The 229,770-nt window shown below is 72.0% G+C and carries 190 protein-coding genes, 1 tRNA gene and 3 pseudogenes (1 of these 194 only partly in view); 110 read left to right on the top strand and 84 right to left on the bottom strand.

Going from position 1 to position 229,770, the window contains the following annotated elements; all coding sequences use genetic code 11:
* Positions 1–834 (bottom strand): annotated as a pseudogene (gene paaK, locus ACFWJX_RS17775) (phenylacetate--CoA ligase PaaK) (it extends 464 nt beyond the left edge of the window).
* Positions 835–1,010: 176 nt separating this feature from the next.
* Between paaK and ACFWJX_RS17770 the strand changes: the two are divergent.
* Complete coding sequence (locus ACFWJX_RS17770) at positions 1,011–1,889, top strand: alpha/beta fold hydrolase (RefSeq protein WP_383243490.1); 879 nt, start codon at positions 1,011–1,013, stop codon at positions 1,887–1,889.
* A 16-nt stretch (positions 1,890–1,905) separates the two neighbouring features.
* Here the strand turns inward: ACFWJX_RS17770 and ACFWJX_RS17765 are convergent, their stop codons facing one another.
* The gene (locus ACFWJX_RS17765) at positions 1,906–3,534 is read right to left on the bottom strand and encodes an acyl-CoA synthetase (RefSeq protein ID WP_383243488.1); all 1,629 of its coding nucleotides are present in this window, start codon (positions 3,532–3,534) and stop codon (positions 1,906–1,908) included.
* A gap of 187 nt (positions 3,535–3,721) precedes the next feature.
* Here ACFWJX_RS17765 and ACFWJX_RS17760 point away from each other — a divergent pair, with 187 nt between their 5' ends.
* The 8 genes from ACFWJX_RS17760 to ACFWJX_RS17725 all read left to right on the top strand — a co-directional run bounded on the left by ACFWJX_RS17760 (position 3,722) and on the right by ACFWJX_RS17725 (position 10,317).
* The gene (locus tag ACFWJX_RS17760; protein ID WP_383244016.1) at positions 3,722–4,522 is read left to right on the top strand and encodes a crotonase/enoyl-CoA hydratase family protein; all 801 of its coding nucleotides are present in this window, start codon (positions 3,722–3,724) and stop codon (positions 4,520–4,522) included.
* 13 nt (positions 4,523–4,535) lie between these two features.
* Positions 4,536–5,477 (top strand): Zn-ribbon domain-containing OB-fold protein, encoded by a 942-nt coding sequence (locus tag ACFWJX_RS17755; RefSeq protein ID WP_383243486.1) that lies wholly within the window; start codon positions 4,536–4,538, stop codon positions 5,475–5,477.
* A complete protein-coding gene (locus ACFWJX_RS17750) occupies positions 5,474–6,493 on the top strand; it encodes a thiolase domain-containing protein (RefSeq protein ID WP_383243482.1) in 1,020 nt (339 codons plus the stop codon). Before ACFWJX_RS17755 ends, ACFWJX_RS17750 begins: the two co-directional genes overlap by 4 nt.
* Positions 6,490–7,656 carry a thiolase domain-containing protein gene (locus tag ACFWJX_RS17745; RefSeq protein ID WP_383243479.1) on the top strand — a complete coding sequence of 389 codons (1,167 nt, stop codon included), beginning with the start codon at positions 6,490–6,492 and terminating at the stop codon, positions 7,654–7,656. The genes ACFWJX_RS17750 and ACFWJX_RS17745 overlap by 4 nt, the downstream gene beginning before the upstream one ends.
* A gap of 82 nt (positions 7,657–7,738) precedes the next feature.
* Entirely contained in the window at positions 7,739–7,981 is a 243-nt protein-coding gene (locus ACFWJX_RS17740; RefSeq protein WP_030787453.1) for a DUF397 domain-containing protein, read from the top strand.
* A 134-nt stretch (positions 7,982–8,115) separates the two neighbouring features.
* The gene (locus ACFWJX_RS17735) at positions 8,116–9,018 is read left to right on the top strand and encodes a universal stress protein (RefSeq protein WP_383243477.1); all 903 of its coding nucleotides are present in this window, start codon (positions 8,116–8,118) and stop codon (positions 9,016–9,018) included.
* Positions 9,019–9,061: 43 nt separating this feature from the next.
* Positions 9,062–9,661 carry a CGNR zinc finger domain-containing protein gene (locus tag ACFWJX_RS17730; RefSeq protein ID WP_383243474.1) on the top strand — a complete coding sequence of 200 codons (600 nt, stop codon included), beginning with the start codon at positions 9,062–9,064 and terminating at the stop codon, positions 9,659–9,661.
* A 158-nt stretch (positions 9,662–9,819) separates the two neighbouring features.
* Positions 9,820–10,317, top strand: coding sequence for a hypothetical protein (locus ACFWJX_RS17725; protein WP_383243471.1), 498 nt, complete (start codon positions 9,820–9,822; stop codon positions 10,315–10,317).
* Between the two features lie 16 nt (positions 10,318–10,333).
* Here the strand turns inward: ACFWJX_RS17725 and ACFWJX_RS17720 are convergent, their stop codons facing one another.
* Both ACFWJX_RS17720 and ACFWJX_RS17715 read right to left on the bottom strand, forming a co-directional pair.
* Positions 10,334–12,304, bottom strand: a complete 1,971-nt coding sequence (locus tag ACFWJX_RS17720) for an N-acetylmuramoyl-L-alanine amidase (protein ID WP_383243468.1) — start codon at positions 12,302–12,304, stop codon at positions 10,334–10,336.
* 311 nt (positions 12,305–12,615) lie between these two features.
* Entirely contained in the window at positions 12,616–13,758 is a 1,143-nt protein-coding gene (locus ACFWJX_RS17715) for an aminoglycoside phosphotransferase family protein (protein ID WP_383243465.1), read from the bottom strand.
* 232 nt (positions 13,759–13,990) lie between these two features.
* Here ACFWJX_RS17715 and ACFWJX_RS17710 point away from each other — a divergent pair, with 232 nt between their 5' ends.
* A complete protein-coding gene (locus tag ACFWJX_RS17710; protein WP_383243463.1) occupies positions 13,991–15,487 on the top strand; it encodes a hypothetical protein in 1,497 nt (498 codons plus the stop codon).
* 27 nt (positions 15,488–15,514) lie between these two features.
* Here ACFWJX_RS17710 and ACFWJX_RS17705 read toward each other — a convergent pair whose 3' ends face one another.
* Positions 15,515–16,909, bottom strand: coding sequence for a SpoIIE family protein phosphatase (locus ACFWJX_RS17705; protein ID WP_383243460.1), 1,395 nt, complete (start codon positions 16,907–16,909; stop codon positions 15,515–15,517).
* Positions 16,910–17,389: 480 nt separating this feature from the next.
* Here ACFWJX_RS17705 and ACFWJX_RS17700 point away from each other — a divergent pair, with 480 nt between their 5' ends.
* Positions 17,390–17,812: an SsgA family sporulation/cell division regulator gene (locus ACFWJX_RS17700; RefSeq protein WP_383243457.1), complete on the top strand. Its 423-nt coding sequence runs from the start codon at positions 17,390–17,392 to the stop codon at positions 17,810–17,812.
* A 13-nt stretch (positions 17,813–17,825) separates the two neighbouring features.
* Here the strand turns inward: ACFWJX_RS17700 and ACFWJX_RS17695 are convergent, their stop codons facing one another.
* Positions 17,826–18,839, bottom strand: a complete 1,014-nt coding sequence (locus tag ACFWJX_RS17695; protein ID WP_383243454.1) for a Gfo/Idh/MocA family protein — start codon at positions 18,837–18,839, stop codon at positions 17,826–17,828.
* A 58-nt stretch (positions 18,840–18,897) separates the two neighbouring features.
* Positions 18,898–19,992, bottom strand: coding sequence for a chemotaxis protein (locus tag ACFWJX_RS17690; protein WP_383243451.1), 1,095 nt, complete (start codon positions 19,990–19,992; stop codon positions 18,898–18,900).
* Between the two features lie 525 nt (positions 19,993–20,517).
* Here ACFWJX_RS17690 and ACFWJX_RS17685 point away from each other — a divergent pair.
* The 5 genes from ACFWJX_RS17685 (at position 20,518) to ACFWJX_RS17665 (ending at position 40,616) form a co-directional block, all read left to right on the top strand.
* Positions 20,518–22,221, top strand: coding sequence for a fatty acyl-AMP ligase (locus tag ACFWJX_RS17685; RefSeq protein WP_383243448.1), 1,704 nt, complete (start codon positions 20,518–20,520; stop codon positions 22,219–22,221).
* A 137-nt stretch (positions 22,222–22,358) separates the two neighbouring features.
* Positions 22,359–36,020: an SDR family NAD(P)-dependent oxidoreductase gene (locus tag ACFWJX_RS17680; protein ID WP_383243445.1), complete on the top strand. Its 13,662-nt coding sequence runs from the start codon at positions 22,359–22,361 to the stop codon at positions 36,018–36,020.
* Positions 36,021–36,127: 107 nt separating this feature from the next.
* Positions 36,128–38,623 (top strand): thioester reductase domain-containing protein, encoded by a 2,496-nt coding sequence (locus ACFWJX_RS17675; RefSeq protein ID WP_383243443.1) that lies wholly within the window; start codon positions 36,128–36,130, stop codon positions 38,621–38,623.
* Positions 38,620–39,753 (top strand): alpha/beta hydrolase, encoded by a 1,134-nt coding sequence (locus ACFWJX_RS17670; RefSeq protein ID WP_383243440.1) that lies wholly within the window; start codon positions 38,620–38,622, stop codon positions 39,751–39,753. Before ACFWJX_RS17675 ends, ACFWJX_RS17670 begins: the two co-directional genes overlap by 4 nt.
* A 62-nt stretch (positions 39,754–39,815) precedes the next feature.
* Positions 39,816–40,616 (top strand): alpha/beta fold hydrolase, encoded by an 801-nt coding sequence (locus ACFWJX_RS17665; RefSeq protein ID WP_383243438.1) that lies wholly within the window; start codon positions 39,816–39,818, stop codon positions 40,614–40,616.
* Here ACFWJX_RS17665 and ACFWJX_RS17660 read toward each other — a convergent pair.
* Together ACFWJX_RS17660 and ACFWJX_RS17655 are read right to left on the bottom strand one after the other, a co-directional pair.
* On the bottom strand, positions 40,609–42,063 hold the full coding sequence (locus tag ACFWJX_RS17660; protein WP_383243435.1) for a glutamate synthase-related protein: 1,455 nt from the start codon (positions 42,061–42,063) through the stop codon (positions 40,609–40,611). The genes ACFWJX_RS17665 and ACFWJX_RS17660 overlap by 8 nt on opposite strands.
* Positions 42,064–43,662 (bottom strand): alpha/beta hydrolase, encoded by a 1,599-nt coding sequence (locus tag ACFWJX_RS17655; RefSeq protein WP_383243432.1) that lies wholly within the window; start codon positions 43,660–43,662, stop codon positions 42,064–42,066.
* A gap of 295 nt (positions 43,663–43,957) precedes the next feature.
* Between ACFWJX_RS17655 and ACFWJX_RS17650 the strand changes: the two genes are divergently transcribed.
* Positions 43,958–44,644 carry a chaplin gene (locus ACFWJX_RS17650; RefSeq protein ID WP_383243429.1) on the top strand — a complete coding sequence of 229 codons (687 nt, stop codon included), beginning with the start codon at positions 43,958–43,960 and terminating at the stop codon, positions 44,642–44,644.
* A gap of 66 nt (positions 44,645–44,710) precedes the next feature.
* Here ACFWJX_RS17650 and ACFWJX_RS17645 read toward each other — a convergent pair whose 3' ends face one another.
* Together ACFWJX_RS17645 and ACFWJX_RS17640 are read right to left on the bottom strand one after the other, a co-directional pair.
* A complete protein-coding gene (locus ACFWJX_RS17645; protein WP_383243426.1) occupies positions 44,711–45,187 on the bottom strand; it encodes a nucleoside deaminase in 477 nt (158 codons plus the stop codon).
* Complete coding sequence (locus ACFWJX_RS17640; protein ID WP_383243423.1) at positions 45,181–46,476, bottom strand: MFS transporter; 1,296 nt, start codon at positions 46,474–46,476, stop codon at positions 45,181–45,183. Before ACFWJX_RS17640 ends, ACFWJX_RS17645 begins: the two co-directional genes overlap by 7 nt.
* Positions 46,477–46,533: 57 nt before the next feature.
* Here ACFWJX_RS17640 and ACFWJX_RS17635 point away from each other — a divergent pair, with 57 nt between their 5' ends.
* From ACFWJX_RS17635 to ACFWJX_RS17620, 4 genes are all read left to right on the top strand, one after another.
* A complete protein-coding gene (locus tag ACFWJX_RS17635) occupies positions 46,534–46,917 on the top strand; it encodes a MerR family transcriptional regulator (protein WP_383243420.1) in 384 nt (127 codons plus the stop codon).
* A gap of 40 nt (positions 46,918–46,957) precedes the next feature.
* A complete protein-coding gene (locus ACFWJX_RS17630; RefSeq protein ID WP_383243417.1) occupies positions 46,958–47,734 on the top strand; it encodes a GNAT family N-acetyltransferase in 777 nt (258 codons plus the stop codon).
* Positions 47,735–47,909: 175 nt separating this feature from the next.
* Positions 47,910–49,607: an alpha/beta hydrolase gene (locus ACFWJX_RS17625; RefSeq protein WP_383243415.1), complete on the top strand. Its 1,698-nt coding sequence runs from the start codon at positions 47,910–47,912 to the stop codon at positions 49,605–49,607.
* Between the two features lie 55 nt (positions 49,608–49,662).
* Positions 49,663–50,430, top strand: a complete 768-nt coding sequence (locus ACFWJX_RS17620; protein ID WP_383244014.1) for an ArsR/SmtB family transcription factor — start codon at positions 49,663–49,665, stop codon at positions 50,428–50,430.
* 126 nt (positions 50,431–50,556) lie between these two features.
* On the opposite strand, the gene ACFWJX_RS17615 is transcribed toward ACFWJX_RS17620, so the two are convergent.
* Positions 50,557–50,997 (bottom strand): SPW repeat protein, encoded by a 441-nt coding sequence (locus ACFWJX_RS17615; RefSeq protein WP_383243413.1) that lies wholly within the window; start codon positions 50,995–50,997, stop codon positions 50,557–50,559.
* A gap of 128 nt (positions 50,998–51,125) precedes the next feature.
* Positions 51,126–51,821 carry a type 1 glutamine amidotransferase domain-containing protein gene (locus ACFWJX_RS17610; RefSeq protein WP_383243410.1) on the bottom strand — a complete coding sequence of 232 codons (696 nt, stop codon included), beginning with the start codon at positions 51,819–51,821 and terminating at the stop codon, positions 51,126–51,128.
* A gap of 143 nt (positions 51,822–51,964) precedes the next feature.
* Here ACFWJX_RS17610 and ACFWJX_RS17605 point away from each other — a divergent pair, with 143 nt between their 5' ends.
* The 4 genes and pseudogenes from ACFWJX_RS17605 to ACFWJX_RS17590 all read left to right on the top strand — a co-directional run bounded on the left by ACFWJX_RS17605 (position 51,965) and on the right by ACFWJX_RS17590 (position 54,334).
* Positions 51,965–52,876, top strand: a complete 912-nt coding sequence (locus ACFWJX_RS17605; RefSeq protein ID WP_383243407.1) for a LysR family transcriptional regulator — start codon at positions 51,965–51,967, stop codon at positions 52,874–52,876.
* 85 nt (positions 52,877–52,961) lie between these two features.
* Entirely contained in the window at positions 52,962–53,753 is a 792-nt protein-coding gene (locus ACFWJX_RS17600; RefSeq protein WP_383243405.1) for an SGNH/GDSL hydrolase family protein, read from the top strand.
* A gap of 6 nt (positions 53,754–53,759) precedes the next feature.
* A pseudogene (locus ACFWJX_RS17595) lies at positions 53,760–54,090 on the top strand (MMPL family transporter); the annotation flags it as partial.
* A gap of 76 nt (positions 54,091–54,166) precedes the next feature.
* Complete coding sequence (locus tag ACFWJX_RS17590) at positions 54,167–54,334, top strand: hypothetical protein (protein ID WP_319181128.1); 168 nt, start codon at positions 54,167–54,169, stop codon at positions 54,332–54,334.
* 7 nt (positions 54,335–54,341) lie between these two features.
* On the opposite strand, the gene ACFWJX_RS17585 is transcribed toward ACFWJX_RS17590, so the two are convergent.
* Complete coding sequence (locus tag ACFWJX_RS17585) at positions 54,342–55,274, bottom strand: LysR family transcriptional regulator (protein ID WP_383243401.1); 933 nt, start codon at positions 55,272–55,274, stop codon at positions 54,342–54,344.
* A 137-nt stretch (positions 55,275–55,411) separates the two neighbouring features.
* On the opposite strand from ACFWJX_RS17585, the gene ACFWJX_RS17580 reads away from it, so the two are divergent.
* The 6 genes from ACFWJX_RS17580 (at position 55,412) to ACFWJX_RS17555 (ending at position 61,051) form a co-directional block, all read left to right on the top strand.
* Positions 55,412–55,495, top strand: a complete 84-nt coding sequence (locus tag ACFWJX_RS17580; RefSeq protein WP_350760414.1) for a putative leader peptide — start codon at positions 55,412–55,414, stop codon at positions 55,493–55,495.
* Between the two features lie 157 nt (positions 55,496–55,652).
* Positions 55,653–56,786 (top strand): dimethylsulfone monooxygenase SfnG, encoded by a 1,134-nt coding sequence (gene sfnG / locus ACFWJX_RS17575; protein ID WP_383243398.1) that lies wholly within the window; start codon positions 55,653–55,655, stop codon positions 56,784–56,786.
* A gap of 51 nt (positions 56,787–56,837) precedes the next feature.
* A complete protein-coding gene (locus ACFWJX_RS17570) occupies positions 56,838–58,055 on the top strand; it encodes an acyl-CoA dehydrogenase family protein (protein ID WP_383243396.1) in 1,218 nt (405 codons plus the stop codon).
* 59 nt (positions 58,056–58,114) lie between these two features.
* Positions 58,115–58,669, top strand: a complete 555-nt coding sequence (ssuE, locus tag ACFWJX_RS17565; RefSeq protein ID WP_383243393.1) for an NADPH-dependent FMN reductase — start codon at positions 58,115–58,117, stop codon at positions 58,667–58,669.
* Between the two features lie 7 nt (positions 58,670–58,676).
* Entirely contained in the window at positions 58,677–59,873 is a 1,197-nt protein-coding gene (locus ACFWJX_RS17560) for an SfnB family sulfur acquisition oxidoreductase (protein WP_383243390.1), read from the top strand.
* Positions 59,874–59,911: 38 nt separating this feature from the next.
* A complete protein-coding gene (locus ACFWJX_RS17555) occupies positions 59,912–61,051 on the top strand; it encodes an LLM class flavin-dependent oxidoreductase (protein WP_383243388.1) in 1,140 nt (379 codons plus the stop codon).
* Positions 61,052–61,063: 12 nt separating this feature from the next.
* Here ACFWJX_RS17555 and ACFWJX_RS17550 read toward each other — a convergent pair whose 3' ends face one another.
* On the bottom strand, positions 61,064–62,092 hold the full coding sequence (locus ACFWJX_RS17550; protein WP_383243385.1) for an acyl-CoA dehydrogenase family protein: 1,029 nt from the start codon (positions 62,090–62,092) through the stop codon (positions 61,064–61,066).
* 117 nt (positions 62,093–62,209) lie between these two features.
* Between ACFWJX_RS17550 and ACFWJX_RS17545 the strand changes: the two genes are divergently transcribed.
* Together ACFWJX_RS17545 and ACFWJX_RS17540 are read left to right on the top strand one after the other, a co-directional pair.
* Positions 62,210–62,596: a YciI family protein gene (locus tag ACFWJX_RS17545; RefSeq protein WP_383243382.1), complete on the top strand. Its 387-nt coding sequence runs from the start codon at positions 62,210–62,212 to the stop codon at positions 62,594–62,596.
* Positions 62,596–62,985 (top strand): annotated as a pseudogene (locus ACFWJX_RS17540) (hypothetical protein); the annotation flags it as partial. The gene ACFWJX_RS17545 and the pseudogene ACFWJX_RS17540, both read left to right, overlap by 1 nt.
* 44 nt (positions 62,986–63,029) lie before the next feature.
* Here the strand turns inward: ACFWJX_RS17540 and urtE are convergent.
* The 6 genes from urtE to ACFWJX_RS17510 all read right to left on the bottom strand — a co-directional run bounded on the left by urtE (position 63,030) and on the right by ACFWJX_RS17510 (position 69,120).
* The gene (gene urtE / locus ACFWJX_RS17535) at positions 63,030–63,722 is read right to left on the bottom strand and encodes an urea ABC transporter ATP-binding subunit UrtE (protein ID WP_383243379.1); all 693 of its coding nucleotides are present in this window, start codon (positions 63,720–63,722) and stop codon (positions 63,030–63,032) included.
* Positions 63,722–64,486 (bottom strand): urea ABC transporter ATP-binding protein UrtD, encoded by a 765-nt coding sequence (gene urtD, locus ACFWJX_RS17530; RefSeq protein ID WP_383243376.1) that lies wholly within the window; start codon positions 64,484–64,486, stop codon positions 63,722–63,724. The genes urtE and urtD overlap by 1 nt, the downstream gene beginning before the upstream one ends.
* Positions 64,483–65,568, bottom strand: a complete 1,086-nt coding sequence (urtC, locus tag ACFWJX_RS17525; protein WP_383243374.1) for an urea ABC transporter permease subunit UrtC — start codon at positions 65,566–65,568, stop codon at positions 64,483–64,485. Before urtC ends, urtD begins: the two co-directional genes overlap by 4 nt.
* Positions 65,565–66,461 (bottom strand): urea ABC transporter permease subunit UrtB, encoded by an 897-nt coding sequence (urtB, locus tag ACFWJX_RS17520; RefSeq protein ID WP_381183212.1) that lies wholly within the window; start codon positions 66,459–66,461, stop codon positions 65,565–65,567. Before urtB ends, urtC begins: the two co-directional genes overlap by 4 nt.
* A gap of 64 nt (positions 66,462–66,525) precedes the next feature.
* Complete coding sequence (gene urtA, locus ACFWJX_RS17515; RefSeq protein WP_383243370.1) at positions 66,526–67,785, bottom strand: urea ABC transporter substrate-binding protein; 1,260 nt, start codon at positions 67,783–67,785, stop codon at positions 66,526–66,528.
* Between the two features lie 222 nt (positions 67,786–68,007).
* A complete protein-coding gene (locus tag ACFWJX_RS17510) occupies positions 68,008–69,120 on the bottom strand; it encodes a substrate-binding domain-containing protein (RefSeq protein WP_383243367.1) in 1,113 nt (370 codons plus the stop codon).
* An 86-nt stretch (positions 69,121–69,206) separates the two neighbouring features.
* Here ACFWJX_RS17510 and ACFWJX_RS17505 point away from each other — a divergent pair, with 86 nt between their 5' ends.
* The 4 genes from ACFWJX_RS17505 (at position 69,207) to ACFWJX_RS17490 (ending at position 73,180) form a co-directional block, all read left to right on the top strand.
* The gene (locus ACFWJX_RS17505; protein WP_383243364.1) at positions 69,207–69,650 is read left to right on the top strand and encodes a MarR family winged helix-turn-helix transcriptional regulator; all 444 of its coding nucleotides are present in this window, start codon (positions 69,207–69,209) and stop codon (positions 69,648–69,650) included.
* 134 nt (positions 69,651–69,784) lie between these two features.
* Positions 69,785–71,107, top strand: a complete 1,323-nt coding sequence (locus tag ACFWJX_RS17500) for an aldehyde dehydrogenase family protein (RefSeq protein WP_383243361.1) — start codon at positions 69,785–69,787, stop codon at positions 71,105–71,107.
* 250 nt (positions 71,108–71,357) lie between these two features.
* Positions 71,358–72,248 (top strand): glycoside hydrolase family 19 protein, encoded by an 891-nt coding sequence (locus ACFWJX_RS17495; protein ID WP_383243358.1) that lies wholly within the window; start codon positions 71,358–71,360, stop codon positions 72,246–72,248.
* Positions 72,249–72,277: 29 nt separating this feature from the next.
* Positions 72,278–73,180 carry an aldo/keto reductase gene (locus ACFWJX_RS17490; protein ID WP_383243355.1) on the top strand — a complete coding sequence of 301 codons (903 nt, stop codon included), beginning with the start codon at positions 72,278–72,280 and terminating at the stop codon, positions 73,178–73,180.
* 24 nt (positions 73,181–73,204) lie between these two features.
* Here ACFWJX_RS17490 and ACFWJX_RS17485 read toward each other — a convergent pair whose 3' ends face one another.
* Positions 73,205–73,663, bottom strand: a complete 459-nt coding sequence (locus ACFWJX_RS17485) for a pyridoxamine 5'-phosphate oxidase family protein (RefSeq protein WP_383243352.1) — start codon at positions 73,661–73,663, stop codon at positions 73,205–73,207.
* Between the two features lie 185 nt (positions 73,664–73,848).
* Between ACFWJX_RS17485 and ACFWJX_RS17480 the strand changes: the two genes are divergently transcribed.
* Together ACFWJX_RS17480 and ACFWJX_RS17475 are read left to right on the top strand one after the other, a co-directional pair.
* Positions 73,849–74,241 carry a VOC family protein gene (locus ACFWJX_RS17480; protein ID WP_383243349.1) on the top strand — a complete coding sequence of 131 codons (393 nt, stop codon included), beginning with the start codon at positions 73,849–73,851 and terminating at the stop codon, positions 74,239–74,241.
* 67 nt (positions 74,242–74,308) lie between these two features.
* Positions 74,309–75,379, top strand: coding sequence for an adenosine deaminase (locus tag ACFWJX_RS17475; RefSeq protein WP_383243346.1), 1,071 nt, complete (start codon positions 74,309–74,311; stop codon positions 75,377–75,379).
* On the opposite strand, the gene ACFWJX_RS17470 is transcribed toward ACFWJX_RS17475, so the two are convergent.
* Positions 75,361–75,876 carry a DUF664 domain-containing protein gene (locus ACFWJX_RS17470; protein ID WP_383243344.1) on the bottom strand — a complete coding sequence of 172 codons (516 nt, stop codon included), beginning with the start codon at positions 75,874–75,876 and terminating at the stop codon, positions 75,361–75,363. The genes ACFWJX_RS17475 and ACFWJX_RS17470 overlap by 19 nt on opposite strands.
* A gap of 51 nt (positions 75,877–75,927) precedes the next feature.
* On the bottom strand, positions 75,928–76,812 hold the full coding sequence (locus ACFWJX_RS17465) for a LysR family transcriptional regulator (RefSeq protein ID WP_383243341.1): 885 nt from the start codon (positions 76,810–76,812) through the stop codon (positions 75,928–75,930).
* Between the two features lie 146 nt (positions 76,813–76,958).
* Here ACFWJX_RS17465 and mgrA point away from each other — a divergent pair, with 146 nt between their 5' ends.
* Positions 76,959–77,951, top strand: coding sequence for an L-glyceraldehyde 3-phosphate reductase (gene mgrA / locus ACFWJX_RS17460; protein ID WP_383243339.1), 993 nt, complete (start codon positions 76,959–76,961; stop codon positions 77,949–77,951).
* On the opposite strand, the gene ACFWJX_RS17455 is transcribed toward mgrA, so the two are convergent.
* Both ACFWJX_RS17455 and ACFWJX_RS17450 read right to left on the bottom strand, forming a co-directional pair.
* Positions 77,941–78,237 carry a DUF1905 domain-containing protein gene (locus tag ACFWJX_RS17455; RefSeq protein ID WP_383243336.1) on the bottom strand — a complete coding sequence of 99 codons (297 nt, stop codon included), beginning with the start codon at positions 78,235–78,237 and terminating at the stop codon, positions 77,941–77,943. The genes mgrA and ACFWJX_RS17455 overlap by 11 nt on opposite strands.
* 81 nt (positions 78,238–78,318) lie before the next feature.
* Entirely contained in the window at positions 78,319–78,705 is a 387-nt protein-coding gene (locus tag ACFWJX_RS17450; protein ID WP_383243333.1) for a nuclear transport factor 2 family protein, read from the bottom strand.
* A gap of 307 nt (positions 78,706–79,012) precedes the next feature.
* On the opposite strand from ACFWJX_RS17450, the gene ACFWJX_RS17445 reads away from it, so the two are divergent.
* From ACFWJX_RS17445 to ACFWJX_RS17430, 4 genes are all read left to right on the top strand, one after another.
* Positions 79,013–79,423, top strand: a complete 411-nt coding sequence (locus ACFWJX_RS17445) for a hypothetical protein (protein ID WP_383243331.1) — start codon at positions 79,013–79,015, stop codon at positions 79,421–79,423.
* 64 nt (positions 79,424–79,487) lie between these two features.
* Entirely contained in the window at positions 79,488–81,827 is a 2,340-nt protein-coding gene (locus ACFWJX_RS17440) for an FHA domain-containing protein (protein ID WP_383243328.1), read from the top strand.
* A 7-nt stretch (positions 81,828–81,834) separates the two neighbouring features.
* On the top strand, positions 81,835–82,392 hold the full coding sequence (locus ACFWJX_RS17435) for a hypothetical protein (protein WP_383243325.1): 558 nt from the start codon (positions 81,835–81,837) through the stop codon (positions 82,390–82,392).
* On the top strand, positions 82,392–83,393 hold the full coding sequence (locus ACFWJX_RS17430; RefSeq protein WP_383243322.1) for a serine/threonine-protein kinase: 1,002 nt from the start codon (positions 82,392–82,394) through the stop codon (positions 83,391–83,393). Before ACFWJX_RS17435 ends, ACFWJX_RS17430 begins: the two co-directional genes overlap by 1 nt.
* Positions 83,394–83,399: 6 nt before the next feature.
* On the opposite strand, the gene ACFWJX_RS17425 is transcribed toward ACFWJX_RS17430, so the two are convergent.
* Positions 83,400–84,677, bottom strand: coding sequence for a streptophobe family protein (locus ACFWJX_RS17425; protein ID WP_383243320.1), 1,278 nt, complete (start codon positions 84,675–84,677; stop codon positions 83,400–83,402).
* Positions 84,678–84,841: 164 nt separating this feature from the next.
* Here ACFWJX_RS17425 and ACFWJX_RS17420 point away from each other — a divergent pair, with 164 nt between their 5' ends.
* Both ACFWJX_RS17420 and ACFWJX_RS17415 read left to right on the top strand, forming a co-directional pair.
* Positions 84,842–86,059, top strand: a complete 1,218-nt coding sequence (locus ACFWJX_RS17420) for a DUF6777 domain-containing protein (protein ID WP_383243318.1) — start codon at positions 84,842–84,844, stop codon at positions 86,057–86,059.
* A 108-nt stretch (positions 86,060–86,167) separates the two neighbouring features.
* A complete protein-coding gene (locus ACFWJX_RS17415; RefSeq protein ID WP_383243315.1) occupies positions 86,168–86,623 on the top strand; it encodes an ATP-binding protein in 456 nt (151 codons plus the stop codon).
* Positions 86,624–86,648: 25 nt separating this feature from the next.
* Here the strand turns inward: ACFWJX_RS17415 and ACFWJX_RS17410 are convergent, their stop codons facing one another.
* Positions 86,649–87,536, bottom strand: coding sequence for an RNA polymerase sigma factor SigF (locus ACFWJX_RS17410; protein ID WP_383243312.1), 888 nt, complete (start codon positions 87,534–87,536; stop codon positions 86,649–86,651).
* 142 nt (positions 87,537–87,678) lie between these two features.
* Positions 87,679–88,458: a class I SAM-dependent methyltransferase gene (locus tag ACFWJX_RS17405; protein ID WP_383243310.1), complete on the bottom strand. Its 780-nt coding sequence runs from the start codon at positions 88,456–88,458 to the stop codon at positions 87,679–87,681.
* 95 nt (positions 88,459–88,553) lie between these two features.
* Between ACFWJX_RS17405 and ACFWJX_RS17400 the strand changes: the two genes are divergently transcribed.
* Together ACFWJX_RS17400 and ACFWJX_RS17395 are read left to right on the top strand one after the other, a co-directional pair.
* Entirely contained in the window at positions 88,554–88,949 is a 396-nt protein-coding gene (locus ACFWJX_RS17400; protein ID WP_383243307.1) for a hypothetical protein, read from the top strand.
* Between the two features lie 94 nt (positions 88,950–89,043).
* Positions 89,044–89,466, top strand: coding sequence for a helix-turn-helix domain-containing protein (locus ACFWJX_RS17395; RefSeq protein ID WP_383243304.1), 423 nt, complete (start codon positions 89,044–89,046; stop codon positions 89,464–89,466).
* 21 nt (positions 89,467–89,487) lie between these two features.
* Here the strand turns inward: ACFWJX_RS17395 and ACFWJX_RS17390 are convergent, their stop codons facing one another.
* Both ACFWJX_RS17390 and ACFWJX_RS17385 read right to left on the bottom strand, forming a co-directional pair.
* Positions 89,488–90,090: a ClpP family protease gene (locus ACFWJX_RS17390; protein WP_383243301.1), complete on the bottom strand. Its 603-nt coding sequence runs from the start codon at positions 90,088–90,090 to the stop codon at positions 89,488–89,490.
* A 1-nt stretch (position 90,091) separates the two neighbouring features.
* Positions 90,092–90,745, bottom strand: a complete 654-nt coding sequence (locus ACFWJX_RS17385) for an ATP-dependent Clp protease proteolytic subunit (protein WP_383243298.1) — start codon at positions 90,743–90,745, stop codon at positions 90,092–90,094.
* 224 nt (positions 90,746–90,969) lie between these two features.
* On the opposite strand from ACFWJX_RS17385, the gene ACFWJX_RS17380 reads away from it, so the two are divergent.
* Positions 90,970–91,452 carry a VOC family protein gene (locus ACFWJX_RS17380; RefSeq protein WP_383243296.1) on the top strand — a complete coding sequence of 161 codons (483 nt, stop codon included), beginning with the start codon at positions 90,970–90,972 and terminating at the stop codon, positions 91,450–91,452.
* A gap of 16 nt (positions 91,453–91,468) precedes the next feature.
* On the opposite strand, the gene ACFWJX_RS17375 is transcribed toward ACFWJX_RS17380, so the two are convergent.
* Entirely contained in the window at positions 91,469–92,362 is an 894-nt protein-coding gene (locus ACFWJX_RS17375) for an aminoglycoside phosphotransferase family protein (protein WP_383243293.1), read from the bottom strand.
* 211 nt (positions 92,363–92,573) lie between these two features.
* Here ACFWJX_RS17375 and ACFWJX_RS17370 point away from each other — a divergent pair, with 211 nt between their 5' ends.
* The 3 genes from ACFWJX_RS17370 to ACFWJX_RS17360 all read left to right on the top strand — a co-directional run bounded on the left by ACFWJX_RS17370 (position 92,574) and on the right by ACFWJX_RS17360 (position 97,080).
* Positions 92,574–94,232, top strand: a complete 1,659-nt coding sequence (locus tag ACFWJX_RS17370; protein ID WP_383243291.1) for a catalase — start codon at positions 92,574–92,576, stop codon at positions 94,230–94,232.
* Positions 94,233–94,465: 233 nt separating this feature from the next.
* Positions 94,466–96,166, top strand: a complete 1,701-nt coding sequence (locus ACFWJX_RS17365) for a cellulase family glycosylhydrolase (RefSeq protein ID WP_383243289.1) — start codon at positions 94,466–94,468, stop codon at positions 96,164–96,166.
* A 164-nt stretch (positions 96,167–96,330) separates the two neighbouring features.
* The gene (locus tag ACFWJX_RS17360) at positions 96,331–97,080 is read left to right on the top strand and encodes a cupin (RefSeq protein WP_383243287.1); all 750 of its coding nucleotides are present in this window, start codon (positions 96,331–96,333) and stop codon (positions 97,078–97,080) included.
* A 150-nt stretch (positions 97,081–97,230) separates the two neighbouring features.
* Here the strand turns inward: ACFWJX_RS17360 and ACFWJX_RS17355 are convergent, their stop codons facing one another.
* The 8 genes from ACFWJX_RS17355 to ACFWJX_RS17320 form a co-directional block, all read right to left on the bottom strand.
* Entirely contained in the window at positions 97,231–97,776 is a 546-nt protein-coding gene (locus ACFWJX_RS17355) for a hypothetical protein (RefSeq protein ID WP_383243284.1), read from the bottom strand.
* Positions 97,777–97,897: 121 nt separating this feature from the next.
* Positions 97,898–99,076 (bottom strand): FAD-dependent monooxygenase, encoded by a 1,179-nt coding sequence (locus ACFWJX_RS17350; protein ID WP_383243281.1) that lies wholly within the window; start codon positions 99,074–99,076, stop codon positions 97,898–97,900.
* Between the two features lie 992 nt (positions 99,077–100,068).
* Positions 100,069–100,986, bottom strand: a complete 918-nt coding sequence (locus tag ACFWJX_RS17345; RefSeq protein ID WP_383243279.1) for an aminoglycoside phosphotransferase family protein — start codon at positions 100,984–100,986, stop codon at positions 100,069–100,071.
* Between the two features lie 74 nt (positions 100,987–101,060).
* Complete coding sequence (locus ACFWJX_RS17340) at positions 101,061–101,807, bottom strand: SDR family oxidoreductase (RefSeq protein ID WP_383243276.1); 747 nt, start codon at positions 101,805–101,807, stop codon at positions 101,061–101,063.
* 277 nt (positions 101,808–102,084) lie between these two features.
* On the bottom strand, positions 102,085–102,981 hold the full coding sequence (locus tag ACFWJX_RS17335) for an RNA polymerase sigma-70 factor (RefSeq protein ID WP_383243273.1): 897 nt from the start codon (positions 102,979–102,981) through the stop codon (positions 102,085–102,087).
* 266 nt (positions 102,982–103,247) lie between these two features.
* A complete protein-coding gene (locus ACFWJX_RS17330) occupies positions 103,248–103,868 on the bottom strand; it encodes a DUF4232 domain-containing protein (RefSeq protein WP_383243271.1) in 621 nt (206 codons plus the stop codon).
* Between the two features lie 143 nt (positions 103,869–104,011).
* Entirely contained in the window at positions 104,012–105,541 is a 1,530-nt protein-coding gene (locus ACFWJX_RS17325; RefSeq protein WP_383243268.1) for a multicopper oxidase family protein, read from the bottom strand.
* A 276-nt stretch (positions 105,542–105,817) separates the two neighbouring features.
* Positions 105,818–107,062 (bottom strand): ROK family transcriptional regulator, encoded by a 1,245-nt coding sequence (locus tag ACFWJX_RS17320; RefSeq protein ID WP_383243265.1) that lies wholly within the window; start codon positions 107,060–107,062, stop codon positions 105,818–105,820.
* 216 nt (positions 107,063–107,278) lie between these two features.
* Here ACFWJX_RS17320 and mmsA point away from each other — a divergent pair, with 216 nt between their 5' ends.
* From mmsA to ACFWJX_RS17305, 3 genes are all read left to right on the top strand, one after another.
* The gene (gene mmsA, locus ACFWJX_RS17315) at positions 107,279–108,826 is read left to right on the top strand and encodes a multiple monosaccharide ABC transporter ATP-binding protein (protein WP_383243263.1); all 1,548 of its coding nucleotides are present in this window, start codon (positions 107,279–107,281) and stop codon (positions 108,824–108,826) included.
* The gene (gene mmsB / locus ACFWJX_RS17310; protein ID WP_383243260.1) at positions 108,823–110,121 is read left to right on the top strand and encodes a multiple monosaccharide ABC transporter permease; all 1,299 of its coding nucleotides are present in this window, start codon (positions 108,823–108,825) and stop codon (positions 110,119–110,121) included. Before mmsA ends, mmsB begins: the two co-directional genes overlap by 4 nt.
* 155 nt (positions 110,122–110,276) lie before the next feature.
* The gene (locus tag ACFWJX_RS17305; RefSeq protein WP_383243258.1) at positions 110,277–111,380 is read left to right on the top strand and encodes a substrate-binding domain-containing protein; all 1,104 of its coding nucleotides are present in this window, start codon (positions 110,277–110,279) and stop codon (positions 111,378–111,380) included.
* Between the two features lie 96 nt (positions 111,381–111,476).
* Here the strand turns inward: ACFWJX_RS17305 and cpt are convergent, their stop codons facing one another.
* Positions 111,477–112,001 carry a chloramphenicol phosphotransferase CPT gene (gene cpt, locus ACFWJX_RS17300; protein ID WP_383244010.1) on the bottom strand — a complete coding sequence of 175 codons (525 nt, stop codon included), beginning with the start codon at positions 111,999–112,001 and terminating at the stop codon, positions 111,477–111,479.
* 199 nt (positions 112,002–112,200) lie between these two features.
* Here cpt and ACFWJX_RS17295 point away from each other — a divergent pair, with 199 nt between their 5' ends.
* From ACFWJX_RS17295 to ACFWJX_RS17285, 3 genes are all read left to right on the top strand, one after another.
* Entirely contained in the window at positions 112,201–112,767 is a 567-nt protein-coding gene (locus tag ACFWJX_RS17295; protein ID WP_383243256.1) for a snapalysin family zinc-dependent metalloprotease, read from the top strand.
* 538 nt (positions 112,768–113,305) lie between these two features.
* On the top strand, positions 113,306–113,509 hold the full coding sequence (locus ACFWJX_RS17290) for a cold-shock protein (RefSeq protein WP_073499692.1): 204 nt from the start codon (positions 113,306–113,308) through the stop codon (positions 113,507–113,509).
* A gap of 49 nt (positions 113,510–113,558) precedes the next feature.
* A tRNA-Met gene (locus ACFWJX_RS17285) sits at positions 113,559–113,632 on the top strand.
* 152 nt (positions 113,633–113,784) lie between these two features.
* Here the strand turns inward: ACFWJX_RS17285 and ACFWJX_RS17280 are convergent.
* Entirely contained in the window at positions 113,785–117,402 is a 3,618-nt protein-coding gene (locus tag ACFWJX_RS17280) for a LamG-like jellyroll fold domain-containing protein (RefSeq protein WP_383243253.1), read from the bottom strand.
* A gap of 485 nt (positions 117,403–117,887) precedes the next feature.
* On the opposite strand from ACFWJX_RS17280, the gene ACFWJX_RS17275 reads away from it, so the two are divergent.
* The 5 genes from ACFWJX_RS17275 to ACFWJX_RS17255 all read left to right on the top strand — a co-directional run bounded on the left by ACFWJX_RS17275 (position 117,888) and on the right by ACFWJX_RS17255 (position 123,916).
* On the top strand, positions 117,888–118,934 hold the full coding sequence (locus ACFWJX_RS17275; RefSeq protein ID WP_383243251.1) for a LacI family DNA-binding transcriptional regulator: 1,047 nt from the start codon (positions 117,888–117,890) through the stop codon (positions 118,932–118,934).
* A 74-nt stretch (positions 118,935–119,008) separates the two neighbouring features.
* Positions 119,009–120,262, top strand: coding sequence for an extracellular solute-binding protein (locus ACFWJX_RS17270; RefSeq protein WP_383243248.1), 1,254 nt, complete (start codon positions 119,009–119,011; stop codon positions 120,260–120,262).
* Between the two features lie 20 nt (positions 120,263–120,282).
* Positions 120,283–121,254: a carbohydrate ABC transporter permease gene (locus ACFWJX_RS17265; protein WP_383243245.1), complete on the top strand. Its 972-nt coding sequence runs from the start codon at positions 120,283–120,285 to the stop codon at positions 121,252–121,254.
* Positions 121,255–121,265: 11 nt separating this feature from the next.
* A complete protein-coding gene (locus tag ACFWJX_RS17260; protein ID WP_383243242.1) occupies positions 121,266–122,087 on the top strand; it encodes a carbohydrate ABC transporter permease in 822 nt (273 codons plus the stop codon).
* 77 nt (positions 122,088–122,164) lie between these two features.
* Positions 122,165–123,916 (top strand): amylo-alpha-1,6-glucosidase, encoded by a 1,752-nt coding sequence (locus tag ACFWJX_RS17255; protein WP_383243239.1) that lies wholly within the window; start codon positions 122,165–122,167, stop codon positions 123,914–123,916.
* An 83-nt stretch (positions 123,917–123,999) separates the two neighbouring features.
* On the opposite strand, the gene ACFWJX_RS17250 is transcribed toward ACFWJX_RS17255, so the two are convergent.
* Both ACFWJX_RS17250 and ACFWJX_RS17245 read right to left on the bottom strand, forming a co-directional pair.
* The gene (locus ACFWJX_RS17250; protein WP_383243236.1) at positions 124,000–124,308 is read right to left on the bottom strand and encodes a hypothetical protein; all 309 of its coding nucleotides are present in this window, start codon (positions 124,306–124,308) and stop codon (positions 124,000–124,002) included.
* 19 nt (positions 124,309–124,327) lie between these two features.
* Positions 124,328–124,990, bottom strand: a complete 663-nt coding sequence (locus ACFWJX_RS17245) for a phosphoribosyltransferase (RefSeq protein ID WP_383243233.1) — start codon at positions 124,988–124,990, stop codon at positions 124,328–124,330.
* A gap of 422 nt (positions 124,991–125,412) precedes the next feature.
* Here ACFWJX_RS17245 and ACFWJX_RS17240 point away from each other — a divergent pair, with 422 nt between their 5' ends.
* From ACFWJX_RS17240 to ACFWJX_RS17225, 4 genes are all read left to right on the top strand, one after another.
* Positions 125,413–126,555 (top strand): hypothetical protein, encoded by a 1,143-nt coding sequence (locus ACFWJX_RS17240; protein WP_383243230.1) that lies wholly within the window; start codon positions 125,413–125,415, stop codon positions 126,553–126,555.
* Between the two features lie 111 nt (positions 126,556–126,666).
* Positions 126,667–127,365 carry a dienelactone hydrolase family protein gene (locus ACFWJX_RS17235; protein ID WP_383244007.1) on the top strand — a complete coding sequence of 233 codons (699 nt, stop codon included), beginning with the start codon at positions 126,667–126,669 and terminating at the stop codon, positions 127,363–127,365.
* Between the two features lie 55 nt (positions 127,366–127,420).
* A complete protein-coding gene (locus tag ACFWJX_RS17230) occupies positions 127,421–128,284 on the top strand; it encodes a universal stress protein (protein ID WP_383243227.1) in 864 nt (287 codons plus the stop codon).
* Between the two features lie 100 nt (positions 128,285–128,384).
* The gene (locus ACFWJX_RS17225) at positions 128,385–128,711 is read left to right on the top strand and encodes a DUF6343 family protein (RefSeq protein ID WP_383244005.1); all 327 of its coding nucleotides are present in this window, start codon (positions 128,385–128,387) and stop codon (positions 128,709–128,711) included.
* A gap of 62 nt (positions 128,712–128,773) precedes the next feature.
* Here the strand turns inward: ACFWJX_RS17225 and ACFWJX_RS17220 are convergent, their stop codons facing one another.
* The 8 genes from ACFWJX_RS17220 to ACFWJX_RS17185 form a co-directional block, all read right to left on the bottom strand.
* Positions 128,774–129,226 carry a YbhB/YbcL family Raf kinase inhibitor-like protein gene (locus ACFWJX_RS17220; RefSeq protein WP_383243224.1) on the bottom strand — a complete coding sequence of 151 codons (453 nt, stop codon included), beginning with the start codon at positions 129,224–129,226 and terminating at the stop codon, positions 128,774–128,776.
* A 156-nt stretch (positions 129,227–129,382) separates the two neighbouring features.
* Positions 129,383–131,767: an Orn/Lys/Arg decarboxylase N-terminal domain-containing protein gene (locus ACFWJX_RS17215; RefSeq protein ID WP_383243221.1), complete on the bottom strand. Its 2,385-nt coding sequence runs from the start codon at positions 131,765–131,767 to the stop codon at positions 129,383–129,385.
* 643 nt (positions 131,768–132,410) lie between these two features.
* On the bottom strand, positions 132,411–133,346 hold the full coding sequence (locus tag ACFWJX_RS17210) for a carbohydrate kinase family protein (RefSeq protein WP_383243219.1): 936 nt from the start codon (positions 133,344–133,346) through the stop codon (positions 132,411–132,413).
* A 47-nt stretch (positions 133,347–133,393) separates the two neighbouring features.
* On the bottom strand, positions 133,394–134,131 hold the full coding sequence (locus ACFWJX_RS17205; protein ID WP_383243216.1) for a CPBP family intramembrane glutamic endopeptidase: 738 nt from the start codon (positions 134,129–134,131) through the stop codon (positions 133,394–133,396).
* Positions 134,132–134,137: 6 nt separating this feature from the next.
* On the bottom strand, positions 134,138–136,708 hold the full coding sequence (locus tag ACFWJX_RS17200) for an MMPL family transporter (protein WP_383243213.1): 2,571 nt from the start codon (positions 136,706–136,708) through the stop codon (positions 134,138–134,140).
* Positions 136,705–137,637 (bottom strand): class I SAM-dependent methyltransferase, encoded by a 933-nt coding sequence (locus ACFWJX_RS17195; protein WP_383243210.1) that lies wholly within the window; start codon positions 137,635–137,637, stop codon positions 136,705–136,707. Before ACFWJX_RS17195 ends, ACFWJX_RS17200 begins: the two co-directional genes overlap by 4 nt.
* A 56-nt stretch (positions 137,638–137,693) precedes the next feature.
* The gene (locus ACFWJX_RS17190; protein WP_383243207.1) at positions 137,694–138,251 is read right to left on the bottom strand and encodes a hypothetical protein; all 558 of its coding nucleotides are present in this window, start codon (positions 138,249–138,251) and stop codon (positions 137,694–137,696) included.
* On the bottom strand, positions 138,248–139,399 hold the full coding sequence (locus ACFWJX_RS17185; protein WP_383243204.1) for an aminotransferase class I/II-fold pyridoxal phosphate-dependent enzyme: 1,152 nt from the start codon (positions 139,397–139,399) through the stop codon (positions 138,248–138,250). The genes ACFWJX_RS17190 and ACFWJX_RS17185 overlap by 4 nt, the downstream gene beginning before the upstream one ends.
* 542 nt (positions 139,400–139,941) lie before the next feature.
* Here ACFWJX_RS17185 and ACFWJX_RS17180 point away from each other — a divergent pair.
* Genes ACFWJX_RS17180 through ACFWJX_RS17170 form a run of 3 tightly spaced genes read left to right on the top strand, consistent with a single transcriptional unit; the run spans position 139,942 to position 141,298 of the window.
* Positions 139,942–140,484 (top strand): TetR/AcrR family transcriptional regulator, encoded by a 543-nt coding sequence (locus ACFWJX_RS17180; protein ID WP_383243201.1) that lies wholly within the window; start codon positions 139,942–139,944, stop codon positions 140,482–140,484.
* Complete coding sequence (locus ACFWJX_RS17175) at positions 140,484–140,810, top strand: DMT family transporter (RefSeq protein ID WP_383243199.1); 327 nt, start codon at positions 140,484–140,486, stop codon at positions 140,808–140,810. The genes ACFWJX_RS17180 and ACFWJX_RS17175 overlap by 1 nt, the downstream gene beginning before the upstream one ends.
* Entirely contained in the window at positions 140,810–141,298 is a 489-nt protein-coding gene (locus tag ACFWJX_RS17170) for a DUF5360 family protein (protein ID WP_383243197.1), read from the top strand. The genes ACFWJX_RS17175 and ACFWJX_RS17170 overlap by 1 nt, the downstream gene beginning before the upstream one ends.
* Positions 141,299–141,479: 181 nt before the next feature.
* On the opposite strand, the gene ACFWJX_RS17165 is transcribed toward ACFWJX_RS17170, so the two are convergent.
* The 3 genes from ACFWJX_RS17165 to ACFWJX_RS17155 form a co-directional block, all read right to left on the bottom strand.
* Positions 141,480–143,042, bottom strand: a complete 1,563-nt coding sequence (locus tag ACFWJX_RS17165; RefSeq protein WP_383243194.1) for a mucoidy inhibitor MuiA family protein — start codon at positions 143,040–143,042, stop codon at positions 141,480–141,482.
* Between the two features lie 8 nt (positions 143,043–143,050).
* Positions 143,051–145,120, bottom strand: coding sequence for a DUF4139 domain-containing protein (locus ACFWJX_RS17160; protein WP_383243191.1), 2,070 nt, complete (start codon positions 145,118–145,120; stop codon positions 143,051–143,053).
* A 404-nt stretch (positions 145,121–145,524) separates the two neighbouring features.
* A complete protein-coding gene (locus ACFWJX_RS17155) occupies positions 145,525–146,472 on the bottom strand; it encodes a methionyl-tRNA formyltransferase (protein WP_383243189.1) in 948 nt (315 codons plus the stop codon).
* Between the two features lie 244 nt (positions 146,473–146,716).
* Between ACFWJX_RS17155 and ACFWJX_RS17150 the strand changes: the two genes are divergently transcribed.
* The 8 genes from ACFWJX_RS17150 (at position 146,717) to ACFWJX_RS17115 (ending at position 166,773) form a co-directional block, all read left to right on the top strand.
* Positions 146,717–148,060, top strand: coding sequence for a lysine N(6)-hydroxylase/L-ornithine N(5)-oxygenase family protein (locus ACFWJX_RS17150; protein ID WP_383243186.1), 1,344 nt, complete (start codon positions 146,717–146,719; stop codon positions 148,058–148,060).
* 94 nt (positions 148,061–148,154) lie between these two features.
* Positions 148,155–149,213, top strand: coding sequence for a FecCD family ABC transporter permease (locus ACFWJX_RS17145; protein WP_383243183.1), 1,059 nt, complete (start codon positions 148,155–148,157; stop codon positions 149,211–149,213).
* On the top strand, positions 149,210–150,271 hold the full coding sequence (locus tag ACFWJX_RS17140) for a FecCD family ABC transporter permease (RefSeq protein ID WP_383243180.1): 1,062 nt from the start codon (positions 149,210–149,212) through the stop codon (positions 150,269–150,271). Before ACFWJX_RS17145 ends, ACFWJX_RS17140 begins: the two co-directional genes overlap by 4 nt.
* 55 nt (positions 150,272–150,326) lie before the next feature.
* On the top strand, positions 150,327–151,181 hold the full coding sequence (locus ACFWJX_RS17135; RefSeq protein WP_383243177.1) for an ABC transporter ATP-binding protein: 855 nt from the start codon (positions 150,327–150,329) through the stop codon (positions 151,179–151,181).
* Positions 151,182–151,277: 96 nt separating this feature from the next.
* Positions 151,278–152,333, top strand: a complete 1,056-nt coding sequence (locus tag ACFWJX_RS17130; protein ID WP_383243175.1) for an iron-siderophore ABC transporter substrate-binding protein — start codon at positions 151,278–151,280, stop codon at positions 152,331–152,333.
* A 2-nt stretch (positions 152,334–152,335) separates the two neighbouring features.
* Positions 152,336–154,123: an ABC transporter ATP-binding protein gene (locus ACFWJX_RS17125; protein WP_383243172.1), complete on the top strand. Its 1,788-nt coding sequence runs from the start codon at positions 152,336–152,338 to the stop codon at positions 154,121–154,123.
* Between the two features lie 61 nt (positions 154,124–154,184).
* The gene (locus tag ACFWJX_RS17120; RefSeq protein WP_383243169.1) at positions 154,185–165,086 is read left to right on the top strand and encodes an amino acid adenylation domain-containing protein; all 10,902 of its coding nucleotides are present in this window, start codon (positions 154,185–154,187) and stop codon (positions 165,084–165,086) included.
* Positions 165,073–166,773, top strand: coding sequence for an ABC transporter ATP-binding protein (locus ACFWJX_RS17115; protein WP_383243167.1), 1,701 nt, complete (start codon positions 165,073–165,075; stop codon positions 166,771–166,773). Before ACFWJX_RS17120 ends, ACFWJX_RS17115 begins: the two co-directional genes overlap by 14 nt.
* Positions 166,774–166,806: 33 nt before the next feature.
* On the opposite strand, the gene ACFWJX_RS17110 is transcribed toward ACFWJX_RS17115, so the two are convergent.
* On the bottom strand, positions 166,807–167,910 hold the full coding sequence (locus ACFWJX_RS17110) for an alpha/beta hydrolase-fold protein (protein WP_383243164.1): 1,104 nt from the start codon (positions 167,908–167,910) through the stop codon (positions 166,807–166,809).
* A 162-nt stretch (positions 167,911–168,072) separates the two neighbouring features.
* Here ACFWJX_RS17110 and ACFWJX_RS17105 point away from each other — a divergent pair, with 162 nt between their 5' ends.
* The gene (locus tag ACFWJX_RS17105) at positions 168,073–168,285 is read left to right on the top strand and encodes an MbtH family protein (protein WP_383243161.1); all 213 of its coding nucleotides are present in this window, start codon (positions 168,073–168,075) and stop codon (positions 168,283–168,285) included.
* 61 nt (positions 168,286–168,346) lie between these two features.
* Complete coding sequence (locus tag ACFWJX_RS17100; protein ID WP_383243159.1) at positions 168,347–168,880, top strand: GNAT family N-acetyltransferase; 534 nt, start codon at positions 168,347–168,349, stop codon at positions 168,878–168,880.
* Here ACFWJX_RS17100 and argB read toward each other — a convergent pair.
* Together argB and ACFWJX_RS17090 are read right to left on the bottom strand one after the other, a co-directional pair.
* Entirely contained in the window at positions 168,865–169,665 is an 801-nt protein-coding gene (gene argB, locus ACFWJX_RS17095) for an acetylglutamate kinase (RefSeq protein ID WP_383244002.1), read from the bottom strand. The two genes, ACFWJX_RS17100 and argB, sit on opposite strands and share 16 nt — an antisense overlap.
* 346 nt (positions 169,666–170,011) lie before the next feature.
* On the bottom strand, positions 170,012–170,686 hold the full coding sequence (locus ACFWJX_RS17090) for a hypothetical protein (RefSeq protein WP_383243156.1): 675 nt from the start codon (positions 170,684–170,686) through the stop codon (positions 170,012–170,014).
* Between the two features lie 255 nt (positions 170,687–170,941).
* On the opposite strand from ACFWJX_RS17090, the gene ACFWJX_RS17085 reads away from it, so the two are divergent.
* Positions 170,942–171,514, top strand: coding sequence for a DM13 domain-containing protein (locus ACFWJX_RS17085; protein WP_383243153.1), 573 nt, complete (start codon positions 170,942–170,944; stop codon positions 171,512–171,514).
* A 30-nt stretch (positions 171,515–171,544) separates the two neighbouring features.
* Here the strand turns inward: ACFWJX_RS17085 and ACFWJX_RS17080 are convergent, their stop codons facing one another.
* From ACFWJX_RS17080 to ACFWJX_RS17065, 4 genes are all read right to left on the bottom strand, one after another.
* Positions 171,545–171,808 (bottom strand): hypothetical protein, encoded by a 264-nt coding sequence (locus ACFWJX_RS17080; RefSeq protein ID WP_383243150.1) that lies wholly within the window; start codon positions 171,806–171,808, stop codon positions 171,545–171,547.
* Between the two features lie 46 nt (positions 171,809–171,854).
* Positions 171,855–172,268 (bottom strand): molybdopterin-dependent oxidoreductase, encoded by a 414-nt coding sequence (locus ACFWJX_RS17075; protein ID WP_383243147.1) that lies wholly within the window; start codon positions 172,266–172,268, stop codon positions 171,855–171,857.
* On the bottom strand, positions 172,259–172,492 hold the full coding sequence (locus tag ACFWJX_RS17070; protein ID WP_383243145.1) for a hypothetical protein: 234 nt from the start codon (positions 172,490–172,492) through the stop codon (positions 172,259–172,261). Before ACFWJX_RS17070 ends, ACFWJX_RS17075 begins: the two co-directional genes overlap by 10 nt.
* A 232-nt stretch (positions 172,493–172,724) precedes the next feature.
* Positions 172,725–174,233, bottom strand: coding sequence for a SulP family inorganic anion transporter (locus ACFWJX_RS17065; RefSeq protein ID WP_383243142.1), 1,509 nt, complete (start codon positions 174,231–174,233; stop codon positions 172,725–172,727).
* Positions 174,234–174,628: 395 nt separating this feature from the next.
* Between ACFWJX_RS17065 and ACFWJX_RS17060 the strand changes: the two genes are divergently transcribed.
* Entirely contained in the window at positions 174,629–175,033 is a 405-nt protein-coding gene (locus ACFWJX_RS17060) for a MerR family transcriptional regulator (protein ID WP_383243139.1), read from the top strand.
* 55 nt (positions 175,034–175,088) lie between these two features.
* Here the strand turns inward: ACFWJX_RS17060 and ACFWJX_RS17055 are convergent, their stop codons facing one another.
* A complete protein-coding gene (locus ACFWJX_RS17055) occupies positions 175,089–175,547 on the bottom strand; it encodes an SRPBCC family protein (protein WP_383243136.1) in 459 nt (152 codons plus the stop codon).
* 921 nt (positions 175,548–176,468) lie between these two features.
* Here ACFWJX_RS17055 and ACFWJX_RS17050 point away from each other — a divergent pair.
* Positions 176,469–178,031 (top strand): polysaccharide lyase family 1 protein, encoded by a 1,563-nt coding sequence (locus tag ACFWJX_RS17050; RefSeq protein WP_383243134.1) that lies wholly within the window; start codon positions 176,469–176,471, stop codon positions 178,029–178,031.
* A 181-nt stretch (positions 178,032–178,212) separates the two neighbouring features.
* On the top strand, positions 178,213–179,418 hold the full coding sequence (locus ACFWJX_RS17045; protein WP_383243131.1) for an MFS transporter: 1,206 nt from the start codon (positions 178,213–178,215) through the stop codon (positions 179,416–179,418).
* Positions 179,419–179,575: 157 nt separating this feature from the next.
* Here the strand turns inward: ACFWJX_RS17045 and ACFWJX_RS17040 are convergent, their stop codons facing one another.
* Positions 179,576–181,045: an MFS transporter gene (locus tag ACFWJX_RS17040; protein ID WP_383243128.1), complete on the bottom strand. Its 1,470-nt coding sequence runs from the start codon at positions 181,043–181,045 to the stop codon at positions 179,576–179,578.
* A 261-nt stretch (positions 181,046–181,306) separates the two neighbouring features.
* Between ACFWJX_RS17040 and ACFWJX_RS17035 the strand changes: the two genes are divergently transcribed.
* The 7 genes from ACFWJX_RS17035 (at position 181,307) to ACFWJX_RS17005 (ending at position 190,383) form a co-directional block, all read left to right on the top strand.
* Complete coding sequence (locus tag ACFWJX_RS17035; RefSeq protein WP_383243125.1) at positions 181,307–181,930, top strand: TetR/AcrR family transcriptional regulator; 624 nt, start codon at positions 181,307–181,309, stop codon at positions 181,928–181,930.
* A 208-nt stretch (positions 181,931–182,138) separates the two neighbouring features.
* Complete coding sequence (locus ACFWJX_RS17030) at positions 182,139–184,436, top strand: family 78 glycoside hydrolase catalytic domain (RefSeq protein WP_383243122.1); 2,298 nt, start codon at positions 182,139–182,141, stop codon at positions 184,434–184,436.
* A gap of 59 nt (positions 184,437–184,495) precedes the next feature.
* The gene (locus ACFWJX_RS17025) at positions 184,496–185,773 is read left to right on the top strand and encodes a family 1 glycosylhydrolase (protein ID WP_383243119.1); all 1,278 of its coding nucleotides are present in this window, start codon (positions 184,496–184,498) and stop codon (positions 185,771–185,773) included.
* A 73-nt stretch (positions 185,774–185,846) separates the two neighbouring features.
* The gene (locus ACFWJX_RS17020) at positions 185,847–186,410 is read left to right on the top strand and encodes an MSMEG_1061 family FMN-dependent PPOX-type flavoprotein (protein ID WP_383243116.1); all 564 of its coding nucleotides are present in this window, start codon (positions 185,847–185,849) and stop codon (positions 186,408–186,410) included.
* A 55-nt stretch (positions 186,411–186,465) separates the two neighbouring features.
* Positions 186,466–187,335: an ABC transporter ATP-binding protein gene (locus ACFWJX_RS17015; protein WP_383243113.1), complete on the top strand. Its 870-nt coding sequence runs from the start codon at positions 186,466–186,468 to the stop codon at positions 187,333–187,335.
* Positions 187,332–188,309, top strand: coding sequence for an ABC transporter substrate-binding protein (locus tag ACFWJX_RS17010; RefSeq protein ID WP_383243110.1), 978 nt, complete (start codon positions 187,332–187,334; stop codon positions 188,307–188,309). Before ACFWJX_RS17015 ends, ACFWJX_RS17010 begins: the two co-directional genes overlap by 4 nt.
* A gap of 7 nt (positions 188,310–188,316) precedes the next feature.
* Positions 188,317–190,383, top strand: coding sequence for an iron ABC transporter permease (locus tag ACFWJX_RS17005; RefSeq protein ID WP_383243108.1), 2,067 nt, complete (start codon positions 188,317–188,319; stop codon positions 190,381–190,383).
* A gap of 29 nt (positions 190,384–190,412) precedes the next feature.
* Here ACFWJX_RS17005 and ACFWJX_RS17000 read toward each other — a convergent pair whose 3' ends face one another.
* Positions 190,413–191,657, bottom strand: a complete 1,245-nt coding sequence (locus ACFWJX_RS17000) for an MFS transporter (protein ID WP_383243105.1) — start codon at positions 191,655–191,657, stop codon at positions 190,413–190,415.
* Positions 191,658–191,763: 106 nt separating this feature from the next.
* On the opposite strand from ACFWJX_RS17000, the gene ACFWJX_RS16995 reads away from it, so the two are divergent.
* Complete coding sequence (locus tag ACFWJX_RS16995; RefSeq protein WP_383243103.1) at positions 191,764–192,333, top strand: TetR/AcrR family transcriptional regulator; 570 nt, start codon at positions 191,764–191,766, stop codon at positions 192,331–192,333.
* 131 nt (positions 192,334–192,464) lie between these two features.
* Here the strand turns inward: ACFWJX_RS16995 and ACFWJX_RS16990 are convergent, their stop codons facing one another.
* The 11 genes from ACFWJX_RS16990 to ACFWJX_RS16940 all read right to left on the bottom strand — a co-directional run bounded on the left by ACFWJX_RS16990 (position 192,465) and on the right by ACFWJX_RS16940 (position 202,230).
* Positions 192,465–193,001: a hypothetical protein gene (locus ACFWJX_RS16990; RefSeq protein WP_383243101.1), complete on the bottom strand. Its 537-nt coding sequence runs from the start codon at positions 192,999–193,001 to the stop codon at positions 192,465–192,467.
* Positions 193,002–193,083: 82 nt separating this feature from the next.
* A complete protein-coding gene (locus ACFWJX_RS16985; protein ID WP_383243098.1) occupies positions 193,084–193,734 on the bottom strand; it encodes a CoA transferase subunit B in 651 nt (216 codons plus the stop codon).
* Positions 193,734–194,519: a CoA transferase subunit A gene (locus ACFWJX_RS16980; protein ID WP_383243095.1), complete on the bottom strand. Its 786-nt coding sequence runs from the start codon at positions 194,517–194,519 to the stop codon at positions 193,734–193,736. Before ACFWJX_RS16980 ends, ACFWJX_RS16985 begins: the two co-directional genes overlap by 1 nt.
* Positions 194,520–194,533: 14 nt before the next feature.
* Positions 194,534–195,193 (bottom strand): SDR family NAD(P)-dependent oxidoreductase, encoded by a 660-nt coding sequence (locus tag ACFWJX_RS16975; RefSeq protein WP_383243093.1) that lies wholly within the window; start codon positions 195,191–195,193, stop codon positions 194,534–194,536.
* Complete coding sequence (locus ACFWJX_RS16970; protein ID WP_383243091.1) at positions 195,190–195,948, bottom strand: SDR family NAD(P)-dependent oxidoreductase; 759 nt, start codon at positions 195,946–195,948, stop codon at positions 195,190–195,192. Before ACFWJX_RS16970 ends, ACFWJX_RS16975 begins: the two co-directional genes overlap by 4 nt.
* Positions 195,945–196,916 (bottom strand): fumarylacetoacetate hydrolase family protein, encoded by a 972-nt coding sequence (locus ACFWJX_RS16965; protein WP_383243088.1) that lies wholly within the window; start codon positions 196,914–196,916, stop codon positions 195,945–195,947. Before ACFWJX_RS16965 ends, ACFWJX_RS16970 begins: the two co-directional genes overlap by 4 nt.
* A 226-nt stretch (positions 196,917–197,142) precedes the next feature.
* Complete coding sequence (locus ACFWJX_RS16960) at positions 197,143–198,081, bottom strand: VOC family protein (protein ID WP_383243085.1); 939 nt, start codon at positions 198,079–198,081, stop codon at positions 197,143–197,145.
* A 10-nt stretch (positions 198,082–198,091) separates the two neighbouring features.
* Positions 198,092–199,120 (bottom strand): amidohydrolase family protein, encoded by a 1,029-nt coding sequence (locus ACFWJX_RS16955; RefSeq protein WP_383243082.1) that lies wholly within the window; start codon positions 199,118–199,120, stop codon positions 198,092–198,094.
* Positions 199,117–200,247, bottom strand: a complete 1,131-nt coding sequence (locus tag ACFWJX_RS16950; protein WP_383243079.1) for an FAD-dependent oxidoreductase — start codon at positions 200,245–200,247, stop codon at positions 199,117–199,119. The genes ACFWJX_RS16955 and ACFWJX_RS16950 overlap by 4 nt, the downstream gene beginning before the upstream one ends.
* A 22-nt stretch (positions 200,248–200,269) precedes the next feature.
* Positions 200,270–201,232 (bottom strand): cyclase family protein, encoded by a 963-nt coding sequence (locus ACFWJX_RS16945; RefSeq protein ID WP_383243076.1) that lies wholly within the window; start codon positions 201,230–201,232, stop codon positions 200,270–200,272.
* Positions 201,229–202,230, bottom strand: coding sequence for a fumarylacetoacetate hydrolase family protein (locus tag ACFWJX_RS16940; protein WP_383243073.1), 1,002 nt, complete (start codon positions 202,228–202,230; stop codon positions 201,229–201,231). Before ACFWJX_RS16940 ends, ACFWJX_RS16945 begins: the two co-directional genes overlap by 4 nt.
* Before the next feature lie 128 nt (positions 202,231–202,358).
* Here ACFWJX_RS16940 and ACFWJX_RS16935 point away from each other — a divergent pair, with 128 nt between their 5' ends.
* Both ACFWJX_RS16935 and ACFWJX_RS16930 read left to right on the top strand, forming a co-directional pair.
* Positions 202,359–203,285 carry a LysR family transcriptional regulator gene (locus tag ACFWJX_RS16935; protein WP_383243070.1) on the top strand — a complete coding sequence of 309 codons (927 nt, stop codon included), beginning with the start codon at positions 202,359–202,361 and terminating at the stop codon, positions 203,283–203,285.
* 231 nt (positions 203,286–203,516) lie between these two features.
* Positions 203,517–204,761, top strand: a complete 1,245-nt coding sequence (locus ACFWJX_RS16930; protein WP_383243067.1) for an MFS transporter — start codon at positions 203,517–203,519, stop codon at positions 204,759–204,761.
* Between the two features lie 149 nt (positions 204,762–204,910).
* On the opposite strand, the gene ACFWJX_RS16925 is transcribed toward ACFWJX_RS16930, so the two are convergent.
* Entirely contained in the window at positions 204,911–205,957 is a 1,047-nt protein-coding gene (locus ACFWJX_RS16925; RefSeq protein ID WP_383243065.1) for a LacI family DNA-binding transcriptional regulator, read from the bottom strand.
* A gap of 274 nt (positions 205,958–206,231) precedes the next feature.
* Between ACFWJX_RS16925 and ACFWJX_RS16920 the strand changes: the two genes are divergently transcribed.
* The 5 genes from ACFWJX_RS16920 (at position 206,232) to ACFWJX_RS16900 (ending at position 214,677) form a co-directional block, all read left to right on the top strand.
* Positions 206,232–207,548 (top strand): ABC transporter substrate-binding protein, encoded by a 1,317-nt coding sequence (locus tag ACFWJX_RS16920; protein WP_383243062.1) that lies wholly within the window; start codon positions 206,232–206,234, stop codon positions 207,546–207,548.
* Between the two features lie 101 nt (positions 207,549–207,649).
* Positions 207,650–208,534 carry a carbohydrate ABC transporter permease gene (locus ACFWJX_RS16915; RefSeq protein ID WP_383243059.1) on the top strand — a complete coding sequence of 295 codons (885 nt, stop codon included), beginning with the start codon at positions 207,650–207,652 and terminating at the stop codon, positions 208,532–208,534.
* Positions 208,535–208,539: 5 nt separating this feature from the next.
* The gene (locus ACFWJX_RS16910; RefSeq protein ID WP_383243057.1) at positions 208,540–209,436 is read left to right on the top strand and encodes a carbohydrate ABC transporter permease; all 897 of its coding nucleotides are present in this window, start codon (positions 208,540–208,542) and stop codon (positions 209,434–209,436) included.
* 79 nt (positions 209,437–209,515) lie between these two features.
* Complete coding sequence (locus tag ACFWJX_RS16905; protein WP_383243054.1) at positions 209,516–212,080, top strand: family 78 glycoside hydrolase catalytic domain; 2,565 nt, start codon at positions 209,516–209,518, stop codon at positions 212,078–212,080.
* 119 nt (positions 212,081–212,199) lie between these two features.
* Entirely contained in the window at positions 212,200–214,677 is a 2,478-nt protein-coding gene (locus ACFWJX_RS16900; protein WP_383243051.1) for a beta-glucosidase, read from the top strand.
* A gap of 193 nt (positions 214,678–214,870) precedes the next feature.
* On the opposite strand, the gene ACFWJX_RS16895 is transcribed toward ACFWJX_RS16900, so the two are convergent.
* From ACFWJX_RS16895 to ACFWJX_RS16885, 3 genes are all read right to left on the bottom strand, one after another.
* Positions 214,871–215,362, bottom strand: a complete 492-nt coding sequence (locus ACFWJX_RS16895) for an NUDIX hydrolase (RefSeq protein WP_383243048.1) — start codon at positions 215,360–215,362, stop codon at positions 214,871–214,873.
* Positions 215,363–215,945: 583 nt separating this feature from the next.
* The gene (locus ACFWJX_RS16890) at positions 215,946–217,355 is read right to left on the bottom strand and encodes an FAD-dependent oxidoreductase (protein ID WP_383243045.1); all 1,410 of its coding nucleotides are present in this window, start codon (positions 217,353–217,355) and stop codon (positions 215,946–215,948) included.
* A gap of 34 nt (positions 217,356–217,389) precedes the next feature.
* Positions 217,390–218,562 (bottom strand): polysaccharide pyruvyl transferase family protein, encoded by a 1,173-nt coding sequence (locus tag ACFWJX_RS16885; RefSeq protein ID WP_383243042.1) that lies wholly within the window; start codon positions 218,560–218,562, stop codon positions 217,390–217,392.
* Between the two features lie 194 nt (positions 218,563–218,756).
* Here ACFWJX_RS16885 and ACFWJX_RS16880 point away from each other — a divergent pair, with 194 nt between their 5' ends.
* A complete protein-coding gene (locus ACFWJX_RS16880) occupies positions 218,757–219,227 on the top strand; it encodes an AAA family ATPase (RefSeq protein WP_383243039.1) in 471 nt (156 codons plus the stop codon).
* A gap of 67 nt (positions 219,228–219,294) precedes the next feature.
* Here the strand turns inward: ACFWJX_RS16880 and ACFWJX_RS16875 are convergent, their stop codons facing one another.
* On the bottom strand, positions 219,295–219,663 hold the full coding sequence (locus ACFWJX_RS16875) for a hypothetical protein (protein ID WP_383243037.1): 369 nt from the start codon (positions 219,661–219,663) through the stop codon (positions 219,295–219,297).
* 209 nt (positions 219,664–219,872) lie between these two features.
* Here ACFWJX_RS16875 and ACFWJX_RS16870 point away from each other — a divergent pair, with 209 nt between their 5' ends.
* The 3 genes from ACFWJX_RS16870 (at position 219,873) to ACFWJX_RS16860 (ending at position 222,268) form a co-directional block, all read left to right on the top strand.
* Complete coding sequence (locus tag ACFWJX_RS16870) at positions 219,873–221,024, top strand: Vms1/Ankzf1 family peptidyl-tRNA hydrolase (RefSeq protein WP_383244000.1); 1,152 nt, start codon at positions 219,873–219,875, stop codon at positions 221,022–221,024.
* 178 nt (positions 221,025–221,202) lie between these two features.
* Positions 221,203–221,520 carry a DUF2795 domain-containing protein gene (locus ACFWJX_RS16865; RefSeq protein WP_383243034.1) on the top strand — a complete coding sequence of 106 codons (318 nt, stop codon included), beginning with the start codon at positions 221,203–221,205 and terminating at the stop codon, positions 221,518–221,520.
* A 184-nt stretch (positions 221,521–221,704) separates the two neighbouring features.
* Positions 221,705–222,268 (top strand): hemerythrin domain-containing protein, encoded by a 564-nt coding sequence (locus ACFWJX_RS16860; protein WP_383243031.1) that lies wholly within the window; start codon positions 221,705–221,707, stop codon positions 222,266–222,268.
* A 99-nt stretch (positions 222,269–222,367) separates the two neighbouring features.
* On the opposite strand, the gene ACFWJX_RS16855 is transcribed toward ACFWJX_RS16860, so the two are convergent.
* A complete protein-coding gene (locus ACFWJX_RS16855) occupies positions 222,368–222,772 on the bottom strand; it encodes a ChaB family protein (RefSeq protein WP_383243028.1) in 405 nt (134 codons plus the stop codon).
* Between the two features lie 725 nt (positions 222,773–223,497).
* Between ACFWJX_RS16855 and ACFWJX_RS16850 the strand changes: the two genes are divergently transcribed.
* From ACFWJX_RS16850 to ACFWJX_RS16820, 7 genes are all read left to right on the top strand, one after another.
* Entirely contained in the window at positions 223,498–223,926 is a 429-nt protein-coding gene (locus ACFWJX_RS16850) for a hypothetical protein (RefSeq protein WP_383243025.1), read from the top strand.
* Positions 223,923–224,159 carry a helix-turn-helix transcriptional regulator gene (locus ACFWJX_RS16845; RefSeq protein WP_383243023.1) on the top strand — a complete coding sequence of 79 codons (237 nt, stop codon included), beginning with the start codon at positions 223,923–223,925 and terminating at the stop codon, positions 224,157–224,159. The genes ACFWJX_RS16850 and ACFWJX_RS16845 overlap by 4 nt, the downstream gene beginning before the upstream one ends.
* Positions 224,156–225,130 (top strand): NAD(P)-dependent alcohol dehydrogenase, encoded by a 975-nt coding sequence (locus ACFWJX_RS16840; protein WP_383243019.1) that lies wholly within the window; start codon positions 224,156–224,158, stop codon positions 225,128–225,130. Before ACFWJX_RS16845 ends, ACFWJX_RS16840 begins: the two co-directional genes overlap by 4 nt.
* A 241-nt stretch (positions 225,131–225,371) precedes the next feature.
* A complete protein-coding gene (locus tag ACFWJX_RS16835; RefSeq protein WP_073491490.1) occupies positions 225,372–225,575 on the top strand; it encodes a cold-shock protein in 204 nt (67 codons plus the stop codon).
* Positions 225,576–225,766: 191 nt separating this feature from the next.
* Complete coding sequence (locus tag ACFWJX_RS16830) at positions 225,767–226,510, top strand: SOS response-associated peptidase (protein ID WP_383243016.1); 744 nt, start codon at positions 225,767–225,769, stop codon at positions 226,508–226,510.
* Positions 226,511–227,171: 661 nt separating this feature from the next.
* Positions 227,172–227,831, top strand: coding sequence for a tryptophan 2,3-dioxygenase family protein (locus ACFWJX_RS16825; RefSeq protein WP_383243013.1), 660 nt, complete (start codon positions 227,172–227,174; stop codon positions 227,829–227,831).
* Positions 227,832–228,221: 390 nt separating this feature from the next.
* Positions 228,222–228,662 carry a hypothetical protein gene (locus ACFWJX_RS16820; RefSeq protein WP_383243010.1) on the top strand — a complete coding sequence of 147 codons (441 nt, stop codon included), beginning with the start codon at positions 228,222–228,224 and terminating at the stop codon, positions 228,660–228,662.
* 20 nt (positions 228,663–228,682) lie between these two features.
* Here ACFWJX_RS16820 and grpE read toward each other — a convergent pair whose 3' ends face one another.
* Both grpE and ACFWJX_RS16810 read right to left on the bottom strand, forming a co-directional pair.
* On the bottom strand, positions 228,683–229,261 hold the full coding sequence (gene grpE, locus ACFWJX_RS16815) for a nucleotide exchange factor GrpE (protein ID WP_383243007.1): 579 nt from the start codon (positions 229,259–229,261) through the stop codon (positions 228,683–228,685).
* Positions 229,258–229,770: Hsp70 family protein (locus tag ACFWJX_RS16810; protein ID WP_383243004.1), on the bottom strand; the 513-nt coding region annotated here is incomplete at its 5' end. The genes grpE and ACFWJX_RS16810, both read right to left, overlap by 4 nt.

Genomic DNA, 229,770 nt, shown 5'->3' with positions numbered 1-229,770 from the left:
GCACCTCGCCCGTGAGCGGATCCACGATCTCCGGGTAGAAGTGGTCCTCCCAGATGTGCAGCCCGTCCTTGGTCTCCACGCACTCCTGGGCCACTCCGGGGCCGATCACCTCCGACAGCCCGTATATGTCGACCGCGTCGATCGCGAACCGCTCCTCGATCTCCCGGCGCATCTCCTCCGTCCACGGCTCGGCGCCGAAGATCCCCACCCGCAGGGAGGTGCCGCGCGGATCGACGCCCTGCCGCTCGAACTCGTCGAGCAGGGTGAGCATGTAGGAAGGGGTCACCATGATGATCCCCGGCCGCAGGTCCTGGATCAGCTGCACCTGGCGGGACGTCATGCCGCCGGACGCGGGGACGACCGTACAGCCGAGCCGTTCGGCGCCGTAGTGGGCGCCCAGGCCGCCGGTGAACAGACCGTAGCCGTACGCCACATGGACCGTGTCGCCGGGGCGGCCGCCCGCCGCACGGATCGAGCGGGCCACCATGTCCGCCCACAGGGACAGGTCGTTCTCCGTGTACCCGACGACCGTCGGACGGCCGGTGGTGCCGCTGGAGGCGTGGATCCGGCGGATCTGCTCGCGCGGCACGGCGAACATGCCGTACGGGTAGTTCTCGCGCAGGTCCGCCTTGGTGGTGAAGGGGAACCGGGAGAGGTCGGCGAGGTCGCGGCAGTCGTCCGGGTGGACGCCCGCCTTGTCGAACGCCTCCCGGTAGAAGGGGACATGGGCGTAGGCGTGCCGCAACGAGGCCCGCAGCCGCTCCAGTTCAGCGCGCGCAGTGCGTCCAGGCCGAGCCGTTCGCCCTCGTCCCGCAGGTCCCTCGCATCCACCACGGACGCCTCCCTCGCCGACTGTGCCAACCGTGCCAATCGGACGACCGATCATTCGGTAGCCGCCTCACGGATCATTGATCCAGACGTACGCCGGTGGGGCAAGGGGCCGGGCCGCACTTTCCCGGCCTCCGGTAACGCCGTTGCGTCCGGACCCGCCCGGCGCCGAGGATCGGCGCATGCCGATCTTCACCGCGCCCGACGGAACCCCGCTCGCCTACCACGTCCGGGGCGAGGGCGAGCCCCTCGTCGTCCTGCCCGGCGGGCCCATGCGGGCCTCGGAGTACCTGGGCGACCTCGGCGGCCTCACCGCCCACCGCCGCCTGATCCTGCTCGACCTGCGTGGCACCGGCGACTCCGCGGCCCCCGCGGACCCGGCGACGTACCGCTGCGACCGGCAGGTCGAGGACGTGGAGGCGCTCCGCGCCCACCTGGGCCTGGAGCGGATGGACCTCCTGGCGCACTCGGCGGGCGGCAGCCTCGCCATGCTCTACGCGGCCCGCCATCCCCGGCGCGTGGCCCGACTCGTCCTCGTGACGGCCATCCCCTGGGCCCTCGGCCGGCCCGCCACCCCGCAGGAACGGCTGGCGGCGGCGCGCCTGCGCGAGGCCGAGCCGTGGTTCACGACGGCCTTCCCCGCGTTCGAGGCATGGGTGACCGGCGTGGCCGGGGACGACGTCGACCTCGAGGCCGTCGACGCCTTCTTCCACGGCCGCTGGGACGACACCGCCCGCGCCCACGCGGCAGCCGCCGACGAGCAGACCAACGACGACGCGGGGGAACGCTTCCACGACCCCGCCGCCTACGACCCGCCCGCCCTGCGGGCCGCCCTCGCCCACGTGGACGCCCCCGTGCTGGTGCTCGCCGGCGAAGTGGACGGCGGTCCCCGTCCCGGACTGGCCCGGATCGTCGCCGACGCCTTCCCGCGCGCCGAGTTCGCCGTGCAGCCGGGAGCCGCCCACTACCCGTGGCTGGACGACCCGAAGTGGTTCACCGCCCGCACCGAGGCCTTCCTGACCGGCACCGGCACCGGCTCGCCCCGGCCCACGGCGGGGTAGGGCGGACGGCCCCGCCTCACCCGTCCGCCGCCACCGCCACGTCCCGCGCCCACCGGTAGTCCGCCTTGCCGCTCGGCGAACGGCGGACGGACTCCGTGATCACCAGCTGACGCGGGATCTTGTACCCGGCGAGGCGGGTACGGCAGTGGGTCTGGATGTCGTCCAGGGAGGGCCGCGGCGCGCCCGTGCGCAACTGGACCACCGCGGCCACATGGCTGCCCCAGGTCGCGTCCGGCACCCCCGCCACCAGGGCGTCGTACACGTCCGGATGCGCCTTGAGGGCCTGCTCGACCTCCTCGGGGTAGACCTTCTCGCCGCCGGTGTTGATGCACTGCGAGCCCCGGCCGAGGACGATCACCACTCCCTCCCCGTCGACCGTGGCCATGTCACCGAGCAGCACCCAGCGCTCACCGTCCTTCTCGAAGAAGGTCTCGGCGGTCTTCGCCGGGTCGTTGTAGTAGCCGAGGGGGACATGGCCGCGCTGGGCGACCCGGCCGACCACGCCCGCCGTGACCGGCTCGCGCGTGACCGGATCGACCACGCACGTACGGGAGTTGACGCGCACACGGAAGCCGCGCTCGGGCCCCGAGTCGTCCGTTGCCGTGCCGTTGAAGCCGGACTCCGAGGAGCCGAAGTTGTTGAGCAGCATCGCGTTCGGCAGGAGCGCCCGGAACTGGCCGCGCACCGTGTCCGACATGATCGCCCCGGACGAGGAGACGCTGAACACCGACGAGCAGTCCGTGCCCTTCAACGGGCCCTGGAGCGCGTCGATCAGCGGCCGGAGCATCGCGTCGCCCACCAGGGAGATGCTGGTGACCTTCTCCTTCGCCACGGTCCGCAGCACTTCCTCGGGCACGAACTTGCGGTGTACGACCACACGTTGGCCGAAATAGAAGCCGATGAACGCCGTCAGGGTGGAGGTGCCGTGCATCAGCGGGGGAGTGGGGAAGAAGGTGATCCCCGACCCGCCGGCCGCGACCCGCTCGGCCAGTTCCTCCGGCTTCTTCACCGGCTCCCCGGTCGGCGCCCCACCGCCCAGTCCCGCGAAGAACAGGTCCTCCTGACGCCACATCACCCCCTTGGGCAGCCCGGTGGTGCCGCCCGTGTAGATGATGAACTGGTCGTCGGCCGAGCGCGCCGGGAACCCGCGCCCGGGGGAGCCGCCGGCCTCGGCGTCCGCGAAGGGAACGGCCGCGAGGGATGCGTCCGGGCCCGATGCGTCCGGGCCTGCCCCGACCCGGATCAGGTGCCGCAGCTCCGGAACCTGCGGCAGAGCCCCCGCCACCCGCTCCGTGAACTCCGCGTCGAAGACCAGCGCGACCAGATCCGCGTCCCGGTAGAGGTAGACCAACTCCTCCTCGACGTACCGGTAGTTGACGTTGACCGGCACGATCCGCGCCTTGAGGCAGCCGAGCACGGTCTGGAGGTACTCGACCCCGTTGTAGAGGTGCAGCCCGAGATGTTCGCCGGGACGGACACCACTGTCGAGGAGGTGATGGCCGATCCGGTTGGCCGCCGCGTCCAGCTCGGCATACGTCAGCCGGCGTTCCGCGCCCGTCCCCGGATGGTCGACGTACACCAGGGCCTCACGGTCCGGCACCACGTCGACGACCGACTCGAACAGGTCGGCAAGGTTGTACTCCACCGTTCCTCCTGACCTCGGACCGGGCCTGGCTCTGCTGACGGTTGCCGGTCATCAGAGCAAAGGGCGCACCAAGTGGGAAGGGCCCGCACCAAGAAATCTGACTGACTGTCAGAAAACCCTTGAAGTGCCTTCTCCACTCCTGCAACCTGTTCTCGTTCTGGACGTGGCAGGCAGACGGGAGACGGCCGTGGGCGGTACGGAACACCTCACCGTGCGGCGCGAAGGCGCCACACTCGTACTCACCCTCAACAGGCCGGAGGCGAAGAACGCGCTCTCACTGGCCATGCTCGTCGGCCTCTACGACGGCTGGCTCGAGGCCGACGAGGACGACTCGGTCCGCTCCATCGTGTTCACCGGCGCGGGCGGCACCTTCTGCTCCGGCATGGACCTCAAGGCCCTCGCCGGAAACGGCATGGAGGGCGAGCAGTACCGCGACCGGCTCCAGGCCGACCCCGACCTGCACTGGAAGGCGATGCTGCGCCACCACCGCCCCCGCAAACCCGTGATCGCCGCCGTCGAGGGGTACTGCGTCGCAGGCGGCACCGAGATGCTCCAGGGCACCGACATCCGCGTCGCGGGCGAGTCCGCCACCTTCGGCCTCTTCGAGGTGCGCCGCGGACTGTTCCCGATCGGCGGCTCCACCGTCCGCCTGCCGCGCCAGATCCCGCGCACCCACGCCCTGGAGATGCTGCTCACCGGACGGCCGTACACCGCGCGCGAGGCCGCCGCGATCGGGCTGATCGGCCATGTGGTCCCGGACGGCACGGCCCTGGACAGGGCCCTGGAGATCGCCGAACGCGTCAACGCCTGCGGCCCGTTGGCCGTCGAGGCCGTGAAGGCGTCGGTGTACGAGGCCGCCGAGACGACCGAGGCGGACGGCCTCGCCGCCGAACTCCGGCGCGGCTGGCCGGTCTTCGCCACCGCCGATGCCAAGGAAGGCGCCCGCGCCTTCGCGGAGAAGCGGTCACCTGTCTACAAGCGTGCCTAACGAGGGAGTCCCCGTGCCCGAAGTCCTCAAAGCACCCCTGGTCGTCGAGTTCCCCTTCACCCGCTCCCTCGGCCCGGTCCAGAGCGCCTTCCTGACCGGCCTGCGCGAACGCGTCGTCCTCGGCGTGCGCACCACCGACGGCCGCACCCTCGTCCCGCCCGTCGAGTACGACCCGGTCACCGCCGAGGAGATCCGTGACCTCGTCCCCGTCGGCGTCACAGGCACCGTCACCACCTGGGCGTGGAACCCCGCACCGCGCCGCGGCCAGCCGCTGGACACCCCGTTCGCCTGGGTCCTCGTGCGACTCGACGGCGCCGACACCGCCCTGCTGCACGCGCTCAACGCCCCCGGCCCCGACGCCGTCCACACCGGCATGCGGGTCCGCGTCCGCTGGGCCGAGGAACGCTCCGGCGCCATCACGGACATCGCCTGCTTCGAGCCGTACGACGGGGATGCCCCCCAAGTCCCCGCCCACGCGGGCGAGTTCGAGGACCCGGTGGCCGGCATCGTCGCCGCCGCCCGGCTCGACTACACCTACTCGCCCGGCCGCGCCCAGACCGCCTTCATCACCGCCCTCGCCGACCGCAGGCTCGTCGGCGAGCGCTGCCCGTCCTGCCACAAGGTGTACGTCCCGCCCAGGGGCGCCTGTCCCACGTGTGGCCTGGCCACATCGGAACAGGTGGAGGTGGGTCCCCGTGGCACGGTCACCACCTTCTGCATCGTCAACATCAAGGCGAAGAACCTCGACATAGAGGTCCCCTACGTCTACGCCCACATCGCCCTCGACGGCGCCGACCTGGCCCTGCACGGACGCATCGGCGGCGTCCCCTACGACCAGGTGCGCATGGGCCTGCGCGTCGAAGCGGTGTGGACGGACGGCGCCCGCTATCCCGACCACTACCGGCCGACCGGCGAGCCCGACGCGGACTACGACACCTACAAGGAGTTGCTGTGACGCGTGAGATCGCGGTCGTCGCCTTCGCGCAGACCGACCACCGGCAGAGCATGGCGGAGCTCTCCGAGGTGGAGATGCTGATGCCCGTCCTGCACGAGGTCCTGGGCCGGACCGGCCTGAAGACCGCAGACATCGACTTCACCTGCTCCGGCTCCAGCGACTACCTCGCCGGGCGCGCCTTCTCCTTCACCCTCGCCCTCGACGGCGTCGGCGCCTGGCCGCCGATCTCCGAGTCGCACGTCGAAATGGACGGCGCCTGGGCCCTGTACGAGGCATGGGTCAAGCTGCGCACCGGCGACGCCGACACCGCCCTCGTCTACTCCTATGGCAAGTCGACGCCCGGCCCGCTCCGGGACGTCCTCACCCGCCAGCTCGACCCGTACTACATGGCCCCACTGTGGCCCGACTCCGTCGCCCTCGCCGCCCTCCAGGCCCAGGCCCTCATCGACGCGGGCGACATCGACGAGCCGGCACTGGCAGCCGTCGGAGCCCGAAGCCGCGGCGCCGGCAGCGCGGGCCAGGGGTACTACGTCGTACGCCCGCTGCGGACCGGCGACTGCCCGCCGGTCGGCGACGGCGCCGCCGCCGTGATCCTCGCCGCCGGGGAACGGGCCCGGGAGCTGTGCGAGCGCCCCGCCTGGATCCGCGGCATCGACCACCGCATCGAGGCCCACGCGCTCGGCGTCCGCGACCTGACCGACTCGCCCTCCACCCGCCTCGCCGCCCAGAAGGCCGGCGTCTTCGAACGGCCCGTCGACACCGCCGAGCTGCACGCCCCCTTCACCTCCCAGGAGGTCGTCCTGCGCAAGGCGCTGAAACTCGGCGACGACGTGCGGGTCAACCCGTCCGGCGGCGCCCTCGCCGCCAATCCGGTCATGGCCGCCGGACTCGTCCGCATCGGCGAGGCCGCCGCCCGCATCCACCGAGGCGAGTCCGACCGCGCCCTCGCCCACGCCACGTCCGGCCCGTGTCTGCAACAGAACCTGGTCGTCGTACTCGAAGGGGATCCGCGATGAGCAAGGAGCCCGTGGCCGTCGTCGGGATCGGCCAGACCAAGCACGTCTCCGCCCGGCGGGACGTGTCGATCGCCGGCCTGGTGCGCGAGGCGGCCCGACGCGCCCTCGACGACGCCGAGTTGACCTGGGCCGACGTCGACGCCGTCGTCATCGGCAAGGCGCCCGACTTCTTCGAGGGCGTCATGATGCCCGAGCTGTACCTCGCCGACGCCCTCGGCGCGGTCGGCAAGCCGATGCTGCGGGTCCACACGGCGGGCTCGGTCGGCGGATCGACGGCGCTGGTGGCGGCCAACCTGGTGGCGGCGCGGGTCCACGGCACCGTCCTGACGCTCGCCTTCGAGAAGCAGTCCGAGTCCAACGCCATGTGGGGCCTGTCCCTGCCGATCCCCTTCCAGCAGCCGCTGCTGGCGGGCGCGGGCGGCTTCTTCGCCCCGCACGTGCGGGCGTACATGCGGCGCAGCGGCGCGCCCGACACCGTCGGCTCCCTCGTCGCGTACAAGGACCGCCGCAACGCCCTCAAGAACCCCTACGCCCACCTCCACGAGCACGACATCACCCTGGAGAAGATCCAGGCCTCGCCCATGCTGTGGGACCCGATCCGCTACTCGGAGACCTGCCCGTCCTCCGACGGCGCCTGCGCCATGATCCTCACCGACCGTGCGGGCGCGGCCCGTTCGCCCCGCCCGCCCGCCTGGATGCATGGCGGCGCCATGCGCAGCGAGCCGACCCTGTTCGCGGGGAAGGACGCCGTGTCCCCGCAGGCCGGGAAGGACTGCGCCGCCGACGTCTACCGGCAGGCCGGGATCTCGGACCCGCGCCGGGAGATCGACGCCGTCGAGATGTACGTGCCGTTCTCCTGGTACGAACCCATGTGGCTGGAGAACCTCGGCTTCGCCGCCGAGGGCGAGGGCTGGAAGCTCACCGAGGCCGGGGCGACCGAGCTGGACGGGGACCTGCCCGTCAACATGTCGGGCGGTGTGCTGTCCACCAATCCCATCGGCGCCTCCGGCATGATCCGCTTCGCCGAGGCGGCCCTCCAGGTGCGCGGACAGGCCGGAGAACACCAGGTGGACGGGGCCCGCAGGGTCCTCGGGCACGCCTACGGCGGCGGCTCGCAGTTCTTCTCCATGTGGCTCGTGGGCGCGGCCCCGCCGCAGTCCTGAAAGGTCCCCCTCGCGTGCTCTGTCGGCACCAGGGACCGATCGCTAGGCTGGCCGCGGACGACGAACCGGGAGGAGCACGGACGTGGCCGAGAGCACCATCCAGCAGCAGCCGCTCACGGGCTGGGACAAGCCGGAGCTGGACCTCAGCAGCGCCGAGTGGCAGTCCAGCAGCCAAGGTCGGGGGGATGTCCAGATCGCCTTCGTCGAGGGATTCATCGCGATGCGCAACAGTGGCCGCCCCGAGAGCCCTTCCCTGATCTTCACGCCCGCCGAATGGGGCGCGTTCGTGTCGGGGGCACGTGAGGGGGAGTTCGACCTGACCTGAGGCCGCCGACCGCCGAACCGGCGGTGTCACCCCTCCTTTTTCCGGACACGCGACCGGTGAGAGCCGGCCGGGGCGGACGCCTGAGCCAGGCTGGCCCCAGAAGCACCCAGGTCGTATTTCCGGAGGTGAGGACCATGAGCACCCTGCCGGTCGCCGTGGCGGTCGACGGTTCCGAGGACAGCCTGCGCGCCCTCTACTGGGCCGTGGACGCCGCACGCAGACGCGGAACAGCGCTCCGCGTGTGCCACGTACGCCACTACGCCGCCTGGACGCAGCCCGGCGCGCCCCTGATCATGCCCCCGCCCCCGGACGAGGATCCGGTCCTCACCGACGCCCGCGCCCGGCTGGAAGGGACCGCGGACGGCACAGAAGTGGAGTACGTCGGTCTGGACGGGGCCCCCGGCGCGCTGCTGCCCGAACTGGGCGCCGAGGCCGAACTGCTGGTGCTCGGCTCCCGGGGCCGGGGCGGCTTCGCCAGCCTGCTCCTGGGCTCGAACGGCATGACCGCCGCCCGCGACGCCGAGTGCCCCGTCGTGATCGTGCCCCGGCCCGGCCGCGAGGTCGAGGGCCCGCCGCCCGAGCCCGGCCGACGGGTCGTCGTGGGCCTCAACGTGGACGGCCCCGACGACGCCACGCTCGCCCTCGCCTTCACCGAGGCCGCCCTGCGCGACGCCCGCCTCCAGGTGGTCGCCGCCTACCCATGGCCCGTCCAGACCTGGACCGCCGCCCCCGGCGAACTCCTCCCTCCCGCCGTCGACCAGGACGCCGTCGAACGCGAGACGCGCACCCTCGCCGACGGCTTCCTCGCCCCGCACCGGGAGCGCCACCCCGAGGTCCGCGTGGAGCCCTGCCCCGCACCCGGCGACCCGGCCGGCCATCTCGTCGCCGCCTCCCGGGACGCCGAGCTGGTCGTCGTGGGCCGTCACCGCCGACGCCTGCTGGCCCCCGCCCGCCTGCTGGGCTCGGTCACCCACGCCGTTCTGCTGCACGCGGCGAGCCCGGTGGCGGTGGTGCCACCGACGCCCGCCGAGGAATGAGAGCAACCTTCTAATGGGTACCCGTGGCTCTATCATTAGCCGCATGCAGGACGCCCTCTCCGGCGACAGCCGCCTCGCCCTCGACCTCGCACTGACCGTCCGGCACGACGGTCACGGCGGGGTGGCCGACGACCTCACCGACCCCGCAGGACTCACCACCTGGGTCCGGGCCCACGCCGACGACCTCCCGGCCGCTCCCGGCTACGCCGCCGACGCCGGCGGCCTCACCGCCGTACGCGACCTGCGCGCCGCCGTCCGCGCCCTGTTCGCGCACGCCGTACGGCCCGGCGCGCCGAGTCCCGCCGACGCCACCCGGCTGCTGCCCCTGCCCGAGGCTCTGGACCGCGTCAACGCGGCAGCCGCCCGCCTGCCCACCGTCCCCGTCCTGCACTGGACCGAGGGCGCCGAACCCGGCGTCCACCGGAGGCCCGTACCCGGCGGCGGCGACCTCACCGCCGCCCTCGCACAGGCCGCGATCGCCTTCCTGACCGGCCCCGACCGGCAGCGCCTGCGCGCCTGCCACGCCCCGCGCTGCGTCCGCTACTTCCTCAAGGAGCACCCGCGCCAGGAGTGGTGCAAGCCGTCCTGCGGCAACCGTGCCCGAGTGGCCCGCCACCACGAACGCCACAAGCAGCCCTCGTAGTCCGCGAGGTCCTGACCGGTCGGGCACCATTCGCCGGCCATGGGTGCGCCCAGGGGCGATCAGTGGGGAACCGTGCCCCGGGAAAAGCGGCGCAACCCACCGGTAACAGGCGGGCGCCCGGCCGACGCCGACCGCCCCCGTACACGTACCATGGCGGCATGTCGTTCCTCCGCCGCCGCAGTGCCACGCCCGCCGGGCCCGACTTCGACGTCCTGGCCATGGACCCGGGTGACTGGCCCGGCAATCTCGGTGCCGGCCTGCTGCCCGCCCCCGACGGGACGTGCCAGGGAGTCTTCCTGCGTTACGACCTCTTCGGCGGCCGCGGCCCCGCGATGATCATCGGCAACCTCCCCGAGGGCTCGCCGGCCCGTGAGATCGCCGAGGACGAGGTCCCCTTCGAGGTGGCCCAACTGCTGCTCGCGCTGGAGAACGACGAGGAGGTGACCGTCGTCGGCACCGAGGACATGCCGGTGATGCAGGGCGACAACCTCCTCATCGTGCGCCGTCTCAAGCTCTCCGAGAGCCGCATCTCCTGCGTGCAGTTCGACCGCAGCGACAACGTCCTGGTGACCATCGCCGCCTGGGACCGCCCCATCACCGACGACCTGTACGCCCTGCTGAAGCCGCTCCCGGCGGAGCTTTTCCAGCAGGGCTGATGCGGACCCACGGCAGCTACGGCGTGGCCGGCCGCACGTCCGCGGCCCGGACGAACGCCACCCGGTGCCCGTACTGGATCTCGTAGTACAGGTCCTTGCCCACGACCACCCGGTGCGCGTCGGTGGCGAAGGTGACCGCGTAGTAGTACTCGCCCGGCACCTTGTCACCGGCCACGTACTTCTGGCCCGCCGGCAGCCGGTACGGCAGCGGCGACACCGACTGGACGGGCACGCCCGCCGGGTACGCCGACGCCTCCGGGTAGGCGCGCCCGTAGACCGGCACGCTGTCCACACCGTCCTTCGGGGTCACCAACAGCCCGTTCGCCGGCACGGCCGTCGGTTGCGCCGCGGGGTTCCTGAACCAGGCCTTCTGGCCCAGGTACCAGATCGCCGTCCAGTCGCCGAAGCGGTCGGCGACCGCGTACTGCTGGCCGGTGGAGACCCGCGAGGAGATGTCGTTCACGCCCGTCGTCGGGGTCGTGCCCAGGCCGACGTCCTTGATCAGGGGCGCCTTCTCGTCGTGGTCGGAGTACAGCCGCACCGCGCTCGACCCGTGCGCCGCGCACGGCTCGCCCTTGGCCGTGCAGCCCGTGTACACCGGCTGGTTGGCGGCGTAGTCCGGCAGGATCGTCACCAGCCCGGCGTTCTTGCGTGCCGTCGCCTTGAAGGGACGGCCGAGCAGCTCGAAGTAGTGCCGCCAGTCCCAGTACGGCCCCGGGTCGGTGTGCATGCCCGGCACGGTCCCCGTGGTAGGGCCGGGCACGGTGTCGTGCCCCAGGATGTGCTGCCGGTCCAGCGGAATGCCGTACCTCTCCGCCAGGTAGGCCACCAGGCGCGCCGACGACCGGTACATCGCCTCCGTGTACCAGGAGTCCGGGAAGGCGAGGAAGCCCTCGTGCTCCAGGCCGATCGACTTGGAGTTGATGTACCAGTTGCCCGCGTGCCAGGCCACGTCCTTCGCCTTCACATGCTGGGCGATGTGGCCGTCGGTGGAGCGCAGGGAGTACTGCCAGGACACGTAGGTGGGGTCCTGGACCAGGTCCAGGACGCCCTCCCAGCCGCCCTCGGTGTCGTGGACGACGATGTACTCGATCGACTGGGACGCTGGGCGGTCGCCCAGGTCGTGGTTGCCGTAGTCGTTGTCGCCGAACTGCTCGTACGGCGCCGGGATCCACTCGCAGGAGACGGAACCCGGGCACTCGGTGCCGGCCGCGGACGCCGTGCGCAGGCCGGTCCGCCGCAACTGCCCCGTGTCCGGCGCCAGGCCCGGCCGCGCGGCCAGCGCCACCAGCTGTCCGGCGTCCGTGGTGCGCTCCTCGCCGGTGCGGATCACGTCGTACACGTCGTTCGCGTACGCGGCGGCCGTCGCGGTGTCGTCGGCGCCGGAGAAGCGTGCCACCGCGCCGTACCAGTCCGCCGGATCGGCGGTCAGCGGCTCGCCCAGGTCCCGCTGCGCGGCGGCGAGCAGGGCGGCACCGCCGGTCACGTTGGCGGCAGGGTCGGTGCGCAGCTCCTGCGGGCTCAGGCCGGTCAGCTCCGCGGCCTCGGGGAGCGTCCTCAGCCGGGCCGGGATCTCGGCGTCGGCCGGGAGCGGTGCCTCGGGGTGCAGCGGGGCGCGGGCGTCGTCGCCGCGCGGGTCCTCCGTGCCCTCGCTGTGGTGCGGTGCCGTGGCGAGGGCGGTGCGGGCGTCCGTGAGGTGCATCGGGCCGTAGCCGCCGGTCACGCTCGGCGCGCCGCCGTGCGCGTCCCAGCGGGACTGGAGGTAGGAGACGCCCAGCAGCACGCTCTGCGGCACCTGGTACTCGGCGGCCGCGGCGGCGAACGCCCGCTGCAGCCCGGTCGTGGACTCCGCCGCGACGACCGGGGAGGGGGACGCGGCGAGCAGCGGGAACAGCAGAGCCGCCGAGGCTACGGCGCCGGCGGCTCTGCGGGTGCGTGCGGGTCTCGGGGAGCGTGCGGATCTGGGGTGGGTGACGGATCCTCGCAATGCGGCCTCCTGGGACGAGCGGGTGGGGCGGGGCGTGCGGGGCCGGACGTGGCTCAGTGGTACCGGCTTGCCGACGATCCGTCAATCATGCCCACAGCGAGGCGATTTCCCATGTCAGCAGGGGTCGGGCGAGTTTCGTGGCGGGTGGGTGCGTGGCCTGCGGGGCGCCACCGGCCTACACCAGTGGCTCCCCGTGACGCGTGGCGAACCGGGACGTGCGAAGGTCCGCGGTACGCCGCCGCTCTGGCGCACCGCGGATCTTGCTCCCTTCGGCAGGTACTGATCAGCGAATGCGGATCTGTTACCGCCGATCAGCGGGTGCCGACCGCCGCCCGGACGGCCCGGCGGGCCATCTGGCAGTCGTCGTGCAGCCGCCGCAGCAGCAGCCGCTGCTCCTCGCCGGTCGGCGCGGCACCCGGATGGGCCGGCCCCGGAGCAGTAGGTGTCGGGTCGTGCATCGAACGCTGCACGGCCGTCTCGTAGGTACGGATCTCCCGGGTCAGCACCAGCATCAGGTTGACCAGGAAGGCGTCACGCGAGGCCGGGCCCGCCGACTGGGCGATCTGGCTGATCTGACGGCGTGCCGTCGGCGCCTCACCGAGGACCGACCACAGCGTCGCCAGGTCGTAGCCCGGCAGATACCAGCCCGCGTGCTCCCAGTCCACCAGCACTGGACCGGCCGGTGACAGGAGCATGTTGGACAGGAGGGCGTCGCCGTGGCAGAACTGGCCCATGCCCTGCCGGCCCGCGGTCGCCGCGATGCCGTGCAGCAGCTTCTGGAGGTCGCCCAGATCCCGGTCGGTGAGCAGCCCCAGCTCGTGGTACCGGGAGATCCGGGCCGCGTAGTCCAGTGGGGCGTCGAAGGTGCCGGCCGTCGGCCGCCAGGCGTTGAGCCGGCAGATGGCGCCGAGCGCCGCCCGGATGTCCGCGCGGGGCGGGGCGTCCGCGGGATGCCGTTGGAGGGCCGCCACGCGTCCCGGCATCCGTTCGATGACGAGGGTGCAGTTGTCCGGGTCCGCCGCGATCAGCCTCGGCGCCCGCACAGGGGGGCGGTGCCGGACGAACGTGCGGTACGCCGCTATTTCGTGCCGGATCCGCTCGGCCCACACGGGCGAGTGGTCCAGTAAACACTTGGCGACTGCCGTGCTGCGTCCCGTCGTACCGATCAGGAGCACGGAACGGCCGCTGCGGCGCAGAACCTGCACCGGGGCGAACTCCGGGCAGATCCGGTGCACCGACGCGATCGCCGTGCGTAGTTGGGCGCCCTGAGGGCCGGACAGATCGAGTCTCCCGCTGACGGGCTGTGTGCCGAGCCCCGCGGGGCGCCGGGCGCCGCGGCCCGCGCCGAGCACGGGGGGTGCCGGCCGGGCGGGGTCAAGGTAGGGGCCGCCGCCGCCCGGGCGGGAGTGCAGCGACCGGGGCGGGGCGGACACGGAGGACGATGCTGCGTACATGGGAGAAACAGATCCCTTCGTGTGCCTGCGACGTCAATGCGCTGCCCGGCCCGGCCTGCCGGGTACACCCTGGGGAATGTCCCTCGGCGACCGGGTCGGGGTGGCGCATTCCTACCTGACACCTGTTGCCCAGTGGCACACCATCTGGCGCACCCTGGCGAACCCTGGCGAATAGTCGCCCGGCAACTTGCACGGGGCTACTGTCAACTCAGCCGAGAACCTGGGGGCTTACGTGAGCGGACAACCCAACACCCGCCTGGCGGACCTGTTCGGCCTGGCCGGCTGGTCCAAAGGGGAACTCGCGAGGCTGGTCAACCGGCAGGCGGCGGCCATGGGCCACCCCCAGCTGTCGACCGACACCTCCCGGGTGCGGCGGTGGATCGACATGGGAGAGATCCCGCGCGATCCCGTGCCGCGGGTGCTGGCGGCTCTGTTCACCGAGCGTCTCGGCCGTGTCGTGACCATGGAGGACCTCGGTCTGGTCCGGCACGGGCGTGCGGGGAAACGGCCACGCGACGGGAGTGCTCAGCATCCCGACGGCGTGCCGTGGGCGCCCGAGCGGACTGCCGCGGTCCTCACCGAATTCACGGGAATGGACCTCATGCTCAACCGACGCGGCTTGGTGGGCGCGGGTGCCGCGCTCGCCGCGGGATCAGCACTCAGCAGCGCCATGCACGACTGGCTGCACACCGACCCCATCCTCTCCGCCGACGCTCCCGTCGTCGACCAACCCCTCCTGCACGCCGACTCCGCTGGGTTCGACCGTTACGAGGCCGCCCCCATCGGTACGGAGGAGGTCGACGAACTGGAGCGCTCGGTGGAGGTGTTCCGAGCCTGGGACGCCGCCCGTGGCGGCGGGCTCCAGCGCAAGGCCGTGGTGGGCCAACTCAACGAGGTGGGCGGCATCCTCGCCTACCGTCACCCACCCCACCTCCAGCGGCGCCTGTGGGGCGTCGCCGCCAACCTCGCCGTCCTCGCGGGCTGGATGTCGCACGACGTCGGCCTGGAGCCCACGGCCCAGAAGTACTTCGTGATCGCCGCCCATGCCGCGCGGGAGGGTGGCGACCGGCCCCGGGCGGGGGAGGCCCTGTCGAGGGCGGCCCGTCAGATGGTGCACCTCGGCCGGCCCGACGAGGCGCTGGACCTGATGAAGCTCGCCCAGTCCGGCTCCGGCGACGCGGTGCTGCCGCGGACGCGGGCCATGTTCCACACCATCGAGGCCTGGGCGCAGGCGTCGATGGGCAAGGGGCAGGCCATGCGCCGCACCCTCGGGCAGGCGGAGGACCTGTTCGTCTCCGGCCGGGTCGACGCGGAGACGCCGTCCTGGATGCAGACCTTCAAGGACGAGGATCTGTACGGCATGCAGGCCCTGGCCTATCGCACGCTCGCCGAGTTCGATCCGGGGGCGGCCGTGCACGCCCAGTACTACGCGGAGAAGGCGCTCGCCCTGCGGGTCGACGGACGGGAGCGGTCGAAGATCTTCGACCATCTGTCCATGGCCTCCGCCTGTTTCATCGCGGACGACCCCGAACAGGCCGACCGGTACGCGCGGTTGGCCCTGATGTCGATGGGGTCGAACTCCTCCCGCCGCACGTGGGACAGGCTGCGCGAGATGTACCGGCTCACGGCGGAGTACGCGAGCTACCCGCGGATCAGCGAGCTGCGCGAGGAGATCCGGCAGGCGCTGCCCAAGCCGAAGGGAGGCAGGGGCACCACCGCGCAGGCATAGACCGGCCGGTGGCTTCAGGTCCGTCGGTCACCGGGTGACCCGGGCGACGAGCACGCAGGCGTCGTCCTCGCGGTCGCCGTCCCCGAACTCCTCCACGATCAGCCGCACGCAGTCCTGTGCGGTGCCCCGGCCGACGAGGTGCGGGGCCAGGTCCAGGAGCCGGTCCGCGGCGTTCGGGCCGTCGGCGGGGACCAGCCCGTCGGTGTGCAGCAGGAGCAGGTCGCCCTCCTCCAGGGTCGCCTCGGCCTGCCCATGGGCGGCACCCGAGGTGGTGCCGAGGAGGACGCCGTCCGGTGCGTCCAGCCGGCGCCCCGTCCCGTCGCGGAACAGCAGCGGGGCGGGGTGTCCGGCCTGCGCCCACGCCAGCGTGCGGGTGGCGGGCCGGTAGCGGCAGCAGACGGTGGAGCACAGCGTCGGCGGGTCCCCGGCGCCCAGTAACTGGTCGAGCCAGGACAGCAGTTGGGCCGGTCCGGCGCCGGACATCGCCATGCCGCGCAGGGCGCCGAGCGTCATCGCCAGGGTGGAGGTGACGTCCGGGCCGTGTGCGGTGAGTCCGCCGACCCCCAACAGTGTGTCGCCGCCGGGCAGTTCGAGGGTGTCGTGCCAGGTGCCGCCGATCGGTGAACCCGTCGGGGAGGGAAGGTGCCGGGCGGCCAGGTCGAGCGTGCCGGAGGCGTGGCGCGGGAGCCGCAGGGAGCCGCGCCAGGGCGGTGGCGTGGCTTCCCGCGGCTCGACCGCGAGCCGGTGCTCGGGCTGTGCCGGGTGCCGTCGGGGGTGCAGCGAGTCACGGGTCTCGCGCACCGCGCGCTGGCTGCGGCGCAGTTCGCTGACGTCCCGCAGCACGGCCCACATCGAGGTGGTGCTGCCGTCGGCGTCGAGCACGGGCTCGCCCATCATGTGCACGGTCCGGACCTCGCCGTCGGGCCGGACGACCCGGAACTCGCCGTCGATCGGCTTGGCGTCGATGAGGCAGCCGGTGACCATGGCGGTAAGGCGCGGGCGGTCCTCCTCGTGGACGAGGGAGGGGAGTTCGTCGAGGGTGAGCGGGGGAGCGGCCGGGTCGCGGCCGACGATCCCGTGCAACTCCGGGGACCAGACGGCCTCGTCCGTCAGCAGGTTCCACTCCGCGCTGCCGACGCGGCTGAGCAGCGACTCGCCCGGGGGCAGGGCGGGGTGCGGCGGGGCCGGTGGGCCGTCCCGCAGTTGGGCCAAGTGCGCGTCGAGGTCGTCGAGTTGGTGCAGTGCCAGATCGCACAGCGCGCGCTGCCAGCGTCCCCGGGGGTCCGTGGTGTCGTCCCGCGCGTCCCGTCGTACGGCGTCCACTTCGCCCTTGAGCCGTCGCGTCTGCGTGATCAGCGCGTCGACCTGGCCACGTCCTGGTGGCTGGGCGGCTGGGCGGTCCGCAGAGAGATGGGACGGCATGACGCACTCCGATGCGGGGAACGGGACGGCCGGACTGACGAAGGGGCCGTTACGACTGTGGCACAGCCCGCGACGCCGTGTAAGGGATTTGGCAACACACGATCCGGTGATGCGTCTGGCATATGCCACAGTCTTCACGGGCGGTCTCAGGGGTGCCGATGACGTACCTCGTCACAAGGGGTAAGTCGTAGGCAAGGTACGTGAGTTGAGGGACCTCGGAGGGGCGTTTCGGGACGTTCATCCGAGTGTTCGACGGTCATGTGTTCCCCGCGTGGCCGGGAACCGGCGGCAGGTTGGCGGTGGACCGGCGGTGGACCGGCGGTGGACCGGCGGTGGTCCGGTGGCGGGCGGCGAGGGGGCGGCTCCATCGTGACGCACGTCACAATAATTCATCCGGCTTTCGCGTAATGCGAACGGCCCCTGCGAGGTCCTACAAGCACCACCGGAAACGGCCGACCTCTACCGCTGCGGAGACTGCCCATGGATCTCACCCACGTCACCGTCGAACAGCCCGCCCGCGCCCGGCTCATCACCGCCGAGGAGCAGGAACTGCCCGTGCCCGCGACGCTGCGTTACACCGCCGCCGACCCGCTCGCCGTGCACCTCGACTTCCCGCCGGAGGTCTCGCTCCAGGGCGAGGCGGTCACCTGGACGTTCGGCCGCGCGCTGCTGGCGGAGGGGCTGCGCGGGCCGGCCGGCTGCGGTGACGTGCACATCTGGCCGTGCGGCAGGTCCCGTACGGTCGTGGAGTTCCACTCGCCGTTCGGGCTGGCCCTGCTCCAGTTCGACACGGCCGCGCTGAATCGCTTCCTGCTGCGCAGCTACGCCGTGATCGCCGCGGGCCAGGAGGACGTCGGCGCGGCCGTGGACGAAAGCCTGCACGCGCTGCTCGGCAACGTGTGAGGCCGTCCCGGCGTCAGCCGTACAGGGCCGGGCGCGGGGCGAGGTCGACGGTCACGCGCGTGCCGTCCTCCAGCGCCCGCACCCCGGCCTCGGCGACGACGGAGGCCGCGTAGCCGTCCCAGGCGGTAGGGCCGGTGACCTGGCCCCGCCGGGTGGCGTCGACCCAGGTCTGCACCTCGCGGTCGTAGGCGTCGGCGAACCGGACGAGGTAGTCCTGGGGCACCTCCGTGCCGGCGGAGCCGCGCGCGGTCACGAGCATCCCGTGGTCGTCGCCGATGCGCGCGCTGCCCGCCTCGCACACGGCCTCGCAGCGCACCTGGTAGCCGAAGCCGCTGTTGACGAAGACCTCCACGTCGACCAGGGCGCCGCCGTCGGTCTCGAAGACCACGAACTGGGGGTCCAGCAGGCCGCGCGGGGCGCCGGACGAGGGGCGTGGCCGCAGCACGGTCACCGCGGTCAGTTCCTGGCCGAGCAGCCAGCGGGCCGCGTCGATCTCGTGCGACACCGAGCTGTCGATCAGCATGGCGCTGGTGAAGCCGGGCGGCGAGGAGACGTTGCGGTGGGTGCAGTGCAGCATCAGGGGCCGTCCGAGGCGCCCGTCCGCCAGCACCGCCCCGAGCCTGCGGTACTCGGCGTCGTAGCGCCGCATGAACCCGATCTGGGCGAGCCGCCGGCCGAGCCGGGCCTCCGCCTCCAGCACCCGCAGCGCCCCGGCCGAGTCCGGCACCATGGGCTTCTCGCACAGCACCGGAAGGCCGCGGGCGAAGGCGGCGAGCAGGGCCTCCTCGTGCGCGGGTCCGGGCGAGGCGATCAGCACGGCCGCCACGCCGGGCGCGTCCAGCGCGGCCTCGGCCTCGGTGTGCACCGAGGCCCCCTCGACACCGGCCGCGGCCTCCTCGGCGCGGGCGGCGTCGGGATCGGCCACGGCGGCGACCCTGGCCCCGCTCACCACACGGTCGAGACGCCGTATGTGGTCGGCGCCCATGTGCCCGGCACCCAGTACGGCCACGCCCAGCAGCTCACCCACGCACTTGCTCCCTCCCGGCCGACGATCATGCTCAGCGTACGCCGACCGGGTGACGGGTTCAGTAGCGCAGGACGCCCGCGATGCCCTCCGCGTCGGTCAGGGTGCCGTCCGGGACGAAGCGGACCTCGGCGCCCGTCTCCAGGCACTGTTCGACGATCTCGTCCACGATGTCGTCGCGGGAGTCGAGGTCGGTGCTCTCGGCCGGGACGAGGTGGTCGCCGTCGTCGCGGACCGTGACGCGGTAGTTCTCCTCCACGGCGAGGAGGCGGACCCGGCCCTCGCGGGCGTTCTGCCACAGCTCGTCGACCCCGGCCGCGAAGGTGCGGTGGCCGCGGGCGGATTGCAGTTCGCGGGCCACGGCCGCGGTGTCCCGGCGCGCCTCGGCGTCGTGCAGCGGACGTATCGCCTGCCACACGGCGTCGGGGGTGGCGTGGGTGAGGCCGCCGTGCGGGACGTGCACCGCGTCCCGGGTGACCCCGCCGATCTCGTCGAGGAGGGACAGCGCCGCCGTCTCGCCGGTGACGTAGAGCGGTCGGGGTGCCTCGCGCAGCAGCCGGCCCATGGCGGTGTCGGCGTCGCGCAGGAAGTGGCGGGTGCCCTCGTCGCGGAAGGTGCTCGGCAGGTCGCCGATGCGTTCCATGCGCTCGGCGTCGAAGTTCTCCCGGCTCCTGGTCAGCGGGAAGCCGTGGGAGTGCTCCTCGGTGACCCGGTCGGCGCCGCCGTTCCACAGGGTGGCGCGGTCGGCGGAGACCGACAGCACCCAGAACGGCCGCTCGGAGGCCTGTGCCGAGACGAGGTTGCGGGTGAGGAAGGTGTCCGAGAGGACGACGCGCTCCGGGACCGGGCGGGCCAGCGACCACACCTGGTGCTCGCCCGGTGCGGCGAAGATCACAAGGCCGTCCTCGGTGTACGTGAGGTCGATCTCCGCGAGTGCCCGGTCGAGCTGTTCCGCCACGTCCGCGCGTCGCTCCCGGGTGACCGCCGGATCGGCCTCCAGTTGCTTCTTGGCCTCGGCCACGACATTGCGCAGCCGGACCCGGTCCTGGCTGTTGTCGGGTTCACGGCGGTGCGTGGGCGTCAGCACGGACACCGCGGGATAGGGGCGCGGGCGGCGCAGTTCGGAGAGGGTCGCGGGGCTGAGTGCGTGCTCCATACGAGCACGATAGGTCTGATTCGGGAGTAGGGCATTTGGGGCATCGGGCGGCGGTGGGCGGTGCGCACGGGCGTCGGCGGAGCCCGGGTGGCAAGGGCTGGGGGAGTGTCGCGAGCGCGCTCGGGTGCGGCGGTGTCCGCCGCCCCGACGGCCGGCTTCGCCGAGAGCGCCGGTCGCTGCCGAGGGCCGTGCGGGAGGTGCCTCCTCCTGCCGGATCCCGTAGGGTTCCCCTGTGGGGCGACCGTCTGTGCGGAGGTGTCAACTCCGTTCGACACACAGGGTTTACGCGGATTCGACCCATTCGCGCCAGGCGCCTTGCTAGAGTGTTACTCGTCGGTAGCAAGCAGTACGGGGGGACGAGGAACCGGTGACGGACCATCACCCGGATCCTTCGAGTGGGCGATCGAGACGGACGTTCCGGCGACGAGGCCGGACCGGTGCTGTGCCCGTGTCGACGCGGACGCGTCGGCTGAATCTCGAACTCCAGTTCCCTCGCCTATTCCCAGACAGGTGAGACTCGTCAACATGGCCCGTTCCCTGGTCGATCTGCTGACCACGCACGCCACGCACCAGCCCGACCGGACCGCATACCGCTACCTCGCCACGGGGGACGTGGACGGGGAGGTCCTGGAGATCTCCTACGCCCGCCTGGCCACCCGATCCCGGGCCGTCGCCGCCTGGCTCCAGGAGCGCGGCCTCGCCGGCTCCCGCGCGATGCTGCTGTACCCGCCCGGCCTCGAGTTCGTCTGCGGCTATCTCGGCTGCCTCTCCGCCGGAGTCATCGCCGTACCCGGCGTGCCCCCGCAGGGCCGCTCGCAGAACCACCGCGCCGTGACCCGCATGAAGCGCCTGATAGCCGACGCGGACGCCAAGGTGATCCTCGGTGGGCGCGAGGTGATCGCCGCCCTCGGCACCATGGCCGAGCACCTGCCCGAACTCGACGGCATCATCTGCCTCGCCACGGAGGACATCGCCGACGCGGCGGCCGCGTCCTGGCGCGAGCCCGATCTCACCCCCGACTCCGTGGCCTTCCTCCAGTACACCTCCGGCTCCACCTCCGCCCCGCGAGGCGTGGTCGTCACCCACGGCAACCTGCTCGACAACGAGCGCGTCATCGCCGAACGCATGGGTCACACCGCGGACGTGCTCGACGCGTACGACCACGAACTGTTCGTCAGCTGGCTGCCCGTCTACCACGACATGGGCCTCATCGGACCGGTCCTGAACACGCTGTACCTCGGCGCCACCACCACCCTCTTCTCGCCGCTGCACTTCCTCCAGCGCCCCGACCGCTGGCTGACCGCCATCGACCGCTACCGCCCGCACAGCAGCGGCGGCCCCAACTTCGCCTACGAACTCGCCCTCAAGCACGCGAGCCCCGCACTCCTCGACGGCCTCGACCTCAGCGGCTGGAAGGTCGCCTTCAACGGCGCCGAGCCGGTGCGCGCCGCCACCCTGCGCCGCTTCGCCGAGACCTTCGCCCCGGCCGGCTTCCGCCGCGAGGCTCTCTATCCCTGCTACGGCCTGGCCGAAGCCACACTCATGGTCACCGGCGGCCGCGTCGACACACCTCCCGTCCTCCTGGACACCGACACCGGCGACGCCGCCGCGGTGAGCTGCGGTCACCCCGCCGACGGCTGGACCGTCGCCATCACCGACCCCGAGCGGCAGCAGGAACTGCCCGAGGGCGAGGTCGGCGAGATCTGGCTGCGAGGCGCGAGCGTCGCCAAGGGCTACTGGCGCAACACCCTCGCCACCCGCGAGTCCTTCCGCGCCACCCTGCCCGGCCACGAGGGCCGCTTCCTGCGCACCGGAGACCTCGGATTCCTGCGCGACGGCGAGCTGTTCGTCACCGGCCGCCTCAAGGACCTGATGGTCGTCGACGGACGCAACCACTACCCGCAGGACCTCGAACTCTCCGCCGAGCTGGCCCACCCGGCGCTGCGCCCCGGCTGCACCGCCGCGTTCTCCGTCGACGGTGGCGTCGAGGGCGAACAGCCCGTCCTGGTCGCCGAGGTCGTCCCGGAGTCGGCCGGTGAGTCCGAGAAGATCACCGACCTGATCCGCGCGGCGATCGGCGACGCCCACGGCCTGCCCGTGCGGGACGTCGTCCTGGTCCACCCCGGCACCATTCCCAAGACCTCCAGCGGCAAGATCCAGCGCCGTGCCACGCGCACGGCCTACCTCGACGGCACCCTCGCCGTGGTCGGCGCACCCGCCGCCGGCTGACAACGGCCGCCGCCGGTCCGCCCGTTCGGGCCGGCGGCGCCACCTCGGGGCCGTCGAACCCGACCCTCCCTTCCGGCCGCGCCCTCCACGGGCGTACGGAAGTCCGCCGCGCACCCAGTTCACGAGGACCTCTCCAGATGCCTGCGAACGCGTCTCTGCCCCAGAACCCCGAGCCGTCCCCGGCGACCGCCGAGGGCGTGCGCGCCTGGCTGGCCTCGGCCGTGGCCGAAGCGGCCGGCCTCGACCCGCTGAACGTCGACCCGCACCGCCCGATCGCCGAATTCGGCCTCGGCTCCCGCCAGTTGGTGGCTCTGGGTGCCGACCTCTCCGAGCGCGTCGGCCGCACCCTGGAACCGTCCCTCGTCTTCAACCACCCCACCATCGCGGCACTCACCGACGCCCTCTTCGAGGAACGGCCGGCCGCGTACGCCTCCGCACGGGCCGGGGAGGACGACGCCGCCGTACGGCCCCGCGAGGGTGGCGCCGCAGGGGCCTCGGGCGACGACATCGCGATCATCTCCATGGCCTGCCGCTTCCCCGGCGGCGCCGACGACCCCGAGGCACTGTGGCGGCTGCTCGACGCCGGGCAGGACGTCATCTCCGAGGTCCCGGCGGGCCGTTGGGACACCCACGGTCTCCTCGACCCCGACCCGGAGGCGCCCGGCAAGGCCTACACCCTGCGCGGCGGCTTCCTCGACGACATCGACCGCTTCGACGCCCCCTTCTTCGGCATCTCCCCGCGCGAGGCCGCCGCCATGGACCCGCAGCAGCGGATCCTGCTCCAGACCGCCTGGGAGACCCTCGAACGCGCCGGCATCGTCCCGGACACGCTGAACGGCAGCTCCACGGGCGTCTACGTCGGCCTCTACGACAGCGGATACCTCGGCGCCGCCTCCCTCGCCCAGCTCGACGGACACGTCGGCACCGGCTCCGCCGCGAGCGTGGCCTCCGGACGCCTCTCCTACACCCTCGGCCTCCAGGGGCCCGCCGTCACCGTCGACACGGCGTGCTCCTCCTCCCTGGTCGCCCTGCACCTCGCGGCGCGGGCCCTCGCGGCCGGCGAGTGCGACCTCGCCCTGGCGGGCGGCGCGACACTGCTCGTCACCCCCCGCGGACACGTCGAGTTCAGCAGGCTGCGCGGGCTGTCCCCGTCGGGAAGGTGCAGTCCCTTCTCCGCCGACGCGGACGGCGTGGTGTGGGCCGAGGGCTGCGGCCTCGTCCTGCTCAAGCGGCTCGCCGACGCCCGCCGGGACGGCGACCGGATCCTCGCCGTCGTCAAGGGCTCCGCCCTCAACCAGGACGGCCGCAGCCAGGGACTCAGCGCCCCCAACGGCCCCGCCCAGGAACGGGTCCTGCGGGCCGCGCTCGACGCCGCCGGGCTCCGTCCGGACGACATCGACCACGTCGAGGCGCACGGCACCGGCACCCCGCTCGGCGACCCGATCGAGGGCAACGCCCTCGCCGCCGTCTTCGGCCCCGGCCGCCCCGCCGACCGGCCCCTCGCCCTCGGCTCCCTGAAGTCGAACATCGGACACGCCCAGGCCGCGGCCGGCATCGGCGGCGTCATCAAGACCGTCCTGGCACTCCGCCACGAACGCATACCGGCCTCCCCGCACGCCGGGACGCCCACCGGGCACATCGCCTGGGAGGGCAGCGGCCTGCGGGTGCCGACCGACGCCGAGGCCTGGCCGCGCCGAGCGGACCGGACACGCCGGGCGGGCGTGAGCGCGTTCGGCATCAGCGGCACCAACGCGCACGTGGTGCTGGAGGAGGCTCCCGAGGGCGACCTCGCCGCGCCCGAGGCGGACCTCTCCGCGCCTGAGACCGACCTCCCGGCCCCGGTCCTGTTCCCGCTCTCCGCCCGCACTCTCCCCGCGCTGAGGGGCCAGGCCGGCCGGCTCGCCGGGGCCCTGCGCGAGGGGCCCGGGACACCGCTCCCGGCGGCCGCCGCGACCCTCGCCCATCACCGCACCCACTTCACGCACCGGGCCGTCGTCCAGGCCGCCGACCATTCCGGACTCCTCGCCGCCCTGGACGCGCTGGCCGCGGGGGAGCCCGACCCCGACACCACCGTGGGCCCTCAGGAGACCCGCCCGTCCGGCAAGGTCGCCTTCGTCTTCCCCGGCCAGGGCTCGCAGTGGGCCGGCATGGCCCGTGACCTGCTCGCGCACGACCCGGTGTTCGCCGACGAACTCGACCGCTGCGACGGGGCCCTGCGCCCCTTCACCGAGTGGTCCGTCGCCGCTGTCCTGCGTGGTGACGCCGGCGCGCCGTCGCTGGACCGGGTGGACGTCGTCCAGCCCGTGCTGTTCGCGGTGATGGTGTCCCTCGCCGCCGTGTGGCGATCCCGTGGGATCCGCCCGGACGCCGTGATCGGGCACAGCCAGGGCGAGGTCGCCGCGGCCTGCGTGGCGGGCGCCCTCAGTCTCAACGACGCGGCGGCCGTCGTCGCCCTGCGCAGCCGGGCGCTGACCGCCCTGTCCGGCAGCGGCACCATGGCCGTCGTCGCCCTGCCGCACACCGAGGTCGAGGAGCGTCTCGCCGGCCTGGACGGCAAGGTGTCCGTCGCCGCCGTCAACAGCGGCCGCTCCACGGTGATCGCCGGCGAGGTGGCACCGCTCCAGGCCCTCCTCGACGAACTGGACCGCGAGCAGGTGTTCGTCCGCCGCCTCGACGTCGACTACGCCTCCCACAGCACGCAGGTCGAACCGGTCCGCGCGGACATCCTCGACGAACTCGACGGCGTCACCACCTATCCGGCGTCCGTCGCCTGGTACTCGACGGTCACCGGCGAGCCCGTCACCGAGGAGCTGGAAGCCGACTACTGGTACGCCAATCTGCGCGAGCCCGTCCGGTTCGCGCCCACCGTGGAGCGCATGGCCGTCGACGGCTACCGCTGCTTCGTCGAACTCAGCCCCCATCCGGCCCTGCTGACGGCCCTGCGCACGATCGGCGAGGAGACCGGCCACGACCTGGTCGCCGTCGGCTCACTGCGCCGGGACGCGGACGCGCGCGCCTGCCTGGACCTGTCGGCAGCCGAACTCCACGTCCACGGCCGGGACATCGACTGGCAGCGCGTCGTGCCGGGCACGAGCCCCGCCCAACTCCCCACCTACGCCTGGGACACGCAGCGGTACTGGATCGAGCCCGAGGGTACGTCCGCCACCGGCGGTCTCTTCGACCGGGCCGCGCACCCGCTCCTCGGCGTCCAGCTCCGGTCGGCCGACGAGACCCGCTGGACCTTCCGCAACGAGTGGTCCCCGGCCACCGCCGACTGGCTGCCCGACCACGCCGTGTTCGGCCGGACCGTCGTCTCCGGCACGACCCTGCTCGAGCTGTGCCGCGCCGCCCTCACCACGGCGCGCCCCGACGAGCCCACCGACGTCACCGGCCTGCTCCTGCTCACCCCGCTCGTGCTGCCCGCCTCCGGCACGGTCGAGGTGTCCGTCGAGGTCGTCGTCGACGGTCCCGCCACCGAGGTCACCGTGCACAGCCGCCCCCGCGGGCAGGAGGCCACGGGCTGGACCCTGCACGCCACCGCGTCCGGCGCCGCCCCGGCCGGTCCCACGGGAGAGCGTCCCCCGCTCCGGCCGCAGGACGCGGCACCGGCCTGGACCCCGGAGACGTACGAACGGCTGACCGGCGTCGGCCTCGGCTACGGGAACGCCTTCCAGGGCGTACGGGAGGCGGTGCTCACCGGCGACGGCGAACTCCTCGCGCGGCTGTCGCTGCCGGCGGAGGCGCGGGACGTGTCCGACCCGTACCCCGTCCACCCGGCGCTGCTGGACGCCGCCCTGCACGTCGCCGCGGTGCTCGACGCGTCGGACGAGCGGGTGCTGCTGCCCGTCGCCGTCGGCCGCTGCACCTTCGAAGGCGGCGCCGACGACCTGATCGTCTCCGTCCGCCGCACCGGATCCACGGCCACCGACCTGACCCTCGACGTGCGTCTGTGGGACGCCGACGGCTTCCCCGCGGGCCGCCTGGAGGACGTACGGCTGCGGGCGGCCACTCCGGCGGATCTGAGCGGCGGCTCGGAGAACGCACGGCACCTGTACGAGGTGGCGTGGACGGCCGCGCCCCAGGCAGCCGAGGCCCCGCAGGGGGAATGGTCGGTCGTCGGGGACGCGGAGGCCGCGCGCGAGCTGGCGTCCGCCGGGGTCCCGGTGACCGACGCGGGCGCCGACATCGTCGTACGGTTCTGGCCGCGGCCGGAGACCGATGGTGAACCGGCCGCCGAAGCCCTGGAGTTGGCCACCGTCGCCCTGGGCGAACTCCAGGCGCTCCTGGCCCTCCCGCCGGGGCTGGCGCCCGCGCGGACCCTGTGGGTGACGCGGGGCGCGGTCGCGGCCGGTGCGGGGGACGCCGTTCCGGCGCTCGCCCAGTCCGTGCTCTGGGGGCTGGCCCGCAGCGCCCGCTCCGAACACCCGGACCTCGGACTCACCCTCCTCGACCTCGACACCTCCGACTGGGCGGACGCCCTCAGAGCCGCCGTGGCGTACGAGGACGAACCGGAACTTGCCTTGCGGGCAGACGAGTTGCTCGCCCCTCGTCTGATCCGCGCCCGCGCCACCGACGGCGGGACCCTGCCCACCGACGGCACCGTCCTCGTCACCGGCGGCCTGGGGGCCGTCGGCCGGCACATCGCCCGTCTGCTCGCCGAAAACGGTGTGCACCGCTTGCTGTTGACGTCACGTCAGGGTCCCGCGGATCCGCGGGCCGCCGAGACCGTCGCCGAACTCGCCGTGCTCGGCGTTGAGGCCGAGGTCGCCGCCTGCGACGTCGCGGACGCCGTCGCCCTGGCCGACGTCCTCGCCCGCGTCGGCGAGGAGCACCCGCTGCGAGGAGTCGTGCACTGCGCGGGCGTCCTGGACGACGGGGTGATCGCCGAGCTGACCCCCGAGCGCCTCGCCCGGGTCCTGCGTCCCAAGGCCGACGGCGCGGCCCATCTGCACCGGCTCACCGCCGGACTGCCGCTGGAGACGTTCCTGCTGGTCTCCTCGGCCGCGGGCGTCCTCGGCAACGCGGGCCAGGGCAACTACGCCGCCGCCAACGTCTTCCTCGACCAGCTCGCCCACCACCGGCGCGCCCAGGGACTGCCCGCCACGTCCGTCTCCTTCGGCGCCTGGGCCGGGGAGGGTCTGGCCGCCGAGCACGCCGACCTGGAGCGGATGGCCCGCCTCGGCCACCGCGCCCTCACCCCCGACCAGGGCCGTGACCTGGTCGGACTCTCCCTGCGGCGCGGCACACCCCATGTGGTGGCCTGGTCGCTCGACCTGCCGCGCCTGCGCGAGCACGTTTCGGGGACCGCCCTGTGGCGGTCCCTGCTGCCCGCGCCGCGGGCCGCCGGTCAGGGCGGCGGCCTCGCCGACCGGCTGGCCGCGCTGCCCGAGGCCGAACGCGCCGATCGCCTCCTGGCCCTGGTCCGCGAGGAGGCCTCCCGTGCCCTCGGTCTGCGCTCGGCGGAGTCCGTCCGGCCCGACCAGCCGCTGCGCGACCTCGGCATGGACTCGGTGACCGCCGTCGAACTGCGCAACCGCATCGGCGCCCGCCTCGCCGCCAAGCTGCCGGCCACCCTCCTCTTCGACCACCCCACCCCCGACCGGCTCGCCCGCCACCTGCTCGACACGGCGCTCGGCGGCCCCCGGCGCGAGGCGTCCCCCGCACGGACGGCCCGCGCCGCCGCCCCCGCCGACGAGCCGATCGCGATCGTGTCGATGGCCTGCCGACTGCCCGGCGGGGTGAACGACCCCGACGACCTGTGGCGCCTCGTGGCGGACGGCCGGGACGCCGTCGGCCCCTTCCCGGCCGACCGCTGGGACGTGGAGTCCCTGTACGACCCCGACCCGGACGCCCCCGGCAAGTCCTACGCCCGGGACGGCGGCTTCCTCGACGACATCGAGTCCTTCGACGCGGGCTTCTTCGGCATCACCCCGAAGGAGGCCGCCGCCATGGACCCGCAGCAACGGCTGCTGCTGGAGACCGCCTGGGAGGCCCTGGAGCGCGGCGGCATCGTGCCGGGCGACCTCGCGGGCAGCACCACCGGCGTGTACGTCGGCATGTTCGGCAGCGAATACCTGGCCGGCACCCGCCTCGACCAGCTCGACGGCTATGTCGGCACCGGTTCCGCGCTGAGCGTCGCCTCCGGCCGGCTGTCGTACGCGCTCGGCCTGCACGGGCCCGCCCTCACCGTGGACACGGCCTGCTCCTCCTCCCTGGTGGCGACCCATCTGGCGGCACAGGCGCTGCGGTCGGGCGAGTGCGACCTCGCCCTCGCCGGCGGCGTCACCCTCATGGTCACCCCACAGACCTTCGTAGAGTTCAGCAGGCTGCGCGGCCTGTCCGCGACCGGCCGCTGCCGCTCCTTCTCCGACGACGCCGACGGCGCGATCTGGGCGGAGGGCGCCGGCATGCTCGTACTGAAGCGGCTCGGCGACGCCCGGCGCGACGGCGACGAGGTGCTGGCCGTGCTGCGCGGCACCGCGGTGAACCAGGACGGCCGCAGCCAGGGCCTGTCCGCCCCGAACGGCCCCGCCCAGGAACTGGTCCTGCGACGCGCCCTGGAGCAGTCCGGACTGGCGCCCGAGGACATCGACCACATCGAGGCGCACGGCACCGGCACCACCCTCGGCGACCCGATCGAGGCGAACGCCCTGACCGAGGTCTTCGGCGCCTCCCGGCCCCAGGACCGTCCGCTGTACCTGGGCTCCCTGAAGTCCAACATCGGTCACGCCCAGGCCGCTTCGGGCGTCGCCGGGCTGATCAAGGTGGTGCAGTCGCTGCGCCACGGGATCCTTCCGGCCACCCTGCACGCGCAAACGCCCAGCCGGCACGTCGACTGGGACGACAGCGGACTGCGGCTGCTCCAGGAGGCCCGGCCCTGGCCGGCGACAGGGGAACGGGTGCGGCGCGCGGGCGTCAGCGCCTTCGGGATCAGCGGCACCAACGCGCACATCGTCGTCGAGGAGGCGCCCGGCACCTCGTCGCCGACGCCGGCCGGAACGGGCGACGGCAAGCACCTGTTCGTGCTGTCGGGGCGCAGCGAGGCCGCCGTCCGCGGACAGGCGGCACGGCTCTCGGCGTACGTCACCGAGGACACCCCGTTGCCGGATGTCGCCCACACCCTGGCGCGGCACCGCAGCCACTTCGAGCGGCGGGCCAGCGTCGTGGCGGGCGACCGGGACGAACTGCGCACCGTTCTCGACGCGTTGGCGTCCGGCCGCGCACCCCTGGCCCCGCCCCGCGAGGAGCAGAGCGGCAAGGTCGCCTTCCTCTTCGCCGGGCACGGCGGCCAGTGGCCGGGCATGGGACTGGAGTTGTTCGCCGAGTCGCAGGCGTACCGGGACGAGCTGTCCCGGATCGACGCGGCCGTGCAGCGGCAGGTCGGCTGGTCGGTGCTCAATGTGCTGCGCGCGCCGGAGGAGTTCTCGCCGCTGGAGCGCACCGAGTATCTCCAGCCGGTGCTGTTCGCCGTCAACGCGGCGCTGGCCGCCGCCTGGCGGGCCCTGGGCGTCACCCCCGACGCCGTGGTCGGCCACAGCCTGGGCGAGATCGCCGCCGCCTACAGCGCGGGCGCGCTCACCCTGGACGAGGCCGTGACGGTGGTGACCGGGCGCGCCCACGCGGTCGTGCCGCTCGTCGGACGCGGCGGCATGGTCGCCGTCGACCTCCCGCACACGCAGGTCGAGGAACTGCTCACGCCGTACGAGGGACGGCTGTTCGTCGGCGCCGTCAACAGCGCCCGCTCCACCGCCGTCTCCGGCGACGCCGACGCCCTGGCCGAGCTGGGCCGGCACCTGGCGGAGCGGGGCGTCACCGTACGCCGGCTGTCGACGCCGTTCGCCTCCCACAGCCCGCTCATGGAACCGCTCCGCGAGGAGCTCCTCGACCGCTTCGCCGGAGTCCGGGGCACCCGCACGGACACCCCGCTGTACTCGGCGGTACTCGCCGAACCGGTCGACGGCGACCGCCTGGACGCCGCGTACTGGTTCGCCAACCTGCGCCGGCCGGTGCGCTTCGCGGACACGATCCGCCGGATGCTGGACGACGGCTACCGCTACTTCGTCGAGCTGAGCCCGCACCCCTCGCTCACCGCCGCCGTCGAGGCCGTCGCCGCCGAGGCCGGCATCGACGCCGTCGCCATCGGCTCCCTGCGCCGCCAGCAGGACGGCCACGCCATGCTGCTGCGCCGGACCGGCGAGCTGTTCACCGCCGGCCACGCACCGGACTGGACGGCCCTCTTCCCCCAGGGCCGCCGCCTCGGCCTGCCGACCTACGCCTTCGCGCGCGAACGCCACTGGCTCGCCCCCGCCCCGGCCACGGCGGCCGGTGCCTCCCCGCTGCTCGGTACGCACGTCGAGGCCAGCGACGAGCCCGACCGGCACCTCTTCCAGAGCCGGGTCGACCTGCGGGACAGCCGTTTCTCCTACCTCACCGACCACCGCGTCACCGGCGAGGTCTGGCTGCCCGGCGCTGCCTTCCTCGACATGGCGTTGGAAGCAGCCCACGCGGTGACGGACAGCGCCGAAGTGCGCCTGGAGGACGTGCGGTTCGTCCAGCCCCTGCGCCTCGACGAGGCCCGGCCCGTGCGGATCCAGCTCGTCCTGCGTCCGGCCGAGGACGGCGTCCGTGAGTTCACCGTCGCCTCGGCGGCCGAGGGACAGCGCCGCTGGGAACGCCATGTCACCGGCCGGATGCTCGTCGACACGCCGCCCGTCCCCGAGCCACGGCTGGACGAGCTACGCGCAAGCTGCACGGAAGTGGTCGAACTGGCACCGGTGTACGCCCAGTTGGGCGCTCTCGGAATCGAGTACGGGCCCGCCTTCCGCAACCTGGAGTCCGGCCGCCGCAGCGACACCGCCGCGCTCGCACGGCTCGCCGAACGCCCCGCTGCCGGGCACCTGTTCCACCCCGCCGTCCTCGACTCCGCCCTGCACACCGCCGCCCTGCCCGGCGACGCGCCCGACGGACGGGCGTTCGTGCCCGCCGGCTTCGGCCGCGTCCGCCACACCGGGCGGCGCACCGCGCCCGTCTGGGTGAGCTGCGAACTGCGCGCGGTGGAAGGCGACACCGCCTCCCTCGACCTGCGCCTGTGGGACGACGACGGACAACTCGTTCTGGAAGCCGAGGAGTTCGGACTCGCCGCGCTCTCCCCACTGGACGGCGCCCTCTTCGAGACCCGCTGGCAGCCCCGCCCGGCCGCCCAGGAACGCCCCGCCGAGGGCAGCTGGCTCATCCTCGCCGACGGAACCGGCACCGCCGACGACCTCCTCACCCGCCTCGGCACCGAGGCCCCGCACGTCGTCGCCCGAGGCGGAACCGAGTTCACCGCACAGGGCCCCGGCCGGTACGTCCTCGACCTCGCCGACCCGAGCCACCTGGCCCGCCTCCTCGACGAGGCCTACCCCGACACCCTGCCCGAGCGCGTCGTACAGCTCACCGCGCTCGACGCACCGTCCGTCACCGACGCACGGACCGCCGAGGAAGCGGCCCGCCTGTGCTGCCTCAGCACCCTCCACCTCGTCCGCGCCCTCGCCGACCGCCCACGCGGCCGCCCCCCGCGCCTCTTCGTCGTCGCACGCGGCAGCCAGGCAGCCGGGGACAGCGGTCGGGCAGTCGGGGACAGCGGCCAGGTCGCCCATCCGCAGCAGGCGCTCGCCTGGGGCTTCGGCCTCGCCGTCGCCCAGGAGTACCCCGAACTGGCGGCCACCCTCGTCGACCTGCCGCCCACCGGCGGCACCGACGCCCTGTGGACCCAGCTGCGCCACGCCGACGACGAACGCCTCGTCGCCCTGCGCGAGTCGGGCCGCCTCGTCCCCCGCCTGGCCCGCACCCGCCCCGACACCGACGGCGCGCCCGTCGTCACCCCCGACGGCGTCCACCTGATCACCGGCGGCCTCGGCGGCCTCGGCCGTGTCGTCGCCGAGCGGCTCGTCCGGCGCGGCGCCCGCCGCCTCGCCCTGATGAGCCGCGGCACCCCCGCCCCGGACACCCTGCGCTGGATCCGCGGCCTGGAGGAACGCGGGGTCACCGTGCACCTGGCCCGCGCCGATGTCGCCGACCGCGACAGCCTGGCGGCCGCGCTGGACGCCGTACGCCACGAAGCCGGCCCCATCACCGCGATCGTGCACGCGGCCGGCGTCCTCGACGACGCCACCGTCGCCAACCTGACCGACGAACGCGTCCTGCGCGTCCTCGCACCCAAGGTGCTCGGCACCGCCCTGCTCACCGAACTCGCCCCCGAAGCGGGCAACCTCGTCCTGTTCGCATCGGCGGCCGGTCTGCTCGGCTCACCCGGCCAGAGCCCCTACTCGGCGGCCAACGCCTTCCTCGACGCCTGGGCCCACCACCTCTCCCGCACCGGACGACGGGCGCTCAGCCTCGACTGGGGCGCCTGGTCCGGTGTCGGCATGGTCGCCGAATCCGGCACCCGTGCCGCCGAGACCGGCCGCTCCGGACTCGTCGCCTTCTCCCCGCAGGAAGGCGGCGAACTCTTCGACCGCGTCCTGGACACCGGCCGCCGTCAGCTCGCCCCGCTCGCCCTCGACTGGGAACTCCTCGCGCTCTCCCCGGACGCGGTGCGCACCCGCCCGATCCTCGCCGATCTCGTCACCGCCCCCACCGGCACCGGCGACGCGGACGGCCTCGTACGGAAGGTGTTCGCCGCCGCCACCGACCAGGCCCGCGTCACCTGGCTCGAGGCCTACGTCCGCGCCCGCGTCGGCGAGGTCTCCGGCGGGGTCGTCGACACCTCCGCGAGCAGCGCGCTCAAGGAACTCGGCCTGGACTCCCTGATGCTGGTGCGGCTGCGCAACTCCTTCGCCCGCGAACTGGGCGTCGAACTGCCCACCGCCGAGATGTTCGCCGCCGCCGACATCCGGGGCCTGGCCAGGACCCTGGCCGCCGCCCTGCCCGAGCGGGCGGCCGAACAGCGCGCCGTCGCCGACCCGGCCGCAGAGGTGCCCGAGACCGAGACGCACCCGGCGACCCGCGACGTGGTACGCCTGCTGCGCAGCGCCCGCCCCGACATGCCGCAGGCCGCCCACGCCGTCGGCCTCGCCGTACGCCTCACGACACCCACCGGCCGCGACACGCTCACCGGCATCGTGGACCGCCTCACCGCCCGGCACGCCGCCCTGCGCACCGCCGTCCGGACCGGCGCGGACGGACGCCTGCTGCACGTCGCCCGCGAGGTGCCGCCGCTTCTGCGGTGGACCCCCGTGACGGACGACCCGGACCCGGCCGAGCGCCTGCGGGCGCTGCTGGAACCGGAGTTCGACCTGACGGCCGCGCCCCTGTGGCGGTTCGAGCTGCTGGACGGCGGAGAGCGGGGTCAGATCCTGGTCTTCGGCGCCCACCACGCCGTCAGCGACCTCCAGTCCCTCCTCCTCGTGGCGGGCGAGATCGACGCCGAACTGTCCGGCACTCCGCTCGGCGCGGACCCCACCAACCGGGACATCCACCTCCTCGTCGAGGCCCAGCAGTCGGGCGAGGGCACGGCGACGGACGACTGGCGCGAGGCCTTCGACGGCAGTGAGCGGCTCGACCTGACCCTGTCGAGCCCACGCCCCGCGCAGCGGTCGTACCGCGCGGGCAGCGTCACCGTGACCCTCCCCGACGGGCTCATGGACCGTGTGACAGCCGCCGCGAGCGGTCTCGCCGTCACACCCGCCGCCTTCTGCCTCGGCACCCTGACCGTGCTGCTGGCCCGCAAGCGGCAACGTGAACGCTTCGTGCTCGCCGTCCCCGTCGACACCCGCATCCACGCCGATGCCTTCGACGCGGTGGGCTTCTACGGCGTCCCCGTGCCCTTCCCCGCCGAGGCGCGGGCCGGCGAACCCGTCGCCGACGTGCTGCGGCGCACCGACGGCCGCATGGAACGGCTCCTGGCCAGGGGCGCCATGTTCTCCGACGTGCTGGCGACCCTCGCCCGGCAGGGCCTGCACCGCGCCGGGGCCCCGCTCGTGGAGGTCTACTTCAACTACGTCCGTTACGGCGGCCGCCTCGACAACCTGGACGTCCTGCCCGCCGGCACCGGCTACTCCGACCTGGACCTGATGATCACCATGACCCCCGACGCGGGCCGCATCCGCCTCGACCACAACCTCGACATCCTCGACCCCGCGGCCACGGCCGGGCTGGGCGAGGAGTTCGTGGAACTGCTGGGCGAGGTGGCCCAGGACGCGTCGGCACCGGTCGCCCGCCAGGAGGCCGCGCCCGCCCGGTCCCTCGCCCTCGCCGCCACCTTCGCCCTCGGCAACCTCCCGCTGATGTGCGCGACCGCCCTCCAGGACGGGGCGCCGCACGGCGGACCGACGGTCGCCGAAGCCCCGTACCACCAGGTGCTCGCCGCCCTGCGCGACCCCTCCGGCGTCTTCGCGGACCCCGGTACGGCCGTCGGCGTCGTCCTCCTGCGGGCGCCCGACCTGGAACGGTTCGGGCCGGTGGACGACGCGCTCCTCGCCGAACTGCGCACGGAGTACCCGGCCGCCCTGCGGGCCGTCGCCGAACGGACCCGCAAACCGCTGATCGTCGGCTTCCTGCCGGCCGCCCGCACCGACGAACGCCTCACCCGCTGGGAGGACGAGGTCGCCGGTGAACTCGCCGCACTGCCCGGCATCGCGGTGCTCCGCCCCGACGACTGGAACCGCCGGCACGCCGTCGCGGAACGCTTCGACGAGCGGACCGAACGCCTCGCCCACCTGCCCTTCACCCCGCCCTTCCAGGCGGCGGTCGCCCTGTGCCTGGCCGAGACCGTCCGGTCCGTGCTGCGGCCCGCGCCCAAGGTGATCGCCGTCGACGGCGACGAGACGCTGTGGGGCGGAGTGGCCGGGGAGATCGGCCCCGACGCGGTGGACCTGACCGGGCCGCGCGCCCTCCTCGCGCGCCGCCTCCTCCAGTGGCGCGAGGCCGGGGCACTGCTGGCGCTCGTCAGCAACAACGACGAGGACACCGTCCGGGCCGTCCTCGACCGGCCCGACAGCCTCCTCAAGGCCGAGCACTTCAGCGTCCTCTCCGCCGCCTGGGGCCCGAAGCCGACCCGCGTGGCGGAGGCGGCCCGCACCCTCAACCTGGGCGTGGACAGCTTCCTGTTCCTCGACGACAACCCCGCCGAGATCGGCAGGATGCGCGCCGCACTGCCTCAGGTGCTGTCCGTGACCTGTCCGCCCGTCGCCGGCCTGGAGGAGTTCCTGGCCCGGTTGTGGCCGCTGGTCCCTGCTCCGGCCACCGCCGAGGACGCCCTGCGGGCCCGCTTCTACGACCAGGAACGCGAACGGGACGCCGTCCGTGAACAGGCGGGCTTCGAGGAGTTCCTCGCCCAGCTGCACCTGGAGGTCGACGTCCGTGCCCTCGGCGAGGACGACGTGCAGCGGGCCGAGCAACTCGTGCGCCGCACCAATCAGTTCACCCTCCGCGCCCGCTCCGCCGACGGCGGCGACCTGGACCGGTGGCTCAGCCGCGGCGAGGTGTGGACCGCCTCGGCCCGTGACCGCTTCGGCGACTACGGCCAGATCGGCCTGCTCGCCGTCCGCGCCGACGGCGACCAACTCGACGTCCTGGCCTGGCTGATGAGCTGCCGCGCCCTCGGACGGGGGGTGGAGGAGAGACTCCTCGCCCGGCTCGCCGACCGCGCCGACGAACTGGGCTGCACCAAGGTCCGTCTGACGGCCGAGCGCACCCCGCGCAACGCCCCGGCCCGCCGGTTCGTGGCCGCGCTCGGCGGCGGAGACCCGGACGACGAACTCCTGGAGACCGTCACCACGCCGGACCATCTGCGGGCCTTCCGCTCCTGGGAACAGTGACGGCGGCCCGGTCGGCGGGCGGCCTCCGCGGCGCCCGCCAGGGCTTCGGCAGCGGTAGGGCTCCGGCAGCAGCAGGGAAAGGACCGTGCACATCGTGAAGGGCTCTCATGCGTGACATGAACGAGGACGCGGCGGCGAACGCCGGACAGCGGACGAACGACGGGCAGGCCACCGCCGAGGCGATCGAACGGGGAGGGAGCGGGCTCGGCGTCAGCGAGTTGCTGGCGCTGGTCATCCCCACGGCCGACCCGGCCGGGCGGGAGCCTGCCTCAGGCGAATCCGCGAAGGTGGCGGGCTCCGACGCCCCCGCGCCCGACGCCCCTGTCCTCGACCTCGACGGCCTGGCCGACGCCATCGCCGTCGCCGCCGGGCGCCATCTTCCCCAGGGGCACCTGGACGCCGACGCCGACTTCTTCGACGCCGGAGGCAGCTCCGTGCACGCCGTGGAGCTGGCGGCGGAGCTGGAGCGCGATCTGGGCGTGGAGCTGGACCTCGACGACGTGTTCGCCGACGCCCGGCCGAGCAGTCTGGCCCGACGCTGGCTGGAGCGGGGCGGCCACTCGGTTCCCCTCCCGGCGCCCCGGACCGCCCACGCCGAGAAGCTCCCGGCGCCCGCACCGGCCGTCCTTCCCGCCCCCGCAGCGGCCGGCCTCCCCGTCTGGTCCCCCCGGCCCGCGCAGCCCGCCCCCGTCACCACCCTCCCGCTCCCCGACCTGGCGGACGACCCGCACAGCACCGCCCGCCGTGAGGACCTCGACCAGATCCTGGCCGACCTCGCGCTCGCCGACCGTCTCCCCTTCCTCCGCTCGCCCGAGCCGTTGCCGCCCCGGCGGATCCTGCTCACCGGCGCGACCGGCTTCCTCGGCAGCCACATGCTGCTCGACCTGCTCCGGCACAGCGACGCCCATGTGTACTGCCTGGTCCGCGGGGCCGACGAGGAGGCGGCGACCGCCCGGCTCGCCGAGCAGTTGCGCACCTACCGGTTGCCATGGAACGCGGAGGTCCGTCGCCGTGTCACCGTGCTGCCCGGCGACATCCGCCGTCCCCGCCTCGGACTGTCCGACGAGCTGTGGCACACCCTCGCCCACGAGCTGGACAGCGTGGTGGGCGTGGCGGCGGCCGTCGACTTCCTGCGCGGCTACCAGTCGTTGCGCGCCAGCAACGTCCTCGGCACCCTCACCCTCGCGGAACTCGCCGCCACCGGACGGCCCAAGCCGCTGCACCACATCTCGTCCATCGCCGTCTTCAACGAGGTCGGCATCAGCTCCATGGGCGAGGACGACCCGTTCGCCCACGTCGACCGCCTCGTCGCGGGCTACGACCAGTCCAAGTGGGCCGCCGAGGCCGCCCTGCGCCGTGCCCGCGACCACGGGCTGATCGTGTCGGCGCTGCGCCCCGGCGGCATCGGCGGCCACACCAAGACCGGCGCCTACAACCCGCAGGACCTCAGCAGCGGTCTGATCTCGGCGTTCGGCCGCTTCCGCACCGTACCGGCGTTCCGCTACCTCAACGCGGCCCCCGTCGACTGGGTCAGCCGGGTCGCCGTGGCCGTCGTCTGCGAGCCGGACGCGTGGGGCTTCGACTACAACCTCACCGGCGTCCCGAACACCCTCGACGACGTGGTCCGCGACATGGCGTTCGGCGGGATGCACGTCCGGGTCGAGGACTGGGACGACTGGCGCACCGACACCCTGGCCCGCCTGGAGGCCGAGCCGGTGCCCGAACTGGCCTTCCTGGCCCGGGTGTTGCAGAGTCCGACCGCGCTGAAGCTGTGCGAGGCCACCCTCAAGGGTCCGGCGGCGAGCGCCGAGCGGACGGACGCCCTGGTGGAAGCCCTCGGGCTGACCCCGGCGGCCCGGTACGACGCGCAGGCCCAGCTGAAGACGTTCGAGAAGCTCGCCGGTGACGGACTCGCCCGGCTGCCCCGGAAGGAGGACCAGCCCTACCTGTGGTTCGCCGAGACCACCGAGGGCCGGGTCCGCCGGGCAGGCGGCACCGCGGACACAGCCGACACCGCAGACGCGGCGGGCAGCTCCGGCAGCCCCTGCTCCATGGCGCTCACCCTCTCCATCGCGAGCATGTACCAGCTCGTCAAGGAGCGCCGGGTCGACGTCTCCGGCGAGATCACCTGCCCGGCGGTCCACGCCGAGCCGCTCACCGTCGTCCACGGCGACGTCTGGGTGCGCCCCGAGGAGGGCATCCCGCAGCAGCACGGGCTCAGGCACCAACTCCTGCGCTACCGCCTCCGGTTGCGCGACGCGGAAGAACAACTGTGGTGGCTGGAGGGACACAAGTACGCCCGCGCCCGCCGCGACCTGTGGCGCCAGACCCGCGCCCTGACGATCGAACTCGGCCGCGAGGGCGAACCCGCCACGTTCACCGGTGAGGTCGTCGTGCCCGCCGACTCCTACGTCCGCGACCAGATCGACGGCATCAAGGTCGCCCCGCACCTCACCGGCCAGGAGAAGCGGGCCGCCAAGCTGACCTGGCTCGCGTGGTTCGGCCTGGAGATGGGCCGCGGACTCGCCGGCCCCTTCGCCCGCGCCGCCGCGGACCTGCTCGACCTGCGCCGCACCCCGAACCCCACGGAGCGCCACCGATGATCTTCAAGACGACCTCAGCGCCCCGGCGGCAGCTCCGCAGGGTCAGGACCACCACCGCGCTGCGCCCGCTGCGCCACCGCCTGGACCCGGCGCGCGTGGAGGAGATCCCGTTCCGCGCGGCCGACGGGGTCCGCCTCGGCCTGACCCGCGTCGACCCCGGCGAGAGCGGCCGCCCCGCCGTGCTCCTCCTGCACGGCCACACCGCGTCCGCCGACATGTTCCTGCTCCCGGAGACCCGCAACCTCGTCGACTCCCTCCTCGACGACGGCTACGAACCATGGCTCCTGGACTGGCGGGGCAGCTGCCGGCTGCCCTACAACGAGACCGGACAGCGCTACACCTACGACGACGTGGCCCTGTACGACATCCCGGCCGCCGTCTCCCACATCCGCGAACGCATCGGCGACCGCCCGCTGTTCGTGGTCGCCCACTGCATCGGCTCCCTCACCCTCTCCCTGTCGATGACGGCCGGACTGGTCCCCGGCCTCGCCGGCGTGGTCTCCCAGGGCGTGTTCCTCACGCCGAAGCTGGCCGGCCGCACCTCCCTGCGCATGTCGGTGGCGGGGGAGCTGCTGAAGTCCCGTATCGACCACATCCCGGTCGACTTCCGCAAGGTGGGCCTATGGTCGAAGTACACGCCGCTGTTCGCCCTCGCCTCCCGCAAGGCGTCCTGCCCCGACCCGACCTGCCAGATGCTGCACAACTCGGCCTGGGGGAGCGGCGCTTCACTCTTCGTGCACGAGAACCTGTCCGAGGCCACCCACGACCGGCTCGCCGAGCTGCTCGGCCCCGCGCCGCTGTGGATCCTGCCGCATCTGCGCCGTATCGAGCTGGCCCGCAGTGTGGTCCGCTGGCACGAGACCGACGGCCGCTACCGGTCGCTGCCGCGGAACGCCCTGGACGCGGCCGCCCGCATCGACACGCCCGTCCTGCTGCTCGCCGGCAGCGAGAACGGCCTGTGGCTCGACTCGCAGCAGCTCTGCCACGAGGTCCTCGCCCACCGCCAGCCCCAGCTCGACGTCCGGTACACCGAGATCCCGGGCTACGGCCACCTGGACACGTTCCTCGGCCGGGGCGCCGCCCTGGACGTGTACGGGCACATCCTCGACTTCCTCGGCGAACGACGGTGACGCCGACCCGTCGGCCGGTTACCGTACGCGTCAGTAACCGGACGTTCACGCAGGAGGCACCCATGCCGCAGCTCGAAGTCGACGGCGCGAGACTGACGTACGACGACGAGGGGCCGCGCGAGGGCGGCGGGGTGCCTCTGGTGTTCGTGCACGGCTGGACGGCGAACCGGCACCGCTGGGACCACCAGGTGGCGCACTTCTCGAAGACGCGCCGGGTGATCCGGCTCGACCTGCGCGGGCACGGCGACAGCGCCGGGGCGGGTGTGAAGACGGTCCAGGAGCTGGCGAACGACGTCCTCGCCCTCCTCGACCACCTCGAGGTCGAGCGGTTCGTGCTGGTCGGCCACTCGATGGGCGGGATGATCTCGCAGACCATCACCCTGGCCCACCCCGAGCGCGTCGAGCGCATGGTGCTGGTGAACTCCATCGGCCGGATGGCGTACAACCGGGGCAGAGGCCTGCTGATGGCCGCCTCCACCCTCGTCCCGTACAAGCTGTTCGTCGCCACGAACATCCAGCGCGCCTTCGCCCCCGGCTACCCGCGCGACGAGATCCGCGCCTACATCAAGTCCTCCGCGGACACCCCGCGCGAGGTGGTCATGACCCTGTACGGCGCCATGCGGGCGTTCGACGTCCTGGACCGGGTCGGGGAGATCCGCACGCCGACCCTGATGATCCACGGCTACCACGACATCCAGCTCCCGGTGAAGCAGATGCTGCGGATGGCCAAGGCCTATCCGGACGCCACCGTCCGCATCCTCGACGCGGGCCACGAACTGCCCGTGGAGAAGCCGGCCGAGCTGACGGCGGCCATCGACGCCTTCGTGACCGCCCCGTCGGTCCAGCCGGACGCCGCTAGCTGAAGCCGTCCGGGTCCGCCGCCTTCCAGTCGGCCGCCCAGGACTCGGGCGGCCCGGACAGCAGCGCCCCCGGCTCCAGCCACTCGTACAGGTCCGCGTACGACCGGACCGTCCCCGGGCCCGTCCGCCGCACCAGGTGGGCGGGCCTCAGGCCGGCCGGCTCCCGGACGCCCATCGAGGCCATGATCCGCACCGCGTCGCGGACCGTCCCGCGCTGGTAGTGGCGGACCCGCCGGGACTTGTCCTCCACGTCCAGGGCCCGCATCCGTCGCGGGTCCTGTGTCGCGACACCGACCGGGCACGCGTTCGTGTGGCAGCGGCCGGTCCCAACACAGCCCACGGCCCGCATCATCGCGCGGGCCGCGTTGGTGTAGTCGGCGCCCTGGACGAGCCGCCGGACGACGTCCGCACCCGTGGTCACCCCGCCGCTCGCCCCGATCCGCACCCGGTCCCGCAGTCCGACGCCGACCAGCGCGTTGTGCACGGTGATCAGCCCCTCGGTGAGCGGCAGCCCGACCTCCCCGGCGTACGGCGGCGCCGCGCCCGAGCCGCCCTCCGACCCGTCCACCACCACGAAGTCCGGCGCGACGCCCTCCGCGACCATCGCCCGGCACACCGCGAGGAACTCGCGGCGCGAGCCGACGCACAGCTTGACCCCGGTCGGCTTGCCGCCCGCGAGCTCCCGCAGTCGCGCCAGGAACAGCACCAGCTCGCGTGGCGTGGAGAACTCCCGGTGCCCCGGCGGAGACACCACCGGCTCACCCACCGGCACGTTCCGCTCCCGCGCGACCGAGGCGCTCACCTTCACGCCGGGCAGCAGCGCGCCGCCGCCCGGCGCGGCCCCCTGCGACAGTTTCAGCGACACACACCGCACCTCGGGCAGCGCCGCCTTGTCCGCGAACTCCCGCGCGTCGAATCCCCCGGTCCCGGTCCGGCAGCCGAAGTAGCCCGTCCCGATCTCCCAGACGAGGTCACCGCCGCCCCGCAGATGGTGCTCGGACAGCCCGCCCTCGCCGGTGTCCTGCGCGAACCGGCCCAGCGCGGCACCCCGGTTGAGGGCGAGCACCGCACGGGGCGACAGCGCGCCGAAGCTCATCGCGGACACGTTCAGCAGCGCCATGTCGTACGGCAGCCGGCAGTCGGGCCCGCCCACCCGCACCACGGGAGCCTCCTCGGGCGGTTCCACGGGGGCGAGGGACGACACCAGGAACTCGCCCACGGCGCCGGACCGCTCGTCACGACCGCGCCGGGGCACGAACGGCAGCCGCCCGGTCAGGGGATACGCCCGCAGCAGCGAGTCCCGGCGCTGCACCAGATCGCGGACACCGAGGGCGGTCAGCGCCAGCAGTGGACCGGCCGCGAACCACCACCGCGCCGAGCCGGCGCACGCGGCGAGGGTCGCCCCGGCCGCGCCGGCGGCGACCAGCAGCAGCGGCAGACCGCGGCGCACTCAGTCGTCCTCGTCGGCCCCGCAGGAGCTGCCGCTCGGCGGGAGGGAACCGTACAGAAGGAAGTCGTCGACCTTGCGGTGCACGCACTTCGACGAGCCGTACCCCGTGTGGCCCTCGCTGCGGTTGTCGAGCACCACGGCCGACGACCCGAGCCGCTCCGCCGTCTCCACCGTCCAGTGGTACGGCGTCGCCGGGTCCCCGCGGGTGCCGACCAGCAGCATCTTCGGCGTGTCCAGGTCCTTCACCTCCTCGCGTATGTAGTCGGTGCCCTTGGGGCGGCCGTAGCACATCAGGACCTGGGTGAGCCGGTACGGCCCGAAGACCGGCGACGCCTCCTCGTAGGCGGCGCGCAGCCGCTTCAGGTCGGCGGTGATCCGCTCGGCGGTGGGGCGGTCGGGATCGTCGGCGCAGTTGATCGCCATCAGCGCGGCCGGCAGGTTGTCCAGGGGGATCTCCTCCTCGTCGGCCAGACCCCCGCCCGGATCACCGCCCCCCGGGTCGCGCACCGGCAGGGAGAGGCCACCGGTGGCGAACGCCATCACGCCGCTGGTGTCCCCGCTCTCCACGAGCTGGGCCAGCGCCCGCTCCAGGGAGGGCCACAACTCCTTGCTGTACAGTCCCTGCCCGATCGCGCCCACCAGGTCCTGCCCGGTGAAAGGCTCACCGAAGTCCGTCGGCACCGGGTCCTCGTCCATGGAGCGGACCAGCCGCCGCACCTCCTCGCGGGCCGTGCGCGCGTCCTGGCCGAACGGGCAGGCGATGTCCTTCACGCACCAGTCCACGAAGTCGTCCAGCGCCACCTGCTGACCCCGGGCACCCGCGATGCCCTGCTCGGCGAGCGGCTCGGTGAGCGTGTCCACGCCGTCCAGGACCAGCCGGCCCACCCGGTCGGGGAACTGGGCGGCGTACACCGCGCCGAGCCGGGTGCCGTAGGAGAAGCCCAGGTAGTTGAGCTTCTTGTCACCGAGGGCCGCGCGCATCACGTCCAGGTCCTTGGCCGCGTCCACCGTGCCGATGTGCGGCAGGACCGGCCCGGAGTGCTCGGCGCACGCGGCGGCGGCCTTCTTCAGCTGCGCGAGCAGCTCCCGCGGATCGCCGAGGTCGTCCGGGTCGTCGTCGACGGCCGCGTACGCGTCGTCCTCGGCGTCCCCGCAACTGACCGGGGAGGACCGGCCGACGCCCCGGGGGTCGAAGCCGACCACGTCGTAGCCGTCGGTGAGGTCCATGAACTCCTTGCCGCCGTACGCGAGTTCCGGGACACCGGGTCCGCCGGGGCCGCCGAAGTTCAGCAGTACGGAGCCGCGCTTGTCGCCGGTGGCCCGATAGCGGGCGAGCGCCAGGTCGAGGGTGGCGCCCTTGGGGCGCGCGTAGTCGACGGGCACGGTCACCTTGGCGCACTGGAGATCGTCGGGCATGCCGTCGCCCGTGCACTTCTCCCACTCGACCTTCTGGTCGTGGAACCGGGAGAGGTCCGGGGGACGGTCACCGTCGCCCGCCGCGGTCGTCGTCGGCAGTCCCGCGCCGAGCAGGGTCAGTGCGGCGGCCACGGCGAGCGCGCCGCGTCGCAGTGCGGGTCGCGTCGACAGCTTGGCCAGCATCAATGCCTCCCAGGACGCCTTGCAGCGGACCGGGGACCGGCGCCCCGGCCCACGATAGGCGGGCTCCGCGGGACCCGCCTCCGGACGCCGGGCGGCCCGCGCGAGGCCCGCCGTGCGGGCACCGCGAGAGGCGGTCCGCGGGCGGCCGACGGCGGGATTGTCTGCTTAACATCCAGTTCGATGAGAGTGGCACCCATTGGGGTGAAAGACCGTTTGGCCATAACTCGCATGGTTCGAGCCGCGTTCTACGGGGTGCGGGCGAGTGCCCGCGACCATGTCTGGAAGGCAGGGACCCATGAGACGGGTAACCCGAAACGGTGTGATCGCCGTCGCCGCCGCCTCGGGCGCGCTGGCCGTAGCGATGCCCGCGTTCGCCGACTCCGCGGCGGACGGAACCGCGGCCGGCTCGCCGGGACTGATCTCCGGCAACGGAGTCCAGTTGCCGGTGCACGTCCCGGTGAACCTGTGCGGGAACACCGTGAACGTGGTGGGACTGCTCAATCCCGCCGCGGGCAACGCCTGCGCCAACAAGGGCTCGGCCGCCGCACCCGCGAAGAACGGTGGCGGCGCGAGCGCCCACGGCGGTGCCCAGGACTCGCCCGGCGTGGTCTCCGGCAACGGCGTCCAGTTGCCGGTCGACCTCCCGGTCAACGTGAGCGGCAACAGCGTCAACGTCGTCGGCATCGCCAACCCGGTGTTCGGCAACGAGTCCGTCAACACCTCGGACGAGGAGCCGGCACCCCCGGCCGAGCCGAAGCCGGAGCCGGAGCCGGAGCCGCCGACGCGGCACACCCCGCCCGCCGCGTCCCACGCGGACCCGACGGTGGTGCCGCCCGTCCGGGCCGCACAGGCGCCGCACACCATGTCCGCCCTCGCCCGCACGGGCACGGACGGCACGGTTCCCGCCCTCGCGGGCGCCGCAGCGCTGGTCCTGGGCGGAGCGGTCCTCTACCGCCGGTTCCGGCCCGCCGCGGAACACTGACCGGCACGCTCCCCGCACGGCCGTAGGCCCCCGCCCCCAGGGGGCCTACGGCCGTTCCGGCCCCGTTCAGGCGCCATGGAACCGCCGATGGAGCGCCCGCACCTCCTCCGCCAGCTCGGGCACCGGCCCCTCCACGGCGACGCCGGGGGCGATCTCCCGGACCGGCAGGGCCCGCACCGGTGCGGCGGGCACGCCCCACTCGGTCAGCCACGCCGTCAGCTGGGCGGACGAGGCGACGTACACGATGCGGCCGAGGCCCACCCACGCGTGGGCGGCCGCGCACATCGGGCAGTGTTCGCCGGACGTGTACACCGTGGCCGCCGCCCGTTCCCCGGGCGCCAGGTGCGCCGCGGCCCAGCGGGCCAGCTCGAACTCGGGATGGCGAGTGCGGTCGCCGGACGCCACCCGGTTGTGGTCCTCGGCGAGCACCGTCCCGTCGGCCCCGACCAGCACCGAGCCGAACGGCTCGTCCCCGGCCCGCAACGCCTCCTCGGCGAGTGCGACACAGCGGCGCAGATACGGGAGTTCCTCGTCCCTCAGCATGGCGTGCGGCTCTCCTCGTCCTCGGACCGATCTTCGACGTCCAGCGTAGGACGGCCCGCGTGCCGTACGTCCGGTCCGGGGCGCTCGCGGGCCCGCCGTGCGCGGGCCGGCGGAAAGGCGTGCCGCCGCCCCACGACGACCGCTGTCAGTGCCAGGCCCGTCAGGGGCAGCGCCGTCCAGGGCAGCGCACCCGCGCCCAGGTCCTCCAGGACGACACCGCCGGCCAGCGAGCCGCCCGCGATGCCCGCGTTGTACACCGTCGTCTGGAGCGAGGTCGCCACGTCCGCCGCCGCCGGGCCCGAGGCATCCACCAGCGCCGTCTGGATCAGCGTCGGCGCCCCGCCGAAGGCGGCACCCCACAGGGCGGCCGACACCAGCAGAACGGCGGGCGCCTCGGCGTACCGGCCCAGCGCGAGCATCACCGCCGCGCAGAGGGCGAGCGCGCCCAGCAGCGTGCCGCGCAGCCACCGGTCGACGAGCAGGCCCGTCGCCCAGATCCCGGCGACCGTGGACGCGCCGAACACCAGCAGCACGACGTCCGTACGCCCGAAGCCCGCCTGCGCCGCGAACGGGGCGACGTACGTGTACATCACCTGATGGCCCAGCAGCAGGAAGAAGGTGACGGAGAGGATCACCGGGGTTCCGGGCAGCATGGCGACCCGGGCGAGCGGGGTGCGCGTGCCGCGCTCCTCGCCGGGAAAGTCCGGGACCCGCCACCGCACCCAGCCCACCAGCAGCACCGCCACCCCGGCCAGCAGCCCGAACGCCGTACGCCAGCCGACCAGCCGGGCCAGCCCGGTCCCGGCGGGCACCCCCAGCGACAGCGCCAGGGTGATCCCCGCCAGCACGACCGCGATCGCCCGGCCGCGCCGCTCGGTGGGCACCATTCGGGCCGCGTACCCGGCGAGCATCGCCCACAGCGTGCCGCCCATCACCCCGGCGACCAGCCGTGCCGCGAAGGTGACGCCGTACGACGACGACAGCGCGACCACCGCGTTGCTCAGCGCGAAACCCAGCAGCGCGCCCATCAGCACCGGACGCCGGGGCAGGCCGCGCAGCAGCGCGGTCACCGGGATCGCCGCCGCGACCGACGCGACCGCGTACCCCGTGACCAGGAAGCCGACCCGGGACTCGGGGACGCCGAGCGCCGGCGCCATGCGCGGCAGGAGTCCGGCCGGCAGCAGCTCGGTGACGACGGCGGTGAAGGCGGCCGTGGACAGGGCGAGCAGCCCCGACCAGGGCAGGGGCGCGGGCACGACGGTGCCCTCGGCCATGGGTGCGGTGGACATGCGACCATCGTCGGACCTTCACATCAGTGTGAAGGCAAGCGCGATCCGGAGCCAGACATGAAGATCGGCGAACTCTCCCGCCGCACCGGTGTCCCCACCCGGCTGCTGCGCTACTACGAGGAGCAGGACCTGCTCCACCCCGACCGCGGCGAGAACGGCTACCGGGCCTACGGCGAGGCGGCCGTCCGGGACGTCCAGCAGATCCGCGGGCTGCTCGACTCCGGGCTCACCACCGAGATGATCCGGGCGATCCTGCCCTACCTGTCCGGGCCCGACGAGATCATCCTGCCCGCCGAGCATCTGACCCCCGAGACCGCCGCCCTGCTCCAGGACCACATCGACCGCATCCAGTCCCGCATCGACTGCCTGGCCCGCAACCGCGACCGGCTCAGCGGCTACCTGGCGGCCGTACGACCGGGCGAGACCGCCGCCCGCCGGTAATCCCGTTGATCACATGGGGACGCGATGGTGAAGTGTGCCCATGGACAACGCCGCGGTACTCGCCCTGTACGACCGGGACATGCGCGAAGGCGCACTCCCCGAGAGCCCCGGCGCACGCGTCGAACGCGCCGGGCAGGTGGTCCGCCATGTCGGGTCCGAGGACGGCTGGAACGGCGTCGTGTGGTCCGACCTGAATGCCGCGGACGCCGACGCGGCGATCGCCGAGCAGGTCGCGTACTTCGGCGGGCTCGGCCGGGACTTCGAGTGGAAGCTCTACGGGCACGACCGGCCCGTCGACCTCGGGGACCGGCTCGTCGCGGCCGGGTTCGTGCCCGAGCCGGAGGAGACCCTGATGATCGGCGAGACGGGCGAGCAGCTCGTCGGTGCCGAACTGCCCGAGGGGCTCCGCATCGTGCCGGTCACGGACATGGCGGGCGTCGGCCTCATGGCCGAGGCGAACGAGAGGGCGTTCGGCAAGGACTCCGCCTGGCTGGTCGACCTGATGCGGGACCGCCTCGCAACGGACCCGGACAACCTCGTCGCCCTCGTCGTCCTCGCGGGTGACGAGCCGGTCAGCTCGGCGCGCATGGAACTGATCCCCGGCACCCGCTTCGCCGGCCTCTGGGGCGGCGGCACCTCGCAGGCATGGCGCGGCCGAGGCATCTACCGCGCCCTGGTCGCCCACCGCGCCCGCATCGCCGCCGACCGCGGCTACCGCTACCTCCAGGTCGACGCCTCCGACCAGAGCCGCCCCATCCTCCAACGCCTCGGCTTCGCCCCCCTGACCACGACGACGCCGTACGTGTACGTGCCGTAGGCCCGCCCGTCCTCGCCTCGCGGGGTTCCCGGCGTTCCCGGACCGCCCGTTCGGACGCGTGTCGGTTGCCCGGTGGGCGGGGCGCCGGTGGTATGGCTGCGGGGCCGCTGTCGCAGGGCCCGGCTCCCGTCAGCCGCGAGGGAAGGTCCCACCCATGCCACGGACCGTCATACGGATGCCGCTCAGAGGGGTCGCGAGCGCGGCGGCCGGGGCGTTGGTGATGCTGCTCGGAGCGGCCGGCCCGGCAACCGCCGGCGGACCGGGCGGTGACGACGCCGTCGTCCTGCGGTGGAAGCCCTGCAAAGGTGAGACGCAGGCCGCATTCGACTGCGCGGTGGCGAACGTGCCGCTGGACCACACCCGCCCCGAGCGCCGCACGATCGAGCTGGCCGTGATCCGGCACCGCGCCGCCGAACCCGCCGAGCGGGCCGGCACGCTGTTCTTCAACCCCGGCGGTCCGGGCGGCCCCGGCACGGTCGGACTGCCCGAGCTGTACGAGAAGTTCCCGCGCGACCTGCGCGACCGCTACGACATCGTCAGCTGGGACCCGCGAGGCGTCGGTGAGAGCACGGCCGTGCGCTGCTTCGCCTCCGCCCGGGAGGCCGCCGCCTGGCAGGCCGAGGTCCCGCCGTTCCCGGTGGGCGAGCGCGAACAGCGCGCGTTCACCGCCTCCTACGCCGACCTCGCCCAGCGCTGCCAGCGCGACGACCCGGAGCTGCTGCGCCACATCTCCACCGCCGACACCGCCCGTGACCTGGACCTGCTGCGCCGTGCGACGGGGGAGGAACGGCTGAACTACTGGGGCATCTCGTACGGCACGCTGCTCGGCGCCACCTACGCGAACCTGTTCCCCGAGCGGGTCGGGCGCCTGGTCGTCGACGGGAACGTGGACCCGCAGGCGTGGGTGAACCGGGGCGCGACCGGTGAGCCCGAGCTGAACACCTTCCTGCGGCTCGGCTCCCACCTGGGCTCGGCCGGGGCGCTGGAGCAGTTCCTCGGCCACTGCGGCCGCGCACCCGTGACGGGGTGCGTGTTCTCGGCCGGCAGCCCGGCGGCCACCCGCGCCAAGTACCACTCCCTGCTGCGGCGCCTGGCGAAGCGGCCGGTCGGGGAGTGGACGTACGCGCGGACGGTGAGCGAGGTGCGCGGCGGGCTCTACACCGTGCACCCCGGCTGGGCCGGGATCGCGGACACGCTCCAGGGACTGTGGGGCGGCCGGGCGCCCGTGGATCCCGGGACGGTGGCGGCGGAACCGGCGCGGTACCCGGGCTTCGAGCAGTCGGTCGCGGTCATGTGCGCCGAGAGCCCCAATCCCATCTCGCCGGACCGCTATCCCGGGCTGGAGCGGCGGGCGGTGGCGGAGGCCGGGGCGCTGGGCAGCTGGTGGGCCTGGGCCAACGAGCCGTGCACCGCGTGGCCGGCCCGCGCGGCGCGGCCGTACACCGGTCCGTGGAACCGGACGACCGCCCACCCGGTGCTGGTGGTCAACCCGACGTACGACCCCTCGACGCCGTACGCGTCGGGCCGCGCCATGGCCGCGGAGCTGGGCAGTGCGCGTCTGCTGACGCTCGACGGGTACGGGCACACGGCGCTGGACAATCCCAGCGCGTGCGTGGGGCGGCACGTGGTGCGCTACTTCCGCACGGGCGCGCTGCCGCCGGAGGGCGCCCGGTGCGCGCAGGACCTCCCGCCGTTCGTCGAGCGGCTCCCGGAACCGGCGCCGCCGCCGCCCGCCTCGGCAGGTACGCCGACGGAGACCCTGCCGGCGGGCCGGGCCCCCGAGGTGCTGCCGTCGTACGGTGTCTGGCCGCCCGAGGTCGCCTCGGGCCTGTTGCCCCCGCGGAATGTCGTACGGACGCCGAGCCGCCGTTGACATGCAGGTGCCTGCCTGCATAACGTGGGGTGTGCGATCAGAGAGCGACTCCGCGATGGACCAGGTGTTCAAGGCGCTGGCCGACGACACGCGGCGACGGCTGCTGGACCGGCTGCACGAGCGGTCCGGGCAGACCCTCGGGCAGTTGTGCGAGCACATCGACATGAGGCGCCAGTCGGTCACCCAGCACCTGGCCGTCCTGGAGGCCGCCAACCTGGTCGCGACGGTGCGGCGGGGGCGGGAGAAGCTGCACTACCTCAACCCGGTGCCGCTCCACGACATCCAGGAGCGGTGGATCGACAAGTTCGAGCGTCCGCGGCTGCGCGTGCTCACCGAGGTCAAGCGACGAGCCGAGGAAGCCATGACCGACAAGCCCACCTTCGTCCATGTCACCTACATCGCCAGTACCCCCGAGCAGGTCTGGGACGCGCTCACGGACGCCGATCTGACCGCCGCCTACTGGGGGCACGGCAACGTCTCGGACTGGCGGCCGGGCTCGCGCTGGGAGCATGTGCGCACGGACGGCTCCGGCACGGCCGACGTCGTCGGCACCGTCGTGGAGAGCGAGCGTCCGACCCGGCTCGTCACCACCTGGGCCGCACCCGACGAGGAGGGCCTGCCGGAGCGGCACTCGCGGGTCACCTTCGAGATCCGGCCGCACGCCGACATCGTCCGCCTCACCGTCGTCCACGAGGACCTCGCCGACGAGGGCGCGCTCGCCGAGGTCTCGCAGGGCTGGCCCGCGGTGCTGTCCAACCTCAAGTCGCTGCTGGAGACCGGCCGGACCCTGCCGCAGGAGCCCTGGCTGGTGCCCAGCGGCTGAGCGGACGACTCGGCCGCGCCGGTGGACGCGGACGGGAAGGGGAACGGGAACGGGGACAGCGGAAGGCGGCCCGGCCGGGCCGCCTTCCTGTCGTCGCTGTGTCGGGGCCTTTCTCGTCGAGGCGGATCACGCCCTGGGCGTGTTCTTCGCCGCCGTACCGGCGCACACGAGCCCCAGGATCAGTGCCAGCGCCCCGATGATGATGTTGTTGACGATGACACCGGCGTCCGGGCTGTCGCCGACAACCCACGGAGCGACGATCATCCAGATGCCGAGCGCGCACATGGCCCAGCTCAGGCCGTACATACGGGCCGGAGCCGCGGTGAACCCGAGCGCCAGCAGGCCGATCGCTATGCCGACGATCAGGTTGTGGGTCACGAGTGCCGGCTGGCTGGCGGTGTAGTGGAGTATCCACGGGGATACCGCGCAGTACAGACCGAGCAGGAACACCGGTCCGTCCACGAGTGCCACATCGCGACCACCGAGCATGCGGTCGTGCCGAGTCCGCATCTCGGAAACATCCGGGTGAGTCGACATGTCGCCCCTGGAGTGCGAGACGTTGGCCATGACTCATCTCCTTTGACTTGCAGGCCTGACCGCGTCTGGTGCGGTGTGCGGTAAGTGCCGCGCAAGCCCATTCTGCGCTTATTTTTCCTTTATGTGTAGAGGTGGGCGGGTTGCTCGTCGGGCAGGGGTCAGCCCAGCTTCTTCAGCAGTTCGGCGGCGAGCGGGACGGAGGAGGCCGGGTTCTGGCCGGTGACGAGGTTGCCGTCCACGATCACGTGCGGCGCCCACGGCTCGCCGACCTGCACCTCGACGCCCGCCTCGGTCAGCCGGTCCTGGAGGAGCCACTTGGCCTGGTCGCCCAGGCCGGCCTGGATCTCCTCGTCGTTGGTGAAGGCGGCGACGCGGCGGCCGGCGAAGGCGTTGGAGCCGTCCTCCTTCACGGCGGCCAGCAGGGCGGCCGGGCCGTGGCAGACGACGCCGAGCGGCGTGCCGGACTCCAGGGCCGTGGCCAGGAGGCGGCCGGAGGCGGCGTCGACGGCCAGGTCCTCCATGGGGCCGTGTCCGCCCGGGTAGAAGACGGCCGCGTAGTCGGCGAGGTCCACGTCCTCCAGGCGGACCGGACGCTGAAGCTCGGTCATCGCGGCGAGTCCGGCGGCGACGCGGTCGGCCCCCTCCTGGCCGCCGTTCAGCTCGGCGGCGAGGCTGCCCTTGTCCACCGGCGGGATGACGCCGCCCGGCGTGGCGACGACCACCTCGTGGCCCGCCGCGCGGAACGCCTCGTGCGGGGCGACGGCCTCCTCGGCCCAGAAGCCGGTGGGGTGCAGGGTGCCGTCGGCGAGCGTCCAGTGGTCGGCGCCGGTCATCACGAACAGGATCTTTGCCATGGTGATCTGTCTCCGAGGGTGTCGTGTTCTCGTGGGGTGTCTCGTTGTCGGTGTCTCGAACCTAGGACGTCGAGCCATAGGAAACCAATGAGGATTCCGATGTCGGGTATGGGAATTCCGATGGGATGGGCGGAATACTGCGGATGGTGGAGCAAAGTCATCACCTGGACCTGAACCTGCTGCGTACCTTCCTGGCGGTCTACCGGTCGGGGTCGTTCACCGGCGCGGCGCAACTGCTCGGCCTGTCGCAGCCGACCGTGACGACACAGATGCGGACCCTGGAGCGGCAGGCCGGACGGGAGCTGTTCGAGCGGCTTCCGCGGGGGGTCACCCCGACCGCCGTCGCCGACGCGCTGGCCGCGCGGATCTCCGCGCCGCTGGACGAGCTGGCCGCGGTGGCCGGGCCCGACCCGGCGGTGGCGGGGCGCGCCGACCCCGTGCACCTCGCCGGGCCCGCGGAACTGCTGTGCGTCCGCGTGCTGCCCGCCATGGCGCCACTGGTGGCCGAAGGCGTCCGGCTGCGCGTGGCGACGGGCCTGACCGAGCCGCTGCTCGACGAACTGCGGGCCGGCCGGCACGACCTGGTCATCGCCACGACCCGCCCGCGCGGCCGAACCCTGACCTCGACCCCTCTGATGGACGAGGAGTTCGTCCTGGTCGTCGCGCCCGCCTGGGCCGAGCGGCTGGGGGACCGGCCGCCCGCCGAACTGCCCGCGGCCCTGCACCCGGTCCCGCTGGTCACCTACGCGCAGGACCTGCCGATCGCCCGCCGCTACTGGCGGCACGTCTTCGGCCGACGGCTGTCCGGCCCCGCCGCCGTGACCGTGCCCGACCTGCGCGGCGTGCTGGCGGCGGTCGTCGCGGGCGCGGGCTTCACCGTCCTGCCGCGCTACCTCTGCCTCGCGGAACTGGCCTCGGGCTCCCTCGTCGCCCTGCACGAGCCGGAGGACCCGCCGATCAACACGGCCTTCCTCGTGCAGCGGCCCGGAGCCGTGGAGAACCCGGACGTCGCTCGCGTCCGCGACCTCCTGCTGGCGGCGGGTCGTACCTGGTGAGCGGATCGGCATCGTATGGACGCCTATCTGAATAGTCAAAAAAGTGAGTAGGCTAGGGCTCACTCGTCGACGCAGGGGGCCGCCCATGTCCAGCACCCGGATCAGATACGCGCGCTACGTCGCCCTCGGCGACAGCCAGACGGAAGGGCTCGGCGACGGTGACGACGCTACCGGCCTGCGTGGCTGGGCGGACCGCCTCGCCGAGCAACTCGCCCACCGCGACACCGCGTTGCGATACGCCAACCTCGCTGTCCGCGGACGGCTGGCCGAGCAGGTCCGCGCCGAGCAGCTCGCCCCGGCGCTCGCGCTCCGCCCCGACCTGGCCACCGTCGTCGCCGGCGTCAACGACCTGCTGCGCCCCCGCTTCGACGCCGACGAGGTCGCCGGTCACCTGGAGGCCGTGTTCGCCGCGCTCACGGCGCAGGGCGCCCGCGTCGCCACCGTGACCTTCCCCGACGTGGGCCGCGTCGCCCCCCTCGCCCGGCCCCTCGCCCCGCGCGTCGTCGCCCTCAACGCCCGCATCCGCGAAGCGGCCGGCCGGCACGGCGTCGTCGTCGCCGACACCGAGGCACACCACGCGGTCACCGACCCGCGGCTGTGGAGCCCGGACCGGCTGCACGCCTCCCCGCCCGGCCACGCCCGCATCGCCGCCGCCGTGGCACACGCCCTGGACCTGCCCGGCAGCGACGACACCTGGACCCACCCGCTGCCTGCCCCGGACCGGCCCGCTGTCTCGGGATGGCGGGCCGGCGCCGCCGAGCTGCGCTGGACCGCCGCCTTCCTCGGCCCCTGGGCCGTACGGCGGTTGCGCGGCCGCTCCTCCGGCGACGGCCGCACGGCGAAACGCCCCGCGCTGCTGCCGGTGCACCGGAACTGACCGCACCTCGGCATCCGGCACGTCTTCGGCTTCACCGGCACCGATCCGTCCGTTCCGCTGTGCGGCTTGGTCTTCCTGCTTGTGCTCGGTGTCGACCACAACACCTTCCCCATGTCCCGGGTGCGCGAGGAGTCCCTGCGGCACGGGGTCCGCGAGGGGGTGCTGCGAGGTGTTGTCGGCACCGGCGGTGTCATCACCTCGGCCGGGGCGGTGCTCGCCGCCATCTTCGCCGCACTCGCTGCTGGTCCCCGCCCTGGTGCGGGACCTCGGCGCATGCGCCTGGTGGCCCCGGCGGCTCCGCCGTGACCGGCCGGGTGTCACCCAGGTGGATGCGTAGTGAACATGCTTGCGTCGACAGTGGGCAGGCGTAGGAGACAGATCTGTTCGTATCGAATCAGGAGGTGTCTGCCGCTATGGGCGCGAAGGTGTTGGAGCGTTTTGCCGCGGGAGCCCCGCGCGGATCGTTGCCCGCGGAGGAGTACGCCGCTCGGCGGCGGGCCGAGGGGGAGCCCGCGACCGTGGTGATGGATCTGAAGTCGGACGCCTTCCTCGTCGTCGTCCCGGCCGGCGACGAGGACTGACACCGCTTCAGCCTCCGGGGGCCGGCGGGCGGTCGTCGGCCGTGCCCAGCGTCCGCGCCGTCCGCACGAACACCTCGTGCAGATCCCGCGCCGCCTGCGGCACCGAGTCCGCGCGCCGTCGGCGCAGCATCAGCAGCACCCGCGTCGCGTCCCCGTCGATCGGCCGGTAGGTGATCGCGCCGCACCGCTCCAGGGGGTCCCCGGCCACGCTGAAGTCGGGCAGGACCGTCGCCCCCAGCCCCTCGGCGACCATCAGCTTGCCCATCTCCGCGCCGTCGGTGGAGTACGCGAAGGCGGGGCCGTGCCCGTCGAGGAGCCGGTGCACATAGCGGTGCATCACATAGCCGGACCGCATCCCGATCAGCGGCACGCCGAGCAGGTCCTCGACCGTCACCGACCGCAGCGAGGCCAGCGGGCTGCCGGGGCGTACGCACACCACCGGCCGCCCGCGCAGCAGCTCGGTGGACTCGAAGTCGGCGGGCATGTCGTCGCCCTCCAGATGGTTGACCAGCCCCAGGTCGAAGCCGCCCTCCAGGAGCGTCCGGTGGATGTCCGTCTGCTGGGCGGCCACCACCTCCACCTGGGTCACCGGATGCGCCGCGCGGAACTCCCGCACGGCCGGGATGAGCAGCGGCACGGTCGCCGCGTTCACCGTGCCCACCCGCACCATGCGACTGATCCGGTGCTGCTCGCCCGCCGCCGTGCGCAGCCGGTCCACCGCGTCCAGCACCCCGATGATGTGAGGCAGCAGCTCACGGCCCGAGGCGCTCATCGTCGCCCCCGACCGCTTGCGCTCCAGCAGGTCCACCCCCAGCTCCCGCTCCAGGTTCCGCACCGTCTCGCTCAACGCGGGCTGGGAGAGCCGCAGTTCCTCGGCGGCCCGGCGCAGGGAACCGAGCCGGGTGACCGCCGCGATGTATTCCAGCTGTTCTGTGCGCACCCCGGAAGAATGCGGGCGCATTCCCGGTCGGTTCAAGGGTTTCCCTGTCACGCCTTCGTGAAATTCAATGGTCCGCGATACGAGACCGGTCGGGTTCTCCTTGACTGCCGAGACCGGCGGCTGCCACGATCGACGGCATGAAGATGCGACTGGACCTCACGCGGCGACGCCATGTCGACCTCGCGCGCGTCTCCAGCGCCTCCTGTTGCGCCGCGGCCTGATTCCCCGAACCGCCGCCGCCCCTCTCTCCCACCGCGCCACCTGCCCTGACCGCAGGTCTGCGCCGTGCCTTTGCAGCACCGCCTGAATTCACCGCGCTCTTTTGCCCTGTGTGAATTCGGCGTGCCCGAAAACGCATCCGCGCACCAGGAGTTCCGCATGCCCGCAGCGCCCGTGAAATTCGCCTATTGGGTCCCCAACGTCAGCGGAGGACTCGTCACCAGCAAGATCGAACAGCGCACCGACTGGGGATACGACTACAACCGCGAACTCGCCGTCCTCGCCGAGAACAACGGCTTCGAGTACGCGCTCAGCCAGGTCCGCTACATGGCCAGCTACGGCGCCGAGTACCAGCACGAGTCGACCAGCTTCAGCCTCGCCCTGCTGCTCGCCACCCAGCGCCTGAAGGTCATCGCCGCCGTCCACCCGGGGCTGTGGCATCCCGGCGTCCTCGCCAAGCTCGGCGCCACCGCCGACCACCTCTCGGGCGGTCGCTTCGCGGTCAACGTCGTCTCGGGCTGGTTCAAGGGCGAGTTCACCGCCCTCGGCGAGCCCTGGCTGGAACACGACGAACGGTACCGCCGCTCAGAGGAGTTCATCCGCGCCCTGCGCCAGATCTGGACCGAGGACCACACCGAACTCGCCGGTGACTTCTACCGGTTGCGCGACTTCTCCCTCAAGCCCAAGCCCCTCAACACGCCCGAGCGCCCCCACCCGGAGATCTTCCAGGGCGGCAACTCCACCGCGGCCCGCGCCATGGCCGGCCGGGTCTCCGACTGGTACTTCTCCAACGGCAAGGACTTCGACGGGGTGACCGAGCAGATCGCCGACGTCCGCCGCTCGGCCGCCGAAGCGGGCCGCAGGGCACCGAAGTTCGGCCTCAACGGCTTCCTCATCGCCCGCGACACCGAGGCCGAGGCCCGCGACACCCTCCGCGAGATCGTCGCCAAGGCCGACAGTGAGGCCGTCGAGGGGTTCGGCGCCGCCGTCAAGCAGGCCGGACAGTCCACCGCCGACGGCAAGGGCATGTGGCAGGACTCCTCCTTCGAGGATCTGATCCAGTACAACGACGGCTTCCGCACCGGCCTGATCGGCACCCCCGAGCAGATCGCCGAACGCATCGTCGCCTACCGCGGGCGCGGCGTCGACCTGCTGCTCCTCGGCTTCCTCCACTACCACGAGGAGGTCGAGTACTTCGGCAAGCGCGTGCTGCCCCTGGTGCGCGAACTGGAGGCCCAACTCCCGGACGCCGACGCCGAATCCGACGCCGGGTCCGCGCCCGCCCACGCCTGATCGCCCCCGCCCAACGCCTACCGCACCGCACTGCGAAAGAGGTCACCGAGCATGAGCACCGTCACGCCCACCGACTGGCAGACCCGCCCCGCCCCGGCCACCGCCGACGAGTGGATCGCCCGCGCCGCCGAGGTGGCCGCCGTCCTCGCCACCGACGCCGCCGAACGCGACCGGGCCGGCGCCGCCCCGCACGCCGAGGTCCAGCTTCTCAAGGACGCCGGCCTGGTCACCCTGCTCGGCCCCGTCGAGCACGGTGGCGGAGGCGAGGGGTGGCCCACCGCCTACCGCGTCGTCCGCGAGATCGCCAAGGCCGACGGCTCCATCGGCCAGCTCCTCGGCTACCACTACCTGTGGAACTGGGCCGCCCGCCTCGTCGGCACCCGCGAACAGTGGGAGCACGTGGAGGCCGAGGCCGCGCGCAACCGCTGGTTCTTCGGCGGGGCCGTCAACCCGCGCGACAAGGACGTCACCGTCACCGAGGACGGCGACGACCTCGTCTTCACCGGCGGCAAGTCCTTCTCCACCGGCAGCAGGGTCTCCGACGTCACCGTCCTGGAAGGCGTCCTCGACGGCACCGACCAGCACGTCTTCGCCATCGTGCCCTCCGACAGCGAGGGCCTGACCTTCCACGACGACTGGGACAACATCGGCCAGCGCCTCACCGAGAGCGGCAGCGTCACCCTCGACGGGGTCCGCACCCCCTGGTCCTCGGCCGCCGGCTACGTCGACAAGGTGTTCCAGCCTCGCGTCTACAACACCCTGAACGTCCCCACCATCCAGCTGGTGTTCGTCAACTTCTACCTCGGCATCGCGGGTGGCGCCCTGGAGACGGCCGCCACCTACACCCGCACCAAGTCCCGCTCCTGGCTGCACGGCGGCCACGAGCGGGCGGTCGACGAGCCCTACGTCATCGACGTCTACGGCGACCTCACCGCCAAGCTCTGGGCCGTCGAGGCCCTCGCCGACGCCGTCGCCGCCGAGGGACAGAAGCTGCACGACGACCCCGACGCGGTCACCGCCCAGACCCGCGGCGACTTCGAGGTACGGGTGGCCGCGGTCAAGGCCCGTGCCACCGACGTCGCCCTGGAGATCTCCAGCCGCATCTTCGAGGTGACCGGAGCCCGCTCCACCGCCACCTCCGAAGGCCTCGACCGCTTCTGGCGCAACGTCCGCACCCACACCCTCCACGACCCGGTCGCCTACAAGCGGCGCGAGGTCGGCCGCTGGGTCCTCGAGGGCGAACTGCCCGAACCCACCTGGTACTCCTGACCGCCCCGGGGGCGCCTCCCGCACCGAGGCGCCCCCGCCCTCCTCCCGAAAGAGGACCCATGGCCACCGTCCTGTCCGTCTCCGGCAGCCCCTCCGCCACCTCCCGCACCGGCCGCCTGCTGCGCCACCTCGACGAGCGGCTCATCGCCCACGGACACGAGGTCGTCCCGCTCGACGTGCGCACCGTCCCGGCCGAGGCCCTGCTCGGCGCCGACTTCCGCCACCCCGCGATCGTCGAGGCCACCGAGCTGTTCGCGCGCGCCGACGGCATCGTGGTGGGCACGCCCGTCTACAAGGCGTCGTACTCCGGTGTCCTCAAAGCGCTCCTCGACCTGCTGCCGCAGTACGCGCTGACCGGCAAGACCGTGCTGCCGCTCGCCACCGGCGGCTCCGTCGCGCACGTCCTCGCCATCGACTACGCCCTGCGGCCCGTGCTGAACTCCATGGGCGCGACCCACATCGTGCAGGGCTGGTTCACCCTCGACAAGGACATCACCGCCCACGAGGACGGCTCGCTGACCGTCGCGCCCGCCGCCGCGGAGGCCCTCGGCCAGGTCGTCGACCAGTTCTCCACCGCCCTCGGCCGCACGCCGTACCTGGCCGCGGCGAGCTGAGGCGATCATGACCGCCCCTGTGATCGCCCATGTGATCGCCGACGACGCCGAGGCACTCGCCGTCGCCGCCGCCCTGGCCGACGAGTTCCGGGCCGGAGCCGCCCAGCGGGACGCCGAACGGTGCCTGCCCCGAACCGAGGTGGACCGGCTCTCCGCCTCCGGTCTGCTCGCCGTCACCGTCCCCGCCGAGCACGGCGGCGCGGACGTGAGCGCAGGGACCCTCGCGGAGATCTTCCGGCTGCTCGGCACCGCCGACGGCAGCCTCGCGCAGATCCCGCAGAGCCACTTCGCCTACGTCAACGTGATCCGCCGTCAGGGAACCGAGGAACAGCGGAAGTTCTTCTTCGCCGAGCTGCTGGCCGGGCGCCGCTTCGGCAACGCCCAGTCCGAGGCGGGCACCCGGCACGTCCAGGACATCCGCACCCGCCTGGCACCGCGGCCCGACGGCTCGTACACGCTCACCGGCACGAAGCACTACTCCACCGGCGCGCTCTTCGCCGACTGGATCCCGGTCCTCGCCCGCGCCGAGGACGACAACCTGCACGTCGCCTACGTGCCCGCCGACGCCCCCGGTCTCACCGTCGTCGACGACTGGGACGGCATGGGCCAGCGGACGACGGCCAGCGGCACCGTCCGTCTCGACGGCGTGCCGGTGCCGGCCGACCGGGTCCTGCCCCACCACCTCACCTTCGAAGGGCCGCAACTCCACGGCGCGGTCGCCCAGTTGCTGCACGCCGCCATCGACACCGGCATCGCCGCGGGCGCCCTCGCGGAGGCGGCCGAGTTCGTGCGGACCAAGAGCCGGCCCTGGTTCGAGAGCGGTGTCGAGACGGCCGCCGAGGATCCGCTGCTGATCCAGCGCTTCGGCGAGCTGTCCGTGCAGGTGAGGGCGTCGGAGGCGCTCCTGCGGGAGGCCGCCCGCACGGTCGACGTGGCGGCCGCCGGTCTCACCGACGACACGGCCGCCGAGGCGTCCGTCGCCGTCGCCGCCGCGAAGGTGCACGCGGCACACACGGCCGTGGAGGTGGCGGGCGCCCTCTTCGAGGTGTCCGGCACCCGCTCGGCGCTGCACTCCCTCAACCTGCACCGGCACTGGCGCGACGCCCGCACCCACACCCTGCACGACCCCGCCCGCTGGAAGCTCCAGCACATCGGCCGGTACGCGCTCAACGGGACCCGCCCACCCCGCCACGGCCTCCTCTGAGCAAGCCCCAGCCGGACATCGCCGATCGGAGACCCCACGTGTCCCTCACCTTCCACTGGTTCCTGCCCACCAACGGCGACAGCCGCCATGTCGTCGGCGGCGGCCACGGCACCCCCGCCACCGCCTCCGGACGGGACCGGCCCCCGACGGTCGGCTACCTCGGCCAGATCGCCCGCGCCGCCGAGGACCTCGGCTTCGAGGGTGCGCTCACGCCGACCGGCGCCTGGTGCGAGGACGCGTGGCTGACCACCGCCATGGTCAGCCGGCACACCGAGCGGCTGAAGTTCCTGGTCGCGTTCCGGCCCGGCTTCGTCTCGCCCACGCTCGCCGCGCAGATGGCCTCGACCTTCCAGCGGCAGACCGGCGGTCGGCTGCTGCTGAACGTCGTCACCGGCGGCGAGAGCCACGAGCAGCGCGCCTACGGCGACTTCCTCGACAAGGACGACCGCTACCGCCGTACCGGCGAATTCCTCCAGATCGTCCGGGAGTTGTGGGAGGGCAAGGCCGTCGACCTGAAGGGCGAGCATCTCCGGGTCGAGGACGCCCGGCTGGCGCGGGTGCCGGACCCCGTCCCCGAGGTGTACTTCGGGGGTTCCTCACCGATCGCCGGGGAGATCGCCGCCCGGCACGTGGACGTGTACCTCACCTGGGGCGAGCCGCCCGCGCAGGTCGCGGAGAAGATCGCCTGGATCCGGGGGCTCGCGGCCCGGCAGGGACGGACCGTACGGTTCGGCATCCGGCTGCACGTCATCACGCGGGACACCTCCGCGGCGGCCTGGGCGGAGGCCGACCGCCTGCTCGCCGGCTTCGACCCCGCCACCGTGGCGTCCGTCCAGGCCGGACTGGCGCGCAGCGAGTCCGAGGGACAGCGGCGGATGCTCTCCCTGCACGGCGGCGACCGGAACGGCCTGGAGATCCACCCGAACCTGTGGGCCGGGATCGGGCTGGTCCGGGGCGGTGCGGGGACCGCGCTGGTGGGCAGCCACACGGAGGTCGCCGACCGGATCAAGGAGTACGCGGCACTGGGAATCGAGGAGTTCGTGCTGTCCGGGTATCCGCACCTGGAGGAGGCCTACTGGTTCGGCGAGGGGGTGCTGCCACGGCTGGCCGCGGAGGGGCTGTGGAGGCATCCGGCGGGGGAGCAGGGGGCTGCGGTGCAGGTGCCGTTCGCCGGCTGACCCCCCGCGCCGCTAGACGGTCAGGGCGTCGAGGTGGGCCCTGCGCGACTCCTGTGTCTGGCCCTGGACCATGAGGAACAGGGCCTCCCTCGCCAGCCGTTGGGCCCGGTTCGTCAGCGACAGGGAACGGCCGCCGCCCGCCACCACCGCTGCAGTCGTCGCCGCGTGCAGCACCTCGTACGCCCGGATCCTCAGCGCCAGTCGCTCGTCCAGGTGCTCGCTCGGGACCGGGTGGTCGGCCAGCGCGTAGGCCCGGTCGCGGACCTCGGTGAGGCGGGCGCGCAGCGGAGCCGCCGTGTCCCCGTCCAGCAGGGCGAGGGCCGCCTCCGTCACGCCGAACACCGCCGGGTTCGCGGCCACCGTCTTCGGCCGGTCCGTCGCGGCCCACCGCGCGAACGGCGTCCGCAGCGCCACCGCCTCCTCCGGCAGCCGGAACCCGTCCAGCTCCAGGGAGACCGTGCGGGACGCGGTGAGCGCGGTCAGCCGCATCGGAGGCGACGCCCGCAGCCCCGGCTGCTCGCGCGCCTCGGCGAAGGCGAACAGTGCCTCGTCGGCGTCGGTCACACCGGCCAGCAGCATCACGTCGTTCAGTCCCCACCCCGTGTACCAGGGGACCCGTCCGTCGAAGCGCCAACCGTCCCCGTCCCGCGTCACCCGCACCGGCCTCCTCGGATACCCGCGCAGATGGGCGTACGCCACACCCGACAGCAGCTCACCTCGGGACAGGGGGCCCAGCAGTCGCTCACGCACCGGGCCCTCGCTCCTGGCCAGCGTCAGCACCGGCGTGTGGTGCTGCGTCTGCACGAACCAGGTCGAGCAGCACGCCCCGGCGAGGATCTCCGCCGTCTCGCGCACCACCGACGCCGGCGCCGCCGAGCCGCCGTACTCCTTCGGCGCGTTCACCCCGAGCAGGCCCGAGCGCCGGATCTCCGCGAGATGACCGGCGGGGACCTCCGACCGGTCCACCTCTTCGGCGTGCGGGGCGAGGAGTGTGCCGGCGAGGTGCCGGGCACGGGTGACGAGCGGGTGCGGTGCGGTCATGGACAGGATTCTTCCGGTGTCGCCGCGCGGGGTGTCGATCCGGGGGTGTGCCGTTCGCGTAGGAGGTGAAGGGCACCGCAGCACGGCGATGCCAGGGACCGCATCACGGAGGCCGACATGAAGCACTACCTGCTGAGCGTGATCACACCCACCGGCGACGAGCCGCCCGTGGGGGAGGAGATGGCGCGGATCGGCCGCAACCTCGAGACGTTCCACCGGGAGCTGCGCGAGGCGGACGCCTGGGTTTTCGCCGGCGGACTGCACGGCCCGGGGACGGCCACCGTGCTGCGGCCCGGGGGCGGCGACGTCCTGGTCACCGACGGGCCGTACGCCGAGGGCAAGGAGCACCTCGGCGGGATCTGCCTCATCAAGGCCCCCGACCTGGACGCCGCCCTGCACTGGGGCCGCCGGGCGGCCTGGGCCACCACCCTGCCCATCGAGGTGCGCCCCTTCATGGGCGAGACCACCGAGACAGGCGAGACCACCGAGACCGGCGGGGCCTGATGACGCTCGACGTCGAGGCCGCGTTCCGCGCGGAGTACGGCCGTGCCGTCGCCGTCCTCGTCCGCTTCCTCGGCGACATCGACCTCGCCGAGGAGGCGGTGCAGGACGCCTCCACCACGGCCGTGCGCCGCCGGCCGGAGACCGGTGTCCCGCCGAGCCCGGCCGGCTGGATCATCCGGGCGGTCGCCGTGGCCGAGACGGAGGGCCCGCGCCGGGCCCTCGGCCTCGTGGACGCCCTCGGCCTCGACGACTACCCCGTGTGGCACGCGGTCCGCGCCGACCTGCTGCGCCGTCTGCGCCGTACCCCCGAAGCCGTACGCGCGTACGAGGCGGCGCTCGCGCCCACCGGGAGTCCGGCCGAGCGGGTCCTCCGCGACCGGCGCCTGCGTCAACTGACCCGCTGATCCGGTACGGCTGCCGAGAGGCCGGTGGCTCACACGCTGAGCGCCTCCCGCACCGACCGCTCCGCGTCCCGGCCGCCCGCCCCGGACGAGGTGACCCGGCCCGCCTCCAGGACGTAGTACCGCTGGGCCGCCCGCATCGCGAAGCCGACGTGCTGTTCCACCAGCAGGACCGACAGGCCGCCGCGGGTCGCCAGCGCGAGAATCGTCTCCTCGATCTCGGCGACCACCGAAGGCTGGATGCCCTCGGTCGGCTCGTCCAGGAGCAGGATCCGAGGCTCCGTCACCAGGGCGCGGGCGATGGCGAGTTGCTGCCGCTGGCCGCCGGACAGCAGCCCCGCGCGCCGCGAGGAGTACACCCGCAGCGCGGGGAACAGGTCCAGCGCCTCGGCGACCGCCTCCCTGCCGCGTCGGCGGCCGTCCGCGACGAGCTGGAGGTTCTCCGCGGTGGTCAGGTGCGGGAACGCCTGCTGGCCCTGCGGCACGTACGCCATCCCGCGCGCGACCCGTTCGTGCGGCTTACGGCGGGTGATGTCCTCGCCGTCCAGCCGGACCGTCCCGGCGGACGGGGTGAGCAGGCCGACCGCCGCGCGCAGGAGCGTGCTCTTGCCGGCCCCGTTGTGCCCGAGCACGGCGGCGACACCGTCCACCGGGACCTCGACGGAGACGCCGTGCAGCACGGTGCTGCGGTGGTAGCCGACCCGGACGTTCTCGATCTGGAGCATCACGCCTCCTGTACGGCCACGTCCGCGGCGTCCTCGGCGGCCGTGTGCCCGAGATACACCTCCTGCACCTTCGGGTCCGCCTGGACCTCGGCCACGGTGCCCTCGCTGAGCACCCGGCCCGCGTGCAGCACACTCACGCTGCGCGCGAAGGACCTCATGAAGTCCATGTCGTGCTCGATGACGACGACCGTCCGCTCCTCGCTGATGCGCTGGAGCAGCTCGCCCGTGGCCTGCCGCTCGTCGTGGCTCATGCCCGCCACGGGTTCGTCGAGCAGCAGCAGCTGTACGTCCTGCACGAGCAGCATGCCGATCTCCAGCCACTGCTTCTGGCCGTGCGCCAGCGTCCCGGCGGGGGAGTCCGCCGACCCGTTCAGCCCGACGGTCTCCAGTGCGCTGGCCACCGGCTCCGGGACGCCCCTGCGGCGGCGCAGCATGGTCCACGCGCCACGCCCGGCGCCCGCCGCGATGTCCAGGTTCTGAAGGACCGTCAACTCCTCGAAGACGGTGGCCGTCTGGAAGGTGCGGCCGATGCCGGAACGCGCGATGCGGTGAACGCTGCGCCCGAGCAGCTCCGCGCCGCCGAACCGCACCGACCCCTGCGCCTTCACCAGACCGGTGACCGCGTCGACCAGAGTCGTCTTGCCTGCGCCGTTCGGCCCGATGAGGAACCGCAGATCACCGGGGCGCACATCGAGGTCGACACCGTCGACGGCGGTGAAGCCGTCGAAGGACACCCGCAGTCGACGTACTTGGAGTCCGCTCATGCTGCCTCTCCCACGGGAATCACGGGCGACTTCCCCGCCACGGCCCGACGCCTGCGGACCAGCTTCGTCAGCGAGGCCAGGCCGCCCGGCAGGAACGCCAGCGCGACGATGAACAGCAGCCCCTGGAAGTACGTCCAGCCCGCCGGGAACTCCTCCGACAGGGCCGTCCTGGCCCACGCCACGGCGAGCGCGCCGAGCACCGCGCCGACCAGGCTGGCCCGTCCGCCGACCGCCGCGCCGATGACGAACTCGATCGACGGGACGATGCCGATCAGCGCCGGCGAGATGATCCCGACGGCCGGCACGAACAGCGCGCCCGCCAGACCCGCCATGCCGGCGGCGACGACGTACGCGACGAGTTTGACGTTGGCCGGGTCGTATCCGAGGAAGCGCACCCGCTCCTCCGAGTCCCGTACCGCGACGAGGAGTTCGCCGTAGCGGCTGTGGATGAGCTGACGGGCGAGGGCCATCAGGGCGAGCAGGGCCGCGGCGATGACGAAGTACACCATCCGCTGGTTCACCGGGTCGTTGAGGTCGTACCCGAAGAAGCCCTGGATGTCGGTGAGTCCGTTGGTGCCGCCGGTGGTGGCCTGCTGGCCGACCAGCCAGATCGCGAACGCGGACGCCAGCGCCTGGCTGAGGATCGCGAAGTAGGCGCCCTTGACCCGGCGGCGGAAGATGAACAGGCCCAGCAGTGCCGCTACGGCCATCGGCAGCAGCACGGTCGCCGCGATCGCGAACACCGGGTTCTCGAACGGCCGCCACCACCAGGGGAGTTCGGCGGCGGTGCCGTACAGCTGCATGAAGTCGGGAAGGTTGCCGGGACCCGCGTCGGCGATCTTCAGGTGCATCGCCATGGCGTAGCCGCCGAGCCCGAAGAACAAACCCTGGCCGAGCGTGAGCAGACCGCCCCGCCCCCAGGCCAGACAGATGCCGACGGCGACCATCGCCATGCACAGGTACTTGGCCAGCAGCCCCAGCCGGAAGTCGGACAGGGCGACGGGCGCGACGGCGAACAGGGCGAACGCCCCGGCCGCGAACCCGGCCCACGCCCGCGCGGAGCGTCCCTTGAGCACGTTCATACGAGACTCCTCGTGCGCAGCGTGTACAGCCCCTGGGGCCGCCACTGGAGGAACGCGACGATGGCGACCAGAACCAGCACCTTCGCGACCGAGACGGTGGTCGAGTACTCCAGGACCGACTGGAGCGCGCCCAGCACGAAGGCGACGATCACGCTGCCCTTGAGCTGGCCGATACCGCCGACCACGATCACCAGGAACGCGTCGATGATGACGTTGGTGCCCATCGTCGGGCCGATCGGACCGACCAGGGTGAGTGCCACCCCGGCGACGCCCGCGAGACCCGAGCCGATGAAGAAGGCGGTGCGGTCGACGCGCGACGTGGAGATGCCGGACACCTCGGCCAGGTCGCGGTTCTGCACCACCGCCCGGATCCGGCGGCCCAGCGGTGTCAGCCGCAGCGTCAGCGACAGCGCCACCACCGCCGCGATCGCCAGGCCGAGGATGAACAGCCGGCTGTTGGCGACGCTGAGTGGATCGTCACCGCCGATGAGCGTGATGTTGCCGGTGAGGACGTCCGGCGCGCGAGTCTGCACATTCGGCGCGCCGAAAATGTCCCGGGCGAGTTGCTGGAGCATCAACGAGACGCCCCAGGTGACGAGAAGAGTGTCGAGGGGACGGAGGTACAGCCGGCGAATCAGCAGCCATTCCAGAAGGGCGCCCAGAGCGCCCGACACGAGAAATGCGACGGGAAGCGCGACGAGGAGCGAAATTCCCGCGCTCGAAATGGACTTCTGAAGGACATACGTCGTGTAGGCGCCCGCCATGATGAACTCGCCGTGCGCCATGTTGATGACGTTCATCTGGCCGAAGGTGAGCGACAGGCCGAGCGCGATGAGCAGGAGGACGGCACCGATCGAGATGCCGGTGAAGGTCTGACCGAGGATCACGGTCACAGGGCGGCTCCGTGAGGGAGGCGGGGGACCCGGCCCGGGACGGGGTCCCCCGTGCGACGGACGGTCAGGACAGGTCGGCGGCCCAGGAGTAGCCCTTGAGGAACGGGTCCGGCTTGACGGGCTCGCCGGAGTTCCAGACCTCGGTGATCAGGCCGTCGGTGCCGATCTTCCCGATGCGCGCGGTCTTGTGGATGTGCTGCGTGGCGCCGTCGACGGTGACCTTGCCCTCGGGGGCGTCGAAGGTGATGCCGTCGGAGGCCGCCTTCACCTTCTCCGGGTCGAACGACTTGGCCTTCTCGACCATCGACGCCCACAGGTGGACCGACGTGTAGGCGGCCTCCATCGGGTCACTGGTCGGCTTGTCCTCGCCGTATTTCGCCTTGTACGCGGCGACGAACTTCTCGTTCGCCGCGCCCGGCGTGGTCTGGTAGTAGTTCCAGGCGGTGAGCTGGCCCGCCAGGTACTGCGAACCGATCGACTTGACCTCCTCCTCGGCGATCGACACCGAGACCACCGGCATGGTCTTCGCGCTCAGGCCCGCGGACTTGTACTCCTTGAAGAAGGCCACGTTGGAGTCGCCGTTGAGGGTGTTGAACACGGCGTCCGCCTTCGAGGCCTTCACCTTGTTGGCGATCGTGCTGAACTCCGTGGAGCCCAGCGGCGCGTAGTCCTCGCCGAGGATCGTCATGCCGTTGGCCTTCGCGTACGCCTTGATCTCCTTGTTGGCGGTGCGCGGGAAGACGTAGTCGCTGCCGACCAGGTACAGCTTCTTCCAGCCCTGGCTCTTGAGGTAGTCGAGGGCCGGCACGATCTGCTGGTTGGTGGTGGCGCCCGTGTAGAAGATGTACGGGGACTGCTCCAGGCCCTCGTACTGCACCGGGTAGAACAGCAGCGACCTGTTCTTCTCGAAGACGGGCTTGACGGCCTTGCGGCTGGCGGAGGTCCAGCAGCCGAAGGTGGCCGCGACCTCGTCCTCCTTGATGAGCTTGGCCGCCTTCTCGGCGAACGTCGGCCAGTCGGAGGCGCCGTCCTCGCTGATCGGCTTGATCTTCTTGCCGAGCACCCCGCCGGAGGCGTTGATCTCGTCGATGGCCAGCAGCAGTGAGTTGCGTACGGTCACCTCGCTGATCGCCATGGTGCCGGACAGCGAGTTGAGCAGACCGACCTTGACCGTGTCGCCGCTGACGTCGATCTTGGCGGCCTTGTCGGACGACGAGCCGGCCGCGTCGGTCTTGGCGCCGCACGCGGACAGGACGACGACGGCCGCGAGCGCGGCACCGCCGGCCAGGAACCGGCGGCGGAGAATGGGTGAACCGCTGGACAAGACAACCCCCTCGGGTGTGGAGGAGAGAACCTCCTGAAGTGCGGTCCACAGCCTCAAGTCGCCCTGTTTCCAGCGTGTTTCACTGGACTTTCTCGGAGGCAACAAAAAACGCCCCGAGGTGTTGTGACATGCATTCGGACCGATCCGCAGTCCGCATTCACAATTCGCCCGAGGCATTCTAGTTACTTTCTGTGGGAAGTATCTTGAGAGGTCAGGGGCCTGTCAAGAGCGGGAGGCGTGGAGATCCAGTTCCGTGAGGACGTCGAAGTCCAGCCCGTCCGCGCGGGCCAGGTAGATGCGCTGGCGGACATGGCTGCCCCGCAGATGCAGCAGCCCGCGCGGTCCCTCGTAGGAGACGGTGTCCGCCGCCGCGCCGATCGCCGTCACGTCCGTGCTGCCCGCGCCGCGCAGGAGGGCGGCCAGCAACAGGACGCCCTCGTAACAGGATTCGCCGAGACTGCCCGGGGAGGGCGCCTCGATGCCGAAGCGGTGCGCGTACTGCCCGTGGAAGTCGAGGGTGTCCTGGTTGGCGAGGGAGGCGAAGAAGCCGGCCGTGCTGTAGAGGTCCACGGTGGCCGAAGGGCCGCTCGCCATCAGCATGTTCTCGTCCATCAGCGTGCTCAGCCGGAGGCAGCGCGCGTCCAGGCCGTACGCGGCGAACGCCCGGTTGAAGCGCACCGCGTCGCTGCCCACCAGGAGCAGGAGCACCGCATCCGCGTCGGAGCGCTCGATGCGCCGCAGCACCGGCTCGAAGTCGTGGGTACCCAGCGGGAGATACACCTCGCCGCCGATCCGGCCCCCCGACTCGCGGGCATAGGTGTGCGCCGCCCGTGCCGTTCGGCGCGGCCACACGTAGTCGTTGCCGACCACGAACCAGCGCCGCACCCGGCGCTCGTGCGCCAACAGCACCATCGCGGGCCGCAGTTGGTCGCGCGGCGTTTCGCTGGTGAGGAACACCCCGGCCGTGTGCTCGCCGCCCTCGTACAGTGCGGTGTAGACGTACGGCACCCGGTGGGCGACCCGTGGTGCCAGGGACTGGCGGACGGAGGAGATGTGCCAGCCCGTGACGCCCTGCACGACCCCGAGGTCCACCAGGGCCTCGACATGCTCGGCGACCTCGCGCGGCGGGGCCCCGCCGTCGACCGGCACCAACCGCAGCTCCCGGCCCAGCACCCCGCCCGCCCGGTTGACCTCCTCGGCCGCCAGCCGCGCGCACAGCTCGCAGGCCGGGCCGAAGATCCCCGCCGGCCCCTGCATCGGGAAGACCAGCGCCACGCCGAGGACGGAGTCGTCGGCCGTGAACCAGTCGGGGGCCGGGGAATCGTGCCGGAACATGCCGTCATGCTTCCGCGTCCACCGGGTGAACTCCACCCCGTCTCATACGATGTGCACACCTCGTGACCTAGGAGCAGGATGCCGGGATGCCCACCTCTACTCCGCGCGGCCCGCACGGCCTGATGCAGCTCCTCACGCGGGCCGAGCGACTGGCCGCCCGCCGGCTCCAGGCCGCCCTGGACGAGGAGGGCTGCTCGCTCGACGCCTGGCGGGTGCTCGCGCTCCTGTCCGACGGCTCCGGCCACCACATGACGGCGATCGCCGAGGCCGCGTTCCTGCCGCCGCCCACCCTGACCAAGCTGGTCGACCACCTCGTCGACCAGAACCTCGTGCACCGCCGGGTCGACCCTCTCGACCGGCGCCGCATCCTCGCCCATCTCACCCCGCGCGGCCGGGACTACTGGAAGCGCGTCGACCGGGCCGCGCACACCGCCTGGCCCGCGCGCGGCGACGGCGACGGCGACGAGGAACTGCTGCGGGCCCTGCTGGGCCGCCTCGCCGAGACGCTGGACGAGTCGACACACGTGTAGCGACGACGCCACGCAAGGTGACCGTCGAGCTGGGGAATGTAGTTTGGCACCTGAAAGGTTGGCATATACACCGAGCCGCCCGCTCGCCCCCTGAACCCAGGGCTGAGAAGCCCCTGCACCACCAGCGAGGCACCGTGACCACCGCCACCCCCGAGCAGCCCGCCGACGTCGTCGCCCGGCTGCGCGCCACCTTCCGCACCGGCCGCACCAAGCCCGCCGACTGGCGCACCGGACAGCTGCGCCGTCTGCGCGAGATGCTCACCGAACGGGGCGCCGACCTGGCCGCCGCCCTCCACGCCGACCTCGGCAAGAGCGCCACCGAGGCCTACCGCACCGAGATCGACTTCACGGTCCGCGAGATCGACCACACCCTCGACCACCTCGACGACTGGCTGCGCCCCGAGCCCGCCCCGGTCCCCGCGCACCTCGGCGCCGACGCCCGCGCCTGGACCCAGTACGACCCGCTCGGCGTCGTCCTCGTCATCGCCCCCTGGAACTACCCCGCCCAGCTGCTGCTCGCCCCGCTCGTCGGCGCCCTCGCCGCGGGCAACGCCGTCCTCGTCAAGCCCAGCGAGCTGGCCCCGGCGACCTCCGCGGCCCTGGCCCGGCTGCTGCCCGCGTACCTCGACACCGACGCGGTCGCCGTCGTCGAGGGCGGCATCCCGGAGACCACGGCGCTGCTGGCCGAGCGTTTCGACCACATCTTCTACACCGGCAACGGCACCGTCGGCCGCGTCGTGATGCGCGCCGCCGCCGAGCACCTCACCCCGGTCACCCTCGAACTCGGCGGCAAGTCACCGGCGTTCGTCGACCGCGGCACCGACCTCGCCGTCGTCGCCGACCGGCTGGCCCGCGGCAAGTTCCTCAACGCCGGCCAGACCTGCGTCGCCCCCGACTACGTCCTCACCGACCCCGAGACCGCCGCCGCCCTGGAACCCCTCCTCGCGGAGGCCGTCGAGAAGGTCCACGGCGCGGACCCGCAGACCTCCGGCGAGTACGGCCGCATCATCAACGAGCGCCACTTCGACCGGCTCACCGGGCTGCTCGACTCCGGCCGGGTCGTGGTCGGCGGGAGCAGCGACCGTACGGACAAGTACATCGCGCCGACCGTTCTGGCCGACGTCGACCCCGCCTCACCCGTCATGCGGGAGGAGATCTTCGGCCCCATCCTGCCGATCGTGACCGCCGACGGCCTCGACGGGGCGATCGAGTTCATCAACGACCGCGACAAGCCGCTCGCGCTGTACGTCTTCTCCGAGTCCGAGGAGACCCGCGCGCGCATCGCCGCCGAGACCTCCTCCGGGGGTCTGGGCCACGGCCTGCCGCTCGCCCATCTCACCGTCTCCGACCTGCCGTTCGGCGGTGTGGGGGAGAGCGGCATGGGCAACTACCACGGCCGGTACTCGATGGAGACCTTCAGTCACCGCAAGGCGGTGCTGGCGAAGCCGCTGGGCTGAGCCGACGCGGGGGCGGGTCCCCGGTGCGGGCCGGAGTGCTCGGGGCAGCCACGACAGCCGACCCGGCCGGGCTCCGGCCGGGTTGACTGGTCTACACCCTTGACTGGTACAGACCAAAGCGGTTGAGTGTGGCTCCACACCCCCCACCACGGCCGGCCCCGCCGCGACCGGTCCCACCGGCACGCGTACCGGGCCGGGCTCCGCCCTGCCCGCGCCGGGGACGGCCGTGCTCCGCGAAGGAGTTGATCCCGTGTCGAGGCGCCGTATCTCCGCGGTCGTGACCGCGCTCGTCCTCTCCAGTGCCGTACCGGTGCTCCTGCCGGCCACGAGCGCGTCCGCCGCCGCCTGTTCGAGCTACCCGAGCTGGGTGGCGGGCAAGGCCTACCGCACCGGCGACATCGTCCGTTACACCGACGGCAGGGCCTACGTCGCCGAGCACGACAACCCGGGCTACGACCCCCTCATCAGCACCTGGTACTGGGAGCCGTACGCCTGCGACACCGGCTCGGGGACGCCCGTCGGCACCTTCGTGGTCACCGAGGCGCAGTTCAACCAGATGTTCCCGGGCCGGAACTCCTTCTACACCTACAGCGGCCTCACCGCAGCGCTCAAGGCCTACCCCGGCTTCGCCAACACCGGCAGCGACACCACCAAGAAGCAGGAGGCGGCGGCCTTCCTCGCCAACGTCAGCCACGAGACCGGCGGGCTGGTGCACATCGTCGAGCAGAACACCGCCAACTACCCGCACTACTGCGACTGGAGCCGGCCCTACGGCTGCCCGGCCGGCCAGGCGGCGTACTACGGGCGCGGCCCCATCCAGCTCAGCTGGAACTTCAACTACAAGGCCGCGGGGGACGCGCTCGGCATCGACCTCCTCAACAACCCCTGGCTGGTGCAGAACGACGCGGCCGTGGCCTGGAAGACGGGCCTGTGGTACTGGAACACCCAGAACGGCCCCGGGACCATGACCCCCCACAACGCCATGGTCAACGGCGCCGGCTTCGGCCAGACCATCCGCTCCATCAACGGCTCCCTGGAGTGCGACGGCAAGAACCCCGCGCAGGTGCAGAGCCGGGTGACCAAGTACCAGCAGTTCGCGCAGATCCTCGGCGTCTCCCCGGGCGGCAATCTGTACTGCTGACCCCGGACGGTGTGCGCGAGACTCCGCCGATGACCTCGGAAACGATCACCGCGGACGCCGCACGCACCCGGAGACTGGGCGACACGACCGTCGGCCGCATCGGCTTCGGCGCGATGCGGCCGACGGGCGACGCCGCCTTCCACCTCGGCACACCGAGCGACCGCGACCGGTCGGTCGCCGTTCTGCGCAAGGCGGTCGACCTCGGCGTCAACCACATCGACACCGCGGCCTTCTACTTCTCCACGCTGCGCTCCGCCAACGAACTGATCAACAGCGCGCTCGCCCCGTACCGGACGACCTGCTCATCACCGCGAAGGTCGGCCCCTTCCGCGACTGGTCGGGGGAGTGGGGCACCTCGGCCCGCCCCGAGGACCTCCGCGGCCACGTCGAGGAGAACCTGCGCAGCTCGGCCGCGACCACCTCGACCTCGACCACCTGCGCCGGATGAGCCAGGAGTCGATCGCCGAACACTTGGCGCCCTCGCGGAGCTGCGCCAGGCCGGACTCGTCCGTCACCCCGGCATCTCCGGCGTCGAGCCCCGTCATCTCGCCGGGGTGCAGGCCATCGCCCCGGTGGTCGGCGTCCAGAACCACTACGGCCTCGGCGACCACCGGCCCGCCGCCGAGGAACTCCTGCGCCTGTGCGGCGAACAGGGCATCGCCTTCGTCCCCTTCTACGCCGTCGCCGGCGACGGCGGCCTGCGGGGCGCCACGACCGCCCACGACGAAGCGGTCCTGGCGGCGGCCCGAGCCCACGGCGCGAGCCCCGCGCAGATCCGCCTGGCCTGGACCCTCGCCCAGGGCCCGCACGTCCTGGCCGTCCCCGGCACCGGCAACCCCGAGCACCTCAGGGAGAACGTGGCGGCGGGAGCGCTCCGGCTGACGGACGAGGAACTGGACCGCCTGAACGAGGCCCACGTGAAAGCGGGCTGAGGGCGACCCGGGCTGCCGGTACGGCTACGCGGCCCACACCCCCTCGCGCATCACATGCCGCCCGCGCAGCTCGCGCTCCTCCCGCCAGGCCTGCACCTCACGCGGCCGCACCCGGAAGAACGCGTACGCCGCGCTGTCCCGGCGGGGATCCCACCCCGTCTTCGCGGCGAACGCGTCCACCGCCCCGAGCGGCACCTCGCCTCCCGTGTACGTCGTCACGTCCCCGTCGATCAGCACCACGTCCCGCGTGTCCCCGAAGGCCAGCCGGGCCCGGCCGCCGTCCCGCAGATTGCGGCCGGTGGGATTGGTGAGCCGCGTCGACAGCCACAGACACTCCCCGTCCCAGACGAACCACAGCGCGACGAGACACGGCACCCCGTCCGGCCCGGCCGTGGCCACCCAGACGTCGATCTCCCGGTCCAGCCGGTCGAGAACGTCCAGCCTGCGCTGCCGAGGGCCGCGAAGCGGCTCGATGATCTCCATGCCAGGACGCTAGCCAACCACCCGCCCCGCCCGCCTCGGTCTCCGGTCCCGACCGCGCACGGGACGCGAGTCCTAGGCCCCCGGCCCTTCCGAGGCCCTGCGGACCCGGTCCCTCCGGTAGGGACTGGCGCCCGGGAAGTTTTACGTATAACCTCTCCCGCTAATCAGCTCTCCGAAAGGCTCCGATGAGTCGCATCGCCCTGGTCACCCTCGTCGTCGACGACTACGACGAGGCGATCCGCTTCTACACCGAGGCCGTCGGCTTCCGTCTCGTCGAGGACGAGGCCCGCCCCGACGGCTCCCGCTGGGTCGTCGTGCGGCCGGGCGGGCACCAGGACGGCACCGGCCTGCTGCTCGCCAGGGCCAAGGACGACGCCCAGCGTGCCAGGGTCGGCGACCAGACCGGCGGCCGGGTCGGCTTCTTCCTGCACACCGAGGACTTCGCGGGCGACCACGTCCGGATGAGCGCCGCCGGCGTGACCTTCCTGGAGGAGCCCCGCCACGAGTCGTACGGCTCCGTCGCCGTCTTCCAGGACCTGTACGGAAACCGCTGGGACCTGCTCCAGCCCGCCGGCTGACCCCACGGACCCGACCGGCCCCCGCACCCCGCCCCACCGCCCCGCCACGCCCGAGGAAAGACCCACCATGACCGCTACGCGCGTAGACACCGCCACCCTCCGCCGGCTTCCCAAGGCCGTCCTGCACGACCACCTCGACGGCGGCCTGCGCCCCGCCACCGTCGTCGAGCTGGCGGCCGCGGTCGGCCACGCCCTGCCGACCACCGACCCGGACGAGCTGGCCGCCTGGTACTTCGAGGCCGCCAACTCCGGCGACCTGGTCCGCTACATAGCGACCTTCGAGCACACCCTCGCCGTGATGCAGACCCGCGAGGGCCTGCTGCGCACCGCCGAGGAGTACGTCCTCGACCTGGCCGCCGACGGTGTCGTCTACGGCGAGGTGCGCTACGCCCCCGAGCTGATGCTGAACGGCGAGCTGACGCTCCCCGAGGTCGTCGAGACGGTTCAGGAGGGTCTGGCGGCCGGCATGGCGAAGGCGGCGGCCGCCGGTACCCCGGTCCGCGTCGGCACCCTGCTCTGCGGCATGCGCATGTTCGACCGGACCCGCGCCACCGCCGACCTCGCGGTCGCCTTCCGCGACGCGGGCGTCGTCGGCTTCGACATCGCGGGCGCCGAGGACGGCTTCCCGCCCGCCGACCACCTGGACGCCTTCGAGCACCTGCGCCGCGAGAACGTCCCCTTCACCATCCACGCCGGTGAGGCCCACGGGCTGCCCAGCATCCACCAGGCACTCCAGGTGTGCGGCGCCCAGCGCATCGGCCACGGCGTACGCATCACCGACGACATCGTCGACGGCAAGCTCGGCCGCCTGGCCGGCTGGGTGCGCGACCGCCGTATCGCGCTGGAGATGTGCCCGACGTCCAACCTCCAGACCGGCGCGGCCACCTCCATCGCCGAGCACCCGATCACCGCGCTGAAGGACCTCGGCTTCCGCGTCACCCTCAACACCGACAACCGTCTGGTCTCGGGGACGACGATGACCCGCGAGATGTCGCTGCTGGTCGAGGAGGCGGGCTGGACGGTCGAGGACCTGCGCACCGTCACGGTGAACGCCCTCAAGAGCGCGTTCATCCCGTTCGACGAGCGCGAGGCCCTCATCGAGGACGTCGTCCTTCCGGGTTACGCCGCCGCGCTCTGAAGCAGTCCGCGGACATAGGCGGCCTGTCCGACGTGCTGGAGATCGTCGGACAGGACGCTGACCAGACGTACGCCGAGCGTGACCGGCGGGTCCCAGCGCTCGTCCACGACGCGCTCCAGGCCCGCCGCGGTCACCCCGCGCAGCGCCTGGAGGGTCTGCGCGTGGACGGCGTCGTAGTACCCGGTGAGGAGGTCGCCGTCGGTGACCCGCACCTTGGCGACCTTCGCCGCGCTGTGCCCGTACCCGGTGTCCCGGCGCGGCAGGTCCAGTCCGAACCGTTTCTCCCAGTCCTGTGACAGCCACACCTGATCGAGCCCGAAGGCGTCGGCCATGTGGTCGTCCTGGACGCGGGTGAGGTGCCAGACGAGCCAGGCGACCGAGTTGGTCTCGGCGGTCGGCCGGGCGTTCAGGTCGTCGGGGTCCAGGCCTCCGACGGCGGCGTGGACCTCTTCCTGGATGCGGCCGTAGCCGTCGATGAGGATGTCCTTCGCATGCATACGTCCACCATCGCGCACCCGCCGCCCCGGCGCCGCCTCTTGGCCGGACCCTTACCCGCGCTCCGTCTCCAGCAGCGCCATCAGCGCGCGTGCCGCCGGGCTGGTCGCACGGGCGGGCGGCAGCAGCGCGACGGTCTCGTACACCACCTCGCCGGTCCCCTTGAGCGGCAGCGCGGTGAGCGCCTCCCGCTTGTGCCGGAAGTGACGCGGTACGACGGCGATGCCGAGGTTCTCGTCCACCAGGTCCAGCAGGCTGTGCACGTCGTTGACCTCCAGCGCGACCGTACGGCGGATTCCGGCCGCCGCGAAGGCCGCGTCGGTGGCACGGCGCGGGCCCCAGTCGGGGTGGAAGTCGACGAACACCTCGTCGGCGACGTCCGCCGGGGTCAGCGCGGCGGCGGCGCCGGTGAGCCGGTGGTCGGGATGGCAGAGCACGTACATCGCCTCGTCGGTGAGCGACGCGGAGCGCAACTGGTCGCTGTCCGCCTGGGTGCGGTAGGCGAAGGCCAGGTCCAGCCGTCCGGCGGCCACCTCCTCGGCGAGGGCGCCCGAGCCGGACTGCCGCAGCCGGATCTCCACGTCCGGGTGGCGCCGCCGGAACGCGGCCAGCAGCCGCGCCACGTGCACCCCGGCGATGCACTGCTCGGTGCCCACGGACAGGGTGCCGCGCACCACGCCCTGCACGGCCGCCACCGCCTCGTGCGCGGCCCGCACCTGCGCCAGGATCCGTTCCGCCTCCGCGAGCAGTGCGCGGCCCGCCTCGGTCAGCGTCACCCGACGGGTGGTACGGACGAACAGGGGTGCCCGCAGTTCTCGCTCGAGCGCGCGGATGGACGCCGACAGCCCCGACTGGGAGACCATCAGGCGTTCGGCGGCCCGGGTGAAGTGCTGGTCCTCGGCGACCGCGACGAAGTGCTGGAGGTGGCGCAGTTCCATGATTGAGAAGCGTATCCGCTGAATACCATCGGATTCTTCTGTTGGACCACTACCCGCAGGCAGGGCGAGAGTGGGTGACGGTCCCGTGAACCGATCTACGGTTGCCGTGGACCGATCTTCCGAGCCAACCCCCTCCTGGAGTCGCGTTGTACACCGCACACCCCGACCGCTACGCGCACATGCCCTACCGGCGCACCGGACGCAGCGGCCTGAAGCTCCCCGCGCTCTCGCTCGGACTGTGGCACAACTTCGGGCCCGACCGTCCCGTGGAGACCCAGCGGGCCATCCTGCGCCGCGCCTTCGACCTCGGCATCACCCACTTCGACCTGGCGAACAACTACGGCCCGCCGCCCGGTGCCGCCGAGTCCGCACTGGGCGAGTTCCTGAAGGCCGACTTCGCGCCGTACCGGGACGAGCTGGTGATCTCCACCAAGGCCGGCTATTTGATGTGGCCGGGCCCGTACGGCGAGTGGGGCTCGCGCAAGTACGTGCTGTCCTCGCTGGACCAGAGCCTGAAGCGGATGGGCCTGGAGTACGTCGACGTCTTCTACTCGCACCGCCCCGACCCGGAGACTCCGCTGGAGGAGACGATGGGCGCCCTGCACTCCGCGGTCCAGCAGGGCAAGGCGCTCTACGTCGGCGTCTCCAACTACTCGGCCGAGCAGACCCGCGAGGCCGCCCGCATCCTGGGCGAGCTGGGCACCCCGCTGCTCATCCACCAGCCGCGCTACTCGATGCTCGACCGGCGGCCCGAGAGCGAGGGCCTGCTGGACGCGCTGGACGAGCTCCAGGTCGGCTCCATCGTCTTCTCCCCGCTGGAGCAGGGCGTGCTCACCGCCCGCTACCTCGACGGCATCCCCGAGGACTCGCGGGCCGCGAGCGACAGCCCCTTCCTGAACTCCGAGGCGCTGACCGGTGAACTGGTGGGCAAGCTGCGCGCCCTCGACGACATCGCCAAGTCCCGCGGCCAGTCCCTGGCCCAGCTCGCCCTGGCCTGGGTGCTGCGCGGCGGCCGGGTCACCTCCGCCCTGGTCGGCGCGAGCAGCGCCCGGCAGATCGAGGACAGCGTCGGCGCCCTGGACAACCTGGACTTCGACGCGGACGAGCTGGCCCGTATCGACGCGGTGATCAACGGCTGAGCCGTTCCGTCAGGCGGACGGTGACGACGTCGCCTTCCTGTTTTCCGATGGCCTTGCGCAGCTCGGCCTTGACGGGAAGTTTGTGGGTGCCGTCCCCGAGTGCCATGAACGAACTCCGGAACGGATGCCCGTCGACGGTTCCGCCGATCTTGACCAGTCCGCGGGTGCCGAAGAAATCTACGGAATCCGGCCAGATCACATAGGTCCAGCCGCCCTTCCCGGGGCTCTTGCGCAGGGCGGCGGTGAATTCCGCTTCCACGTGTTCCGGCTGTGCGTCGGCGGTCATGGTGTCCTCCACTCGCGGCGGTCTTCCGGTCTTCTTGCGGCCTTCTCCGGACAGACCGCCGCGAGCGAATGAATTCATCGCTCAGGCTTCCGCGGGCACCCGGTCGAGGAATCCGAGGACGGAGACGATGCGGTCCTCGGCGTCCAGTGTGATCACGTCGGATCCGGCCACCGGCGCCGACCCTCCCCCGGACTCGCTCACCAGCTCCCAGGAGAAGCGGGCCGTGTCGTGGTGCCCGTCGACCGTGCCGGTGAGCCGGAAGGCGAAGCCCGGAAACTGCGCCTGCGCGGCCGTGATCACGGCCGTGATCCCCTCGTGGCCGCGGACCTCGGCGAGAGGGTCGGTGTAGCCGCCCTGCGGGGCCCAGGCCTCGGCGACGGCCTTCGCGAGGGTCTCGGGATCGCGGGCGTTCCAGGCCCCGAAATAGCGGGTGACGGCGTCCTGGTAGCGGTCGGTCTGCGCGGACATGGGAAATCAGCCTCCAAAGAGGTCGTCGATCCTGGTCAGGACCCGGATTCGGGTATCGCCGATCCGGTGTGACCACCTTGCCCGCGCCCGCCCTGCGGGTCGATTACCCCCGGGGTAATGACGGGGTCACCTTGCGCCCGCCGTATTTCGGCCATGAACGGCGTGGAATATGCCAAGAGACTGGCCAAAAAAGCATGGTGACAGTGTTTCAGTAGTGAACATACTCAAACAGCAGGGGCAGTTCACCCCACAGGAGCCGCACGGAAAGCGAGGCCCGCACCGGCAGCGAGCGACGGGGGAGAAGGACGTGCACGACGAATTCCTGTGCCATGTCACCGCGTACGGAGTGTGCGACGGCCGCCGCATAGGCGTACCGCTCGGCACCTACCGGGCCCCGACGCTGGCGCTCGCCCTGTGGTGGCTGCGGGATCGCGCCTCCTGGATCGCCGAGCGGCTCGACCCGCAGCCGGAGAGCACACGCATCCCGCCGCACGCCCTCGTCCCGGTCGCCGACACCACGCCGGACGTCCCCCGTCTGCTGCGGGCCTGGTGCGCCGACATCGACCGGCAGGAACTGGTCGCCGACGAACTGGCGGTCGGGCGGCTGGTGCGGATCGCCGTGAGTGACGAGACCACCGAGTACGAGCTGCTCGCCGAGTCCGTCGACGCCCTGCGCATGCAGCGGACCATCCCGCCGCTGGTGATGCCGGTCGGCTGACCGGACCGCCCGCGGCCGGATTCCCCACACGGCGCACAAGGGTGCGAATCGATAGAATTCCGGCATGGCGGAGCCGCCGACCACCCCCACCGCACCCGAACTCGTGCTGGAGACCGAGACGGGCGCCACGGTGATGATCCCGAGCCACGACTACCGCGTCGGCCGCGACCCGCTCAGCGACATCGTCCTCGACGACGCCCGCGTCTCCTGGCACCACGCGGTGCTACGGCCCGAGGGCGACCACTGGACGCTCGCGGACGAACACAGCACCAACGGTACCTACGCCGACGGGCGCCGGGTCCACGAGTGGGGCATCGGCCCCGGCAGCGTCATCCGCTTCGGCAGCCCGGACGACGGCCCGTGCGCCGTCCTGACCGGCCGCCCGCGGCCGGCACCGCAACGCCCCTCCGCGGTGGCCAACCCCGCCATGACCGGAACGTTCCGGCGGCCCACCACCGTCCGCCCCCTGCCCACCCGCACCGTCCGCATCGGCCGCGCCCCCGACAACGACCTGGTCCTCGACGACCTCGTCGTCTCCCGCCGGCACGCCGAACTGCGCGCCCTGCCCGACGGCACGTTCGAGATCGCCGACCTCGGCAGCCACAACGGCACCTATCTCAACGGCCTGCCCGTCACGGCCGCCCCCCTCGCCCCCGGGGACATCGTCGGCATCGGCCACTCGGCGTTCTGCCTGGTCGGCGACGAGCTCCAGGAGTACGTCGACACCGGCGAGATCTCCCTCGACGTGCAGGACCTCACCGTCGCCGTCGATCACGGCCGCAAGGTCCTCCTCGACCACGTGTCGTTCCCGGTGGGGGAGAAATGCCTGCTCGCGGTCGTCGGACCCAGCGGCGCCGGCAAGTCCACCCTCCTCGGCGCCCTCACCGGACAGCGCCCCGCCGACCACGGCACCGTCGTCTACGACGGCCGCGACCTCTACCGCGACTACGCCGAACTGCGCCAGCGCGTCGGCCTGGTCCCGCAGGACGACATCCTGCACGCCCAGCTCACCGTCCGCGCCGCGCTCACCTACGCCGCCGAGCTGCGCTTTCCCCAGGACACCGCCAAGGCCGAGCGCCGGGCGCGCGTCGAGGAGGTCATCCGCGAGCTGGGCCTCGAACAGCGCGCCGACCAGCATGTGCACAGCCTCTCCGGCGGCCAGCGCAAACGCGTCAGCGTCGCCCTGGAACTGCTGACCAAACCGTCCCTGCTCTTCCTCGACGAGCCGACCTCCGGGCTCGACCCCGGCATGGACCGCTCGGTGATGCACATGCTGCGCGGCCTCGCCGACGACGGCCGCACGATCGTCGTCGTCACCCACAGCGTCCTCAGCCTCGACGTCTGCGACCGCCTCCTCGTCCTCGCGCCCGGCGGCCGGACCGCCTACTACGGCCCGCCCGACGACGCCCTCGCCTTCTTCGGATTCGCGGACTGGCCCGAGGCCTTCGAGGCCTTCGAGCGGGACCGGGACCGCGACTGGGCCGGGGAGTACGCCGCCTCGCCCCTGCGCCGCCGGTACGTCGTCGACTCCAGCGCCCAGCCGCTGCTGCCCAGTTCCGGCCCGGTCGTCGTACCGGCGCCGCCCCGGCCGCGCGGCCGCGGTGCCCAGCTCGGCACCCTGGTTCGCCGCTACACGGCCGCACTGAGCGCCGACCGCACCTTCCTCGCCATCATGATCGCCCTGCCGTTCGTGATGGGGGCCATGGCCCGCGCCCTCGCCGGCAGTCAGCTCACCCGGGACACCGCGATGAACGCGCTGCTGATCCTGTGCGTCGGCGGCGTCCTCACCGGCGCCGCCAACGCCGTACGCGAACTCGTCAAGGAACGCGTGATCTACCAGCGCGAACGCGCCGTCGGCCTGTCCAGATCGGCGTACCTGATGTCGAAGGTCGTCGTCCTGGGGGCCGTGACCGTGGTGCAGGCGGTCGTCCTGACCCTCGTAGCCCTGCTCGGCGTCGACCTGAACGCCCCCGGCGGCGAGGGCGTGCTGATGCCCCCGCTGGCCGAGATCACCGTCGCCGTCGCCCTGCTCGCCTTCACCGCGATGATGCTCGGCCTGGTGGTCTCCGCGCTGGTGCGCAAGGAGGAGGTGACGATGCCGCTGCTGGTGCTCCTCGCCATCGTCCAGGTCGTCTTCTGCGGCGCCCTGCTGTCGCTGGACGGCCTGCCGGGCCTGGAGCAGCTCGCCTGGCTCATCCCCTCCCGCTGGGCGTTCGGCGCGATGGCCGGCACCCTCGACCTCGCCCGGATCGTGCCCGGCGACCTCACCGGCGACCCGCTGTTCGCGCACTCGGCGGGCGTGTGGCTGCTCGACGTGGGCATGCTCGTCGTGCTCTCGGCCGTCTTCGGATACGTCGTCGCCCGGCTGCTGCGCCGGCACGAACCCGCCGTGATGCGGAAGTAGGCCCGCGATGACGACCCCCGGCTTCCGGCCCACGCATGTCGTCCCCCAGCAGGGCATGCCCGCATGGGAGGCCCCCGACCCGGCCCGGCCCACCGTCCCCCTCGACCCGCTGCTGCCCGTCCGGCTCGTCGAGCGGCGCGGCGACTGGGGACACGTGCTCTGCTCCAACGGCTGGTCGGCCTGGGTGGACGGCCGCTATCTCGTCGCCGTACCCCAGGACCCGCCCCTCTCCGACGACACCCTCACCACCACCGCCGACCCCCGCCCGCTGCTCGGCCGCACCGAACAGGCCCTCGCACGGTACCGGGCCGCCGTCGAGGAACTCGCCGCGGGCGGCCTCGACGGCGAGACCTTCCGCCGCCGCACCCAGGGCCTGCGGATCGGCGTGGTCGTCGACGGCGAGTCCATGTGGTTGTACGACCCCGCCCAGGCCCGCTGGGCGTACGGCGACGGCACCCGGCTGAGCACCTACGCGGCCGACGACCCGCCCGCCGCGGCCCAGGACGTCGCCGAGGACCTCGGCCACGCCCCGACCCGGGTCGTGACGCCCGAGGGTGACCCCTGATGAGCCGCGAGACGAGCCTGTTCTCCGGCCGGCCCTCCGACCTGATCGGCCGGCAGGTTGCGGGCTACCGCATCGAACGGGAGATCGGACGCGGCGGCATGGCCGTCGTGTACCGTGCCCGCGACCTGCGCCTGGAACGGACCGTCGCGCTCAAGCTGCTCGCCCCCGAACTGGCCCGCAACGACACCTTCCGCAAGCGTTTCACCCACGAGTCCCGGGTCGCCGCCGCGATCGACCACCCGCACATCGTGCCGGTCTTCGAGGCCGACGAGACCGACGGGCTCCTCTACATCGCCATGCGGTACGTCGCCGGCAGCGACCTGCGCCACCTCCTCGACCGCCGTGGACCGCTGCCGCCGGCCGCCGCCGCCCGCATCGCCGCGCAGGTCGCCTCCGCCCTCGACGCCGCCCACGAACACGGCCTGGTCCACCGCGACGTCAAACCCGGCAACATCCTCGTCGACCGCGGCACCGACAGCGACCACCCCGAGCACGTCTACCTCACCGACTTCGGCCTGACGAAGAAGTCGTTGTCCCTCACCGGCTTCACCACCGTCGGCCAGTTCGTCGGCACCCTCGACTACGTCGCCCCCGAGCAGATCTCCGGCCGCCCGGTCGACGGCCGCTGCGACGTGTACGGCCTGGCCTGCGTCGTCTACGAGACCCTCGCGGGCCACCCGCCGTTCCGCCGCGACGACGACATGGCCCTGCTCTGGGCCCACCAGTACGACGAGCCGCCCCCACTCACCGGGTCCCGCTCCGACCTGCCGCCCGCCGTCGACGAGGTGTTCGCGCAGGCCCTGGCCAAGACCCCTGACGCCCGTCACGCCACCTGCCTCACGTTCGTCGCCGCCCTGCGGACGGCCCTCCTGGGCGGCCCACCCGAGCGGCACCCGCCGACGGAGGTGGACCGGAGGGTCGCGGCGGCGGGGGAGGGACGGCCGAAGCCTCCGCCCCGCTGGGCGGCGCCGGTCTTCGAACCGTCGAGCCGCCCGGCCTGAAGCGGTCTACCCGGCGCCGTCGCCCACCCTGCCCCGACCGGCCGTCCCCCGTGCCGGCAGCGCGCCCAGGAACCCGGCGACCAGTCCCCACAGGGCGGCCAGGCCCAGCGCCGACCAGACCTGGGGGCGCAGGAACAGGTCACCGGCGAGGCCCGTGCCGCCCAGGTCGCTGATGCCGAACAGCGTCAGGCCGTAGTGCGCGGAGATCCGGCCGACGAGGCAGATCATCAGCACCGTCAGCACCAGCGCCACCGCCATGTGCACCGCGTTCCGCCAGGCCGGCGTCCGGGCCGGGGAGCGGGCCGCCATCACGAACCCCGCCGCCAGCAGCAGCACCGCGTCCACGGCGACGAGCCACCACACCCGGCCGTCCTGCTCGGTGAGCGTCCGCAGGTTCAGCGTGGCGGTCTCCGAGCCGCGCAGCACCTCGTCCAGCACATGCGGCATCGGCAGCCCGAACGGCCCCTGCACCCGGCCCTCCCAGGTGGCGCCCAGCCCGATGGTGAACGCGAGCCACACCAGGTTGGGCAGGCCGAGGAAGACCACCGCCAGGGTCTCCGGGGCACGGCCGCGGGTCGCCGCGGTCACGAGCGCGATGACGACACCCAGCGCGACGCACGCGAGCAGCAGCACGACCATCGCGTACGCCGCCGGCCGCACCGACTCCTGGAAGCGCAGCAGCCGCGGCGGCAGCGGAGCCCCGCGGGAGACCAGCAGCGCCAGCACGAGCACACCGGCCAGCCACAGCAGCCCGAACAGCAGCGTGAGCGGTACGTCGGTGGTGAAGCCGGCCCTCGGGGTCACGCCGAACACCTCACCGAGGTCGTCCAGCGTGGCGTCGCCCAGCGACACCGCGAACGTCTGGCGGGCGGCGAGGGCCAGGGCCAGCAGGGCGAGCAGCCACACCACGGCGATCCGGGCCGCCCAGCCGGCCAGCTCGGCCGCCGAGGCGACCGCCCGGTGCCGCAGCGGCCGTAGGAACCCGGCGGCCGTCACCAGGGCGCCGGCGAGCGTCACGGACAGCGGGATCACCGTGAGGCCCGCCCGTGTGTCGGCGATTGCCCCGGCGTTCCCGGAGAGTTCGATCGAACCTCCGACGGCTGTGACGACGGTCGCCGCGACCACCCTCGGGTAGGCCGCGTCGGGCAGATCGGCGGCGCCGGCTCCCCACAGCCCCAGCGCGGCCGTGATCCCCATGGCGATCAGCCCGGCCAGTGCCGCGGCGACCGCCTGCACCCAGCCGTGACGGGCCACCGCCTGGCCGGAGGAGAGGTTCGGGTTCACCCTCGCCACGCTAAGCAGCGCCCGGCCCGTACGCCTGCCGGGAGAGCCGTCCGCGCCCGCTACTGGGCGAAGTATAAAAAAAGCGCACAATATGGATGTTGTGGAGCAAGCGACGCACACCGCTGTCCGAGGTGCGTCGCGGGAGACCCACGTCGGGAGTGCTCGTGAGTGTCGAACCGCCCTCCTCCGGCCGTCCCACCGGACCGCCCTCCGGGCCCCTGTCGGGCCCCCCGCAGCCACCCTCGGGACCGCCCACCCCGCCTCCGGACGGGCCCTCCGGCGGCGCGACCTCGTCCGGCGGCGCGCCCGAGCCCCACCGGCCCTGGTGGCGGTCCGCATCCCGCATCGCGCTGCTCACCACCGCCCTCGTCGTCGCCGTGGCCGTGGCGCTCGTCCTGACGACCCGCTCCGACGGCGGTGGCTCCGGCGGCGAAAGCGAGGTCTTCCTCCAGGCCGCGGGCAGAACCGGACCGGACCCCTTCACCGAGTCCACCGCCACCGACGCCTCGGCCCCGCCCGCCTCCACGGCCCCGGCGACCACCTCCGCGCCCGCCAACGCCGTACGGGGCGTCGACGGCGGCGCCCCCGGACTGTACGGCGGCACCCAGGACGTCACCGCCTGCGACGTCGAGAAGCAGATCAAGGCACTCCGGGCGGACCCCGACAAGAACCGGGCGTTCGCGTCCGTCCCCGGCATCGACCCCGCCGAGGTCCCCGCCCACCTGCGCTCCCTCACCCCCGTGCACCTGCGCATGGACACCCGCGTCACCAACCACGGCTACCGCGACGGCGCCGCCACCCCCTATCAGGCCGTCCTGCAGTCCGGCACCGCCGTCCTCGTCGACAGCCGCGGCGTGCCCCGCGTGCGCTGCGCCTGCGGCAACCCCCTCACCCCGCCCGTCGCGCAGCAGACCACCCCGAAGCGCACCGGCGACTCCTGGCCGTCGTACCACCCCTCGAACGTCGTCGTGGTCACCCCGTCGACGACCGTGATCGACGTCTTCGTCCTCTACGACCCCGGCGACGACCGCTGGTTCGCCCGCCACCGCGGCGACACCGGCGGCAAGGACCGGCCCACCAAGCCCCCGGTGACCCCGCCGAAGCCGTCCGCGAGCGTCTCCTCGCCCAGCTCGCCGCCCACCTCGCCGTCGACCTCCCGCAGCCCCGGCCCGCCCTGCGCGGACGGGACGGCCGCCTCGTGCCCGCCGGGCTCGGCCAGCCCCTCGCCGCCCCCCAGCTCCGAGGAGCCGCCCCCGTCGCCGGAGCCGTCGAGCGAACCGCGGACAGAGGACGGGACGCCCTCCGACGCGGTCGACACCACCTCCCGGTCCGGTCCGCCCTCGCCCCCCGCGCGGTCTTTCGGGAGTGCACCCGTACTGTGAGACATCCCATGCCGACCGAGCCGAGAGCGCGGGACTGCGCGGCCCGGAACGGGGTAGCAGCATGGGTGCAGCAGCGTCCGGCCAGTCCGGCCTCCGAGAGAGAACAGCATGATCAAGCATCTGGGCGGGGCAGCGATACCGACCGGTTTCGACATACCCGTGGAACCGCTCCGCCGAGCCGCGCACTACACCGGTGAAACCGGTTCCATCGCCGAGGCCCGCGACTTCGCCGCACACTTCGTCGACCAGCTCAGGACCGAGTGGTGTGCCCGCATGGACGACCGCTTCGGCGACGACGTGATGCTGGTCGTCAGCGAGCTGGTCACCAACGCCGACCGGCACAGCAACGGCCCGTACATCCTGGAACTCGAGGGCACCGACACGTCGGTGACGGTCGCCGTGTACGACAGCAGCGATGCGCTGCCCCTGCGGTTCCCCAGGGACCCCCGCCGCATCGGACGGCACGGACTGGAGATCGTGCACGCCCTCGCCGCGGAGGTCACCGCCGAGCGCATCCCGGTCGGCAAGCGCGTCCGCGCCGTCCTCGGGCTCGACGCCGGCTGAGCCCTCGATCGAGGGGCGGATGCCCTCAGGCGCAGCCGAGCTCCCCCAGCATCCCCTCGCGCAACCGCAGGATGATCCGCTTGATCAGGCGGGAGACGTGCATCTGGGAACAGCCGAGCCGCTCACCGATCTCCGCCTGGGTGGCCTCCTCCACGAACCGCATATGGAGGATCTGCCGGTCGCGCTCACTCAGCTCCGCCATCAGCGGGGCCAGCGAGTGGAAGTCCTCGACGAGCCGCAGCCCGTCCTCCTCCACGCCGATGAAGTCGGCCAGCACCGCCTCGCCGCCCTCCGGGCCGTCGCCGGTGAGGGCGGCGTCCAGGGAGGAGGAGTTGTAGCCGTTGGACGCGATCTGTGCCTCGACCACCTCGCGCTCCGCGAGGTTCATCAGCGTGGCCAGTTCGGCGACGGTCGGCTCCCGGTCCAGGCGGCTGGCGAGTTCGTCGCGCGCCTTGGCCAGTTCCACCCGCAGCTCCTGGAGCCGCCGCGGCACGTGCACGGCCCAGGTCGTGTCCCGGAAGAACCGCTTGATCTCGCCCACGATGTACGGCAGCGCGAAGGAGGTGAACTCGACCTCGCGCGAGATCTCGAACCGGTCGATGGCCTTGATCAGGCCGATCATCCCGGTCTGGACGATGTCCTCCATGTCGTCGCCGCGTCCCCGGAACCGTCCGGCCGCGAACCGCACCAGCGACATGTTCATCTCGATGAGGGTGTTGCGCGCGTACTGGTACTCGTGCGTTCCCTCTTCCAGCTCCGTCAGCCGCTTGAAGAACTGACGCGACAGCTCTCGTGCGTCGCGGGGGGCCACGCGCCTGGGGTCCTCGACTCCCGGCAGCGGTGCGCCGCCCGTGCTGGTCCCGGCGGTGTCCTGGACGACCTGTGCCTGCGACCCGATCACGGCGGTGTGCATTGCCTCTCCCACGAAAGTCACGGTTCGACGTCTGTTGTACCCGGTCCGTGAGCGGGCCCGAGTGTTGCAAGCCCGCTCACGGTGCGAATACCCAGAGTCGGCCAACGCATGCCCATCGAAACGCCACCGGTTTGGATCCGGCTCACCCCGCCGCCCGCCGGGCCACGATCAGCTCGTGCAGATAGCGCTTGGTGACGCTGCCGCCGTGCCGCGACTCGATGAGGCCGCGGATGCACGCCAGCAGTCCCCGGCGGGCCGGCTCGTCGAGCGCGAGGTGACCCGAGTAGGTCAGCAGGACCTCCAGATAGTCGTCGGCCGAGTACGGGAGGTCCTGCTCGTGACGCCGGACGGTGACGTCCTCGAAACGGGCGCCGCGGGTCAGCTCCCGCAGGTCCGTGGCGGTCTCGTCCGCGCTCTCCAGGCGCAGGCCGGGCGGTGTGGCCGGGTCCCAGCGCTCGTAGCAGCGTTGCGCCCGCGCGAAGAACTCCAGGCTGCCGCCCGCGACGTGATGGGTCGTCACCAGCGCCAGCAGCCCGCCCGGACGCAGCGCGTCGGCTGTCTTCGCCACCCGTGCGTCCGGATCGAGCCAGTGGAAAGCGGTCGCGCTGACGACGAGGTCGAACAGCTCGGCGGGCAGCGGCCACCGGTCGAAGTCGCCGACGACGACCTCCACCCGGGGGTACGCGGCGAGGTGGCGGCGGGCCACCGCCGCCAGCGACAGCCCCAGCTCGACCGCGGTGAGACGGCAGCCCGTCTCCGCCAGCGGGCGCGTCAGCTGCCCCGTCCCCGGCCCGATCTCCAGCACCCGGCGATCCGGCCCGAGTTCCGCGGCGCGGGCCAACTGCCGCACCAGCGCCGGGGGGTAGGAGGGGCGAGCCCGGTCGTACCGTTCCGCCACCGAGTCGAACGTGTCCCGCAGCATCGGATACTCACCTCCCGTGACCGGCCCTGCACAGGGTCTCCTCTCCCGGCCGACCCGAGCGCTACATTCACGGCACGCACACGGGGAGCGGCGGAATGAGCACGTCGGGGGAGCCACGCGCGGGCGCGCCGGCCGCCGGAGCCGGTGAGGGCGGCCGCGGGCGCCGGGGCGACGTCATGGACTGGCCCGGCCATACGCTGAAGGTCGCCGGACGATGGACGCCCGCCGCGCTGTGCGCCGTGAGCGGGCTGCGCATCGGCTGGCTCATCGTGTTCTGCCTGGTGCTCGGCATGTACTGGGAGTGGCGTCCGGTGGCCCGCGCGGGCGTGCAGTGGCGGCTGGTGCGCTCCTTCCGCTCCTGGGGCTCCCTGACCGCGCCCGCCACCGCCGTCGCCACCGTCCTCGCGGGCGCGGCCGCCGTCTCCATGACGCAACAGCCCACGGACGGCACCCTCCAGCAGCAGTCCTCCTACTCCGCGCCCGGCCCGTGAGCCTCCCCACCCGGCCCGTCGACCGGCCGCGATTTCCCTGAGGGCGGAACGCCGGGGCCCTCCCCGCGGCGGCCGGTCCTCCTAGGCTGGGGAGGTGAGCAACCAAGCGCCGAACCACGCCCGCGTGATCCCACTGCGCCCCTCGGCGGAGCGCCCGGGAACCGCCCGCCCCGCCGACCGGCCGCCCACCCCCAGAGAACCTCTCTGGCGCGATCTGGTCGGCGACGTCCTGCGCCGCGAACGCCAGGCCCAGGAGCGCACGTTGAAGGACGTCGCCGACACCGCCCGCATCTCCATGCCATATCTGTCGGAGGTGGAGCGCGGCCGCAAGGAGGCCTCCTCGGAGGTCCTGGCGGCCGCCGCCCGCGCGCTCGGCCTGAGCCTCGGCGACCTGCTGGCGCGCGCCCAGGGCGAGCTGGTCCGGCTCACCAGCCGGACCTCGCACACCTCGCACACCTCGCACACGAGCCGTAGGGCGACCACGTCCTCGCACAACGGACTCTGCCTGGCCGCCTGACGGCACGGGCGGGCCGGCGTCTCACACCCGCACGGGGCGCCGGCCCAATACCTCGTCGGCCAGGCCGTACGCCACCGCCTCCTGCGCGGTGAACACCTTGTCGCGGTCCATGTCCGCGCGCAGCGACGCCACGTCGTGGTGGGTGTGCCGGCTCAGCACCTCCTCGACCTGGGCGCGGATGCGGACCATCTCCTTGGCCTGGAGCGCCAGGTCCGACACCGTGCCCTGCCGCCCGCCACTGGCCGGCTGCCCGAGCAGCACCCGCGCGTGCTCCAGCGCGAACCGCCGCCCCGGGTCCCCGCCCGCCAGCAGCACGGCCGCGGTGGACGCCGCCTGGCCGACGCAGAACGTCGCGATGGGCGCCTGCACGAACGTCATCGTGTCGTAGATCGCCATCAGCGAAGTGAACGAGCCGCCGGGCGAGTTGATGTAGATCGCGATCTCGTTCTCCGGCGCCGACGACTCCAGATGGAGGAGTTGCGCGATGACGACGTTGGCGACGCCGTCGTCGATCTCGGTGCCGAGGAAGATGATCCGCTCGGCCAGCAGCCGGCTGTAGACGTCGTAGGAACGCTCGCCCTGCGGAGTCCGCTCGACCACGTTCGGAATCGTGTACGTCCCCATGTCAGAGCCCCATCCGTCGCTTCGAGGCGGCCGGGCGGACGTCGGCCAGCGACTCCACGACCCGGTCGACGATGCCGTACTCCCTGGCCTCCTCGGCCGTGAACCAGCGGTCGCGGTCGCCGTCCCGGGAGATGGTCTCCGGGCTCTGACCGGTGTGCTCGGCGGTGATCCGCTCGATGGTCCGCTTGGTGAACTCCAGGTTCTCCGCCTGGATCTCGATGTCCGCGGTGGTGCCGCCGATCCCGGCCGACGGCTGGTGCATCATGACGCGCGCGTTCGGCAGCGCGTACCGCTTGCCCGCCGTACCGACGCTCAGCAGGAACTGCCCCATGCTCGCCGCGAACCCCATCGCCAGCGTCGAGACGTCGTTGGGGACGAGCCGCATCGTGTCGTAGATGGCCAGACCCGCGTGGACCGAGCCGCCGGGGCTGTTGATGTACAGGCTGATGTCGGTGCGCGGGTCCTCCGCCGACAGGATCAGCAACTGTGCGCAGACCCGGTTCGCGGACACCTCGTCGACCTGGGTGCCGAGCAACACGATGCGCTGGTTCAGCAGTTGGGCCGCGAGCTGGTCGTCGAAGCGGCCGGGAGAGGTCTCGCCCTCCTCGGCCCGAGGCAGCAGGGCCGGCGCGGGACCGGCGGGGAACGGGGACATGGGCGCTCCTTGTCGAGGGGTGGTGCGGCAGCATCCCCTGCCGCGCCACCCACTCTCGGCGCGTGACCGCCCCCGTGTCGGATTTCCCTGCCCTGGGCAGATTCGCCGACAGCAGAGGGCGAACCCGGTCGAACGCGTACGCCTTCGAGCGATGAGTTTCGGGGCGCGGACCGGTCGACATTGATGACCGCGCTCCACGCACTCTCGCGCTCCCGGAGGAACTCATGACCACCGACGGATTCACCACGTGTCTCTGGTTCGACGGCCAGGCGGAGGAAGCCGCCCACCACTACGTGTCGATCTTCAAGAACTCCAGTGTCGGCACCGTCGCCCGCTACACCGAGGCGGGTCCGGGCCCCGCCGGCTCCGTGGTCACCGTGGAGTTCACGGCCAACGGCCAGAAGTTCATCGGCCTCAACGGCGGCCCGCAGTTCAAGTTCAACGAGGCGATCTCCTTCCAGATCGACTGCGCCGACCAGGAAGAGGTCGACTACTACTGGAACAAGCTCGTCGAGGGCGGCGGCGAGCACGGCCCCTGCGGCTGGCTCAAGGACAGGTACGGCGTGTCCTGGCAGGTCGTGCCCACCGAGCTGACCGAGATGGTCACCGACCCGGACCAGGAGAAGGCGGCCCGCGCCATGAAGGCCATGCTCTCCATGGGCAAGCTCGACATCGCCGCCCTGCGTAAGGCGTACGCCGGGGAGTAGGGGCGCCGGATCCCCGTCAGCCTCCGGCCTCCGCCAGGATCTCCTTGATCACATGCCAGGAGTTCTCCGCCAGGGGCGGGTTGGTCTCCCAGTAGTACGGCAGCTGGATCAGCGAGACCGACAGCGCCCACCCCCGGCCGCGTGCCCACTCGGCGTCGTCCGCGCCCACCGCCTCCCGGAAGCCGGCGCGGGCCGACGCCGGCAGCAGGTTCCACGCCACGATCAGATCGACGGCCGGGTCCCCGACCCCCACACAGCCGAAGTCGATCACCGCGGCGAGCCGGCCGTCCGCGACCAGTACGTTCCCCGGCGACAGATCGCCGTGGGCCCACGCGGGCGGCGCCGTACGGCCGGGCGCGCGCAGCGCCTCCTCCCACAGGGCGGTGACCGCGGCGACGTCGATCCGGCCCTCCAGCTGGGCGAGGGCCGAGCGGGTGGGCGCGTCCCGTTCCGCCAGCGGCACACCCCGGTACCCGCGCGGCCCGCCCCGCGCGTCGACCCGGCGCAGCCCGGCGACGAACGCCCCCAGGTCCGCGGCCAGCGCCTCCGGCCGCTCCAGGCCTCCCGCGACGGGATTACGGCCGTCCAGCCACCGGTAGACGGACCACGGCCAGGGGAACCCCTCACCGGGACCGCCCTGCGCCAGCGGCACCGGCGCGGCCACAGACAGTCGCGGCCCCAGCCGCTCCAGCCAGTGCCGCTCGTACGCCACGCTCTCCACCGCCCCCGGATACCGGGGCAGCCGCACCACCTTGTCCACGCCCAGCCGGAACATCGCGTTCTCCGTCCCGGAGGACGCCAGCCGCTGCACGGGCAGTGAGGCCCACCGCGGGAACTGCGCGGCCACGAGCCGCCGTACCAGCGCGGAGTCCACGTCGACCTCGTCCGGGCGCATCTTCACAGCACACATGCCGCTCATTCCAGGTGATCGGCGCGACGGCTGTCCAACGAAATTGCGGGGCGGGGCTCCGGATGCAGTGCCCCGCGTCCGGACCCAAGCTGACACGGACGACTCTTCCCGGCTCACCGGGTACCCGGACCGTCCTCCGAGATCCGGCGGTGGTTGCCCGGCAACCCCGCACCCCGTGACAGCGGGATCCAATGTGAAGGAGCGCATGGACATGACCGACGTATCGAGCAAGGGGCCCGATCGCGACGACGACCGGAAGGTGCTCACCAACCGGCAGGGGCACCCGGTCTACGACAACCAGAACCAGCGCACCGTCGGCGCCCGGGGCCCCGCCACGCTGGAGAACTACCAGTTCCTCGAGAAGATCAGCCACTTCGACCGGGAGCGCATCCCCGAGCGCGTCGTCCACGCCCGCGGCGTCACGGCGTACGGCTACTTCGAGGCGTACGGCGCCTGGGGCGACGAGCCGATCAGCCGGTACACCCGCGCCAAGCTGTTCCAGGAGCGCGGCAGGCGCACCGACCTGGCGGTCCGCTTCTCCACGGTGATCGGCGGCCGCGACTCCTCCGAGGCCGCCCGGGACCCGCGCGGCTTCGCGGTGAAGTTCTACACCGAGGACGGCAACTGGGACCTCGTCGGCAACAACCTGGGCGTCTTCTTCATCCGGGACGCGATCAAGTTCCCGGACGTCATCCACGCCCTCAAGCCCGACCCGGTCACCTTCGAGCAGCAGCCGCGCCGCATCTTCGACTTCATGTCGCAGACGCCCGAGGCCATGCACATGCTGGTCAACCTGTTCAGCCCGCGCGGCATCCCCGCCGACTACCGCCATATGCAGGGCTTCGGCGTCAACACCTACAAGTGGGTCGACGCCGAGGGCGGGACCAAGCTGGTCAAGTACCACTGGATGCCCAAGGCGGGGGTGCGCAGCATGACCGAGGAGGACGCCGCGAACGTGCAGGCCGACTCCCTCGGCCATGCCACCAAGGACCTGTACGAGAGCGTCGCGCGCGGCGACCACCCCGAGTGGGAGCTGCTCGTGCAGATGATGGACGACGGTGAGCACCCGGAGCTGGACTTCGACCCGCTCGACGACACCAAGACCTGGCCCGAGCAGGAGTTCCCGCCCAAGCCGGTCGGCAAGATGGTGCTGAACCGGATGCCGGAGAACTTCTTCGCCGAGAACGAGCAGATCTCCTTCGGCACCGGAGTCCTCGTCGACGGCCTGGACTTCTCCGACGACAAGATGCTCGTCGGCCGCACCTTCTCCTACAGCGACACCCAGCGCCACCGCGTCGGCCCCAACTACCTCCAGCTGCCGGTCAACCATGCGAAGAACGCCGAGGTGCGCACCAACCAGCGCGACGGCCAGATGACGTACCACGTCGACGGCGGCGGGGAGAATCCGAGCGTCAACTACGAACCCTCGATCACGGGCGGACTGCGGGAGGGTGAGTTCCCCACGCACGACGAGCAGGGGCCGGAGATCCACGGCCGGCTCACCCGCAAGCGGATCCCGCGCACCAACGACTACCAGCAGGCCGGGCAGCGCTATCTGCTGATGGACCAGTGGGAGCGGGACGATCTGGTCAAGAACCTCACCTCGGCGCTCGCCCAGTGCGACCGGGCGGTGCAGGAACGCATGGTGTGGCACTTCCTCCTGGTCGAGAACGACCTCGGACTCAGGATCGGTGAAGGCCTCGGCATCACCCCGGACGATGTCGCCGGCCTCGAACCCCTGGCCAGCCAGGACCTGACCGACGAGGACCGCGACCGGCTCGCGCACCTGGGCAAGAACCCGCCCCGCGATGTGGACGGCCTCACCATGACCCACTGCGTCCCGGACGAGCGGCATGTCGTGACCCGCTGAGAGACCGCGGCGGCAGCCGTCCGGGAGACCGCGGCGGACGTCCGTTGGGGATCCGCGGCGGAAAACGCCGGAAACCGGTCCGGAAACAGGTCGTCGGCCACCCCGTCCGAGTGGCGGAGGGGCCGACGACCTGTGCGCGATGCCTTGACGTGTACTGGTCGCAGTGGCTTCATGGGAGCGCTCCCACCCATCCTTCGATGCCTGAGTTTCTGGCGCTCACTCCTGGAGTCGCAGTGAGAAGAGCACGCAGCACGACACGAAAGAGGTTCCTGTCCGCCCCCGCCGGTCCGCCCGCCCCGGCACGTCTGCCGGTCCTGGCCGGCCTGTTCGCACTCGCCGTCGCCTTGGGCTTCCTCGCCCCGGCCGGCGTACAGGCCGCCGAGTCCCCCCGCGCCCTCGCCACCGGCCTGCACATCAGCGACGGCCGTCTGCTGGAGGGCAACGGCAACGACTTCGTCATGCGCGGCGTCAACCACGCCCACACCTGGTACCCCGGCGAGACCCAGTCCCTCGCCGACGTCAAGGCGCTGGGCGCCAACACCGTGCGCGTCGTCCTCTCCGACGGCCACCGCTGGACCAGGAACACCCCCGAGGACGTGGCCGCCGTCATCGGCCAGTGCAAGGCCAACCGCCTCATCTGCGTCCTGGAGGTGCACGACACCACCGGCTACGGCGAGGAGGCCGCCGCCGGCACCCTCGACCACGCCGCCGACTACTGGATCAGCCTGAAGGACGTCCTGGCCGGCCAGGAGGACTACGTCATCGTCAACATCGGCAACGAGCCCTGGGGCAACACCGCCCCCGAGGGCTGGACCGACCCGACGGTCGCCGCCGTGAAGAAGCTCCGCAACGCCGGTTTCCAGCACACGATCATGGTCGACGCTCCGAACTGGGGACAGGACTGGCAGGGCGTCATGCGAGCCAACGCCCGGACCGTCTACGACGCCGACCCCACCGGCAACCTGATCTTCTCCATCCACATGTACAGCGTCTTCGACACCGCGGCGGAGATCACCGACTACCTCAACGCCTTCGTCAGCGCCGAACTACCCCTCCTCATCGGAGAGTTCGGTGGACCCGCCGACCAGTGGGGCGACCCCGACGAGGACACCATGATGGCCGCAGCCGAACAGTTCGACCTCGGCTACCTGGCCTGGTCCTGGAGCGGCAACACCGACCCGATCCTCGACCTCGCGATCGACTTCGACCCGACCCGCCTCAGCTCCTGGGGCCAGCGCATCTTCAACGGCGTCAACGGCATCGCCCAGACCGCCGAGGAAGCCACCGTGTTCGGCGGCGGCAATCCGGGCGACACCCAGGCACCGACCGCCCCCGGCGCTCCGGTGGCCTCCGCCGTCTCGGCCACCTCCGCGACCCTCACCTGGGGCGCGGCCACGGACAACGTTGGCGTAACCGGTTACGACGTCGTACGGCTCAGCGGCGGTACGGAGACGACGGTCGCCGCGTCCACGACGAACACCGCGACCCTGACGGGCCTCACCCCGGACACGGCGTACACGTTCGCCGTCCACGCCCGTGACGCGGCCGGCAACCGCTCGGCACGCTCCGCCACCGTGAACGTCACCACGGACGAGGACGGCGGCACCCCGGGCGCGGCGTGCTCGGTCGGCTACCGCGTGGTGGGGCAGTGGCCCGGCGGTTTCCAGGGCGAGATCGCCCTCCGCAACACCGGCACGGCGCCGGTCAGCGGCTGGACCCTCGCCTTCGCCTTCGCCGACGGCCAGACGGTGTCCAACATGTGGGGCGGGACCCCCACCCAGACCGGGAACACCGTCAGCGTGGCCGCGGCTGCCTACACCTCGGCCGTCCCGGTCGGCGGCACGGTGACCGTCGGCTTCATCGGCACCAAGGGCACCACCAACACGGCACCGACCGCATTCACCCTCAACGGCACCGCCTGCACCACTGGTTGAGCCGCTTGACGTCGGCCGGCGAGGGCATCGGGCCCCCGCCGGCCGAGGCATGTCAGGGATCCAGGGGTGCCGGCCGCGCACAGGCGGCCGGGCTTGTCCTGGCCCGGCCGCTGACCTAGGCTCAAAAGAGGGGAGTAAGCGCTTTCTAGCCTGAGGGGTCCGCCGTGGTGAGCGAGTCCGAGTCCGCGCTGCCGCACCCGCTGCCCGGCGCCGTCGGCCTGTCCCACCTGACCGCGTACGACTGGGAGGCGGCCGACGGTGTCTGCGGCGGCAGCCCTCATCTGCACCTGGTGTGCACGGAGGCGTACGTCGTCACCGGCGGCCGGGGTGCGGTGCAGACCCTGAGCCCCGACGGCTACCGGGACATCCCCCTGGAGCCCGGCTCGGTGGCCTGGTTCACACCGGGCACCGTGCACCGGATGGTGCAGGGCGGCGGTCTGCGCGTCACGGTGCTGATGCAGAACAGCGGGCTGCCCGAGGCCGGGGACGCCGTCTTCACGTTCCCGCCCGAGGTGCTCGCCGATCCGGAGAGGTACGCGGCCGCCGCGGCGCTCCCGCCCGGCACCGGCGCGGAGGTGGCGATGGCCGCACGCCGCCGCCGGGACCTCGCGGTCGAGGGCTACCTCGACCTGCGGAAAGCGCTCGTCGCCGGGGACGCCGAACCGTTCCGCGCCTTCCAGCGGGCGGCCGCCGGACTGGTGCGCGAGAGGGTGTCGGTGTGGCGCGGGCTGTGGCGGGCGGGTGCGCTGGCCACGGCCGAACGCACCGGCGCCCAGCTGGACGCGCTGGCGGCGGGGGAGCCCTCGTATCTCGGCGACGCGACCGCGTTCCAAGCCGCGCCGACCCGGCTCGAAGGCTTCGGGATGTGCGGCCGCAGGGACGAGTACACGCTGCCGGGCACGACGGTGGTGTGACCTTCGGCAGGGGAGCGGGAGGAACTCGTCGTCACGTCGGGTCGCCCCTACGAGGAGACCGGAGTCTCCTCGCGGCGGGACCGGCCCCGGACCCCGGCGCCGTCGGCCCGTCGTGGGCCGGTTGGCACCGGGGCGGTGGCGTGGCCGGCCTCAGCGGGTGGCGGTCCAGCTGTGGGCGACGTCGATCACGAGGCGGCCGTCGAGCTGCTGCACCCGGAAGGGCAGCCGCGCACGCACCCCGAGCCCGATCTGCGTCTCGCCCTCGAAGCTGCCGGCGTAACGCGTGTCACGGAAGGTGCGGTAGCCGGTGATGTTCACGCCGGGCAGTGGCTGGGCGACCCGGGCGGGATAGGTCGGGGTGCCGGTCTCGGGGTCGTAGGCGGGCGCGCTGACCCGCACCTCCAGGATCGCTCCGCCGGCGACGGGGATGTGGCGGCCGGAACCGTCCTGGTAGAGCCGGTCGACGTACCGGACCGAGTACCCGAGTTGCGCGGCGGCCGCGCCCGGGACGTCGACGACGAGCCGGTCGTAGCAGGTGTGCTGCCCGGACCGGGCGTTTCGCACCGGCGCCATCGTGCCGGAGCTGTACGTCTTGGCGATGCTGCCCCAACCGGTGGGGCAGGCGGTGGCCGCGCGCGTGGCGGCGGCCGGAGCGGCCTGGGCCGGTACGGCGGCCACACCGAGCGTGGCGGTCATGAGAGCGGCGGTGGCCCAAATGGTTCTGGTTCGCACCATGATGTCCCCCTTGAGGTGCGTGTGACTGATATCAGGTAGGACAGTCCGACCGGCTGAATGGTTGCACCGTTCGGGGGACCAGTCACGAGGGCGCCTCCTCGGCGAGGATGTCGGCTGCCCAGACGGTCGCATGCGGACCGAATCTGTTCTCGGCGGTGTACGACGCCATGCGGGCGTTCCTCGCGCGGGCCGCGGGTCCGTCGGGGAGGTGGTAGTCCTCGCCGGCCCGTGCGGAACCGGCCTGCACGCGCGTGGTGCTCCCGATCCGCCGGGCCACGTACCGGTCGAGCGCCTCGGGCACCTCCGCCGGCGACGCACCCGCGAGGCTGTCACCGAGTACGACCGCGTCCAGGATCGCCTGCGCGGCACCCTGGGCCTGGAACGGCACCATCGCGTGGGCGCTGTCGCCCAGCAGCGTCACCCGCCCGACGTTCCATCGCGCGAGCGGGACCCGTGTGTAGAGGCCGTGGCGGAACACCTGCCCCGCGCTTTCGAGAAGGGTGAGCACCCGCGGGTCCCACCCGCCGAACTCGCGCATCTGCTCTCCGGGTTCCGCCGACGCCGTCCACGACTCCTGCCCCGCCTCGGCCCGGAACACCGCCACGATGTTGAGCAGCTCGCCCCGGCGCACCCGGTAGTGGACGAAATGCCGGTCCGGCCCGAGCCAGAGGGCGTAGTCGGGCAGCTCCAGGTGTGCCGCCTGCGCGGCCGGGATCAGTGCCCGGTAGGCGGCCGTTCCCGAGAAGACGGGCTCGTCCGCGCCGAAGAGCCACTGGCGGGCCGCGGAGCGCACCCCGTCCGCGGCCACGACCAGGTCCGCCTCCAGACGTTCGCCGCCCGCCGTCACCACGTGGGCGGACCTGTCGTCCTGGCCGATGCCGACGACCTCGGTGTTCAGCCGCACCGCCTCGGGCGGCACCGCCGTGGCCAGCACGTGATGCAGATCGGCCCGGTGCAGTTGCAGATACGGCGCCCCGAACTCCTCCTCGGCCGCGCGGCCGAGCGCGTAGCGGCAGATCTCGGCCCCGTCGGACCAGCCGCGGAAACTCAGGCCGGCGGGGCGGCTGGCCCGTGCGGCGACGGCGTCCAGCAGGTCCAGCCGGCGCAGCGCACGCGTGGCGTTCGGCGCGAGCTGGATCCCGGCTCCGACCTCGGTGAACCGGGGCGTCCGCTCGACGAGGATGACCTCGCAGCCCGCACGGCGCAGGCTCAGCGCCGCGGCCAGGCCGCCGATACCCGCCCCCATGACGACCGCTCTCATGCCACGCCCCCACCTCGACGGACCCACGCGCCACGCGCCCGACCGTACCGAACCATGCGCACCGTAGCCCGCACGCTCCCACCCGCAGAAGACGGCGGGCGGTGCGGCGCCACCCGTGCTGGCTCCGGGTGCAGTCGTCGGGGTCGAGGCCCCCGGATGTGGGTGGCATGGTGGTCGGCGATGTCGAGGCCGATCACGGCGGCGACCTGCCGGCCGTAGCGGGCGACGAGGCCGGCCGGGCCGTCGACGGAGTGCCGGACCACAGTGGTACGGGGTCGCCGGGCCAGGAGGGTGGGCGGACTCCGGGCGATCTCCCGGCCGCCGTGGACGGGCCGGACCAGGGCCCGCACCTCGCCACCCCCGTCGAAGAACGCGGTGACGTCCGGACACAGGAGGCAGGCCGGCCCCCTCCGCGTCCTCGCTCGCACAGGCTTCCCGGACGGCGCGCGCAACGGCGTCGTGCTCCCTTGCCGTGGCCGGGCGAGAGCGCCGTATCCGCGGACGGCTGTGAGCCCGCGCGTCCGGCACGACCGGAGCGAGAGCCCGTCGGGAACCGTCCGCGATCCCCACCGACCCCGGGCCCGTCGATCCGGGCGGCCAGGCGGCCCCGGCAGATCCCGCCCGCGGTCTTCGCCGGCCACGACCGCGGAACCGGTGATGTCGGCAGCGCGCCGCCCCCGACAGTCCGTACCACCGGCGGTGGTCTCCTCGACCACATTCTCCGCCGCACCAGGACTGCCCGGCTCCGGCAGGCGACGGCCAGCAGATTGCAGCACCAGGACTGCCCGGCATCCAGCAGGCGACAGCCAGCCCATACCGGCGCTCGTCCAGCAACTCGGCGATCGGCACCGCGTCGGCGTGATCCCTACGGCACCCTCCGTCTCGCCGGGCACCGCACAACGGGTCCCGCACCTCGCGCACGACCCACGTCTTCCGTCCGGCCCTGCCTGGGGGACAGGGCACGCCCGGATCGTGTGACATCGGCCGCCTCGTCACACCTGAAGGTCTGTGCCCGCCTGGATCGATGCCAGAACTCGGTCGAGCGCCGCCCGGCCCGCGGGTCCCCATGGTTTGCCGCCGGGCAGGCCCCGGTCCCCGTTCTGGCCCATGAGGATGAGGAAGAGGCTCTTGGACACGGCCCACCCTCGTGCGCGCCGGATCATCGCGTCGTCGGTGTGCGGGTACGCGTCGAAGAACCGTGATGCCGCGCCCGCGGGAAGGAGCACCCATGCCGCCGCGAGATCGACCGCCGGATCACCGGCGCACATCTCGCCGAAGTCGATCACGCCCGAGAGCGTCCCGTCCGAGACGACGACGTTCGCCGGATGCAGGTCGCCGTGCAGCCATACCGGCGCACCCTGCCAATCGGGGGCCGCGACGGCCTCGTTCCAGACGTTCCGGACGTTCCGTAGGTCAACGGCAAGGCATCCAGCGGCGACTTCCTCGAGCATTCTTTCGAAACCGTCCGCGAGCGTCTCAAGGGCAACGCCGCGATCCGAACCGACCGGTGCCTCGGCGGGCGCCTTCACATGGAGCGCCGTGAGGAAGTCCGCCAAAGTGTCGGCCGCGCGGTCGTGGCTGATGGGGGCGCGGTCCGCTGGTTCGCCGGGAACCCAGGTCGCGATGGTCCATGGTCGCGGGAAGCGTGCGGACGGTTCACCGATGCGCAGGGGGGTCGGGACCGGCAGGGGAAGCCGCGGGGCCAGGGCCGGCAGCCACCGGTGCTCTTTGCGAAGGAGGGAGGGTGCTCGCTCCGTGCGCGGCATGCGCACCGCCAACTCGTCCCCGAGGCGCCACAGTTGGTTGTCCCATCCGCCCGCCACCTCACGCACGCCCAAGCCCGCGAGGTCAGGATGCTGCTCTCGCACCAGGGATCGCACCAAGTCGTCGTCGATCTGGAAGCTGTCCATGGCCTTACCCAACCACCAGTGGCCCCTGCCGGTACCGAAAGTGTCCGCTCGGCAGGGGCCACTGGTGGGCGTTACTACTGTTGCCGCGCGAGCCAGTCGGCGAACCTCGTCCCGGCGATGTGCGCGTCCGGGCCCGGCAGGAGGGTGGTCTCCTCCAACTGGGCACCCGAGTAAGGGGCGTGCGGGTCCGTGACGACCGTGCGCGGGTCCTTGTCGGCGGCGAGCCGCGTGCGGATCAGCTCGTCGAGCTGGAAGGCGTCGGGACCCGCGACCTCCACGATGCCGTTGAGCGGGGTTCCGACCGCGGTGCGGCCGACGGCCGCGGCCACGTCGTCGGAGTGGACGGGCTGAATCTTCGCGGGTGACAGACGCACGGTGTCGCCCTCGGTCGACATGTCAGCGAGCGCCCTGACGAACTCGAAGAACTGGGTGGCGTGGACGATGGAGTAGGGGACGCCGGAGGTCTTGATCAGCTCCTCCTGGGCCTGCTTGGCACGGAAGTAGCCGCTCTCCTGGAGGCGGTCGGTGCCGACCACGGACAGCGCCACGTGGTGCGTCACACCGGCCGCGATCTCCGCCTTGAGGAGGTTGGTCGTGGAGGTGCGGAAGAACTCCATCACCGCCTCGTCCTCGAACGAGGGGGAGTTGGACACGTCGACGACGACCGACGCGCCGTCCAGGACCTCGGCCAGGCCCTCACCCGTCAGCGTGTCGACGCCGGTGCCGGGGGCGGCCGCGACGGCCTCGTGCCCGTGCTCGCCGAGCTTGCCGACCAGCTTGGAGCCGATGAGCCCGGTGCCACCGATCACTACGATCTTCATGACGGATTTCCTCTCGGGGGTTCTCGTGGTGCGGGCGGGATGTCTTCCGCGACGAGCGGCTCACCGGCACCGCATTCGGTCTGTCCCAGAAGAGACAGGACAGCCGCCCCGGCTGTGACACGGGGCCGCGCCGGCTGTCACCACGCCATCGGCTTCATCGTCGTACCTTCGGTCGGCGACCGCCCGCCGGGCAGGCCGAACGACGGTCGTCACCGTTGGACGGAGGAGCGGCCCGGCAGGCAGTGGAGGGCGTCGGCCCGGCAGTGACGTGGGTGCTTCAGCCGTCCAGCGAGGCCACGTAGGGCGTGAGCTTGGCCGGGTTCATGATCCACATGATGCGTTCGACGCCTCTCGCCGACACGTCGACGCTCAGCAGGGCGACCGGCTGCCCCTCGGCCGAGACCAGGATGGCCGGCCTGCCGTTGGCCTCGACCCGGCGAACGTCCGTCGAGGGCCAGAAGCGGGGTGCGAAGGCGGCGAGGTACCTGGAGACGTGCGTACGCCCGACGACCGGGATCCTGGACGCCCCGCGCAGCCCCCCGCCGTCGGAGTAGCTGACCACGTCCGCGGTCAGCACCTCCTCGAGCGCCGACAGGCTGCCGGTCTGCGCCGCGGCGAGGAAGACCTCCAGCAGCCGCCGGTGAGCGTCGGGGCTGACCGGCTCCCTGCGCTCCGCCGCCAGATGCCTGCGGGCGCGACTCACCAGCTGGCGTGTATTGGCTTCACTGGTCTCCAGCATGTCCGCGATCTGCCGGTACGGGTAGTCGAAGGCTTCCCGCAGCACATAAGCGGCCCGCTCCACCGGGTTCAGCTTCTCCAGGACGAACAGCAACGCCAGGTCGAGCGCCTCCGCCCGCTCCGCACCAAGCTGCGGATCGTTGCTCGTGTCGACCGGCTCCGGGAGCCAGGGCCCGACGTACGTCTCACGCCGGACCCTCGCGGACTGGGCCAGGTTGATCGCGAGCCGGGCGGTGACCGTGGCCAGGAACGCCGCCGGCGCGTGGACGCCGGCCCGGTCGGCCTTCTGCCACCGCAGCCAGGCCTCCTGGACGATGTCCTCGGCCTCCACGGCACTGCCGAGCACGCGGTACGCGATGCCGAAGAGCTGGGGCCTCGCGGCCATGAAGTCCCTCGTCGCCTCGGCGAGAGAGTCTGCGTCATCCCCGGCTTGCATGTCACGTCCTTCCAGCGCCGGCCACCATGCTAAGCCGCCACAGCGGGCGGCACGCCACGCCACTTGGTCGAGGCGTACGAGGCCTGCCGCACAGCCGTCGACGCGGGGCGCCTCCACGCCTGGGACGGAATGCTGCCGGTCCTTGCCGCACAGCCCAACGGCCCGGCGGCCGTGGCCCGCAACGCGTCCGTGCTTCGCGTGACAGGACCGTCGGCGGAGCACGGACGACGGCCGCATCCGCCCGGCGGCCCGCGGAACCGCCCTGCCTACAGGCTGAGCGCGTCCTCCACGTCGTTCACCCACGGGGTCACGGAGTTGGTGTCGGGCGCGACGTACAGGCCGGGGGTCGTGGCATGGAGGGGGGTCTGTTCGAGATCGGACTCGGTGTTCATGGTCATCGCGATCGAACCGACCGTCCTGCCCCTGCCGTCGTCGGCGCCGCCCATGAGGCCGGCGTACGCCGACTCACCCGGCTCGAGCCTGAGCGCGTCCTCGATGCCGGGGGCAGCGCCCCGTTCCGTGGCCTGGCCGTCCAGGTCGCCGAAGGTCACGACCGGGTGGCCGAGCGCCCGGCAGGCCTTCGTGCTCTTGTTGGTGACCCTCAGCAGATAGCTGCTGGTGGTCGGTTCGGCGAGGCTCGCGGTGAACGTGACGTCGTAGGTGCTGCACGGGAAGACATCGTGGTCGGCCGGGGACCCGCCACCGGACGATGAGCTTCCGGCGGGGGACGCCGACGGCGCTGACGGAGTCGACGGTGCCGCGGACGGACTCGCGGCCGGTGTCGTGCCGGTCCCGCCCGCCGCGTCGTCCTCGGCGGGCCCGCAGGCGGTCAGTGCCAGCGCGGAAAGGGCGGTGAGGACGAGTGCGGCTCTGCGTACGGTGCTCATGGCGTGTTCCCCCGACGTGAAGCGTGATGTTCCGGACTGCTGCTCCAGAGTCCCGCGGGTTCTTCACAGTCTGGTGACAGGATCTCGCCGGAACCAACACCGTTGACGGTGGGGAGGGGTGCCGCCTCACCCACCGGCCCGGCTCAGCGTACGTACTCGATGATCTGCATCATGCCCTGGTCCTCGTGCTGGAGTTGATGGCAGTGCAGCATGGAGCGGCCCACGAAGTCCTCGGCCAGCAGCCGGAAGGTGATCGTGCCCCGGGGCGGGATGCTGATCGTGTCGTGCCAGACGGGCGTCGCCAGCGGGCGGCCGTTGACAGCGGTGACGAGGAAGTGGTTGGTGTGCAGGTGGAAGGGGTGATGGGGATGGCTGTGCGAGTCGTTGGCGACGGTCCATTCCTCCACTTCGCCCAGCCGGACGCGGTGGTTGACGTAGTCGGGCGCGAAGCGGCCCCAAGCCAGGTCGCGAGGACCGGCCGAGGCGTCGGCGTGCGGCGTCTCCCCGTCGCCCAGGATGCGGTAGGCGTTGGGGAAGTCGCCGGAGAAGACGTTGCTGAAACTACGGAAGGCCACATGCCGGCTGCGGGTGGGTGCGGGCAGGCTGGTGGGCCGTCCGGGCAGGTCGGCCGGCAGCGACATGTCGCGGGCGGGGCCGGTGACGACCAGCGTCATCAGAGGCCTGTCGACGCCGTCCGTGATCAGTTCGTAGGTGCCGGGCTCACCGCCACGGACCAGCACGTCGGCCCGTCCGCCCATGGGCAGGGCCACCGTGGACGATGCGACCGGGGCCATGAAGGTGATGCCGTCCTGGGCGATCTGGTGCATGGTGTGCCCGTCCAGCCGCAGGGAGAGCGGGGTGAGCGCTCCCGCGTGGACGACCCTCCACCGCTGGACCTCTCCCGGAGCGATGGTGAGGACGGGGTTCTTCGCACCGTTGATCAGGAAGGTGGGAGCGATGCCCTGGAAGGCGTCGTCCGACGTCAGATCCGGCACCTGTCCATGGTCCAGCCGGAGTTCGTTGACGCAGACGACGATGTCCCGGGCGGCGGCGATCTCCGGGACCTCGTCGATGTCGCCTTCCACGACGATCACGCCGGCCATGCCGTTGAGCACCTGGGTGGCGGAGGATCCGTGGTGGTGGGGGTGGTACCAGTAGGTGCCGGCGGGATGCCCGGCCGGGACGGTGAGGCTGCTGCGGTGGCTGGTGGTGTTCCCGGGCACCTCGGCGGGCTCGAAGGCGCGGAAGACGTTGTCCGCGTCGCCCGTCGGGTCCACGTGCATGCCGTGGGTGTGCAGGTTGAAGGTGTTGAAGCCGTGCGGGATGTTGATGTCATGGTGCGGCGCCGCGGTGTCGGGCGGCAGTGCGTTGACGTGCGTGATCTCGAGGCCGTCACCGGGGCGCACCCGAAATGTCGGTCCGGGGATCGCCCCTTCGTAGGTGCGTGTGCGGATGGTGCCGACTCCGGGGAGCGCCTGTTCGCTGAACCCGACGGTCAGCTGTGTGGTCAGGCTGTTCGTCCGCGGTGGTGTCCTGCGTGTCTCCGGCTCGGGGAAGACGTGGTCGTCGCGTCGGCGCGACACCGCGTGCGCACCGGGCGTCGGCGCGGTCAGGACCGCTCCGGCGGCGAGCGGAAGGCTTTTCAGTACGCCGCGTCGGGGCAGAGCGGTCACGGGGCGCCTCCTCAGGCAGCAGACAGACAGTGGACGTTTGGATCAGTGCAGCAATAAATGACCAATTGGTGTCATTTATTGCAGAAAACGATCGCAGTGTAGAGGTCAAACGATCATTGCGACAGCGCAACGCGGCCGATGCGACCCCGCATGGCTTCGGTCGCGGAACGAGAAACCGGTTGCCCGTGCGTCGACGCTCCCGTTCGGTGCACGCTGAACCGCTCCGCGCCCGAACCCCGTGTCACGGGCAGCCCGGCCCGGAGAGAAGATCGGCGCTCACTCCGCGAGCAGCGCAGACAACCGCGGTGAGTAGGTGGCGTGCAGAACGAGCGCGGCGCTGCCCACCACCGCCGCGTCCGTGCCGAGCGGTGACGCCTCGACCTGGACGACCCGGACGTGGCGTGACAGCGGGCGGCGGGCCAGCACGGCGGCGACGACATCGACGTAACGCGATTCGACGTGCTGGATGCCGTGACCGCCGAGGACGATGAGATCGACGTCGATGAAGTTGGCGATGTCGACCGCGACCGAGGCGACATGTTCCGCGGTCGCGTCGATGACCGCGGCGGCGACCGGGTCGCCCGCGGCGGCGGCGACTCGGATCGCCGCATGGTCGACCGAGGCGGGATCCTGCGCGAACGATTGCGACAGCACACTGCCCGCTGCGGGGTCGGCGGCGAGCCGCCGATGCACCTCGGCGACGATCGCCGGGGGGTTGACGAGCCGCTCCAGACAGCCCCGGTTGCCGCAGTAGCACTCCGGTCCGTCGGGCAGCACGGAGGAGTGGCCGAACTCGCCCGCGTTGAGTGAACCACCCCTGTACACCTGGTGGTTGAGGACGAGGCCGCCGCCGATGCCGGTGCCGAAGAAGAAGTAGGCGAAGTCTGCCACGCCCTTGCCGGCACCCGACCAGCGCTCGCCGACGGCGGCCGCGGTGGCGTCGTTGTCGAGGGTCACCGGCAGGCCGGTGGCCTCGCTCAGCATGCTTTGCACTGGCACATGCGTCCAGTGGGCGAGCTGGGGCGCGCCGACGATCGTCCCGTGCTTCAGGTCCATCGGTCCCGGGGTGGCGAGGCCCAGCCCGAGGACCTTGTCGCGTGCGACCCCGGCTTCCGCCAGCACCTCGGCGACCAGCTCGGCCATGGCCTTCACGACGAGTGCGGGGTCGGCTCCCGGGTCGAGGGGGCGTTTCCTGACGACGAGGGGCCGGCCGAGCAGATCGACCACGGTGCAGCTGAGTTCGACCGGGTCGAAGTGGAGTCCGACCGCGCTGCCCGCGTCCGCGTTGAGCCGCAGCGTGGTGCGGGGCTTGCCCCCGCTGGCCACGCGGCTGGCCCCGTCCTCCCGCACGATGCCCTCGTCGAGCAGGCGGCGCACGATGCCGGAGACCGTCTGCGGGGTGAGGCCCGTGTGCTGGGCGATCTCGACCCGGCTGATGCCGTCGGCGAGCTGGATCTGGTCCAGGACAACGGACCGGTTGTAGCGCCCGACCTTGGGAAGGTTCGTTCCTGCCTGCCGCACGATCGGTCCTCTCTGATTGCCCCCGACAAACATATCCTCACCGGCCCATTGACTTAGTAAAACAAATGGATTTAGTGTCCCGCCGCAGACCGACACCCCGGACACGACGGCACAGCGCGGTGCCATCGGAGGCAAGTTGATGTCCACGAAATGCCGCATGCCCGACGGCGCGGATCCGAGCGGCCGGTGTGCCCTCCGCAGCGCGGAGCCGTGCTCATGACCGCCGCCCCGACCCTGCTGGAGATGCGGTCGATCACCAAGACCTTCCCTGGCGTCAAGGCGCTCGCCGACGTCAGCCTGGCCGTTCGGGAGGGCGGGATCCACGCGATCTGCGGCGAGAACGGCGCAGGCAAGTCCACTCTGATGAAAGTGCTGAGCGGGGTGCACCCGTACGGCAGCTACACCGGCGACATCGTCTACCGGGGGCGGCAGGTCCGCTTCCACGACATCCGGGCCAGCGAGCGGGCCGGCATCGTGATCATCCATCAGGAACTGGCCCTGGTGCCGGGCATGTCGATCACCGAGAACATCTTCCTCGGCAACGAACCGCGCCGACGCGGCGCCATCGACTGGAAGGCCGCCCAGCGCCGGGCCCTGGAACTGATGGCGCGGGTCGGGCTCCAGGAGGACCCCGACACGCTGATCAAGGACATCGGCGTGGGCAAGCAGCAACTCGTGGAGATCGCCAAGGCGTTCGCCAAGGACGTGAAGCTGCTCATCCTCGACGAGCCGACCGCGGCCCTCAACGAGACCGACTCCCGGCACCTGCTCGACCTGCTGCGCGGTTTCCGGGAGCGGGGCATCACCTCGATCATCATCTCGCACAAGCTGAACGAGATCGAGGCGGTCGCCGACACCATCACGATCCTGCGCGACGGCCGCACCATCGAGAACCTCGACGTCCGGGCCGACGGCGTCAACGAGGACCGCATCGTGCGCGGCATGGTCGGCCGTGAACTCGACAGCCGCTTCCCCGACCGCACGCCGAACATCGGCGAGATCTTCTTCGAGGTCCGCGACTGGACCGTGCGGCATCCGAGTTCGGACGAACGGCTCGTGTGCAAGGGCTCCACGTTCCACGTGCGGCGCGGCGAGATCGTCGGCTTCGCCGGCCTCATGGGCGCGGGCCGCACCGAACTCGCGATGAGCCTGTTCGGCCGCTCCTACGGCACCTACCTGTCCGGCAGGGTCTTCAAGGACGGCGAGGAGATCCAGCTGAAGTCGGTGTCGGAAGCCATCCGGCACGGACTCGCCTACGTCAGCGAGGACCGCAAGTCCATCGGCCTGAACCTGCTGGACGACATCAAGACCTCGATGGTCGCCGCCAAGCTGTCGAAGATAGCCCGGCGCAGGGTCATCGACCCGGTCCGCGAACACCGGATCGCCGAGGAGTACCGGCAGAACCTGAGGATCAAGACGCCCAGCGTCGACGAGGGCGTGGTGAAGCTCTCCGGCGGCAACCAGCAGAAGGTCGTCCTGGCGAAGTGGATGTTCACCGACCCCGACCTGCTGATCCTCGACGAGCCGACACGCGGCATCGACGTGGGTGCCAAGTACGAGATCTACGGGATCGTCCAGAGGCTCGTCGGCCAGGGCAAGGGCGTCATCGTCATCTCCTCCGAGCTGCCCGAACTCATCGGACTGTGCGACCGCATCTACACCGTGTTCGAAGGCACCATCACCGGCGACGTGGAGCGCCGAGACGCCGATCCGGAACTCCTGATGAAGCAGATGACCGCTACCAAGAAGAGCGCCACCTCATGAGCCGCACGAAAGACCTGCAGAAGAACCTCTTCGGAGGCACCACCTCCAACGCCCGCCAGTTCGGCATGATCTCCACCCTGGTGGCGATCGTCGCGCTGTTCCAGATCTGGACAGGGGGACTCACCCTCACCTCCGGCAACCTCATCGCGGTCGTCAGCCAGTACTCCTACATCCTCATCCTGGCCATCGGCATGCTGATGGTGATCGTCGCCGGGCACATCGACCTGTCGGTCGGCTGGGTCGCGGCCTTCACCGGCATCGTCGTCGCCAAGGCGATGCAGGAGTACTCCCTCCCCTGGCCCCTGGGCATCGCGCTCGGCCTGCTCGTCGGCGTGGCGATCGGCGCCTGGCAGGGCTTCTGGGTCGCCTACATCGGCGTCCCGGCGTTCATCGTCACCCTCGCCGGGATGCTGCTGTTCCGCGGCGGCAACCAGTACATCGGCAACGCCGACACGGTGCCGGTGCCCGAGGGGTTCCGCGAGATCGGCGCGGGCTTCCTGCCCGAGGCGGGACCGGACACCGGCTACAACAACCTGACCCTGCTGCTCGGCGCGGCCGCCTGCGCGGGCGTCGTATGGCGCGAGTGGCGGGCGCGCCGGACCCGGCGTGAGATGCACGCCGACGTCGCGCCGGTCTGGGTCACGGCGGTACGCCTGGCGGTGATGATCGGCGTCATCGTCTTCGCGGCGCTGCGCTTCGCCGGCGGCCGGATCGGCACCAGCCTGCCGATCTCCGGCATCATCCTGATCGCCCTGGTGCTGGCGTACTCCTACTACACCCGCAACACCATCGGCGGCCGGCACATCTACGCCGTCGGAGGCAACGCCCGCGCGGCCGAGTTGTCCGGGGTGAAGCTGAAGCGGGTCAACTTCCTCGTCATGCTGAACATGTCCGTGCTGGCGGCGCTGGCCGGCATGATCTTCGTGGCCCGGTCCGCCGCCTCCGGACCCCAGGACGGTCTGAGCTGGGAACTGGACGCCATCGCGGCCGTGTTCATCGGCGGCGCGGCGGTCTCCGGCGGTCTGGGCACCGTGAGCGGCTCGATCGTCGGCGGCCTCGTCATGGCGCTGCTCAACAACGGCCTGCAACTCGAGGGCGTGGGCTCCGACATGGTGCAGATCATCAAGGGTCTGGTCCTCCTCCTCGCCGTCGCGTTCGACGTCTACAACAAGAGCCGGGGACGGTTCTCGATCATCGGACGGCTGATGCGCCCGTTCCGCCGCGACGAACCGGCCGCACCGCTCGAACCGTCGGCTGCGGCCTCCGATCCGGGCAAGGCCCCGGTCGCCGGCTGACCCACGGCCCCGCTCGCGCGCCGACGGCCCGACCACCGCCGGCACGCCCACCGGCCACGGCGCGCGCCTCACCCACCAGGCGCGCATCACCTTCCACCCACAGGCGCACCACTCTCCCGGCAACGAGCGACACCGCACGAAGGGTTCGATCCACCATGCGCAGACTCACCACCCGAGGCATCGCCGCGGTCGGCGCCGCCGCACTGCTCATCCTGGGCGCGGCATGCTCCAACGAACGCGAAGGGTCGGCCGACACCGCCGACGGCAAGGGTTTCGCGCAGGACGCCCTCGTCGGCGTAGCGCTGCCGGCCAAGACCTCGGAGAACTGGGTGCTCGCCGGCGACCTGTTCACCAGCGGCCTGAAGGAGGCGGGATTCAAGGCCGACGTGCAGTACGCGGGAGCCTCGACCACCGTCGCCGACCAGCAGGCACAGATCTCCTCCATGGTCACCAAGGGCGCGAAGGTCATCGTCGTCGGAGCGACCGACGCCTCGCAGCTCGCCACCCAGGTCGCGCAGGCCAAGCAGGCCGGCGCCACGGTCGTCGCCTACGACCGGCTCATCACCAACACCGCCGACGTCGACTACTACATCGCGTTCGACAACTTCAAGGTCGGCCGGCTCCAGGGACAGGCCCTCGTCGACGGCATGAAGGCGACGAAGCCGAAGGGGCCGTGGACGGTCGAGCTGTTCTCCGGCTCGCCGGACGACAACAACTCCAAGGTTTTCTTCGACGGTGCGATGGATGTGCTGAAGCCTTTGATCGACAAGGGCGACATCGTTGTCGGCTCCGGTCAGACGGGCATCAAGCAGACGGCGATCCAGGGCTGGAAGGCGGAGATCGCCCAACAGCGCATGGACTCGCTCCTCACCTCGACCTACGGCGGCGGCAGGACGCTCGACGGCGTCCTGTCACCGAACGACACCCTCGCCCGCGCGATCCTCACCTCGGTCAAGGGCGCCGGCAAGCCGATTCCCGTCGTCACCGGTCAGGACTCCGAGGTCGAGTCCGTGAAGTCGATCATGGCCGGTGAGCAGTACTCCACCATCAACAAGGACACCCGCAAGCTGGTTGCCGAGACCGTCGACATGGTGAAGTCCCTCCAGAAGGGCGACAAGCCGACGATCAACGACACCAAGTCGTACGACAACGGTGCCAAGGTCGTCCCGGCCTACCTCCTGCCGCCCGTCATCGTGACGAAGGCGAACGCGGCCGAGTCCTACGCCAACGACCCGAAGCTGGCGCCTCTCACCAAGTGATGACGTCGGCCACCGCGCCGACCTGCCGGTCACGGCTCCGCATCTCTGGACGCCCACGGGCGACCAGGGGCGCGGGGCCGAGAACCGTTCCGCCGGTCAGCCGCCGACGCGGGCGGCGATGGTCAGCGCACACTCCAGCGACTCCGTGCGACTCGTGTCGACCTCCAGGTCGTAGACCACGCCTTGGTGCACCACGTCCGCCTGCAATGCGGCCATGCCCCGGACGCGATCCCCTCGTGCGATCTCGCGTCCCGCGGCGACCGCGCTGTCACACCTGACCCCGACCCACAGCGCCGCCACGTCACCCAGAGCCTTCTGCCACCGCTGCTGGGACGCCGCCCCGCCGAGGAAGACCTCGTCGACGACGATCCGGGCGCCGGCCCGGACCATCGCCACGATGCCCTCGGTCCAGGCCTCCTCCAGCGCGCGGAAGTCCGCTCCGACGCTCACCCGGCCGTCCGCCGCGACCTCCAGTCCCGCGTCGGACGCCTGGAGCTTCGCGGGCAGCGCGTCGACGAACGAATCGACCCCGAAGGCCAGCCACGGATCCGGCAGCACTGCCTGGAGACACCGCACGATCCCGGTCTTCCCCGAGCTGGAGCCGCCGTTGAGAATGATCATCCGCGTCGTCGTCACCGCGCCACAGTAGGGGCGCGTCCGCCGGACACGAAACGAATTTCGGCGGGGCTCCCGCCCATGGCGCCGCTGACGGACCCCAGGAGGGCTCGCCGATTGACGGATTGACCGCCGCGGGCCATGGGCAGGGGGCTCAGCAGCACGTGACATGAGCACGCCCACCTTCCCCCACAGGAGGTCGATCATGTACTCACGCACCTACGTCCCCGTCCTCGCCGCCGGCCTCACGGCAGCCGTCACCCTTTTCGGCGGCCCGGCCCACGCGCGTGCCGGCGCCCCCGCCGATCAGCCCCTGGCGGCCCGTGTCGTCACCTACGACGCCGGAGCCTCGGCGGAGTTCAGGGCCGCCGTCGACCGGGGCGCGGCCATCTGGAACGAGAGCGTGGACAACGTCGAACTGCGCCCGGCCGCCGCCGGGCAGCGCGCCAACATCCGCGTTCTCGCCGACAACGGCTGGCCCCGGGCCCTGACCACCTCGCTCGGCAACGGAACCGTCTACATCGGACGGCAGGCCGTCAACGAGGGATACGACACCGTCCGTATCTCGGCGCACGAACTCGGCCACATCCTCGGCCTGCCGGACCGCAAGCCCGGCCCCTGCACCAGCCTGATGTCCGGTTCCAGTGCGGGCGTCCCGTGCACGAACCCGTACCCGAACGCGGCCGAGAAGGCGGAGGTCGAGGACAACTTCGGTGCCGCGCTCGCCCGCCCGAGGGCAACAGCACCGCGCCAGGTGACGACCGTGGACTGACGCTCGCCGCCCGTGGTGGGCGGCCGAAGCTCTGGAGTTCCTCAAGACGCGCTTCGCCCACCGACCTTCCGGGGCATGGCCCTCCTACGAGTACCGGCAGGAGACGACACGGGGGTCGAGCGCAGTGGAATATGTCGTGATCGGGGGGATCGTGCTCGTCGTGATCCTCATCGCGGGCTCACGTGCTGGCCGAGGCGGAGGCGGGTCGCGGGGTCGGTCCGGGGGCGGTGACGGGGGTGGTCACGCGGGCGGAGGCGGTTGGTCGTGCGGGGGTGGATCGTCCTGTGGCGGTGGATCGTCCTGCGGGGGCGGTGGCGGAGGTGACTGACCGCTACAGCCCGTATTGCCCCGAACGCCCCACGTCACCTGCCCTCCATTGGCTGACAACAGGTCACGATGGAGAAGTTTTTGAGCGACAACTGCGGATTGCGGGGCCATTCGTGGGGTAGAACGGGTCTGGGACGCAGTCCATGATCATGGACGGCACCCGCACCCATTCCAGCCGGCGTCCGCCGGCGAGAACGAAGGACACAGCAGTATGGCCAGCGGCACCGTGAAGTGGTTCAACGCCGAAAAGGGCTTCGGATTCATCGCCCAGGACGGCGGCGGCCCCGATGTCTTCGCGCACTACTCCAACATCTCCGGCAACGGCTACCGTGAGCTGGTGGAGGGAGAGGCGGTCACCTTCGACGTGACCCAGGGACAGAAGGGCCCCCAGGCGGAGAACATCGTCCGCGGCTGACCCCCTGATTCCAGCCCGCCCGGATCGCCGTGTAGAGTGGCAGAACCGACGCGGGGTGGAGCAGCTCGGTAGCTCGCTGGGCTCATAACCCAGAGGTCGCAGGTTCAAATCCTGTCCCCGCTACAAAAAGAAGGGGCCCGGCGTAAGCCGGGCCCCTTTCGTATGGGCGCGGACGGACCTCCGGCGAGGTGGCACGCCTGGCGTGGGGCGGGTGGCCCGTGCCGCCCGGCCTTCGTGCGCGTCACCTCGCCGACGACCGCCCGTGTTCAGCTACCTCAGCGCGTCTCCTGTGCGTACGGCGCGATGGTGATCCGGTCGATCAGCGGTGTGTAGCGAGAGCGGAGCGGCACTCCGGGGAAGGTGTCCGAGGCGTAGGTCGTGCCGTCGAAGTTCGGCAGTTCCTCGGAGCGGAAGGTGATCGTGTTCTGTCCCTTCTTCAGCTGGACGGGGACGGTCAGCTCCCAGAAGTTGTTCTGGTGGAAGCTGTGCGGGAAGCTGACGCGCCGTGTCTCACCGCCGTTGACGCCGATGTCGGCGTGGCGGGCGAGCGGGTCGGGGTTGTAGTGGGTGGCCTCGGCCTGCTCGGGGTTGGCGTAGCGGATGCGGAGCGCGTACAGGCCGGTCCGGTCGGCGGTGACCGTGAACGTGGCGGTGTTGCCGTTGCCGGGTTCGCCGCCGATGCCGGTGATCGCCGTGCCGGCGGTGGCCAGGGAGAGCGGGACCGGCGTGGCCGTCCCCGCGAGCTCGGCGTCGCCGGCCTCGTACGTCCGCGTCTTGAGCGTGCCCTCGGTGGGGGTGACGGTGAGGCGGTCGACGAGGGTGGTGGACGAACCTCCGGTGACCGTCACCTTGTTGATGCCGCCCGAGAGGGAGACCGCCGCGCTGTTCCTGCCCTTGGCCAGGCGCAGGACGTCGTGCCCGTTGACGGAGAGGCGGGCGCCCGTGCCGCCGAGGGTGTCGACCTTGAGGGTGGCCTCGCGGTCGGCGGGGGAGTAGACCCAGAAAGTGGCGCTCTGGTGCTTCTTCAGCTGGACGGCGCCCGAGCCGGTGGCGGGGGTTCCGGCCTGCTTCGGCAGCTTGTAGACGGGCAGTGCTCCGCCGGCCGGCCAGGCCAGCTCACCCTCGTACACCTGGGTGCCGGCCGAAGCCTCGGGAAGGGTGAGGGTGAGGCGGTCGACGATGGCGTCGCCCTTCGTGACGCGCTTGCCGTCGGCACTCCTCGCGGCGAGGGTGAGGGTGTGCTTGCCCTTCGTGAGCTGGACCTCGGTGTCGGTGTGGTCCCAGACGACCCACTTGTAGCCGAGCGGAAGGTACAGCTCCTGCTCGCTGTCCGCCTTGCCGTCGACGCGGAGGAAGACGTTGGTGGGGCCCTGCTCCTTGACCTTGTCGAAGGTGTTGAGGGAGTTGGCGAAGACGCTGAGGTCGTAGGTGCCGTCCTGGGGCACGTCCACGGTGACGTCGAGGGTGACGTCGGAGCCGGTGCGCAGGCCGCCCACGTCGTACCCGCCGGAGGTGTAGAACTTCGACACGTCGCGGGGTGAACCCTCCGGGCCGTTCCTGGAGTAGCCGGACCCGGTGTGGGCGGCGTCCTCCGCCTCGTACGAGGCCTGCCAGCGCACGGGCGGGGACTGCGTGCCCGTCGCCTTGCCGGCCGGGCTGAGGACGATCTCGTAGGCGGAGGACTCCTTCAGCTGCGGCAGTGTGCCGTCGCCGAAGTCGACGGAGACCGTGCCGTCGTCGGCGACCTCCAGGTTCTGCTCCGTGAGCAGTTTCGGGCCGGACGAGTCGCCCAGCTGTCCGCTCCAGTCGATCTCCCGCACCCAGGCGTGCACGCGGTCCCCGAAGAGTTCCTTGGGGATGTCGGCGAAGGTGATGTGTCCCTTGCCGGTGGAGCCGCCGAAGATCAGCCGGGCCTGCTTCTTCTGCTCGTCGAGTGTGGCGACGCCCTGCATGGTGTAGTTCTCGCCGGGGAACGGCGGGGTCACCTTCACCGTGTGGCCGCTCATCGAGGCGTACGAGTTGAGGAGCCACCACTGGCCGTTGCCGCGGTTCGACTGCACCGCGGAGTCGGAGAGGTTGCCGTCGATGTTCCAGTACGCGATGTCGGCGTCCACCTTGGACTCCTCGATCGCGGACACCCACTGGATCATCTGACCGGGGACGGAGGTGTGGTAGTTGAAGGCGTACTCGTTGATGTTGACGGGGAGTCGGGTGCCCTCCCGGTCGGTGCCCTTGAACAGTTCCTTCTCCCAGGCCCGGTACTTGGCGACGCCGGCGCGCACCGCCTCCGGGTGGCTCAGCTCGTGCCAGGTGATGACGTCCGGGAGGGTGCCGGCGGCCAAGGCGTGCGTGAGGAAGCCCTTCACCTGGTCGTAGAGGACGCTGGTGTTGGGCCCGGCGATGCGGGCGTCCGGCATCTTCGACCTGATGAGCTTGTACGCGTCGTCCCAGGCGGCGAAGTAGTCGTCCGGGTCGACGAGCCAGCTGACCTTGTCGTAGCTCCACTCGCCGGTGCCGAACATGTTGCCCTCGGGCTCGTTGAACGGCACGAACACGATGTTGTCCTGGTACTGCTCGGGCAGTCGCAGGACCTGGTCCACCTGCTTCGCGATCTTCTCCTTGTAGAGCCTGAGCTTCTCCTCGGGCGTGCCGCCCGGCCACTGGTACGGGAAGCCGCGGTGGATGTCGGTCATGTAGATGTACACGTCACCGTCGGTGGAGTCGGCCAGCGGCTTGACCACCTCCAGCGCGTCGGCACCCGGGTGCTGCGGGCCGTCCTGCGCCTTCGTGGAGACCGTGCGCAGGCCCATGCCCTCGATGAGGTTGTTGGTGGGGACGTCCGGTCCGTACACGCCGTAGAGGGTGCCGGAGGCGCCGCCGTGGAAAGCGCCGGTGTCCGAGCCGAGGTCGACGGTGAGCTGCCCCTCGCGGACCACGGTGACGGTCGCCTGCACCGCACGCCCGGCCGCCGTTCCGGCCACCGTGAACGTGCCGGGCGCGGCGTACTTGTCGGACGGTACGGCGTCCCAGGCGACCGGCGTGTCCCGGTCGTAGCCGTCGGAGAAGGAAGAGCGGACGGCGGCGGGGAGGGACGGGGCGGTTCCCGTCGTCGTACGGACCTCGAAGGACGTCCGCGAGAGCTGCTGGAGTGTGGGAACGCTGCCGACCGTGCCGGCCACCTGCGCGGGGCTGAGCGCCGAGTGCCACACGGTGAAGTCGTCGATCGCCCCCTTGAACAGCGGGTCCGGCCAGAAGGACTTTCCGAGGTAACCGGCGGACGTGGCCGAACCGTCCAGCAGATCCTTCGCCTTGACGTCGGTCTCCGCGGAGGACACCGCCACCCCGTCCACGTACGTGGTGACCCGGCCGGCCGAGCTGTCGAGGGTGACGGCGACGGTCCGCCACTGGTCCGCGGGGAGCGGCCCGTACCCGGAGACCTGGGCCTCCGCACCCCCGCCGCCGGTGGTCACGGCGGTGCGCAGCCGCCCGTCGTTGTCGTACGGGGTGGTGAAGAGGTACTTCGTGTTGTCGGTCCCCAGGTCGAAGACGCGCTGCCAGGGGGACCTGTCGCCGCTCCACCTCACGCGGGCCGAGACGGTCAGGTCGGTTGCCTCGCCGAGTACTTCGCGGGGCAGGCGGACGTACGCGCCGTTCGAGGTGGGCGCTCCGCCGGGCAGGGCGAGCGCCTTGCCTCCGTCGGTGCCCGCGACCGACTGGGCGGTGTCGCCGTTCACCAGGCTCGCCGTCAGGCCGTTGCCGGAGCTGTCGGTGATCCGGCCCGAGGCGAGGTCGTCCTGGTCGAAGGTGTAGCGCGCGGCGGGCTGGGGTGCGTCGGCCGCCTGCGCGGGGACGGCCGGTGCGGCCAGCACCCCCGCGCCGAGAGTCAGTGCCACGGCGGCCGCGGCACGGCGCCGTGCGGATCTGTGAGCGGATGGCATGGATTACGTCCTCATCCTCGGGGAGCGGTTCCGGTCCTGCCCGCCCCTCTGTCCCGGCCGGCCGGACCGGCGCCGGGGCGAGCACGGCGGCCGGGACGGCAGTCGCCCGCGGTCACCGGCCTTCAGCGCACAGGGGCTCCACGGGTTCCGTACCGCTCGCGTGGCGGAGGAGGAACCGAGTCGAACCGGTTCGGCGAAGCTAGCACCGGGGAAACCGGCCAGCAATCCCCCGGACACCCGAAACCTTTGGCGTGCCCGCCGGGTTGCAGGCTCTTTGCGGAAAACGCGGTCCGAAGTGTTGACAGCCGTCTGGCTTGTTCCTACCTTCACTTCACGCGAACCGGTTCGACAACCGATAGTCGCCTCCTTCTCTCTCAGTCCCGTACGACCGGCGGACGGTTCCTTTCGAGGAGTCGAACCAGCTCGATCTAGGAGTGGCCGTGAACATCGGTGAGATCGCCCGGCGGGCCGGTGTCTCGCGGAGCACCGTGTCCTACGCGCTGAGCGGCAAGCGCCCGGTCTCCGAGGACACACGTCGCAAGATCCAGCAGGTCGTCGACGAACTCGGCTACCGCCCCAGCGCCAGTGCCCGCGCCCTGGCCAACGGCCGGACCAGCACCCTCGGCCTCGTCTTCCCGCCGGCCGGGAACCACTACACCGGCATGCAACTCGACTTCATCGGCAGCGTGGTGGAGGCCGCCGCGGCCCACGACTACGACGTGCTGCTGTCCCCCAGCGGCGTGGACAGCGACCGCTCCTTCCAACGGCTCCTGGGGGAGCGGCGCGTCGACGGCGCGATCCTGATGGAGATCAGACTGGAGGACGATCGGGTGGACCATCTGTCCGCCCTCGCGTTCCCCTCCGTCGCCATCGGCCGCACCGCCCGACCCGAGGGCGAGTGGTGGGTGGGACTCGACCACACGGCGCTGGTCGAGCGTTGCGTCCACCACCTGGCGGATCTCGGCCACCGCCGGATCGCCTTCGTCAACCGCCCCGAGCAGCTGCTGCGCACCGGGTACGAGTCCGCGCACCGGGGCCTGGAGGGATTCACCAAGGCCGCGGCCGAGCGAGGACTGACGGTCCGGACCTACTGCTGCGGCGACGACGCCGCCTCGGGCCAGACCTGCGTGGAACGCATCCTGCACGACGATCCGGCCACCACGGCCCTGGTCACCCTGAACGAGGCCGCGCTGGGCGGCCTCTACCGCGGGCTGGCCCGAGCCGGCCGCCATGTGCCGCGCGACTTCTCCGTCACCGGGGTCGTGGCCGGCCGCTGGGCGGAGACGGTGACCCCGCAGCTCACCGCGGCGGACGTACCGGCCGCCGAGATGGGCCGTCTCGCCGTCGACCTGCTCGTGGAGCGGCTCGACCATCCCGACGCGCCACCCCGGCACCACCTCCTCACGCCGCCCATCTCCCTGCGGGCCAGCACCGGACCCGCAGGAGCCCGGCGCGCCGCGGACACCGGACCCGACACGCCGCACTGACCGCACCTCACGACCCGCCGGCACCCGCATGCCAGACCCTCGGCACCCGCATGCCAAAAACAGAAGGAACCGCGATGAACAGCTTCAGCTTCTCCAGAAGGCGCCGCCTGACCGCGGCAGCCCTGACCGCCCTGGCGGTCGCCACCAGTGCCACGGCCTGCGGCTCCGGATCGGGGAGCGCCGGGAGCAAGGCGGCGGACAGCGGGACGTACACCGTCTGGGACCCGTACCCGCAGTTCGCGAAGGGCTCGGCGTGGGCGAAGCTGCTCGACGCCTGCGGCACCGAGGCCGGCGTGAAGATCAAGAGGACCGGCTTCGACACCAGCGACCTGACGAACAAGGCGCTGCTGGCGGCACAGCAGGACAACTCCGCGGACGTCCTCATCGTCGACAACCCGGTCGTCTCGACCCTGGCCGAGGCGGGCGTACTGACCACGACCGACGACAACAGGCTGGACACCTCCGCGGTCGACCCCAACCTGCTCGCGGCGGGCCAGTCGGGCGGGAAGACGTACGGCACGCCGATCGGCGCCAACACCCTCGCCCTCTACTACAACAAGAAGGTCCTGAAGGAGGCGGGCGTGGACATCGCCTCGGTCAAGGACTGGCCGTCGCTGACGGCGGCGCTGGCCAAGGTGAAGACGGCTGGCAAGAAGGGGATCACCTTCTCCGCGATCGGCACGGAGGAGGGCAGCTTCCAGTTCCTGCCGTGGTTCTGGGGATCCGGCGCGAAGCTCACCGAACTCGACTCGCCCGCGGCCGTCTCCGCGCTGACCCTGTGGAAGGACTGGCTGGCGAAGGGCTACGCCCCCAACTCCGTGCTCAACAACACCCAGACCACCAGCTGGCAGGAGTTCGCGACCGGCGACTACGCGTTCGGCGAGAACGGCACCTGGCAGCTCGCCAACGCCGGGAAGACCGGCTTCGACTACGGGGTCATACCCGTACCGGGCGTCGACGGCGGCAACGCCGCGGCCCCGACCGGCGGCGAGTTCGTCACCCTCCCGGTCCAGGGCGACACCGGCCGCTACGCCACCACGCAGAAGATCGCGACCTGCCTGACCAGCACCCAGAACCTGTACGACACCGACACCACCCTCTCCTACGTGGCCCCCACCGCCGAGGTCCAGGACAAGCAGGTGGCGGCCGATCCCGGGCTGAAGACCTGGGTGGACGCGGTCAAGGCGGCCAAGGGCCGCACCAGCGACGACCTGGGCACCAAGTACCCCAAGATCTCGGAGCAGTTGTGGAAGGCCGTCCAGTCCGCCCTCAGCGGCTCCAAGTCTCCCGAGGACGCGTTGAGCGTCGCCCAGTCCGCCGTCAAGTAACCGCTGCCAAGGGCCCGTTGATGAGTCACACGACACAAGTGCCGCACCGGCGGCCGGTGCCCGGCCACAGCGGTGCGGCCCCCACCGCACCGCCCCGAGCGCGGCGCCGCCCCAGCTCCCAGCAGTGGGCCGCCTGGGCCTTCCTCGCCCCGGTGACCCTCTACCTCGTCCTCTTCTACGCCTATCCGCTCTACCGCAACCTCGACCTGAGCCTGCGCAACTACACCGTCCGCTCCTTCGTCCAGGGCGACGCGCCCTTCACGGGCCTCGCGAACTACCGGACCGTCTTCGACGACCCGACCTTCGCCCCCGCCCTGCTCCACACCGTCGTGTTCACCACCGTGTGCCTGGCCTTCCAGTACGCCATCGGTCTCGCACTCGCCGTCTTCTTCAACCAGCACTTCCGGCTCTCCGCCACCCTGCGGGCGCTGTTCCTGGTGCCCTGGCTGCTGCCGCTGATCGTGTCGGCCTCCACCTGGTCGTGGATGCTCAACAGCGACTCGGGCATCGTCAACGCCGCCCTGCACGCAGTCGGTATCGGCCCGGTGAACTGGCTGACCTCGCCGTCCTGGTCACTGACCTCGGTGATCATCGCGAACATCTGGATCGGCGTCCCGTTCAACCTCGTCGTCCTCCACAGCGGACTGCAGTCCATCCCGGCCGGCCTGTACGAGGCCGCCGCCCTGGACGGGGCGGGTGCCTGGCGGCGCTTCTGGAGCATCACCTTCCCGCTGCTGCGACCGGTGTCCGCGATCACCCTGCTGCTGGGGCTCGTCTACACGCTCAAGGTCTTCGACATCATCTGGATCATGACCAAGGGCGGACCGGCGGACTCGTCCACCACCTTCGCCACCTGGTCCTACCAACTCGGCTTCGGCAACCTCCTCCCCGCCTTCGGCCCCGGAGCGGCCGTCGGCAACCTGCTCGTCGTCGCCGCCCTGGTGTTCGGCCTGATCTATATGAGGGTCCAGCGGAAGCAGGGGCTGTCATGACAGGAATCACCATGAACCGACGTGGCCGTACGTGGTGGAAGACGGCCATCGGGCTCCTGCTGACCGGCATCATGCTCTTCCCGGTGTACTGGATGCTCAACGTGTCCTTCACCCGCGAGCAGGACATGCGCAAGAGCCCGCCCGACCTGTTCCCCGTGCACGGCACGCTGGAGGGCTACCGGGCGGTCCTGGACCAGCAGTTGCCCTACCTCGGCACCAGCCTCGTCATCGGCCTGGGCACCGTCGTCCTGACCGTGGCGCTGGCCGCACCAGCCGGATACGCGCTCGCCAAACTGCGCCCGCGCGGCGGCGGTGCCCTCAGCTTCGTCCTCCTCGCCGCCCAGATGATCCCCGGCATCATCATGGCGATGGGCTTCTACGCCATCTACCTCAGCCTCGGCCTGCTCCAGTCCGTCCCCGGCCTGATCATCGCCGACTCCACGCTGGCCGTCCCGTTCGCGGTGCTCATCTTCACCGCGTTCATGTCCGGCATCCCCGGCGAACTGATCCAGGCGGCGAAGACGGACGGCGCCGGGCCCCTGCGCACCTTCTGGTCGATCATCCTGCCCATGAGCCGCAACGCCGTCGTCACGGTGTCCCTGTTCGCGTTCCTGTGGTCCTGGTCGGACTTCGTCTTCGCCAGCACCCTCGCCGGCGGCGGGGCGCACGAGCCGATCACCCTCGGCATCTACCACTACATCGGCAACAACAACCAGGAGTGGAACGCCATCATGGCCACCGCCGTCGTGGCCTCGCTGCCCGCCGCGGTGATCCTCGTCCTCGCCCAGCGCTACGTCGCCGCCGGTGTGACCGCCGGCGCGGTGAAGGACTGACCCCTCCGCTTCGGCACGGCCCCACCGTCGGTCCACCGACGGCCGGCCGCCCCCGCACGAGAAACGAGTGACGCTTCATGACCGCCGACCGATCCGGCCCGGCCTTCTCCGTCCACGACATTCCGTTCAGCGTGCACGGGTCCTGGTTCGACATCTCGCCCGTGGTGGCGGAGAAGACGTACGCCGAGGACCTGCACCTGGTCTCCCACCAGAACGGCATGCACGCCGTGCTGCGCCTGATGCCGGTCGACAGCGCGACGGGTGAGCGGGCCGAGACCCGCGTGGCGGCGACGCCGGGCCTGCTGAGCTGGACCGGCGCGGACGGCCGCGTCGACCTCTCCTACGAGTCGCCGGACACGGTACGCCTGCGCGGCGAGGGGCTGGCGCTGTGCGTCTCCGCCGCGGCCGGCGCGCTGACCCCGTTCAGCGGCACCTACTTCTTCCGCGACGCGGCCGCCGACGCCCACGTGTTCACGTCCTACGAGACCGGACGCCGCTACCGCGTCACCGTGCTCTCCGGCACCCTGGCCGACGCGTTCGGCAGCCAGGCCCTCGGCAGCGCCGACCGCGGCCTCACCGTCTCCGCCGCCGACGACGCTGCGAGCGCCGACGGCCGGTGGGAGATCGCGGTCGAGGAACTCGACACGGCCCGACCGCCTTACGGGTCGGCGGCGCCCTTCGACAAGATCGTCGAGGCCACGCGGAACTCCTTCGCGGACTTCGTCGACACGGTCGCCCCCTGGCGCTCGGCCGCCACCCCGGCCGCCGAACTCGCCGCCTACGTCATATGGTCCGCGACCGTATGCCCGGCGGGGTTGGTCACCCGGCCCGCCGTACTGATGTCCAAGCACTGGATGGACAAGGTCTGGAGCTGGGACCACTGCTTCAACGCCCTGGCCCTGGCGCCCGGATGCCCCGGACTGGCCTGGGACCAGTACCACCTGCCCTTCGACCACCAGGACCCGACCGGGGCGCTGCCCGACTCGGTGACCCATTCCGAGGTCCTCTACAACTACGTCAAACCCCCCATCCACGGCTGGACGTTCGCCCACCTGCGGCAGCGGCTGACCGTGCCGCTCGGTCGTACCGAACTGGCGGAGACGTACGACAGGCTGGAACGCTGGACCGGCTTCTGGCTGACCGCACGGCGAGCCCCCGGCGCCGCACTGCCCCACTACCAGCACGGCAACGACAGCGGCTGGGACAACGCCACCACCTTCGATCCCGAGCGCGTGGTCGTCACCGCCGACCTGGCCGCCTTCCTCGTTCTGCAACTGCACCAACTCTCGGCGCTGGCCGGTGAGCTGGGGCGGCCGGAGGAGGCAGCCCGATGGACGCGAACGGCTGCGGAAACCCAGGCGGCGATGCTCGACCAGCTCTGGAACGGCGACCGGTTCGTCACCCGGGGCGTCGAGACCGGGGACACGTGGAGCAGCTCCAGCCTGCTCGACCTGATGCCCATCGTGCTGGGCGAGCACCTGCCGGACGAGGTCAGCGGCGTGCTGGCCGAGCGGCTCGAATCCCACCTGACGCAGTACGGCCTCGCCACCGAACTGCCCGCCTCGCCGCACTACCGCTCCGACGGCTACTGGCGCGGCCCGATCTGGGCCCCCGCCACCGTCCTCATCGAGGACGGCCTGCGTCGCGCCGGACGACACCGGCTCGCGGACGAGATCAGCGCCCGCTTCCGCGCCCTCTGCGAAACGCACGGGTTCGCCGAGAACTTCGACGCCCTGACCGGCACCGGCCTCCGGGACCGCGCCTACACCTGGACCGCCGCCAGCTACCTCCTGCTCACCGAGGCACACATCCGCCGAAGCCACGGCTGACCGCCGATCGCTCCAGGGCCGGCATCACGGCTGCGGTGGTGGCCCACAGAGTGTCCGTTTCGAGGCCGTCGACCGCGCGCGGGTCACATCCGTGGCCTGACCTCGAAACGAGGGCCCATGTCCGGAGTGTCGGAGCCGGCCAGTTCCGTGGCGAGACCATGGACGGTCACCAGGTCGTGCAGGAGTTCGGAAGTCTCGTCGGGAGGCAGGCCCGAGGCGGCGGCCACCTCCTCCAGGTGCGCGGCCTCGCCCTGGTGTTCCCGCTGTAGCCGGGTCAACGCCTGGAAGACCAGCTCATGGGCCTCGGTGTAGGGTCCGCGGCCCATGAAGGACCGGCCCTGGGCCGACCGGCCTCGCGTCCGCTCGTCGTCGTCGGTGTTCCTGGGCATCATGAACCTGCGCTCCTTTCCCTCAGCCCCTGCCCGCGGCGGCGCCGTGTTCGTGCAGGGTGCGGACGACCTCCTCGTCGCCGACCTGGTCGAAGTCGGCGTACCACAGGCCGACCGCGTGGAAGTCCGGGGGCTGGTGGAGACAGATGACGTCGTCGGCCTCCGTACGCATCTCCGCCGTCGACTCGGGCGCGCCGACCGGGACGGCGAGGACCAGCCGCGCGGGTCCCCGCTGCCGTAGGTGGCGCAGGGCGGCACGCGCGGTGGCGCCGGTGGCGAGCCCGTCGTCGACGACGATCACGGTCCTGCCCTCGATGTGCGGCGCGGGCCGGTCTTCGCGGTACTGCCGTTCCCGGCGGTGCAGTTCGGTCCGCTCGCGGGCGACGTCAGGGCCGAGCCTGTCCTCGCTCAGGCCGAGCATCTCCATCGCGCGCCGGTCGAACAGGGGCGGATCGTCACCGACGATCGCGCCGATGCCGGTCTCCGGGTGCCCGGGGACACCGATCTTCCGGGCCACGAGGATGTCGAGCGGCGCCCCGAGAGCTCGGGCGACCTCGGCGGCCACCGGGACGCCTCCGCGGGGGAGCGCCAGGACGAGGGGATCGACGAGATCACCGTCGGCCGACCACTCCGTCAACCGCGCGGCGAGTCGCTGTCCGGCCTGGCGACGGTCCTGGAATCGCATGACCTGCTACCTGCCTTTCGCGGGCCCGGTCCGTTCGGGTTCGTTGAACTGCCCTGACGACTGCGTCAGCTCCACGTTCGTCGGCTCAGCGGCCTCGCCGAGGCCGCCTTGGTCCAGCCGACCTCCCGGCCGGTCGAAGCCGCAGTCGAAGCGGCGCGGCGGTACGCCTCGGAGGGTTCCCCGGCTTTCATGGGGTCCCGGCGAGAAGCCGGGTGCCGGGGCGGGCAGCGACCAGCCTCCCAGGAACCGCTCCCCGCGCGCATGGGTGCGTGCGTGGTGGTCATCTCTCCTGTCCGGAGTTTCCTCCCGGACGGCACCCAAACGACGACGATCCCTACGCCGCTCGGGGTACCCGTGCCCCTACGGGACGTCGCCGGACCTCACCGCGGCGGCCGCCACAGACCTCGACCAGGGGTAGCACGATGAAGCTCTCCTATCTCGATCCCCTCTTCTCCGAACCCGGCCCCTGGGCCAGCGTCTACCTCGACACCTCCCGGGACATCGACGATCCCGACGCGGCGATCGACCTGCGCTGGCGGCATCAGAGCGATGCCCTGCTCGACCAGGGAGCCGACCCGGCGACCGTCACCGCCCTCGCCGGGGCCGTGGGGACGGACCGCGCTCTGCCCGGCCGGCACGGGCAGGCACTCTTCGCCGCACACGGACACCTGGCCCTCGCGGAGGAACTGCCCGAGCCGCCCGCGCGGGACACCGCCCGCCTCGACGACCTGCCCGACGTGGCGCCCCTCGCCGTACAGCGCGCGCCCGACATCCCGTACCTGGCCGTCGCCCTCACCCGCTCCGGCGAGTGGCCCTGGGACGAGGCGGGCGAGGCGGACCTGGACCACGTGCCCGGCGACCAGGTACTGGCCGTCTCGGTGGCCGGGCGGTGGCCCACGGGGAGGGTCGCACCGCAGGAACGGCTGAGCCACCAGGTGCCGACCGACGCATGGCAGCGCACCGCCCCGCGGATCGCCCGGGAGCTGGGCGACCTCGCCGAACACCACCGCGCCGAGTCGATCGTGCTGTGCCGGCACCCGGACGACGTCTGGGTCTCGGGCGTGCTGGTCAACCGCTTCCCCGCCCACCTGCGCAACCGGGTGACAGTGGTGGACGACGACTCCCTCACCGGCCCCGAGGCCGTCGGACCGGCCTTTCTCGAGGAGCACGTGGGCCGTGTGCTGGAAGGGTGTCTGAGCGCGGCGGACGAGCGCCAACTGGAGGACTTCCTCGCTCAGCGTGCCCGGCATCCCCACAGGTCGGAAGGGGTGGCGGCGGCGGTCTCCGCGCTGCAACGGGGACAGGCCGACGCCCTGCTGCTCACCCGCCGGGCGCGGCTGCCCGAGCGCGTGTGGCTCGGCTCGGCGCCGTCGCAGATCGCCCTGTCCGCCTCGGAGCTGGAGGCGTTCGGCGTGACCTCGCCGCAGGAGGAACCGGCCGACGCGGCCCTGCTGTACGCCGCCCATCGCACCGGGGCCGAACTGGTCGTGCCGCCACCGGACCGCGTCCCGTCGACCGACGGCGTCGGCGTCCTGCTCCGCTACCGGGACGCCCCCGAGCGGTAGCCCCGACCCGCACACGCGAGGGGATTCCCGCCGACAGGGTGGGTACGCGATGGGGGACATCCGGGTCGTAGCGATCCGAAGGATCGGCCGATGGGGAAGAGGCTGATACAGATGATCTCCGACATGGTTCTGGTGCCCACCGCTGAGGTCACGCTCTCCGGTGACCTCGTCGTGCCGGCAGCGGCGCGGGCCGTGGTGCTCTTCGCGCACGGCAGCGGAAGTTCGCGGCACAGTCCCCGCAACCGGATGGTGGCCGCCGAACTGCGCACCGCCGGGCTGGGCACGCTGCTGATGGATCTGCTCGCCGAACGGGAGGAGCGGCACGACGCGTTGACCGCCGAGCACCGTTTCGACATCGCGCTCCTGGGCCGACGGCTCGTGGCCGCGGTCGACTGGCTGGACACGCAGCCCGACACCCGCGGCCTCCCCGTCGTCCTGTTCGGCGCCAGCACGGGCGCCGCCGCGGCGCTGGTGGCCGCCGCCGAGCGGCCGGACCGCGTGCTGACCGTGGTGTCGCGCGGCGGGCGGCCCGATCTCGCGGGCGACGCCCTGGAGCGGGTGACGGTCCCGGTTCTGCTCCTCGTCGGCGGGCGGGACCAGAACGTGCTGGCGCTGAACCAGGAAGCGGCCCGGCGGCTGCGCTGCCCGCACGCCCTGCACGTCGTTCCGGGGGCCACCCACCTGTTCGAAGAACCCGGCGCGCTGGAGCACGTCGCCGAGACGGTCAGGCGCTGGTGCGACGACCGACTGCGCGACGCACGGGAGTCCCGCACGGCCGCGCAGACGGCACCGGCACGGGAGGATTCGTGACCGGTCGGCCGCGGGTGCGCCGGACGGCGCGGCCCGTGGCGACGGAGGAGGCGCGATGACCGGCTCGGACGGCACGGTCCTGGTGGGGGTCGACGACACACCGCACTCCTGGCTCGCCGCGGAGTGGGCGGCCGCCGAGGCGGAACTGCGCGGCGGCGCGCTGCGGATCGTGCACGCCGTCGGCCCCGGCCCCGAGGTCGGCTACGACGAGACCGGGGCCGGTCTCACCCGGCAGGTCTTCGAAGCGGCCACCGGGCAGGTGGACGAGGCCCGCGCCCGGATCGAGGCCGCCCATCCGGGGCTGCGCGTCGACGCCGTGCTGGCCCATGACAGTCCGGCCGAGGCCATCCTCGACTCGGCCGACGACGCCGACCTCATCGTGGTCGGCACCCGCGGCCGGGGCGGGTTCGCCGGTCTGCTGCTCGGCTCCGTGAGCCTGAAAGTCGCCGCGCACGCCGACCGTCCGGTGGCCGTCGTGCGTGAACGTCCCGAACCCGCGGAGGCGGCCGGCGTCGTCGTCGGCGTGCGCGACGACCGCGACGCGGACGCGGTGCGGTTCGCCGTCGTCGAGGCCGCGCGTCGGCGGACCGGCCTGCGCGTGGTCCACGCGTGGACGCCGGTCGTGTGGGCCGGCGAACTGGCGCCGCCGCCGGAGCTGCGCGAGGACGAACAGCACCGTCACCGCGTGCTGCTGAGCCGCGCCGCCCGCCCCGCCGCCGAGTACCCGCAGGTGCGGGTGGACACCGACCTGGTGGTGGACTCACCGGCCGCCGCGCTCGTCGAGGCGTCGCAACGGGCCTCTCTCGTGGTGCTGCCCCGTCACCCGGTCGAGGGCAGGCTCGGACTGCGCCTGGGATCGGTGACGCACGCGGTACTGCACCACGCGGAGTGCCCCGTCGCGGTCGTGCCCACCCGGTAGCGGCGGCCACGACCCACGGACGAACGGCCCCCATGCTCGCGGCGAGCCTTGTACGGAAGGTACGGCGAGATCCGCCGGGAGGGAGGGACGTCATGAGCACATCGAACCCGGACACCACCGTGAGGAACGGGCGCGCCGCGCACGCTCCGGGACGGTCGGCCGCCGCTTCGCGCGGGCCGGCACCGAACCGGCCACCGCACAGAGCGCGCTCGGACTGCGGCTGATCCTGTCGGGTGTCTTCCTGCCGGTCTTCGCCGCGGCGGCGGTTGTCTTCGCGATGTGGGCGGCGGACTCGGGCCCGGAGGACGGCCCGGGACGCGGCCCGCTGACCGTCCTCGCCGTCGTGTACGGGGCACTGGCGCTCCTGGCGGCGGCCGATCTGCCGGTCGTCGTGCGCCGGCTGAGGAATGAGCGGGGCACACGGTGACAGACGTGCCGAGGCGCCCACGGCAAGGGGACATGTCACCTGCCGTGGGCGCCGCTTGTCGCTCAGCGCTGGTACAGCGCCACGATGGTGCCGCTCGCGAGTTGCTTGTCGTCGACGGCCCGGTGGACCTGGTCGGCGCTGGGCGCTTCGGGGAGGACACACGGTTCGCCGAGCGCGTACAGGCGGAAGAAGTACCGGTGTGCCTCGTCGCCGGGCGGTGGGTGTGGTCCGCCCCAGCCCCGTTCGCCGTAGCCGTTGACGAGTTCGGTGCCCCCGGGCGGGCTCTTGCCCGCTTCCGCGCCCTGACTGCGGGGATCGATGCCGACCACCACCCAGTGCACGAACGTGCCCGACGGGGCGTCGGGGTCTTCGCACAACAGCACCAGCTCGGTCGCCTCGTCCGGAATGCCGCTCCACGCCAGCGGCGGCGATTCGTTGTCTCCTTCGTACGCGTACCTGCGCGCGAGAACGGCGTGGTCGTTGAACGCACTGCTGATGAGTTCGATGCCGGCCATGGGACCGGAGTACCCGCGTGAGCCGCGGCATACCGGGTGTGTTCGGTGGGTTCACACGACACGCCGCCGCGTCGCCACGGCCCCGGACCAGCCCGCCACCGGGCTACGGATGGAGCCGCCGGAAGCACCGGCGGCTCCGCCTGACGCCGTCCCGCCTCAGGACCGCCCCGGAACCTCCGCCGTACGCCCGCGCTGCGCCGGGGGTGTGGCCGGGACCGCTCCCTCGTGCACCGTCGGCCGCAGGCACTCGATGAGGTAGTCGCCGGTGTCCGGGTCGACGGTCACGCCGTGGGTCTCGCTGCCGAATCCGGGGAAACGGCGGTCGAAGGACTCCAGGGCGGAGAGGTACCGCAGCAGCGGGCCGTCGGGTGCGCCGACGTTCTCGCCTGGCATGAGCACGGGGATGCCCGGCGGGGTCACGGTGACCATGGCGGCTGCCACCTGGCCGGGCGCGTCGCGCAGCCGCACCCGGTGCGTGCCGCCCCGGACCAGCCGCTGATAGCACAGCTGGGGCGGCTCGACCGGCTCCGGCAACTGCCGGAAAGCGGTGTCGAGCAGGTCGACGAGGCCGGCCGAGCGCAGATGGTCGTGCATGTCCTGGCACAGCTCGCGCAGGGTCGCGCCGGCGTACCGTCTCGGCTGCTCGGCGACCAGCGCGGGCAGCACCCGGTCGAGGGGCGCGTCCTCGTCGTAGAGGGCCTTGAAGTCCATCAGGGCGTCCAGGAGGGTGCCCCACTTGCCCTTGGTGATCCCCATGGAGAACAGCACGAGCGTGGTGTACGTGTCGGTCTTCTCCACCACGATGTGACGTGTGGCCAGGTACGCGGTGAGCACCCGGGCGGGGATGCCCCGGTCGGCGGTCTCACCTCCCGCGTCGATGCCCGGACAGGTCACGGTGACCTTGACCGGGTCGAGCATGCAGTAGCCGTCGGTCAGCCCCGGGAAGCCGTGCCAGGCCGCGCCGGGCTCCAGATGCCAGCAGGACGGCTCGGTGCGCAGCAGGTCGGCGGGCGCCTCGTCGAAGGCGAACCGTTCGCCGCTGCCCGGATCGGTGACGGTCTCGGGCTGCCACACGCCGAAGAACCACGGCGGCCGGTCACCGGACTCCTCGATACGACGCCGGATGCGGACCATCTCCTGGCGGAACCGGACCGCCTCGGTCACGGCCTCGTCCACCAGCCAGTGCCCCTGCGGGCCGTCCATCATCGCGGCCGCCACGTCCAGCGAGGCGATCATCGGGTAGAGCGGGGAGGTGGTGCCGTGCATCATCAGCGCCTCGTTGAACCGGTCGTGCCCGACGGGCGCCCGGGGGGCGGGCCTGACATGGATCATGGCGCTCTGGGACAGCGCGGCGAGCAACTTGTGGGTGGACTGGGTCGAGAACACCGTCGGCCGGTCCGGGCCCGGGAAGCTGTCCTCGTCCACCGACATGCCGTAGCGGCCCGCGTAGAGCGGGTGGAAACGGGCGTAGGCGAACCACGCCTCGTCGAAGTGCAGGCGTGGAGTGCTCGCGGCGAGTGCGCGTGCCGCCGCCGAGGCGTCGTAACAGAGGCCGTCGTAGGTGGAGTTGGTGAAGACGGCGTACTGGGCGTCCGGCGACACGGCCTGTTCGGTCAGCGGGTTGGCGGCGATGCGGGCCGCGACCGAGTCCGCCGCCAACTCCGCCGGGGGCAGCGGTCCGGCCAGGCCGTAGCCGTTGCGGGTGGGGATCAGGTAGACCGGGCGCGCGCCGGACACCACCAGGCCGTGCAGCACGGACTTGTGGCAGTTGCGGTCGACGAGCGCGACCTCGTCGCGGGTGACGCTGAAGTGGCCGACCACGCGGTTGCAGGTGGAGTCGCCGTGCAGCACGAAGTAGGTCAGGTCGGCGCCGAAGACCCGGGCCGCGTTGCGTTCCGCCTCGCCGATGGGGCCGGTGTGCTCGAACAGCGAGCCGAGTTCGCCGACGGAGATCGACAGGTCGCTGCGGAGCAGCCGTTCGCCGAAGTAGTCGTGGAAGGCCCGCCCGGCGGGCGACTTCAGCAGTGCGACGCCGCCGGCATGGGCGGGGGTGTGCCAGGAGTACTCGTGGGCGTCGTCGAAGCGGCGCAGGGCCCGGAAGAACGGCGGCAGAACCGCCTCACGGTAGGTGCGGGCGGCGGTCGTGACGCGACCCGCGATGAATCCGGGGGTGTCCTCCAGCAGCCACACATGGCCGACGACCGACTCCGACACCCAGAGCGGCAGGTCCCGTACGCCGTCGTCGGCCATGACGAGGAACACCGGCAGGTTCTGGAACCGCCGGCCGACGGAGCGCAGTACGGCCGCGCCCCCGGGCTCCGCCTCCGCGCCCGGCCGGCCCGGGAGTTCCCAGGCGATCAGCGCGGCGGTCAGTCCGGCCTCGGTCCGCAGCACCGCCTCGGCGTCGGCCGCGTCGAGCGCCCATCTCACCTCGAACCCACGCGCCTCGATCGCCTCACGGATGCGCCTCAGGTGCTCGGCGCTCGCTCCCTCGCCCCGCGGATGCTCCGCCACCGCGATCAAGACCTGGCTGTCCGTCATGACGCCCCCTCCCGGCGGCCGGCGCCGCCCCCGGACCAGTCTCCGAGCAGGCCGGGCACCCGCGACGGACTCACCTCCGTAAACCACCCGCAGGACGGAACGGCGCGGCCAGCCGCGAGCACGCGGGACCATGCAACGGTGTCGCAACGTACGGCCCGGCACAGTGACCGGTGTCCGGCCCGCGGCCACGCCCGCACCGGAGCGACCGGCCCCGTACCGACGGCGGTACGGGGCCGACCTCCGGCTCACGCCGTGACCAGTCCGCTTCGAGGGCGTCCGCCCGTCTCGTCGGATCCGCTGCGATGCGGTCCCGGTCCGGGCCGGGCAGCCACAGGTTCTCGGCGGCCTCCCCCATCAACGCCGGCTCGTCCGGCCGCTGGAGGAGCACGGGTCGACAGGCCGGGTTGCGGACCCGGACCGGCAGACGGCCGTCGGCCACATGCGGACACAGCTCACACGGCATGCCCAGGGTCGCGTCCGCGTCGGCGAAGGCCGGCTCCTCGACGAAGCAGTGCTCCCGGTGTTCCAGGCAGCACACCGGCGCCGGCCGGTACTCGTCGCCGTGGAGACACCGCGCGTGCTGCACCAGGCTGCCGTGCGTGTCCTGGAGCCCACGACGCGGCGATCCGGCGACCGGGGGAGCCTAGAGACGGACGGTCGTCTTCATGACGAGTGACTCCAGGCGGACGTCGTACTCCTGGGAGCCCTTCGTCTCCAGGACCCGGGTGGCCAGTGCGCAGCCCAGGCGTGCGGCGTCGGCCGGGGTGCGGTGGTGGGAGAGGCCGGTGAGGAAGCCGGCGCGGAAGGCGTCGCCCACGCCCGTGGGGTCCACCGCGCGTGAGGTGGGCACGGCGGGGATCCGCAGGGTGGGGCGGTCCTGTTGTTCGATGGTCACGCCGTCCGCTCCTCGTGTGGTGACCCAGGTGCCGACTTGTTCCAGTACGCCGGTGGTGTCCCAGCCGGTGTGCCGGCGCAGCAGGGCGTTCTCGTAGGCGTTGGTGAACAGGAACCGTGCCCCGCTCACCAGCCGGCGAAGCTGATCGCGGTCCAGGCGGGCCAGTTGCTGTGAGGGGTCGGCCGCGAAGGGGATGCCCAGGGCGCGGCAGGTCTCGGTGTGGCGCAGCATCGCGGCGGGATCGTCCGCGCCGATCAGCACCAGGTCGAAGGGCGTGCGCGGGCCGGCCGCGGCGGCCAGGTCGATGTCGGCGGCCTCGGCCATGGCACCGGCGTAGAAGGTGGCGATCTGGTTGTGGTCCCGGTCGGTGGTGCACACGAACCGTGCCGTGTGCAGGGTCTCGCTGATCCGTACGGACGAGATGTCCACGCCCGCCGCGGCCAACCGCTCGCCGTACGCGGCGAAGTCCTTGCCGGCCGCGCCGATCAGGACGGGCCGCAGCCCCAGCTTGCCGAGGCCGTAGGCGATGTTGGCCGCGACCCCGCCGTGGCGGATGTCGAGGTCGTCGGCGAGGAAGGACAGCGAGACCGTGTCGAGCCGGTCCGCGATGAGCTGCTCGGTGAACCGGCCGGGGAAGGTCATGAGGTGGTCGGTGGCGATGGAACCCGTGACGGCGATACGCATGGTCCGTGACTCTCTCCGGTGCGACGGCGGCGGGGCGGGAACGGAGGTCAGATCCACAGCAGGACGGCGCCGAGCAGCAGCAGGTTGCACACCCCCTGGGCGGCGGCGCAGGCCAGTGCGGAACCGGTGACCGCGCGGCAGATGCCCAGCGCGAGGCCCATGAAGAAGACCGACGGCAGTACGCCGCACACGACCCTCAGGTTGAGCGGGTTGAGGCCGTAGTCGCCGAGGTGGACCGCCGCCCAGCCGGCCGCGGTGACGACGATCGCCGTGCGGGTGCTCCAGCGGTCCTCGACGGCGTGAAAGAGGACACCGCGGTAGCAGACCTCCTCGACGAGGGGGACGAGTACGCCCATGGCGAGGACCATGGCCGCCCCGTCCGCCCAGCGCGCGCCGGGCACCAGCCCGTCGAAGATGCGCGGCACCCAGGCCGTCCAGTTGTCGTCCGCGGTCCCGAAGACGGTCCGGTTGGCGAGGAACGTCTCCGCGTACACGAGGGCCACTACGACCGTGCAGACGACGACCGCGGCGGTGCGGTCGCTGCGGCGGATGCCCATGGCGGGCCAGCGGTCCCGGCTCACGACGAGCAGGGCGGTCGCGCTGAGCGCCACGGACAGCGCCATCAGGAGGAAGCTGAAGGCGCCGGCGACCCTGACCGCGGCGAGCAGCGCGAAGAGGAGGGCCGCCGCGGTCAGGGGGCTGGCCGCGGTACGGCGGTGCAGCCTGGTCAGGGGTCCGGGACGTCCGGGGCGTCCGGGCGCCGGTGCGACGCGGCTCGTGGTCATCGACCGTCACCCGGCCTTGCCAAGGGGTGACCTGCGCCGGCGGAAGGTGGGGAACCACCAGTTGTAGCGCTGGAGCAGCAGGAGCGTGGCGGGCACGAACAGCATGCGGATGACGGTGGCGTCGAGCAGGACGGCGGTGCCGAGGCCGGCCCCGTACTGCTGGAGCATCAGGGTGGACGACAGCGCCATGGTGCCGAGGCTGCCCGCCATGACCAGGCCCGCGGCGTTGATCACCCGTCCGGTGTCCACCACGGCCGCGATGGTCGCCTCCTCCTGGGAGCGGCCGCTGCGGATGAGGTCGCGCACCCGCGTGACCAGGAAGATCTCGTAGTCCATGCCGAGGCCCATCATCAGCACGGTCAGGAAGATCGGCAGGTCGTCGATGACCACCTCCCCACGCAGGTGATGGAAGATCAGCACGGTGATTCCGATCGCCCACACGTTGCTCAGCATGATGGTGGCGATCAGCCGGACGGGGACGAGCAGGGACCGCAGGGTGAGGGCGAGCATCACGAACACGCCTACGCTCACCAGCGCGGCCATCTGCCAGAAGCTGCTGCGCAGGGCCGCGCCGTACTGGAGGTCCACCTGGGTGGAACCGCCGATGTCCAGACGTCCGACGTCCGCGCCCGCCTCGCGGAGCACGTCGTCGAGTCTCTCGACGGTGTCGGCGGCGGCCGACGAATAGGGGCCGTCCGTCAGCACGACGACGAAGCGCAGCGTGCCGTCGGGGGCGATGTGGTCGCTGAGGAAGGCCTGGTTCCGGCGGAGTTCCCCGGCGTCCCAGGGCCGTCCGAACGGCTGGGTGGCGGAGTCGACGGACGCGACCCCTTCGGTGGCGGCGATGCGTTCGGTGAGCCGCGCCACCGCCTGCCGGCCCCGTACGGTCAGCTGCCCGTCCCGCAGGACGCCGTCGGCGGCCTCGCCCACCACGGTGGTGGGCAGGACCGCGCTGTCGCCCCAAGTGGCCGCGAGCCTCTCGAACCCGGTGCGGGAGTCGGTGACGGGGCTCAGCTTCACCGGGTCCGACGTCGAACGGTTGCCGGCCGCCAGCAGCGCGAAGGGCACCGTGACGACGAGGAAGACGACGACGATCGCCGCCTTGCGACGCCGGGCGAACTCAGCCGTACGCAACAGATGCCGGCCCATGGCCCCGTTCCGCTCCAGGTCGGACAGCGGGGAGCGGCCCAGCGCGAAGAAGCGGTCGCCGAGCAGCACCAGCAGGCACGGCGTGAGGGTGAGGGCGGCGGCGAACACGATGGGGATGCCGACGAGTCCGCCGTAGCCCAGCGGCGGGATCCAGTCCACCGGCGACAACAGGGTGGCTCCGAAGGCGAGCACCACGGCCACCGCGGCGAGCAGCATGCTCTCCCCGGCGTGCACGGTGGCCTGCACCGCCGCCTCCTTGGGCGGCCGCCCGGCCAGACGCTCCTGGCGGTACCGGGAGGACAGCAGCATGCTGTAGTCGACCCCGGCTCCCAGCATGACGAACTGCATGATCGTCACCGTGAACTGGGTGAGCGTCACCTGATGCGCGAGGCCGAAGAGAGCCGCCTGACTGACGCTCATCGCCAGGCCCACCACCGCCAGCGTGAGGACGGCCGGGACCAGCGCGCGGAAGAAGAACAGCAGGACGACGAAGATGATGCCGTACGCCACCATCTCCATCAGGGCGTTGTCCGACTCGGCCTTCTGGTAGGTGTCGTGGATGAGCGCCAGTTCACCGGTGACGTGGACGTCGGCGGAGGCGTCCGCGCCGGCCGAGGCGAGTGCGGTGCGGGCGGTGTCGCGCAGCCAGTCGACGTCCGGGTCCTCGGCGCCCTCGACCGGGTGGGCGACGGAGACGACGGCGGTCTTCGAGTCCGTGGCGATGAGCCGGTCCAGGGCGTCGGCCGGCACGGGCAGCGGGAAGTCCCGCCAGTCGGCGGCGACGGTCGCGCTGCGGGCGATCCCGGCCACCTGGCCCGGGGCGTCCGCGCGGGCGGTCTGCCGCGCGGCCGGGACGAGGGCCGACGGAATCCGCCCCTGACGCACCTGGCCGTCGACCGCTTCGGCGCGCTCGGCCGGCGTGGCACTCGCGCCGCCCGCCTGCTGCCACACCTGGCCGAGGAACCGCTCGGTCGCGTCCCGGAACACGGTGTACGCCGAGGATGTGGCCGTCACCTCACCGCTGCCCCGCCGGGCGGCGAGCCGCTCGTCGAGACCGGCCAGGAAGGCCCGTACGCGAGGCGTGTTGACGTCGGGGGCGGTGACGACCACGGTGAGTTCCCGCTCGGAGCGCTGCGGGAACGACCGCTTGGTCAGCTCGTCGACATGGGCGCTGCTGGTGCCGGGCACCACCTTGGACGCGCCCTGCTCGGTGAGCTGCGACGTCAACTGCCCGCCGATGGGCATGCACACCGCGATGAGCACCGCCCACAGCAGGATCACGGTCTTGGGGCGGGCGGTGAGCCGGCGGGCGAAGGCGTGCAGCGCGCGGTGCACGCGTCCGCCCCCGTCGGCCGGAGGGCCGCCCGCGCCCGGCTCACGCGCGGGCGCGGGCCCGGTGACGGGCCGGGTCGCGGGGGACTTCGTCATGCGACGCCGACCTCCTTGTCCTGCGGGCCCTGCCGGTCGTTTCGGGCGGACACCGGCTTGTGACCGGTGACGACCACGAAGGTGTGCTCGATGTCGAGCCGTCCCTGCCTGCGCAGGATCTCCGCCAGACCCTCCTCCACCCGGCTCAGCACGAGCTGTTCCCGCGCGTTGTCCACGGCGGTCTTGAAGCCCGCCGCCGCGCCCGACCGCTGCACCCATTCCAGGACGGCTTCCGGCGTGTGCGCGGGGATGACCTGGGTGCCCTCCCGCTGGACGTCGACGCTCAGCCCGGCCCTGGCGAACCAACGCGCCACGACGGCCACGCTCTTGGGCAGCGCCACCCGGATCAGGCCGGTCAGCAGGGAGGGGTCGTCGGCGAAGACCCGTTCCAGCCGGTCGGTGAGGGCCTTGTGGGCGTCTGCCCTGGTCTCGATGACCATGACCCGGCCACCGGGGCGCAGGATCCTCTCTATCTGGGCGAGCAGCCGCGGCGGCTTGGCGTAGCAGATGGCCCAGCCGACGACGACCAGGTCAGCGCTGCCCGACGGGACGCCCCTGGCGAAGGACTCCATGTCGCCGTCGGACAGTTCCACCAGCAGGCCGGGTGCCTCCTCGACGAGCGGCAGCACCTTCTTCCTGGCCACCTCCAGCATGCCGAGCGACTTGTCCACCGCGAACACCGCGCCACGGCCGTCCAGCCTGCGCACGATCTCGGCGGTCAGATGGCCGGTACCGCAGGCCAGTTCCACCACCGTGTCGCCGGGGTGGATCGGGACCTCGTCGAGGGCGGCGGTGGAGTGACGGCCCATCACCGGGCTGAAGAACGTGTCGTAGTCGGAACTGGCGGCGTCGTAGTCGGCGGTGGGATCGGCGTGCGCCTTGCTGAGGGTGAGGCGCAGGGCTCGGGCGACGAGACCGATGCGGGACATGAAGGCTCCTTGGTGCTCACGAAGTCGAGAGTCAGGAAGTCGGGAGAGGGGGTACGTCAGCTCGGGGGCGGCGCCACCCGGCGGGCCTGCGACATCGCGGCCAGCCGGAGCAGCGCGAAGACGCAGGCGAGAGCGCTGGCCGCGGCCCGGGTCTCCGGCAGCAGCCAACTGCCCGCGGCACAGCCGGCGCCCAGTCCCGCGCCCAGCCAGAGAAGGGCGTACGCAATCCGGGCGAGTTCCTGGGCTCTGCGCGCGGGGTGTCCCGAACCGGCGGTCAGCGCGCCGGTGACGAGCCCCGAGGCCGCCGCGGTGACGAGCAACGGCGCGAGTGCCGCGCCGTCGCCGGCGGGAACGGCGACCGCGATGCTGAGCAGGAGGAGCCCGGCGGCCACCACGACGGCACGGCTGTCGTCCTGGCTCGCCGTCGGCACCGGGACCGGGATCGTCCGGGCCAGAAGCAGGCCCGCGGTGAACGACAGCGTGGCGGCGGGCACGACGACGCCGATGCTGCCGACAGCGCCGGTCGAGGACGCCGACGCCACGGCGCACGCCCCGGTGGCAAGGCCGGCGGCCGTCAGCGCCGGGGCGCGGCCCCGGGCCGGGACGCCGCTCACGCGACGCTCGCCGAGCGGTCGTCGTGCCCGCGCGGTTCCAGCAGGGCGTCCTGCGCGGCACAGGCCTCGACGACGCGGTCGAGCTGGTCCAGGGTGTGCGACGCCATGTAGCTGGTGCGCAGGCGCGGTTCGGCGGCGGGCGGAAGCACCGGATTGACGTACACGCCGTCGTGGAGCAGCCGCTGCCACGTGGTGAGGGTCTCCAGGGCACCGGGTGTGGGGAGCGCCACGATCGGTGTCGAGCTGGGGGTGCTGCGTACGCCCGCCTCGGCCAGTCCGCGCCGGATGTAGGCGGCGTTGGCCTGCACCGCCGTGGCCAGTTCCGGCCGGGCCCGCAGGATGCGCAGGGCGGCGAGCGCCGCTGCCGCGTTGGGCGGGGTCGTCGACGCGCTGAACATCAGGCTGCGGGCGTGGTGCCTGAGGTAGTGGATGGCCTCCTCGCTGCCCGCGACGGCGCCGCCGAGCGAGGCGAGGGACTTGCTGAAGGTGACGGTGATCAGGTCGACCTCGTCGGTGAGGCCGAAGTGCGCGGCCGTGCCCCGTCCTTCGGCGAGTACGCCGAGCCCGTGGGCGTCGTCGAGGAGGAGCCGTGCGCCGTACGCCGAGCACATCTTCACGACGGCCGGCAGATCGCAGACGTCGCCCTCCATCGAGTAGACGCCGTCGACGACGACGAGCCGCCCGGCGTCGTCGGGTATGCGCTCCAGCGTCTGGCGCAGTCCCTCGGGGTCGTTGTGCGGGAACCAGCGGACCTTGGCCCCGCTCAGCCGGCAGCCGTCGAGGAGCGAGGCATGGGCGCTGCGGTCCAGGACGACGTGGTCCCGGGGTGTGAGGACCGCGCCGAGCACGCCGAGGTTCGTCTGGTAGCCGGTGGACATCACCAGCGCGGCCGGCTTGCCGAGGTAGTCGGCGAGTTCCGCCTCGAGCTCCTGGTGCAGGTCGGTGTTGCCGTTGAGGAACCTCGAACCGGTGCGGGACGAGCCGTACCGGTCGAGAGCGGACCGGGCCGCGGCGAGCACCTCCGGATGACCGGTGAGGCCCAGGTAGTTGTTGGACCCGCACATGATCAGGGTGCGGCCGTCCCGGCGGACGGTCGGGCCCTCGCCACCCTCCAGCGGCAGGAAGAACGGATAGAGATCGGCGGCCATGAGGTCGCGAGCCGTGGTGAAAGAGCTGAAACGCGAGTAGAGGTCCGTGGGATTACCCCGCTGAGATAATGCCTGTATCGCACTCATTTTCATCATTCCTTGATCGGTTGATCAATGACGAACGTGCTCGATGGGCATGCGCGCACCAGAAAGCGGCACGGCGAATTGGCCGTTCGTGCACAAGCCCAAGGAATGCGCGCGGAAACGAGGGGAGGCGTTTTTGCGTCCCCTGATCACGCGCAGATGATTACCCGGTCTGCCGGGTTGCGTCTTCTAGGCGGAGTTTCCGATCATCCTGTCCCCCGTTGGTTCCGCGATGCCGGCCGTCAGCCGGTGACGATGCCCGAAAATATCCCCGCAGGCTCAAAAGTGTCAACGACGGCACGGTAAAGGCGCTTCTCTTGACGTGGAGGTAACGAATCCGGTTTCCCCGGAAAGCGTTTGTCTGATCTTTCTCCGCCGTCATTGACCAGCATGGTACGCTTTCACGACCGTCCAGACGGTCGGGAATTGCTGTACGGCGACGAAGACGGGTGGAACGCATGCGCGACGAGATCCTCGACGCGGTGGAGAGACTCCTGGTGAAGGGCGGTGTCGACGCCGTCCGCCTCGACGCGGCGGCCGCCGAGGCCGGCGTGAGCAAGGGCGGACTGCTCCACCACTTCCCGTCCAAGTCGGCTCTGGTGCAGGGCGTCGTCCGCCGGCTCGTCGACCGGTTCGAGGCGGTCCTGCCCGGCCCCGAAGCGCCCGCCGGCGCCTTCACCAGAGCCTGGCTGGACGCCTCGATCCCCGTGGCGGCCCCCGACGAGGGCGGGGCGGGCCCGTCCGCCGTACCGGTCGCACTGCTCGCGGCGGCAGGGGGCCCCGCGGTCCTCGACGTCCTCCAGGAGCGCTACCGCGACTGGCAGACCCGCCTCGACGAGGACGGGCTGCCGCCGGGCGTCAGCTCCCTCGTGCGCATGGCGGTCGACGGCTGGTGGACCGCACGCCTGCTGGGACTGGCTCCGCCGCAGGGCGCCGACCACCACCGGCTGCGCGCCCTCGTCGAGGACCTGATCGCGCCAGGGCCCGCGGAGGCCGGGTGATGGGGCTCCTCCTGGTCGCCGGGGCGATCGTCTCCGAGGTGGCGGCCACGCTCGCCCTGCGGGCCTCCCACGGCCTGACCAGGCTCGCCCCGAGCATCCTGGTCGTCGTGGGCTACGGGCTCGCCTTCGTCCTCCTCGCCCAGGCACTCAAGTCCCTGAACGTCGGTCCGGTCTACGCGGTCTGGTCGGGGGTCGGCACGGTCGGCGCCTTCGCCGGAGGCGTCCTGTTCTTCGGCGAGTCGGTGCGTCCCGCCACCGTGATCGGAGTGGCCCTGGTCGTCCTGGGCGTGGCCGTGATGTACCTGGGCGGCGGGATGGAGCACTGATGACCGCAGCGGACCGCACCCCTCGCGGCGTGCGCACCATCAAGGCCGCGATGCTCGTGACCGACGTCGGCTTCCTGCTGTACTGGTCGGTCGCACTGCTCAACCTCATTCCGCCGGAGCACGCCTACAAGGACTACGGCGACCCGGTCATGAGCGACTGGAACTACTCGTTCCTGCCCTTGGACATCGCCGCGAGCGTCACCGGCCTCGTTTCTCTCCACCTGGCCGGTAACCGCCGTGTCCGGACAAAGGCGTGTCACCGCGGACTTCATCTTCCGTTGACGCTGATTTCCCTGACGCTCACCAGCTCCGCCGGACTCCAGGCAGTGGCATTCTGGTCACTGCGCGGCGACTGGTCCCTCACCTGGTGGATTCCGAACCTTGCCCTGCTCCTCTTCCCCATTCCGTCGATCGTGTATTTGCTGCGGAGATCAATGGGAAGCGAAACCCGGACGGTGGAATCTGTGGCGGTGACCGGGCGGAGGTGAGAGAAGTTCTTCTTCCGTCCGTCCGTCCGTCCGTCCGTCCGTCCGTCCGTCCGTCCGCCCGTCCGTCCGTCCGTCCGTCCGGCACTCAAATATGTCGCGGCAGTCGGGGCAGTCGGGTGGGGGTGCGCCGGCTCGACGAGGTTCACCGGTGCCGAGGCCGGCCGGCCTCGGCACCCTCACCTCACAGCCCGGCCACCTTCGCGCTCGCCGACACCTCGTAGACCAGGGTGACCGTGCGTCGGCCGCCGGGAGGCAGGACGACGTTCCAGCGGGCGATGCCCTCCGCGTCGAGCGTGTCGGGCGCGGGGGAACAGGCTTCGTTGCGCAGCCGTACCTCCACCGCCGAGACCTCGGAGACCGGGACGCGCTCCCGCACGGCAACCGTTTGTACGGCCTGTTCCGCGGGGGCGGAGAAACGGGAGAGGTGCAGCCGGACCGTGTGGGTGGTCACGGTCCGCTGGGTCAGGCCGGGGGAGGCGTGGGACTCCTCGGCGTACCGGACCACCCGGTAGTCGTCGCAGCTGCCGAAGGCCAGCTCGACCGGGGCGCCCGGGGCGGTGAAGTCCAGTGTGCCGCGGCCGGTGAATCCGCTGCCGCGGACCAGGTCCACGGGTCCGGCGAGCAGGGCGTGGCCGGACCGGTTGTCGAACCGGACCACCTGGGTGACCAGGGGGGACAGCTCGGGCGCGCAGGCGTACTCGCTGCTCGCGGCCGTGGTGAAGGCGGAGAGCCGCACGCGGTGGGCGCGGCCGTCGGCGGGCACCGAGACCGGCGCGGGAGCGTTGAGCACCCGTGTCTCGCCGCCGTCGGCGACTCCCGGCAGGCCGAGCACGGGGGCCGGGCCGAGGTCCCCGATCTCCTGCTCGCGCAGCTCGACCTCGACCGTGCGGCGCTCCTCCGCCGTGCGGTCCTTCAGCGTCAACCGGTCCTCACGCAGCCGCGGCGGTTCGGCGGCCAGCGCGGACCGGGCCGTCGACAACGTCAGCCGTACGTCCGACCAGTCCTCGCCGGTGCGCTGCCAGACCATGGCGTCGGTCTCCAGCGTCAGGGAGTCACCGTCGAGGACGGCACGGTAGGCGGGCCGCCACAGCGCGCAGGGAGTGAGGTGCGTCAGGCGCAGCCCCACCGGACCGGCGGCGGCGGCCTCCACGGTCAGCTCGATGTGCCCGACCAGCTCGGCGGGTTCGGTCTCCGCGAGGTCCATGGCCCGTCGCGCTTCCCCGAGTTCGGCGTCGAGGGCGCTCAGCCGGGCTCCGGCGGCGCGGAGCTGCTCGCCGTACGTGTCGCGTTCGGCGTCCACCCGGTCGAGCTCGCGGGCCCAACGGGGCCCTTCGGTCTCCCCGGAGCCGGCGCCTTCGCCGATCTCCCGCAACAGGTCGGCGGCGAGACGGCCGAGCAGGTCGAGACGGGACCGCAGCCGGTCGCGTCGCTGCTCCACGGCTAGGCGTTCCTCTTCGAGGGCGTGCACCCTCCGGCGGAGGGCGGAGTCATGGTCCGGGGACGGCCGCGGCCCGCGCGGCGTCCACTCGCGGACGATCCGCGCGTCGAGCACGGTCGCGGGGTGACCGGCGGTCACCTCGGCGTGGAGGGTGCGGTCGACGGCCAGCGCGCTGACCGGACCCAGCCGCAGCCGCTGGACGCCGGGCCGGAGGTCCAGCACGGCGGCGCGTTCGACGTGTGCGCGGTCCTCCAGGCAGGTGACGGCGGTGACGGGAAGGGGGATCGGCTTCGGGGCGGTGGGCATGGGGTGTGTCAGCTCCTGCGGTTGCCGCCGACCAGGGCCTTGCCGGCCGGGATGCGGATCTCGTAGCCGCCGTCGAGGGCGGCGGTGCCACCGGCGGGCAGGGCGACCCGCCAGACGCGGGTGCCCGGGGCGTGGTGCTCGGATGCGGCACCGTCCTCCGGTGCCGTCCAGTCCGCCCGTTCCTCGATCCGGACGTCCGGTTCGGAGCTGACCGGCACCAGCTCGCGCACCTCGACGGTGACGGGCCTCGCGAGCTGGCTGGCCAGCTCCACGTGCACCCGGTGGTCGAGCACGGTGACGTTGTTGCGCAGGCCCGACGTCGACTCGCGCAGGTTCGTACGGCGGGTGACCCGGATGCCCTCGGCCGGCCCCAGTCCTACCCGGCGCACATCGCCGGGCGCGAGGGTGGGCAGTGACGCGGTCAGCAGGAAGTCGTCGTCGACGGTGACCTCCACCGGGCCGGCCAGCAGAGCGTGGTCGGTGGCGTTGGAGAGAACCAGAGTGGCGTACACGGTCGGTTCCACGGACGGTACGCACAGGTACTCGGTGCGCAGTCCGACCGGGATCTCGGCGACGGTGACGGTGTGCCAGGTGCCGTCCGACGGGATGTCGGCGCGGGCGGCGGCGTCGAAGCGGTGGTCGAAGGATCCCGCGGACTCGCGGGGCCGCACGGCGTGTCCGGGCAGCGGCAGCGCGGCCACCGACTCGGCGCGGCGCCGGTACTCGGCCGCCACCGGGTCGTGGGAGGAGCCGGGGAACAGCCGGCCTCGGCGCTCTCCCTGCTCGTCGGGACCGGACAACACCAGGGCGGCGTAGTCGAGTTCGGCACCGCTCGGTTGCGGCGGCCCGACCGCCGGGGCGGGAGGCGGTGGGGGAGCGGCCCCGCCCGGAGCCGCGGGTGCCTTGGCGGCGAACGCTGCCCTGCTGGCACGGGGCCCGCCGCCGGGGCGCGACCTGGCCGGCTGCGCGCGGTCGGGCATCGCGCCGCCGACGGGCATCGGAGCGGGGGCGGCGGGCGCCGGAGGGGCGGCGGGTGCGCTGCCGGGCCCCGCGGTCATGGCCGGTGGCCCGCCGTAGGACGGGGGAAGCGGTGGGGGAGCTGTGCGGGCGAAGCCGGCCCCCGCCGCCATGCCTTCGGTGGCCGCGGCGGGACGGGGGCCCGGCGCGTCGTACCCGGCGAACAGATCGGCGAGCCCCGCCGGGGGTTCGCGCCAGCCGGAGGGGGCGGGGGTGGGCTGGCGGCGTCCGATGCGGATCGAGCGGAGCCTCGGCTGGTCGGTGCGGCGCCGCAGGTCGGCGGTGGACAGGGCGACCCGTACGCCCGTCCAGTCCTCGCCGGTGCGCTGGGCGACCGAGGCGCGCAGCACCAGGCGGCCGCTCTCGTCGCCCTGACGGTGGGTGAGCCGGTAGGCCGGCACCCAGACGGCGCCCGGCACCCCGTACTCCAGCTCCAGTTCCAGCTCCTCGTCACCGGTGCCGCCGACGAGGGTGAGGACCGCGGAGACCGTGGTCTCGACGTGCGCCGACGGTACGTCCGTGGAGGCGCGGTCGAGTCGGTCGGTGGCGACGGTGAGTTCGTGCTCGACGAGGAGCAGCGCCTCGTCCAGTTCGGCGAGGCGGGCGTGCAGGCCGGTCAGCCGCTGTTCGACGAAGTCGGCGAGTTCCAGCCACGCGTCGACGGGGGTGCGGCGGTGCGGGTCGTCTCGCCTGCGGGGCGGCGGCACCGGATGCAGCGCCGTGACCTCCTCGATCAGGCTCAGCTGCCGGTCCCGGCGCCCTTGTGCCGCCGCGTACTCGTCTCGCAGCCGTTCCACCTCGCGCCGCAGCGCGTCGGGGATGCCCGCGTCCAGCGGCTCGGCGTCGACCTCCACCCGGGCCTCGACGACACGCACTCCGGAGGCATCGAGGACGCGCGCCCGCAGTGAGCCGGGGTCCAGCGAACGGGGCAGTCCCGTCACCCGGACCCGCCCGCCGGGCGGCACGCTGCCCCGGGCCAGGCGGCGACAGAGCGCGCCCTGCGCGTACACCACGACCGAATCGAGGGCCGAACCCCAATTCCGTGCCTCTTCCACCCGCATGAACGCCCCCACCGTGTCTGTGCCGAGCACAGCTTACGTCGCGGTCGCCGTCCCGTCGCGGTGATCGAATCCGGCCCGACGAGAGCTGATCGGTGGGCGGCGCGGGCGTGCTGCCGGAGTCGGCGGCCATGGCGTGCCGCGGTCCGTCCTCGCCGTGCGCGGCGCCACTGTGCAGCTCGTCCACGGCCGGGCGAAGGTGCGGTCGTCCGGGGTGAGCGCCCGGACCAGCTCCGTCGGCCGGCGGTCGCAACGGACACAGCGGTCCCCGGACCGGGAACGAGGGTACCGACGCGATCGTCCGGCCGGCGACCGAGGGGCCCGGCGCCGGCTCGGGACGCTTCGCCGACCGCGGGGGACCGATCGACCTGTTCCGAACCGACGTACCTCGCAGGCGCGGGGGTGCGTCAGGGGCGGCTCGTCAGATAGCCGCCCATCGAGGTGAAGTACTCCGTGGCCGCCAACTCCCGTCCGTCCTCGGTGCGTACGCGGGTGATGGCCAGGCCGTGGTTGCGGCCGGTGCGGGCGTCGGCCCCGGCGACGATCACCACGCCGTCGCCCTCGCGGTAGAAGATGCGGCCGGGAGTGCCGCCGTAGCGGGCCTCGGAGACGACCGCCGCGAGGACCTCGAGGCGCTTGCCCTTGTGGAAGGTGAAGGCGCTGGGGTACGGCTCGGACTGGGCGCGGACCAGGCGCTCCAGGTCCGCGGCCGGCCAGTTCCAGTCGATGCGGATGTCCTCGGTGGAGCGCTTGTGGAAGAAGCTCGCCTGCGACCGGTCCTGCTTGGTGAACTCGGTCCGTCCGGAGGCGATGAGGTCGAGTGCGCCGATGGTGACCGGGGCGATGAGGTCGACCGTCTTGTGGAAGAGGTCGGTCGTGGTGTCCGTCGGTCCGACCGGAACCGCTTCCTGCCGGACGATGTCGCCGGCGTCGAGCTCGTCGTTCATCATGTGGGCGGTGACGCCGACTTCGGGCTCACCGTTGATCAGGGCCCAGATCAGTGGCGAGAAACCGGCGTACTTCGGCAGCAGCGAGTCGTGGACGTTGAGTGTGCCGTGGCGCGGCAGGTCGAAGATGCGCGGGGGGATCCAGGTCCGCCAGTTGTTGGCCACGATGATGTCCGGGTCGGCCTCCTTGAGGCGCTCGAACAGCTCGTCGTCGTCAGGGCGGTTGCGGATCAGTACGGGGACGCCGTGCTCTTCGGCGAGATCGGCGACGGAGTCGCTCCAGATCTTCTCGTACGCGTGATCGCTCCTCGGGTGGGTCACGACCAGCACCACGTCGTGCTCGGAGTCCAGGAGGGCTTGCAGGGTGCGGTGCCCCCAGGTCTGGTAACCGAACATGACGACCCGCATGGGGGTTCCTCCTCAAGACAGGGGGTGGACCGGGAGCAGTAAAGCAAGGCTTACCTTAGTTTTCAACGGGTGTACAGGGTGCACCGGTTGGTGAACTCCCCACGCTCGCAGGCGTGTTCCGTCCTATCGACAGCCGCACAGGATTAGCTTAGGCTCACCTAAGTTCAGCGGGCCGCTCCTTCGGCGTGCCCGCCTTGCGTTTCCCCACGCCGTACTGGCGGCTGCCCCGCACGATGGGAGAGACATGTCACGGGTTCTTCCTGCTGACGCATCAGCGATCCACGACCTGATCGGTATCGGCTTCGGACCGTCCAATGTCGCCATGGCGATCGCACTCAGCGAGCACAACGCACGCGCCGGCCGGCAGGAGGCTGTCACCGCTCACTTCTTCGAGCAGCAGCCGAGCTTCGGCTGGCACCGCGGCATGCTGATCGACGACGCGACCATGCAGGTGTCCTTCCTCAAGGACCTGGTGACGCTGCGGAACCCGACCAGCGAGTTCAGCTTCCTCTGCTACCTCAAGAGCAAGGGACGGCTGATCGACTTCATCAACCACAAGAGCCTTTTCCCGCTGCGCGTGGAGTTCCACGACTACTTCGAGTGGGCCGCGGCCAAGGTCGAGGACATGGTCTCCTACGGCCACGAGGTCGTCGGCGTCGCGCCCGCCGTCCGCGACGGAGCCGTGGACCACCTGGAAGTGACGGTCCGCACGGGCGAGGGGCTGGAGGTCCACCGGGCCCGCAACCTCGTCATCGGCACCGGGCTGCGTCCCCTCATGCCGCAGGGCATGGAGCGCGGCGACCGCGTCTGGCACAACTCCGAACTGCTCGCCAAGGTCGAGGGACTGGAAGGCACTTCGCCCTCCCGGTTCGTCGTCGTGGGCGCCGGCCAGAGCGCCGCCGAGAACGTCGCCTACCTGCACCGCCGCTTCCCCGGGGCCGAGATCTGCGCGGTCTTCTCCCGCTACGGCTACAGCCCCGCCGACGACAGCAGCTTCGCCAACCGGATCTTCGACCCCGAGGCGGTCGACGACTACTTCGCCGCCCCCGAGCACGTCAAACGCCGGCTGATGGACTACCACGGCAACACCAACTACTCCGTGGTGGACATCGACCTGATCGACGACCTCTACCGGCAGACGTACCAGGAGAAGGTCCTCGGCACCGAGCGGCTGCGCTTCCTCAACGTGTCCCGGCTCGCCGACGTCAAGGAGACCCCGGACGGGGTCCGTGCCACCGTGAGGTCCCTCGTCACCGGCGAGGAGACCCTCCTGGACGCGGACGTCGTGGTCTTCGCCACCGGCTACAGCCCCGCCGACCCGCTCGGCCTGCTCGGCGAGGTCGCGGACCGCTGCCTCCGGGACGAGGAGGGCCGGGTCCGCGTCGAGCGCGACTACCGCATCGCCACCGACCCCGACCTGAACTGCGGCATCTACCTCCAGGGCGGTACGGAGCACACGCACGGCATCACCTCCGCGCTGCTGTCCAACACCGCCATCAGGGTCGGCGAGATCCTGGACTCCCTCCTCGACCGGGGCGTCGAGTCCCCCTCACACGGGGCCCGGAAGGTCACCGACACCGCCCGCTAGTCCGTCCGACCGCCTGCCCCGCCGGGTGAGCCGCACCGGGCAGGCGCGGCACCATCGTGCAACCCGTGAAACCAAAGGGATAACGTACGTCGTCATGGCCACGACCGCAGTCGAGCGCCCCGCGTCCAGGGGCACAACAGAGGCCCGTCGGCGGCGGGTTGTGGGTTTGGGCATGCTGGTGGTGCTCCTCGCGGCCGCGGGGACCGTGTCACTGGCCGTCGGCGCGCGCGCGTTGAGCCCGGCCGAGGTGTGGCACGGGCTGTTCACCGCCCCGGACGCCGACCAGCGGCTCACCGAGATCAGGCTCATCGTGCAGACCGTACGGGTGCCCCGGACGGTGCTCGCCGTCGTGGCGGGCATCGCCCTGGGCGTCGGCGGCGCCCTCATCCAGGGCTACACGCGCAACCCCATCGCCGACACGGGCCTGTTGGGGGTGAACGCCGGCGCCTCGTTCGCCGTGGTGACGGTGATCGCCGTGTTCGGACTCTCCGACCCCTTCCAGTACGTCTGGTTCGCCTTCCTGGGGGCGGGCGTCGCCGGAGTCGTCGTGTTCGGGCTGTCGAGCCTCGGCCGGGGCGCCGGCAACCCGTTGACGCTCGCACTGGCCGGGCAGGGGATCACGGTGTTCCTCGCCGCGATGACCGTGGCGGTCGCGCTGTCGGACCAGAAGTCGCTGAACGCGCTGCGGTTCTGGAACTCGGGCTCCCTGGCCGGTGTCGGCTTCGACGTCATCTGGCCGGTGACCGCGTTCATCGTCCTCGGGCTGGTGCTGGCCCTGACCACACTGCCCGCCATCAACCTGCTCAACCTGGGCGACGACGTGGCGCGCGGACTCGGCGTGAACATCGCGCTGAGCCGGACCGTCGGCATCGTCGCCATCACCCTGCTCGCGGGCGCGGCGACGGCGGCGACCGGCCCCGTCGCCTTCCTCGGCCTGATGGTGGCCCACGTCGCCCGGTACCTCACCGGGCCGGACTACCGCTGGCTGGTGCCCTACGCGGGTCTGCTCGGGGCCATCGTCCTGCTGGTCTGCGACATCGTGGGGCGGCTGGTGGTGCGGCCGGGCGAGTTGGACGCGGGGGTCGTCGTCGCACTCCTCGGCGCCCCGTTCTTCGCGGTTCTGGTGTGGCGCGGAAAGTTCAAGAACGCATGAACGGGACTGATGTGAAGCAGGCGGTGACGCCGGGCGTACGACTCGGCCAGATGTCGTTCGTCTGGCGGCCCTGGGTCGCGGGCGTCACGCTGCTGCTGGCGGCGGCCACCTTCCTGGTGCTCTGCCTGTCCATCGCCGTGGGGGACTTCCCCGTCGGCCTGCCCAACGTCGTCGCCACGATCTTCGGCCGGGGCGAGCAGGTCGACGAGTTCGTGATCATGGACCTGCGGATGCCGCGGGCCCTGGCCGGCCTCGTCGTGGGGATCGCGCTGGGCGTGTCCGGGGCGATCACCCAGTCCATCGCGCGCAACCCCCTCGCCAGCCCGGACATTCTCGGGATCACCGGGGGTGCCAGCGCCGTCGCGGTGTTCCTGGTGACGGTGTCGGGCGGCACCGCCGCCGCGATCACCGACTCCGTCGGCCTGTCGGCGGCGGCCCTCGCGGGCGGCCTCGGGACAGGCCTGCTGGTGTACTTCCTGGCCTGGCGGCGCGGTGTCGACGGCTTCCGGCTCATCCTCATCGGCATCTCGGTGAGCGCGGTGATGGAGGCGATCACCACCTGGCTGCTGGTGTCCGCCGACATCCGGGACGTCGCCCGCGCCCAGGCCTGGCTGGTCGGCTCGCTGGACAACCGGTCGTGGAACGAGGTCTGGGTGGCGCTCTGGTGCTCCCTCGTCCTTCTCCTCGTCGTGTCGGGTGCCGCGTTCCAGTTCAAGCCGATGCACTTCGGCGACGAGGTCGCGGCCGGCCTGGGCGTCCGGTACGGCAGGGTGCGAGCCGTCCTGCTGCTGTGCGCCGTGCTGCTGGCCGGTGTGGCGGTCAGCGCCGCGGGGCCCGTGCCGTTCGTGGCGCTGGTGGCGCCGCAGGTGGCGATGCGTCTGACGAGGAGTCCGACACCGCCGATGGTGGCCTCCGGCCTGGTGGGGTCCCTGCTGCTGATCGGCGCGGACCTGACCGCCCGTACGGCGCTGCCGGTCACCCTCCCGGTGGGCGTGGTCACCGCCGCGGTCGGCGGTCCCTTCCTGGTCTATCTGCTGGTGCGGGCCAACCTTCGATGACCGCCGGCCAGTTGCTGGTACAAAGGTGAGGCATACCTAAATACAAGGGGGCCTTGTGGTCGCTCAGCACATCACCGACGTCGAGCCCGTGGTCGAGAGGACCGCACGGCTGGCAGCCAGCGGCGTCACGGTCGGATACGGCGGCCGGATCGTCATCGACGATCTCGACGTGGCGATCCCGCCGGGGGTCATGACCACGATCATCGGCCCCAACGGCTGTGGGAAGTCGACCCTGTTGCGGACCCTGTCACGACTGCTCAAGCCGACCAGCGGGACGGTCGTCCTGGACGGCGACGACATCGCCAAGCTCAGGACCAGGGACGTGGCGAAGAAGCTCGGCCTGCTGCCGCAGGCGCCGGTCGCCCCGGAGGGGCTGACGGTGGCCGACCTGGTGGCCAGGGGCCGTCACCCGCACCAGAGTTGGCTGCGGCAGTGGTCGTCGGACGACGCCTCCGTGGTGGAGCGTGCGCTGGCCATGACGGGGGTGTCCGACCTAGCCGACCGTCCCGTCGACTCGCTGTCCGGCGGGCAGCGTCAGCGGGTCTGGATCTCGATGACGCTGGCTCAGGGCACCGACCTGCTGCTGCTCGACGAGCCGACCACCTATCTGGACCTGGCGCACGCGGTCGACGTGCTCGATCTCGTCGACGACCTGCACGAGTCGGGGTGCACCGTGGTGATGGTGCTGCACGACCTCAACCTGGCCACCCGCTACAGCGACAACCTCATCGTGATGCGGGACGGGTCGATCCTGGCGCAGGGGCATCCGCGTGACGTGATCACCGCCGGGTTGCTGCACGAGGCGTTCGGACTGCGGGCCCAGGTGATCGACGACCCCGTGGGGGACCGGCCGTTGATCGTGCCGATCGGTCGTACGCACGTCAACTTGGCGACGCAAAAGGGCAGTTAGATTCGTGGTTAGGCTAGGCTAACCTCACTTTTGTCGGTAGGGTTTGCCTGCCTGAGAACAAGGCGCAGCGGACAGTGCGAGAGCAAGGGATTGCGGATGTTCCTCCATCGAACGACCCTCAGGAAGCCCCGGCGGCGGCTCGCGGCGGTGCTTTCGGCCGCGACCCTCGGCGTGGGGCTCCTCGCGGGATGCGGTTCCGACTCGGACAAGGACACGGCGAGCGACACCACCTCGACCGCTGCCGCCGCCGGCGCCTTCCCGGTCACCGTGGAGCACGCGTTCGGATCCACGAAGATCAGCAAGGCGCCCCAGCGGGTCGTCTCCGTCGGCTACACGGACGACCAGACCATCCTGGCCTTCGGCGTCAAGCCCGTCGGCATGGTCGACCAGTACCCGAACCCGGCCGGCCGGAGCCCCGACATCAACACCCAGTGGCCCTGGGTGAAGGAGCAGTGGGGCGACACCAAGCCCGAGGTCATCATGAAGAACGGTGACTCCGGCCCCAACTACGAGAAGATCGCCGCCCTGCGCCCGGACCTGATCATCGCGGTCTACTCCGAGATCGACCAGGCCGCCTACGACAAGCTCTCCAAGATCGCCCCGACGGTGGGCCGTACCAAGGCCGAGAAGGAGCCGTTCAGCGCGCCCTGGCAGGACAACGCGCTGCACATCGCCAAGGCGCTCGGCAAGGCCGAGGAGGGCGAGAAGCTGGTGCAGGGCATCCAGGACAAGCTCGACGCGGCCAAGAAGGCGCACCCCGAGTTCGCCGACGAGACCGCCGTGGCGCTGTCCTGGTACGAGAACTCCGTCGCGCCCTTCACCTCCACCGACGTGCGTGGACGCCTGCTGACCGGCATCGGGTTCAAGTACCAGACCGAGATCGACAAGGTCGCCGACGGCAGCTTCTACACCAAGCTCTCCCCGGAGCGCATCGACCTGGTCGACGTCGACCGCATCTTCGTCATCAACGACAAGGCGGACACGGACGCGCTGAAGAAGTTCGAGCTGTTCACCAACCTGGACGCCGTCAAGAACGGCAAGGTGTCGTACCTGCTCGACAGCGAGGGCCCCGCGGTCGGCGCGGCCATCTCCCAGGGCACCCTGCTGTCCATGCCCTACGCGATCGACGAGCTCGTCAAGTCGGCAGAGTAGGTGTGAGCACCACCGAGACGCGCGTCGCCCCGGCAACCCTGCGAACGGCGACCGGACGTGAGGCCACCCGGTGGGTCGCGGCGCACTGCCGCGAGGTGCCGGGGCTGACGACGGCCACCGTGCTCACCACGGTGGCCGGGGCGGCACTCCAGGTGCTGCCGGTGCTCCTGCTCGGCAGGGTCGTCGACGGTGTCGTCGAGGGCAGGTCGCAGTCCATCCTCGTCACGATCGGCGCCGTGATGGTCGCCGCCGCGCTGCTCGGCGCGGCGGCCACCGCGGTGTCGACCTACCTCATCGGCCGGCTGGGCGCGGATCTGCTCGCCCGGCTGCGGGAAGGCGCCGTCCGGGCGGTCCTCGGGATGCCGAGCGCCCGGATCGAGCAGGTCGGCCGCGGAGACGTACTCTCCCGGGTCGGCGACGACGTGGCGGTGCTGTCCAAGGGCATCCGCACGGCCGTCCCGACGGTGTTCTCGGCCGGCGTGCTGGTCGTCATCGCGACGCTCGGCATGTTCGGGCTGGACTGGCGGCTCGGCCTGGCGGGCGCCGGCGCGCTGCCCGCGTACGCGCTGGCCCTGCGCTGGTACCTCCCCCGGTCCGCCCCGCTCTACCGCAAGCAGCGCGTGGCCCAGGCCGACCGCGCGCAGGCGTTGATCAGCGGTCTCAACGGGATCGACACGGTCCGCGCGTACCGCCTCGAGGACACCTTCCGCGAGAAGGTCACCCGTGAGTCGTGGCGGGTGCGTGAACTCGGCATCGAGGTGTTCCGGTTCTTCGGCCGGTTCGTCGGCCGGGAGAACCGCGCCGAGTTCATCGGGCTCGTCCTCATCATCGTGGTGGGGTACGCCCTGCTGGAGGCCGGCGCCGCCAGTCTGGGCGAGGTATCGGCGGCCCCGCTCCTGTTCCACCGGCTGTTCACCCCGCTGGGCGCGATCATGTTCACCTTCGACGAGGCGCAGAAGTCGGGCGCGAGCCTGACCCGGCTGGTCGGCGTGCTGGGGGAGTCCGCGGAGGACCGTCTGGTCGGCGACGCCTCCGTCGCACAGGCCGACGCCGCCTCGTACCCGGTGACCGTGCGGGGACTGACGTTCAGCTACCCCGACACCGAGGAACCGGTGCTGCGGGACGTCGACCTGACGATCCCGGCCGGCGGTTCGCTCGCCCTGGTCGGGGCGACGGGCGCGGGCAAGACGACCCTGGCCGCGCTCATCGCGGGCATCGGGACACCGCAGGCCGGGTCGGTGCGCATCGGGCCGACCGACCTCGCCGGCCTGGACGAGGCCGGCGCGCGGGCCCTGGTGAGCATCCTGACGCAGGAGACACACGTGTTCTCCGGTCCCCTCGCGGACGACCTGCGGCTGGCCGCGCCGGACGCGACCGACGCCGAACTGCTGGACGCGCTGCGCACGGTCGGCGCCGACCGGTGGGTCGAGGCGCTGCCCGACGGGCTGACCACCCTGGTCGGCGAGGGCGGCGAGCGCCTGGACGTCACCAAGGTCGCCCAGATCGCCCTGGCCCGGCTGGTACTGGGCCGGGCGCCGGTGGTGGTGCTCGACGAGTCGACCGCGGAGGCCGGCAGCGAGGGCGCCGCCGAGCTGGACCGGGCCGTGCTGGCCGCGTGCGCGGGTCGGACGACGCTGTTCGTGGCGCACCGGCTGACCCAGGCGATGGCGGCCGACCGGATCGCGGTACTCGACGCGGGACGCGTGGTGGAGCAGGGCACCCACGAGGAACTGGTGGCCCTGGGCGGCCGGTACGCCCGACTGTGGCGGGCCTGGCGAGAAGGCAGTTAGGCACACCGCCTGAGTCGGTTTGGGCCAACTCTCATTCCGTGGAAGGGAAGCTGAGTCTTCGATGATGGAACCGAGCGCTCGTCTCGCACTGCTCTCTGCCACGCGGCTGGCCGACGTGCGCCGGCGAACCGGTGACCACTCCGACCGGACCATCGCCGAAGCGTGCGCCATCGGGCTGTCGTACTGGGCGACGGGCCGAAGTCCCGAGGGCATCGACCTCACCCCCGGCACCCTGTTCACCGAGATCCTCGGCTGGGTCGACAACGGCGGTGACGGCCCCGGCAGCCGGGAGGCCGACGGGGGCGGCCGCAGCATCACGGTCCCCGAAGGAGTCACCCCCGCCGACGCACAACTCGCGCTGGACGACCTCGCCGACTTCCCGGACCGGCCCATCGGCACCATCGGCCCGGCCGGTCCGGCGGCACGGCTCGCAGCGCTCGCCGCATGGAACGACACCCACGCCGACCGGGTCCGCCCGACCATCGTCGAGATGTTCCGGGAACAGGCGCGCACCAGGCCCGACGCGGTCGCCGTCGTCGACGAGCACCGCACCCTGACCTACCGCCAGGCCGCCGAGCGGTCGGCCCAGTTGGCCCACCGGCTGATCGAACGCGGACTCACCTCCGAACAGGTCGTCGGCATCTCGCTGGGCCGCTCCGCCGACATGGTGATCGGGCTGCTCGGCGTACTCCAGGCGGGCTGCGCCTTCGTGCCGCTCGACCCGCAGTGGCCCGCCGCACGCCGAGCCGTCGTCATCGAGGACGCCCGGGTCGTCGTACAGCTCAACGCCTCGGGCGAGCACGACCCGGACGAACCGGACGCCCTGGCCGTCGACCTCGGCGACTGGCGGTACGGCAGCCACCCCACCGAGGCCCCCGCCGTCACCGTCCCCGGCGCCGCCCTGGCCTACGTCATCTTCACGTCCGGCTCGACCGGCCGGCCCAAGGGGGCGATGATCCGCCACGAGGCGATCAGCGAACGCCTGCTGTGGCAGGTCGACGAGATCCTGCACTTCGGCCACGACGACGCGTCCCTGTTCAAGGCGCCGCTGTCCTTCGACATCTCCATCAACGAGATCTTCCTGCCGCTGGTGTCCGGCGCCAGACTCGTGGTCCTGCGGCCCGGCGGCGAACGGGACCCGCACCATCTGCTGAGCGTCATCGCCGAGCAGCGCGTCACCTTCACCTACCTCGTGTCCTCCATGCTGGACGTGCTCCTGGAGATCGCGGGCGACTCCGGCAGCCTCGACAGCCTGCGGCACGTGTGGTGCGGCGGCGAGGTCCTGACCCCGGAGCTGTACGAGCGTTTCCGCACCAAGCTCGACATCCCCATGTACCACGGCTACGGCCCGGCCGAGACGACCATCGGTGTCTCGCACGTCATCTACCGGGGTGCCGCGGAGCGCCTGTCGACCTCGATCGGCAAGGCCAACCCCAACACCCAGCTGTACGTCCTGGACGACGAGCTGCGCCCCGTCCCGGTCGGGGTCGGCGGCGAACTGTACGTGGGCGGATTCCTCCTGGGACGCGGGTATGTCAACGCGCCCGGCCTGACGGCCTCCCGGTTCGTGGCCAACCCCTTCGCGAACGACGGGTCCCGCCTCTACCGGACCGGCGACCTGGCACGGTTCGCCCCCGACGGAACGCTGGACTTCCTCGGCCGCGCCGACAACCAGATCAAGATCCGCGGTATGCGGCTGGAGATCGAGGACGTCGAGGTCGGCCTCGCGGAACACCCCGGAGTACGCCACACCTGCGTCGTCGCCAGGAAGAACACCGCCGGCGGCACCTACCTGATCGGGTACGTCATCCCGGCCGCCGGACGCGAGGACCTGCGGGCGGACGAGGTCAGGGCCTGGGCCGCCGCGCACATGGTCGAGTACATGGTGCCCGCCCACATCGTCGTGATGACCGAGTTCCCGCTCACCGCGAACGGCAAGCTCGACCGGAACGCGCTGCCGGAGCCCGTCACCGGCACCGGCTCGGTCGTTCCGCCCGCCACCGAGAACGAACGCCTGGTGTGCGCGGCCGTCGCCCAGGTGCTGCGACTGGACGAGGTCGGTGTCGACCAGGACATCTTCCAGCTCGGCGCGGACAGTATCCTGGCGATCTCCCTGCTGAGCGCGCTGCGCGAGGCGGGCCTCTACGTCACGGCACGGCAGATCTTCACCCACAGCGTTGTCGGAGCCCTGGCGGCGGTGGCCGGCCGTGAGGACAACTCGCGGGTGGACCACGGTGACGTCCCGACCGGGTCCGTCATCGGATCGCCCATCGTGCAGTGGCTCGGCGAGACCACCGACGCGATCGACGGTTTCGTGCAGTCGGTGGTGCTGAACACGCCCGCCGACCTGACCGCCGACGCCCTCGACGAGATCCTCGGCGCCGTGGTCGCACGGCACGACATGCTCCGCGCCCGGCTGGTCCGCGGCGACCGCTGGAGCTTCGACATCCCGGAGCCCGGCGGTGCCGTGCGGGCCTGGCAGGAGAGCGACCGGCCGCTCGACGACTGCGTCACGCTCGCCACCGACGGTCTCGACCCGGCGGGCGGCGCGATGCTGCGTGCCGTCTGGCGCCGCGAGGCACACCAGCTCGTCCTGGCCGCCCACCACGTGGTGATCGACGGCGTGTCCTGGCGGATCCTGATGGAGGACCTGGCCACGGCCTGGCGGCAGCTCGCCTCGGGCGCGCCGATCGAGCTGCCCCCGGTGGGCACCTCCTTCCGGCGCTGGACGCAACTGCTGGAGCGCACGGCGTTCGACACGGATCGCGCCTACTTCCAGCGCCCCCTGCCGGGAGCGGACGGGCCGGTGGGCAGGCGCCCGCTGTCCGCGGCCGACACCGTCGCCCGGGAGCGGCTGCGGACCGTCTCCGTCGGCGCCGAGACCACGGCCGCGCTGCTGGGCGAGATACCCGCGAAATTCCACGCGGGCGTCAACGACGTACTGCTCACCGCGCTCGCCGTCACCCTCGCCCGGTGGCGCCGCGATCTGGGACAGGACCAGACGTTCGCGCACATCGAACTCGAGGGCCACGGCCGCGAAGGACGGTTCGTCGCGGACGCCGCCGGCTTCGAACCCGACCTCTCCCGGACGGTGGGCTGGTTCACCACCCTGTTCCCGGTGACCGTGGACCCCGGCGCCGCGCCCGACCTCACCGCCCCCGACTACCTGGCCGGCGCCCTCAAGGCGGTCAAGGAAGACCTCGCCCAGGTGCCCGGCAACGGCCTCTCCTACGGCGCCCTGCGCCACCTGGCCGGCACCCGGTTCGACACCCCCGCACCGCAGGTGCTGTTCAACTACCTGGGCCGCTTCGACGCCGGCGCCTCCGGCGACTGGCAACTCACCGGCACCACCGGTCAGTTGGGCGAGAGGCGCGACCCGAGGATGCGCCTGCCGCGCGCCCTGGAGTTCAACGCGATCGCCGAACCCGCCTCCAGCGGCGCCTACGAACTGGTCACCACCGTCTCCTGGCCCGACGGCCTGTTCACCGACGAGGACATCACGACCCTCGGCGACTACTTCCGCGAGGCCCTGACCGGACTGGCCGCACTGGACGGGGGCGGCCACTCGCCCAGCGACTTCCCCCTGGTGCCGCTCACCCAGACCGATGTCGACGCCCTGGACGGTCCGGCGCTGCGGGACGTCCTGCCGCTGACCCCGTTGCAGGAAGGCCTCTACTTCCACTCGGTCTTCGACGACGACTCCGCGGGCGCCTACGTCGAGCAGCAACTGCTCACCCTGGACGGCGAGGTGGACGCCGACCGGCTCGCGGCGGCGGCCACCCGGCTGCTCGCCCTGTACCCGAACCTGGCCGCACGGTTCGTGGCCCTCGCCGACGGCCGCGTGGTCTCCGTCCTGGAGAGCGGCGTGGAAGCGCCCTTCACCACGCTGGACCGACCCGGCATCACCGACGCCGAGATCCGCGACCACGCCGAGCGGGACCGCCGCGCCGGGTTCGACCTGGCCACCGGCCCGTTGATGCGGTACACGCTCATCCGCGCCGGCTCCGGCCGCACCGTCCTCGTGCAGACCGTGCACCACATCATCGCCGACGGCTGGTCGGTGCCGCCGATGCTCCGCGCGCTGCTCACCGAGTACCACGCCCCGGGCACCGTGCATCCGCTCGGCGGCTTCGCCGACTACGTGCGCCGGCTCGCCGGACGCGACGACGACGAGAGCGACCGGGTGTGGCGCGAGCAGCTCGCCGACCTGCCCGGCCCCTCACTGGTCGCCGAGGGGCACACCCCCTCCGACCGGTTCGCCGACACGGCGGTGGAGCCGACGGAGGACATCGACGCGGCGGCCCGGTCGGCCGGAGTGCCGCTGAGCGTGGCCGTGCACAGCGCCTGGGCGGTCACGCTGGGCGGCATCCTGCACGGCAACGACGTGGTGTTCGGTTCCACCGTGTCCGGGCGCGACATGGATGTGCCCGGCATCGAGGACATGGTGGGCCTGTTCATCAACACGATCCCGGTGCGCGCCCGTTGGGGCGCCGCCACCACGGCGGGGGACCTGCTCGCCTCGGTGCGGGAACACCAGAGCGCGGTCCTGGCGCACCAGCACGTCTCCCTGGCCAGGATCGGCCGCCGGACCGGTACCGGCACCCTCTTCGACACCCTGGTCGTCTTCGACGTGGCGACCGACGTGGACGCTCTGCGCCGTCCCGGCGACACGCTGGCCATCACCGACATCGTCAACGAGGGGGCCCCGCACTACCCGTTGACCCTGGTCGTGGAGCGCACCCCCGAGGGCCGCCCGCGCTTCAGTCTGATCTACGACGGCGAGCTGCTGCGGGAGGCGAGCGCCCAGGCGCTCCTGAGCACGTTCACCCGGACCCTCACCGGCCTGCTCACCCGGCCGGACGCCCCGGTCGACGAGCCGGCGCCCGCCGCGCGGCCCGCACCGGTCACCCCCGTGACGCTGGGCGGCCTGTTCGACGCGGCCGCGCACCGCGCCCCGGCCGCCACCGCCGTCACCCAGTGCGGTCTCGACGGCGGAAGCCGCTCCCTGACCTACGGCGAACTCGCGCGGTCGAAGGACGAGTTGGCGTCCGCTCTGCGCGCGGCCGGGGTCGGGCCCGGCAAGCGGGTCGCCGTCGCCGTGCCGCGCTCCCTCGAACAGGTCGTCGCCCTGGTCGCGATCGTCAGCGCGGGCGGCGCGTACGTGCCGCTGGACCTCGCCTACCCGGACGAACGGCTGGAGTACATCCTCGCCGACGCCACCCCGCAGGCCGTCCTGGTGGACCGCGAACAGCGGGACCGGTTCACGCGACTGCTGGCGGGCGCGGGGGTTTCGGCCCGTGTACTGGTGCAGGGGGACGAACTGCCGTCGGACACCGGCGAGGCGGGGGCGGAGGTCACCTGGCACGACCCCGCCTACGTGATCTACACGTCCGGCTCGACCGGCAGGCCCAAAGGCGTCGTCGTCCCGCACTCCAGCGTGGTGACGCTGCTCGCCAACACCCGGCCCGACATGGGCTTCGGCCCCGACGACGTGTGGGTCCAGTTCCACTCCTTCTCCTTCGACTTCGCGGTCTGGGAGCTGTGGGGCGCGCTGGCGCACGGCGGTGAGCTGCTGGTGCCGGAGTACGGACTGACCCGCTCCCCGGTCGACTTCCACCGGCTGGTCCGCGAGCGCGGAGTGACCGTGCTCAACCAGACCCCGTCGGCCTTCTACCAGTTCATCGAGGCCGACCGGCTCGCCGCCGAACCGGTCACCGCACTGCGCCGGATCATCTTCGGCGGCGAGGCGCTGGACCTCGGGCGGCTGCGCGGCTGGGTCGACCGGCACGGCACCGGCTCGCCCGAACTGGTCAACATGTACGGCATCACCGAGACCACCGTCCATGTCACCCACCGGGTGCTCACCGACGCGGACTTCGACCTCGGCGCCGACGTCAGCCCGATCGGCGGCCCGATCCCCGGCCTGGTGACCCATCTTCTCGACGACCGGCTCCGTCCGGTGCCGCCGGGCCGCGTGGGCGCCATCTACGTCGCCGGTGACCAGGTATCGCTCGGCTACCTGGGCAGGCCGGGGCTCACCGCCGGCCGGTTCGTGGCGAACCCGTTCGCGGGCGACGGCTCCCGCATGTACCACACGGGCGACCTCGCCCGCCGTACGCTCGACGGCGAGCTGGAGTTCGCGGGGCGCGCCGACGACCAGGTCCAGCTCAAGGGATTCCGGATCGAGTTGGGCGAGGTGGAGTCCGCGGTCAGGGAACTGGACGGTGTGGTCGACGTGGCCGTCACCGTGGCGGACAGCGCCGACCACCTCGTGGCGCACGTCGTGGGCCGGGTGCCCGGCGACTTCGCGGGCCTGCTGTCCGCGAAACTGCCCGTCCACATGGTGCCGGGCCGGGTGCTGCCGATCGGCGCCCTGCCGCTCACGGTCAACGGCAAGCTGGACCGCAAGGCCCTCACCGAGCGCGCCGCGCGTGACGAGACCCCGGCGGTGATGAGTGGCGCGGTGGGTGACTCCGCACTCGCCGCGCTCGTCGGCATCTTCGCCGAGACGCTGTCCGACGCGGCCGTGGACGGTGACACCGACTTCTTCCGGGCCGGGGGCGACAGCATCGTCGCCATCACCGTGATCAACCGGGCCAGGTCGCTCGGCCTGCCGATCGCACCACGGGACGTGTTCCTGTTCCGGACGCCCCGCGCCCTCGCCGAACACCTGCGGACCCGCACACCGCACACCCCGCCCACCGCCGCGTCCGCACCCGCCCGCCGCGAGGACGGCCCCCTGACACCGACGCCGATCATCCTGCGCCAGCGGGAACTCGGCGGATCGCTCGCCCGGTTCGCGCAGGCCAGGACACTGGTGGCACCGGAGGGCACCGGTCTCGCCGACGTCGAGCGCGCCGCGAACGCCGTCGTGGCCGCGCACCCCCTCCTCCGGCTGCGGTTGCGCGTCGAGCACGGGGTGTGGGCGCTGTGCACCGAATCCGACCGCGAGGTCACCGTCGTCCGGGCGGACGCGACCGACCCGACGCCCGTGGCCGACGAGGCCGCGGGACGGCTCGACCCCGAGGCCGGGGACGTCGTCGCGTTCTCGTGGCTGGAGGCGAGCCGGACCCTGGTGGTCACCGTGCACCACCTCGCCGTCGACTCGGTGTCCTGGCTGATCCTGCTGGACGACCTGGCCGCCGCCCTGCGCGGAGAATCCCTGGCGCCACCGACCACGTCCTACGCCGAGTACGCCGAAGCCCTGGCGGCCCGTTCCGCCCAGGACACCGACGACCTCGGGCACTGGATCACGACACTCCGGGCACCCGCGTTGCTGCCCGCCGTCGACGGCCTGCGCGAGACCACGGTCACGCTCGCGCCCGAGGTGAGCGACCGCCTGACGCGTACCGCGCCCGCCGCACTCGGCGTCGGCCTCACCGAGCTGCTGTGCGGCGCGCTGCGTACCGCGCTGACCCGCATCCAGCCGTCGCCCACCGACCTCGCGATCGAGCTGGAGCGGCACGGCCGGGTCCCGGCGCTGGAACACCACGACTACACCCGCACGGTCGGCTGGTTCACCTCCATCGCCCCCGTACGGCTCACCGCGCACACCGACCCTGTCGCGGCGGCGCGCGAGGTCGCCGAACGCCAGCCGGACGAGCACGCGCACGTCACCTACGGCCTGCTCAGGTACCTCAACCCGCAGACGGTCCCGCTGCTGACCGCCCGCCCCCAGGTGCTGTTCAACTACCTCGGCCGGGGCAGCGAGTCCCAGGCCCCGCACCTCACAGGCGGCGACCAGGGCAGCCCGTACGCCGTCGAGGTCAACGCCTGGGCCGACGCGGCCACCGGAAGCCTGCACGCGGCCTTCACCCTCGCCGAGGGCGTCCCCGACGAGATCACCGAGCACTGGCGGAGCGCGCTGCAACGCGTCGTGGACGCCTCCACGACGGCCGAGCGCACCGCACCGGTCACCCCGCTCCAGCGGGGCCTGTTCTTCCAGGCCCAGATGGCCGGTTCGGCCGGACACTACGTCGCGCAGAGCTGGTTCACCTTCGACCGGCGCCTGGACACCGACGCGCTGGCCCGCGCGATGGCGTACGTGATCGCACGGCACCCGGTCGTCGGCGCCGGCTTCACCACCGACGACGACGGAAACCCGGTCCAGACTCTCAGCGCGGGGCGCCGAGTGCCCGTACACTCCGTCGAGTTGTCGACGGAGGCGGAGGCCGAGGAGCTGCGCGTCCGGGACCGGGACACCGGGTTCGACCCGGGGGAGCCGCCGCTGATCCGGCTGACCGTGGTGCGGCTGCCCGACGACCGTGACGGGCTGCTGCTGAGCTACCACCTGCTGCTGTGGGACGGGTGGTCGCGCGAGATCGTGCTGCGGGACCTCTTCGACGCCTACGAGGCGGTCGTCGCGGGCGAGCCGCCGGCCGCGGTCCCGGCCACGCCGGGCTTCGAGGACCACGCCCGGACGCTCGCCGCCAAGGACCCCGCCGTATCGGAACGCTTCTGGGCCGGCCACCTCGCCGGGCTGTCCGGCCCGACGCTGCTCGCCGGACCGGCGCCGGCCCTCCCGGACGATCTGCCGCGCGCACTCGTGCACACGCTGTCCGCCGAACAGTCGGACCTGCTGCGGGAAGCGGCCAAGGTGCACGGCGTCACGCTGAACTCGGTGCTGACCGGCGCGTTCGGTCTCCTCCTCGGAGCCCACACGGGCCGCGGCGACGCCGTGTTCGGCGTGACCGTCTCCGGCCGGGAGGGCGAAGGGCTGTCCGACATCGTCGGCGTGCTGCTCAACACGGTGCCCATGTGGACGCGGGCACGCCCGGACGACAGCGTCCGCGACTACCTGACGGCCGTACAGGCGGCCAGGGTCGCAGCGATGGAGCACGAGCACCTCGGACTCGGCGAGATCCAGCGGGCGAGCGGGCACGACACCCTGTTCGACAACCTGTTCGTGCTCCAGAACTTCCTCGACATGGACGCGTTCGCCGAGATGAACACCCGGCACGGCATCACCTCGGTGAAGGCGGACGACTCCACCCACTACCCGTTCACCTGGGTCGTCACGCCCGGCGACCGACTCACCGTCAAGCTGGAGCACCGCGACGACGACACCGCGAACGCACGCCGTCTCCTCGACGACTACGTGCGCGTGCTCGAAGACCTGGCACGGTCGACCGGGCCGGTCGGCGCGCTGCGGGGGGTGGGGCCGCGGCCCGCGCGGGGCGCACGCACGGACGTCGGCACGGACACCGTCGTCGACCGGTTCGACCGCGCGGCGGACCGCGACCCGCGGCGCGTCGCGCTCGTCGCCGACGGCTCGACGATGACCTTCGCCCGACTGCGGGACCGCAGCCGCGCGGTGGCGGGCGTACTCGCCCGGCGCGGCATCGGCCCCGAGACGACCGTGGGCCTGGCGATCCCACGCTCCCTCGACTCGATCGTGGCGCTGTTCGCCGTATTGCGCGTCGGCGCCGCCTACGTGCCGCTGGAGCTGGACCACCCGGACGAGCGGATCGCCGCGATCGTCGCGGACGCCCGCCCTGACGTGATCCTCACCGTGAGCGCCGTGTCGCCCCGGCTGACCGGTGACCTCATCGAGTTGGACCGCCCGCTGCCCGAGGCCGAACCGTTCGTGACGTTCGCACCGGACGACCCGAACCGCCTGCGGCATCCCGCGTACACCATCTACACCTCCGGGTCGACGGGCAAGCCCAAGGGTGTGGTCACCGAGTACGCCGGACTCACCAACATGCTGATCAACCATCAGCGGCGCATCTTCGAGCCGGTGCTGGCCGAGCACGACCACCGCGTCTTCCGGATCGCGCACACCGTGTCGTTCGCGTTCGACATGTCGTGGGAGGAGCTGCTGTGGCTCGCCGACGGCCACGAGGTGCACATCTGCGACGAGGAACTGCGCCGTGACGCGCCCCGCTTGGTCGAGTACTGCCTGGAACACGGGATCGACGTCATCAACGTGACCCCGACGTACGCGCAACAGCTCGTCGCCGAGGGCCTGTTGGACAATCCGGCACGGCGGCCGGCGCTGGTGCTGCTCGGCGGCGAGGCCGTCACACCCACGTTGTGGCAGCGGCTCGCCGAGACCGAGGGGACGGCCGGCTACAACCTGTACGGGCCCACCGAGTACACCATCAACACCCTCGGCGTCGGCACCTTCGAGTGCCAGGACCCGGTGGTGGGCGTGGCCATCGACAACACCGACGTGTACGTGCTCGACCCGTGGCTGCGGCCCCTGCCGGACGGAGTCCCCGGCGAGCTGTACGTGTCGGGCATCGGCATCGCGCGCGGCTATCTCGGGCAGCCCGCCCAGACCGCGCACCGCTTCGTGGCCGACCCCTTCGGTGCGCCCGGCGAGCGCATGTACCGCACCGGGGACCTGGTGATCCGCCGGCCCGACGGGAACCTGATGTACCTGGGCCGCACCGACCAGCAGGTCAAGATCCGCGGCCACCGGGTGGAACTCGGCGAGGTCGAGGCCGCGTTCGCGGCCCACCCGGCGGTGCGGTTCACCGCCGCGGTCGCCCAGCCCGACCCGCAGGTCGACGGCGCCCACCGGCTGGCCGCCTACCTCGTCCTCGACGGCTCCGACCTCGCGGCGGTCGCCACCCAAGTGGGCGCCGCACTCCCGGACTTCCTGCGCCCGACGCACTACGCCCAGGTCGACAGCATCCCGCTGACGGTGAACGGGAAGGCCGACACCAAGGCGCTGCCCGAGGCCAGGCCGCTGGGCGCGCTGACCACCGCGGTGGAGCGCGGACCGGAGACCGGGACCGAGACCGTGGTCTGCGAGTTCTTCGCCGAAGCACTGGACCTGGACGACGACGAGGTGAGCGCGGTGAGCGACTTCGTGTCCCTCGGAGGGCACTCCATGCTGGCGGTGCGGCTGATCGGGCTGCTCCGCCGCGAGTACGGTCCTGTGATCACCATCCGTGATCTGTTCACCCTGCGCACCCCGGAAGCGATTGCACGCCACCTCGATGACAACTCCTGACACACAGCGGCCCCGCCCGGGGTCCGACATCCTCCGGACGGCCCTGCGCCGCAACATCGGCGCCATGGCCTGGGGCACCCTCCTCATGGGCCTCTACCAGGCCGGTGAGACCGCCTTCCCCATCGCGCTCGGCCTGATCGTCGAACACGCGCTGCGCGACCGGAGCCTCGGCGCGCTGGCCCTGTCGATCGCCTCGCTCGCCGTGATCATCACGACCGTGTCGCTGTCCTGGCGGTTCGGGATGCGCGTCCTGCAGAAGGCCAACACGACGGAGGCACACCGCTGGCGGGTGCGGGTCGCGGAGTGCGGCCTCCAGCCGGTCGCCCGCGACGTCGACCTCAAGTCCGGCGAGGTGCTGACCATCGCCACCGAGGACGCCGACCAGACCGCCGACATCATCGAGGTGGTGCCGCTGCTGATCAGCTCGCTCGTCGCGGTGCTCGTCGCCGCGGTCGCGCTGGGCCTGGCCGACGTACGGCTGGGGCTGCTGGTGATCGTGGGAACCGTCGCGATCCTGTCGACCCTGAGCATCCTGTCCAAGCGGATCGGCGCCAGCACCCAGGAACAGCAGGCCCGGGTGGCGCGGGCGGGCGCCAAGGTCGCCGACCTCATCATCGGCCTGCGTCCGCTGCACGGCTTCGGCGGCAACCACGCCGCGTTCCGCTCCTACCGGAAGGTCAGCACGGAGGCCAAGCACCAGGCGATCACCGTCGCCAAGGTGAACGGCGTCTACGCCGGAACCGCGCTGGCCCTCAACGCGGTCCTCGCCGCCGCGGTGACCCTGACGGCCGGCTGGCTGGCCTTCGACGGTCAGATCACCATCGGCGAACTCGTCATGGCCGTGGGCCTCGCGCAGTTCATCATGGAACCGCTCAAGCTGTTCTCGGAGATGCCCAAGTACGTCATGATCGCGCGCGCGTCGGCCGAGCGGATGGCGCTCGTGCTGACCGCGCCCCCGGTCACGACCCCCGGACCGCGGCGACCCGCCGCGGGCGGAGGCCTCGAGATCGACTGTGTCCGGCACGGCACCCTGCGCAGGCTCAAACTCCACGTCGCCGCAGGCGAGTTCGTGGCCATCGCCGCCTACCAGCCCCGCGCGGCGGCCGACCTCGCGGCGATCCTCGCCGGCAACGTCCCGCCCCACGCGTACGAGGGAGTGGTGCGGGTCGGCGGGGAGGAACTGGCGGACCTCTCGATCGAGGCGGTCCGCGAGCACCTGCTGGTGAACCCCTACGACGGCGAGATCTTCGCGGGGACCCTGCGCACGAACATCGACCCGTCGGGCACCAGCCGGTCGGTCCCCGAGGCCGTCGAGGCGTCCATGCTGACCGACGTCGTCGCCCTCCACCGCGAAGGACTCGACTACGCTGTCCGGGACCGCGGCGCGAACCTTTCCGGAGGGCAGCGCCAACGGCTCTCGCTGGCCCGCGCCCTGGCCGCCGACACCGACATCCTCGTCCTGCACGACCCGACGACGGCCGTGGACGCGGTCACCGAACAGCTCATCGCGCGCAACGTCGCGAAGCTGCGCCGGGGCCGCACCACCGTCGTCATCACCAGCAGCCCGGCCCTCCTGGACGCCGCCGACCGCGTCCTCGTCCTCGACGAGGGCGTCATCACCGCCGAGGACACCCACCGCAACCTCCTGGCGACGGACGAGACCTACTGCGCGGCGGTGGCGCGGTGACCTGTCGCCGCCCGGCTGTGGCCCGGTGACCTGTCAGGACAGCGCCCAGGCGACATCCCTGAGGAGGGCATGCCGCCAGCCCGCCCGGTCGTGGCCCGACGGCGACCGCGCGACCCGTACGGTGGCGCCGGCCTGTTCGGTCAGTGTCTCGGTCAGTTCGCAGTGGGGCAGCATCCGCGTCTCGTGTTCCCCCACGTCGAACGCGAAGCGCAGCCCGGACAGGTCGGGACGCTCCCGTAGGCGCGCGGCGATGACGCCACCGACCGGACCGCCCAACGGGTCCGCCGACTCCATGGTGTCGGGCGTCCACCAGAACGACCCCGACTGGCAGGCGACGCGCGACACCAGGTCCGGGAACTCCAACGCCGCGTACATCGCGCTCAGCCCGCCGAGGCTCTGCCCGGCGACCACCAGCCGGTCAGGGTCGGCGGGTACGCCGCTCTGCGCCACCAGCGGCAGCAGTTCGTCCCGGACCGCCTCCCACAGCTCGGGCCTGCACCCGAACTCGGCGTCCCTGTCCTTGGTCGGCAGGAAGACGAGGGTGACCGGGGGCATCCCGCCAGCGGCGACGGCGGAGTCGAAAGCCGTCATCGCCGGGTGCAGGTACAGCCAGTCGTCCCCGTCGAGGAGCAGGACCACCGGTCCGCCGCCGCCCACCGGGTGGACGCGTACCGTACGCCGTCCGCCGAGCCGTCCGCCGGTCATGCGGAACCGGATGCGGGGGAGGGGCAGGACGTCGGTGGCGCCCAGGACGGGCCAGTGCGGCTGGGCCGGGGCGTCCGGGGTCGCGGCGATGGACCGGTCACCGCCCGCACCGACCGGGTTGAACGGGTCGGCGTACGCCGCGTCGCCCACGAGGATCCGGTACGTCACGCGCAGTCGGGCCGGCATGCGCACCTCGGAGTACCAGCAGTCCGTGTCGCCCCACCGGCGCAGGGGCACAGGCTCCGACCAGCTCTCGAACTCGACGCTCGCCGCGGATCCGCGCCACAGGAACAAGGTGTCCCAGCCACCGCTGCCGTCGCGGGCGGGTACGGACGCGGGTGTCTCCGCCGCCGCCCAGAACTCGTCGGTGCCGGGCTTGCCGGGCAGACCGAACTCGGCGAAGACGTGCTCCTGTTCGTTCACCAGGTGCATGAACGTCTCCTTGTGAGAGGAAAGTCGGAAGGCTAAGCTGATCACTAATTAGGCGAGGCTAACCTAATTAGATGGTTCTTTCCATCCCCGCCCCCTCTGCTGCGGGGGGCGTCGAGGGCCGCCCGAGCCTCGCCCTCGCCCCGACCCGAGGAGGCACCGAGCATGAGCACCAACCCCTTCGACGACAACGAAGGCCGATTCCTGGTCCTGGTGAACGACGAGGGTCAGTACTCCCTCTGGCCGTCCTTCGCCGAGGTGCCCGGGGGATGGGCGATCGCCTTCCCCGAGAACACCCGGGAAGCGTGCCTGGACTTCGTGGAGTCCCACTGGACGGATCTGCGCCCCCGTTCCCTCGCGGCGACCATGGACAGCTGACCCGTCACAGCCAACGGCCCTGCCGGGGACATCGGCGGCCTCGTACCGAGGAAGGAAAACCTTGATCACGGCAACGCCGCGCCCCGCCCCGCGGTCGCCCGCGCTTCTCGGGCAGACGTCCCCCGTCCGCACCGGCCGACCGGAGGACGCCGCCGCGCTCGTCGACCTGTCACAGCCCTTCGTACGCTCGGGGGCCCTGCGGGAACGGCCTGTCTCGCTCTACGCCGCGCACGCGGCCGACTTCCTCGTGACGGAGGGCCCCGACGGCACCCTCGACGGCTGCGTGGGCCTGCGAGAGCACCCGGCCGAACCGGGGGAGGGCCGGGACTGCGCCGGCGTCGTGTACAACTTCTGCGTGGCCGGGCGGCGGCAGGGAGGCGGCGTGGGAGCCACACTCCTGCGCGCCGTGCTGGCCAGGGCGCGCGCCCGGCCGCTCGGCACCCTGTTCACGGCGACGACCGGCGGTGGCGGCCTGTTCCTCCGGTACGGGTTCGCGCCCACGACCGCGCGACTGGCGCCCACGTCCTGGGCGGAGTCCCTGGACCCACGGCGCGGCGCGCGGATCCTCCGCAAGGTCCTTCAACCGTCGGTGTGAGCGCCCTGGACCCGGCCGTTGCCGGGAACCACGGTGGTGCCGGGGCCGGTCTCGCCGAGGACGCCGCGCAGCACCGCGTGCGGCACCCGGCCGTCGACCACCTGCGCCCTGCGCACGCCGCCGCGGACGGCCCGCAGGCAGCCCTCCATCTTCGGCAGCATCCCGCTCGCCAACCCCGGGAGCAGTTCCTCCAGCGCGTCGGTCGTCAGGCGCTCGATCACCTCGGTGCTGTGCGGCCAGTCCGCGTACAGCCCCGCAACGTCCGTGAGCACCACGAGCCGCTCGGCGTGGAGGGCCACGGCCAGCGCCGAGGCGGCGAGATCGGCGTTGACGTTGTAGACCTGCCCGTCCGCACCGCGTGCCACGGGGGAGACGACGGGTATGTGTCCCTGCTCCAGGAGCGTGCGCACCATGGCGGGGTTGACCTCCACGATGTCGCCGACGAGGCCGATGTCCACCGGAATGCCGTCCACGCGGGCCGCCCGCCGCACGGCGGTCATGGTGTGCGCGTCCTCGCCGGTCATCCCCACCGCGAAGGGCCCATGGGCGTTGATGTGGCCGACCAGCTCCCGCTGGACCCGGCCGCTCAGCACCATGCGCACCACGTCCATGGTCTCCGGCGTGGTGACCCGCAGTCCCGCCTCGAAGCGGGTCTCCAGGCCGAGGCGGTCGAGCATCGCGCTGATCTGCGGCCCGCCACCGTGCACGACGACCGGGCGCAGGCCCGCGCGCCGCAGCTCCACCATGTCCCGGGCGAACGTCCGTTGCAGTCCCGCGTCCACCATGGCGTTACCGCCGAACTTGACCACGACCACACCGCTCCGCGGTTCCTGCGGCCGGATCGGTGACCCGGGGGACGGATCGCCGTCCGTGCTCTCCGCGACGAGCGGACTCATCCCCCACCACCGTCCTGCGCAGCGAGCCGGTCGTCCCGATGGCATGGGCCAAACCCTCGCAGAGCCTTTTAACTAAGCCTAACCTAAGTAACAGGTGAGCGGGGGCGGAAACGGTCGGCTTCGTGAGGCTCTGGCGACACCAACTGCCCTTTGGGAGCGGGGAGTCGAGGTCGCCGCGCGGTGATCGCGGCGACCTCGTGGACTCGGTGGACGCGAGAGTTCTTCGGGTTCCGCTCTACGCGGACCGACCCTCCTGCGGGGCGTCTTCCTTGGCGTCTTCCTTGCTCGTGGCCGGGGCGGGTGCTTCGGGGGAGGTGTAGAAGACGGACGAGCCCTGCTTGGCGCGCTGGGCCTGGTTCTTGGCCACGAGCCCTTCGAGGGTGGTGCGCACGACCGTTGCCTTGATGCCGCGTTCGGGGAACTGCTGACCCAGTGACTGGGCGACCTCGGCCGCGGAGCGCGGTTCGCCCTGGCCGACGAGGTGCTCGCGGACCAGGGAGACGAGCGAGGGCTGATCAGCCTTCGGGGCCGAGGTCGGAGCCGCCTTGGCAGCTGCCTTCGGGGAGGCCTTGCGGGATGCCGCCTTCTTGTCGGCCGGCTTCGGAGCCGCCGCTTCGGACTTCTTCGCCTTCGACCGGCGGGAGGCGCCGGCCGGGGCCTTCTTCCGGGGGGCGGGCACCACCGCGGCGTGTTCGACCGCGGGTGTGGCGGACGCGGACTCGACGCCGAGGGCCTGCTGCACGTTCAGCAGCACCGTGCGGTCCTTCTCCAGGGAGGCCAACTGCTCCTGGAGAACGGCGACCTCGCCGGCGATACGGTCGTGCTCCTTGAGGTTCCGCTCCAGGTCACTGGCGACCTGAGCCGCATACTGGCTGGTCACCCCGTTTGCCTGGGTGGTGGTCTCGGACATGACGCTCACGCTCCTTGATAGGACCGGACAGGCCGCGGGCCCCCACCCCACGACATGTACGGCGATTTGTCGTAGTGATACTACGGAGCGGAACCTCACTGCTGTCGACCTGAGTCATCACCGCGTTGTTGTTGTTCGAATACTGCTACCAGTGCGACGTAAGGATTCCGTCATCAGCCACGGGGTGGGTAACAGCCGTCCTCGGCCGGTTGAATGTGAGGACGACAGGGTGAACTCCCAGGAGGCGAGGCGGAGATGGGGCGCGTACGCAAGGTACTGACCCGGCCATGGGGCATCGCGGTGCTGGTGGTGGCGGTGGGCGGTGTCGGCTTCGGTCTGTACTGGTTCCAGCCGTGGAAACTGTGGCAGGACGAGACCGTCCAAGAGGCTCTGCCGGGAGTGGTGAGCAACTCCGCTCCTCCTGTGTCGGCACCTTCGGACGAGTCCTCCCGGTCGCCCGCCCCGGCCCCCGGTCCGCACATGCTGGCGAGTGGTGAGCTGATCAGCCATGAGCACGCGACATCGGGCACGGTGAAGCTCGTACGGCTGGCCGACGGCACCCATGTCGTGCGGCTGGAGAACCTGGACACCAGCAACGGACCGGACCTGCGTGTCTGGCTGACCGACGCACCGGTGAAGCAGGGGCGGGGCGGGTGGCACGTCTTCGACGACGGAGAGTACGTCAGCCTCGGCAAGCTCAAGGGCAACAAGGGAAGCCAGAACTACGCCCTTCCCGACGGCGTGGATCCGTCGAGTTACAGCAGCGTGAGCATCTGGTGCGACCGTTTCGACGTGTCGTTCGGCGCGGCCGAACTCGCCCCCGCCTGACCGCGGTCGATCACCGGCACGGCCGTACGGTCATGCGGTGGCAGTGATGTGTGGGTGGTCCGGGCAGGACACCGGCACCCGCCGGACGAGGTTGTCGGCGAACCCGCCCGGGTTCCAGGGCTGTTGCAGTGGCTGGCTGTTTCCCGCCTCGTCGTGTGCCCGGATGCTCAGGACGTGGTCGCCCGGAGCGGCGGAGCAGGTGCAGGACCAGCGCCGCCAGGCCCATCGGTGCCCACGATCCGGTTCGAGTGGGGCGCTCTGCCATGTCAGGCCGTCGTCCGTGCTCACCTTCACCGAGGTGACCGGGGCGCGTCCGATGCGGGCGGCCGGCTCACCCGCCTCACGAGCCGCAGGGGGCCGCCGTGCTGGGCGGCAGGGGCCTGCCGTTCATCGAGTGGGCCACCAGGACTTCGGGCCCCTCGCCCAGGGCGGCGCGGAGGGACAGGCCGCGCAGGTGGTCCTGCTCGACACCGCGCTCCAGGCCGTGGTCCGCCTCGGTGAACATGACGCCCACCGCGTCCGCCTCGGCCCCGGCCTCCTCCAGGAGCAGCCGCAGGGCCACTCCCGTCCACTCCGCCGTGCCGACGGCTTCGACCAGCCGGGGCGGCCGGCTCACCGGCCTCGGTGACAGCGGGGCCCTGCCGTTGCCCGCACACTCCGTCGTCACGCGCGTGGTGACGGCGGGGCAGGCGCGCAGGTCCTCCATGGAAGGGCTGAGCGGGCGCCGTACGCGGCCGTTCACCGTCAGCCGCACGGCGGGGTCGGCCGGCAGGTGGGGATGTCGTAGTGCGTGAGGACGTAGTGCAGTCCGCGCGGGGTGAGGTCGTAGGGCATGGTCTCCAGCGGCCGGCCGTGATCGCGGGCGGCCGGCGCCGGTTCGTCCTGCCCGAGGCCTTCGCCGGGCGAGGCGAGGCGGGCGGGAGCGCTCGTCGGCGCCGCTGCACGCCTCGGTTCTGCGTATCCCCGCCCGCCGCGCATCGGAGGGACCGGACCGTCGTGGAGGCATGATCGGCACCCGGCTGCCCGCCGGCTACGGACCGCGACTCGTGCGCGAGGCACCGGCGCCCACGCTCCGAGTGCGACGAGATGGCAAGGGACCACGTCTCGACCGTCGACGCCGACTGGCTGTCCACCCACGACGCCTCCCGCCCGCAGGAGATCCTTGCCGACCTGGGACACGACCACGGACGAGGAGCAGCGGAAGGGACGGTCAGCCGCTGCCCGCGAGTTCGCCGCTGAGCGTCTTGTGGATGCGGGCGCTGGGCTCGTTGAGGCCGGTGATCTCGACGGTCTTGCCGCGCTGGGCGTACTTGTTCTCGATGGCGTCCAGGGCGGCGACGGAGGAGGCGTCCCAGATGTGGGCGGCGGACAGGTCGATGACGACCGTTTCGGCGTCGGTGGCGTAGTCGAACCGGCCGACGAGGTCGTTGGAGGAGGCGAAGAACAGCTCGCCGGTGACCCGGTAGACGACGGTCGTGCCGTCGGGGTCGGTGACGGCGGTGACCTCGGCGAGGTGGGCGACCCGCTTGGCGAAGATGACCATCGCCGTGACCGAACCGACGACGACACCGATGGCGAGGTTGTCGGTGGCGACCACGCAGACGACGGTGACCACCATGACGGTGATCTCCCCGGCCGGCATCCGCCTGAGCGTCTTCGGGGCGATGGAGTGCCAGTCGAACGTGGCCACCGACACCATGACCATCACGGCGACGAGCGCGGCCATGGGGATGTCGGAGACGACCGGCCCGAAGACGATGCACAGCACCATCAGGAAGGCGCCCGCCAGGAACGTCGACAGACGGGTACGGGCCCCGGACACCTTCACGTTGATCATCGTCTGGCCGATCATGGCGCAGCCGCCCATGCCACCGAAGAAGCCGGTGACGATGTTGGCGACGCCCTGCCCGACGGACTCTCGGGTCTTGGAGGAGTGGGTGTCGGTGATGTCGTCGACCAGCTTGGCCGTCATCAGCGACTCCATCAGCCCGACCAGGGCCATGGCGAGCGCGTAGGGGGCGACGGTGGTGAGGGTGTCCAGGGTGAAGGGCACGTCCGGCAGGCCGGGCACCGGGAGCGCGGACGGCAGGTCACCCTTGTCGCCGACGGTCGGCACCGCGATCCCCGCCGCGACGGTGATGACGGTGAGGATGACGATCGACACCAGCGGGGCCGGGACCACCTTGCTGACCCTGGGGAAGAACACCATGAGGGCCAGGCCGGCGGCGATCAGCGGATACACGGGCCAGGGCACGTCCGTCATCTCCGGCACCTGTGCCATGAAGATCAGGATGGCGAGGGAGTTGACGAAGCCGACCATCACGCTGCGCGGCACGAACCGCATCAGCTTCGCCACCCCGAGCGCACCCAGGGCGATCTGGATGACACCGGCCAGGATGACGGCCGCGACGAGATAGCCGAAGCCGTGCTCGCGGTTCAGCGGGGCGATGACCAGGGCGACCGCGCCGGTGGCCGCGGAGATCATGGCCGGCCGGCCACCGACCACGGCGGTGGTCACGGCCATCGTGAACGACGCGAACAGGCCGATGGCTGGGTCGACCCCGGCGATGATCGAGAACGAGATCGCCTCCGGGATCAGCGCCAGGGCGACCACGAGACCGGCCAGCACCTCGGTGCGCAGGACCTTCGGATCGGACAGCCAGGTGGGACGCCGGGAGCCACGCAGCCACGCGGCCGGGGACAGTGCGGAGGAGGACAAGAGAAGAGGAACCTGTCGTGCTCGGGCACACCCGGCATCACTGCGGGCACGCGGAAAGACATGGAAGCCAGAGGGCGAGGCGGCGGTGGTGGATGTGGAGCGCCGGGGAGTCCGCGAGAAGATCGGGCGGCGCCGCCCGGGGGCGAAGGGTCACGGCGGGAAGGCGGCGACGCTCGTCATCGCGGACATGCGCACGCTCTCTCCTGCGGACGTCGGACTTCGCCGGGGGCTTCGTCGGCCCCGACACGACAGATGGCGCAGGGACGGCGTCCCGCACCATCGGAACGTGCATGGCGGACGGCCGCCCCAAGGCCACGACAACTCTACCCTAACGTTAGAGTAGAGACCGGCGCCGGTTTCCGGCGGCGGTCCCGAGAGCCGAGGAAAGGCCCCGCGTGAGCAGCGAGCACATGCAGATCGGCGAGGTCGCCGCACGGACCGAGCTGTCGCTGCGCACCATCCGGCACTACGAGGAGACCGGCCTCGTCATCCCCTCCGCCCGCTCCCAGGGCGGCTTCCGCCTCTACACCGAGGCCGACGTCGCCCGCCTGATGGTCATCCGCCGGATGAAGCCCCTCGGCTTCACCCTGGACGAGATGCGGGGCCTGCTCGACGCGACGGACCGCCTGGACTCGGGTGAGGTGCTCCCGCCCGCGGAGCGCGACGAACTGCTGACGCGGATCCGCGGCTTCGAACAGGCCGCGCAGCGGCGGGTCGAGGATCTACGCGTCCAGCTGGCACGGGCGGAGGAGTTCGCGGCCGCGCTCGCCGAGCGGCTTGCGCGGACGCCGACGCCCTGAGCGGAAGACACGGACGACGACACCCTGAGGTGACGGACGCGGGAGCCCCCGACCGTCAACGGGGAGCGATCGCCGCTTCCGCCGCCGCCTTGATCCGGGCGCCGAATCCATCGGCGTCCTTGCGGGCGGCGGCGAGTGCCAAGCCGACGAGGAGCTTGCCCACGCCGTGGCCTTCCAGCACGTTGAAGAGGTGGACTCGGGTCCCGCCGCCGGGCAGCGGCTCCAGGTCGTAGCCGCCTTCGCGGGCCATGACGGTGTTCTTCGACACCTCGGCCCACCGGATCTTGACCGGGGTCTCTAGGGCGGTGATGCGGAACTCCCGGGCGGACTTCATCCCGGCGTCCTTGACGGTGCTCCGGAAGACGGTGCCCACGGTGGTCGGGGCGTCCGGGACCCGCTCGATCTTCAGCACCCGGGGACTGAACTGTGGATCGTTGCGCCCGTCGGCGAGGTAGGCGAACACCTCCTCGACGGGCCGGTCGATCTCGACGTTCGCCTCGAACTGTCCTGACATCGGCACTCCCGATCGGTCGACCCGCACCCGCACCCGCACCCGCCAGGGAACGCGCTCCCACGGCCCGTTGTGCCTGGCGGCACCGTGACCCTACGGGAGGTTCGGCGATCGTGCGCGACGAGCGTCGGAAAGGCTGCGCTCACCGAACCTCAGAACGCCGCCGATCTCCGAAACGGTGGTGAAGCGCCGGCCGGAACGGCTGCGTTCCCGTGGCGCTCGGCACTTGGCTGTCGAGTTCGACCAGGCACCTTTCGGACTGCCGTCCGACGTCGCCCGCGATCACGTACATCATCCAGGTTCACGTATGGGAACGTTTGGGAAAGTCGGGTCCGGTGCTGTCTGGAAAGCTCCGTTGCGGTGGAAACGGCTCGACGCGTAGATCAACCGTTTGCACCAGCAATGTTCTGGTGGAAGTCGCGGCGCTTGAGGGCGCCGACGTGACGCCGTCGGCCTCAAGGTGGAACGGGTCCGCGAGCGGATTCCCTTCCCCGTGGCTCAGCCTGTTCAGACCCTTGCCACCTCGCCACGGGGCCCCTATCGTCGCCGAACGGAAAGCGCTTTCCCGGAGCCGGGGACTGTTCCGGGGGCTGACCGTCGCGGTGAGCGCCGCGACTTGTGCACGAGCCGCCGGCGATCCGGCACGGGGATGTCCTGCGACATCGACGTGCCGTCGAACGAAGGGTGCACGTCATGACGGGCAGGCGTGTGACCGTCGCTCATCCTCTCCATGGTGACGGCTTCTTGTGACGTGGGGCGGTCGCGCAGGGGCTCCACCGACCCGGCGCCCGGGAGGAACGCCACTGTGGAGCGCAGCGTGGGCAGCGGGTGGCTCATCCATCTGGATTGACGGTACATAGACAATTAAACGCTGTGTGCGGCAGCAACTTGGACCAGGAAGAAACAGAGAATCGGGAGACATCCATGCAAAGAAATGTCGCTCTACGGCTGTCCGCCGCATCAGCCGCGATGGCCGTCGCGGCCGGCGTCGGTGTCGTGCTGTCGATGCCGGAGGCATCCGCGGCGACCGGTACCGCAACCGGTTACGCGACGCAGAACGGCGGTACCACCGGCGGAGCCGGTGGTACGACGGTGCGAGCCACCACCGGCACCGCCATCCACGCGGCACTGTGCGGCCGCGCCAGCAGCAGCACCCCGATCACCATCGAGGTCGAGGGGACCATCAATCACGCCAACACCGCCAAGGTGTCAGGCGCGAGTTGCAACACCGCCGCCGGGGTGATCGAGCTGAAGCAGATCAGCAACGTGACCATCGTCGGCGTCGGCAGCGGAGCCGTCTTCGACCAACTAGGCATCCACATCCGTGAGGCCAGCAACATCGTCATCCAGAACGTGACGGTCAAGAACGTGAAGAAGTCGGGCTCTCCCACGTCCAACGGCGGCGACGCCATCGGCATGGAGAGCGGCGTCCGCAACGTCTGGGTCGATCACGTGACCCTGGAGGCGTCGGGCGGTGAGTCGGAAGGGTACGACGGCCTCTTCGACATGAAGGACAACACCCAGTACGTGACGCTGTCGTACAGCATCCTGCGCAACTCCGGCCGCGGCGGTCTGGTCGGCTCCAGCGAGAGCGACCTCTCGAACGGGTACATCAGCTACCACCACAACCTGTACGAGAACATCGACTCCCGCGCGCCCCTGCTGCGCGGCGGAGTGGCCCACATGTACAACAACCACTACGTGAGCCTGAACGAGTCCGGCATCAACTCCCGTGCCGGGGCGCGCGCCAAGGTGGACAACAACTACTTCGAGGACTCCAAGGACGTCCTGGGCACCTTCTACACGGACGCGGCCGGCTACTGGCAGGTCAGCGGAAACGTTTTCGACAACGTGACGTGGTCGAGCCCCGGCACCGACAACAAGCCCGCCGGACCCAACCCGCAGTCCAACACCACGGTCAGCATCCCCTACGCCTACGCCCTCGACTCCGCCGCATGCGTGCCGGACGTCGTGAGCCGCACGGCCGGGGCCGGCAAGGGTCTCCAGGTGTCGAACGGCAGTTGCACGGTGCAGTCGCCCACGTCGACCCCCACCACCCCGCCCACGTCCTCCACGCCCACCCCGACCCCCAGTCCCACCTCGGGCCCGACCCAGCCGAGCGGGACCAACCTGAGCATCGGGGCCGGTTCGGACGGCTCCAGCAAGGCCAGCGGCACGAGCTACGGCAACGTACGGGACGGTGACCTGAACACGTACTGGTCGCCGGCCGGTTCGACCGGTGCCATCTCGATCAAGTGGGGCTCCGCCACCTCCGTGTCCAAGGTCAACATCAGGGAGGCGGCAGGATCGGCGGGTGCCATCGGGGCCTGGAAGGTGATCAACGGTGACACCGGCGCCGTTCTGACCTCGGGCAGCGGTGCGGGCGTCATCACCTTCCCGCGGACCTCGCTGAGCAAGGTCACCTTCGAGATCACCGGTTCGAGCGGCACACCGAAGGTCGCCGAGTTCGAGACCTACGCGCAGTAGACCCACGGTCCCGTCGTCCCGGTGCCGGAAGCGGCACCGGGACGCGGTCGGTCTGATTCCCCCGCCGCCGCAAGGAGACGACGAGGAAACAAGGGGAGAGGGACTCACCGTATGGGCATGTTGCCTGCTGTGGGGCGTCCCGTCCCCGCGAACTGTCGGGCGCACGATCGGAGAGCGGCGGATGCCGAGTGGACTGGTCGCGCTGGCGCTCGGCGGATTCGGCATCGGCCTGACCGAGTTCCTGATCGCCGGACTGCTGCCGCAGGTGGCGTCGAGCTTCGCGGTGTCCGAGGCAGCGGCGGGCCGGCTGATCTCCGGGTACGCGCTGAGTGTGGCGGTCGGCGCGATCGCGCTGACCGCGGCGACGGTTCGGCTGCCCCGCAAGAGCGTCCTGGTCGGCCTGGTGGCGCTGTTCGTCGTCGGCAACCTGGTGTCCGCTGTCGCGCCGAGCTACCGGGTGATGCTGTTCGGCCGGATCGTCGCGGCGTTGTGCCACGGTTCGTTCTTCGGCATCGGCTCGCTCGTCGCACGCAGCCTTGTCGCGCCGGAGAAGAAGTCCCGCGCGGTGGCGGTCATGTTCGCCGGGCTGACGGTCGCCAACGTGCTGGGCGTGCCGTTCGGTGCGCTGGTCGGTGAACGCTGGGGCTGGAGGGCGGCCTTCTGGGCGGTCACCGCGATCGGCGTGCTCGCGCTGACGGGCATCGTGGCCCTCGTCCCCGCCTGGGCGGGAGAGACGCGGCCGTCGGCGGCGCCGGGCGGTTCGGACCCGATGCCGCCCAGCGGCCTGCGGGCCCAGTTCCGCGCGTTCCGCTCCTGGCAGGTCTGGCTGACCCTGACGGCCACCGCACTCGGCTACGGCGGGATGTTCGGCGCGTTCAGCTATATCGCCTACACCTTCACCGAGGTCGGCGGATTCTCCTCGTCGGACATCGCCTGGCTGCTGATGGTGTACGGCGTCGGCCTGGTCGTCGGCAACATGGTCGGCGGGCGGGCGGCCGACCATGACCGCGACCGCGCCCTGGTGCTCGCCCTGCTCGGGCTCGCCGTCACCCTGACCCTGTTCGGTCTGCTGGCCGAGAGCCCCACGGCGTCGGTGATACTCGTGTTCCTCATGGGCGTGTTCGGGTTCGCCGGTGTGCCCGGCATGATCACTCGCGTCACCGACTTCGCCCACGGGGCGGCACTGGCCGCAAGCGCGAACGTGTCCGCGTCGAATGTGGGCAACGCCCTCGGCGCCTGGCTCGGAGGCCTGGCCATCACCGCCGGCCTCGGCTACACCGCGCCGCTCTACGTCGGCGCCGGCATCGTCCTGATCGCCGTGGTCGTCATGGTCGTAGCCGCACACCAGGCCCGGTCACCGGCGCGGCAGACGGACCACCTCAGCTGAACAGGCAACGCGACCGGCCGAAGTCGGGTGCCCGGCCCGCCCCTTGGAGGCAATGAGCGGCGGCCCGCCACCAGCGACCGCGTGGCGGCCCGCCACCACTCGGCGGGCCGCCACGTCGGGACGGTGCCGGGTGGCCGCCCGGCCCGTTCCGTCCTGCTCAGGCCGCTGTCACGTCGTCGATCTCCGGATCGCGCAGCCGCGGGATGAACAGCGAGAGCACCAGGGCCAGGAGGGTGACGAGGGCGCCGAGCCAGAAGACCCAGGCGTAACCGGCGTCCTGGTAGAAGGAGGTGCCGTCGACCACGGTGCTGTGCGCGTTGAGGAGGGCGTAGGCGCCGGCGGTGACGATCGCGCCGAACAGGCTGATGAGCATGTTGAGCATGCCGCTGCCCAGTCCCTGTTCGTCGCGCGAGACGACGCCGACGACGAGCACCGGCGCGGTCGCCACCACGATGCCGGCACCGATGTTGGCGACGCAGGACGTCAGCATCAGTTCCGTCTCGCCGCCGTGGAAGAAGCCGACGAGCGTGTAGCCCACCGCCATGACCACCAGGCCGGCGATCCAGACCTTGCGGGGATCGAGAAGGCGCAGGAAGCGGCTGACGAAGAGGCCGGTTCCGAACATCACCAGGTTCCAGCTCACGCTGACCACGGCGTTGTGCTGTGCCGTCCAGCCCAGGCCGGCGGAGACGCCGGGGATGTGCGGGAACAGCGCGAGCAGGATGGCGAGACCGGGCATGGTGAACGCGACGGTCTGGGCGAGGCCGCCCGCCGTGAGGGCGAGAGCCACGGGCCGGCGCCGGAGAACCCCCAGATCCAGGATGGGGTGCGCGCTGGCCCGCTCGACGAACAGGAAGGCGGTCAGCGCCACGGCCCCGGCCGCGAGCCAGCCCATTGTCCTGCCGTCCGCCCAGCCCCAGCTCTGACCCTGGCCGACGGCATAGACCACGGCGGTCAGACCACCGCCGAGGACCAGGCCGCCGAGCCAGTCGAAGCCCCGGTCGAAGGAGTGCCGCGGCGTCTCCGGCACCAGAAGGGCGACCAGCACGAAGGCGATGCCGGTGGCGATGGCGAGGAACCAGAGGGCACCGCGGTAGCCCCAGTTGTCGACGAGCCACCCCGCCAGGAACGGTGTGCCGAGGGCCACCAGTCCGACGCTGCTGCCCATGATGCCGCTGGCCGACTTGACCAGCCGGCGCGGGAAGAGGTCCCGGACCGCGGCGAAGGACAGGGCGCCGAACGGCCCGTAGAAGCCGGCGACGGCCCGGCCGACCAGCACCAGCCAGAACTCGCCGGCCAGGGCGGCCAGGGCCTCGCCGCCGGCGCCCAACGCCATCATGGCGAGCATGACGCGCTTCCTGCCGTACAGGTCGCCCAGCTTCATGGCGAACGGCGTGAGCAGGGTGGACACCAGGGTGAGCGTCAGGCCGAACCACGCGACCTGGGTGGTGTGGAAGCTCTGGGCGACGCTCGCCGTGGCGTTGGCACCGAGGATCCCGCCCGCGGCCAGCAACTGAGTGGGCCAGGCGAGGGCGATCAGGACCGCGACCAGACGGAGATTCCATCGTCCGCCCGTCTCGGCAGGAGGCGCGCTGTCGAGTGAGGGGCTTGGTGACGTCGATGTCACGCCATGCCCTCCTTTCACGGAGGTGCCGAAGGGAGTGAGAGGCGATGTGGGGGGGCGTTATGGGGGGTGCGCGGATGAACGAGGCCGCCGTTACGCGTCGCTAACCGGGAGGTGACAGCGTGGCAATCCGTCGTCGCGTGAGGTCGATGATGACCCGAACACCTAGTGCTCGCTAGGTTTCCATCGCGTGACCCACATCACAGGCGTGAGGGACTCCCGGTCCGCCGCCGACACCGCGCGCCATCCCGGTACGGTTCTGGCATGGCGACACCCAGGGGGCCGCGCGGCGGCTATACGGCAGGCCGGGCCCGGCGTACGCAGATCCTCGAGGCGGCGCTGCTGCGCTTCGGGCAGGACGGCTACCGGAAGACCTCACTCGCCCGTATCGCCCGGGACGCCGAGATCACCGACGCCGGGCTGCTGCACCACTTCCGCGACAAGCAGCAGCTCCTGCTGGCCGTGACGGAGCACTGGCACGACCGCATGGACACCCAGTGGCAGCGGGTCTCGGGGTCGGTGCGCGACGCCTTCCGCTGTCACCTGGAGGACACCGCCGAGCGGCTCACCATGCCGGGCATGGTGGAACTCGCCGTCGTGGTCGCGGCCGAGGCGACCGCGCCCGACCACCCCGCCCACGACTTCTTCACCCGCTGGCAGGAGAAGGGCGTGAAGGAGCTTGCCGAGCGGCTGTCCGCCGGGAGCGAGAGCGGTGAACTCCTGACGGACCTGGACCACGGCGGCATAGCCCGCGAGTGCGCGGCCCTCGACGCCGGCCTGCGCCAGCAGTGGCTCGCCAGCGGTCGTTCCTTCGATCTCATCGCGGTCATGCGCGCCCATCTCGACCGCCTCATGCGCTCCATCTCCACCGACGGGCAGGGGCTGTAGGAAGTCCGGGCTCCGGCTGCGGCCGGAACGCCGGGTCACTGGCATGTCATGTACGCGCCAAGGTAGAGCCTTCGGGGGTGTGTCCCACATCACACAGCCCAAGACCTAGTGGTCACTAGGTTTTGGCGCGCATGATCGAGCCTGCTCCCCTTCGCCCGATCTCACCCACCACACGCACCACCCGCGCCCACCGCGCCGAGGACTCGACATGCCCCACTTCCGGACCGCCCGCGTCATCGCCCCCTGCCGACAGGCGGATCCATCCGCCGCCGCGGTGCGCCCAGCCGTTCTCCTGCGCGGCGAGTTCACCGCTCGGGCGACGGTCACAGCGGCCCGGCTCTCCGTCACCGCGCTCGGCGTCTACGAGCTGGAACTCAACGGAACCGTGGTGGGCGACCACGTCCTGGCACCCGGCTGGACGAGCTACCGCCACCGCCACCGCTACCAGGTCTTCGACGTGACGCACCTGGTCCGCGACGGCGGCAACGCCTGGGGCGCCCACCTGGCCGACGGCTGGTACCGGGGCCTGCTCGGCTTCAACGGCGGCACCCGGAACATCTACGGCGACGACACCGGACTGCTCGCCGAGCTGTCGATCGAGTACGCCGACGGCACCAGCGACACCGTCGCCACCGGGGCGGACTGGCGCTGGAGCCCGGGACCCGTCCTCGCCGCCGGTCTGTACGAGGGCGAGGAGTACGACGCCCGCCGCGCACAGGCCGGATTCAGTGAAACCGGCTTCGACGACTCCTCATGGGAACCCGTACGGCTCCTGGAGTTCGACACCGGTGTGCTGTTCCCGGCCGACAGCCCGCCGGTGCGCCGTGTCGAGACCCTCACCCCTGTCGCCGTCTCCACCTCACCCACCGGCCGGACCGTCGTGGACTTCGGCCAGAACCTCGTCGGACGGCTGCGCATCCGTGTCCGCGGCGAGGCCGGCCGCACGGTCACCCTCCGCCACGCCGAGGTCCTCGAGGACGGCGAGCTGTGCACACGCCCGCTGCGGCACGCCACCGCCACCGACCGCTACACCCTGTGCGGGGACCAAGAGGGCGAGGTGTGGGAGCCCCGCTTCACCTTCCACGGCTTCCGCTACGCCGAGATCGACGGCTGGCCGGGCGAGCCGGACCCGGCCGGCATCACGGCCGTGGTCCTGCACAGCGACCTGCGCCGCACCGGATGGTTCTCCTGCTCGGACGCCTCCCTGAACCGGCTGCACGAGAACGTGGTGTGGGGGATGCGCGGCAACTTCGTCGACGTACCCACCGACTGCCCGCAGCGAGACGAGCGGCTCGGCTGGACCGGCGACGTCCAGGTCTTCGCTCCCACCGCCGCCTTCCTCTACGACGTCCGCGACTTCCTGCGCTCGTGGCTGCGCGACCTGGCCGCCGACCAGAGCGACGACGCGCGCGGCGTACCGCCCGTGTTCAGTCCCGACATCCCGGTGATCACGCCGGTGCCGATCCCGCCCGGCAATCCGCCGATGGCCGGCTGGTGCGACGCGGCCGTCATCGTCCCCTGGGTGCTGTACGAGCGCTACGGCGACATCGAGGTGCTCCGCACCCAGTACCCCTCGATGCGGGACTGGGTCGACGCCGTCGACCGCATCGCCGGACCCGGCCGGATCTGGGGCGAGGGCTTCCAGTTCGGCGACTGGCTCGACCCCGCCGCACCCGCGGACGACCCCGGGCGGGCGATGACCTCCTCCTGCCTGGTCGCCACGGCGTACTTCGCGCACTCCGCCCGCCTGCTGGCCCGAGCGGCACGTCTGCTGGACGAGAAGGACGACGCCGAGCGCTGTCACGCGCTGGCCGACTCGGTCCGCGACGCCTTCCTCGGCCGCTTCCACAGCGGGGGCGGACGGCTGACGGAGGAGACCCAGACCGCGTACGCCCTCGCCCTGTCCTTCCGGCTGATCGAGGACGACGCCGAACGTGCCGAGGCCGGGCGCCGGCTGGCCGCCCTGGTCGCCGAGGGCGGACACCGCATCGGCACCGGGTTTCTCGGCACCCCGCTGGTGTGCGACGCGCTGACCGACACCGGACACGTGGACACCGCCTACCGGCTGCTGACCCAGCGCTCCCGCCCGTCCTGGCTGTACCAGGTCGACATGGGCGCCACCACCGTCTGGGAACGCTGGGACAGCATGCTCCCCGACGGCCGGGTCAACCCCGGCGAGATGACCTCCTTCAACCACTACGCGTTCGGAGCCGTCGCCGACTGGATGCACCGCACCGTCGCCGGTCTGGCACCCGCCGAGCCTGGCTATCGCCGGCTCCTGGTCCGGCCCCGTCCCGGCGGCGGCCTCACCTGGGCGCGGGCCGCGCACGAGACGCCGTACGGCCGGGCCGAGGCCGGCTGGAGCGTCGCGGGCGGCACGCTGCTCGTCGAACTCCTCGTGCCGCCCCGCGTCACCGCGCTGGTCGACCTGCCGGGCGCCGAGCCCGTGGAAGCCGGTCCCGGTCGGCACTCCTTCCACCTGCCCTTCTCCGCACCCACGGGCTGACGTCCCGGAAGCCCGGCCTTTCACATCCATCTGCTCACCGGCTCACACAAGGAGCACCCATGACTCACACCGGCCTGCCCGACGGCTTCCTGTGGGGCGTCGCCACCGCGGGGCACCAGAACGAGGGCGACAACCTCGCGAGCGACACCTGGTTCCTCGAACACACCACTCCCTCACTGTTCCGCGAACCGAGCGGACCGGCGTGCCGGGGATACCAGCAGTGGGAGACGGACCTCGACCTCGTCGCGGGACTCGGGCTCAACGCCGTCCGGTTCTCCGTCGAATGGGCACGGATCGAACCCGAGCGTGGTGTCGTCTCCGCCGAGGCGCTCGACCACTACGAGCGCAAGGTCGACGGCTGCCTCGCCCGCGGCCTGGCACCGCTGGTGACGTTCAGTCACTTCACCGCCCCCCACTGGTTCGCGGCGGCCGGTTCATGGACCGCCGCCGACGCTCCGGGCCGGTTCGCCGACCAGTGCGCCCGGGTCATGGCGCGCTTCGGTGACCGGATCGCCTACGGCGTCACCCTCAACGAACCGAACCTGGAACAGCTGTTGCAGGTGGGCGCGAAGCTTCCGGCCGAGGCGGAGGCGCTCAAGGCGCGGATGCTCGTGGCGGCCGCACGCGCGGCCGGAACCGACACCTACGCCAGCGCGAACGTCATCCCCGCCGACCGGCAGGACGAGTTCCAGGAGGCGTTCACCCGCGTCCACCGCGCCGCCCGCGAGGCGATCAAGGCGAGCCGTGGCGATCTGCCGGTCGGCGTGTCCATCGCCATCGCCGACGAAGTCGCGGCGCCCGGCGGCGAGGAGCGCCGGGACGCCAAGCGCGCCGCCGTGTACGACCACTGGCTGCGCGAGGCACGTGACGACGACTTCATCGGCGTACAGAACTACGAGCGCATCGTGCACGGTCCCGAGGGCGAAGTGAGGGTCGAGGGTGAGCTGAACGGCATGGGTACCGTCATCGAGCCCGGCTCCCTCGCCGGCGCGGCGCGGTACGCCCACGAGGTGTCCGGGGTGCCGGTGCTCGTCACCGAGCACGGCATCCAGACCGCGGACGACACCCAGCGCGCCGCGTTCATCCCGGCCGCGATCGAGGGACTCGCCGCCGAGATCGGCGCGGGCACGCCCGTCCTCGGCTACTGCCACTGGACCCTCATGGACAACTTCGAGTGGATCTTCGGATACGGCGCCCAGCTCGGCCTCCACGAGGTCGACCGCGAGACGTTCCAGCGCCGTCCGAAGCCCAGCGCGGCGGCCTACGCCGACGTGGTGCGGAGCCACCGGGGCGTGCTCACCGTGGCCCGCGACCGAGTCGCGGTCGACGGTCGGTGAGGTAAGGCGAACCTAATATCGGATAAGGTCCGATGTGCCACCACTCGCCGCACCCACACCACGGGAGTCCGTCTTGCCGCACGCGATCGACACCGCCGCAGACGGGCCGGGGGGAGCCGTCGAGGAGGGCTGGGTCGAGCTGGTGTCACGGGCCGAGCTGCGCGAACTGCTGGGCGAGCCCTGGCCGGTGGTGATCGAGAAGGTCCACGACCGGCTCACCGATCAGGACCTGGACATACTGACTCGCTCGCCCTTCTGCCTGCTGGCCACCTCCGACGCGGGCGGCAACTGCGACGTCTCCCCGCGCGGGGACGGCCCGGGGTTCACGCACATCATCGACGAGCGCACACTCGCCCTGCCCGACCGGCCGGGCAATCGGCGCGGCGACAGCTTCCACAACATCCTCGACAACCCGCACGCCGGCCTGCTGTACCTGGTCCCGGGCGGCAAAGAGGTCCTGCGGGTCAACGGGCGGGCCCGCATCCTCACCGACGCCCCGTTCTTCGACGCCATGACCCAGGACGACCGGCGCCCCGCACTCGCCCTGGTCCTCGAGATCGACGAGATCTACCTGCACTGCCCGCAGTCGCTGCGGCGCGCCGGCCTGTGGAACCCGCCGTCCTGGCAGGCCCGTTGAGGCGGGGCGCACCCCCCTTGATCAGGAGATATTAGGGTAGGCTAACCTTAGCCGCGTGAGATCTGGTGGAGAGACAGTCGGCACCCCACGCCTGCGCGGCCATGAACTGGCGGCCACGGACGTCACGGTGTCGTACGACGGCGTCGACGTCGTCCACGGAGCCGCGGTCGGGCTGCGGCCCGGTGAGGTGACCGTCCTGGTCGGCCCCAACGGAAGCGGGAAGTCCACGCTCCTGCGGACGATCGCCCGGTTGCAGCGGGCCCGGCACGCCACGATCCGGATCGACGACGACACGGACGGCCTCGCCCTGACGCCCCGTGAGTTCTCCCGCCATGTCGCCCTGCTGACCCAGAGCCGTCCGACACCCAGCGGACTGACCGTGCGGGACATCGTCGAGTTCGGCCGCTACCCGTACCGCGGCCGCTTCGGCCGGGCGGACCCGGACGCGACCGCCGCCGTCGACCGGGCACTCGCCCTGACCGGCGTCACCGACCTCGCGGAACGCGGTGCCGACCACCTCTCCGGCGGGCAGTTGCAGCGGGTCTGGCTGGCCGGCTGCCTCGCACAGGAGACCGGCGTACTGCTCCTGGACGAGCCCACGACCTACCTCGACCTCCGCTACCAGGTCGAACTTCTCGACCTCGTCCGCGACCTGGCGGACGAGCACGGCATCGCCGTCGGCGTCGTCCTCCACGACCTCGACCAGGCGGCGGCCGTCGCCGACCGGATCACGCTGCTCGAAGCGGGCCGCATCGTCGCCGACGGCCCACCCGAGGACGTCCTGACACCGGAACGCCTCACCGCCGTCTACGGCATCCGGATCGAGGTCGACAACGACCCCCTCACCGGCCGCCTGCGCACCCGCGCGATCGGCCGCCATCACACACGCCACACCCCCAGCGAAAGGCTCGGCACCACCCCATGAGACGCCTCCTGTTCACCGCGGTCACCACCGCCGCGGCGCTCACCCTTGCCGCGTGCGGTACCACCGAGCCCGCCGCCGACAGCACGAAGAAGCCCTCCGAGGCCATCACCCTCACCGACGCCAACGGCGCCGAGGTCACGCTCGACGGCCCGGCCACCAAGGTCGTCACCACCGAGTGGAACGTCACCGAGAGCCTCCTCGCCCTCGGCGTCGACCCGATCGGCGTCGCCGACGTCAAGGGGTACAGGACCTGGGACACCGCCGCCCCGCTGACCACCGAGCCCAAGGACATCGGCACCCGCGGCGAGCCCAGCATGGACACCATCGCCTCCCTCGCGCCCGACCTCGTCCTGGCCACCACCGACCTGCCGCCCGCCGCCGTGAAGCAGCTGCGCAAGATCGCCCCCGTCCTGGAGGTGAAGTCCGCCGACGCCGCCGACCAGATCGGGCAGATGCTGGACAACATCGACCTCATCGCGCGGGCCACCGGTACCACCGACAAGGCCGAGACGGTCCGCGACGGCTGGGAGGCCAAGGTCGCCGAAGGCAAGAAGGCCCTGGCCGACGCCGGTCTGGACGGCACCCGGTTCGCCTTCGCCGACGGATACGTCACCTCCAACCAGGTGTCCCTGCGCCCGTACACCAGCGGCTCGCTGATCGGCAGCGTCAACGAGGCGATCGGCCTGAAGAACGCCTGGACCGTCAAGGGCGACGCGAGCTACGGCCTCGGCACCACCGACGTCGAGGGCCTCACCGCCCTGCCGAAGGACACCCGGTTCGCCTACATCGGCAGCGACGGTGACAAGAACAGCACGCCCTTCACCGGTGCCCTGGCGAAGAACTCCGTCTGGAAGTCCCTGCCGTTCGTGAAGGCCGGCGACGTGCACCGGCTGCCCGACGGCATCTGGATGTTCGGCGGACCCGCGTCGATGGAGGCGTACATCGACGCCGTCGTCGACGCGCTGACGAAGTAGCGGAGCCATGGCCGTCACCGCGACCGCCCCTGCCACCCGTCCGCAGGCGGCCCGGCCCCGCAAGGGTGCCGCCGCGGTGACGGCCGCGCTCGCGCTCCTGGTCGCCGCCCTCGCCGTCGTCGACATCACCCAGGGCACGGCCGCCGTCGGACCGGCCGAAGTCCTCAAGGCGATGACCGGGCAGGCCGATCCGGCGGACGCGTCCGTCGTGATCGCCTCCCGGCTGCCGCGCATGGCCGCGGGCCTCCTGGTCGGAGCCGTGCTCGGCGTGGCCGGCGCCGTGCTCCAGGCCGTCAGCCGCAACGTGCTCGCCTCACCCGACACCCTCGCCGTGAACGCCGGTTCCTACCTGGCACTCGGCGTGGTCGGCGCCACGGGCGTCTCGCTGCCCCTGCTCGCCTCCTCCGGAGTCGCCTTCGCCGGCGGACTCCTGGCCGCGGGTGTCGTCCTCGCCCTGTCCGGTCTCGGCACGGGCACCGTACGGCTGGTCCTCGCCGGCACCGCGCTGGCGCTCGGCCTCAACTCCGTGACGGAGGGCCTGCTCCTGCTGTTCCCCGAGCAGACCGAGGGCCTGTACCAGTGGAACCAGGGCAGCATCGGCCAGAACGGCTTCGACGGTGTCCTGCAGATGCTGCCCGTGGCCCTGACCGGCCTCGTCGGCCTGCTGTTCACCGCCCGGCGGGTCGACGCGCTCGCCCTCGGCGACGACGCCGCGCGCGGGCTCGGCGTCCCGGTCCGCACCACCCGCGTCACGGTGGTCGTCCTGGCGGCACTGCTGTCCGCCGCGGCCGTCACCCTGGCCGGGCCCATCGGTTTCGTCGGCCTGTGCGCACCGGCCCTGATACGCCCCCTCGCCCGCCGGTTCCCGGCATTCGCCCGCGCCCGTGCCACCTGGCCCGCGGTCGGCCTGGCCGGTGCCGGACTGGTCCTCGGGTCGGACGTGCTGCTGCGGGCCCTCGTGCCCGCGGACACGGCGGTCGCCGTCCCCACCGGTGTCGTCACCAGCCTCGTCGGCGCCGCGTTCCTGGTGGTGATGGCCCTGCGGCTGAAGGACACCGCCGAAGCGGGTGCGCCGGACCGGCTGCGCACACCCGGCCGGACGGCGTTCCTCGTCACGACGGCCGTCCTCGTCGCCGTGGTCGGCGGCGTCACGGTCGCCGGCGTGCTGCTGGGTGACACCGGGCTCCTGCTCGGCGACGTCGTCAACTGGGCCCAGGGGCGGGCCGGCCGCGCCGTCTCCTTCGTCCTCGACACCCGGGTGCCGCGCGTGCTGGCCGCCCTGTGCGCGGGCGCCGCACTCGCCCTGGCCGGCACGCTGGTGCAGGCCGTGACCCGCAACCCCCTGGCCGAACCCGGCGTCCTGGGCGTCTCCGGCGGTGCAGCGCTGGGCGCCGTACTCCTCGTCACCACCGCGCCCGTCGCCGGCTCCTGGGCCGTGGCGGGAGCGGCGTTCGCCGGGGCCGCCACGGCCTCCGTGGTCGTCTTCGGACTCGCCGCCCGGGGCGGCTACCAGCAGAACCGGCTGGTCCTCGTCGGCGTCGGCACGGCCGCCGGCACGACGGCCCTGATCAGCCTGCTCATCGTGCTGACCGACCCCTTCAACGCCACCAAGGCGCTGACCTGGCTGTCCGGTTCGACGTACGGGCGGACGATGCCGGACGTCCTGCCCGTCGCGGTGGTGCTGGCACTGGGCCTGGGCCTGGCCGTCGTCCGACGCACCGAGCTGGACCTCGTGTCCCTGGACGGGGACACCCCGCGACTGCTCGGCCTGCGGCTGTCCCGAGTCCGCCTCGGTTTCCTCGTGGTGAGCGTCCTGCTCAGCGCGACCGCCGTCGCCTCGGCCGGCACCATCGGCTTCGTGGGCCTCGTCGCGCCGCACGCGGCACGGGCCCTCGTGGGCCGACGGCACGTGCGCGTGGTGCCGGTCGCCGTCCTCCTCGGCGCGGCGCTCGTCTGCGCGGCCGACCTGCTCGGCCGCACGGTCATCGCTCCCGCCCAGCTCGGCGCCGGCCTCATGACGGCGGTGATCGGAACGCCGTACTTCCTGTATCTGCTCGTGAGGAGCCGTCGCTAGGGTTCCGCCAGCCCGAGGAGGCCGGCTGGTCACGCCTGCGGGCAGACGTTCCTTTGGGGGGCGCGGTGAGCGCGCAGCCACTGGGCGAGCAGGGCGAGGGCGGAGAGGAAGGCGACTGTGACGGCGTAGGCGACGAAGGTGTCGTGCAGACCGGTGTGGGTGGCCGCGACACCGGCGATCACCGCGGGGACGCTGAAGGACACGTAGGAGATCACGAAGGCCACGGAGAGCAGTTCGCCGCGTTCGGAGGGGGCGGCCATGCGGGCGAGAGTGCCGAAGCCGGCCAGTGCCGAGCCGCCGAACCCGATGCCGGCGATCAGGGTGCCCAGGGCCGCGGTCACCAGGGAGTGTTCCAGGACGCCGGTCAGGGCGACCGCTGTGCCGACGAGCAGCAGGCTCGCGCCGAGGGCGAGCGTGCGGGCGGTGGGCCAGGTGCGCAGGGCGAGTGCCGTCAGGGAGGCCGGGACGGTCAGCAGCGTGACCACCAGTCCGCCGACGACGTGGCTGGAGAGCCCGAAGAGGCCGACGGCGACGGACGGGCCGAGCGAGAGGTAGAGGCCGCCGAGCGCCCAGCTGGCGACGAGGATGGGAACCAGGCCGAGCAGGTCGGCCCGGAGATGAGGCGCGACCCTGAGGCGGGGCTGGAGCGAGCGCGCCGTGCCGGGCCGGCGCTGCGCCGTCTCGGGCAGGGCCAGGAGTACGGCGGCGGCAAGGACCAGGCCTGCCAGCAGCAGGGCGTAGACGAGGCGGGTCGGGTGCGGTCCGTACTCGACGAGTATTCCGCAGCCCAGCGCCCCCAGTCCCAGTCCGAACGTGGGTGCCGCGCCGGTGACGACCCCCGCGCGGTGGGGGGCGTGCGCGGGGTTGAGGTCGGCGAGGGCGGCGCCGAGGGCGGTCATGGCGGCACCGGTGGCGATGCCCTGGACCAGGCGCGCGGTGAGGAGCACCCCGATGTCGTCCGCGGTGAGGAACAGGATCATCGACAGTGCTTCGAGCGCGATGGCGGCCAGCAGCACCGGGCGGCGCCCGAGATGGTCGGAGAGCGCGCCGAGCACGAGGAGGGCCGCGATCATTCCCAGCACGTAGACGGCGAACACTGTGGTGAGAGTGGTCGCGGAGAAGTCCCACTGCTGCTGGTAGACGACGTAGAGGGGCGAGGGCGCGCTGGAGGCGGCCATGAAGAGGACGAAGACGGCGGCGAGGGCGGCGAAGGCGGCCGGACGGCTCAGTTCCCGTCGGATGCGGCCGGGCGGGGAGGCTGGGGAAGGGGACATCTGGTTTTGAGGCAGGGCGGAACCGGACACGGCTCTCTCCAAACGCAGTGATCGATGCGTTAAGGACGCTACCACTAACGCAACGATCAGTGCGATAATTTCGCTCATGGTTGACGCTTCAGCTCACGTACGTCCGGGCGGCCGCTCCGCGAAGGTGCGAGCGGCGGTGCACCGTGCCGTGGCGGAACTCCTCGCCGAGGAGCCCGCGGAGGTCCTGACGATCCCCGCCGTCGCCGTCCGGGCAGGCGTGCATCCCACGACGGTGTACCGGCGCTGGGGGTCTCCGGCGCAGCTGCTGAACGACGTCGCCACCAGCCGGTTCAGCGGTGATGTGGTCGTCCCCGACTCCGGCTCGCTGGCCGGCGACCTGGAGAGGTGGATGGAGGACGTCGCCGTCGACCTCGCCGACCCCGACACGCTCGCCCTGATGCGGGCCACGATCGGCTCCGGGCCGGAGGGCGGCTGTGCCTGCACGGCGGACCGTCACGCGCAGCTGAGCGCCATCATCGAGCGTGAACGTACACGGGGCGGCGACGCGCCCGACGTCGAGAACGCCATCGATTTCCTGCTCGGCCCCCTGTACTACCGCGCCATCTTCAGCGGACAACCCGCCTCCGGCGACTGGGCCCGACGCCTGGTCACCACGTTCCTGGAGGCGTCCCGAGCACTGTCCTGAGCCGTTCGACGCGAGTACCCGGCGCGCCCGGGACATGGCGCGCCGGGGGCGGACCGGGCGCGATGCCGCCTCCGTGTGCCGGGTGAGCCGTGGAGGCGGAGGAGGGCGCCCGGGGGCCGGGCCCCGGTGTGTCAGCGGTAGTCGTCGGGGTGACCCTGCATCCAGGTGTTGATCTGGTCGCGGGTGCCGATCAGTGATTCCTGATGCTTCTTCAGGTTCTCGAAGGTGCGGTCGCCACCCAGCTCCGTGTCGAGCTTCTCGATGCGGGCGAGGGGTTCCGGGAAGTGGCCCGGTCCCTTCGGGTCCGCCCGCATGGCCCGCTCCAGGCGGTGCAGTTCGTCGTAGACGCGTCCGAGGAAATAGGCGCAGTTACCCGGCGTGCACGAGTCGTCGAGGGTCGCCTGAAGCCCGGCGAACGCGTCGCGGACCTTCTCGGCCGGCGGCGACGGCGGCGTGGAGGCGCTCGAGGAGTTCGAGGCGCTCGAGGCGTCGGGGGAGCCACCGGCGTCGGGGGAGGCGAGGGGCGACGAGGCCGGGCCGGTCCGGCCCGCGGCGGCGACCGTGCTCCCACCCGGCTCGTCCGTCCCGGCACTCGTGCCGCACGAGACGCCGAGCGCCGCCAGAGCGGTCGCCACGACGGCCGCACGCACTGCTGAGGACCTGAACATGAAGTCTCCCCATGATCTTCGAGTCAGCGGACTCTACACACCTTCCGCCGTCCCGCCGTACGGCAGCCGGCTGACACCCGTCTCAGCAGGCGGCGGTGAGGCCGTCGGAGCGCAGGGCGGCGCCGGTGCGGGCGGTGATGTCCTCGACGGTGACACCGGGCGCGGTCTCGACGAGGGCGAGGCCGGCGTCGGTGACGTCGAGGACACCGAGGTCGGTGATGATGCGGTGGACGCACCGCTCGCCGGTGAGGGGCAGTGTGCACTCGTCGACGATCTTCGGGCTGCCGTCCTTGGCGGTGTGGTCCATCAGGACGATGACCCGGCGGGCGCCGTGCACGAGGTCCATCGCGCCGCCCATGCCCTTGACCATCTTGCCGGGGATCGTCCAGTTGGCGAGGTCGCCGCCGCCGGAGACCTGCATGGCGCCGAGGACGGCGGTGTCGATGTGGCCGCCGCGGATCATGCCGAAGGAGAGCGCCGAGTCGAAGAAGCTGGCGCCCGGGAGAACGGTGACCGTCTCCTTGCCGGCGTTGATGAGATCCGGGTCGACCTCCTCCTCGGTGGGGTAGGGGCCGGTGCCGAGGATGCCGTTCTCGGAGTGCAGGACGACATGCACTCCTGGCGGGAGGTGGCCGGGTATGAGGGTGGGCAGGCCGATGCCGAGATTGACGTAGGAGCCGTCGGTGAGTTCGGCGGCGGCGCGGGCGGCCATCTGGTCGCGGGTCCAGGCCATCAGGAACGTACCGTCCCTCGTGTCGAAGATGCGGAAACGGTCCGGTGCTCTATGTGCTTGTCGGTGGCCTCTTCGGCGTCCAGCGCCACCACCCTCTGCACGAAGATGCCGGGCAGGTGCACCTCGTCCGGGGCCAGTTCGCCCGGCTCGACGAGTTCCTCCACCTCGGCGATGGTGACGCGGCCCGCCATGGCGGCGAGGGGGTTGAAATTGGCGGCGGCCCGACGGAAGCAGAGGTTGCCGTGCCGGTCGGCGCGCCAGGCCCGTACGAGCGCGAAGTCGGTGGTGATGCCGTGCTCCAGGATGTGCGGGCGGCCCGCGAAGTCGCGGGTCTCCTTGGGCGGGGAGGCCACCGCCACCGAACCTCCCCCAGCCGCGTACCGCCACGGCAGCCCGCCGGCGGCGACCTGCGTGCCCACGCCGGCCGGGGTGTAGAAGGCGGGGATGCCCGCTCCGCCGGCCCGCAGCCGCTCGGCGAGGGTGCCCTGCGGGACCAGCTCCACCTCCAGCTCGCCGGACAGGTACTGGCGGGCGAACTCCTTGTTCTCGCCGACGTAGGAGCCGGTGACCCGGGCGATGTGGCCGGCGGCGAGGAGCACGCCGAGGCCGCGGCCGTCGACGCCGCAGTTGTTCGAGACGACCCTCAGACCGCCCGTCCCTTGTGCGTGCAGGGCGCGGATGAGGACCTCGGGCACTCCGCTGAGGCCGAAGCCCCCGACGGCCAGTGAGGCACCCTCACCGATGTCGGCGACGGCCTCGGCCGCGCCGGCGCGGACCTTGTTCACGTGCGCATGTCCTTTCAGGTGGTGGCGCCGGGCAGGACGGCGGACCAGTCGCCGCCGACCACCAGGTTGGCGCCGGTGATGTACGCGGCCTCGTCGGAGGCCAGGAAGACCGCCCCCTCGGCCACGTCGGACCGGGGACCGTCGGTGTCGTTCATCCCCGGGCCGACGCAGACGGCACGGATGCCGTACGGGGCGCCCTGCGCGGCGAGTTGCCCGGTCAGTGGGATCAGGCCGGTGAGCGTGCCGGTCGGTCCGGCGGTCAGCACACAGCCGCGGCTCGCCACCAGATGCGGCCAGGCCGCCCGGACCGTCAGCCGCACCGAGTCCAGCTCGGCGCGCATCGTGAAGCCGAAGTCCTCGTACGGCCGGCCGTCGATCGCGCCGAACCGGACGGCACCGGCGTTGGCGTAGACGATGTCGACACCGCCGAACGCGTCCACGGCCTCCTCGGTCCAGGACCGTACGGACTCCTCGTCGGTGACGTCGAGGGGGCCCGGGGTGAGGGCGGTGCCGCCCTCCCGGGCGATCAGCCGCTGGGTCTGAACGGCCTCCTCGTGCAGGAGGTCGCCGCCGACGACCAGCGCGCCCTCCGAGGCGAAGCGCAGTGCCGCCGCCCGGCCCTGGCCCCGGGCGGTGCCGGAGACCAGGGCCACCTTGCCCTCGAGCCGGTTCATCCGCCGGCCTCCGGGCCGAGCAGGGCGTCGGAGACGGACTTGACGCCGCCGTGCGCGGTCAGACCGCCGTCCACGGGGATCTCGGCGCCGGTGATGAACGACGACTCGTCCGACAGCAGGAAGACGACCAGCGGGGCCACCTCGCCGACGGTCCCGGTGCGGCCGAGCGGCGTCTCCCGGACGTTGGCCTCACGGAAGGCCGGCGCGGCGGAGGCGGTCATCTCGGTCTCGATGTAGCCGGGGTGGATCGTGTTGACGCGGATGCCGCGCGGACCCAGCTCCAGGGCGGCCGTCCTCGACAGCCCCCGCAGAGCCCACTTGCTGGTCGTGTAGGCGACCGGATAGTGGGCGGTCAGGGCGGCCGAGGACCCGACGTTCACGACGGACGCGCCGGCCGGCATCAGCGGCGCGAGACGCTGGATGCCGAGCAGCGGGCCGATGACGTTGACCGCGTGGACGCGCGCCATGTCCTCGGGACGGACCTCGCCGATCCGGGCGCGCCAGGTGACGCCCGCGTTGTTCACCAGACCGTGCACCTGCCCGTACGCCTCGCGCAGTTCGGCGGCGAGCGCGGCCCAGTCCTTCTCGCTGGTGACGTCCAGGCGGCGGCAGCCGTGCGCGGGATCGACGTCGGTGGCGACGACGCGGGCGCCCTCCCGGATGAGGGCCTCCGCCTCCGCGGCGCCCTGGCCGCGGGCCGCGCCCGTGACGACGACGACCTTGCCCAGGAGCCGCTTGGGGTGCAGCCCGCTCACGGCCGCTCCCGGGTGCGGCGCCGGCCGGCCGGCAGGGGCACGGGCTCCGTGCCGGGCGCGACGGTGGTGGTGAGCGTGCCGAGGCCCCCGACGGTCAGGGAGACGGTGTCGCCGGGCTTGAGCGGCGGCGGGTTCCGCTCGCCGCGCAGGCCCCACAGTTCGGCGAGGCAGCCGCCGTTTCCGCAGGTACCCGAACCGAGGACGTCACCCGGCACCACGCGGGTGCCTCGGGAGGCGTAGGCGGTCATCTCCTCGAAGGTCCAGCTCATGTTGGACAGCAGGTCCTCGCCGACCGTCTCGCCGTTGACCTCGGCCCGCAGGGGCAGGCGCAGGAAGCCGTCGGCGTCCCGGTGCGGCTCCAGCTCGTCGGCGGTGACCAGGTACGGGCCGAGGGTGGTGGCGGTGTCCTTGCCCTTGCAGGGACCGAGGCCCACCTTCATCTCCGCGCTCTGCAGATCGCGCGCGGACCAGTCGTTGAACACGGTGTAGCCGACGATGTGGTCGCGGGCCCGCTCGGGAGTCAGGTCGCGGCCCTCCCGGCCGATCACCGCGCCCACCTCGAGTTCGAAGTCCAGGACGGCCGATCCGGGCGGCACGGGGACGTCGTCGTGCGGGCCGTAGACCGCGTGCGGGTTGGTGAAGTAGAAGGTCGGCGCCGCGTACCACTGCTCGGGGACTCCGGACACGCCGTCGACGGAGCGGCGTACGCCTTCGACGTGCTCCTCGAAGGTGACGAAGTCCCGCACCGACGCGGGCCGGAGCGGGGGCAGCAGCCGCACCTGGGACACGTGGGGGCCGGGCGGCACGTCGAGGGCGGCGGCGCCCGCGGCGAGCAGTCCGGCCAGGCCGCCGGTCTCCGCGAGCAGCGCGGTCAGGGAGGTGACACCGGGCAGCGGGTAGAGGGTGCCGTCGGCCTCCACGACGGCCACGCGGTGGCGCCGGCGGTGTTCGTATGCTGCGAAACGCATGGTGCGGCTCCTGGGGGAGGGGGATCGGTCGAGGGGAACGCGCATCAGGTCGTGGCCCACGGCGACGCGGCCCCGGCAGCCGGCCGCCCGGTCCGGGGCGCGGGGCGCCGCGGCCCACTCGCGGCCGGGGAACCGGGTCGGGTCGGCCGGCGTCGGGTGGCTGCTCCACGCGACGCCGCGAGCCAGGGACGGACGGTGTCGCCGCGTCCCCGGTGCGGGGGACCGGTCAGACCGGCGGGGCCACGAACACGCCGCGGTCGGGGTCGTTGAAGGACTCCTTGGCGATGAGTTCGTTCATCGGATTGGCCGTGCCCCACTGGTCGGTGACCTCGGGCCGGGAGAAGTCGTAGACGTGCGGGTGCCAGGTGTCCTCGTCGAGGCACTCCAGCTCGGTGGTGTACTCGACCGTGTTGCCGTGCGGGTCCAGGAAGTACGTGAAGGTGTTGTCGCCCGCCATGTGCCGCCCCGGACCCCAGATCTTGCGGAACCCGGCGCGGATCACGCGGCCGGAACCGCGCATGTACTCGTCGAGGCCGCGCATCTCGAAGGAGATGTGGTGCAGGGCGGTGTGCGGGCCCTGGGCGATGGCCATCGAGTGGTGCTGGTTGCTGATCCGCATGAAGTGCATGACCTCGCCCATGTGCGGCGAGCTGAGCGTGTCGGAGAGGCGGAAGCCGAGGTGGCGCTCGTACCAGGCGCGGGTCCTGTTGAGGTCGGGGGAGTTGAGGACGACGTGGGACAGTTTGACGGGGATCGCCTCCTTCTCCTCGATCCTGCGGTGCTGCCTCACCTCCACGTCGGCGGAGACCTCGATGGTGCGGCCGTCGACGTCGAAGAAGCGGAAGCCGTAACCGCCGCCGGGGGTGTCGACCTTGCCCGGTCGGCTGATCAACCGCACGTCCCCGGCGAGTAGTTGTTCGGCGAGGGTGTCGACGTCGGCCACCGAGGCGGCCCCGTACGAGACGAGGTCGAGGCGCTTCTCCCCGGCCTCGCGCAGCCGGACGACGTACTGCTCGGGCGAGCCCTCGGCGGCCAGGAAGGAGATGCCGGAGTCCTCGGCGACCTCGGTCAGGCCCCAGACGCCGGCGTAGAAGTCGCGCTGCTTGTCGTAGTCGGGCACGGCGAGGTCGACGTGCCGCAGGTGGGTGAGCAGACGTGCGCTCATGGGTTCCTCCTCAGGCGGAAGCGATGTGGAGCAGGGCGGCGGCGTTCCCGCCGCGTACGGCGTCGAAGTCGGCCTCGGCCAGTTCGGCGCCGCGCAGGGCGCCGACCGGGTCCTCGGTGCCCATGTCGAAGGGGAAGTCGGAGCCGAGCAGTACCCGGTCGGCCCCGGCGACGCGGACCAACTCCCGCAGCACGTGCGGGTCGTGGACGAGGGAGTCGAAGTACAGCCGCTTCAGGTAGCTGCTGGGCGGGTGCGCGCAGCCGGCGCCCGCGTCGGAGCGGGCCGACCAGGCGTGGTCGGAGCGCCCGAGGTGGGTGGGCAGGTAGCCGCCGCCGTGCGCGGCGATCAGCTTCAGGCCCGGGTGTCGGTCCAGCACCCCGGAGAAGATGAGGTGGGACAGCGCGACGGCGTTCTCGGTCGGCTGTCCGACCGTGTTGGACAGGTACCAGCGGTCCAGCCGGTCGTCGAGCGTGCAGCCGAAGGGGTGCAGGAAGAGGATCGCGCCGGTCTCCTCGGCGCGCGCCCAGAAGGGTGCGTAGGCCGGGTCGGAGAGTTCCCGTCCGGGGGCGTGGCTGGAGATCTCGACGCCGGCCAGGCCCTGTTCCAGAGCGTGGTCCAAGGCGCGCACCAGGCGGTCGGGGTGCTGGAGCGGCACCAGTCCGAGGCCGCGCAGCCGGTCCGGGGCCGCCGCGCAGTGCGCCGCGGTGGCCTCGCCGGCCGTGCGGTACACCTTCTCGGCCGTGTCCTCGTCCGCCCAGTAGTGGTAGTGGGAGGGGGAGGGGCTGACGAGCTGGACGTCCACGCCCTGGGCGTCCATCGCGGCCAGACGTACGGCCGGATCGGTCAGCCCGGGGATCCGGTCGCGGACCATGGGCCCGTTGACGGCGAGGGCGGCGGGGCCGTTGCGCCGCGCGTCGAGTTCGCGGGCTTCGGCGTGGCCGGGCAGGCCGGTCACGAGCGCGTCGACCTCGGGCAGCAGGACGTGGGCGTGCACGTCGACGGTGGGCGTCGGCGTGCGACGCGGGGTGGGCTCGGTCATGGCAGGTCCCTGAGCAGGGTCATGGTCCGGCCCATCAGGCCGGGCACGTCGGCGTCGCGTACTCCGTCGAGCTGCCACTGTCCGATCTGGACGGAGGCCTCCACCACCGGTCGGACCCGTGCGATGCGCCGCTCGTAGTACGCCTGGAACAGCGCGTCGTCCCAGGCGTCGGCCCCGGTCAGCAACTGTGCGAGGACCCACGCGTCCTCCAGGGACAGTGCCGCGCCCTGGGCCAGCGTGGGCGGGCAGCAGTGTGCGGCGTCGCCGACGAGGACGACCCGGCCGCGGTGCCAGGAACCCTCGACCAGCATCCGGTCGAACCAGGTGTAGTTGACCTTCGCCGGGTCGGTGATGTGCGCGGTGATCTCCGGCCAGAACCCGCCGTAGTGCCGGGTGAGGCGGCTCATCTCCTCCGCGTACGACGCGACGGGTATCGACGCGCGGTCGCGGTTGGCCTCGACGACGTAGGCGTACAGCGTCGTGTCGCTGGTGGGGCAGTATCCGGCGATGTAGGCGGGGCCGCCGTAGGCGAGGTCGGTGCGGGTCACGCCGGCCGGACGTGGGCCGGCGATGCGCCAGATGGCCATGCCGGTGGGCTCGGGCTTCGCGGTGATGCCGATCGCGGCGCGGGTGGTGGAACCGAGGCCGTCGGCGGCGATCACCAGGTCGTAGCGGCTCTCGGTGCCGTCGCTGAGGCGGACGGAGACACCGTCGGCGTCCTGGTCCAGGATCTCCGCGGTGGTCCCCAGCCGGACCGAAGCGCCACTGGCGCGCACGGCGTCGATGAGGATCCGCTGGAGCTGCGGGCGCTGCATGCCGACGGTCGCGGGCAGGTCGTCGCCGCCGGTGCGCAGATCGTCGTGCACGTGCAGGACGGTGCCGTCGGGCGTGGTGATGCCGACGGAGCCGAAGCCGAAGCCGGACGCCTCGACCCGGTCCCACACGCCGAGTTCGCGCAGCACGCGCAGGGCGTTGCCCTGGAGGGTGATGCCGGACCCGGCGGTGGCGTTCCAGTCGGCCCTGGCCTCGATCAGGTCCACGGCGAGACCGGCGCGGCGCAGCAGGACCGTCACGGCGTTGCCGGCCGCGCCGCCGCCGATCACCAGGACCGTGCGGGCTCTACTCATGGGAACTCCCTTGTTCCTCGGGCTACTTGACGGCGATGGGGTTGACGGGGGAGCCGACCGCGCCGGTGATGGGCAGGGGCGCGGCGGTGAGCGAGAACGCGTACACGCCGTCGGCGGCACAGTCCTCGGCCAGGGCGTCCAGGTCCCACATCTCGCCGATCAGCAGGCCGATGTGCGGGATGGCCACCTGGTGCAGCGGCTGGAAGGCGTGCTCGAACTCGTTGGGCCGCACCTCGAAGCCCCAGGTGTCGGTGGCGATCGCGGCGATGTCGCTGCCGTGCAGCCAGCCTGCCGTGGTGAACGACAGACCGGGCGCGGGACCGCCGGCGTAGTCGCCCCAGCCGTCGCGGCGGACCCGGGCCAACTGCCCGGTGCGGACCAGCACGATGTCACCGCGGCCGACGCTCACCCCCTGGGCGTCGGCGGTCGCCGTCAGATGCTCCTCGGTGATCGCGAAGCCGTCGGGCAGCTCCCCGGCCTCGCCGACCGTGCGGCCGACGTCCAGGAGGACACCGCGCCCGGTCACGTGCGCGGCCATGTGCTCGATGCCGGTCACCAGGTCGCCGTCGGACGTGACGACCTTCTCCGCCGGCCGGCCGTTCCACGCCCTGCCGTGGTCGAAGATGTGCCCCAGTCCGTCCCACTGCGTGGAGCACTGCAAGGGCATGGCGATCACGTCGTCGGCGCCGCCGATGCCGTGCGGGAAGCCCTGGTTGCCGAGGGCGGCGTCGGTGCCGGTGTCGAGCATGGTGTGCACCGGGTTGGTGCGGCGCCGCCAGCCCTTCTGCGGGCCGTTCATGTCGAACCGCTGGGAGAGGGAGAAGCTGACGCCCCGCCGGACCAGCCCGGCGGCCTCACGGCGCTTGGCCCCGTCGAGGAGGTTCAGGGTGCCGAGCACGTCGTCCTCGCCCCAGCGCCCCCAGTTGGAGTACGCCTTCGCGGCCCGCGCGATCGAGCCCTCGGGGTCGGTGCGGTCCAGGCTCACCGCACCGCCTCCGCCACACAGCGGGTGCGCTGCGCGCCGAGCCCGGTGATCGAGCCGTCCATCACGTCGCCGTCGCGCAGGAGTCGGCCCCAGTGCATGCCGTTGCCGGCCGGGCTGCCGGTCAGCACCAGGTCGCCCGGCAGCAGTCGGGCGGTCTGCGAGGCGTAGGACACCATGCGGGCGACGTCGAAGATCATGTCCTTGGTGGACTCGTCCTGCATGGTCTCGCCGTTGAGCTTCAGCGTCAGCCGCAGGTCGCCGGGGTCCGCGACCGACCCGGCGGGCACGATCCAGGGGCCGAGCGGCGTAAAACCGGGCGCGTTCTTGCTGCGCAGCCAGTCCGTGCCGATCTGCGGCATGTCCCGGCGGAAGACGGTGGCCCGGTCGGTCAGGTCGTTGGCGATCGTGTACCCGGCGACATGCTCCAGGGCCTCCTCGACCGGGACGCGGTGGGCGGGCCGGCCGATCACGGCCGCCAGCTCCAGCTCCCAGTCCGGCTTGCCGGCCCAGGCGGGCAGCACCACGTCGTCGTACGGGCCCGTGATCGCGCTCGGCAGGCCGATGAACACGTACGGCAGGTCCTCCGCGGCCCGCCGGTCCATGATGTCCGCCGCCTCGGCGCGGCGCTCCTCCTCCGACCGGTCGTCGGCCGGGTCCCGGTGTGCGACATGCAGGTCGATGACGTGCTGCCGGTAGTTGGCGCCGGACTGGAACACCTGGCGCGGTTCGACGGGCGCGTGCACCCGGAACTCCGCCAGTGGCCTCCGCTCCCGGCTGCTGTCGGCGGCCAGCGCGGTCAGCCGTGACACCGCCGAGTCCCAGTCCTCCAGGAGGCGACGGGTGGTCAACTGCGCGTCACCGAGGGCGGCTTGCAGGTCTAGCACCCGGGCGTCCGCCGTGACGAGCGCGGGGAAGGGCGGCCCGTCCGGGGCGGAGAGGGTGGCGAGGGCGAAGGGTCCGGCGAAGAGTGCGGACGCGGCTTCAGGTTTCACGGACATGTCCTCCTGATTGCGGTGTGACTAATCTGGACCCGCCACCCATGATCAGGGAAATAGATTCTGTGGATGACTGACATCCACCGCGTTTATTCGTTCCTGGTCAGCGCCTTACCGCAGAGGGAAGACCCGTGAATCTGGCCCGCCTCGACCTCAACCTCGTCGTCGCCCTGCGCGCCCTGCTGGAGGAACGCAACGTCACCCGCGCGGGGCAGCGCGTCGGGCTCAGCCAGCCCGCCATGAGCGCCGCCCTGGCCCGGCTGCGCCGCCACTTCGACGACGACCTGCTCGCCCGGGTCGGCGGCCACTACGAGCTGACAGCCCTGGGCCAAGTCCTCCTCGACCGCACCTCCACCGCCTACGACGTGCTGGAACGCCTCTTCGCCAGCCAGGCCGACTTCGACCCCGCCCGGGAGAGCCGCGAGTTCAAACTGATCGCGTCCGACTACGCCGTCTCCGTCTTCGGCGCCGAACTGGCCCGCGTGGTGCACGAGGAGGCCCCCGGCATCCGGCTCCGGTTCGCCCAGACCCCCACCACCGTCGTCGACGACACGGCCACTTTGTTGAGTGCCACCGACGGCCTGCTCATGCCGCACGGCGTCATCAGCGACTTCCCCGCCACCGACCTCTACGACGACCGCTGGGTCTTCGTCGTCGCCGACGACCACCCCAGCGTCGACGACCACCTCACCCGACAGGACCTGGCCCGGCTGCCGTGGGTCACCTACCAGCGCACCTACGACGCCCCGGCCGTGCGCCAGCTCGGCATGCTCGGCATCGAGCCACGCGTCGAGGTGTCCGTGGACAGCTTCCAGCTGCTGCCGCTCCTGGTGGCCGGCACCCGGCGCATCGCCCTGATCCAGGCCCGCCTCGCCCGGCTCCTCGCGCCGCTTTCCGCCGTACGCGTGGTGGAGCCGCCCTACGAGGCGGTGCCGCTGCGCGAGGCCCTGTGGTGGCATCCGGTGCACACCCATGACGCGGCCCACATCTGGCTGCGCGAGACGGCCGCCCGCGTGGGCAGGCGTCTGGGGGACGCGCCGGCACCCGGGGCGGAATGACGCAGGGCGCACCGCGGCTGCCGTGGGCCTGGTTCGCTCCGTGACGTATCCACGCCGTGGATCGACGGCATCGGGAACTTGGATCGCGCGAGGGGTGGGCAGGCCGGCGCCCGGAACGCATAGTCGTGGCACATCCCGCGCCCGTACGCCGACACCGTCTCGGCCGGACCCCGCAGCCGGGCCGTCCGTCACGCGGCGCCCCCTTCCCGCCCCGCGCCCTGGAGTGCCGCCATGCCCGCACCCGCTGCCCCGCCCGCCCGCGACCACGCCGGACTCCCGGCCGTGCGGGGGAGACTGCCCGCCGTTCTGTTGATGACCGGGAGTTGTCTGCCCGTCCTGGGTGCGGTGCTCCTCGCCCCGGTGCTGCCCCGGATGCAGGACCATTTCGAGGGTGTCACGGGCAGCGCGGCCCTGGTGCCTCTCGTGCTGACCGTCCCGGCCCTGTCACTGGCCCTGCTCGCGCCGTTCGCGGGGGTCGTGGTCGACCGGCTGGGCCGCAAACGGCTGCTCGTGGCGGCCACCGTCCTGTACGCGCTGTTCGGCACCGTCCCGCTCTGGCTCGACTCGCTGCACGGCATCCTGCTCAGCCGCGTCCTGGTGGGCGTCGCCGAAGCGGCGATCATGACCGCCTGCACCACGCTCATCGGCGACTACTACTCCGGCCGGGTCCGCGACCGCTACCTCGCCCTGCAGACCATGTGCGCGTCCGCGTCCGCCACCGTCTTCTTCGTGCTGGGCGGCGCCCTGGGGGCGGCCGGCTGGCGCGCGCCTTTCTGCCTCTACGCGGTCGGCCTGCTCCTCGCCCCCGTCATGGCCCGCGCGCTGCCGGCCCCGACCCCGAACCCGGCCCGGCTCCCGGCGTCCGCTGATTCCGGTCCCGGGCCCCGGCCCTTCCCCGTGCGCCGCATGGCGGGGCTCTGTCTGCTCACCGTCTTCGGCGCCGTCGTCTTCTACACCGTGCCCGTCGAGATGTCCTACCTCCTCGACGACCTGGACGTGGGCTCCACCGGCGTGATCGGCGCGGTCACGGCCCTGGCCAGCGCCGCCACCGTCCTCGGCTCCGTCGTCTTCACCCGCCTCACCGGCGATCCGCGCCGCCGGCTGCCCGTTCTCCTCCTGCTGTGTGCCGCCGGTTTCCTCGTCATGGGGGTGGCGGACGACCTGCCCCTGCTGATCGCGGGCGCCGTGCTGAACTGCGTCGGTACGGGGCTGCTCCTGCCCTCGCTGCTGACGCTGGCGATGTCGCGGCTGGACTACGCCGACCGGGGGCGCGGCATCGGACTGTGGACGGCGGCGTTCTTCCTCGGCGAGTTCGTCTGCCCACTGGTCCTCCTCGGCGGCAAGGGCGTCCTCGGCAGTCTCGGCTCCGCCGTCGGGCTGCTCGGCCTGGCCACCGCGGCGGTCTCGGCCGTGCTCCTGCCGCTCGCCCGCCGCACACCCGTCCCGCTGTCCCCGCGGGCTCCGGAACAGCCCTGACCGACCGCTGCGGCGCGCGCCCGCCGTCCCCGCTTCGCAGGCCCGGCCGTCCCTGCGGACGCCCGCCATCCGTGCGCTCGGTCGTCCGTTCCGTGGGCCCCGGCACCTGGCGCACGGCGGCCAGGGCAGGGCGGATACCGGTCCATGGTCTAGCGGTGCCGCGGTGCCGCGGTGCTGCCGCGCACCACCAGTCGGGGCGTCATCGTCGTCCGCATGGCTCTGTCGCGTCGGCTTTCGACGCGTTCGACGAGCATGCGGGCGGCGGAGGAGCCCATGGTGTGGCCGGCCTGGTCGACGCTGGTCAGCTGGACGGGGGCCAGGGCGGCGAGGGCGGTGTTGTTGTAGCCGACGAGCGAGAGGTCGTCCGGGATGCGCAGACCGAGTTCGTGGGCGGCGCGGTAGATGCCCAGGGCGGCGACGTCGGCGCCGGTCATCACGGCGGTCGGCGGGCGGTCCGCGGTCAGCAGGGTCATGCCTGCCTTGAATCCGCCGTCGTCGGAGTACGCGGCGTGCTGTACGCGCGCCCGCTCCGTGAGGCCGTGCCGCTCCATGGCCCTCAGGTAGCCGTCGCTCAGCACGATCTCGGGAGTGCGCCTCCACCGGTTGGCCTTGGTGCCCGGCGCCGAGACCAGGGCGATGTCGCGGTGGCCGAGCGAGACCAGGTGGTCGACGACCAGGCCGGCGCCGATGTCGTCGGCGTCGACGACCGAGTCGTGGGTGTCGGCGGCGTCGTGGTGGCCGATGACGACGGTCGGGGTCGACGCGGCCGTGGCCAGCACTTCGTCCCGCGGGGTTCCCGGCGCGATGAGGATCAGCCCGTCCATCTGGCGGTCCTCCATGGCACGGATGGTCTTCGCCTGCTCCTCCGGCTCGAATCCGGCCGCGCCGATCAGCACGGTGTACTCGGTCTGGCGGAGTTCGTCCTGGATGCCGTCGAGGATGTCCGCGAAGAACGCGTTGCGGACGTTGTCCAGCAGCACGCCGATCGTGTAGGTCCGGCCGCGCATGCCGCGTGCCGCCGCGTGCGGGCGGTAGCCCAGTTCGGCGATGGCGGCCCTGACCTTCTCCTGCATGGCCGGACTCACGCCGTAGGCGTTGCGCATCACCTTGGAGACCGCGGCGGTGGACACACCGGCGTGCCGGGCGACATCGGTGATGGTCGTGCGTCTGTTCTTCGGCGTCCCGGCCCGGTCCATCGGCAGCGCTCCGGTTGTCGTAGGCGTCGGCGTAAGCGTAGGTGTAACGGTCTACACCGTACCTCCTGGTGCCCGCTAAGTCTTCCAGCAGATGACTGTGGTGTTACCGGGCCGTGTCTTGACGGGACCGGGGGAGCGGTGCAGGGTGTTGCCCACTCGCTGTAGAGAACGTTTTACACAACGGTCTCCAGGCGGCGCGCCGGGCCTTGTTCCTCGCCCTCGACGCCGCTCCCCAACTCCTCGCCTTCCTCTCAAAGACCTCCGGGAGTCCTCCGTGTCCCCTCGCATGCCCCGTGCCCGACGTGCGCGCCTGCCCCTGTTCACCGCCGGCACCGCCTCGCTGGCGCTGCTGGCCACCGCCTGCGGCGGCAGCGGCGGTGGCTCCTCGGCCGCGCCGAAGGACTTCAGCTACCTGAGCGTCACCGAGAACACCACCGTCAAGACGGCGCTGGGCACCCTGTCGAAGGGCGCCTGCAAGACCGCGAACGACGCGCTGCCGCTGAAGGTGGAGACCGTTCCCCAGGCGAGCCTGGACCAGAAGCTCCAGCTGCTGGCCGGCCAGAACGCGCTGCCGGTGCAGTTCGCGGCGGGCAACGCCCCCGCGCTCACCCAGCAGTTGGCCAAGTCCGGCAAGGTCGCCGACCTGGAGAAGGAACTCAAGGACCTCGGTGTCTATCTCCAGCTCGAGCCGGCCGCGGTTTCCACGATCAAGGCCCTGTACGGCGGCAAGCTGCAGGTGTTGCCGTACGAGTACAACATCGAGGGGATCTTCTACAACAAGAAGCTGTTCCAGGAGAACGGGCTGAAGGTACCCGGTACCTGGGCGGAACTGGAGTCGGCCGCGACGAAGCTGGAGGCGAAGGGCATCCAGCCGTTCTCCGCCTCCGGTCAGCAGGGCTGGCCACTGACCCGGCTGATCAGCGGCTACCTGTACCGCAGCCTGGGGCCGTACGCCTTGCAGGACGTCGCCGACGGCAAGGCGAAGCTGACGGACCCGGAGTACGTCAAGGCCGCCGAGGAGATCGCCGCCCTCGGCAAGAAGGGCTACTTCGGCAAGGGTGTCGGTTCCATCGACTACGACACCGCCATGAACCAGTTCCTCACCGGCAAGGCCGCCATGTTCTACATGGGCAGCTGGGCACTGGCGAACATCGCCGACGGCAAGCAGAACAAGGTCGGCGCCGAGAACGTCGGCTTCATGCCCTTCCCGGCCGTCTCCGGCGGCAAGGGCGCCATCGACCAGTACCCCTCCAACGTCGGCCTCGGCATCACGCTCGGCGCCAAGTCCTTCGACGACAGGACCGGCGACTGGGTCTCGTGCATCGCCAAGAACTACGGCACCACCGCACTGAAGGACCACGGCTCCATCTCCGGCTTCAAGGTCAACACCGAGGTGAAGGACGCCAACGCGGTCACCACCCAGGTCCGCGACACCATCAGCACCTCGAAGCAGAACGTGCTGTGGTTCGAGGCCCTGTTCAGCACCAAGGCCACCACCGTCAGCCAGACCAACGCGGCGAGCCTGGTCGCCGGAAGCATGAGCCCGCAGCAGTTCATGACGACCGTCCAGGACGCGCTCACCGCCGGCTGACCCGTCCGGGGCGGCCCACCGGCCTGCTCGCGCACCCCGCGTGAGCCGCCCCCGGCCCCGTCCGGCAGGTCTCTTCAACGGAAACGAAGTGGACACCACCCATGCACCGCGTACTCGGTGACCGCAGGGCGATCGCGATCCTGCTCGGTCCCGCCCTCCTCGTCTACTCCCTGATCATGCTGATCCCGATGGTGTGGTCACTCGGGTACTCCTTCACCAAGGGCAACTCCATCGACGGCTTCACCGGAAACGGCGTCGCCAACTTCTCCCGCCTCCTCGACGACCCCGCCGTCCGCGACTCCCTCTGGTTCACCCTCAAGTACGCCGTCGTCGTCACCGTCGGCCAGGTCGTCGCCGGATACCTGCTCGCCCTGCTCTATGTCTTCTTCCTCCGGCGCGCCTCCGCGCTGATCCGCACACTGGTGTTCTTCCCCGTCGTCCTGCCGACCGTCGCCGTCGGCCTGCTGTTCCAGAAGTTCTTCCAGGTGGCCCCGCAGACCGGCCCGGTCAACTCCCTGCTCAACGCGGTCGGCATCGACTCGATCGACTTCTTCGGCAGTGCCGGAAGCGCCTTCTGGGTCCTCGTCGGCATGGACATCTGGCGCTCCATGGGCTTCTACGCCGTCCTGCTCTTCGCCGGTCTCGTCGACATCCCCGACGAGGTCCTGGAGTCGGCCCGGCTGGACGGCGCCACAGGGCTCAGGCTGGTGCGGCACATCGTGCTGCCGCTGTCCCTGCCCGTGCTGATGTCGTCCCTGATCTTCAGCATCAACGGCACGCTGAAGGTCTTCGACTCGATCGTCGCCCTCACCAACGGCGGCCCCGGCAACGGCACCACACCGCTGACCCTGTACATGTTCCAGACGTCGTTCACCTACAGCGAGTACGGCTACGGCAGCACCATCGCCCTGCTGCTGACCGTGGTGTGCCTGCTGGTGAGCCTGGTCGTCTACCGCGTCTCGCGGCGCGACCTCACGGAGGGCTGAGACCCATGGCCATCGACACACCGGTGAAGACCTCCACGAACCCTCGACGAAAGGGCCCGTCCGGAGCCGCCCCGCGCCGTCCCGGACACCGGCTGTGGGTCAAAGCCGTCGTCGCGCTGCTGCTGGTCGTCGAGATCTACCCGCTGATCTGGATGTTCCTGACCTCGCTGAAGTCCAACGACGACTACCTCAACAACTCCACCTGGAGCCTGCCCACCACCTGGCAGTGGGCCAACTACACCGAGGCCTGGACCACCGGCAACATCGGCCTGTACGTCCAGAACAGCCTCCTCGCGGTCGTACCGGCCCTGGCCCTGATGCTCCTCCTCGGTACGGCCGCCGGCTTCGCCCTGCAGATCATGGTGTGGAAGGGCCGCAGCCTCACCCTGCTGGTCTTCCTCGCCGGAATGATGGTCCCGCCGCAGATGATCCTGCTGCCGCTGTTCACCGTGTACTTCCAGACCGGCCTGTCCGGCACCCTGTGGCCGCTGATCCTCACCTACACGGGCACCGGTCTGCCGCTGACCGTCTTCATGATGGCCACCTACTACCGGAGCGTCCCCCGGGAACTCTTCGAGGCCGCCACCATCGACGGCGCCGGCATCCTGCGCGCGTTCTGGACCATCAGCGTCCCGCTGGTCCGCAACGCCCTGCTCACCGTCGGGCTGGTGCAGTTCTTCTTCATCTGGAACGACCTGCTCATCGCGCTGACCTTCACCAACAACCAGGACCTGCGCACCGTCCAGGTCGGACTGCTCAACTTCACCGGCGACTTCGGCGCCACCCAGTACGGCCCGCTCTTCGCCGCCATCTGCATCAACGTCTTCGGCACCCTCCTGATCTACCTCTTCCTCAACCAGAAGGTCATGAAGGGCCTCACCTCGGGAGCGGTCAAGGGCTGACCCCGGCCCACCACCCGACTCGCCCGCCCCGCCCGCACGTGCAGAAAGGTTCCCTTTGCTCCCCCCTCAGCCCTCCCCGGTGTCCTTCGAACACCTCACGGACGGCCTCGGCATCGGCGCCCCCGCCCCCCGCCTGACCTGGACCCTGCCATCGGGCGCCGGCCCCCAGGAGGCGTACGAACTGGAAGTCGCCCGCCCGGACCGCGTCCACCGCACCGGCCGGGTCGCCGGCCGCGACCAGGTGCTCGTGGCCTGGCCCGGCCCGCCACTGTCCTCGCGGGAACGCGCCACCGTCCGGGTCCGCGTCTGGACACCGGCCGCCGGTGAGCCGACGGCTTGGAGCGAGCCGCGCGCCGTCGAGGCCGGACTCCTCGAACCCGCCGACTGGCAGGCGGTACCGGTGGGCGCCGGCTGGGACGAGGACCCGGAGGCGCAACGCCGACCGGCCCGCGTCCGCAAGGACTTCCGCCTCGACCGGCCCGTCGCACGCGCCCGCCTCTATGTCACCGCGCACGGCCTGTACGAGGTGGAGATCAACGGACGCCGCGTCGGCGACGAGATCCTCGCCCCCGGCTGGACCGTCTACCCGCACCGCCTTCGCTACCGCACCCACGACGTCACCGCCCACCTCGGCCGCGGCGCCAACACCATCGGCGCCTGGCTCGGCGACGGCTGGTACCGGGGCAAGTACGGCTTCGACGGCGGCACCCGCAACATCTACGGCACCGATCAGTCCCTCATCGCCCAGCTGGAAGTGACCTACGACGACGGCACGACCACGGTGGTCGCCACGGACGGAACCTGGAGCGCAGCCCCCGGACCGATCCTCACCAGCGGCCTGTACGAGGGCGAGACCTTCGACGCCCGCCTGGACGACCCGAACTGGGCGACCCCACAAGCCAGTTGGGACGGCACCCCGGTCGCCGTGCGAAACCGCGACCCCCGCACCCTCGTCGCCCCCCTCGGACCGCCGGTGCGCCGCACCCAGGAGATCGCCCCGGTCACCATCACCCGCACCGACGACGGCCGCCACCTGCTCGACTTCGGCCAGAACCTGGTCGGCCGCCTCCACATCACCGTCGACGGCCCGGCCGGCACCACCCTCACCCTCCGGCACGCCGAGGTCCTCCAGGACGGCGAACTGGCCACCGGACCGCTGCGCGAGGCCTACGCCACCGACACCCTGATCCTCGCCGGCCGCGGACCGCTCGCCTGGGAACCCCGCTTCACCCTGCACGGCTTCCGCTACGCCGAAGTCACCGGCTGCCCCGGTGAGTTGACCGCCGACGCGGTGACCGCACGGGTGTACCACACGGACATGCGCCGCACCGGCTGGTTCGAGTGCAGCGACCCCCTGGTCGACCGCCTCCACGAGAACGTCGTGTGGAGCATGCGCGGCAACTTCGTCGACCTCCCCACAGACTGCCCACAGCGCGACGAACGCCTCGGCTGGACCGGCGACATCCAGGTCTTCGCCCCCACCGCGAGCTACCTCTACGACTGCGCCGGTCTGCTCGACTCCTGGCTCACCGACGTCGGCCTGGAACAACTCCCCGACGGCACCGTCCCCTGGTACGTCCCCGTCATCCCGGGCGAGCCGATGTGGACGCCGATCCACCCCGGAGCCGCCTGGGGAGACGTCGCCACCCTCACCCCCTGGACGCTGTTCCAGCGCTTCGGCGACCTGGAACTGCTCCACCGCCACTACCCCATGGCGAAGGCATGGGTCGACCTCGTGGAACGCCTCGCCGGCCCGACCCGCCTGTGGGACACCGGAGTTCAACTCGGAGACTGGCTCGACCCGGCCGCCCCGCCCGACGACCCGGCGGCCGGACGCACCGACCGCTACCTCGTCGCCACCGCCTACTTCGCCCACTCGTCCCGCCATCTCGCGCTGGCCGCCGCCGAGTTGGCCAACCACACGGATGCCGCGCGCTACACGACGCTCGCCGACGAGGTGGCCGACGCCTTCCGGCGCCGCTACGTCCTGCCGACCGGCCGTATGACCAGCGACAGCCCCACTGCCTACGCCCTCGCCCTCGCCTTCGGCCTGCTGACTCCGCGCCAGCGGCAGCCGGCCGGCGACCGACTGGCCCAGCTCGTCACCGAGGACGACGCCCGCATCGCGACCGGTTTCGTGGGCACGCCGCTGATCTGCGACGCCCTCACCGACACCGGCCACCTGGACGTCGCCTACCGGCTGCTCACGCAGACCGAATGCCCGTCGTGGCTCTACCCGGTCACCCAGGGGGCGACGACCGTCTGGGAACGCTGGGACAGCCTCCGCCCCGACGGCACCCTCAACCCCGGCGGCATGACGTCCTTCAACCACTACGCCCTGGGCGCGGTCGCCGACTGGCTGCACCGCGTCGTCGGAGGCATCACCGCCACCGCACCCGGATACCGGACCATCTCCTTCCGGCCGCGCCCCGGCGGCGGCATCACCTGGGCCCGCACCCGCCACGAATCGCCGTACGGAACGGTGTCGCTGTCCTGGGAACTGACAGCCACCGGGCTGACGGCCCGCATCACCGTCCCGGAAGGCTGCACCGCCACCGCCGAACTCCCCGGCCGAGCGCCGGTCGCCCTGGGACCGGGCGAGCACGTCCTGGAGACGGCGGAGATCTCCACAGAGGCAGCCTGACCTGCCATTTCCGACCCCCATCAGCCGGGGCGGGCCGGAAACCCGACTTTCGGCCGGTCCCCTTCTCCCCTTCCGCCGGCGGCCGTCGAACAGCCGCCACCTGCTTCCGGAGAGCCGCTGTGAACAGACGAACCTTCCTCTCGGCCGCCACCGTCACCGCCCTGACCATGACCATGGCCCCCGTCATGAGCGACCGGGCGGTCGCCGCGGCCCGCACGGCGGCTCAGCACCGGGCCGCCGCGCTGCTCGCCCGTATGACGGCCGCCGAGAAGGAGGCCCTCGTACGGTGCGACTTCGCGGCCGTCGCCCACCTGGACATCCCGGCGCTGTCCATGGCTGACGCGTCGGCGGGTCTGAGAGGTGAGCGGGGCGTGACCGCCTTCCCGGTGCCGGTGGCGCAGGCGGCGACGTTCGACGAGGAGCTGGCGGGCCGGATCGGCCGTGCGATCGGCGCGGAGGGCCGGGGCAAGGGCTACAACAACCTGCTCGGACCCACCGTCGACCTCACCCGGACCTGGCACTTCGGCCGTCAGGCCGAGGGCATGGGAGAGGACCCGCTGCTGGCCGGCCGGCTGGGCGCGGCGCTCACCGTCGGCATGCAGAGCCGGCACGTGGCCGCCACCGTCAAGCACTTCGCCGCCTACACGCAGGAGACCAACCGCTTCTTCACCGACACCAGGGTCTCCGACCGCGCCCTGCACGAGATCTACGGGGCGCCCTTCCGCCGCGTGGTCGCCGCCGCCCCGGCCACCTCCGTCATGATGGCCTACCCGAAGATCAACGGAACGTTCGCGACCCAGAGCCCCGCCCTGTTCGACGACCTGAAGAAGAGCATCGGCCTCCAGGGCCACACCGTGCCGGACTTCTGGGCGGGCGACGACCAGGTCGCCGCCGCCCGCGCCGGCATGGACCTCGCCGGCCTCGGCCCCGCCGGCGTGAAGATCCCCGCGGGCGCGCTCACCGGCGGCGCGATACCAGCGGCACGGCTGGACGACGCGGCCCGCCGCATCCTCGTCACCATGTTCGCGAACGGCCTCTTCGACCACCCCCTCCCCGCACCGGCCGACAACGTGAGCACCCGGGAACACCAGGACCTCGCCCACGAAGCCGCGGTCGCCTCCACCGTGCTCCTCGTCAACCGCTCCGCCGCGCTGCCCCTGCCGACGTCGCTGAAGTCGCTCGCCGTCATCGGCCCCGCCGGCCCCGACGCCCTCACCGGAGTCGCCGGCTCGGCCTACGTCGATCCCGGCACCTGGACCACCCCCTTGCAGGCGATCCGCGGCCGGGCCGGCACCTCCCTCCACGTCACCCACGCGCAGGGCACCTTGGGAGACCTGCCCCTGCCACCGGTCCCGTCGGCCGTACTGCGCGACAGCACCGGAGCGTCCGGGCTGACCGCCTCCTACCACGCGGGCCCCGACGCCTCCGGCACCCCGCTCACCACCCGCACGGACCCGACGGTCGACTTCACCTCCGCCCCGCTCGACGGTCTGCCGGACGTGTGGTCGGCGCGGTGGACCGGCACCCTCGTCCCCACCACCACGGGCCCGCACCGCTTCTCCTTGCTGCCGGCCGGAACCGCCGCCTTGAAGATCGACGGCGCGACGGTCGTCTCGGGCACCCGGCACAGCCGCCGCTTCTTCCTCGGCCCCTACGACTACCCCCTCCAGGGCGTCAGCGACCTGACGGCGGGCCGCGCCGTCACCGTCGAGCTGACCTACACCAACGCCACCACCGACGCCGGCACCTGCGGTCTCACCCTCGGCTGGCAGCCCGACTCCCTGATCCCCGCCGCCGTGGAGGCGGCGCGCACCGCCGACGCGGCCGTCGTGTTCGTCAACCGGGTCGCCGGCGAGGACATGGACCACGAAGGACTTGACCTGCCCGGCGACCAGAACGGCCTGATCACCGCCGTGGCCGCGGTCAATCCGCGCACGATCGTCGTCCTCAACACCGACGGCGCCGTGGCCACCCCATGGTCGTCCGACGTGGAAGCCGTGCTCCAGGCCTGGTACGGCGGCCGCGGCATGGGTACGGCCCTCGCCGCCGTCCTCTTCGGCGACAGCGACCCCTCCGGCCGCCTTCCTGTCACCTTCCCCGCCGACGCCGGCCAGGGACCGGGCACCACGGCGGCGACCTACCCCGGCACCGGCGGCGCCGTCTCCTACGACGAGGGCACCGCCATCGGTTACCGCTACTACGACAGCAAGGGACAGCGGCCACACTTCCCGTTCGGCCACGGCCTGTCGTACACCACGTTCGCCCACGGCTCCCTCGAAGCGGCGTACGACAGCGCCTCCAAGAGCGTGCGCGTGGCCGTCACCGTCACCAACTCCGGCTCGCGGGAGGGCACCGAGGTCGTCCAGGTCTACGCCGGCCTGCCGGCCCCCGCCGCGGCCGAACCGCGCCGCCTCGTCGCCTTCCGCAAGGTGACCCTCGCCCCAGCGGCCTCCACACGGATCACCCTGACCGTCCCGGCACAGGACCTGACCGTGTGGAAGTCGGGCACCTGGACGCTCGTACCCGGGACCTACACCATCGCCACGGCCCGCAGCTCCCGCGACATCACCGCCCAGCGAGCCGTGCCGGTCCACTGACGCGGGGCCGCCCGTCATCGGCGTGGCCGACCCACCAGCCGGACCGAACCTCCCCCAGCACGGTGCCGCCGAGGTACGCGGCGAGTTTCTCGGCACGGGGCAGGTCGCCCCACGTGTCGACGTGGACGAAGATGGTGTGCTGGTGGGCCGGCCGCAAGCGGGAAACCGAAGCGCGGGACCGAAGCGGCGGCGCTCAGTCCGGAACCACGCCGCGGGTGAGCCGAGCGAGGTACACGTCGATGCCCGAAACGCGGCCGGGCAGCGGGGACTCGAGATCCCACCAGCGAGCCTCGCTGATCTCCTGGTCGCCCTCGAAAGCCTGGCGGTGAAGGGCGCGGCCGGTGAACAGGGCGCCGTATTCGGCACGGCGGTCTGGCGCCACCAGGAATCCGGCGTGACCCACGTACACCAGCGGCCCGTGGGCGTCCTGCCCACACTCCTCGAACAGTTCCCGGACGGCCGCCTGCCGAGGAGTCTCACCCGGTTCGAGCATGCCACCGGGCAACTCCCAGCTGTCCCGATAGCGGTCGTGCACCATGACGACCTCGTCCTGGTGCCACAGAGCCGTCAGGGCCATGGGCATGGGGGCATCGCCGGGAAACACGCCTTCTTCACCCCGCGTGAAGGAGACCAGCAGGCTGCCCCGGCTGTCGAACGCCAAGGGTCTGGCAGAGGCTTCGGACACCTGGACATCCTTCCCCGGCCCGAGCCCTCCGATTCACCCTGAGGCGCGTCGAGGAAGACATGCACCCTCGCGATGGCACCGTCCCGGACGCTGATCACGGGGCTCCTCCCGGCGTCCAGGCGTACGTCGATACCGCCTGGGCGGCCCGAACGGGGCCGCCGCGTTCCAGCCGCGTTCCGGGAACCGCGTCGGCCAGGGCGTGCTCCGGACGGCCAGGCGCTCGGCGACGAGGGCGAGCCCGCCGACCACGACCAGGCGCCGTATCCCCGCCCTGCGCACGCCGTCCGGCGCGGCGCGCCCCACCTCCAGGAGCGACTCGGTGGCCTCGCTGCCGTCGTGGGGTGGCGTCACCGCCGGCACCACCGCGTCGTGGCCGGCCGCGCGACGCTGTCGGTGTCGCTCGCGTCCGCCGCCCGAGTGCCGTCCTTCCCGCCGCGAGTGGAGGACGAACTGACGCCGCCGGGCCGCTCGTTGGGGCCGGGCGTCCAGCTGGTCACCGCCCGGGCCGAGGAGCACGTCGACGAGGTCCTGACCTCCCGCGGACCCACGACGACCGTACCGCCGAGTCGGCCATGTGGTGACGTCAGCGGAGGTTGGCCCCCTGCGACCGGAGTTCTCGCTGGACCGCGCTCGCCGGGACGTCCCGCGGCTGCCGGCCCCGCGTCGCCGCGAGGGCCGCGCAGACGCCCGCCGCCTGTCCCGTGGCCATGGAGATCGGCATGACGCGGTAGGAGGAGTGGGCCACATGGTCGCCGGAGATGCAGCGGCCCGCGACCAGGATCCGGTCCAGCCCGCGGGGGAGGAGACAGCGCAGGGGAATGTCGTACGACTCGCCGCGCGGCAGCCGCTTGAGCGTGGTGCCGCGGCCGCTCGGGTTGTGGATGTCCACCGGGTAGGCGCCGCGGGCGACGGCGTCGCCGAACTGGCGGGCCGTGAGCACGTCTTCGCCCGTCAGCCGGTACTCGCCCACGATCCGGCGCGTCTCCCGCACACCGACCTGGACGCCGCTCTGCACGACGTAGGAATCGGCGAAGCCCGGCACCCGGTCGCGCAGGAAGCGGGCGATCTGCGCCATCTGACGGTGAGCCGTGAACTCGGCGCGGGTGAGGTCCCAGACGCTCGTGCCGAGCGCCTCGGTGACACGGGTGGAATTGACGGCCAGCTCCCCGGGGTTGGGGGTGGCGAAGAAGAGCACGTCCTCGCGCGGCAGATCCAGTTCCCCGGCGTCCGTGGCCGCGCGGACCAAATCCCACAGCCCGTGCACGCCCCTCCACTGGTCCGGGTTGGCATGGGTGTAGGAGGTGAACTCCTCCTGGTCGAAGCGGACCATGCGGAACATCAGCGTCATGGGCTGGGTCCAGCCGTCCTCCGGCCGCCCGATGTCGTACGCCGCCCCGGCCGCCGCGGCGATGTCGCCGTCCCCGGTGCAGTCGACGATCACGTCCGCGTCGATGACGAGCGGCCCCGACTTGGTCTCGAACACCGCACGCGTCCGATCCGGCAGGCCGAGGACGCCGGAGGCGAACGCGTGCAGCAGCGTACGCACCTCGTGGTTCTCCAACAGGTCGTACGCCACCAGCTTGAAGAGTTCCGCGTCGAAAGGCACCGTGTAACCGGTTTCGAGCGAGGGCCGGATCGCCGCTCCCGCGCGCACGAGCTGCTCGAGGAGTACCCACAGCACCCCGCCGACGACCGGCTCGCCCTCGCCGTGGTCGGGCGGCAGCAGGCGTCCGGTATCACCGGGCACGGCCTGCTTCACCTCGTTGTGGAAACTCATCAGCGGCATCACCAGGGCCGCGGTGGCATTGCCGCCGAGGAACCCGTACCGCTCGACGAGGATCACCTCCGCTCCGGCGTTCGCGGCCCCGAGGGCCGCGCCGATGCCGGCCGGACCACCGCCGACCACCAGCACCTGCGTGGACCCGGCGTGCAAGGCCTGGCGTGGCGGGAGTTCCACGCTCCTGGGGGTGCGGGGCGGCTTCAGGTAGGACATGTTCGGCTCCCTCGGAGACCTGTGGCCGCGGGCGTCAGCCGGCGACGGCCGCGGGCACCGGCGTGCCACGGTGGACGGCGTGGCGTGGTGCGATGTCGTCCAGACAGGCGAGCAGCCGGTCGGCGGTCTGGGCCGCCCGTGACCGCATCGACGCCGTGCGGGCGGCGGTGTCGGCCAGCCGCGAGGGCCGCTCGTCCCACAGACGGTCCACCTCCGCCAGCAGCAGTCCTGTCGTCTCCCTGACCACACCGCGCAGGGCGGGCGCGCCGATCTGCTCGGCGAAGTCGAAGACCTTGCCCGCGTACGGCAGGGGCAGCAGCGGGATGCCCGCCAGCGCGGCGAAGATCAGGAAGTGCAGCCTCATGCCGACGGCCAGGTCCAGTCGGCTGACGATGTCGAGGACCTGCTGCGGCCCGTGGTCGCCGTGCAGCACCGTGCAGTGGTCCGCCGCCGCCATACGGGACGCCACGGCGTGCGCGTGCCGGATGTCACCGCGTTCCATCGACACGAAGACGACGTGGGCGTCGAGCCGGTGGACGAGGAAGTCCCCCACACTGGCGAGGAGTTGGTGGTACCCCTGTTCGTCCAGGTGCTCGGCCGCGCGCCCCGGTTCGCGCACGCTCATCCCCACCAGCCGTACCCCGGGCGGCACGGCCTCCGCCCGCAGCAGCGCCCCACCGCTGTCGCCGGGCTCGAGCAGCAGCGCCGGATCGGCGGTGACGGTGATGGGCCGGGTGAGTCCGGCCTCCTCGAGGACCAGCTTGGACTCCTCGTCGCGGACCGTCACCTGGACCGCGTCGGAGAGCGCCGCACGGACCCACACACAGTCCGCCTCATCGGTGAGCGGACCGGCGCCCACCGCATAGGTGAAGACGGGCACCCCCAGATCCTGGGCGGTCCGGGCCATCCGCAGATAGCGACGTGCCTCGGTGTCGTACAGGATGCCGCCCCCGCCGAGCACGAGCACGCTCAGTCGGCGCAGATGCTGGGAGATGCCCTCCCGGCACACGCCCTCCCAGCGGACGACCTCGACGTCCGGATGGACCCGGCGGGTGTGCTCGGGATCGCGGGAGAAGACGACGAGGTGCGCCTCCGGCCGCCCGGCCCGCACACGGTCCAGCAGGGCGGTGAGGAGAGCCTCGTCGCCCACGTTCCGGCCCCCGTAGGAGCCCAGTACGCCTACGGTCACCCTCTCTGCACCGCCCATGACCGACCCCTTACCACGTCCACTGGCCGTACTCCTCCAGCTCGAGTACGCGAAGCCGGAGGGCGAACCCCTGCCAGGTGCCCGTTTTGATGCTTCTGTACCGTGCCGCGGCCGCCCGGCCGGAATCCGGCGGGCCGGACCCGTCTCGCCGCGAGATTTCGCCCGTCCGTCGGCCGCGTGCCATCGTGGCGGTCATGGCTGTCATGGCGGGCACAGTGGACGTGGCCGTGCTGGTCGGGCTTCAGGCCTCCGGCAAGTCCACGTTCTACACGCGGTGCCTTTCCGACCGGTACGCGCTGGTCAGCAAGGACCTGCTCCCCCGCGGCGCAAAGAACAGGCAGCAGCGGCAGATGCGCCTGGTGGAGGACCACCTGGCGGCCGGGCGGGCGGTGGCGGTGGACAACACCAACCCGTCGCCGCAGGAGTGGGGCCCGCTGGTGGAACTGGCCCACGCCCGCGGGGCGACGGTCACGGCCTACTGGTTCCCGCCGGACGTGGCGGGCTCGCTGCGCCGCAACGCGGCCCGCGAAGGCCGCGCGCGCGTCCCGGACGTCGGCGTCCTGGCCACGCTGAAGCGGCTGCGCAAGCCGTCACCGGCGGACGGGTTCGACGAGGTGCGCGAAGTGCGGTTCGACGGCCGCGGCGGCTTCGAGGTCCGCCCCTGAGGATCCGGACCGGAACCCGGGCACACGACGGAGCGTTCCTGACGTACGGCGCCGGAGGGCGCGGGCTTCACGCGGCCGTGGTCAGTGCGGTGGCCGTGGCGATGGCGATGTCGGCGCGGGCGTGAATGATCAGGCGGATCCCGGTGGTGTCGGCGTTGGCCTCGTCGAGCAGGCGTCGCGCGGGGGCGCTGTGGGTGGCCACGGACATCACCAGCCCGAGACGGCTGCAGAGGCGGTGCGCCCGGAGGACCACGCCGACCGCCGCCTCCGTCGCCGCCGCTTCATGCAGGACGATGACGACGGAAGCCGGCATGTGCCCCTCGATCAGATCACCGATCTCGGCGAGCAGAGCGGCCCGCCCGCTGATGCCGGGGTCTTCGTGCACCGTGATGACGAGCACGTCCTGTTCGAGTACGTGAAACATCGTCACGGTCATCCATCCCCTCCGCGGTCGATCGGTTCCTATCCGGACTACCCCGTCCGGGGCGCGTGATGCGAGGCGCCGCCGACGGTGTACGCGCCGGTGCCGTATGTCATGGCGGCGGCCCCCGCGTGCGTCCCGGACGGCGAAGCCGCCGAGTCACCGGGTGTCCCTCGACGTCCTCCGGGCACCCGGCCCGGGAACGGGACGAATAAGGAGGAAGCCTGCAGCTGTCATTCCTGACACCACTGTTCGACCGTCGTGGCCCGTGGGCCACCGTGTACTTCGACCCCGCCCAGAACGACGAGTCCGGGGCCAAACGCCGGGAGCTGTCCGTACGGGAAGCCTGCCGGACCCTGGAGGACGAGGGCGCCGACGCGGCGACCGTCCAGGCGGTGCGCGATGCCCTCATGGACGTCGGCCCCGCCGAGGACCCGTCGGGCCGGGTGGTCTTCGCCGCCGGAGGGGAGGTCGTGCTCAGCCATCGGCTCTCCCGGCCGCCGCAGCGGCAGATCGCCAGTTGGGCCCCGCTGCCCCGGCTGACACCGCTGCTGGAACTGTCCAGCCAGGACCCGGTCTGCCTGGTCGCCTACATCGACCGGACCGGCGCCGACTTCGAACGCCGTGGCGCGGCCGGACCGCAGGACGCCGGGCAGGTCGAAGGGCGGCAGCACCCGATTCACCGTACGGCCACGGCGGACTGGTCCGAGCGGCACTTCCAGCTCAAGGTCGAGAACACCTGGGAGCAGAACGCCGCCGAGATCGCCGAAGCCCTGAAGACGGCGTACGAGGAGTCCGGCGCCGACCTGGTCGTCCTGGTCGGCGACCCCCGTGAACGGTCCGCCGTACGGGAACGGCTGCCCGAAGCCGTTCGCGAGGTGACGACGCAGACGGAGCACGGTGGCCGTGCCGCGGGCTCCTCCTCCCCTGCCCTGGAAGAGGCCGTCGAGCAGGCCCGCCGGCAGCACCAGCGTCGTCTCGTCGAGGAAGCACTCGACCGTTTCCGCGCCGGACGGGTGGGCGTGGCCGACAAGCCGACGGACGCCGTCGAGGGCGTTCCGGCACTGGTGGAGGCCGTCCGGGAGCACCGCGTCGACACGCTGCTCATCCGGCCCGACGGGGCGGACCTGGCCCGCGAGACATGGGCCGGCGCCGACCCCGATCAGGTGGCGGTGCGCCGTACCGAGGCGCAGACCCTGGGGGAGAGCGAACCGATGCCGGTACGCGCCGACGACGCGCTGCTGCGGGCCGCGGCCGTCACCGCCGCCGACGTACTGGTCGTCCCTCCGTCGGACGAGGACGGGAACGGTGCTGACGTGCCGACGGGCGGCCTGGGCGCACTGCTGCGCTGGACCTACGAGCCGGCCCCCGCGTGACGACGGCGCACACCGAGGAGGGGAAAGGTGGAGATGGTGGAGCGAGGCAGCAACCCCGTCAGTCCCCGAAAGGACGACGAGCTGAAGCACGAACTGGAAGGCCAGTTGCGGGGCCGGCAGGCCCACTCACGCGGAGGAGGCCTACGAGCCCGAGCCGCCCGCGGACGACGACATCCGCGTGGACCCGGGCGGACCGGTGCCCCCGCCCGGCGAGGAACGTGAACGGGTCCGGGCGGAGACCGAGGCGAACACCCTGCGCGGCGAACTCGCGCGCCACCTCGAACGAACCGCCTTCCCTGCCGACCGGCGGACCGTGCTGGACGGCCTGGAGGCGCACCACGCTCCCGAGCCCGTGCCGGAGGCCGCGCGCCGGCTGCCCGACGGACGGCGGCCGGTACACCGACGTGACCGAGATCGTCGACGCGCTCCGTTCCGGCCACACCGGGTGAGTCCGGCGGACACCTGCCGCGAACGATCCTGTCGGCCGCCGGAGTGAAGGGTCGGAGCATCGTGAGGTAGCGGGAGCGCGCGGGGGAGGGATAGGTCCTGGGTGCCGAGCGGGCGGGGCGCTCGGGGAACAGCGGCCGTCCCCGCCTCCGCCGGAGGAGGACGGCGCCTCCGCACGCGCGAGGGACGGCCGGTCGGTACCCGGCTTCAGCACGACAAGGAGTGGAGAACCCATGGGACACGGCGGAGACGTCATCCAGGAACTGACCGCGGACCACCGCGAGGTGGACGCCCTCTTCGAGCAGATCGAGGCGCTGCCGGCGGCCGACCCGCAGCGACGCGAACTGGCCGACCGGCTCACCATGGAACTGGTCCGCCACTCGGTGGCCGAGGAGGAGCACCTGTACCCGACGGTGCGCCGGTACGTCGACGACGGGGACGACCTCGCCGACGAGGAGATCGCCGAGCACGCCGAGGTCGAGCGCATGCTCAAGGAGCTCGAAGGCTGCCAGCCCGGTGACGGCCGCTTCGACGCGCTGATCACGGAGCTGAGGAACTCCGTCACCGCGCACGTCAGCGGCGAGGAGAACCGGCTCTTCCCGATGCTGGCCGAGGTCTGCTCCGGCACCGCCCTGGAGGACCTGGGCGAGAAGGTCCGTGCGGCCAAGAAGAACGCCCCCACCCGCCCGCACCCGTCCGCGCCGGACACCCCGCCCGCCAACAAACTCCTCGCCCCCGGCACCGGCATGGTCGACCGCCTGCGCGACATGCTCTCCGGGCGCGGAAAGCAGGGGTGACCGGGGCCCTCCGTCGACATGTCTGAGCGGTCCGGTCGTCGTCGCGAAGCACGGCGCGCCACCCGACATGGAGGTGGCGCGCCGTCCGCGTACGCGGAGTCAACTCGTACGCGCTTCGCGGGTGCGGGACCGGTTGGCCTTGCGGATCGCGTCGAGCAGTTCGGGCTTCGACATCCGTGATCGTCCCTCGATGTCCAGTCGCCGCGCGAGAGCGTAGAGATGCTCCTTCGTGGCCTGCTCGTCGACGCCCTCTCCGCTGCGTCCGCCCTGCTGGCGGGGGCGGGCCGACCGCGGGTCCGAGGGGCCCTTGCGGCCCCCCTCCTTGCGCTCCCAGTGGTCGCCCACCTTCTCGTGCGTGTGCTTGAGCGCGCCGTAGGCGACCCGGTGTGCCCGCTCGCCCTCCCCGTACTGGTCGACGGCCGAGTCATGGGCCTTGATCCAGGTGCGCTGGGCCTCCTGCGAGGAGCGTTCGAGGGTCGACGGCAGCTCCTGTCGTCCGGGCATGTGACTCACCTTCTCGGGTACGGCCGCCCTCCGACCGGGTTCCCGTAACGGCGCCGCGGTACCCAGTTTCCGCTGACCGCCCTCGCCCTCGACGACGGTTCGTGGCCCTACGCCCCACACCAGACGACGAACACCACGCCGAACCCGCACGGTCATCACACTGAGCCTCTCCCGGGGGTCAGCTGGGCTGTGACGGAGGGCGCCCGAGGGCCCGCAGCCGAGGGCGGCGGGATCGAAGCCGACGCCACTCAGCAGGTCCACGGCCACCCTGCGACGACCGGTGACGGGGTGCTGCCGGACCGGGTGACCACCCCGGGGTCGCGCTCGGGCCGGCCCCGGAAGCGGCACCTGCTCGACCTCGCCAGTGCCGTCGCCGTCGAGTACGCGGTCCTCCCGGTGGGCGCCCTAGTAGGCGCTCTGCCGGGCCATGATGTCGCGCATCGGTGTGTCGCGGGGGACTCCGTACAGGGTGCCCGGCCAGGCCCAGATGCCCGGACCGCCCGCGGACGAGCGCGTGCTCCGTCACGACGCTGCCGACGCCGATTCGGATCTCCCCGTCCCTGGCGGTCAGCACGGCGCCGTGCAGCACGCGAGCCCGCTCGCCGAGCACGACCGCGCCGCAGACGGTGGCGGAGGGGCCGACGTAGGCCGAGTACCGCACACCGATCCGGCGGCTCATGTCAAAAATGCTTTACCTGATGTCTGATCTGCTTTACATTCCTCGTGTGACACACGAAGAGAAGCGCGCGTGGATCATCGGGATCCTCGCTGTCGGTACCTATGCGGCCTACCTCACCGTCGTGCTGGGACGGGCCGCCGGCACGCCCGTGGCCGACGTGGCGTACGCGTCGCCGTTGCTGTGGTCGGTCGGCGTCTCGATCGGGGCGTCGATCGTGCTGAGCATCGTCGTCTCGATCGGTGCGCCCAAGGGCGCCAGGACGAGGGACCAGCGAGACCGGGAGATCCACCGGTTCGGTGAGTACATCGGGCAGTCGTTCGTCGTCATCGGCGGGGTGGCGGCCCTGGTCCTGGCACTGGCCGAGGCGGACCCCTTCTGGATCGCCAATGTGGTCTACGCGGGGTTCACTCTCTCGGCGATCCTCGGATGCGCGGCGAAGATCGCCGCCTACCGCTGGGGATTCCAGCCTTGGTGAGGGAGCCGACCAAGGTCACCAACTCGATCAGGGCCCTGCGGTTCGCGCAGGGAGAGATGACCCAGGCGGAACTGGCCGACCGGATCGGCGTGACCCGGCAGACCGTCATCGCCATCGAGAAGGGCCGCTACTCGCCCTCCTTGGAGATGGCCTTCCAGATCGCCCGCGTGTTCGGCGTCTCGCTCGACAAGGTCTTCCAATACGTGGACGAAGAAGAAGGAGACACCGCATGAAGGCGATCGTCCAGGACGTCTACGGCCCCGCCGAGGTGCTGGAGCTGAGGGACATCGACAAGCCGGTGGCCGGTGACGACGACGTGCTCGTCCGGGTGCGCGCGGCCGGGGTGGATCCGAGCGTCTGGCACCTCATGACGGGCCTGCCGTACCCGATACGCATCATGGGCTTCGGCCTTCGCAGACCCAAGCTCCAAATACGCGGCTGGGACGTGGCCGGCACCGTCGAGGCGGTCGGACGGAACGTGACCCGGTTCCGGCCCGGCGACGAGGTCTTCGGCACCTGCGAGGGCTCCTTCGCGGAGTACGCGTGCACTCGGGAGGACAGACTGGCGGCGAAGCCGCCGAACGTCGGCTTCGAGCAGGCCGCGGCCGTGCCGATCTCCGCCTTCACCGCACTGCACTCGCTGCGGGAGCAGGGCCGTGTCCAGCCGGGGCAGAAGGTTCTGGTCATCGGAGCCGGCGGAGGCGTGGGGACGTACGCCGTACAGCTGGCCAAGGTGTTCGAGGCGGAGGTCACCGGCGTCTGCGGCACCGACAAGGTCGAACTGGTCCGCTCGCTGGGGGCGGATCACGTCATCGACTACACCCGCGACGACCTCGCCGCCGACGGCCGCCGCTACGACCTCATCCTCGACACGGCGGGCAACCGCCCGCTGTCCCACCTCCGGCGCGCCCTCACCCCGCGGGGAACCCTCGTCATCGTCGGAGGCGAAGGGGGAGGGCGCTGGCTCGGCGGTCTGCACCGCGCCCTGGGGGCACTGGCACTGTCCCCGTTCGTACGCCAGAACCTGCGCGCGCCCTTCGTGAAGGAGCCCACGCGGGACGTCCTCGAGCCGTTGGCCGACTACATCGCGGCCGGCCAGGTCACTCCGGTGGTCGACCGGACGTACCCTCTCGCCGAGGCGGCCGACGCGATCCGTCACTGGGGGAAGGGCCACACGCGCGGCAAGCTCGTACTCACCGTCTGAGCCGCTCGAGGACCACGCCGACGGGGGCGGTGGACGTGAGCTGGAATGATTCCGGCGGTAATCTGGTTGTAGAAGCCGGTCGCAGTTTTACTTGTGTGTTTGTGCCAGTCGCATGCTCGCAGAGAACGATGTTGCGGGCGCGAAGCTTGTTTTCCAGGTTGTGCTGGAGCAGCCGCGTCGTTAACCGGCCGGGTACTCACACGGTGTGGGCTACCCAACCCAGCCCCTGTAAGGAGCAGCAATGACTCAGGGAACCGTCAAGTGGTTCAACGCCGAGAAGGGCTTCGGCTTCATCGCCCAGGCCGACGGCGGGCCGGACGTCTTCGTGCACTACTCGGAGATCGACAGCTCCGGCTTCCGTAGCCTGGAGGAGAACCAGCAGGTGGAGTTCGACATCGTGCAGGGCCCGAAGGGCCCGCAGGCTTCGCGCGTCCGCCCCCTGTAAGCACACGAGGTAGGCACACGCGCAGGCCCGAGCGGCCTGCCGTCGCCGACGTGACAGAAAAGAGCCGGTGCCTTCCGGGCGCCGGCTCTTTTCTGCGTCCCGTGCACCACTGAACGCGCCGTTCCCCTACCGGACGTGCCCTCGCCCTCCCCGGCGCCCGAAAGGAACGGCCCGGTGGGACAGTGGACTACATGTGCGGTCGTTACGCTTCCACCCGCAGTCCCGAGGACCTCGTCCAGCACTTCCGCGTCGACGAGCTACGTGTCGAGGAGACGCTCGCGCCGAGCTGGAACGTCGCCCCGACCGACGACGTATGGGCCGTCCTCGAACGCACACCGCGCGGCGAGGACGACGCCGCGCCGGTGAGGCGGGAGCTGCGGCCGCTGCGGTGGGGCCTGGTGCCGTCGTGGGCCAAGGACGTGAGGACCGGCGCACGGATGATCAACGCCAGGGTGGAGACCCTGCACGAGAAGCCCGCCTTCCGCCGCGCGTTCACCCGGCGCCGCTGCCTCCTGCCCGCGGACGGTTTCTACGAGTGGCAGCAGGTCAAGGCCGAAGACACGGGCAGGACGCGCAAGCAGCCGTACTTCATCCACCCCGAGGACGGTCAGGTCATGGCCCTCGCGGGCCTGTACGAGTACTGGCGCGACCCGCGGGTGAAGCGGGACGACGACCCCGCCGCCTGGCTGATGACCTGCACCGTCATCACCACCGACGCCACGGACGCGGCCGGCCGCGTGCACCCGCGCATGCCGCTCGCACTCACCGACGACCACTACGACGCGTGGCTCGACCCCGCCCACCAGGACCCCGACGAACTGCGCTCCCTGCTGGGCCGGCCCGCGGACGGACACCTCGACGTCCGGCCCGTCTCACCGGCCGTCAACAACGTCCACAACAACGGACCACACCTCCTGGACCCCGTCACGCCGTAGCCACCGGCGCGGCCCGTGCCTGTCCGCGCAGAGGGCACCGGTCTCGGCCGAGGACGGTCAGTCGGGGACGTCGATCAGGACGCGGCCGCGTCCGCCGGCGTCGGCCACGGTCGTGGGCCTTGGCGATGCCGGCGGGGCGGGAAACGGTCGCCGATGGCAGGCGGCCCGCGGCCTGACCGCCGCGGCCGTCGTCGGCGCGCTCACTCAGACGCAGGGTGACGTTGTCGAACAGCAGAGGCCAGAGCGGGACCCCGGTGCGGTCGGGCGGGTGGCGTACGCGGCGATGACCGCGCCGTTGGCGACGACGGCGTCGGACCGGGGGCGGGGGCCGGCAGCTCGCTGACGTGCAGTACGTCGGTGGCCGGGCCGTGTTCGTCGTACCAGGACGCGAGCATGGGATGCTCCGATACCGGTCTCCGTAGAAGGTGAACCAGCGCGAGAAGTCGGTGATCACGGGCTCGGCGGGCTCTCTCAGCCGACACAGCATCTCCTCGCGTCCCGCCTCGGTCAGGTTCGGCAGGTACCGGCCGCCGCCCGCTTCCGGAGCGGAGCGTCACCCGATCGGACCAGTTCGCTCTGCGGCCCACCGACGGAACCTGGTCGGATGACGATGGCCCCTCGCGCCGTCGGCGCGCCGATCCCGACTCCTCCAGGGCACGTGATGCAGCCGCCATTCGAAGCAGCGAAGCAAGCCGCGTCGAGCAACCCGTACGCCGCGTACCTGCGGCTGCCGGAGCTGCTGGCACTCCAGGAACCGCTGTCTCCCGCCGTGCGGACGGCGCAGTGGCGGACGGCGCAATGGCGGGACGAGCACCTGTTCATCGTCGTGCACCAGGCAGCCGAGCTGCTGCTCTCGCATGCGCTGGTCGAGCTGTGGCAGGCCCGAGAGGCGCCCGCCCGGACAGGCGGGCGGTGCCCGGTCGTCGACGCGCTGCGGCGCGTGCGGGAGTTGCTGGACCAGCTGGAGCATCTGCTCGGTCTGCTGGACAGCCTCACGCCCGCGCAGTTTCATGCTTTCCGCCCGCTGCTCGGCGAGGCGAGCGGCGGGCAGTCCCTTCAGTTCGCGGCGCTGCTCCACCAGATCGACTCCCCGGACTGCGGCCTGCCCGCCCATGCCCGGACGGCAGAGGTCGCAGGCCCTCTGGAGCAACTGCGCACGTCCGCCCAACGGTGGAAGCTGCGGCATCTGCGCCTGGTGGAGCGGATGATCGGCGACACCGCCGGCACGGGCGGGACGGACGGCGTCGACTACCTGCGTTCCCGCATCGACCCCGAGGTGCTGCACCAAGGCGCTCACCCTGAAGACGGTGAGGAGGAGTGAGCAGGGGCCGCCACGGCCGAACCGCCTCACCCCGCTAGGAGCCCTCGACCTCCTGGCCGGCTGGGCCCCACCCACGACGACGCCACCGACGACGACCCCGAACGGCCGCGCCGGCCGACGACTCCCAACGGGCCGATCCGGCGGAGACCGCCGACTGACCGACGAGCCGCACGACCGGGCCGGGAGCGTGCGCCCCTTGCGCGTGCCACGGCGTGCGCTCACTCGCGAGGGTGGGCTCGGGAGCTGGAGAATCGATCTTTCCCGACACGGGTAGTGACCGTGGCGTCACCGGATCCATACGTTCCGTGTTGATCGGGCTCAGCGCCCGCACCCCAGGCATCCGACGCGCCGTAGTGCCGCGACACATGCCTGCTGTCCTCGGAGGATCCGATGTCCCCAACCCCGTTCAGGACCAAGCTCGGCCGCAGCCTCACCGCCCTGTTCGCCGCCGCGGCCCTCGCCGCGTTGCCCGCGGCGGCGGAGGCGTCGACACCGACGTCGACGAAGGCCGCGGCCGCCCAGCAGGCCGCCGTGGGCGACATGACGTTCTACACCTACTGCGGCGCGGCGTTCATCCTGCACGTCGAGCTGTGGTGGACGGACGCCGCCGGGAACGTGGACCACACGGGCAGCGGTTGCTCCGCCGGAGCCACCGCCGGACCGATGCGCGCGCCGGGCGACGCCCGCGACGTGAGCATCTACTGGTACAAGTACCCGGCCGGTTCGCCCTTCGACGAACGCCACTTCCCGACCGCCGAACCGGACGCCACGCTCTGCTACTCGGCCCGGGGGACCCTCATCTGGGGGTGGGTCGACGAGACCTCCTGCTAGCCCGCCGCGCGACCGCGGTCTCACGGAAGGGTCGGCGGTCCGGCCACCTCCACCGCGGCGGGCCGCAGGAGGTGTTCGCCGACGCGGTAGCCGGCCCGCAGGACCACCGAGCACGTGGGCCGTTCGACCTGGTCGGTGCAGTGGTAGGAGACGGCTTCGTGCCGGGCGGGATCGAAGGGGTCGCCGGGTGCGCCGAAGGACTCCAGGCCCAGAGCGGTCAGTTGGCTTTCCAGCAGGTCGACGACCTGCTGGAAACCGCCGGTGACGTCTTTGTGCCTACGGGCCTCGTCGACGGCGTCGAGGACCGGCAGGAGACCGGTGAGTACGTTGGCGACCGCGACGCCGCCCACCGAGCGGCGCTCCCGGCGGACCCGCTGACGGTAGCTGTCGTACTCGTCCTTCACCCGGCGCAGTTCCGCCGCCTGCTCCCGCAGCCGGGCGCGCAACGTGTCGCTGTCGTCGCGGGCCGTACCGGTCTGCCGGGCGGGCTCGAGTTCCGCGCGACGACGGGGCTCGAGCCCGACAGCGTTCTGGGGCCGGTCCCGGACGACGGTCAGCGCGCGCTCGCCGGGACGGTCGGTGCCGGTGGGACGGGTCATCCGGTGCCCTCCTGCCGCTTGTCCTCGTCGACGATCTCCGCGTCGACGACCTCCTCGTTCTGCTCTGCCCCACCATCCCCGCCGCCTGCCTGCGCCCCCTGACCCTGGGCCTGCGCCTGGGCGTACATGGCGGTACCGACCTTCTGCGCGGCGGCGGTGACCTTGTCGGCGGCCTGCCGCAGGACGGCGGTCCGATCGCCGTCACCCGGCTCCTCCCGCAGCGCCTGCTTCAGTTCCGCCAGCGCGCTGTCGACCTCGCTCCTCACCTCCGTGGGGATCTTGTCGGCGTTGTCGGTGAGCAGCTTCTCGGTCTGGTAGGCGACCTGCTCGGCGTGGTTGAGGGTCTCGGCGGCCTCACGCCGGCGCCGGTCCTCCTCGGCATGCTGCTCGGCCTCCCGCATCATGCGGTCGATGTCGTCCTTCGGCAGCGAGGAGCCGCCGGTGACGGTCATCTTCTGCTCCTTGCCGGTGCCGAGGTCCTTGGCCGTGACGTGCATGATGCCGTTGGC

The organism is Streptomyces sp. NPDC058335, assembly GCF_042723915.1.
In the GTDB taxonomy this organism is placed as follows: domain Bacteria; phylum Actinomycetota; class Actinomycetes; order Streptomycetales; family Streptomycetaceae; genus Streptomyces.
This window is presented reverse-complemented; position numbering and strand designations above follow the sequence as displayed.

What these genes read in the sequence shown, in the direction of transcription:
- ACFWJX_RS17770 (WP_383243490.1), top strand. Translation starts at nt 1,011, where the DNA reads ATGCCGATCTTCACCGCGCCCGACGGAACCCCGCTCGCCTACCACGTC.
- ACFWJX_RS17745 (WP_383243479.1), top strand. Translation starts at nt 6,490, where the DNA reads ATGAGCAAGGAGCCCGTGGCCGTCGTCGGGATCGGCCAGACCAAGCAC.
- ACFWJX_RS17735 (WP_383243477.1), top strand. Translation starts at nt 8,116, where the DNA reads ATGAGCACCCTGCCGGTCGCCGTGGCGGTCGACGGTTCCGAGGACAGC.
- ACFWJX_RS17730 (WP_383243474.1), top strand. Translation starts at nt 9,062, where the DNA reads ATGCAGGACGCCCTCTCCGGCGACAGCCGCCTCGCCCTCGACCTCGCA.
- ACFWJX_RS17725 (WP_383243471.1), top strand. Translation starts at nt 9,820, where the DNA reads ATGTCGTTCCTCCGCCGCCGCAGTGCCACGCCCGCCGGGCCCGACTTC.
- ACFWJX_RS17715 (WP_383243465.1), bottom strand. Translation starts at nt 13,758, where the DNA reads ATGTACGCAGCATCGTCCTCCGTGTCCGCCCCGCCCCGGTCGCTGCAC.
- ACFWJX_RS17705 (WP_383243460.1), bottom strand. Translation starts at nt 16,909, where the DNA reads ATGCCGTCCCATCTCTCTGCGGACCGCCCAGCCGCCCAGCCACCAGGA.
- ACFWJX_RS17700 (WP_383243457.1), top strand. Translation starts at nt 17,390, where the DNA reads ATGGATCTCACCCACGTCACCGTCGAACAGCCCGCCCGCGCCCGGCTC.
- ACFWJX_RS17690 (WP_383243451.1), bottom strand. Translation starts at nt 19,992, where the DNA reads ATGGAGCACGCACTCAGCCCCGCGACCCTCTCCGAACTGCGCCGCCCG.
- ACFWJX_RS17685 (WP_383243448.1), top strand. Translation starts at nt 20,518, where the DNA reads ATGGCCCGTTCCCTGGTCGATCTGCTGACCACGCACGCCACGCACCAG.
- ACFWJX_RS17680 (WP_383243445.1), top strand. Translation starts at nt 22,359, where the DNA reads ATGCCTGCGAACGCGTCTCTGCCCCAGAACCCCGAGCCGTCCCCGGCG.
- ACFWJX_RS17675 (WP_383243443.1), top strand. Translation starts at nt 36,128, where the DNA reads ATGCGTGACATGAACGAGGACGCGGCGGCGAACGCCGGACAGCGGACG.
- ACFWJX_RS17670 (WP_383243440.1), top strand. Translation starts at nt 38,620, where the DNA reads ATGATCTTCAAGACGACCTCAGCGCCCCGGCGGCAGCTCCGCAGGGTC.
- ACFWJX_RS17665 (WP_383243438.1), top strand. Translation starts at nt 39,816, where the DNA reads ATGCCGCAGCTCGAAGTCGACGGCGCGAGACTGACGTACGACGACGAG.
- ACFWJX_RS17655 (WP_383243432.1), bottom strand. Translation starts at nt 43,662, where the DNA reads ATGCTGGCCAAGCTGTCGACGCGACCCGCACTGCGACGCGGCGCGCTC.
- ACFWJX_RS17650 (WP_383243429.1), top strand. Translation starts at nt 43,958, where the DNA reads ATGAGACGGGTAACCCGAAACGGTGTGATCGCCGTCGCCGCCGCCTCG.
- ACFWJX_RS17645 (WP_383243426.1), bottom strand. Translation starts at nt 45,187, where the DNA reads ATGCTGAGGGACGAGGAACTCCCGTATCTGCGCCGCTGTGTCGCACTC.
- ACFWJX_RS17640 (WP_383243423.1), bottom strand. Translation starts at nt 46,476, where the DNA reads ATGTCCACCGCACCCATGGCCGAGGGCACCGTCGTGCCCGCGCCCCTG.
- ACFWJX_RS17635 (WP_383243420.1), top strand. Translation starts at nt 46,534, where the DNA reads ATGAAGATCGGCGAACTCTCCCGCCGCACCGGTGTCCCCACCCGGCTG.
- ACFWJX_RS17630 (WP_383243417.1), top strand. Translation starts at nt 46,958, where the DNA reads ATGGACAACGCCGCGGTACTCGCCCTGTACGACCGGGACATGCGCGAA.
- ACFWJX_RS17625 (WP_383243415.1), top strand. Translation starts at nt 47,910, where the DNA reads ATGCCGCTCAGAGGGGTCGCGAGCGCGGCGGCCGGGGCGTTGGTGATG.
- ACFWJX_RS17620 (WP_383244014.1), top strand. Translation starts at nt 49,663, where the DNA reads ATGGACCAGGTGTTCAAGGCGCTGGCCGACGACACGCGGCGACGGCTG.
- ACFWJX_RS17615 (WP_383243413.1), bottom strand. Translation starts at nt 50,997, where the DNA reads ATGGCCAACGTCTCGCACTCCAGGGGCGACATGTCGACTCACCCGGAT.
- ACFWJX_RS17610 (WP_383243410.1), bottom strand. Translation starts at nt 51,821, where the DNA reads ATGGCAAAGATCCTGTTCGTGATGACCGGCGCCGACCACTGGACGCTC.
- ACFWJX_RS17605 (WP_383243407.1), top strand. Translation starts at nt 51,965, where the DNA reads ATGGTGGAGCAAAGTCATCACCTGGACCTGAACCTGCTGCGTACCTTC.
- ACFWJX_RS17600 (WP_383243405.1), top strand. Translation starts at nt 52,962, where the DNA reads ATGTCCAGCACCCGGATCAGATACGCGCGCTACGTCGCCCTCGGCGAC.
- ACFWJX_RS17590 (WP_319181128.1), top strand. Translation starts at nt 54,167, where the DNA reads ATGGGCGCGAAGGTGTTGGAGCGTTTTGCCGCGGGAGCCCCGCGCGGA.
- ACFWJX_RS17580 (WP_350760414.1), top strand. Translation starts at nt 55,412, where the DNA reads ATGAAGATGCGACTGGACCTCACGCGGCGACGCCATGTCGACCTCGCG.
- sfnG (WP_383243398.1), top strand. Translation starts at nt 55,653, where the DNA reads ATGCCCGCAGCGCCCGTGAAATTCGCCTATTGGGTCCCCAACGTCAGC.
- ACFWJX_RS17570 (WP_383243396.1), top strand. Translation starts at nt 56,838, where the DNA reads ATGAGCACCGTCACGCCCACCGACTGGCAGACCCGCCCCGCCCCGGCC.
- ssuE (WP_383243393.1), top strand. Translation starts at nt 58,115, where the DNA reads ATGGCCACCGTCCTGTCCGTCTCCGGCAGCCCCTCCGCCACCTCCCGC.
- ACFWJX_RS17560 (WP_383243390.1), top strand. Translation starts at nt 58,677, where the DNA reads ATGACCGCCCCTGTGATCGCCCATGTGATCGCCGACGACGCCGAGGCA.
- ACFWJX_RS17550 (WP_383243385.1), bottom strand. Translation starts at nt 62,092, where the DNA reads ATGACCGCACCGCACCCGCTCGTCACCCGTGCCCGGCACCTCGCCGGC.
- ACFWJX_RS17545 (WP_383243382.1), top strand. Translation starts at nt 62,210, where the DNA reads ATGAAGCACTACCTGCTGAGCGTGATCACACCCACCGGCGACGAGCCG.
- urtE (WP_383243379.1), bottom strand. Translation starts at nt 63,722, where the DNA reads ATGCTCCAGATCGAGAACGTCCGGGTCGGCTACCACCGCAGCACCGTG.
- urtD (WP_383243376.1), bottom strand. Translation starts at nt 64,486, where the DNA reads ATGAGCGGACTCCAAGTACGTCGACTGCGGGTGTCCTTCGACGGCTTC.
- urtC (WP_383243374.1), bottom strand. Translation starts at nt 65,568, where the DNA reads ATGAACGTGCTCAAGGGACGCTCCGCGCGGGCGTGGGCCGGGTTCGCG.
- ACFWJX_RS17510 (WP_383243367.1), bottom strand. Translation starts at nt 69,120, where the DNA reads ATGTTCCGGCACGATTCCCCGGCCCCCGACTGGTTCACGGCCGACGAC.
- ACFWJX_RS17505 (WP_383243364.1), top strand. Translation starts at nt 69,207, where the DNA reads ATGCCCACCTCTACTCCGCGCGGCCCGCACGGCCTGATGCAGCTCCTC.
- ACFWJX_RS17490 (WP_383243355.1), top strand. Translation starts at nt 72,278, where the DNA reads ATGACCTCGGAAACGATCACCGCGGACGCCGCACGCACCCGGAGACTG.
- ACFWJX_RS17485 (WP_383243352.1), bottom strand. Translation starts at nt 73,663, where the DNA reads ATGGAGATCATCGAGCCGCTTCGCGGCCCTCGGCAGCGCAGGCTGGAC.
- ACFWJX_RS17480 (WP_383243349.1), top strand. Translation starts at nt 73,849, where the DNA reads ATGAGTCGCATCGCCCTGGTCACCCTCGTCGTCGACGACTACGACGAG.
- ACFWJX_RS17475 (WP_383243346.1), top strand. Translation starts at nt 74,309, where the DNA reads ATGACCGCTACGCGCGTAGACACCGCCACCCTCCGCCGGCTTCCCAAG.
- ACFWJX_RS17470 (WP_383243344.1), bottom strand. Translation starts at nt 75,876, where the DNA reads ATGCATGCGAAGGACATCCTCATCGACGGCTACGGCCGCATCCAGGAA.
- ACFWJX_RS17465 (WP_383243341.1), bottom strand. Translation starts at nt 76,812, where the DNA reads ATGGAACTGCGCCACCTCCAGCACTTCGTCGCGGTCGCCGAGGACCAG.
- ACFWJX_RS17455 (WP_383243336.1), bottom strand. Translation starts at nt 78,237, where the DNA reads ATGACCGCCGACGCACAGCCGGAACACGTGGAAGCGGAATTCACCGCC.
- ACFWJX_RS17450 (WP_383243333.1), bottom strand. Translation starts at nt 78,705, where the DNA reads ATGTCCGCGCAGACCGACCGCTACCAGGACGCCGTCACCCGCTATTTC.
- ACFWJX_RS17440 (WP_383243328.1), top strand. Translation starts at nt 79,488, where the DNA reads ATGGCGGAGCCGCCGACCACCCCCACCGCACCCGAACTCGTGCTGGAG.
- ACFWJX_RS17435 (WP_383243325.1), top strand. Translation starts at nt 81,835, where the DNA reads ATGACGACCCCCGGCTTCCGGCCCACGCATGTCGTCCCCCAGCAGGGC.
- ACFWJX_RS17430 (WP_383243322.1), top strand. Translation starts at nt 82,392, where the DNA reads ATGAGCCGCGAGACGAGCCTGTTCTCCGGCCGGCCCTCCGACCTGATC.
- ACFWJX_RS17415 (WP_383243315.1), top strand. Translation starts at nt 86,168, where the DNA reads ATGATCAAGCATCTGGGCGGGGCAGCGATACCGACCGGTTTCGACATA.
- ACFWJX_RS17410 (WP_383243312.1), bottom strand. Translation starts at nt 87,536, where the DNA reads ATGCACACCGCCGTGATCGGGTCGCAGGCACAGGTCGTCCAGGACACC.
- ACFWJX_RS17405 (WP_383243310.1), bottom strand. Translation starts at nt 88,458, where the DNA reads ATGCTGCGGGACACGTTCGACTCGGTGGCGGAACGGTACGACCGGGCT.
- ACFWJX_RS17400 (WP_383243307.1), top strand. Translation starts at nt 88,554, where the DNA reads ATGAGCACGTCGGGGGAGCCACGCGCGGGCGCGCCGGCCGCCGGAGCC.
- ACFWJX_RS17390 (WP_383243301.1), bottom strand. Translation starts at nt 90,090, where the DNA reads ATGGGGACGTACACGATTCCGAACGTGGTCGAGCGGACTCCGCAGGGC.
- ACFWJX_RS17385 (WP_383243298.1), bottom strand. Translation starts at nt 90,745, where the DNA reads ATGTCCCCGTTCCCCGCCGGTCCCGCGCCGGCCCTGCTGCCTCGGGCC.
- ACFWJX_RS17380 (WP_383243296.1), top strand. Translation starts at nt 90,970, where the DNA reads ATGACCACCGACGGATTCACCACGTGTCTCTGGTTCGACGGCCAGGCG.
- ACFWJX_RS17375 (WP_383243293.1), bottom strand. Translation starts at nt 92,362, where the DNA reads ATGTGTGCTGTGAAGATGCGCCCGGACGAGGTCGACGTGGACTCCGCG.
- ACFWJX_RS17370 (WP_383243291.1), top strand. Translation starts at nt 92,574, where the DNA reads ATGACCGACGTATCGAGCAAGGGGCCCGATCGCGACGACGACCGGAAG.
- ACFWJX_RS17355 (WP_383243284.1), bottom strand. Translation starts at nt 97,776, where the DNA reads ATGACCGCCACGCTCGGTGTGGCCGCCGTACCGGCCCAGGCCGCTCCG.
- ACFWJX_RS17350 (WP_383243281.1), bottom strand. Translation starts at nt 99,076, where the DNA reads ATGAGAGCGGTCGTCATGGGGGCGGGTATCGGCGGCCTGGCCGCGGCG.
- ACFWJX_RS17345 (WP_383243279.1), bottom strand. Translation starts at nt 100,986, where the DNA reads ATGGACAGCTTCCAGATCGACGACGACTTGGTGCGATCCCTGGTGCGA.
- ACFWJX_RS17340 (WP_383243276.1), bottom strand. Translation starts at nt 101,807, where the DNA reads ATGAAGATCGTAGTGATCGGTGGCACCGGGCTCATCGGCTCCAAGCTG.
- ACFWJX_RS17335 (WP_383243273.1), bottom strand. Translation starts at nt 102,981, where the DNA reads ATGCAAGCCGGGGATGACGCAGACTCTCTCGCCGAGGCGACGAGGGAC.
- ACFWJX_RS17330 (WP_383243271.1), bottom strand. Translation starts at nt 103,868, where the DNA reads ATGAGCACCGTACGCAGAGCCGCACTCGTCCTCACCGCCCTTTCCGCG.
- mmsA (WP_383243263.1), top strand. Translation starts at nt 107,279, where the DNA reads ATGACCGCCGCCCCGACCCTGCTGGAGATGCGGTCGATCACCAAGACC.
- mmsB (WP_383243260.1), top strand. Translation starts at nt 108,823, where the DNA reads ATGAGCCGCACGAAAGACCTGCAGAAGAACCTCTTCGGAGGCACCACC.
- ACFWJX_RS17305 (WP_383243258.1), top strand. Translation starts at nt 110,277, where the DNA reads ATGCGCAGACTCACCACCCGAGGCATCGCCGCGGTCGGCGCCGCCGCA.
- cpt (WP_383244010.1), bottom strand. Translation starts at nt 112,001, where the DNA reads ATGATCATTCTCAACGGCGGCTCCAGCTCGGGGAAGACCGGGATCGTG.
- ACFWJX_RS17295 (WP_383243256.1), top strand. Translation starts at nt 112,201, where the DNA reads ATGTACTCACGCACCTACGTCCCCGTCCTCGCCGCCGGCCTCACGGCA.
- ACFWJX_RS17290 (WP_073499692.1), top strand. Translation starts at nt 113,306, where the DNA reads ATGGCCAGCGGCACCGTGAAGTGGTTCAACGCCGAAAAGGGCTTCGGA.
- ACFWJX_RS17270 (WP_383243248.1), top strand. Translation starts at nt 119,009, where the DNA reads ATGAACAGCTTCAGCTTCTCCAGAAGGCGCCGCCTGACCGCGGCAGCC.
- ACFWJX_RS17265 (WP_383243245.1), top strand. Translation starts at nt 120,283, where the DNA reads ATGAGTCACACGACACAAGTGCCGCACCGGCGGCCGGTGCCCGGCCAC.
- ACFWJX_RS17260 (WP_383243242.1), top strand. Translation starts at nt 121,266, where the DNA reads ATGAACCGACGTGGCCGTACGTGGTGGAAGACGGCCATCGGGCTCCTG.
- ACFWJX_RS17255 (WP_383243239.1), top strand. Translation starts at nt 122,165, where the DNA reads ATGACCGCCGACCGATCCGGCCCGGCCTTCTCCGTCCACGACATTCCG.
- ACFWJX_RS17250 (WP_383243236.1), bottom strand. Translation starts at nt 124,308, where the DNA reads ATGATGCCCAGGAACACCGACGACGACGAGCGGACGCGAGGCCGGTCG.
- ACFWJX_RS17245 (WP_383243233.1), bottom strand. Translation starts at nt 124,990, where the DNA reads ATGCGATTCCAGGACCGTCGCCAGGCCGGACAGCGACTCGCCGCGCGG.
- ACFWJX_RS17240 (WP_383243230.1), top strand. Translation starts at nt 125,413, where the DNA reads ATGAAGCTCTCCTATCTCGATCCCCTCTTCTCCGAACCCGGCCCCTGG.
- ACFWJX_RS17235 (WP_383244007.1), top strand. Translation starts at nt 126,667, where the DNA reads ATGATCTCCGACATGGTTCTGGTGCCCACCGCTGAGGTCACGCTCTCC.
- ACFWJX_RS17230 (WP_383243227.1), top strand. Translation starts at nt 127,421, where the DNA reads ATGACCGGCTCGGACGGCACGGTCCTGGTGGGGGTCGACGACACACCG.
- ACFWJX_RS17220 (WP_383243224.1), bottom strand. Translation starts at nt 129,226, where the DNA reads ATGGCCGGCATCGAACTCATCAGCAGTGCGTTCAACGACCACGCCGTT.
- ACFWJX_RS17215 (WP_383243221.1), bottom strand. Translation starts at nt 131,767, where the DNA reads ATGACGGACAGCCAGGTCTTGATCGCGGTGGCGGAGCATCCGCGGGGC.
- ACFWJX_RS17210 (WP_383243219.1), bottom strand. Translation starts at nt 133,346, where the DNA reads ATGCGTATCGCCGTCACGGGTTCCATCGCCACCGACCACCTCATGACC.
- ACFWJX_RS17205 (WP_383243216.1), bottom strand. Translation starts at nt 134,131, where the DNA reads ATGACCACGAGCCGCGTCGCACCGGCGCCCGGACGCCCCGGACGTCCC.
- ACFWJX_RS17200 (WP_383243213.1), bottom strand. Translation starts at nt 136,708, where the DNA reads ATGACGAAGTCCCCCGCGACCCGGCCCGTCACCGGGCCCGCGCCCGCG.
- ACFWJX_RS17195 (WP_383243210.1), bottom strand. Translation starts at nt 137,637, where the DNA reads ATGTCCCGCATCGGTCTCGTCGCCCGAGCCCTGCGCCTCACCCTCAGC.
- ACFWJX_RS17185 (WP_383243204.1), bottom strand. Translation starts at nt 139,399, where the DNA reads ATGGCCGCCGATCTCTATCCGTTCTTCCTGCCGCTGGAGGGTGGCGAG.
- ACFWJX_RS17180 (WP_383243201.1), top strand. Translation starts at nt 139,942, where the DNA reads ATGCGCGACGAGATCCTCGACGCGGTGGAGAGACTCCTGGTGAAGGGC.
- ACFWJX_RS17175 (WP_383243199.1), top strand. Translation starts at nt 140,484, where the DNA reads ATGGGGCTCCTCCTGGTCGCCGGGGCGATCGTCTCCGAGGTGGCGGCC.
- ACFWJX_RS17170 (WP_383243197.1), top strand. Translation starts at nt 140,810, where the DNA reads ATGACCGCAGCGGACCGCACCCCTCGCGGCGTGCGCACCATCAAGGCC.
- ACFWJX_RS17165 (WP_383243194.1), bottom strand. Translation starts at nt 143,042, where the DNA reads ATGCCCACCGCCCCGAAGCCGATCCCCCTTCCCGTCACCGCCGTCACC.
- ACFWJX_RS17160 (WP_383243191.1), bottom strand. Translation starts at nt 145,120, where the DNA reads ATGCGGGTGGAAGAGGCACGGAATTGGGGTTCGGCCCTCGATTCGGTC.
- ACFWJX_RS17155 (WP_383243189.1), bottom strand. Translation starts at nt 146,472, where the DNA reads ATGCGGGTCGTCATGTTCGGTTACCAGACCTGGGGGCACCGCACCCTG.
- ACFWJX_RS17150 (WP_383243186.1), top strand. Translation starts at nt 146,717, where the DNA reads ATGTCACGGGTTCTTCCTGCTGACGCATCAGCGATCCACGACCTGATC.
- ACFWJX_RS17145 (WP_383243183.1), top strand. Translation starts at nt 148,155, where the DNA reads ATGGCCACGACCGCAGTCGAGCGCCCCGCGTCCAGGGGCACAACAGAG.
- ACFWJX_RS17140 (WP_383243180.1), top strand. Translation starts at nt 149,210, where the DNA reads ATGAACGGGACTGATGTGAAGCAGGCGGTGACGCCGGGCGTACGACTC.
- ACFWJX_RS17130 (WP_383243175.1), top strand. Translation starts at nt 151,278, where the DNA reads ATGTTCCTCCATCGAACGACCCTCAGGAAGCCCCGGCGGCGGCTCGCG.
- ACFWJX_RS17120 (WP_383243169.1), top strand. Translation starts at nt 154,185, where the DNA reads ATGATGGAACCGAGCGCTCGTCTCGCACTGCTCTCTGCCACGCGGCTG.
- ACFWJX_RS17115 (WP_383243167.1), top strand. Translation starts at nt 165,073, where the DNA reads ATGACAACTCCTGACACACAGCGGCCCCGCCCGGGGTCCGACATCCTC.
- ACFWJX_RS17110 (WP_383243164.1), bottom strand. Translation starts at nt 167,910, where the DNA reads ATGCACCTGGTGAACGAACAGGAGCACGTCTTCGCCGAGTTCGGTCTG.
- ACFWJX_RS17105 (WP_383243161.1), top strand. Translation starts at nt 168,073, where the DNA reads ATGAGCACCAACCCCTTCGACGACAACGAAGGCCGATTCCTGGTCCTG.
- argB (WP_383244002.1), bottom strand. Translation starts at nt 169,665, where the DNA reads ATGGTGGACGCGGGACTGCAACGGACGTTCGCCCGGGACATGGTGGAG.
- ACFWJX_RS17090 (WP_383243156.1), bottom strand. Translation starts at nt 170,686, where the DNA reads ATGTCCGAGACCACCACCCAGGCAAACGGGGTGACCAGCCAGTATGCG.
- ACFWJX_RS17085 (WP_383243153.1), top strand. Translation starts at nt 170,942, where the DNA reads ATGGGGCGCGTACGCAAGGTACTGACCCGGCCATGGGGCATCGCGGTG.
- ACFWJX_RS17070 (WP_383243145.1), bottom strand. Translation starts at nt 172,492, where the DNA reads ATGCGCGGCGGGCGGGGATACGCAGAACCGAGGCGTGCAGCGGCGCCG.
- ACFWJX_RS17055 (WP_383243136.1), bottom strand. Translation starts at nt 175,547, where the DNA reads ATGTCAGGACAGTTCGAGGCGAACGTCGAGATCGACCGGCCCGTCGAG.
- ACFWJX_RS17050 (WP_383243134.1), top strand. Translation starts at nt 176,469, where the DNA reads ATGCAAAGAAATGTCGCTCTACGGCTGTCCGCCGCATCAGCCGCGATG.
- ACFWJX_RS17045 (WP_383243131.1), top strand. Translation starts at nt 178,213, where the DNA reads ATGCCGAGTGGACTGGTCGCGCTGGCGCTCGGCGGATTCGGCATCGGC.
- ACFWJX_RS17035 (WP_383243125.1), top strand. Translation starts at nt 181,307, where the DNA reads ATGGCGACACCCAGGGGGCCGCGCGGCGGCTATACGGCAGGCCGGGCC.
- ACFWJX_RS17030 (WP_383243122.1), top strand. Translation starts at nt 182,139, where the DNA reads ATGCCCCACTTCCGGACCGCCCGCGTCATCGCCCCCTGCCGACAGGCG.
- ACFWJX_RS17025 (WP_383243119.1), top strand. Translation starts at nt 184,496, where the DNA reads ATGACTCACACCGGCCTGCCCGACGGCTTCCTGTGGGGCGTCGCCACC.
- ACFWJX_RS17010 (WP_383243110.1), top strand. Translation starts at nt 187,332, where the DNA reads ATGAGACGCCTCCTGTTCACCGCGGTCACCACCGCCGCGGCGCTCACC.
- ACFWJX_RS17005 (WP_383243108.1), top strand. Translation starts at nt 188,317, where the DNA reads ATGGCCGTCACCGCGACCGCCCCTGCCACCCGTCCGCAGGCGGCCCGG.
- ACFWJX_RS17000 (WP_383243105.1), bottom strand. Translation starts at nt 191,657, where the DNA reads ATGTCCCCTTCCCCAGCCTCCCCGCCCGGCCGCATCCGACGGGAACTG.
- ACFWJX_RS16995 (WP_383243103.1), top strand. Translation starts at nt 191,764, where the DNA reads ATGGTTGACGCTTCAGCTCACGTACGTCCGGGCGGCCGCTCCGCGAAG.
- ACFWJX_RS16990 (WP_383243101.1), bottom strand. Translation starts at nt 193,001, where the DNA reads ATGTTCAGGTCCTCAGCAGTGCGTGCGGCCGTCGTGGCGACCGCTCTG.
- ACFWJX_RS16985 (WP_383243098.1), bottom strand. Translation starts at nt 193,734, where the DNA reads ATGGCCTGGACCCGCGACCAGATGGCCGCCCGCGCCGCCGCCGAACTC.
- ACFWJX_RS16975 (WP_383243093.1), bottom strand. Translation starts at nt 195,193, where the DNA reads ATGAACCGGCTCGAGGGCAAGGTGGCCCTGGTCTCCGGCACCGCCCGG.
- ACFWJX_RS16965 (WP_383243088.1), bottom strand. Translation starts at nt 196,916, where the DNA reads ATGCGTTTCGCAGCATACGAACACCGCCGGCGCCACCGCGTGGCCGTC.
- ACFWJX_RS16960 (WP_383243085.1), bottom strand. Translation starts at nt 198,081, where the DNA reads ATGAGCGCACGTCTGCTCACCCACCTGCGGCACGTCGACCTCGCCGTG.
- ACFWJX_RS16955 (WP_383243082.1), bottom strand. Translation starts at nt 199,120, where the DNA reads ATGACCGAGCCCACCCCGCGTCGCACGCCGACGCCCACCGTCGACGTG.
- ACFWJX_RS16950 (WP_383243079.1), bottom strand. Translation starts at nt 200,247, where the DNA reads ATGAGTAGAGCCCGCACGGTCCTGGTGATCGGCGGCGGCGCGGCCGGC.
- ACFWJX_RS16940 (WP_383243073.1), bottom strand. Translation starts at nt 202,230, where the DNA reads ATGTCCGTGAAACCTGAAGCCGCGTCCGCACTCTTCGCCGGACCCTTC.
- ACFWJX_RS16930 (WP_383243067.1), top strand. Translation starts at nt 203,517, where the DNA reads ATGCCCGCACCCGCTGCCCCGCCCGCCCGCGACCACGCCGGACTCCCG.
- ACFWJX_RS16925 (WP_383243065.1), bottom strand. Translation starts at nt 205,957, where the DNA reads ATGGACCGGGCCGGGACGCCGAAGAACAGACGCACGACCATCACCGAT.
- ACFWJX_RS16915 (WP_383243059.1), top strand. Translation starts at nt 207,650, where the DNA reads ATGCACCGCGTACTCGGTGACCGCAGGGCGATCGCGATCCTGCTCGGT.
- ACFWJX_RS16910 (WP_383243057.1), top strand. Translation starts at nt 208,540, where the DNA reads ATGGCCATCGACACACCGGTGAAGACCTCCACGAACCCTCGACGAAAG.
- ACFWJX_RS16890 (WP_383243045.1), bottom strand. Translation starts at nt 217,355, where the DNA reads ATGTCCTACCTGAAGCCGCCCCGCACCCCCAGGAGCGTGGAACTCCCG.
- ACFWJX_RS16885 (WP_383243042.1), bottom strand. Translation starts at nt 218,562, where the DNA reads ATGGGCGGTGCAGAGAGGGTGACCGTAGGCGTACTGGGCTCCTACGGG.
- ACFWJX_RS16880 (WP_383243039.1), top strand. Translation starts at nt 218,757, where the DNA reads ATGGCTGTCATGGCGGGCACAGTGGACGTGGCCGTGCTGGTCGGGCTT.
- ACFWJX_RS16875 (WP_383243037.1), bottom strand. Translation starts at nt 219,663, where the DNA reads ATGACCGTGACGATGTTTCACGTACTCGAACAGGACGTGCTCGTCATC.
- ACFWJX_RS16860 (WP_383243031.1), top strand. Translation starts at nt 221,705, where the DNA reads ATGGGACACGGCGGAGACGTCATCCAGGAACTGACCGCGGACCACCGC.
- ACFWJX_RS16855 (WP_383243028.1), bottom strand. Translation starts at nt 222,772, where the DNA reads ATGCCCGGACGACAGGAGCTGCCGTCGACCCTCGAACGCTCCTCGCAG.
- ACFWJX_RS16840 (WP_383243019.1), top strand. Translation starts at nt 224,156, where the DNA reads ATGAAGGCGATCGTCCAGGACGTCTACGGCCCCGCCGAGGTGCTGGAG.
- ACFWJX_RS16835 (WP_073491490.1), top strand. Translation starts at nt 225,372, where the DNA reads ATGACTCAGGGAACCGTCAAGTGGTTCAACGCCGAGAAGGGCTTCGGC.
- ACFWJX_RS16830 (WP_383243016.1), top strand. Translation starts at nt 225,767, where the DNA reads ATGTGCGGTCGTTACGCTTCCACCCGCAGTCCCGAGGACCTCGTCCAG.
- ACFWJX_RS16825 (WP_383243013.1), top strand. Translation starts at nt 227,172, where the DNA reads ATGCAGCCGCCATTCGAAGCAGCGAAGCAAGCCGCGTCGAGCAACCCG.
- ACFWJX_RS16820 (WP_383243010.1), top strand. Translation starts at nt 228,222, where the DNA reads ATGTCCCCAACCCCGTTCAGGACCAAGCTCGGCCGCAGCCTCACCGCC.
- grpE (WP_383243007.1), bottom strand. Translation starts at nt 229,261, where the DNA reads ATGACCCGTCCCACCGGCACCGACCGTCCCGGCGAGCGCGCGCTGACC.